Source organism: Streptomyces sp. NPDC091377 (genome assembly GCF_044757045.1).
Taxonomy (GTDB): domain Bacteria; phylum Actinomycetota; class Actinomycetes; order Streptomycetales; family Streptomycetaceae; genus Streptomyces.
Map to the genome: position 1 here is coordinate 224,952 of NZ_JBIVUE010000001.1, position 229,703 is coordinate 454,654.

Genomic DNA, 229,703 nt, shown 5'->3' on the forward strand with positions numbered 1-229,703 from the left:
CCCCGACCGGCGTCGAGATCGCCTTCCTTCTCGTCGGCCTCGTCACCCTCGGCGCCGCGGTCATCACCGTCACGACCCCCCAACTCGTGCACGCGGCGCTCTGGCTGGTGGTCGCCCTCGGTGGCCTCGCCGTCGAGTACCTGCTGCTCACGGCCGAGTTCATCGCCTGGGTCCAGGTGCTGATCTACGTCGGCTCGGTCGTCGTCCTCCTCCTGTTCGGGCTGATGCTCACCAAGGCCCCCATCGGCCGCAGCCCCGACGCCGACTCCGGCAACCGCTGGGTCGCCCTCGCCGTGGCCGTCGTCGCCGCCGCGACCCTGGTCTGGGTGGTCGTGGACGCCTTCCGCACCACCTGGATCGACCTGGAGGGCCCCGCCGCCGGCTCCACCCGCGTCACCGGCGAGAGCCTCTTCCAGAACTGGGTCCTCCCCTTCGAGGCCCTCTCCGTCCTCCTCCTCTCCGCCCTGGTCGGCGCGATCGTCCTGTCCCGCAAGGCGAAGACCACCGAGGCCGCGACCGCGACCCCGACCACGTCCGGCCCCACGCCCACCACCCCCACGCCCACCACGTCCGGCCCTACGCCCACCACGTCCGGCCCCAGGCCCATCACCCCCACGCCGACGCTCACCGGCCCCACACCCCCCACCCCCACCCGGGACACCCCCGTCCCGCCGGAGGCAGGGGCGGTCACGCCCACGGACCAGGAAGGCGCCCGCTGATGCACCTCGCCTATCCCACCGTGCTGTCCGCCCTCCTCTTCTGCATCGGCCTCTACGGCGTCCTCGCCCGCCGCAACGCGATCCTGGTCCTGATGTCCGTCGAGCTGATGCTCAACGCCGTCAACCTCAACCTCGTCGCCTTCGACGTCTGGCTCAGCAGGACCGCCGAGGAGACCCTGCACTCCGGCCAGGCCCTCACCCTGTTCACCATCGCCATCGCCGCCGCCGAGATCGGCATCGGTCTCGCCATCGTCCTCGCCGTCCACCGCAACCGCGGCACCTCGGACATCGACCGGCTCCGCGACACCGCCGAGGGCCACGGCGACGACCCCGACAGCGGCCCCGGCACCGCCCCGGGCGGCGAAGGCCCCGACGGCGACCTCCCCGCGACCGGCAGCCCGGCCGCCGAGAAGCCCGACGAGAAGCCCGACGAGCCCGCCGAGAAGGCTGAGGCCACCGCGTGACCACGACCACCCTCGCCGTCCTCGTCCCCCTCCTGCCCTTCCTGGGCGCCGCCGCCGGACTCTCCGTCGGCCGCGGCGGACCCGGGTTCGTCCGCCCGCTCGCCGTGCTGCCGGCCCTCGCCTCGCTCGTCCTCACCGTGCTGGTCGCCGTCCGCCAAGGCGGGGACGCCCCGATCGACGCGGCCACCGAGCTGACGCCCACCGGCTCCGTCCCCATCGAACTCGCCCTGTACATCGACGGCTTCGCCGCGCTCGTCGCCGTCCTCGTCGCCTTCATCGCCTGCTGTGTGCAGATCTACTCGATGGGCTATCTCCGCGACGACCCGCGCTACCCCTCGTACGCCGCCCTCGTCTCGCTGTTCACCTCCGCGATGCTCCTGGTCGTCTACTCCGGCGACCTGATGGTGCTGCTCGTCGGCTGGGAGGTCATGGGCATCTGCTCCTACTTCCTCGTCGGCCACTACTGGGAGACCCCCGAGGCCCGCGCCGCCTCCCTCAAGGCGTTCCTGGTCACCAAGCTCGGCGACGTCCCCTTCCTCATCGGTCTGTTCGCCCTCGCCACCGACGCCGGGTCCTTCCGGATCACCAAGATCCTGGACGCCGTCGCCCACGGCGGGCTGGACCAGCCGACCCTGATCGCCCTCCTTCTCCTCGCCGGTGTCGCGGGCAAGTCGGCGCAGTTCCCGCTGCACACCTGGCTCCCCGACGCGATGGCGGGCCCCACCCCCGTCTCCGCCCTCATCCACGCCGCGACGATGGTCGCCGCCGGTGTCTACTTCGTCGCCCGGCTGCTGCCCGTCTTCCAGGCGTCCGCCGTCGCGATGGTCGTCCTCGCCGTCATGGCCGCGATCACCATGGCCGGCTCCGCCCTCGCTGCCCTCGCCCAGGACGACATCAAACGCGTCCTCGCCTACTCGACGATCGGTCAGCTCGGCTACATGACCGGCGCCCTCGCCGTCGGCGACCGCGGCGCCGCCGTCTTCCACCTCCTGTCCCACGGCGCCTTCAAGGCGCTGCTCTTCCTCGCCGCCGGCGTGATCATCCACGCCGCCGGCACCAACTCGCTCGCCGCCATGTCCCGCATGCGCGACCTGCGCGAACGCGTCCCCGACGCCTACTGGACGATGACCGTGGCGCTGCTCGCCCTCGCCGCGATCCCGCCGTTCAGCGGCTTCTTCTCCAAGGAGTCCGTGCTCGGCGCCGCCGAACAGGTCACCGTCGGCCACGGCGGGCCCGCCCCCGGCGCCGCGGGCTGGATCGTGCTGGTCGCCGGACTCGTCACCGCCGTCCTCACCGCCGCCTACGCGAGCCGCCTGTGGCTGCTCACCTTCCGGGGCCGCGGCGAGGAGGCCCCCGACCACGGCCGCCAGCCCCTCACCATGACACTGGTGCTCTGGGTCCTCGCCGCCCCCTCCCTCGCCTTCGGCGGGTTCGCCTACCCGGGACTCCAGGGCTGGTTCGACGGCGGCGACCTGGGCCCGACCCTGCTGACCTCGGTCCTCGGCACCGGCGCCGCGCTCACCGGAGGCATCGTCACCTACGCCGCCTGGCGCCACACCCGCGCGCTCGCCGACCGCACCCCCATCGGCGCCGTCGCCGCCCACCCGGACGCCGACGCCGGACTCGTCGAGGCCGAGGCCATCGCCACCCACCAGCCCGCCTACGGGGACATCGCCCGGGCGCCCGACCCGGCCGACCCCGGCCGGGTCCTGCTCGGCCCGCTGTACCGCCCCGCCGCAGCCGGATTCCACGTCGACGCCCTGTACACGGCGCTCTTCGTCCGCCCGGTATTGGCCGGCGCGCGACTCGTCCGGTTCCTGGACCGCGAGGTGGTCGACACCTACGTACGCGGGGCCGGAACGCTACCGCGCTGGCTGGGGGCCGCCGTGCGCCGCGCCCAGACCGGCAATGTGCAGACCTATGTGAGCGCGCTGCTCGCCGGCACCGTCGTTCTCGCGGTCGCCGCCGTCCTCGTCGCCACCGGAGCGTGAGCAGGCGTGATCGATATCAACGAGTCCGTGATGCAGTTCCTTCTCGCGTTCGTCGTCGTCGGCCCGCTCCTCGGCGCCGTCGCCGCTCTTCTCCCGGCCCCGCCCGGACTGAAGGGGAAGTCGCCCGACCAGGCCGTGCTCCGCCACGCGGTGACCGTGACCGGCGCGATCCTCCTCGCCGTGAACGTGCTGGTGCTCGGCTTCGACCACAGCCGGCCGTCGAAGATGCAGGCCAGCACGGACATCAGCTGGATCCCCGCGCTCGACGTGCGCATCCACCTCGGCATCGACGGCATCTCCCTCCCCCTTCTGGTCATGACCGCGCTGCTGACCTTCCTCTGCGCGCTCCACTCCTACTTCAAGCCGCCCGCGGGCCCGACCCCGAAGGCGTTCGTCGCCCTGCTGCTGGTCCTGGAGTCCGGCACGCTCGCCGCCTTCTCCGTCCTCGACCTGGTGCTGTTCTTCCTCGCCTTCGAGATGGTCCTGATCCCGATGTACTTCCTCATCGCCCGCTGGGGCGGTGAGGGCCGGGCCGAGGCCGCCTGGAAGTTCATCCTGTACACGCTGCTCGGCTCCGTCGTCATGCTGCTCGGCCTGCTCCTGATCGGTCTCAAGGCGGGCACATTCGACATGGTGGCACTCGCCACTGACAACGGCCGGTCGCTGACCACATCCGTGCAGGTCATCGCCGTATTGGCGATCGGTCTTGGGCTCGCAGTCAAGACCCCGATGTGGCCGCTGCACAGCTGGCTGCCGGACGCCCACACCGCCGCCCCGACCGTCGGCTCGGTCCTGCTGGCCGGTGTGCTGCTGAAGATGGGTACGTACGGGTTCGTCCGGATCCTTCTCCCGGCGGCACCCGACGGCATGCGGACGTTCGCGCCCTACCTCGCCGCCTTCGCCGTCGTCGGGATCATCTACGGCTCCCTGGCCTGCCTCGCCCTCGCCCAACGGGGCGCGAAGGGCGATCTGAAGCGGCTCATCGCCTACTCCTCCGTCGGTCACATGGGCTTCGTCCTGCTCGGCATCGCCACCATGACCCCGACCGGCGTCAACGGCGCCCTCTTCGCCAACATCGCCCACGGCCTCATCACCGGACTGCTGTTCTTCCTGGTCGGCGCGGTGAAGGACCGGACCGGCACCACCGACCTCGACGCGCTCGCCGCACAGACCGGCGGCGCCCTCTACGGCAGGGCCCCGCGCTTCGGCGGACTGCTCGCCTTCGCCGCCGTCGCCTCCCTCGGACTGCCCGGCCTCGCCGGGTTCTGGGGCGAGATGCTCGCGCTGTTCGGCGCGTTCGACCCGGCGGACGGGCTCAGCCGCCCCGCCTTCCTGACCTTCATGTCGGTCGCCGCGTTCGGCACCCTCCTGACCGCCGCGTACCTCCTCATCGTGGTCCGCCGCGTCTGCATGGGCACGGTCCCGGACGACGCGCCCCGACTCGCTGACGTACACACGTACGAATATGCCGCCTGGGCCCCGCTCGTCGCCCTCACCGTCGTCGCCGGACTGTGGCCGAAGACCCTCCTCGGCCTCACCGACCCGGCCGTGCAGCAACTCCTCACAGGAGGCAGCCGATGAGCGCCCTCGCCCAGCCGCAGGCCGCGTCCCTGGTCCAGTCGGTCGACTGGCTGGCCATCGCGCCGCCCACCATCGCGGCCGTCGTCGGCCTCGCCGTCCTCGTCGCCGACCTCTTCGTGGACGAACGCAGGAAACCGCTCCTCGGCTGGCTGTCCCTCGCGGGCCTCACCGCGGCGACGGCGATGCTGCTGCCCCTCCTGAACGGCGACCGCTCCACGTTCTGCCTCACCGGCGACCCGGAGGTGTGCAGCTACACCGCGGACCGGTTCACCCTGGTCGTCCAGTTCCTGGTCCTCGGCGGCGCGCTGCTGACGGCCCTTCTGTCGGTCACCGCGCTCAGGGACGCGCGCGGGGGACTGCCCGACGGGGAGTACTGGTTCCTGCTGCTGTGCTCGGCCGCGGGCGCCGCCCTGCTGCCCGCCTCCCGCGACCTGGCCACCCTCATCGTCGCCCTGGAAGTCGCCTCCCTGCCCGCCTTCGCGCTGGTGGGCCTCAAATACGGCGACCGGAGGTCCTCCGAGGCGGCCCTGAAATTCTTCCTCTCCTCGGTCACCGCCACCGCCGTCAGCCTCATGGGCATCAGCTTCCTGTACGCCGCCACCGGCACCCTCCACCTCACGGAGATCGCCGAGCGCGTCCAGGACGTCGACGGCCGGCTCGGCACCCTCACCCAGACCGGCGTGGTCCTGACCCTCATCGGCTTCGCCTTCAAGACAGCCGCCGTACCGTTCCACTTCTGGGTGCCGGACACCTACGTAGGAGCCCCCCTCCCGATCGCCGCCTACCTGTCCGTCGTCGGCAAGGCGGTCGGCTTCTCCGGCCTCGTCCTCGTCACGGTGATCGCCCTGCCGTCCTACGCCGACGTCTGGGCCCCGGCACTGGCCGTGCTCGCCGCGCTCACCATGACCGTCGGCAACGTCGGCGCCCTGCGGCAACAGGCCACGCGCGCGTACAGCGCGATCCGGCTGCTCGCCTGGTCCTCCGTCGGCCAGGCCGGCTACCTCCTCGTCCCGATCGCCGCCGCCGGCTACTCCACCGACGCCGCCGACGCCGACGCCGAGCGCGCGGTGGGCGCCACGCTGTCGTACGCCCTCATGTACGCCGCCGTGAACCTCGGCGCCTTCGCGGTGGCCGCCCTGGTGACCCGTACGAAGCCCCTGAACCGGGTCGCCGACTACCGGGGCCTGTACGCCACCAACCCCCTCACGGCGCTCCTCCTGGCCTTCTTCCTGCTCTGCCTCGCCGGACTGCCGCCCGGAATCATCGGCCTGTTCGCCAAGGTCACCGTCTTCTCGGCGGCCGTCGACGCGGGCCTCGGCTGGCTCGCCGTCGTCATGGCCGTCAACGTCGTGATCGCCCTGTACTACTACCTCCAGTGGACCGCGCTGCTCTTCCGCGCCCCGCACGGCGAGACCGCGGCCCGCTCCGCCCCCACCGGTGAGACGCTGCCGCAGCGCGCCCCGGCCCCCGTCACGGCCGCCATCGCGCTCACGGCGGTCATCGGCATCGCCCTCTCAGGCGCACCCCAGCTCATCCTCCGCTTCGCGGACACCACCCTCTTCTGACCACCCTCCCCACCCCTTCCAGTCCCTTCCGCCCCCTTCCGATCTTCCCGAGGTCCGAGGCTTTTCCGAGCGGGAGCCCTTCACCGAGAGCCGCGCGGCCTCACCCGGACGGCCCACCCACGCCCCCGCACGCAAAAGGGAACTAGCGGCCTTCGCCTGGCGTTGACCAAGACGGGAGGGTCCACTGGACGTGACACCACGACACCAGTGGCATCGCAGATCAAGACAGCAAAGGGTTCCCCTGCCGCACGACTTGGAGGGCGTACCGTGCACCGCCGGCACAACGGGCTCAGGACCGCAGTTCTCCTCGGGGGACTGTCCGCGCTCATCATCCTCATCGGCAGCTTCTTCGGTCGTACGGGTCTGATCGTCGCGGTCGTGATCGCCCTGGGGACGAACGCGTACGCGTACTGGAACAGCGACAAGCTGGCCCTGCGCGCGATGCGGGCGCGTCCGGTGAGCGAGTTCGAGGCCCCCGCGCTGTACCGGATGGTGCGCGAGCTGTCCACGCAGGCCAGACAGCCCATGCCCCGGCTGTACATCTCCCCGACCGAGGCGCCGAACGCGTTCGCGACGGGCCGCAACCCGCGCAACGCGGCCGTGTGCTGCACGGAGGGCATCCTGCGCCTCCTGGACGAGCGCGAGCTGCGCGGTGTCATCGGCCATGAGCTGAGCCATGTCTACAACCGGGACATCCTGATCTCGTCGGTCGCCGGAGCCCTGGCCTCCGTGATCATGTTCCTGGTCAATTTCGCCTGGCTCATCCCGATCGGCCGCTCCGACGACGATGACGGCCCCGGTCTGCTCGGCATGCTGCTGATCATGATCCTGGGCCCGCTCGCGGCCACGGTCATCCAACTCGCGATCAGCCGCTCCCGCGAGTACGAGGCGGACGCCTCGGGCGCCCAGCTCACCGGCGACCCGCTGGCCCTCGCCAGCGCCCTGCGCAAGCTGGAGGCGGGCACCAAGCAGCTTCCGCTGCCCGCGGAGCCCCGGATCGAGACCGCGAGCCACATGATGATCGCGAACCCGTTCCGCCCCGGTCAGGGCGTGTCCAAGCTCTTCTCCACCCACCCGCCGATGGCCGAGCGCATCTCCCGTCTGGAACGCATGGCGGGCCCCCGGCCGTGAGCCGCGCGGCGGCGGCCCCTACCAGCCGCCGAACCGCCGGTCGGTCGGTACGACCTGGGTGCCGAGCGGCATCAGGGAGATCGGGATCATCTTGAGGTTCGCCCACCCGAACGGGATCCCGATGATCGACAGGAACAGCGGAATGCTGGTCAGGACGTGCCCGATCGCCAGCCACCAGCCCGCGAAGACGATCCAGATCACATTGCCGATCAGCGACCCGGCCCCGGCCCCCGGCTTCGGCTCGGCCGTCCGCCCGAACGGCCACAGCACGTAGCCGGCGATCCGCAGCGCGGCGACGCCGAACGGAATGGTCACGATCAGCACGAAACAGATGATCGCGGCCAGCGTGTACGCGAGCGCCAGCCAGATCCCGCTGAAGATCAACCACAGGATGTTGAGGATCAAGTTGATGATTTTCACCGTCACCGCCCCTTTGCGGACTCCGCTCGGGTCTGGTCTCACCTGCCAGTATCCAGCGTCCACGCGAACACGGGAAAACGCAGTGGCTCGGTGAAGGCGCCGGCGCGCCTGAAACGGAGACACCCTCCTGTTCCGCCGTGATCACAGGGCGAGCGGGGCAGGGGACCGGACCGAGACAGCGCGGCGGAGGGTCGGCTGGTCTCGACGCGGTCCCCGCCCCCTCCGATCGCCGCCGAGGTTTTCCACAACCCCGGAGTTATCCACAGGCCCGCACGAATGTCAGTGGCGCCGTGCACCATGAACTCATGACCGAGAACGAGCAGTTGCTGAGGCGGGTGCGGGCCAAAGCCCACGACGACCGCCCGTGGGGCCGCACTTCGCTCCCCGAGCCACTGGACCCCACGACGGTGGCCCGCGCCGAGGCCGCCCTGGGATTCCCGCTGCCCCCGCTGCTCACGGAGTTGTACCTACGGATAGGCGACGGCGGATTCGGCCCGGAGTACGGCCTGCTGCCCCTGCTCGACAGCTCACCCGCCGAGGAGTCGTCCGCGGTCGCCGAGTACCTGGCCCGACGGGAGAGAAACCCGGACGACCCCGACTGGCCCTGGCCCGCCGGCGTCCTCCCGATATCCCACTGGGGCTGCGGAATGTACGCCTGCGTGGACTGCCTCGCCCCCCAAGCTCCCGTCCTGCTCTTCGAACCCAACGCGGACGACGCCGACCACGCCTGGTACGTGGACGCCCCCGGCCTCGACACCTGGCTGCGCACCTGGCTCGACGGCACGGGCTGGTACGAGGAGACGAACGAGGGCCCGGAACCCACCCCCTGGGAGTCCTTCCGCGCACGGACAGAGGCGACACCGCAGCCGTAACCACCCGACCGGAAAGCCGCCGACCACAAAGCCACCACCCAGAAGCCCCGCCCCGGAAAGCCACCGCTCGGAAGAGCCCCACCCAGAAGCCCCCGACACGGAAAGCCACCGCCCCGAGAGGCCCCCGCCCGGAAATTCCATCAACCCGAGAAGGCACCCACCAGCACCCAGCACCCACTACCCCCCACCCGTCCCCACCAGCCCCGGATCACCCGCCGAGCACCCCGCCCCCCCGCCCTACCGCGCGCCCAACCACCGCCGTACGCCATACCCACCCGCGCCCAGCACCAACACCCCCGCACCGGCCACCACGGACCCCACCGGCAGCGCGAACGCCAGCACCCCACACCCGAGGAGTCCGACCACCGGCACCAGCCGCGCCCGGGGCGCCGGATCGAGCGTCCAGGCCGAGGCGTTGGCGATCGCGTAGTACGCCAGCACACCGAAGGAGGAGAAACCGATGGCGCCGCGTACCTCCACCGTGGCCGCCAGTACCGCGACCACCGAGCCGACGGCCAGTTCCGCCCGGTGCGGCACCTGGAAACGCGGGTGCATGGCGGCCAGCGCGCCGGGCAGATACCGGTCACGGGCCATGGCCAGCACGGTCCGGGAGACGCCGAGGACCAGGGCGAGCAGCGCGCCCAGCGCGGCCATGGCGGCGCCCACCCGCACCACGGGCACCAGTTCCGGCAGCCCGGCGGCCCGTACGGCGTCGGCGAGCGGCGCGGTGGCCCGCGCGAGACCACCGGACCCCAGCACGGAGAGGACGGCGACCGCGACGCACGCGTACACGACCAGGGTGATGCCGAGGGCGAGGGGGATCGCACGCGGGATGGTCCGGGCGGGGTCGCGCACCTCCTCGCCGAGCGTCGCGATCCGCGCGTACCCGGCGAACGCGAAGAACAGCAGCCCGGCCGCCTGGAGCACCCCGTCGACCCCACCGGAGGCGCCGAGACCCAGCCGCCCGGCGTCGGACCCGCCGGAGCCCAGACACACGACCACCACGAGAGCGAGGACAGCGAGCACGAAGGCGACGATCGCCCGGGTCAGCCAGGCCGACTTCTGGACACCGCCGTAGTTCACCGCGGTCAGCGCGACCACGGCTGCCACCGCCACGGCGTGCGCCTGCCCCGGCCACACATACACGCCCACGGTGAGCGCCATCGCCGCACAGGAGGCCGTCTTGCCGACCACGAACGACCAGCCGGCGAGGTATCCCCAGAAGGGACCGAGCCGTTCGCGACCGTACACATACGTACCGCCCGACTCGGGGTAGCGGGCGGCGAGCCGTGCCGACGAGGTGGCGTTGCAGTACGCGACCACGGCGGCGACCGCGAGCCCGACCAGCAGACCCGACCCCGCCGCGCGGGCCGCGGGAGCCAGCGCGGCGAAGACACCGGCCCCGACCATCGAGCCGAGCCCGATGACGACCGCGTCCCCGACCCCGAGGGTGCGGCGCAGCCCGGCGCCGGAGGACTGTGTCATGCGCCGCACCCTACTGATCCTTGCAACCGCCACGTACTGGGCGGACGTCTTCTTCACCAACGCGACGCGAACGAACGGCGCCGCGCACCACCGCCGCCCACGGGTGCCGGACCGCCTCCGACACCCCAGAGGCCCGACACCTCATAGGCCCGACCACTCAGCGGGACGACAGCCGGAGTCCGACGGGAACCCGACGGAAGTCCGGCGGGAGCCCGACGGGACGAAAGTCACACAGCGCGAACAGCGCAGGTACAGCGCGAAAGGGCAGGTTCACGGCATGGGCATCATCAGTTGGATCATCCTCGGACTCCTGGCCGGAGCCATCGCCAAGTTCCTGCTGCCGGGCCGCGACCCCGGCGGTTTCATCGGCACGACCCTGATCGGCGTCGTGGGCGCGTTCCTCGGCGGCTGGATCTCCGCCCGCTGGCTGGACCACCCGATCTCCAAGGACTTCTACGACGGCGCCACCTGGCTCTCCGCGATAGGTGGCTCCCTCGTCCTTCTGATCGCCTACCGCCTCCTCTTCGGCAACTCACGCAGGTGACGGCCGCCCGGAAGGGCACCCGGACATGGCGAAGGGCGGGCCCTCGCGGTACCCGCCCCTGCGGCCGAACAACCCCGGCTGGCCGACCACCCGCCCGCTGACCACCAGCCGACCGGCGACCCGCTGACCGGCGACCCACCGACTGGCGACCCACCGACAGGCAACCCGCCAACCGGCGACCCGTCACCCACCAGCCACCACCCACCAGCCACCGACCGGCTACGCGCCGCTGATCACCGGTAGTTCACGAACTGCAGCGCGAAGTCGAAGTCCTTGCCCTTCAGGAGGGCGATGATGGCCTGGAGGTCGTCGCGGCTCTTCGAGGTGACGCGGAGTTCGTCGCCCTGGACCTGGGCCTTGACGCCCTTGGGGCCCTCGTCCCGGATGATCTTCGCGACCTTCTTCGCGTTCTCCTGCGAGATGCCCTCCTCGATGGACGCGAAGATCTTGTACTCCTTGCCCGAGAGCTGCGGCTCACCCGCGTCGAGCGCCTTCAGGGAGATGCCGCGCTTGATCAGCTTGGACTGGAAGACGTCGAGGACGGCCTTCACACGGTCCTCGGAGTTGGCCTCCAGGAGGATCTTCTCGCCGGACCAGGCGATGGAGGCGCCGACACCCTTGAAGTCGTAGCGCTGGGAGATCTCCTTGGCGGCCTGGTTGAGGGCGTTGTCGACCTCCTGCCGCTCGACCTTCGAGACGATGTCGAAACTGGAGTCGGCCATGTCCTTGTGGCTCCTTGTATCGAGGTGCGTGTCGGGTGCGTCGCGGCGTACCCGCGAGCGGGCGCCGGGCCCGGCACGGGACCGGGTCGCATCCGCACCAGCCTAGCCACCCACCTGGCTCAGGGCGCCGATCAATCGGGTGGCGAAGCACCCCTGCGTATCGGGTATTGTTTACGTCGTTGCCAGCCAAGACCGCCGAAAAGCGGTTCGAACGGCAGCATCCCCGGCGGTGTGCCCGAGCGGCCAAAGGGAGCAGACTGTAAATCTGCCGGCTCAGCCTTCCCAGGTTCGAATCCTGGCGCCGCCACTTGACCGAAAGGGTCTGTGAACAGCAGCAATGCTGTTCACAGACCCTTTCGTCGTTCCGGAGGCAGGGGATGTCATCTCCTCGGATAAGCTGCCGCCTCTTGCAGCGGCATCCGCATGCATCCGCAGCATCCTCCTGAAGAGGTGTGAATGAGAACAGGCAGACGAACCGTCGCGGTGGCCACGCTCGTGGGGGCGCTGGGGCTCTCGGTGCTGAACGCGCCGGCCGCGCAGGCGGCGGACACCGGTATCACCGTGTCGGACATCGTCATCAACAACGGCAAGCCGATCGTCGTCGGCACGTCGAAGGAGGTGGAGCCGCCCATCAGCTTCAGCATCGCGCTGCCTCCCGGGTACAGCACCGCCGACCCCCTGCGCTACGACGCGTACCCCTTCCTCTACCGCGGCAGCATCAGGACGGCGGCCGACACCGGGGAGAACTTCATCCAGCCGGGCAGCTACACCTGCTACGAGATCGACTCCAAGCGCGCCGACTGTGAGGGCCACCTCTACATCGACCCGCACCCGGCCCAGGAGCACACCGACTCCAACAGCGACGCCACGGCCTGGAAGGTCGGCCTCTCGCTGTCCCTGTGGAAGGCCGACGGCAACCCCAAGGCCCAGGAACTGGAGACGAGGTCCAAGACCGCCCAGCTCAAGCGCGCGGCCAAGGCCACCACCAACGCCTCGCCGGAGCCGGTCGCCAAGGGCAAGCCGATCACCGTCACGGGCAAGCTGACCCGGGCGAACTGGAGCACCAAGAAGTACGACGGGTACAGCGGCCGTACGGTCCGTCTCCAGTTCCGCGCCAAGGGCACCGACACCTACAAGACGGTCAAGCAGGCCACCACCGGCAGCACCGGCGGCATGAAGGCCACGGTCACCGCCTCGGTCGACGGCTCCTACCGCTGGGTGTACCACGGCAACTCCACCACCGGAGCGACCAACGGCGCGGCCGACCACATCGACGTGCGCTGACCCCCCCCGCCCCTACGGCAGACGGGGGCGCCGCGCGGGTGCGGGGCGATGTCAGTGGGGGCGGGCACACTGGAACCATGTCGTCCCGTCGAAGGAAGTGCCCCGAGTGCCGTCGCGAGATCGCCGTCGTCGCGGGACGGTTCGCGCGGCACGACCCGCCCGGAGCCCGGGAGAGCGCTCGGCTCGTCTCCTGCCCGGGCTCCCGCAGACAGGCGCAACTCGAAGCCGTGCAACCCGGCCTGGACGGGTACGTCGTACCGGAGTTCTCCGGACAGATGCCCCTGTTCTGAGAACGGGTGGTCCCGATGCGGGGCCCTCGGGGTTGATGGTCCCGGCTCTGCGTTCGCCGGTCCCGTGTCCCCGGTGTCAGTTGCCCGCCACCGACTTGACCGCCACCGGGACCGGCGTCGAGCCGCCGATCAGCTCCAGGGTCAGCCCGGCCGTCGCCGGGGTCTCCAGGACTTCCAGCAGCACCATGGCGACGTCGTCACGGGGGATCCGACCGCGTCCCGTCCGGGCCTCCAACCGCACGAGACCGCTGCCCTGATCGTCCGTCAGCGAACCGGGGCGCAGAATCGTCCAGTCCAGCGCGTCCAGGCCCTGCACATACGCGTCGGCCGCGCCCTTGGCCCGCAGATAGACGTCGAAGACGTCATCGCCCTGGTGCCCGGCGTCGGCGCCGTAGGACGACACGACGACGAACCGCCGTACGCCCGCCCGCACCGCCGCGTCCGCGAAGAGGACCGCCGCCCCCTTGTCCACGGTGTCCTTGCGGGCCACACCGCTGCCCGGACCCGCGCCCGCCGCGAACACGGCCGCGTCCGCCCCTTGCAGATGCGCCGCGACCTCCTCGACCGAGGCCGACTCCAGATCCAGCAGCACCGGTTCGGCGCCCGCTTTCCGCAGGTCCTCGCTCTGTTCGGCGCGGCGGACGATGCCCGCCACGTCGTACCCGCGCGCGGCGAGCAGCCGCTCCAGCCGCAGCGCGATCTGACCATGACCACCAGCAATGACAATGCGCATGTCTTCGACCGTACGCCCGGCGCACGGCGTTCGCCGCACGACTTCCGGGCACCTGCACGGACCGGCGGATGCACGCCGCACACCCCACCCGCGCGATCGCGCCCCCCTCACCCCGTCCGCATCCTCCACGCGCCCCCGTCATCCCGCGCGCCCCGCACCCACCCTCATCCCACGCACCTCACTCGCACCCCTTGCGCGCCCCGCACCCCCCGCACCCCCCGCACCCCTCAGGACAACTCACCCCGCCCCTGCCGCGGCAGCCCCAACTCCGCGGCGACGGCCGAGTTGCAGTACTCCCGCACCGCGCTCGTCCGTGCCACCACGCGCCCCCGGTGCACCACGATCCGGCTGTACGCGAGGGACAGCGCGGCGGAGAGCCGATCGCCGCGCACCGCGAGCAGTTCGGCCGGGAAACCGGCCTCCACCCGGACCTCGGGCAGCCCGAGCACCGCCCGCGCCGCCGAGCTGACACAGTCGTAGGCGTCCTCGGGGCGCAGCCCGTCCCGCGAGGCCAGCAGGTACGCGGCCTCCAGCGGGTCGCCCCGGCCGACCGGGTTGGACACGTCCCGCAGGGCGCCGCTGCCCGCGGCGACCCGTACCCCGGCGGTCCGCAGCAGCCGCACCGGGGCGGTACCGCGCCGGTCGACCCCGCCGCAGCCGCCCTGCGGCAGGGACACCACGGTCACCCCGGCCGCCGCGAGCTGGTCCGCGCTCCGGGACGCCACCTCGGGCGGCAGCGCGCGGAGTCCGCCGCACGGGCCCAGCGTCACGCCCGGCCGCAGCCCGCCGGCCATCGCCGCCAGCCGGGAGAGCCGGGCCGGGTCGTCGGCGTCGGTGTGCAGGTCGACCGGGCAGCCATGCTCGGAGGCCACCTCCAGCACCGCCTCCGCGTACCCCGTGGGATCCGGGTCGAGATCCGGGCAGCCGCCCACCACCGAGGCGCCCATCTTCACCGCGTCCCGCAGCATCGCCAGCCCGTCGGCGCCCGCGAGCCCGGTCAGCACGCGCGGCACCGCCACCGTCGTCAGCTCGGCGAGGCCCTGGAGCGAACGCCGCGCCTGGAGCACCGCCTCCAGCGCGCCCAGCCCCTGCACATCACCCACACGCACATGCGCGCGCAGTGCGGTCGCGCCGTGCCCGAGTTGCAGCAGGGCCGCCTCCGTCGCCCGGCGCTGGACGTCCCGGGGGTCGTACGACACGGGCCCGTCCTCGTCGGCCGAGAGCGCGGTGTCGGCATGGGCGTGCGGTTCCGCGGGGGCCGGCAGCAGCAGATAGCCGGTCAGGTCCACACGGGCGCCGGAGGTGCGCGTTCCGCCCAGGCTGCCCGCCGTGCCCACCGCCTCGATCCGCCCGCCGCTCAGCCGTACGTCCACGGTCCGACCGTCCGTGAGCCGCGCCCCGCACAGCAGCAGGGCCGCCGTCCCCTCGCCGGCCCCCCAGGTCCCGCCCGCGTGCTCCGCCTCCGCCGGCTCGGGCGGGACGTCCGAGGAGCCCGGGGCGGGCGACGGCCCGGCGGGCGGAGGCGGTGGGCCGGGTGGCGCGGACGGTGAGTGGGGCGGCTGCGGCTGGCTGTCGGGCATCGCGCTCCAGGGGCTCCTAGCTCGGTCTCGGGCGTCGGGACCGCCCTCGGTCGGGCCCTGCGGACCGGCCCTGCGCGGGCCGCGCAAGATCACACAGAGTGAGTCGAGCCTAGGGCGGTGATCCACGCCTCACGGGGAGGAGCGCAATAGTCGTACCGGTGGGTTGCCCCGGTGAAAGAGGCCCTCGCGACCCCTGGGACAGCCGTGGAACAGGGGTGGACGGGCCCGGCGAAACGGATTTGGGCGAACGGCTGCCGAGCGTGTAATGTCTTCATCGCTCGCCCCAATAGCTCAGTCGGCAGAGCGTCTCCATGGTAAGGAGAAGGTCAACGGTTCGATTCCGTTTTGGGGCTCTGGTGTGAACGGCTCCCGTCGCGAGGCGGGATCCGATTGCATCACAGCGGTGTAGCTCAGTCGGTAGAGCAAGCGGCTCATAATCGCTGTGTCACCGGTTCAAGTCCGGTCACCGCTACTGACAGTAGCCGATTGCGGGGTCGGTCCTTCGATCGGCTACTCTTTCTTGCGTTAATACATTCCTATCCGTTCGTCAAGGAGCACTCACGTGGCTGCCACCGACGTCCGCCCGAAGATCACGCTGGCCTGCGTGGAGTGCAAGGAGCGGAACTACATCACCAAGAAGAACCGGCGTAACAACCCGGACCGTCTTGAGATGAAGAAGCACTGCCCGCGTTGCAACGCGCACACCGCGCACCGCGAAACGCGATAATCAAGGCTCGTTCACGAGGCCGCCCCCACTCCGGGGGCGGCCTCGTGGCGTTTGACCGTACGCGCAGCTGTACGCCGAGCCGCACACGCGGCCGTACGGCGACCAGAACACCGTCGACCCTCGTCAGGAGGCCGTAGCCCATGGCGCTCGACCAGTCCTTCGTGGGGCGGAGCTACCCGCCCACCGCGCCCTATGAAGTGGGCCGGGAGAAGATCCGTGAGTTCGCGGAGGCCGTGGGTGACCCCAACCCGGCCTATACGGACCCGGAGGCCGCCAAGGCGCTCGGGCACCCCGATGTGATCGCCCCGCCCACCTTCGTGTTCACGATCACCTTCCGCGCCGCCGGCGAGGTCATCCAGGACCCCCTGCTCGGACTGGACTACAGCCGCGTGGTGCACGGCGACCAGAAGTTCGCCTACGTCCGCCCCGTGCGCGCCGGTGACCGGCTCACCGTCACCTCGACCATCGAGGCGATCAAGTCCATGGCCGGCAACGACATTCTCGACATCCGGGGCGAGGTCCACGACGAGGCCGGCGAGCACGTCGTGACCGCCTGGACCAAGCTGGTGGCCCGCGCCGCCCAGGAGGCGTGAGCACGATGACCGCCAAGATCGCGTACGCCGACGTCGAGGTCGGCACCGAACTCCCCGCACAGCGCTTCCCCGTGACCCGCGCCACCCTCGTCCGGTACGCGGGGGCCTCCGGGGACTTCAACCCGATCCACTGGAACGAGCGGTTCGCCCGGGAGGTCGGACTGCCGGACGTGATCGCACACGGCATGTTCACCATGGCCGAGGCGGTCCGGGTGGTCACCGACTGGACCGGCGACCCCGCCGCGGTCGTCGAGTACGGCGTCCGCTTCACCAAGCCGGTCGTCGTCCCGAACGACGACAAGGGCGCCGTGATCGAGGTCTCCGGCAAGGTCGCGGCCAAGCTGGACGACCACACCGTACGGGTGGATCTGATCGCCCTGTGCGACGGCCAGAAGGTCCTCGGCATGTCCCGGGCGGTCGTACGGCTGGCCTGAGCCGGCCCCGTCCGTACGCGCCGACGCCCACGGACCAGGTAATGGGCGCTCTCTATAGAGGGCGCCCATTACGCCGTCCCCCGACCGCTCCCGAGCGTCCCCCGACCGGGGACCGACCGCCCCCGACCGCCCCCCGACCGGGACCGACCGCCTCCGACCGGGCAGCGACCGCCCCCGACCGTCCCCCGACCGGGGACGTCCCGGAACTGTCGGTGCTGTCTCGTAGTCTTGGGCCCGTGCTGGAACTTCACGACGCCCCGCTCGCCCCGCTGACCACCTTCCGGCTGGGCGGCCCCGCGACCCGGCTGATCACCGCCACGACGGACGCCGAGGTGATCGACACCGTCCGCGCGGCCGACGCCTCCGGCACCCCGCTGCTGCTGATCGGCGGCGGATCGAACCTCGTCGTGTCGGACAAGGGCTTCGACGGCACCGCCCTGCGCATCGCCACGCGCGGGTTCGAACTCTCCGGGACCCGGCTGGAACTGGCCGCCGGCGAGGTGTGGACCGACGCCGTCGCGCGCACGGTGGAGGCCGGACTCGCCGGTGTCGAGTGCCTGGCCGGCATCCCCGGCTCGGCGGGCGCGACCCCGATCCAGAACGTGGGGGCGTACGGCCAGGACGTCTCCACCACCATCACCGAGGTGATCGCCTACGACCGCCGCGCGGGCGAGACCGTCACCCTCACCGCCGCCGAGTGCGCCTTCTCCTACCGGCACAGCCGCTTCAAGGACGACCCCGAGCGGTATGTCGTGCTGCGCGTACGGTTCGCGCTGGAGGACGCGGGCGGGCTGTCGGCGCCGCTGAGGTACGCCGAGACCGCCCGCCTGCTGGGCGTCGGGTCCGGCGACCGGGTTCCCCTCGCGGACGCGCGCGAGACGGTGCTCAAGCTGCGCGCCGGGAAGGGCATGGTCCTGGACCCCGAGGACCACGACACCTGGTCGGCCGGCTCCTTCTTCACCAACCCGATCCTGACCGACACCGGCTTCGCCGCGTTCCACGCGCGCGTACGGGAGCGGCTCGGTGACGGCGTCGAACCCCCCGCCTACCCGGCGGGTGAGGGGCACACCAAGACCTCGGCGGCCTGGCTGATCGACAAGGCCGGCTTCACCAAGGGCTACGGCACCGGACCGGCCCGGATCTCCACCAAGCACACCCTCGCCCTCACCAACCGCGGCGAGGCGACCACGGAGGACCTCCTCGCCCTCGCGCGCGAGGTGGTCGCCGGGGTCCGCGAGGCGTTCGGCGTCACCCTCGTCAACGAGCCGGTCACGGTGGGCGTCAGCCTTTAGAGCACCCCAGAAGGGCTTTAGAGCACCCCAGAAGGGCTTTAGGGCACCCCAGAAGGGCATTAGAGCACCCCAGAAGGGCTTTAGGGCACCCCAGAAGGGCATTAGAGCACCCCAGAAGGGCTCCAGGGCACCCCTGAAGAGCCGGGCACCCCCGGAAGGGGCTTCCGCACCCCCGCAAGGGCCGCCCGGTGCGGCGACCGTCAGTACGCCACCCCCACCCCCCGCTTCACCGTCCCCGGGTCGTCCACCGCCGCCAGCATCGCGTGGGCCACATCCGCCCGCCCGATGAACCGGCCCTTGCGCGGGAACCCGCCGACGACCGTCCGGTACACCCCGGTCAGCGGCGTGTCCTGGAGCCGGGGCGGCCGTACGACCGTCCAGTCCGTGCTGCTCGCGGACAGCTCCGCCTCCATCGCGCGCAGGTCGTCGTACACGCTCTTGAGGACGGCCGAGACGACCCCGAGCACCGCCCGGTCCAGCGGGCCCTCGCCCTCGGCGGGCGGTCCGACCGGCGCCGCGCTGACCACGACCAGCCGACGGACCCGCTCGGCCTCCATCGCGCGCAGCACCGTACGGGTCAGCCGGGTCGCGATCCCGGCGTCCTTGCGGGTGCGGGCGCCGAGACCGGACAGCACCGCGTCCCGGCCGGCGAACGCGGGCCGCAGCGACTCGGGGTCGCGCAGATCCGCCCGGAACACCTCCAGGCCCGGGCCGGTCACCGACAGCCGTGCAGGATCACGTACGACCGCGGTGACCTGGTGTCCGGCATCCAGAGCCTGTTGGACGATCGCGCGGCCGACACCGCCGGTCGCGCCGCATACGGTGAGCTTCATGACGTACTCCGTACGTACTCCGTGGCTTCGCGCTCCCGGCTGGGCGGGAGCGCCGAGTGGGAGCGCCAAGTGGGTGAGTATTCACTTACCACTGTCGCTCTTCTAGAGTGGTAAGTACTCACTCACCCGTCAAGAGCGACAGGGCCAGAGGGCCACCGGAAGGACGTGGGATCTTGGGCGCCACACAGCAGACACCGGCCCGCGTCCGCATCCTCGACGCCGCGCATGAGCTGATGCGCTCCGTCGGGCTGGCCCGCACCACCACCAAGGAGATCGCCAGGGCGGCCGGATGCTCCGAGGCGGCTCTGTACAAGTACTTCAGCAGCAAGGAGGAGCTGTTCATCCGGGTGCTCGCCGAGCGGCTGCCCCGGCTGACGCCCCTGCTGTCCAGCCTCGCCGCCGAGCCGGGACAGGGCTCCCTGGAGGAGAACCTCACCGAGATCGCCCTTCAGGCGTCCCTCTTCTACGAGCAGAGCTTCCCGATCGCCGGATCCCTGTACGCCGAGACCCAGCTCAAGCGGCGGCACGACAAGGCGATGCGTGAGATGGGGCTCGGCCCGCACAAGCCCATCGAGAGCCTGGAACTCTATCTGCGGGCCGAGCGGAAGGCGGGCCGGCTGCGCCCCGACGCCGACCCCTTCGCCGCGGCCTCGCTCCTCCTCGGCGCCTGCGCCCAGCGCGCCTTCGCCTACGACGCCACCCGCGACGGCGTCAAGCCCCCCGTGGAGGACTTCGCGCGCCGCGTGGCACGGACCCTGGTCGCCGCCATCGAGGCGTGAGCGGCCGTCGAGCGCCCCTTCCCCCGCCCGGCGCTCAGGACGTCAGCCAGGTGTCCACCCCCGCCAGCAGCCCCGCCTTCGTCCCCTCGGGCGCGGCGGACGCGCGGATCGACTGCCGGGCCAGCTCGGCCAGTTCGGCGTCCGTGAACGCGTGATGGTGCCGGGCGAGGTCGTACTGGGCGGCCAGCCGGGAGCCGAAGAGGAGCGGGTCGTCGGCGCCCAGCGCCATCGGGACCCCCGCCTCGAAGAAGGTGCGCAGCGGGACGTCCTCCGGCTTCTCGTACACCCCGAGGGCCACATTGGACGACGGGCACACCTCGCAGGTGACCTGCCGGTCGGCCAGCCGCTTGAGGAGCCGCGCGTCCTCCGCGGCGCGCACCCCGTGGCCCACCCGGTGCGCGTGCAGATCGTCCAGGCAGTCCCGCACCGACGCCGGGCCGGTCAGCTCACCGCCGTGCGGCGCCGACAGCAGACCACCCTCACGGGCGATGTGGAACGCCCGGTCGAAATCCCGTGCCATGCCCCGGCGTTCGTCGTTGGAGAGCCCGAAGCCGACCACGCCCCGGTCGGCGTACCGCACCGCGAGCCGGGCGAGCGTACGGGCGTCCAGCGGATGCTTCATCCGGTTCGCCGCCACCAGCACCCGCATCCCGAGCCCGGTGTCGCGGCTCGTGGTCTCCACCGCGTCCAGGATGACCTCCAGCGCCGGGATCAGCCCGCCCAGGCGCGGCGCGTACGACGTCGGGTCGACCTGGATCTCCAGCCAGCCCGAGCCGTCCCGCAGATCCTCCTCGGCGGCCTCGCGCACCAGCCGCTGGATGTCCTCCGGCGTCCGCAGACACGACCGCGCGGCGTCGTACAGCCGCTGGAAACGGAACCAGCCCCGCTCGTCCGTGGCCCGCAGCTTCGGCGGTTCGCCGCTGACCAGGGCCTCGGTCAGTACGTCGGGCAGCCGCACCCCGTACTTGTCGGCCAGCTCCAGCACGGTCGCGGGGCGCATCGAGCCGGTGAAGTGCAGGTGCAGATGGGCCTTGGGGAGGGCGGAGAGATCACGTACACGTTCCATTCCAGGATCCTGCCGCACCGCCCGCGCGCGCCGGTAGCGCTTTCCTCTTTAGTGCAAGGAAACGGGGGCCCTGGTGCAAGGAAACGGGGACCCTTTTACGCAAAGAAACGGGCACCCCCTCACTCCTGAGGTGGATGCCCGCTCGCTCACTCCTGAGGTGGATGCCCGTTCGGTGCGCCGTACGGCGTGCCGGTGGTTCAGTCGCGCGCCTCGGACAGCAGCTTCTGGATCCGGCTGACGCCCTCGACCAGGTCCTCGTCCCCGAGGGCGTACGACAGCCGCAGATAGCCGGGGGTGCCGAACGCCTCGCCCGGGACCACCGCGACCTCGGACTCCTCCAGGATCAGCGCCGCCAGCTCGACCGAGCTGGCCGGACGCTTGCCGCGGATGTCCTTGCCGATCAGCGCCTTCACCGACGGGTACACGTAGAACGCGCCCTCGGGCTCCGGGCAGACCACGCCGTCGATCTCGTTGAGCATCCGTACGATCGTCTGGCGGCGGCGGTCGAACGCCTCGCGCATCTTCTCCACGGCGGTCAGATCACCGGAGACGGCGGCCAGCGCGGCGGCCTGCGAGACGTTGGCGACATTCGACGTGGCGTGCGACTGGAGGTTGGTCGCGGCCTTGACGACGTCCTTCGGGCCGATGACCCAGCCCACCCGCCAGCCGGTCATGGCGTACGTCTTCGCCACACCGTTGACGACGATGCACTTGTCCCGCAGCTCGGGCAGCAGCCCCGGCAGCGAGGGCGCCTCGGCACCGCCGTAGACCAGGTGCTCGTAGATCTCGTCGGTCAGCACCCACAGTCCGTGCTCCAGCGCCCAGCGGCCGATGGCCTCGGTGTCCTCGCGGGAGTAGACGGCGCCGGTGGGGTTGGAGGGGGAGACGAAGAGGACGACCTTGGTCCGCTCCGTGCGCGCGGCCTCCAACTGCTCGACGCTCACCCGGTAGCCGGTGGTCTCGTCCGCGACGACCTCGACCGGCACACCGCCGGCGAGCCGGATCGACTCGGGGTACGTCGTCCAGTACGGCGCCGGGACGATGACCTCGTCGCCCGGGTCGAGGATCGCGGCGAACGCCTCGTAGATCGCCTGCTTGCCTCCGTTGGTGACCAGGATCTGGGACGGCTCGGGCTCGTAGCCGGAGTCGCGCAGCGTCTTGGCGGCGATCGCGGCCTTCAGCTCGGGCAGACCCCCGGCCGGCGTGTAGCGGTGGAACTTGGGGTTCTTGCACGCCTCGACGGCGGCCTCGACGATGTAGTCCGGCGTCGGGAAGTCGGGCTCACCCGCGCCGAAGCCGATCACCGGCCGTCCGGCGGCCTTGAGGGCCTTGGCCTTGGCGTCGACGGCGAGGGTGGCGGACTCGGAGATCGCCCCGATGCGGGCCGAGACCCGGCGCTCGGTGGGAGGGGTTGCAGCGCTCATGGGGCCCATGGTTCCAGACCCGAAAGCAGCCCGGCACACGGGTTTCACGGACTGAACAGCTCGGGGAGCGCTTCTGAACACCCGTCCGGAACCCCGCCATGGCCTGGTGATCTTCCGGTGATCTGCACCCGAACCCGTACGGACACCGCTCCCACAGGCCCATTCTGTTCGACGCCCGGCCCCGGAACACGTACACTCTCACCTCGTTGGCCTTCAGCGAGCCTGCCTTCACCCGGTGCACACCGAGCATCCGGGCGGATGCGGTACGTTGGGGGGCACGTGAAGGGTCGTAGCTCAATTGGTAGAGCACTGGTCTCCAAAACCAGCGGTTGGGGGTTCGAGTCCCTCCGGCCCTGCTCCACACACCGCCAGGATGTGTGCGCAGGTATACAGCATTGCAGCCGTGCGGCTCAGACCGGGCGCGGCACGGCCACGACCCGGGATCAGGTGAGGACGAATGACGGACGCCGTGGGCTCCATCGACACTCCTGATGCCCAGGACGAGACACCGGACTCGAAGAAGAAGACCCGCAAGGGCGGCAAGCGCGCCAAGAAGGGTCCGCTGAAGCGGCTCGCGCTGTTCTACCGCCAGGTCGTCGCCGAGCTCCGCAAGGTCGTCTGGCCGACACGCAATCAGTTGACCACGTACACCATCGTCGTGATCATCTTTGTCGTTGTCATGATCGGCCTCGTGACTCTGATTGACTATGGGCTCGACCACGCCGCGAAGTATGTCTTCGGCTGAGCCTAGTGCGAAGGGCGCCCTGACCGGCGCCCCTTTCGCGTGTTCCACCCCCATGTATCCAGGAAGAAGCAGCCACCGTGTCTGACGCCAACCTGAACGAGTCCCGCGAGCCCGTCGAGTCCGTGGATTCCGTGGATGACGAGCTCGACATCGTTGAGGGCGCGGACGAGGACCTGGACGAGGCCGAGGCTGCCGACGCCGAGGCGGGCGAGCCGGCCGAGGAGGCCGCGGTCCAGACCGAGGACGAGCCTGCCGAGGACGACGACGCCGAGGCCGCCGCCGAGGACGAAGACGAGGCCGAGGCCGCGACCGACGAGGACACCGACGCCGAGGCTGAGTCCGATGGCGAGGTCGAGTCCGACGACGACGCCGATGCCGAGGTCGAGTCCGACGATGCCGCCGAGGACGCCGCTGAGCCGGAGCCCGAGGTCGACCCCGTCACCAAGCTCCGCGAGGAGCTTCGGGTGCTGCCCGGCGAGTGGTACGTGATCCACACCTACGCCGGCTACGAGAACCGGGTGAAGACCAACCTGGAGCAGCGCGCCGTCTCGCTGAACGTCGAGGACTACATCTTCCAGGCCGAGGTGCCGCAGGAAGAGGTCGTCCAGATCAAGAACGGCGACCGCAAGACGATCAAGCAGAACAAGCTCCCGGGCTACGTCCTCGTCCGCATGGACCTGACGAACGAGTCCTGGGGCGTCGTCCGCAACACCCCCGGCGTCACCGGCTTCGTGGGCAACGCCTACGACCCCTACCCGCTGACCCTGGACGAGATCGTCAAGATGCTCGCCCCGGAGGCCGAGGAGAAGGCCGCCCGCGAGGCCGCCGAGGCCGAGGGCAAGCCCGTGCCGCAGCGCAAGGTCGAGGTCCAGGTGCTGGACTTCGAGGTCGGCGACTCGGTCACCGTCACCGACGGCCCGTTCGCCACCCTCCAGGCCACGATCAACGAGATCAACGCGGACTCCAAGAAGGTCAAGGGCCTGGTGGAGATCTTCGGCCGGGAGACTCCGGTCGAGCTGTCCTTCGACCAGATCCAGAAGAACTGACGCGTAGCGCGCACCGCGCATCTGAGTGCGACGCGAGCCCCTGTACGGCGGACATCCGCCGGACTGGGGCTCCTTCGCGTTGCCGGGCCTCGGCCGCCGAGAGCCGGCCGCCCCCGCGCCGCTGAGCGCCCCTCTGAGCGCCCCCCTGAACGCCCCTGAGCGTCGCTGAGCGTCGCTGAGCGGCGCTGAGCGACGCTGAGCGGCGCTGACACGGCCGGGAACAGAGGACGGCCGGTCCTCGGACCCCGGGTGGGGGAGGGCCGGCCGACTTCTCGTTTTTGGTCCGGACGAGATACCCGTTATCGTGGTGCGGTATGCCTCCATCCGGCTGATCGTGACGATCGCCGAACGGATGGGGCTCAACCTCTCACTAGGACCCGGAGAGAGCAATGCCTCCCAAGAAGAAGAAGGTCACGGGGCTGATCAAGCTCCAGATCCAGGCCGGTGCGGCCAACCCGGCTCCGCCGGTCGGCCCCGCGCTGGGTCAGCACGGCGTCAACATCATGGAGTTCTGCAAGGCGTACAACGCCGCGACCGAGTCGCAGCGCGGTTGGGTGATCCCGGTGGAGATCACGGTCTACGAGGACCGTTCCTTCACCTTCATCACCAAGACCCCCCCGGCCGCCAAGATGATCCTCAAGGCCGCGGGCGTGGAGAAGGGCTCCGGCGAGCCGCACAAGACCAAGGTCGCGAAGATCACCCGCGACCAGGTCCGCGAGATCGCCACCACCAAGATGCCCGACCTCAACGCCAACGACCTGGACGCCGCCGAGAAGATCATCGCCGGCACCGCCCGTTCCATGGGCATCACGGTCGAGGGCTGACCACCACCACCCCCTGCAGTAGTGGCGGGGCCTGCTCGGCCCGTACCACGACTCCTCAGCAAACCCAGGAGCAGTAGTGAGCAAGCGCAGCAAGTCTCTCCGCGCTGCGGACGCCAAGATCGACCGGGACAAGCTCTACGCCCCGCTTGAGGCCGTCCGTCTCGCCAAGGAGACCTCCACGACCAAGTTCGACGGCACCGTCGAGGTCGCCTTCCGTCTGGGTGTCGACCCGCGCAAGGCCGACCAGATGGTCCGTGGCACCGTGAACCTCCCGCACGGCACCGGTAAGACCGCCCGGGTCCTGGTCTTCGCGACCGGTGACCGTGCCGAGGCCGCTCGTGCCGCGGGCGCCGACATCGTCGGCGCCGACGAGCTGATCGACGAGGTGTCGAAGGGCCGTCTGGACTTTGACGCCGTCGTCGCCACCCCGGACCTCATGGGCAAGGTCGGCCGCCTCGGCCGCGTCCTCGGCCCCCGTGGTCTGATGCCGAACCCCAAGACCGGCACCGTCACCCCGGACGTCGTCAAGGCCGTCAACGAGATCAAGGGCGGCAAGATCGAGTTCCGCGTCGACAAGCACTCGAACCTGCACTTCATCATCGGCAAGGCGTCCTTCGACGACACCAAGCTGGTGGAGAACTACGGCGCCGCGCTGGAGGAGATCCTCCGTCTGAAGCCGTCCGCCGCCAAGGGTCGCTACATCAAGAAGGCCGCCATCACCACCACGATGGGCCCCGGCATCCCGCTCGACCCGAACCGCACCCGCAACCTCCTCACCGAGGAGGACCCGGCCGCCGTCTGATCCCCGCGATCGGACGCCGTCCGCGCGTCAGCAGTCCACGACGGGCCCCGCAGCCATCCGGCGCGGGGCCCGTCGCGTGTTCCGCGTCACTGGTCCGGACCGGCCGTCGGTGGCCTGCGCTAACGTGCGGGACAGGACCGACTCGGGGGGCGCGGATGAAGCGGGCGATCGCCGCGGTGACGGCGGCGCTGCTGGGCCTCGCCGGATGCACCTCGTCCGGCGACGGCGACGACCCGGCGCCCACCGGCAGCCGTACGCCCGCCACCAGCGCCGCGGTCCGCGCCGAGCTGCGCTCCGCCGCCGAGGCCACCGGGCGGGCCGGGTCCGCCCGGGTGGAGGCAACGACCGGCGTCGGCGACTCCCTCGCCATGACCTCCGAGGGCGCCCTCGCCTGGGACGACGGACTCACCGGCACCCTCACCCTCACCTACACCGGCGGCACACTCGCCGACACCATGCGCGAGCTGGGCACGGAGTCGATGGAGGCCCGCTATCTGCCGGACGCCTACTACGCGCGCATGGGCGACGCCTTCGCCGCGCGGGCCGGCGGCAGACACTGGGTGAGATACCCCTGGGCCGAGCTGGACCGGCTCGGCGGCTCGGGGGCGGCCCACCTCAGCGAGCAGATCCGCGGGGCCACCCCGGACCGCTCGGTGAGGTTCCTGCTGGCCGCGCCCGCCGCGCGGGTGATCGGCGAGGAACGGGTGCGCGGCATCCGCACCACGCACTACACGGCGACCAGCCAGGTCTCCGACCTCGGCGACCCCGCGTTGCGCGAGCAGCTGGAGCGGGCCGGTGTCACCACGCGGACCGTCGACATCTGGGTGGACGAGCGGGACCTGGTGGTCAAGAAGGCCGAGAAGGGCCGCTCGGCGACCGGCGAGCTGACCCAGACCGCGTACTACGACGGCTACGGCACCGAGGTCGCCGTGCGCGAGCCGCCCGCCGCCGACACCCAGGACTTCAAGGAACTGCTGGCCACCCAGGGGACCGGCCGCTGAACCGGGGGAGGGACCGGCGACCTACCTCCCCGGGGGCGGAGGCGTGCCCCCGGGGCCGGCGATATACCTCCCGTGGGTGGAGGCGTGCCCCCGGGGCCGGCGACCTACCGCCCGGGGGGCGGAGGCGTGCCCCCCGAGGCTGGCGGCATACCGCCCGGGACCGGCGGCGTGCCCCCGGGACCGGCGACCTACCCCCCGGGACCGGCGACATACCGCCCAGGACCGGCGGCGTGCCTCCCGGGGCCGACGGGAATTGAGGGGCCGCTGTCAGTGCCCTCGGATAGGCTCACGGCCTTGAAACTGTGTGTCGACCATGTGTCGGCAACGATGTCCCTGGGGGGATTCCATGGCTTTTTCCGTACGTACGCGCGGTGGTGCGGCCGGTGCCGGCGTCGTGGCGCTGATACTGGCCGGCGGTGCGGTCGGCTGCGGCAGCGAGAAGGCGACGGTCGACATGGACCCGGCCGCCGCGGTCGCCAAGGCGGCGAAGAACACCGAGGAGATCAAGTCCTTCAGCTACCGGATGGCCGGTGAGACCCCGGGCGAGGGCAAGGTCAAGGGCACGGCCGCGATGAGCGTCGACCCGCCGGCCATGAGCATGAAGATGGAGGTCGAGGCCCCCGACGCCGGGGCCGGCCCGGAGAGCGGCACGGCGGAGATCCGGCTGGTCGACAAGGCGATGTACATCGGGGGGACCCCCGAGGCCGCCGAGGAGATGGGCGGCAAGCGCTGGATCAAGTTCGACCTGGCCGCGCTCGGCGCCGACGACGAGCTGAGCCAGCTCGGCGCGGCCAACCAGGCCGAGAAGAATCCGGCGAGCGAGGCCGGCTTCCTCACCGGCGCCGAGGACGTCGAGGAGGTCGGCACCGAGACGGTCGACGGCGTCGAGACCACCCGCTACCGGGGCACGGTCACCCTCGACACCCTGCGCGACTCCCTCAAGGGCGAGGACAAGAAGACCCGCGAGTCCCGTGAGAAGAGCATCAAGCAGTACGAGGACCTGGGCGTCGACAAGCTCAACATGGACATGTGGATCGACGGCGACGAGCGCACCAAGCAGTTCCGGATGCGGGGCGACGCCGAGCAGGGCCCGCTGGACCTGACGATCACCTTCCTCGACTTCAACAAGCCGGTCGAGGTCACCGCCCCGCCCGCCGCGGAGACGATGGACCTCGCCGAGATGGCGAAAGAGATGGGCGAGGAGATGGGTGGCGAGCTGGAGGGCGAGCCGGGCACGGAGCCGGAGACCGGGGCGGAGATCGGCTGAAGCACCCGGCCGAGCCGCGCTCTGATCCCCGTACGACCGGATTTGCTCGGCGGGGATCCGGTCGCGTACCCTCCTGGGGAAGCCAAAGACCGCTGGTCGTTGCCGTGCCTCGAATGAGGGCGCGGTGGCCGAAGGATCCGCTGAAATTGCGGACGACCCGCGCAGGTGATTGTGGAAGAACTCCCGGAGTACGTACGTCGCCGTATGTACGGCCGGTCGAGTCCGCCCCGAGCGCCTGCGCCGGGGCGTTTCGTTTTCCCCAGTCCTCCTTCGGGTCCGCGCGGTCAGAATCACCCGGAAGGAGGCCGAGGCTCTATGGCGAGGCCCGACAAGGCTGCCGCGGTTGCCGAGCTGACGGACAAGTTCCGCAGCTCCAGCGCCGCTGTGCTGACCGAGTACCGCGGTCTCACCGTGGCGCAGCTCAAGACGCTGCGCCGGTCGCTCGGTGAGAACGCCCAGTACGCCGTGGTGAAGAACACGCTGACCAAGATTGCGGCCAACGAGGCCGGGATCACGACGCTGGACGACCAGTTCAATGGTCCGACGGCGGTCGCCTTCATCACCGGTGACCCGGTGGAGTCGGCGAAGGGTCTGCGCGACTTCGCCAAGGACAACCCGAATCTCGTCATCAAGGGCGGAGTCCTTGACGGCAAGGTGCTCAGCGCCGACGAGATCAAGAAGCTTGCGGACCTTGAGTCCCGCGAGGTTCTGCTCGCCAAGCTGGCGGGCGCTCTGAAGGGCAAGCAGACGCAGGCTGCTCAGGTCTTCCAGGCGCTCCCCTCGAAGCTCGTCCGCACCGTGGACGCGCTCCGGGCCCAGCAGGCCGAGCAGGGCGGTGCCGAGTAGTTCGGCTCGCGTCATGACCGCTGCCTGAGACGCTCCGTCGCAGGTCACGGTCGTTGCGGGCCGACCGTACGCCCGCCAGTCATGTACATCCGGCACCCGCCGATTTAGTGGAAGGAAAGCCATCGTGGCTCTCACCCAGGACGAACTGCTCGCCGAGTTCGAGACGATGACCCTGATCCAGCTCGCCGACTTCGTGAAGGCGTTCGAGGAGAAGTTCGACGTCACCGCCGCCGCCGCGGTCGCCGTCGCCCCGACCGGCCCGGCCGCCGCCGCCGAGGTCGCCGAGGAGCAGGACGAGTTCGACGTCGTCCTCACCGGCGCCGGCGACAAGAAGATCCAGGTCATCAAGGTCGTGCGTGAGCTGACCTCGCTCGGCCTGAAGGAGGCCAAGGACCTGGTCGACGGTGCGCCGAAGCCGGTTCTGGAGAAGGTTGCCAAGGACGCCGCGGAGAAGGCCAAGGAGGCCCTTGAGGGCGCCGGCGCCTCTGTCGAGGTCAAGTAAGTCCTTTCGCGGGGTCACCGCACCCCGCCGGGGTCCGTGCCGGATCCCGACGCCCGCGGAACACGGCCCGAGAGGGCTGTAACGCCGGGGCACCGAGGAGCGATCATCCAACCGGGTGGTCGCTCTTCGGCTTTCCCGGAGGTCCGACCGCGGCTGCCTTGCTCCCGCCGCGACGAGGGGTAAGGTGATCTTCGTCGTGTCCCCGGAAGCCCTGGGTTGGGCTGGGGGGCCTTGACGAACCGCACGCAGCGCGCAATTCTCAGGACGCGTCGTCACAAGGATCCAGAAATCCGAGGCATGGATCGGCGGCGGAGAGGGCAGTATCAACGTGCGTTGAGGGCGTCACCTTGTCGCAGGGGTTGAGTACAACGAGGGCAACGAGGGTTTCAAGAAACCCGGACTGGACATCAGTGTGCCAAGTGGCTACACTGACCCTTTGCGCTGCCTGTTAGCTGTCCCCTGCCCGTCACCAGGGGCATGCCCTCGCTTGAGCACCGACGACCGGACCGTCCCCGACCTGGCCTTTCGGCCCGACTTGGGGAACCTGTCTCTGTGTATCGGTGAGGGGCCGGTACGCGCGTAGTGAGTCCGAGCCCTCGGAAGGACCCCCTCTTGGCCGCCTCGCGCAACGCCTCGACCGCGAATACGAACAACGGCGCCAGCACCGCCCCGCTGCGCATCTCCTTTGCAAAGATCAAGGAGCCTCTCGAGGTTCCGAACCTGCTCGCGCTCCAGACCGAGAGCTTCGACTGGCTGCTCGGCAACACCGCCTGGCAGAGTCGGGTCGAGGAGGCTCTTGAGAACGGTCAGGACGTCCCCACCAAGTCCGGTCTGGAGGAGATCTTCGAGGAGATCTCCCCGATCGAGGACTTCTCCGGGTCGATGTCCCTGACCTTCCGGGACCACCGCTTCGAGCCCCCGAAGAACTCCATCGACGAGTGCAAGGAGCGTGACTTCACCTACGCCGCTCCGCTCTTCGTCACCGCCGAGTTCACCAACAACGAGACCGGCGAGATCAAGTCCCAGACCGTCTTCATGGGCGACTTCCCGCTCATGACGAACAAGGGCACCTTCGTCATCAACGGCACCGAGCGTGTCGTCGTCTCGCAGCTGGTCCGCTCGCCCGGTGTCTACTTCGACTCCTCCATCGACAAGACCTCCGACAAGGACATCTTCTCCGCCAAGATCATCCCGTCCCGGGGTGCCTGGCTGGAGATGGAGATCGACAAGCGCGACATGGTCGGCGTGCGCATCGACCGCAAGCGCAAGCAGTCGGTCACCGTGCTGCTCAAGGCGCTCGGCTGGACGACCGAGCAGATCCTGGAGGAGTTCGGCCAGTACGAGTCGATGCGCGCCACCCTGGAGAAGGACCACACCCAGGGCCAGGACGACGCGCTGCTCGACATCTACCGCAAGCTGCGTCCGGGCGAGCCCCCGACGCGCGAGGCCGCGCAGACCCTCCTGGAGAACCTCTACTTCAACCCGAAGCGCTACGACCTCGCGAAGGTCGGCCGCTACAAGGTCAACAAGAAGCTGGGCACGGAGACCGGGCTGGACGCGGGCGTCCTGACCGTCGACGACATCCTCGCGACGATCAAGTACCTGGTGCGGCTGCACGCGGGCGAGACCGAGACGGCCGTCGGTGACACCGGCCGCTCGATCATGATCGAGACCGACGACATCGACCACTTCGGCAACCGCCGTATCCGTAACGTCGGCGAGCTGATCCAGAACCAGGTCCGCACGGGTCTGGCCCGTATGGAGCGCGTCGTGCGCGAGCGCATGACGACCCAGGACGTCGAGGCGATCACGCCGCAGACGCTGATCAACATCCGGCCGGTCGTCGCCTCCATCAAGGAGTTCTTCGGCACCAGCCAGCTGTCCCAGTTCATGGACCAGAACAACCCGCTGTCGGGGCTGACGCACAAGCGTCGTCTGAACGCCCTCGGCCCGGGTGGTCTCTCCCGTGAGCGGGCCGGCTTCGAGGTCCGTGACGTGCACCCCTCGCACTACGGCCGGATGTGCCCGATCGAGACGCCGGAAGGCCCGAACATCGGCCTGATCGGCTCGCTCGCCTCCTACGGCCGGATCAACCCGTTCGGCTTCATCGAGACGCCGTACCGCAAGGTCGTCGAGGGCCGGGTCACCGACGAGGTCGACTACCTGACCGCCGACGAAGAGGACCGCTTCGTCATCGCGCAGGCCAACGCCCCGCTGACCGACGACTTCCTGTTCGCCGAGAACCGGGTGCTGGTCCGCCGCCGCGGCGGCGAGGTCGACTACGTCCCCGGTGGCGAGGTCGACTACATGGACGTCTCGCCGCGCCAGATGGTGTCGGTCGCGACCGCCATGATCCCCTTCCTGGAGCACGACGACGCCAACCGTGCCCTCATGGGCGCGAACATGATGCGTCAGGCCGTGCCCCTGATCCGCTCCGAGTCCCCGCTCGTCGGCACCGGCATGGAGTACCGCTCCGCCGTCGACGCCGGCGACGTGGTCAAGGCGGAGAAGGCCGGTGTGGTCCAGGAGGTCTCCGCCGACTACATCACCACCGCCAACGACGACGGCACGTACATCACCTACCGCCTGGCCAAGTTCGCCCGCTCCAACCAGGGCACCTCGGTCAACCAGAAGGTCATCGTCAACGAGGGCGACCGCATCATCGAGGGCCAGGTCCTCGCCGACGGTCCGGCCACCCAGAACGGCGAGATGGCGCTCGGCAAGAACCTGCTGGTCGCCTTCATGCCGTGGGAGGGCCACAACTACGAGGACGCGATCATCCTGTCGCAGCGCCTCGTGCAGGACGACGTCCTCTCCTCGATCCACATCGAGGAGCACGAGGTCGACGCCCGTGACACCAAGCTCGGCCCCGAGGAGATCACCCGGGACATCCCGAACGTCTCCGAGGAGGTCCTCGCCGACCTGGACGAGCGCGGCATCATCCGGATCGGCGCCGAGGTCATCGCCGGCGACATCCTCGTCGGCAAGGTGACCCCGAAGGGCGAGACCGAGCTGACCCCCGAGGAGCGCCTGCTGCGCGCGATCTTCGGTGAGAAGGCCCGTGAGGTCCGTGACACCTCGCTGAAGGTGCCGCACGGCGAGACCGGCAAGGTCATCGGCGTACGCGTCTTCGACCGCGAGGAGGGCGACGAGCTGCCGCCGGGCGTGAACCAGCTGGTCCGCGTCTACGTCGCGCAGAAGCGCAAGATCACCGACGGTGACAAGCTCGCCGGCCGGCACGGCAACAAGGGCGTCATCTCCAAGATCCTGCCGATCGAGGACATGCCGTTCCTGGAGGACGGCACCCCGGTCGACATCATCCTCAACCCGCTCGGCGTCCCGTCCCGGATGAACCCGGGACAGGTCCTGGAGATCCACCTCGGCTGGCTCGCCAGCCGCGGCTGGGACGTCTCCGGACTCGCCGACGAGTGGGCCGAGCGGCTCCAGACCATCGGCGCCGACCAGGTCGTCCCCGGCACCAACGTCGCCACCCCGGTGTTCGACGGCGCCCGCGAGGACGAGCTGGCCGGTCTGCTCCAGCACACCATCCCGAACCGCGACGGCGAGCGCATGGTGCTCCCGTCCGGCAAGGCACGGCTGTACGACGGCCGCAGCGGTGAGCCGTTCCCGGAGCCGATCTCGGTCGGCTACATGTACATCCTGAAGCTCCACCATCTGGTCGACGACAAGCTGCACGCCCGGTCGACCGGTCCGTACTCGATGATCACCCAGCAGCCGCTGGGTGGTAAGGCCCAGTTCGGTGGCCAGCGGTTCGGCGAGATGGAGGTGTGGGCGCTGGAGGCTTATGGCGCCGCGTACGCCCTCCAGGAGCTGCTGACCATCAAGTCCGACGACGTCACCGGCCGCGTGAAGGTCTACGAGGCCATCGTCAAGGGCGAGAACATCCCCGAGCCCGGCATCCCCGAGTCCTTCAAGGTGCTCATCAAGGAGATGCAGTCCCTGTGCCTCAACGTGGAGGTGCTGTCCTCGGACGGCATGTCCATCGAGATGCGCGACACCGACGAGGACGTCTTCCGCGCTGCGGAAGAGCTCGGCATCGACCTGTCCCGGCGCGAGCCGAGCAGCGTCGAAGAGGTCTGACGGGAGTTCCGGCCCGAGGGCTCAGCGATGAGCCCCCGGCCGGCCCCAGGACCCCCGTTTCAGACCCCAAGACTTACAACCCTGAGAGGGATTGACGCATAGTGCTCGACGTCAACTTCTTCGACGAGCTCCGGATCGGTCTGGCCACCGCTGACGACATCCGCCAGTGGAGCCACGGCGAGGTCAAGAAGCCGGAGACCATCAACTACCGCACGCTCAAGCCCGAGAAGGACGGACTCTTCTGCGAGAAGATCTTCGGTCCGACCCGGGACTGGGAGTGCTACTGCGGCAAGTACAAGCGCGTCCGCTTCAAGGGCATCATCTGTGAGCGCTGCGGTGTCGAGGTCACCCGCGCCAAGGTGCGCCGTGAGCGGATGGGCCACATCGAGCTGGCCGCTCCCGTCACCCACATCTGGTACTTCAAGGGCGTTCCGTCGCGGCTGGGCTACCTGCTCGACCTCGCCCCGAAGGACCTGGAGAAGGTCATCTACTTCGCCGCGTACATGATCACGTACGTCGACGAGGAGCGCCGGACGCGCGATCTGCCCTCGCTGGAGGCCCACGTCTCCGTCGAGCGCCAGCAGATCGAGCAGCGCCGGGACGCCGACCTGGAGACCCGCGCCAAGAAGCTTGAGACCGACCTGGCCGAGCTGGAGGCCGAGGGCGCCAAGGCCGACGTACGCCGTAAGGTGCGCGAGGGTGCCGAGCGGGAGATGAAGCAGCTGCGCGACCGCGCGCAGCGTGAGATCGACCGTCTGGACGAGGTCTGGTCCCGCTTCAAGAACCTCAAGGTCCAGGACCTGGAGGGCGACGAGCTGCTCTACCGCGAGCTGCGTGACCGCTTCGGCACGTACTTCGACGGTTCGATGGGTGCCGCGGCGCTGCAGAAGCGTCTGGAGTCCTTCGACCTGGACGAGGAGGCCGAGCGCCTCCGGGAGATCATCCGGACCGGCAAGGGCCAGAAGAAGACCCGCGCCCTGAAGCGGCTCAAGGTCGTCTCCGCGTTCCTGCAGACCTCCAACAGCCCCAAGGGCATGGTCCTGGACTGCGTCCCGGTCATCCCGCCGGACCTGCGTCCGATGGTGCAGCTGGACGGTGGCCGCTTCGCGACCTCCGACCTGAACGACCTGTACCGCCGGGTCATCAACCGCAACAACCGCCTGAAGCGGCTTCTCGACCTCGGTGCCCCCGAGATCATCGTCAACAACGAGAAGCGCATGCTCCAGGAGGCCGTCGACGCGCTCTTCGACAACGGCCGTCGTGGCCGCCCGGTGACGGGCCCCGGCAACCGTCCGCTGAAGTCGCTGTCCGACATGCTCAAGGGCAAGCAGGGCCGCTTCCGCCAGAACCTGCTCGGCAAGCGGGTGGACTACTCCGCGCGTTCCGTGATCGTCGTCGGTCCGCAGCTCAAGCTGCACCAATGCGGTCTGCCGAAGGCGATGGCGCTGGAGCTGTTCAAGCCGTTCGTGATGAAGCGCCTGGTCGACCTGAACCACGCGCAGAACATCAAGAGCGCCAAGCGCATGGTCGAGCGCGGTCGCACGGTCGTGTACGACGTCCTGGAAGAGGTCATCGCTGAGCACCCGGTGCTGCTGAACCGCGCGCCCACCCTGCACCGCCTCGGCATCCAGGCGTTCGAGCCCCAGCTGGTCGAGGGCAAGGCCATCCAGATCCACCCGCTCGTCTGCACCGCGTTCAACGCGGACTTCGACGGTGACCAGATGGCCGTCCACCTGCCGCTCTCCGCGGAGGCGCAGGCCGAGGCCCGCATCCTGATGCTGTCCTCGAACAACATCCTCAAGCCCGCCGACGGCCGTCCGGTGACGATGCCGACCCAGGACATGGTCCTCGGTCTGTACTTCCTCACCACCGACGGCGAGGGCCGGGACGTCAAGGGCACCGACCGCCCGTTCTCGTCGAGCGCCGAGGCGATCATGGCGTTCGACTCCGGCTCGCTGTCGCTGCAGGCGCCGGTCGACATCCGGTTCCCGGTGGGCACCATCCCGCCGCGGGGCTGGGAGCCGCCGGTGCGCGAGGAGGGCGAGCCCGAGTGGCAGCAGGGTGACAGCTTCACCCTGAAGACCACGCTGGGCCGCGCGCTCTTCAACGAGCTGCTGCCCGAGGACTACCCGTTCGTCGACTACGAGGTCGGCAAGAAGCAGCTCTCCCAGATCGTCAACGACCTGGCCGAGCGCTACCCGAAGGTCATCGTGGCGGCGACGCTCGACAACCTGAAGGCGGCCGGCTTCTACTGGGCCACCCGCTCCGGTGTCACCGTCGCCATCTCGGACGTCGTCGTCCCCGAGGCGAAGAAGGACATCGTCGCCGGGTACGAGCTCCAGGACGAGAAGGTCCAGAAGCAGTACGAGCGCGGTCTGATCACCAAGGACGAGCGCACGCAGGAGCTCATCACCATCTGGAACAAGGCGACCAACGAGGTCGCCGAGGCGATGAACGCCAACTTCCCGAGGACCAACCCGATCTTCATGATGGTCCACTCGGGTGCCCGCGGAAACATGATGCAGATGCGTCAGATCGCGGGTATGCGTGGCCTGGTGTCGAACGCCAAGAACGAGACGATCCCGCGTCCGATCAAGGCGTCCTTCCGTGAGGGCCTGTCCGTGCTGGAGTACTTCATCTCCACCCACGGTGCCCGTAAGGGTCTGGCCGACACCGCGCTGCGTACCGCCGACTCGGGTTACCTGACCCGTCGTCTCGTGGACGTCTCGCAGGACGTGATCATCCGTGAGGAGGACTGCGGCACCGACCGCGGTCTGCGGCTGGAGATCGCCGACCGCCAGGCCGACGGTTCGCTGCTCAAGGCGGGCAACGTCGAGACGTCCGTGTACGCGCGCTGCCTCGCCGAGGACATCGTCGTGGACGGCAAGGTGCTGGCCCCGGCCGGTACCGACCTGGGCGATGTGCTGATCGACGAGCTGATCCTGCACGGCGTGGGCGAGGTCAAGACCCGCTCGGTCCTGACCTGCGAGTCCGCCGTCGGCACCTGCGCCATGTGCTACGGCCGCTCGCTGGCCACCGGCAAGCTGGTCGACATCGGTGAGGCGGTCGGCATCATCGCCGCCCAGTCCATCGGTGAGCCCGGCACCCAGCTGACGATGCGTACCTTCCACACCGGTGGTGTGGCCGGTGACGACATCACCCAGGGTCTGCCGCGTGTCGTCGAGCTGTTCGAGGCCCGTACGCCGAAGGGTGTCGCCCCGATCTCCGAGGCCGCCGGCCGCGTGCGGATCGAGGAGACCGAGAAGACCAAGAAGCTGGTCATCACCCCGGACGACGGCTCGGACGAAACCGCCTTCCCGATCTCGAAGCGCGCGCGCGTCGAGGTCTCCGAGGGCGAGCACGTCGAGGTGGGCCAGAAGCTCACCGCGGGTGCCACCAACCCGCACGACGTGCTGCGCATCCTGGGTCAGCGGGCCGTCCAGGTCCACCTGGTCGGCGAGGTCCAGAAGGTCTACAACTCGCAGGGTGTGTCGATCCACGACAAGCACATCGAGATCATCATCCGGCAGATGCTGCGCCGGGTGACGATCATCGAGTCCGGCGACGCCGAGCTGCTGCCCGGTGAGCTGGTCGAGCGCTCGAAGTTCGAGACCGAGAACCGTCGTGTGGTCCAGGAAGGCGGCCACCCGGCCTCCGGCCGTCCGCAGCTGATGGGTATCACCAAGGCGTCGCTGGCGACCGAGTCGTGGCTGTCGGCGGCGTCCTTCCAGGAGACGACCAGGGTTCTGACGGACGCGGCGATCAACGCCAAGTCCGACTCCCTGATCGGCCTCAAGGAGAACGTCATCATCGGTAAGCTCATCCCGGCCGGTACGGGTCTGTCCCGCTACCGCAACATCCGGGTCGAGCCGACCGAGGAGGCCAAGGCCGCGATGTACTCGGCCGTCGGCTACGACGACATCGACTACTCGCCGTTCGGCACGGGCTCCGGCCAGGCCGTTCCGCTGGAGGACTACGACTACGGTCCGTACAACCAGTAAGCGGGTCGCTTGAGTTGAGGGGCGGTCACCTTCGGGTGGCCGCCCTTCGGCGTGTCCCGGGGCGGTCGGGCCCTTCTCCTCCGTACGTCCGTTTTGTGTCGCGGTGCGGGAACCGCTGCCGTACGGGACGCGTTGAAGGATGATGGAGGCATTCGTCTCCGGATGGCGTCGGGGGCGTCCGTCTCCGGCCGGGGGAGGTGTTCCGTGTCGTCTCCGACACCGTGGCAGGGACAGCCATGGCAGGGGCAGGGTGTGCCGTCGATGCTGGCGTCGCACGCGGACCGCGAGCGGGCCGTGGATGTGCTCAGAGCCGGTTTCAGCGAGGGGCGGCTCCAGCAGGAGGAGCTGGAGAAGCGGGTCGCGCGGGCGTACGCGGCGCGTACGGTGGGCGAGCTGGGTCTGCTGGTCGCCGATCTGCCGCAGGGGCCCATGCCGATGCAGCCGATGCCGATGCCCGTCATGCAGCCGATGATGATGCAGCAGGTGCCGCGGACGTTCCTGCCCGCTCCGGTGCCGCCGACCAACGGCAAGGCCGTGGGCTCCATGGTGCTCGGGGTGCTGACCACCATGACGTTCGGGGTCACCGGCATCCCCGCGGTGGTGCTGGGGCACTCGGCCCGTGCCGAGATGCGGCGCACGGGCGAGAGCGGGGAGGGCTTCGCCGTCACCGGGCTGGTGCTGGGGTGGCTCTCGGTGGCGGGCTGGGCGGTGTTCCTGACCGTGCTCCTCGTGGCGGCGATCGCCTCGGGCTGAGGTGATACGAAGATCACTCACGATGCATGGGCTTGACACCCACCGTACGGTCATGCGGGCGAACCCAGCTTGTTTTGACCGCAGCGAATGAGATAGGTACGCTCAGACCTTGTGCCTGGGGTGTGCCCTGGCTCTTGTGCGTGCCTTCAACCGCATGGCGAGCCGTGAGCGGCCACCGTAATCTGCGCCCTTTCCGCCTTACGGCGGGAGTCTGCGGGATTCGACACACCCGACCGCGTGGGTCGGCGATGTTCCAGGTTAGCTGTACCTTTCGGCACACAGAAACCGGAGAAGTAGTGCCTACGATCCAGCAGCTGGTCCGCAAGGGCCGGCAGGACAAGGTCGAGAAGAACAAGACGCCCGCACTGGACGGTTCGCCCCAGCGCCGCGGCGTCTGCACGCGTGTGTTCACGACCACCCCGAAGAAGCCGAACTCGGCCCTGCGTAAGGTCGCGCGTGTGCGTCTGACCAGCGGGATCGAGGTCACCGCTTACATTCCGGGTGAGGGACACAACCTGCAGGAGCACTCCATCGTGCTCGTGCGTGGTGGCCGTGTGAAGGACCTGCCGGGTGTTCGCTACAAGATCATCCGAGGTTCGCTCGACACCCAGGGTGTCAAGAACCGCAAGCAGGCCCGCAGCCGCTACGGCGCCAAGAAGGAGAAGTAAGAATGCCTCGTAAGGGCCCCGCCCCGAAGCGCCCGGTCATCATCGACCCGGTCTACGGCTCCCCTCTGGTGACCTCCCTGATCAACAAGGTGCTGCTGAACGGCAAGCGCTCCACCGCCGAGCGCATCGTCTACGGCGCCATGGAAGGGCTGCGCGACAAGACCGGCAACGACCCGGTCATCACGCTCAAGCGCGCCCTCGAAAACATCAAGCCGACGCTTGAGGTCAAGTCCCGCCGTGTCGGTGGCGCCACCTACCAGGTGCCGGTCGAGGTCAAGCCCGGCCGTGCCAGCACCCTGGCGCTGCGCTGGCTGGTCGGTTACTCCCGCGCCCGTCGCGAGAAGACCATGACCGAGCGTCTGCTCAACGAGCTCCTCGACGCCTCCAACGGCCTGGGTGCCGCTGTGAAGAAGCGTGAGGACACGCACAAGATGGCCGAGTCCAACAAGGCCTTCGCGCACTACCGCTGGTAGTCGCAGTCCACATCGAGACCGAGAGAAGACTGAAGCCTTATGGCTACCACTTCGCTTGACCTGGCCAGGGTGCGCAACATCGGCATCATGGCCCACATCGACGCGGGCAAGACGACCACCACCGAGCGGATCCTGTTCTACACCGGCGTTTCCTACAAGATCGGTGAGGTCCACGACGGCGCTGCCACCATGGACTGGATGGAGCAGGAGCAGGAGCGTGGCATCACGATCACCTCTGCTGCCACCACCTGTCACTGGCCGCTGGAAGACGTCGACCACACCATCAACATCATCGACACCCCCGGGCACGTCGACTTCACCGTCGAGGTGGAGCGGTCCCTGCGGGTGCTCGACGGTGCCGTGACGGTGTTCGACGGCGTCGCCGGCGTTGAGCCGCAGTCCGAGACGGTGTGGCGTCAGGCGGACCGCTACGGCGTTCCGCGTATCTGCTTCGTCAACAAGCTCGACCGTACCGGTGCCGAGTTCCACCGCTGCGTCGACATGATCACCGACCGTCTGGGTGCTCAGCCGCTGGTCATGCAGCTGCCGATCGGCGCCGAGGCGGACTTCAAGGGTGTCGTCGACCTGGTGACGATGAAGGCCTTCGTGTGGTCCGCAGAGGCCACCAAGGGCGAGATGTACGACATTGTCGACATCCCGGACACTCACGCCGAGGCGGCCGAGGAGTGGCGCGGCAAGCTGCTCGAAGCCGTTGCGGAGAACGACGAAGAGCTGATGGAGCTGTACCTGGAGGGCCAGGAGCCCACCGTGGAGCAGCTGTACGCGGCGATCCGCCGCATCACCATCGCCTCCGGCAAGGGCGACGGCACCACCGTCACCCCGGTGTTCTGTGGTACCGCTTTCAAGAACAAGGGTGTGCAGCCCCTGCTCGACGCGGTCGTGCGCTTCCTGCCGTCCCCCCTGGACGTCGAGGCCATCGAGGGCCACGACGTCAAGGACCCGGAGAAGGTCATCCAGCGTCGCCCGTCCGACGAGGAGCCGCTGGCCGCGCTGGCGTTCAAGATCATGAGCGACCCGCACCTCGGCAAGCTCACCTTCGTCCGGGTGTACTCCGGCCGCCTGGAGTCCGGCACCGCGGTGCTGAACTCCGTCAAGGGCCGCAAGGAGCGCATCGGCAAGATCTACCGGATGCACGCCAACAAGCGTGAGGAGATCGACTCGGTGGGCGCCGGCGACATCGTCGCCGTCATGGGTCTGAAGCAGACCACCACCGGTGAGACGCTCTCCGACGACAAGAACCCGGTCATCCTGGAGTCCATGGACTTCCCGGCGCCGGTCATCCAGGTCGCCATCGAGCCCAAGTCGAAGGGCGACCAGGAGAAGCTCGGCGTCGCGATCCAGCGCCTGGCCGAGGAGGACCCGTCCTTCCAGGTCCACTCGGACGAGGAGACCGGCCAGACCATCATCGGCGGCATGGGCGAACTGCACCTTGAGGTGCTGGTCGACCGGATGCGCCGTGAGTTCAAGGTCGAGGCCAACGTCGGCAAGCCGCAGGTCGCGTACCGCGAGACCATCCGCAAGTCGGTCGAGAAGGTCGAGTTCACCCACAAGAAGCAGACGGGTGGCACCGGCCAGTTCGCTCGCGTGATCATCGCGATCGAGCCGATCGAGGGCGGCGACACGTCGTACGAGTTCCTGAACAAGGTCACCGGTGGCCGTATCCCGAAGGAGTACATCCCTTCGGTCGACGCCGGTGCCCAGGAGGCCATGCAGTTCGGCATCCTCGCCGGTTACGAGATGACCGGCGTCCGTGTCACGCTGCTCGACGGCGCCTACCACGAGGTCGACTCCTCGGAGCTGGCCTTCAAGATCGCCGGTTCGCAGGCGTTCAAGGAGGCCGCCCGCAGGGCCGCCCCCGTGCTGCTGGAGCCGATGATGGCCGTCGAGGTCACCACGCCCGAGGACTACATGGGCGATGTCATCGGTGACATCAACTCCCGCCGTGGCCAGATCCAGGCCATGGAGGAGCGGGCCGGTGCCCGCGTCGTCAAGGGCCTCGTGCCCCTGTCGGAGATGTTCGGCTACGTCGGCGACCTCCGCAGCAAGACGTCGGGTCGCGCGAGCTACTCGATGCAGTTCGACTCCTACGCCGAGGTTCCGCGGAACGTCGCCGAGGAGATCATCGCGAAGGCCAAGGGCGAGTAACGCACTCCGTGCACACGCCGTAGGCTTGACTCCGGAGCCTCAAGGGGCATTCCACCGTGAACGCGGACGGAATGCCCCCGGGATCCGGGCCATTTCAGCAAAGATCACCTGGCGCCGATGAAGTAAGGCGTACAGAACCACTCCACAGGAGGACCCCAGTGGCGAAGGCGAAGTTCGAGCGGACTAAGCCGCACGTCAACATCGGCACCATCGGTCACATCGACCACGGTAAGACGACCCTCACGGCCGCCATTACCAAGGTGCTGCACGACGCGTACCCGGACCTGAACGAGGCCACCCCGTTCGACAACATCGACAAGGCGCCCGAGGAGCGTCAGCGCGGTATCACCATCTCCATCGCGCACGTCGAGTACCAGACCGAGGCGCGTCACTACGCCCACGTCGACTGCCCGGGTCACGCGGACTACATCAAGAACATGATCACCGGTGCCGCGCAGATGGACGGCGCGATCCTGGTGGTCGCCGCCACCGACGGCCCGATGCCGCAGACCAAGGAGCACGTGCTCCTGGCCCGCCAGGTCGGCGTCCCCTACATCGTCGTCGCCCTGAACAAGGCCGACATGGTGGACGACGAGGAGATCCTGGAGCTCGTCGAGCTCGAGGTCCGTGAGCTCCTCACCGAGTACGAGTTCCCGGGCGACGACCTGCCGGTCGTCAAGGTCTCCGCCCTGAAGGCCCTTGAGGGCGAGCAGGAGTGGGTGGACTCCGTCCTCGGCCTGATGAAGGCTGTCGACGAGTCGATCCCGCAGCCGGAGCGTGACATCGACAAGCCGTTCCTCATGCCCGTCGAGGACGTCTTCACGATCACCGGTCGCGGTACGGTCGTCACCGGCCGTATCGAGCGTGGTGTCCTGAAGGTCAACGAGACCGTCGACATCATCGGCATCCACACCGAGAAGACCACCACCACGGTCACCGGTATCGAGATGTTCCGCAAGCTGCTCGACGAGGGTCAGGCCGGTGAGAACGTCGGTCTGCTGCTTCGTGGTGTCAAGCGCGAGGACGTCGAGCGCGGCCAGGTCATCATCAAGCCGGGTTCGGTCACCCCGCACACCGAGTTCGAGGCCACGGCCTACATCCTGTCGAAGGACGAGGGTGGCCGTCACACCCCGTTCTTCAACAACTACCGCCCGCAGTTCTACTTCCGTACCACGGACGTGACCGGCGTCGTGCACCTCCCCGAGGGCACCGAGATGGTCATGCCGGGCGACAACACCGACATGCGCGTTGAGCTGATCCAGCCCATCGCCATGGAGGAGGGCCTGAAGTTCGCCATCCGTGAGGGTGGCCGGACCGTCGGCGCCGGCCAGGTCACCAAGATCCTCAAGTAGGTTCACCCCACTTGAGGGTCTGCTGACCCGGTAGCTCCACCGCGAGCCCTGAAGGGGCCTGTACGACTTCGGTCGTACAGGCCCCTTCTTCGTGCGGTCGTGGGGTCGTGGGGCCCCACGGGCCCGTGGGGCCTCAGACGGGCATGTCGGCCCACGGACGGGCGGTTGGGGGCCCCGGGGACGGGCGTGGCCGTGGGGGCCCGGGGACGGGCGCGCTGTCCCGGGAAGGCGGCTCCAGGCGCTCGGCGAGCCTCCGAGGCGGGCGAGGCGGCCCGGACGGGCGGGACGGGCGAGGCGGGCGAGTGCCGGGACGCTCTGAAGCGGGGGCTGGATTCCGCGGTCCGGTGGGTGCGGCCCTCTGGCACCCGTGTTTGACCTCGGTCACTCCCGGGGTATTCTCTCCGGCTCGATTGGCGTCCCGCCTGGCCCATATGGCAGACTGTCGGAGTTGCTCGGTCGAGTGTTGATGCTGCGCGCCTCCCGCCGGGAGGACCGGAAGCGAGTCCCACAGTACTCGTCAACCCCACGTGGGTTGGACGTACGGGAATCTTCCGGGAAGTGTGAGCGCGGCACCGACCAGGCACCCGGTGGGCCGTTCGGTCCCCGGCTCGCGGTTCCGTTGGGCCGTGTGCAATCCCGCAGGGATGTTCGGAGTAGGGACATCTGTGTCAGCGGGAACGCGACACGCCCGACCGCGTGGGTCGGAGACACAGTGGTTGGAACGCCGGGTTCCAGAGCGTGAGAAGAGACAGGACTACTGAGTAGCCATGGCGGGACAGAAGATCCGCATTCGGCTCAAGGCCTACGACCACGAGGTCATCGACTCCTCGGCGAAGAAGATCGTCGAGACGGTGACCCGAACTGGTGCGTCGGTCGCGGGCCCGGTGCCGCTGCCCACTGAGAAGAACGTGTACTGCGTCATCAAGTCGCCGCACAAGTACAAGGACTCGCGCGAGCACTTCGAGATGCGCACGCACAAGCGCCTGATCGACATCCTCGACCCGACGCCCAAGACCGTTGACTCCCTGATGCGACTCGACCTCCCGGCCGGTGTCGACATCGAGATCAAGCTCTGAGGCCGGTGATCTGAGAGATGGCTAAGCAGATCAAGGGCATCCTGGGCGAGAAGCTCGGCATGACGCAGGTGTGGGACGAGAACAACCGTGTTGTTCCCGTCACCGTCGTCAAGGCCGGGCCCAATGTCGTCACCCAGGTACGCACCAACGACGTCGACGGCTACGAGTCCGTCCAGCTCGCCTTCGGCGAGATCGACCCGCGCAAGGTGAACAAGCCCCTCAAGGGCCACTTCGCCAAGGCCGACGTCACCCCCCGTCGTCACCTCGTCGAGATCCGGACCGCTGACGCCGCCGAGTACCTTCTCGGCCAGGAAGTCACCGCCGAGGTCTTCGAGGCCGGCACCAAGGTCGACGTCACCGGCAAGAGCAAGGGCAAGGGCTTCGCCGGTGTCATGAAGCGCCACAACTTCCGTGGCCTCGGCGCCGGACACGGCACCCAGCGCAAGCACCGCTCTCCCGGTTCCATCGGTGGCTGCGCCACCCCGGGCCGTGTGTTCAAGGGCCTCCGCATGGCGGGTCGCATGGGCAACGAGCGGGTCACCACCCAGAACCTGACCGTCCACGCCGTTGACGCGGAGAAGGGTCTGCTGCTCATCAAGGGCGCGGTTCCCGGTCCGAACGGCGGCCTCGTCCTGGTCCGCACCGCGGCCAAGGGGGCCTGAGGTAACCGATGAGCACTGTTGACATCCTTTCGCCTGCCGGCGAGAAGACCGGTAGCGTCGAACTCCCCGCGGAGATCTTCGGCGTGGAGAAGGTCAGCATCCCGCTGATCCACCAGGTCGTCGTCGCGCAGAACGCGGCTGCCCGCCAGGGCACCCACAAGACCAAGACCCGCGGCGAAGTCCGTGGCGGTGGCCGCAAGCCGTACCGCCAGAAGGGCACCGGCCGCGCCCGTCAGGGCTCGACCCGCGCGCCGCAGTTCGCCGGTGGTGGCGTCGTGCACGGTCCCGTGCCGCGCGACTACTCGCAGCGCACCCCGAAGAAGATGAAGGCCGCCGCCCTGCGGCACGCCCTCACCGACCGGGCGCGCGCCGAGCGTATCCACGTCGTCACCGGCGTGATCGAGGGCGAGACCCCCTCCACCAAGGCCGCGAAGAGCCTGTTCGGCAAGATCTCGGAGCGCAAGAACCTGCTCCTGGTCGTCGAGCGCGCCGACGAGGCCGCGTGGCTGTCCGCCCGCAACCTGCCCCAGGTCCACATCCTGGAGCCGGGCCAGCTGAACACGTACGACGTGATCGTCTCGGACGACGTGGTCTTCACCCAGGCCGCTTTCGAGTCCTTCGTCGCCGGCCCGAACAAGGCCAACGACACCGAAGGGAGCGAGGTCTGATGGCCACGCGCCACCCCTCCATCGCCTCGAAGGCAGCCAAGGCAGCCAAGGCCGCTCGCGTCGCCAAGGCGCGCCGCCACGCCGCCGAGGGCAAGAACACCGTCGAGACGCCGCTGAGCAAGTCGTACACGGACCCCCGTGACGTGCTGCTCAAGCCGGTCGTCTCCGAGAAGAGCTACGCGCTCCTCGACGAGAACAAGTACACGTTCATCGTCGACCCGCGCTCCAACAAGACCCAGATCAAGCAGGCCGTCGAGGCGGTCTTCGAGGTCAAGGTCACCGGGGTCAACACGATCAACCGCGTCGGCAAGCGCAAGCGGACCCGTACCGGTTTCGGCCAGCGTGCCGCCACCAAGCGCGCGATCGTGACCCTTGCCGAGGGCGACCGTATCGACATCTTCGGCGGTCCGACCTCCTGAGGGAGGTCCGGAACGTCCAGATTTCGGAAATCTTCCGAGGACTGAGAGACAATGGGAATCCGCAAGTACAAGCCGACGACTCCTGGCCGTCGTGGCGCCAGCGTCGCCGACTTCGTCGAGGTCACGCGGTCCACGCCGGAGAAGTCGCTGGTTCGCCCCCTGCACAGCAAGGGTGGCCGTAACAACTCCGGTCGTGTGACCGTTCGCCACCAGGGTGGCGGACACAAGCGCGCCTTCCGTGTGATCGACTTCCGTCGGCACGACAAGGACGGCGTGCCGGCGAAGGTCGCGCACATCGAGTACGACCCCAACCGCACCGCGCGCATCGCGCTGCTGCACTACGCCGACGGCGAGAAGCGCTACATCCTCGCGCCGCGCGGCCTCGGGCAGGGCGACCGCGTCGAGAACGGCCCGGGCGCCGACATCAAGCCGGGCAACAACCTGGCCCTGCGCAACATCCCGGTCGGTACCACGATCCACGCGATCGAGCTCCGTCCCGGTGGCGGTGCCAAGTTCGCCCGCTCCGCCGGTACCTCCGTGCAGCTGCTCGCGAAGGAGGGCTCGATGGCCCACCTGCGCATGCCGTCCGGAGAGATCCGCCTGGTCGACGTGCGCTGCCGCGCCACCGTCGGCGAGGTCGGCAACGCCGAGCAGTCGAACATCAACTGGGGCAAGGCGGGCCGCAAGCGGTGGCTGGGCGTTCGCCCGACCGTCCGCGGTGTCGTCATGAACCCGGTCGACCACCCGCACGGTGGTGGTGAGGGCCGGACCTCCGGTGGCCGCCACCCCGTGTCCCCGTGGGGCAAGAAGGAAGGCCGTACTCGCTCGCCCAAGAAGGCGTCGAGCAAGTACATCGTCCGCCGCCGCAAGACGAACAAGAAGCGCTAAGGACGGGTTGAGATGCCTCGTAGCTTGAAGAAGGGACCCTTCGTCGACGACCACCTGATCAAGAAGGTGGACGCCCAGAACGAAGCCGGTACCAAAAACGTCATCAAGACCTGGTCCCGTCGCTCCATGATCGTGCCGGCCATGCTCGGCCACACGCTCGCGGTGCACAACGGCAAGACCCACATTCCGGTGTTCGTCACCGAGTCGATGGTCGGCCACAAGCTCGGCGAGTTCTCGCCGACCCGCACCTTCCGGGGCCACGTCAAGGACGACCGGAAGTCGAAGCGCCGCTAGGCGGGGTGCAAACGACCATGACAAACACCGAAGGGACAACCATGGAAGCCAGGGCCCAGGCGCGGTACATCCGCGTCACGCCCATGAAGGCCCGCCGTGTGGTGGACCTCATCCGTGGCATGGATGCCACGGAGGCTCAGGCGGTCCTGCGTTTCGCCCCGCAGGCCGCGAGCGTGCCGGTCGGCAAGGTGCTGGACAGCGCCATCGCCAACGCCGCGCACAACTACGACCACACCGACGCCGACAGCCTCTTCATCTCCGAGGCGTACGTCGACGAGGGCCCGACCCTGAAGCGGTTCCGGCCGCGCGCCCAGGGTCGCGCCTACCGGATCCGCAAGCGGACCAGCCACATCACCGTGGTCGTCAGCAGCAAGGAAGGAACCCGGTAATGGGCCAGAAGGTAAACCCGCACGGGTTCCGGCTCGGTATCACGACCGACTTCAAGTCGCGTTGGTACGCCGACAAGCTGTACAAGGACTACGTCAAGGAAGACGTCGCCATCCGCCGGATGCTGACGTCCGGCATGGAGCGCGCCGGTATCTCCAAGGTGGAGATCGAGCGCACCCGTGACCGCGTCCGGGTCGACATCCACACCGCGCGTCCGGGCATCGTCATCGGCCGCCGCGGCGCCGAGGCCGACAAGATCCGCGGTCAGCTGGAGAAGCTGACGGGCAAGCAGGTCCAGCTGAACATCCTCGAGGTCAAGAACCCCGAGACCGATGCGCAGCTCGTGGCCCAGGCCGTCGCCGAGCAGCTGTCCTCCCGTGTCTCCTTCCGCCGTGCCATGCGCAAGAGCATGCAGTCGGCGATGAAGGCGGGCGCCAAGGGCATCAAGATCCAGTGCGGTGGCCGTCTCGGCGGCGCCGAGATGTCCCGCTCGGAGTTCTACCGCGAGGGCCGGGTGCCCCTGCACACGCTCCGCGCGAACGTGGACTACGGCTTCTTCGAGGCCAAGACGACCTTCGGCCGTATCGGTGTGAAGGTCTGGATCTACAAGGGCGACGTCAAGAACATCGCCGAGGTCCGCGCCGAGAACGCCGCCGCCCGTGCGGGCAACCGCCCGGCGCGTGGCGGTGCCGACCGCCCGGCCCGTGGTGGCCGCGGTGGCGAGCGGCGCGGTCGTAAGCCGCAGCAGGCTGCCGGTGCCGAGGCCCCCAAGGCCGAGGCCCCCGCCGCTCCGGCTGAGAGCACCGGAACGGAGGCCTGACCGACATGCTGATCCCCCGTAGGGTCAAGCACCGCAAGCAGCACCACCCGAAGCGCCGTGGTCAGGCCAAGGGCGGTACGACGGTCGCGTTCGGCGAGTACGGCATCCAGGCCCTCACGCCGGCGTATGTGACCAACCGCCAGATCGAGGCGGCCCGTATCGCCATGACCCGCCACATCAAGCGTGGTGGCAAGGTCTGGATCAACATCTACCCGGACCGTCCGCTCACGAAGAAGCCGGCCGAGACCCGCATGGGTTCCGGTAAGGGTTCTCCGGAGTGGTGGGTCGCGAACGTGCACCCGGGTCGGGTCATGTTCGAGCTGTCCTACCCCAACGAGAAGATCGCCCGTGAGGCGCTGACCCGCGCGGCCCACAAGCTGCCGATGAAGTGCCGGATCGTCAAGCGCGAGGCAGGTGAAGCGTGATGTCGGTCGGCACCAAGGCGTCCGAGCTGCGCGAGCTGGGCAACGAGGAGCTTCTCGCGAAGCTCCGCGAGGCCAAGGAAGAGCTGTTCAACCTCCGCTTCCAGGCGGCGACGGGTCAGCTTGAGAACCATGGCCGTCTGAAGGCGGTCCGCAAGGACATCGCGCGGATCTACACCCTGATGCGCGAGCGTGAGCTGGGCATCGAAACGGTGGAGAACGCCTGATGAGCGAGAACAATGTGACTGAGAACGCAGCGGCGCGCGGCTTCCGCAAGACCCGTGAGGGTCTCGTCGTCAGCGACAAGATGGACAAGACCGTCGTCGTCGCCGTCGAGGACCGCGTCAAGCACGCGCTGTACGGCAAGGTCATCCGCCGTACGAACAAGCTCAAGGCGCACGACGAGGCCAACGCCGCGGGCATCGGCGACCGGGTCCTCCTCATGGAGACCCGTCCGCTGTCGGCGACCAAGCGCTGGCGCGTCGTCGAGATCCTCGAGAAGGCCAAGTAATCCCTCCTAGGGGGACCCCCTAGGCATCGTTCCGCCAGGCTCGGCAGGGGCCGCACCCCGTACGGGAACGTACGGGAAGCCCCTGCCGGGAACCGGCAGACAACCAGGAGATAGACGTGATCCAGCAGGAGTCGCGGCTGCGTGTCGCCGACAACACGGGCGCGAAGGAGATCCTTTGCATCCGTGTGCTCGGTGGCTCCGGTCGCCGCTACGCGGGCATCGGTGACGTCATCGTCGCCACCGTCAAGGACGCGATCCCCGGTGGCAACGTGAAGAAGGGTGACGTCATCAAGGCGGTCATCGTTCGCACCGTCAAGGAGCGTCGCCGTCCGGACGGCTCGTACATCCGCTTCGACGAGAACGCCGCTGTCATTCTCAAGAACGACGGCGACCCTCGTGGCACCCGTATCTTCGGCCCGGTCGGCCGTGAGCTGCGCGAGAAGAAGTTCATGAAGATCATCTCGCTCGCGCCGGAGGTGCTGTAAGCATGAAGATCAAGAAGGGCGACCTGGTCCAGGTCATCACCGGCAAGGACAAGGGCAAGCAGGGCAAGGTCATTGCCGCTTACCCGCGTGACGAGCGCGTCCTGGTCGAGGGTGTCAACCGGGTCAAGAAGCACACCAAGGCCGGTCCCACCGCTCGTGGGTCGCAGGCCGGTGGCATCGTGACGACCGAGGCCCCGATCCACGTGTCCAACGTTCAGCTGGTCGTGGAGAAGGACGGCAACAAGGTCGTCACGCGAGTCGGTTACCGCTTCGACGACGAGGGCAACAAGATCCGCGTTGCCAAGCGGACGGGTGAGGACATCTGATGGCTACCACCACCACTCCGCGTCTCAAGACGAAGTACCGCGAGGAGATCGCGGGCAAGCTGCGTGACGAGTTCAGCTACGAGAACGTCATGCAGGTTCCCGGCCTCGTCAAGATCGTGGTCAACATGGGTGTCGGCGACGCCGCCCGTGACTCGAAGCTGATCGAGGGCGCGATCCGCGACCTGACCACCATCACCGGTCAGAAGCCGGCCGTCACCAAGGCCCGCAAGTCCATCGCGCAGTTCAAGCTGCGTGAGGGACAGCCGATCGGTGCCCACGTCACGCTCCGTGGCGACCGCATGTGGGAGTTCCTGGACCGCACCCTGTCGCTCGCGCTGCCGCGCATCCGCGACTTCCGTGGTCTGTCCCCCAAGCAGTTCGACGGCCGTGGCAACTACACCTTCGGTCTCACGGAGCAGGTCATGTTCCACGAGATCGACCAGGACAAGATCGACCGTGTCCGGGGTATGGACATCACCGTGGTCACCACGGCGACCAACGACGCTGAGGGCCGTGCGCTCCTTCGTCACCTCGGCTTCCCGTTCAAGGAGGCGTGAGCGAGATGGCGAAGAAGGCTCTGATCGCAAAGGCTGCTCGCAAGCCCAAGTTCGGCGTGCGTGCGTACACCCGCTGCCAGCGCTGCGGTCGTCCGCACTCCGTGTACCGCAAGTTCGGCCTGTGCCGCGTGTGCCTTCGTGAGATGGCTCACCGTGGCGAGCTGCCGGGCGTGACCAAGAGCTCCTGGTAGTCCCTGCTTTTCTGGGACACCTGGACCTCTCGGTAAGCAACCGGGACGGCGGAGGCCCCTCCTTCGATGGCTTAGGCTAGGAGGGTTGGGCCTCTGCCGCCCTGAACGACTTACTACGCCGTAGGTCCCCGCGCCGCACCCGTCCCGTCTCCAAAGTACGGGGAGAGGGATGGCGCATATAGGAAACCCCGGCGAGAAAGGCCACAGGCCACTTCATGACCATGACTGATCCGATCGCAGACATGCTGACGCGTCTGCGGAACGCGAACTCGGCATACCACGACTCCGTGACGATGCCGGCGTCGAAGATCAAGTCTCACATCGCGGAGATCCTCCAGCAGGAGGGCTTCATCACGGGCTGGAAGGTCGAGGACGCCGAGGTCGGCAAGAACCTCGTCCTGGAGCTGAAGTTCGGCCCCAACCGTGAGCGCTCCATCGCGGGCATCAAGCGGATCTCCAAGCCCGGTCTCCGGGTGTATGCGAAGTCCACCAACCTGCCGAAGGTGCTGGGCGGCCTCGGCGTGGCGATCATCTCCACGTCGCACGGGCTCCTCACCGACAAGCAGGCCGGCAAGAAGGGCGTGGGCGGGGAAGTCCTCGCCTACGTCTGGTAACGGAAGGGAACGGAGGAAACAGCTATGTCGCGTATTGGCAAGCTCCCCATCACGGTTCCCGCCGGCGTGGACGTCACCATCGACGGCCGTACGGTCAAGGTCAAGGGGCCCAAGGGCGAACTGACCCACACCGTTGCCGCGCCGATCGACGTCGCCAAGGGCGAGGACGGCACCCTCGTGGTGTCACGCCCCAACGACGAGCGTCAGAGCAAGGCCCTGCACGGCCTGTCCCGCACGCTGGTGGCGAACATGATCACCGGCGTGACCCAGGGTTACGTGAAGAAGCTCGAAATCAGCGGTGTCGGTTACCGCGTGGCCGCCAAGGGCTCGAACCTGGAGTTCGCGCTCGGTTACAGCCACCCGATCCTGGTCGAGGCCCCCGAGGGCATCTCCTTCAAGGTCGAGGCTCCGACCCGTTTCTCGGTCGAGGGCATCGACAAGCAGAAGGTCGGCGAGGTCGCGGCCAACATCCGCAAGCTGCGCAAGCCCGACCCGTACAAGGCCAAGGGCGTCAAGTACGAGGGCGAAGTCATCCGCCGCAAGGTCGGAAAGGCGGGTAAGTAAGCCATGGCATACGGGCAGAAGATCCTCAAGGGCGACGCCTACAAGCGCGCCGCGATCAAGCGCCGTCACATCCGGATCCGCAAGCGGATCAACGGTACGGCGGAGCGCCCCCGTCTGGTCGTGACCCGTTCCAACCGCCACATCGTGGCGCAGGTGATCGACGACCTGAAGGGCCACACCCTGGCATCGGCGTCCACGCTGGACAGCTCGATCCGCGGTGCGGAGGGCGACAAGTCCACCCACGCCAAGCAGGTCGGCGCCCTCGTCGCCGAGCGGGCCAAGGCCGCCGGTGTGGAGGCCGTCGTGTTCGACCGTGGTGGTAACCAGTACGCCGGGCGCATCGCCGCCCTGGCGGACGCCGCCCGCGAGGCCGGGCTCAAGTTCTGAGCCGCTTGTAGCTAGCGGAAAGAGAGAGGTAATCCAATGGCTGGACCCCAGCGCCGCGGAAGCGGTGCCGGTGGCGGCGAGCGGCGGGACCGGAAGGGCCGTGACGGCGGCGCTGCTGCCGCCGAGAAGACCGCGTACGTTGAGCGCGTTGTCGCGATCAACCGCGTCGCCAAGGTTGTGAAGGGTGGTCGTCGCTTCAGCTTCACCGCGCTGGTCGTGGTGGGTGACGGTGACGGCACCGTGGGTGTCGGTTACGGCAAGGCCAAGGAGGTGCCGGCCGCCATCGCCAAGGGTGTGGAGGAGGCCAAGAAGCACTTCTTCAAGGTCCCCCGTATCCAGGGCACCATCCCGCACCCCATCCAGGGTGAGAAGGCTGCCGGCGTCGTACTGCTCAAGCCCGCGTCCCCCGGTACCGGCGTGATCGCCGGTGGTCCGGTGCGCGCCGTGCTGGAGTGCGCCGGTATCCACGACGTGCTGTCGAAGTCGCTCGGCTCCGACAACGCGATCAACATCGTGCACGCCACCGTGGCGGCCCTCAAGGGCCTGCAGCGTCCGGAGGAGATCGCGGCCCGCCGTGGTCTGCCGCTGGAGGACGTCGCCCCCGCGGCTCTGCTGCGCGCACGTGCCGGGGCGGGTGTGTGATCATGGCGCAGCTCAAGATCACGCAGGTCAAGTCCTACATCGGCAGCAAGCAGAACCACCGTGACACCCTGCGTTCCCTTGGTCTCAAGGGGATCAACACGCAGGTCGTCAAGGAGGACCGCCCCGAGTTCCGCGGCATGGTGCACACCGTCCGCCACCTCGTGTCGGTCGAGGAGGTCGACTGATCATGGCGGAGCACAACCCGCTGAAGATCCACAACCTCCGTCCCGCCCCGGGCGCCAAGACCGCCAAGACCCGTGTGGGTCGTGGTGAGGCGTCGAAGGGTAAGACGGCCGGTCGTGGTACGAAGGGCACCAAGGCCCGCTACCAGGTTCCGGAGCGCTTCGAGGGTGGCCAGATGCCCCTCCACATGCGTCTCCCGAAGCTGAAGGGCTTCAAGAACCCGTTCAAGACCGAGTACCAGGTCGTGAACCTCGACAAGCTCGCCGCGCTCTACCCCGAGGGTGGCGAGGTGACCGTCGAGGGTCTGGTGGCCAAGGGTGCCGTTCGCAAGAACAGCCTCGTCAAGGTCCTCGGCCAGGGCGAGATCTCCGTGGCGCTCCAGGTGACGGTCGACGCCGTCTCCGGGTCCGCCAAGGAGAAGATCGCCGCCGCCGGCGGCACCGTCACCGAGCTCGTCTGAACACCTCAGGCGTCTTGATGACTTGAGCGATCCCGACCGGGGATACCCCACATATGGGGTATCCCCGGTTGGTCGTTCCTTGGGTGGCGGTGTCGCCGGTAAGGTGGCCTACGCTGCCCACTTTCGCGGGGTGCCGCCCTCCCCGGGGGGCACCCTGAGCGGCGGTTGGCCGTTCATAAGTCGTTGTCGTATTGGACTCTCAAGACCGTCACCCTTGACGCAGACGCGCGGGGGTCGCAGGAGGCACCGTGCTCACCGCGTTCGCCCGGGCGTTCAAGACGCCCGACCTGCGCAAGAAGCTGCTCTTCACGCTCGGCATCATCGTGATCTACCGGATCGGTACGCACATTCCGATCCCGGGTGTCGACTATCGCAACGTGCAGACCTGTCTCGACCAGGCCAGCGCCAATCAGGGTCTGTTCGGTCTGGTGAACATGTTCAGCGGCGGCGCGCTGCTGCAGATCACGATCTTCGCGCTCGGCATCATGCCGTACATCACGGCGAGCATCATCCTCCAGCTGCTGACGGTGGTGATCCCCCGGTTGGAGGCCCTCAAGAAGGAGGGTCAGGCCGGTACGGCGAAGATCACGCAGTACACCCGCTATCTGACCGTCGCCCTCGCCGTGCTCCAGGGCACCGGCCTGGTCGCCACCGCCCGCTCCGGCGCGCTCTTCAGCGGCTGCAACGTCGCCAGCGAGATCGTTCCGGACCAGTCCATCTTCGTGACCATCACCATGGTCATCACCATGACCGCCGGCACGGCCGTCGTCATGTGGCTCGGTGAGCTGGTGACCGACCGCGGCATCGGCAACGGCATGTCGATCCTGATGTTCATCTCGATCGCCGCCACCTTCCCGTCCGCCCTGTGGGCCATCAAGCAGCAGGGCTCGCTGGCCGACGGCTGGATCGAGTTCGGCACGGTCATCCTCGTCGGCCTCTTCATGGTCGGCCTGGTGGTCTTCGTCGAGCAGGCCCAGCGCCGCATCCCGGTGCAGTACGCGAAGCGCATGATCGGCCGCCGCTCCTACGGCGGGACCTCGACGTACATCCCCCTCAAGGTGAACCAGGCGGGTGTCATCCCCGTCATCTTCGCCTCGTCGCTGCTCTACATCCCGGCCCTGATCGCGCAGTTCTCCAGCGGCACCTCCGGCTGGAAGAGCTGGATCGAGGCGCACCTCGTCAAGGGTGACCATCCGTACTACATCGCCACTTACTTCCTGTTGATCGTGTTCTTCGCCTTCTTCTACGTGGCCATCACGTTCAACCCCGAAGAAGTTGCCGACAACATGAAGAAGTATGGTGGTTTCATCCCGGGCATCCGGGCTGGCCGACCGACCGCTGAGTATCTGAGTTACGTACTCAACCGGATCACCTGGCCGGGCTCGCTGTATTTGGGTCTGATCGCTCTCGTGCCGACAATGGCGTTGGCCGGTTTCGGGGCAAACCAGAACTTCCCGTTCGGCGGGACCAGCATCCTGATCATCGTGGGTGTCGGTCTTGAGACGGTGAAGCAGATCGAGAGCCAGCTCCAGCAGCGCAATTACGAAGGGTTCCTCCGCTGATGCGAATCGTCCTCGTCGGGCCGCCGGGCGCTGGTAAAGGTACGCAGGCGACCCGTCTTGCCGAGACGTTGCGAGTGCCGCACATCTCCACCGGTGACCTGTTCCGCGCCAACATCAGCAAGCAGACCGAGCTGGGTAAACTCGCGAAGTCCTACATGGACGCCGGCAATCTCGTTCCGGACGAGGTGACCATCGCGATGGCCAAGGACCGTATGGAGCAGCCGGACGCCGAGAACGGCTTCCTGCTCGACGGATTCCCGCGCAATGTCTCGCAGGCGGAGGCGCTGGACGAGCTGCTCACCACCGAGGGCATCACGCTGGACGCCGTGCTCGACCTGGAGGCGCCGGAGGACGAGGTCGTCAAGCGGATCGCCGGCCGGCGCATCTGCCGCAACGACTCGGCGCATGTGTTCCACGAGACGTACAACAAGCCCGCCGTCGAGGGTGTCTGCGACATCTGCGGCGGTGAGCTGTACCAGCGCGACGACGACTCCGAGGACACCGTCCGCAAGCGGCTGGAGGTCTACCACACCCAGACCGAGCCGATCATCGACTACTACAAGACCCAGGGTCTGGTGGTGACGATCTCGGCGATGGGCGCGGTGGAGGAGATCACCGCCCGTGCGCTGGAGGCGCTGAAGCGCGAGAGCGCCCCCCAGTAGTTCTTCCCGTCTGTACGGCGGCATGGGCCGCGGTTCCCTGGTGAAGGGGGCCGCGGCCGATGTGTGCGGTGGCCACGGCTCCGTACGTACGATGGACGCAGTCTTTCCCTCGCAGTCCTTCTCTCGCAGCCCTTCCCCCGCAGTCTTTCCCTCGCAGTCCTTCCCCCGCAGTCCTTCTCTCCCGGTCAAGAAAGGCCGTCGTTTTCATGGTGCAGATCAAGAACGCCGAGCAGATCGCCAAGATGCGTGAAGCCGGGCTGGTCGTCGCCGCCATCCACGCGGCCACCCGGGAGGCGGCGGTGCCGGGCGCGACCACCCGGGATCTGGACCAGGTGGCGCGCAAGGTGCTGGCCGAGCACAACGCGACCTCGAACTTCCTCGGGTACGGCGGTTTCCCCGCCACCATCTGCACCTCCGCGAACGAGGTCGTGGTCCATGGCATCCCGTCCGACGAGGTCGTGCTCAAGGACGGGGACATCATCTCCGTCGACGCCGGTGCCGTCGTGGACGGCTGGCACGGGGACGCGGCCTTCACCGCCTTCGTGGGATCCGGTCACGCTCCGGAGCTGGTCGAGCTGAGCCGGGTGACCGAGGAGTCCATGTGGGCCGGGATCGCCGCCATGAAGCAGGGCGCGCGGCTGGTGGACCTCTCCCGGGCCATCGAGACGTACATCCGCCGCCAGCCCAAGCCCGGCGGCGGGCGGTACGGGATCATCGAGGACTACGGCGGGCACGGCATCGGCACCCAGATGCACATGGACCCGCACCTGCTGAACTATGTGGACCGGCGCCGGGGGAAGGGGCCCAAGCTGGTCACGGGCTTCTGCCTGGCCATCGAGCCCATGGTGTCGCTGGGCACCGCGAGGACCAAGGTGCTGGAGGACGACTGGACGGTCATCACGACCGACGGGACCTGGTCCTCGCACTGGGAGCACTCGGTCGCCCTGACCGAGCAGGGCCCGCTGGTGCTGACCGCCCCCGACGGCGGCCGGGCCAAGCTCGCCGAACACGGGATCACGGCCGCGCCGGATCCGCTCGCATAAGGATCTCCGCATGCGGGCAGACTCCTGCGATTCGTCTTTCCGGGTGTGCTTGACGTAGACTGACTCGTCGGCTCTCGTGCATCCGCATGTCTGCATGCCCGTAGGCGTTGCCCTGCGGCGCATGCGCTGAGTCGATCAAGGTAGTCGATTCGAAGGGCGAAGCGTGGCCAAGAAGCAAGGTGCCATCGAGATCGAGGGCACTGTCGTCGAGTCTCTGCCGAACGCGATGTTCAAGGTCGAGCTCCAGAACGGCCACCAGGTGCTGGCACACATCAGCGGAAAGATGCGTATGCACTACATCCGCATCCTCCCTGACGACCGGGTCGTGGTGGAGCTGTCTCCTTACGACCTGACGCGTGGCCGGATCGTCTACCGATACAAGTAGATCTTGCCCACGTCCCGTGTGCTGTCTCGCACGGGGCCGCCGGCAACTGACCCGGAGAACCTCACATCCCATGAAGGTCAAGCCGAGCGTCAAGAAGATCTGCGACAAGTGCAGGGTGATCCGCCGTCACGGCCGGGTCATGGTCATCTGCGACAACCCGCGCCACAAGCAGCGCCAGGGCTGATCGCCGGATCCATCCCTCTGCCTCGAATCGCAGAGACTTCGCGCGACGCGAGCTGAATATGTTCATACGCAGGACCCGAGCCGATTCGCACCGGCTCGACACCCCCGGTTCGGAGGCCGGGGACCCAGTCCGTACCAAATCTTCGCGTTCCTCGCGATCTTCGCGAGCGAAGAGGCCGGCGGCTGGGATCCGGTTCTGCGGAAGACCTCCGAAGATCACCAGGAGCCATTGAATGGCACGCGTTTCCGGTGTTGACATCCCGCGCGACAAGCGCGTGGAGGTCGCCCTCACCTACGTGTTCGGCATCGGCCGGACCCTCTCCCAGGAGACGCTGGCAGCGACCGGCGTCGACCCCGACACCCGCGTCCGCGAGCTCTCCGAGGAGCAGCTCGTCGCGATCCGCGAGTACGTGGACAACAACATCAAGACCGAGGGTGACCTCCGTCGCGAGATCCAGGCCGACATCCGCCGCAAGGTCGAGATCGGCTGCTACCAGGGTCTGCGTCACCGTCGTGGGCTGCCCGTCCGCGGTCAGCGCACCAGCACCAACGCCCGCACCCGCAAGGGCCCGCGTCGCGCCATCGCCGGCAAGAAGAAGCCGGGCAAGAAGTAGTCCGCAGCGGACTCGCCGTCCAGCGGTCTTCGCTGTAGGACCGACCACCTCCCGTAGGAGTACAGATGCCCCCCAAGGGTCGTCAGGGCGCTGCCAAGAAGGTGCGCCGCAAGGAAAAGAAGAACGTCGCTCACGGCCACGCGCACATCAAGAGCACGTTCAACAACACCATCGTCTCGATCACGGACCCGTCCGGCAATGTGATCTCCTGGGCCTCCGCCGGCCATGTCGGCTTCAAGGGCTCCCGGAAGTCCACGCCGTTCGCCGCGCAGATGGCCGCCGAGTCGGCCGCCCGCCGCGCCCAGGAGCACGGCATGCGCAAGGTCGACGTGTTCGTGAAGGGTCCGGGTTCCGGTCGTGAGACCGCGATCCGCTCCCTCCAGGCCACGGGTCTTGAGGTCGGCTCCATCCAGGACGTCACCCCGACCCCGCACAACGGCTGCCGTCCGCCGAAGCGTCGTCGCGTCTGACCTCGCTTTTCAGGGTTTCGCGGGCGGTACGGCTCACCAGGGCCGTGCCGCCCGTACCCTTGCAGTACAAGTCGGGCGTCAAATAGCGGGCGCCCCTGACTGAAGGATTCGACACCATGCTGATCGCTCAGCGTCCCTCGTTGACCGAAGAGGTCGTCGACGAATTCCGCTCCCGGTTCGTGATCGAGCCGCTGGAGCCGGGCTTCGGCTACACCCTCGGCAACTCCCTGCGCCGTACGCTCCTGTCCTCGATCCCCGGTGCGGCTGTCACCAGCATCCGGGTCGACGGCGTCCTGCACGAGTTCACCACCGTGCCGGGCGTCAAGGAAGACGTCACGGACATGATCCTCAACATCAAGCAGCTGGTCGTCTCCTCGGAGCACGACGAGCCTGTCGTGATGTACCTGCGCAAGCAGGGTCCGGGTCTGGTCACCGCCGCCGACATCGCGCCGCCGGCCGGTGTCGAGGTCCACAACCCCGACCTCGTCCTCGCCACCCTCAACGGCAAGGGCAAGCTGGAGATGGAGCTGACGGTCGAGCGTGGCCGCGGCTATGTCTCCGCCGTGCAGAACAAGCAGGTCGGCCAGGAGATCGGCCGTATCCCGGTCGACTCCATCTACTCGCCGGTGCTCAAGGTCACGTACAAGGTCGAGGCGACCCGTGTCGAGCAGCGCACCGACTTCGACAAGCTGATCGTGGACGTCGAGACCAAGCAGGCGATGCGTCCCCGGGACGCCATGGCCTCCGCGGGCAAGACGCTGGTCGAGCTGTTCGGTCTCGCCCGCGAGCTGAACATCGACGCCGAGGGCATCGACATGGGCCCGTCGCCGACGGACGCCGCCCTGGCCGCCGATCTGGCGCTGCCGATCGAGGAGCTGGAGCTGACCGTCCGGTCGTACAACTGCCTCAAGCGTGAGGGCATCCACTCCGTGGGTGAGCTGGTCGCGCGCTCCGAGGCCGACCTCCTGGACATCCGCAACTTCGGTGCGAAGTCCATCGACGAGGTCAAGGCGAAGCTGGCCGGCATGGGCCTGGCCCTCAAGGACAGCCCGCCCGGATTCGACCCGACCGCCGCCGCCGACGCCTTCGGCGCGGACGACGACGCGGACGCGGGCTTCGTGGAGACCGAGCAGTACTGAGCGCTCCACGGCGGGGCCGCTCGACGCAGCGGTCCCGCGCCCCTTCCGGGAGCATCCCCCTCGGGGCCGCTCCCGGATCTCCGACAGACGGCCGTCTGCTCGGATACTGACTCTGGTACCTGATACGGCCGGGGCAGACACACAGGAGATACACCATGCCGAAGCCCACCAAGGGTGCCCGTCTGGGCGGCAGTGCCGCGCACGAGAAGCTGCTCCTCGCGAACCTCGCGAAGGCGCTCTTCGAGCACGGCCGCATCACCACCACCGAGGCGAAGGCCCGCCGCCTGCGCCCGTACGCCGAGCGTCTGGTCACCAAGGCGAAGAAGGGCGACCTTCACAACCGCCGTCAGGTGCTCCAGGTGATCACGGACAAGAGCATCGTGCACACGCTCTTCACCGAGATCGGCCCGCGCTACGAGAACCGCCCGGGTGGCTACACCCGTATCACCAAGATCGGTAACCGCCGTGGCGACAACGCGCCCATGGCTGTCATCGAGCTGGTGGAGGCGCTGACCGTGGCGCAGGAGGCGACCGGCGAGGCCGAGGCCGCCACCAAGCGTGCCGTCAAGGAAGACGTCCTGAAGAAGGACGAGGCCGTCGAGGCCCCGTCCGACGAGGCCGTCGAGGACGCCAAGCCGGCCGACGCGGAGTCCAAGGACGCCTAGGCGTCCGCCGGGGTCCGAGTGACCGGCGTCCGCGGTTTCGCGGTGGCCGGTCGCTCGGACCCCGCGCCCCGGAGACGAGGGCGTTGGCGGGTCCGTTCCCTTCCCGGGAGCGGGCCCGCTTTTTCTGTACCTGAGAGGATCCTTGCGTGAGTCATGACGTGCCGGCCGGGTCTGTGCGGATCCGGCTCGATCTTTCGTACGACGGAACCGGCTTCCACGGGTGGGCCAAGCAGGCCGGGGGGCAGCGGACCGTGCAGGGGGAGGTCGAGGACGCGCTGCGGACCGTCACCCGGGCCGGGGACACGGTGTACGAGCTGACCGTCGCCGGGCGGACCGACGCCGGGGTGCACGCCCGGGGGCAGGTGGCGCATGTCGATCTGCCGGTGGAGGTCTGGGCCGAGCAGCGGGAGAAGCTGCTGAAGCGGCTCGCCGGGCGGCTGCCCAGGGATGTGCGGGTGTGGCGGGCGACCGAGGCGGCCGACGGGTTCGACGCCCGGTTCGCCGCGCTGTGGCGGCGCTATGTGTACCGGGTGGGGGACCGGCCGGGGGGTGTCGACCCGCTGCTGCGCAACCATGTGCTCTGGCACGACTGGCCGCTGGACGTGGACGTGATGGACGCCGCCGCCCGGTCGCTGGTGGGGGAGCACGACTTCGCCGCCTACGCGAAGAAGCGGGAGGGCGCCTCGACCGTCCGGGAGATCCTCGACTTCGGGGTGCGGCGGACCGGTCAGGGGGTGGTCGAGATCGAGGTGCGGGCCGACGCGTTCTGCCACAACCAGGTGCGGTCGATGGTCGGCGCGCTGCTGTTCGTGGGCGACGGGCACCGGGGGGTGCAGTGGCCGCGGAAGGTGCTGGACGCGGGGGTGCGGGACAGCGCGGTACATGTGGTGCGCCCGCACGGGCTGACGCTGGAGGAGGTCGCCTATCCGGCGGATCCACTGCTGGGGGAGCGGCAGCGGGAGGCGCGGCGGGTACGGGGCGCGGTGCACTGAGCCCCGCACCCGCCGGTGCCTACTTCTTGTCCAGGACCTCTTCGAAGGTCGGGCGCAGGAACGGGGCCAGCGACTCGGCGTAGGTGCCGGACATGTGGCTGTAGTCCCAGTAGACGACCTTGCCCCCGATGACGGCCGGGCAGTAGCCGTCGGCGCAGAACGCGGGGATGGTGTCGATGACCGTCGCGCCGTGCTCCTCGGCCACCCCGCGTTCCATGGCACGGGTCTCGGTGCGGTCGATGACGCGCTCGGAGCGGGGGCTGCACGCGGACAGGCCCTTGGAGTTCTTGGCCAGGCAGTCGGGAACGTTGAAGTCGGGGTAGGGGGTGTCCGTCAGATAGACCAGCTCGGCGCCGGTGTCCTTGAGGGTGTCGAAGGTCGTGCGGGCGCCCTCACGGGTGGCGGTCTCCTGGGCGCGGTTGGTGACCACGACGACGTCGGGCTCGATCTTCTCGATGGCGGCGAGGGCGGAGGTGCGCCAGAGACCGCACTCGGTGTACTCGCGGCCGAGGTCCTCCCGGGTGACGGTGTACTCCAGGGCCGGGCAGCCGCTCTTGATGACGGTGACGACCTTGACGTTCAGTTCCTTGCCGAGCTTGTGGAAGGTGTTGCCCCACTGGAAGGCGTGCGAGTCGCCGAGGACGACCATGGTCCGGTCCGCGGTCTTGTCGCCGATGACACAGTCGTCGCGCTGGTCGTAGCTCTTGATCAGCAGATCGTCGATGCAGCCGTGGTCACCGCGATCGTCCGGCGCGCTGAGCAGGGACTTCTGGCTGAGCTTGGGGTTGGTCCGTTCGGCCACGGCGGTCTTCACGGACTCGGTGCCGTCGAATCCGGAGGCGGCGGCGGCCGTGGAGGTGCCGACGGAGAGGTTGAGCGGCACGATGTGCAGGGCGAGGGCCATGGCGGCGACGGTGGAGGCCATCAGCGCGCCGCCGGTGGCGACTCCGCGCCAGGGGCTGATGGCGATGCGCACGCTCTCGCGGAACTTCTTCTCGATCAGGTAGTGCGTGGCGACGGCCACCAGGAGGGAGAGGACGGCGACCCGCAGCCGGTCCTGGTAGGTGAACTCCCGCTCGATGATGCTGGGCCACAGGATCAGCAGCGGCCAGTGCCAGAGGAACCAGCCGTAGCTGACGTTGCCGATGAAGTTGAACACCGGGTTGTCGAGGATCTTCTCCGCGCCGAAGGTCGGGTTGGCGCAGCCGCCGGCGATGACCGCGGCGGCGCCGAGCAGCGGGCCGGCCACCGCGTAGCCGGGCAGCGGGGTCTCGGCGGTGATCATCATGCCGGTGACCAGGATGGTGGCCAGGCCCAGCCAGGACAGGACGGCGGCGAAGCCGGGGTTCATCCGGGACAGCAGCGGGGCGGCGAGGGCGAGCAGCACACCGAAGGCGATCTCCCAGATACGGCTGGGGGTGCTGAAGTACGCCATGGGCTGGTTGGTCTCGGTCTGTGAGTAGCCGAGGTAGAAGGAACCGGCGATCACCGCCATCAGGAAGACGACCACCAGGGCGCGGTTGCGGAAGATCAGGCGGCTGAGCCAGACCATCGCGACCAGCACGAGCGGGGCGACGACGTAGAACTGCTCCTCGATGCCCAGGGACCAGAAGTGCTGGTAGGGGGACTGGCTGCCGTCGTTGGCGAAGTAGTCGGTGCCGTTCTCGGCGAGCCGCCAGTTGATCAGGCTGACGGAGGCGGCGAGGCCGTCGGACATGTAGTCGCGGAAGCGGAACGGACTGACGTAGATCCAGGACAGTACGGCGGTGGCGATGAGGGTGATCGCCATGCCGGGGGCCAGCCGGCGGAAGCGGCGGGCCCAGAACTTGCTCAGGGAGACCCTGCCGGTCTTGTCGATCTCGGCGAAGAGCTGGCCGCCGATGAGGAAGCCGCTCAGCACGAAGCTGACGTCGACGCCGCCGTGGATGTCGAGGATGCCGCAGTGCATCGCGACCACCATCATGATGGCGATGGCGCGCAGGCCCTGGATGTCGGGCCGGTACGTGCGCAGACGTTCGCTCTGCACGGCCGTGGTGCGATGGCGGGACATGCTTCTCCAGTAGCTGAACTGAGTGCCGGGTCCGCTCCGGTGGGGTCGCGGCGGTGGGTGGTGTCAGTGGACGGTGGCGCAGGCGGCGGCCGTGCCGCTGACCCGTACTCCCTGGGCGGGGATGCGGATGCCGCAGGCGAGGCGGAGCTGGGCGGGGAGTTCGTTGTCCGCGCCGATGTGGGCGTGGCAGCCCACGACGACCTCGCGGAGCAGGGATCCGCCGCCGATGGTGGAGTCGTGGTCCACGACCGACTCATGGATCCGGGCGCCCTCGGCCACACGGACGTCGCCGCCGATGATCGAGCGGTCGATCACCACGTGCGGGCCGATCTCGGCGCCGGGACCGATGGTGGAGCCGCCGGTGACCAGGGCGGTCGGGTCGACCACGGCGCTGGGGTGGATCAGCGCCTGGGCGGGCGGGCCCACGAGCGGGGAGGTCGCGGTGCCGGTGACCAGGTCGGCGGAGCCGTGCACGAAGGCGAGCGGGGTGCCGAGGTCGCGCCAGTACTCCTCGGTGGTGTGGCCGTGGACCCGGCTGCCGTCGGCGACCAGGCGGGGGAAGGTCTCCTGTTCGACGGAGACCTCGCGGTCGGCGGGGATGGCGTCGAGAACCGAGCGGCGGAAGACGTAGCAACCGGCGTTGACCTGGTCGGTGACGCATTCCTCGGGTGTCTTGGGCTTCTCCAGGAAGGAGAGCACCCGGCCGTCGTCGTCGGTGGGCACCAGGCCGAAGGCGCGCGGGTCGGGGACCCGGGTCAGATGCAGGGTGACGTCCGCGTCCCGGCTGCGGTGGGCGTCGAGGATGCCGCGCAGGTCGACGCCGGAGAGGATGTCGCCGTTCAGGATCAGTACGGGCGCGTCCGGGTCGTCGCCGCGCAGCAGGCGTCCGGCGTTGCGGATGGCGCCGCCGGTGCCGAGCGGTACCTGTTCGACGGCGTAGGACAGGGTCAGGTCGGGGGAGAAGTTCTTGAACTCCTCCTCGAAGAGGGCCGCGAGGTACGAGGTGGCGAACACCACGTGCTCGACCCCGGCGTCCATCAGCTTGGCGATCTGGTGCCGGATGAAGGACGAGCCCGCGACGCTCAGCAGGGGCTTGGGGGTGTGGTTGGTCAGGGGCCGCAGCCGGGTTCCCTTGCCGCCCACCAGAATGATGGCTTCTTGCATGGATGTGTTCCCTCGCTCGGTCAGCTGGAGGTGTCGTCGGTCCCGGGTCCGGCGTAGTCGGACGAGAAGCAGGACTTGATGGCCTTCTCGGTCAGGGGGCGTCCGGCGAAGTCGAGCCGGGAGGCGACCTTGTCGTCGGGCTTGGTGTTGGGGTCGTCGTCGAAGTAGATCGACCACCAGTACACGCCGGACATCCGGCGCTCCTGGACCACCTGGCAGACGGCGGTGTACCAGTTCGCCTGCACCTCGGGGTTGACGTCCCGCTTGGTGTAGAAGTCGCCGGGGGCCCGGTAGGCGCCGTCCATGGCGCCGATGCCCGCCTCGGCGATGGTGATCTTGGGGAGGGGGCCGGTGGCCTTCTTGTCCAGCCACTTGTTCCAGCCGTCGACCAGGGTCTGTACGGAGGCGTCGTCGTCCACCTTGACGGGGAAGTAGGCGTCGATGCCGAGGCTGGTGACCGGCATCGAGACCGGTCCCTGCACATAGGCGTCCCAGTTGGCGTCGTAGGCCACTTCACCGGAGAAGATCGTTTCTGCGCGGTCGACGACCCCGTCCCAGTGCTCGTCGCCCTCCATGGAGTTCAGCTCGGTGCCGATGACGAAGCCGGCCGCCTTCTCCCCGTCGGCCGACTTCAGATAGGGGGTCAGGAACTTCTCGTAGGAGGTGAACCAGGCGTCCCGGTCGGACGGTTCGATGTTGCCGCGCCAGTCACCGCCCGGCACATCGAGGGACGCCTCGTCCAGCAGGGGGCGGACGGTGGTGCGCAGTCCGGCCTCGTGGAAGATCTCCAGGACCGAGGCGAGCCGCTCCGGGGTGGGGGTCTTCTCGCTGGCGCTGATCTCCGTGGAGGTACGGCCGCCGGTGAGGAAGGGGAAGCTCACGCTGACCGAGTTGGCGTGCAGTCCGACCAGGTAGTCGGCGTGGATCCGGGCCTGCTTGTCCACGTACGCCTGGTCGTGGTCGGCGTTGTCCTCCCAGTAGAGCTGGACGCCCCACTGCGGCATGCCCTCCTTCCACTCCTCGGCGACCTTGGCCTGGACGGTGTCGGGGGCCGCGGGCCCGGCGGGGTCGTCGTCGGAGCCGCCGCCGGGGGCGGTGGTCCGGTCGTCGGTGACCAGGCTCGGCAGGACCGAGCCCGATTCCCAGCGCAGCGGGTGGTCGCCGAGGACGAACGGGACGGCGATCACGGCCGTGACCACGCTGACGGGCAGCACGGAGAGCAGAGGCAAACGGGTACGACTCATGAGGCTGACGGCTTCTTCCGGGTCAGGCAGGCTTGGCGATGACGACGAACTTGTTCTCCTCGCGGCGGATGAACTTCAGCAGGCCCCTGAAGCCGCCGAGTCCTTCCAGGAGGGAGAACAGCGGCAGCAGGGCGAGGACCGCGATGGGCTCCCACCACTTGCGCCGGCCGTTCATCGAGGCGATCGCGTTGAGCCGCAGCCCTTCCCAGTACGCCCAGATCACATAGGCGAAGCTGATCGACCAGAGCACGACCACGGACTGGGTCACCGGTGAGGTGTTCATGTCGTTGATCAGCCAGGCCGCGAGCAGGATCGCGCCGATGTGCTGGAGCGGTCCGAGGATCCAGCTGGTCACACACACGGTCATGAACCAGCGGTAGCGGAAGGGGACCTTGCGGTTGAAGCAGAGCGCGACCAGGCCCCAGGCCCAGCGTTCGCGCTGCTTGACGAAGTCCTTCATGTTCGCCGGGGAGGCGCCGTAGCAGCGGCCGTTGAACCAGTCGCTGCGGCCCGGGTAGAGACGGCAGAAGGTGAGGGCGAGCCGGGCGTCCTCGACGATCTCCTTGGGGCCGAAGTCCCAGCCGATCTCGGCCTCGATGGAGGCGCGGATCACCAGCAGTTCGCCGTGGACACCGGCGGCCGGGGTGCCGAGGCCGGTGAAGGCGCGGAAGCGGGCGATGTCGTCCGCCGGGCGGATGGCGTCGGCGAACCAGGTGAACATGCTGACCGCGTTCTCGCGCGGGTAGGTCAGGATGCCCTGCGCCATGTGCTTGACCTCGTCGGGCGTGGCCCGGCGCTGGCGGTTGATGAACTGGGCGAGGGAGGCGGAGGTGTCGGGGCCGACGCCGGTGTCGTCGTCCATGTGCAGCACCCATACGTTCTCCAGCGCCTCGCCCTCCTCGATGCGCAGCTCATGGGCGTAGTTGTTGGCGCGGGCCTTGAAGCGGGTGCCGTTCGGGGTCTCGTACGCCTTGGGCACGGTGACCACGCGGATCAGGGGGTGGCCGGCGGCCAGCGCGTCGATCTCGGCGGCGGCCTCGCAGCCCTCCTCGGTGAGCACGTCGACCCGCATGTACGGGAACCACTCCGGGAGGTGTTCCACGTACGACAGGACGGAGCGCTTCAGCGCGGGGTAGGTGTCGTGCCGGCCGATGGTCGGGACGAGGGTGATCAGGAAGTCCTGCTCGACCGGGGCGGGCGGGGTCATCAGATGGGCCTTGCGCTGCCGCCGCCGGATCAGCATGAAGCCCTGGACCGAGACCAGGACGCCGGGGACGGGCAGTGCCCAGCAGATGGTGATCAGCCAGGCGAGCGGTGAGTCCGTCGGCCGGTACGACCAGAGGCTGAAGAACAGCAGCAGCACCAGCGGGATGAGGAACGACAGGATCCCCGGCCTCCACGCAGCAGTGCGCTTGGCCAGCTTCTGGTTGGATCGCGACTGCTGCGGCACTCCCCCGTTGACCAGTGACGATGCCATGTGACTGTGGAACTCCCCTGAGATCGGTGGTGCGTTGAGGCAGCGACAGATCTCGGCCATGGCACGGTCGTGCCATGGCGCACTCACATGGGTTCCCTGCCCCCCAACGCCTTCCATGGGCGCACTCGGTCCATTCCCACGCAGAAGCCCCCCCGGGCGCCTAATGGCTCAGACCGAACAGAAGCACGATACTCGCACGTGAAGGTTGTTCATGAAACGGTTGTGGACGACTTGTGCTCGAAAATTAATCAATTGACGGCTTGTGATGTGACCACACGGGAAGAGTAGTAGGTCCGTTTCACGTCCTCAGCGGTGTTTTTCCGCTGTGGATCGGAGACGTTCTCGTACGAGAGTGACTGTCCCCACAGTGTCCACAGGACCCAGGGCGTTTCGGTCAGGGTGCGGGGCTGGTCCGCGTTGAGCGGGACGTGGAAGGACTCCGCGACGATCCGGGGGCGGCGGTAGCGCTCCAGGCCCCGGTACCAGACGCCGGTCCAGGGGGCGCCGCCGAACGGACGGGCCGGGGTGTCGCTGTAGTCGTCGACGCCCACGACGTCCACATAGCGCCCGCCCGGGTAGTAGGCGCGCGGCTCGCGGCCGTAATCGCCGTCCCAGGCGTTCGGCGCCCACACGAAGATCAGGTTGTGCAGCCCGCGCCGGTGCACCAGGAAGTCGTACGTCAGCCGCCACAGCCGGTGGAACAGGGCCGGCTCCTGTCCCGCCCACCAGAAGCCACGGCCCGGCGCGGTGTTCATCTCGTGGTACGGCCGCAGCAGCACGGGTACGCCCTGGTCGGCGAGGTAGCCCAGATGGTCGGCGAGGAAGGCGAGGTCCAGCAGGAGCGACTGGTGCTCGGAGCTGCCCGCGGTGACGACCCGCTCGAACCAGCCGTCGTCGTCGGCGCCGGGGGAGTGGCGGTGCAGGGTCCGCCGGAAGCCCTTGACCGGGCTGCCCGGGTAGGGCTGGTGGAAGGAGAAGCCGACCAGACCCGCCGGCCGGCCCCCGTTCTCCGGCAGTCGCACCTCGCGGCCCGACGCGCACTCATGGTGAGCGCCGGAGGGCCGGTACGAGCCGTCGTCCTCGCGGGGCAGCCCCGCCCACACCCCGAGCGCCAGGTCCACGGCGTCGTCGGTGTACCCCCACTTGCGGCCGCAGGCCGGCCAGGCGCGGGAGTAGGAGCGGGCCGCGCCCACCGCCCAGCCCGGCTGGTCGTAGCCGGGGCCGAGGTCCAGCTCCACGAAACCGGGCAGCCGGCCCGTGATGTCCCGCACCTTGCGGTAGTAGTAGCCCGGCTGCTTCGTCCCCGGGACATCGCCGTAGCGCGCGTTGTACCGCTCGTTGTGCAGCTCCACGTGCTGCCCGATCACCGTCCGGCTCGGCCGGCCGCGCCGGGCGGCGTTCTCCTCCCCGGCCAGCATCGCGTAGACCCGCCGGGCCTCCGCGGTGGCCTTGGGATCGCGTGCGCGCAGGTCGGTGGGGACGAGAGCGGGGGCGTCGGGAGGCTCGGGGCCGTCCTCGGGCCAGGCCCACACCGCCAGCGGCGCGAGCGCGGCGGCACCCACGGCGGCTCCCAGCAACCCGACCCGGCCTCGCATACGCATGACGGTTCTGTCCCCCTCCGGACGATCTGTGCTGTGGAGATTGTCACTCGGGGGGAGGGGGCGGGGCGCGGAGGGGGCCGGGGGCCTTGGGGGCCGGAGGGGTGGCGGGGGCCAGGGGGGCGTGGGGGTCGAAGGGGCCAGGGGCCAGGGGGGCGTGGGGGCTAGTCGGCCGCCGCCTCCGCGGATGCCTGGGCCTCGCCGCGGCGGCGGATCTGGCGGAAGCTGAACTCGGCCAGGTCGTCACCGGTGGTGAAGGCCGCCGTGCTCTTGGGGGTCACGTCCTTGCCGTCGGTGAAACCGGCCACGGTGAAGTAGGCGTACCGGCCGTAGGAATTGGTCGTGGAGCGGCAGACCGCGGCGTTGCAGAACTGCTTGACCCCGCCGCCGGACAGCGCGCTGACGATGCTGTCCTTGTCCGCCTGCTTCTTGGCCCTGGTCGCCTGTGACTCGGTGTCGAAGACGGCGACACCTACGGTGACCGCGACCCCGTCCTTGGTGTAGGAGACCCGCATCAGCCGGGTGCAGTCGTGATCGTTCAGCACCTTGGGCAAGGTGCCCTGGGCGGCCGAGGCGCAGTCGCGGGTGTCGGCCGTGGGACCCTTCTTGTAGACGTTGTCGCCCATGGTCAGCTGGGTGCCGGGGAACAGGCCCTCCACGCTGAGCGGCGCCTTGTCCTTGTCCTTGCTGGAGACGAAGTCCTTCGGGTCCAGCGGCGGCGGGGCGCTGGTCGGCTCGAAGGACGGGGCCGGTCCCGAGCCGCTCGGGATGTCGGCGGTCGAGGGCAGCTGAGGGCCGCGCTTCGCCTCCGGGCCGTCGCTGTTCGCGGACACGACGGCCACCGCCACCGCGGCGCCGATCGCGAGGGTGGCGAGTGCGCCGCCGCCGATGAACAGCAGCCGGCGCCGCTTGTTGCGCGCCTCGGACGCCTCGGCGAGGGCCGCCCAGTCCGGGGTGCCGTCGGTACCGTCGGTGCCGTCGTTCCAGGGCTGCTGCGAATGCGGTTTCCAGGGGTCCCACTGGGAGGGGGATCCCCCCTGCTGCCCGTAGCTCATGGGCCGCATCTTAGACGGGCCCGCCGTCGGGCCGGGGCCGTCCCAACGAGCCCTGGGGGCCGTGGTGTTCGAGGGGCTCGCGGTGGGTGAGTGAACGGACGCACGGTGTGACGTCCCTGCCCGGGGGCGTGTGGCGCCCCTCGTTTTGACCGGTCTTGGCGCCGCAGGTAAGCTGCTTGTTCGTTGTGTATTGGCTTGCTCATTCTCACGGGACGGGCCCTTACACCGGTCCACCGGGCCGATGACCAGCGACCCCACTACGCGGTATGCGTCGCCGCCGTGCGGTCCAGGCTGTCGTGATCGTTTTCGGTGAACCTGTTCAGGACCATTCACTCGAAGCGAAGGCTACGAACCGTGCGTACGTACAGCCCCAAGCCCGGCGATGTGACGCGCCAGTGGCACGTCATCGACGCTCAGGACGTCGTCCTGGGTCGTCTCGCCACCACCGCAGCGACCCTTCTCCGTGGCAAGCACAAGCCGATCTACGCCCCCCACGTCGACGCTGGTGACTTCGTCATCATCATCAACGCGGACAAGGTGCACCTGTCCGGCAACAAGCGGACCCAGAAGATGGCGTACCGCCATTCCGGCTACCCGGGTGGTCTGCGCTCCGTCCGCTACGACGAGCTGCTGGAGAAGAACCCCGAGAAAGCCGTCGAGAAGGCTGTCAAGGGCATGCTCCCCAAGAACACCCTGGGCCGTCAGATGCTCACCAAGCTGAAGGTCTACCGAGGCGAGAACCACCCCCACGCTGCCCAGCAGCCGGTTCCGTTCGAGATCACCCAGGTCGCGCAGTAAGTCCGGCCACCCCCTAAGACTGAACAGAATCTGAGGAGCATCGTGGCCGAGACCACTGCCGAGCAGCCGCTCGAAGAGCTTGACATCGACAGCTACACCACCGAGACCGAGGTCCCGGTGGAGGGTGAGTACACCTCCGAGTCCCTCGCCTCGCAGTTCGGTGAGCCCCAGCCCGCCGCCGGCCTGGGCCGCCGCAAGAACGCCATCGCCCGCGTCCGGATCGTCCCGGGCACCGGCAAGTGGAAGATCAACGGTCGCACCCTTGAGGACTACTTCCCCAACAAGGTGCACCAGCAGGAAGTCAACGAGCCCTTCAAGGTGCTCGAACTGGAAGGCCGCTACGACGTGGTCGCCCGCATCGCCGGTGGCGGTGTCTCCGGCCAGGCCGGCGCGCTGCGCCTCGGTGTCGCCCGCGCCCTGAACGAGGCCGACGTCGACAACAACCGCGGTCCCCTGAAGAAGGCCGGCTTCCTGCGCCGCGACGACCGCGCGGTCGAGCGGAAGAAGGCCGGTCTGAAGAAGGCCCGCAAGGCTCCGCAGTACAGCAAGCGCTAAGCCGCGGGCTGTCTGCTCGTACTCCGAACGCCCCGACGGCACGCCAGTGTGCCGCCGGGGCGTTCGTTTTCTTGCGAACGCAGGCGTATAACGGCACAAGACGCTCAGATGCTTGTGTGACGGCTTGTGTGATGGGCTTGTGAGATGGGTTGGCCAGGCATCGCCATGCCTGGGACGTGGGAGTCACGTGTGCGGACGCACCGGCACGGGCACGGGCTTCCGGTACGGACGCTTCCTTCAGGAGGACAAGTGGGACGACTCTTCGGCACGGACGGCGTGCGCGGCGTCGCCAACGCGGATCTGACGGCCGAGATGACACTCGGACTGTCGGTCGCGGCGGCCCACGTACTGGCCGAGGCGGGCACCTTCGCCGGCCACCGGGCCACCGCGGTGGTCGGGCGGGACCCACGCGCGTCCGGGGAGTTCCTGGAGGCCGCCGTGGTCGCCGGTCTCGCCAGCGCGGGCGTGGACGTCCTGCGGGTGGGTGTGCTGCCGACTCCGGCCGTGGCGTATCTCACCGGGGCGCTCGGCGCCGACCTCGGGGTCATGCTCTCCGCCAGCCACAACGCGATGCCGGACAACGGCGTCAAGTTCTTCGCCCGCGGCGGGCACAAACTGCCCGACGACATCGAGGGCCGTATCGAGTCCGTCTACGAGGAGCACCGCACCGGAGCGCCCTGGGACCGGCCGACCGGAGCGGGCGTGGGCCGGGTGCGCGAGTACGTCGAGGGCTTCGACCAGTACGTCGCCCATCTCATCGGCGTCCTGCCGAACCGGCTCGACGGGCTGAAGATCGTCCTGGACGAGGCGCACGGCGCCGCGGCGCGGGTCTCGCCCGAGGCGTTCTCGCGGGCCGGGGCCGAGGTCATCACCATCGGTGCCGAGCCGGACGGACTGAACATCAACGACGGATGCGGATCCACGCATCTGGGTCAGCTCATGGCCGCCGTGATCGAACACGGGGCCGATCTGGGCATCGCGCACGACGGGGACGCCGACCGCTGCCTCGCCGTGGACCACACGGGTGCGGAGATCGACGGCGACCAGATCCTCGCCGTGCTGGCGCTGGCCCTGCGGGAGCGCGGCGCGCTGCGGTCCGACACCGTCGTCGCGACCGTCATGTCCAACCTGGGCTTCAAGCTGGCCATGGAACGCGAGGGCATCCAGGTGGTGCAGACCGGGGTGGGCGACCGGTACGTCCTGGAGGAGATGAAGCAGAACGGTTTCGCGCTCGGCGGCGAGCAGTCCGGCCATGTGATCATCCTCGACCACGCCACGACCGGTGACGGCACCCTGACCGGGCTGATGCTGGCGGCGCGGGTGGCGCAGAGCGGGGTGGCGCTGCGGGAGCTGGCCCAGGTGATGGAGCGGCTGCCGCAGGTGCTGATCAATGTGCCGGACGTCGACAGGTCCCGGGTGCGGTCCTCCGGGGATCTCGCGGCGGCCGTCGCCGAGGCGGAGCGGGAGCTGGGGGCGACGGGGCGGGTGCTACTGCGGCCCTCCGGTACGGAGCCGCTGGTGCGGGTGATGGTGGAGGCCGAGGACATCGAGCAGGCTCGGGCTGTGGCGGGGCGGTTGGCCGACGTGGTGAAGTCCGCGCTGGGGTAGGGGTTGGGGGCGGGGTCGGGGTGTGGGCGGGGTGGGGGTCGGGCTGTGTTCGGGTGGGGCCGGGTTCGGGGTGGGGCTGTGGTGTGTCGCGGGCTCTCCCCCGGTGGGGGGCCGGGCGCGTAGGTAGTTCCAACACCCTGGGAACTACCCGGCACGGGCCGAACCCGCAGGTCAGAAGGGGTAGCCATGACTACCGCCGTACTTCCCGAGCGCGCCCACCGGAATTCTTCGGTCCCTACAGTCGGCATGGAGAACACTTCAAGCGCGGGTGTGTGCACGTGCCACAGTCGCCCCCAGGTAGACCTACTGCTCAGGAAGTCCAAGATCGTCCGTGAGGGAGAGCGCACGCTCAGCATTCGAGCGTCATCAATGACCAGTGCCCCGGACAGACGGCACCGGTCGGAAACACCCTCTCATCCCCTACTCACCACCCGTATCCGGGGCGGCCGAGGGGGGTCTGTGCTCGCTCCGGTCCGCGCGGTGCGCAGGGCGGAACGCGAGTTCCTGAGCCGACCCACAGGGCTAGGCTCAGATTCATGGACGTACCTTTTGTCGGCGCGGACGATATTGACCATTCGGCGTGCGGTATCTGTCCTGCAAAACGGCTGCCCCGGTGCGGGTTCGTGGTCTACGACCGTCCGACCCGTGCTGCGCCGTTCAATCCGGCGGACGGATACCGGTACGCCGCGGACGGCACACCCGCGTGCGTCCACCCTCACAAGGTGGGGCTAGACCCTGACAGGCTCGCCCCGCCCCCGCCCCCGCTTCCCGTGGAACCGGACCCGGTACCGTCCGCGCCGACTGCTGCGCCTAGCTGGTGGAGTCGCCTACGCCGAGCGGGATGGAAACGCGCTTCCCGCGCTCGGTGACACCGATCCCGCCGTAGACCCCATCGAGCACCGTGCGCCGACGCTCGGTCTCGTCCGCACCGATCCAGTACCGGTCATTGGCCGGGCCGAACGCAGCGCGGTACACCTGGTGGGTGTAGTCGCCGTGGTCCCATGCGGCGGCCCCCTGCTCCATGTCCGTCATGTGCACGAACTGAATGCTGTGACGCTGCATCATGCGCGTCAGGAGGGAGAACTGCGCCATCATGGCGTGCGTCATGGTGTCCACCGGTACGGACAGCGGGAGTTCCGATGCCTGTTCGTCGCCCCCGGTGAGGTCCCATACCGCCGACTTGATGGCCATGGCTCGAATCGCCTCGGTGAACAGGCCCGGTGCGTCGGCGACGGCGTCGTACTCGATGATGACCGGGTACCCGTAGAAGTCATCCCAGTCAGAGGTGTACTGGGATACCGCCCTCTCAAGGCGCCCGATTTCGGGGTCACCGGTCAAGGCAGTGTGAATCTCTCGGGCACGCTCCGCCACCACTTCCGGGGCGGGGCGAACAAGGGTTGCGGTCACTTTCCACTCTCCTTACTCGGGTGTGTGCCTTTCTGGAACCGCCCCCCGCCGGGTCAGTGACGTCCGTCCGGCGGGGGGCGGGGTCAGCGGGTCATGCCGCTCGGGGCACGCCGTTGTCACGACGGAGCACGATCACGTCCGCCTGGTGGTGGCCTTCGGGCTGTCGCCCATGCGCTTCCTCTCCCATGCGGCATGTGCGGATTCCTGGCGGGACCGTAGCGGGACAACCCATGCGATGAGCCGACCCCGTAGCCAGTCGGGAGCTACGTCGTAGTCACGCGCCAGCGTGCGTAGGGATGATCCACCGTCGCGGTAGGCGGAGATCACAGCGTCCCGGGACGCTATGACGCGCTCCCGTGCTGCTTGCCTTTTGTCTGACAGGCGGGTCATGTCACTCCTGTTTGGAGGGGTGGAACCCGGTCGGCTGCCGATCCTCAGCCGACCGGGCGTTGTGCCCGCCCCCTGCCGATCACGTGGGGAAGCGATTCGGTCAGGGCAGGGGGCGGAGTTTCAGGGGGTGCCGGAGACCGGGCGACGCCTTGGTGTCCCTTCGTGTGCCTGGTTCTCGTGCAGCGTGCGGAGGTCCCTGGTGCGGGCGACGGCTTGCATGTCGCCCGCTGCCGCTCGGTCGTGCATGTGTGCTTGCAGGGCTCGGCACCACGCACATCGGGCGGGGTCGGGCGGCCCGGGGCGGTCGGTGACGAGAGAGGTGAAGGTCATGGTGTCTCCGGGGGTTCGGCCCCGGTCGCCCCGGATGGGGTGGGGCTGACCGGGGCCGGGGGCGAGGACATGTGCAGCGTCGCCCCTGCCGCCCTCGCGAGATTCTCCGCAGCGGTTGTCGCGCTGCTTCGCGGGGCGGTTGCTGATGGGGGTGGGTGGTCCGCCCCCTCCGTCGCTGTCCCTTGTACGGATGGGCGGACCGGTCTCAGGGCGGGGCGTGCACCAGCTCGGCCAACCGCTTCCGGTGCCGTCCGCGTAGGGTCGGGAGCGGCGGGTGCGGGGCCGTGCGGGTGTTCACCGGCCAGACGGTGAACGAGTAGATCCCGCTGTGGTCGGCGATGATCAGGGCCCACGGGTCCCCGCCGCGCAACTGCCGGTACGCGTCGAGTTGTTCGGTTTCGGATGCGGCCCACTGGCGTAAGCGGGTCGGTACGTCGCCCTCGGCGGCCAGTGCGTCGGGAGCGGGGCGTAGTGCCGGTGCGGGGCACCAGGGCACCCCGGGGGCGGGGTCGAGCCGTTCGGCGATGTGCAGCGCACGCCTGGCTGCCCATCCGAGGGCCGGTTTGATGAACGGGGACCTGAACCGGCCCAGCGTCACGCGCACGTTCTGGCACCGCCCGTAGACGGGTCCCTCGGCGGTGATCTCCGCCCAGTAGGCGTGTGGCGCGGTCACGTCGTCACCCCCACGATGCTCACGGGGCGCCCCCGCTACTACGTTCGTTCACCTCGGCAAGGGCGGGCCGAATCCGGTCCGCCACGGTCGCCGGCCGGACATCCGACCGCGAGGCGTGCCACTCGATACCGCCCCGGGGCGGACGGAGCGAGTAGCGGCCATCTCCCCAGGTTCCGCCGGTGTCCATGAGGACCGCGAGTTCCTTCCTCGCGGTGTCGAACACCAGCTCTCCCACGCTGAGTTGGGATGCCGGGTGATCCTTCGCTACGTTCTCACCGGACATAGCCGTACCTCTCCGTAGTGCCTTGACTACCGGGAGATGTCAGAGTGGCCTAGGCTGAAGAGCTGTTCAACTAGGAGATTCGGCAAACAAAGTTGAGGCGGTCAACATGGTGTACCGCAAGGAACTTGATCCGGATGCCAGCTTGCAGGCGGCCCTAGGAGCACGACTACGGCAAGAGCGTGAGGGACGCGGGTGGTCCCAGCGGCAGCTAGCAGAACGGATGGGCTACTCACCTACACAGATCTCACACGTTGAAACTGCGCTCAAGATTGCAACTTTGCCCTTCTGTCGTCGACTCGATGCGGTGTTAGAACTCGCAGGCACCGATGAGTCATTCGAGGGCCAGTGGTTCCACATGAAGCACGGTGCACTCCTGGAAGGCTTCCCAAAGTTCATCAGCTACGAGGGGCGAGCAGCTGAAATCAGGCTGTACGAGGTAGGCGTGATTCCGGGCCTGTTCCAAACCCTTGAGTACGCAGCAGTGATCGAGAACCACAGCGTCACAAGAGGAGCGATCACAGCCGAGCAGGCGGAGGAGCGAGTGACCACCGTCGCCAACCGTCAGGCAGCGATCAGCCGAAACCCCCTCCCAGCGGTGCATGCGGTGCTGGATGAAAGCTGCATCCGTCGGCAAGTAGGAAGTGCCGAGATCATGCGACGACAGCTTGACCAGCTCCTGGCGATCGCAGAGCAGCCCAACACCATCCTTCAGGTGGCTCCATTCACCATGGGAGAGCGACGGCCGTTCAACCTGCCCGTAACGATTCTGACGTTGCCGGACCGGGTCGTCATGTCGTATGCCGAGAGCGCGCACCGGGGCCACCTTGAGCGAGACAGCCAGCGCGTAGAGCCCACGCTCTCCGCCTACTATCAATTGCAGAAGTACGCACTTCCACAGGCGACATCGGTGGAAGTGATTCACCAGGTACGAAAGGGCATTCCGTGACGACCACGTCTGATCTTCTCAATTGGAGCAAATCGAGCTATAGCGGCAATGGTGGTCAGTGCGTCGAATGGGCCCCCGCCTACGCGTCCGCAACTGGCTTCGTTCCCGTCCGTGACTCCAAGACCCCGAGCGGCCCCATGCTGAGCCTCCCCGCCGACGCGTTCACCGCGTTCGTGTCGGGGGTCAAGGGCGGATCGTTCGACACCGTCTGACCGCCTGGTTCAGCACGTGATCAAGGGGAGCCCCGCCGAGTCCAATTCTCCGGCTCGGCGGGGCTCCCCTTCACTTTCAGCCCGAGAGCGCAAGGCTCATCAGGGCTCGCTCCCACGCGTCCGGAGACCCCTCGGCGGGGGCGCGGTCGGTCGGGTACACGGCCCACATACGTGACCCGAGCGGCGTCTCCACGCTGATCCCGTACCGGTTCGTGACTCCGCACCGGACCAGGACCCCCGCGAGTTGGTGCATGGTCGCCTTCGCTTCCCGTTCGGTCCGGTAGGCCCCGCGATGAGGCAGCGCTCCGCCGTCGTCGCGATGCTCTCCATGGTCACGCTGCGAGGAGCATCGTCCGGGTGGGCACGTGGATGCCGTGCGCGCATCCGGTCCATGGGTCGTCCCGCGGGATGAGGATTCCGGAGCCCTGCCGCACCCACTCGAACCAGCCGGCGAGCCCTCCCGTCCTACGGCACCGGGCCAAAATGCGGAACCCGGCATATTCCGTCATTCCCCTGAGTAAACGAGCCACGATTCCCGCCTGCGTCTCCAGCGCCACCGTCAGGTCGCGGCACGCCGTGATTCGTGCTTCCCCGAGCACTGCGCGGGCAGCATGACCGCCGACCGGTACAGAGCAGCCGTGTCCCACGACGCCCCCGAGCCGTCCGGAGCGGTATGCGTCCGCTGTGAACGGTGGACACCGGCCCTTTCGGCGGCGTTGGTGCCAGGGTGTTGTGCGCGCAGTTTCCCGCGCCCCGTTCAGCGGCGTTGGCGCCAGGGCGTTCTGACGTTGCGGCGGGTTTTTGACCAGGCCCATTTCTGGGCTGCCAGGGTCAGGGTGCCGGCCAGGACGATGCCCAGCAGGTTGAGGAGGAGCTGTTCCGTGCTGCCCCAGGTCTGGCCCGGGTCGCCGTAGGCGAAGGCGACGGCAGCGTTGGCGGCGGCCGGGATCGTGGTGACGGAGATGGCCACGCCGACCAGTGCCCCCGACTTGGCCGAGGTCAGGGAGAGGGTGCCCGCGGCGCCGGCCAGGACCGCCACGACGAACGAGAACCAGTCGGGCGCGTACACGAACCCGGTCTGTGGCCGCTCGCCCTCCAGTTGCTCCTTGGTGAACAGGCCCACGGCGTCCATGAAGAGGCTGAAGCCCACCGTCACCGTTATCGCCACCGCGAAGCCCACCAGAAGGGCGATCAGGGAGCGGGCGGCCAACCGGGGCTGACGCTGGACGACCGAGGTGGAGATACCGGCCAGCGGGCCGAACTCCGGGCCCACCGCCATCGCGCCCACGATCAGGATCGCGTTGTCCAGCACCACACCGCAGGCCGCGATCATCGTGGCCAGGGTGATGAAGGCGAGGTAGGTGACGGAGAGCGTCGACTCCTCGTGCGTGGCGTCGGTGAGGTGCTCCCACAGGACCGCGTCCGCCGCCTCGCCCGGCGCCTCCGCCTCGGCCTTGACGGCCCGCCGGGACAGCGACAGGTCGATGTTCTCGACGGCGATCGAGCCGGTGTCCTCGATGCCCAGCCCCTGGAGCGCGCTGAGGAGTTCGTCGCCCGCCTCGCGAGCCACGTCGCACAGGACGACATCGCCGCGCGGATTGCGGGCCGCGCCCGGCATCACCACCAGATGGGTGGCGCCGACGGTGGACTCGATCAGCCGGACCACGTCGTCGGTCCGGTCGGCCGGGGTGATCAGGCGCAGATGCAGGAGCATGACGCCTTTTTAACAGGCTTCACCGGGCCGCCCGCCCGTCCCTCACAGCTTGCGCAGGCTGAGGCGCTGCACCTTGTGGTCCGGGCCCTTGCGCAGGATGAGGGTGGCGCGGCCCCGGGTGGGGGCCACGTTCTCCATCAGATTGGGCTTGTTGATGGTGCGCCAGGTGGTGCGGGCGTAGTCCAGGGCCTCCTCCTCGGAGACCTGGGTGTACTTGCGGAAATACGAGGACGGGTTCTGGAAGGCGGTCGCGCGCAGTTTCTTGAAGCGGTCGAGGTACCAGCGCTCGATGTCCTCGGGGCGGGCGTCGACGTACAGGCTGAAGTCGAAGTAGTCGGCGAGGCCGACGCGGGTGCGGCCGTCCTTGCCGGGCAGGGCGGGCTGGAGGACGTTCAGTCCCTCGACGATCAGGATGTCCGGACGGCGTACGACGAGCTGGCGGCCGGGGACGATGTCGTACTTGAGGTGGGAGTAGACGGGGGCGGTGACCTCGCTCTTGCCGGCCTTGATGTCGGCGACGAAGCGGGTGAGGGCACGGCGGTCGTAGGACTCCGGGAAGCCCTTGCGGGTCAGCAGGCCGCGCTCCTCCAGCTCCTTGGTCGGCAGCAGGAACCCGTCCGTGGTGACCAGCTCGACACGCGGGTGCTCCGGCCAGCGCGAGAGCAGGGCCTGGAGCAGGCGGGCGACGGTCGACTTCCCCACGGCGACCGATCCGGCGACCCCTATCACGAAGGGGGTGCCGGACTGGGAGCCCTGCTCGCCGAGGAAGGTGTTGAGGGCGCTGCGCAGGCCGTCGGTGGCGCCGACGTAGAGGTTGAGCAGCCGGGAGAGCGGGAGGTAGATGTCCCGCACCTCGTCCAGGTCGATCACATCGCCCAGACCGCGCAGCTTCTCGACCTCCTCGGCGTTGAGCGAGAGCGGTGTCTTGTCGCGCAGGGCGCTCCACTCCGCGCGGGTGAGGTCGACGTAGGGAGTCGCCTCCGGGCGGTGCCGGTGGGCGCTCCTGGGCATCGGGGAGATCGGAGAGATCACGGTTCATTGTTACGGGAGTTTGAACGGGGGGCCGGGTGGGATGCGTCACGCCCGTGCCGGTGGGGGCGGGGCGGGCGAGTGGGGGGCGAGTGGGGAGCGAGTGGAGGGGGCGGTGGCGGTGGGATGGTGGGGGTGGCACGGGCGGGCGTTCGTACCACCGTGGGAATTTCTGATTTCGGGCACGGTGTGGGCTTTTGGGGTGGGGTGGGAGTCGTAGGCTGCCGGGTATGTGCGGAATTGTGGGATATGTGGGGTCGCAGCCGGCGCTCGATGTGGTGATGGCCGGTCTGAAACGGCTGGAGTACCGGGGATATGACTCGGCGGGGTTCGCCGTGCTCGCGGACGGCGGTCTGGCGGGGGCGAAGAAGGCCGGGAAACTCGTCAATCTGGAGAAGGAACTGGCCGAGCGTCCGCTGCCGGCCGGGACGACCGGCGTCGGGCACACCCGGTGGGCCACGCACGGCGCGCCGACCGATGTGAACGCGCACCCGCACCTCGACAACGCCGGGCGGGTGGCTGTCGTGCACAACGGCATCATCGAGAACTTCGCCGCGCTGCGTGCGGAACTGGCCGGGCGGGGACACGATCTGACGTCCGAGACGGACACCGAGGTCGTCGCGCATCTGCTGGCCGAGGAGTTCTCCTCCCGCGCGGATCTCGCGGAGGCGATGCGGTCCGTGTGCCGCCGGCTGGAGGGGGCGTTCACCCTGGTCGCCGTGCACGCGGACGCGCCGGACGTGGTCGTGGGCGCGCGGCGGAACTCGCCGCTGGTGGTGGGGGTGGGGGACGGCGAGGCGTTCCTGGCCTCCGACGTGGCGGCCTTCATCGCCCACACCCGGTCGGCGGTCGAGCTGGGGCAGGACCAGGTGGTGGAACTGCGCCGGGACGGGGTGACGGTCACCGGGTTCGACGGCCGGCCCGGGCAGGTGCGGTCGTACCACGTCGACTGGGACGCGTCCGCCGCGGAGAAGGGCGGATACGACTACTTCATGCTCAAGGAGATCGCCGAGCAGCCGAAGGCGGTCGCCGACACCCTGCTGGGGCGGATCGACGCGGAGGGCTCGCTGACCCTGGACGAGGTGCGGATCCCGGCGGCGGAACTGCGGGACGTCGACAAGGTGGTCATCGTCGCGTGCGGGACCGCCTTCCACGCCGGGCTGATCGCGAAGTACGCCATCGAGCACTGGACGCGGATCCCGTGCGAGGTGGAACTGGCGAGTGAGTTCCGCTACCGGGACCCGATCCTGGATCCGCGGTCGCTCGTCGTCGCCATCTCCCAGTCCGGCGAGACGATGGACACGCTGATGGCGGTACGGCACGCCCGGGAACAGGGGTCCAAGGTGCTCGCCATCTGCAACACGAACGGCTCCACGATTCCCCGGGAGTCCGACGCCGTGCTGTACACCCACGCCGGGCCGGAGGTGGCGGTGGCGTCGACCAAGGCGTTCCTGACGCAGTTGGTGGCGTGCTACCTGGTGGCGCTGTACCTGGGGCAGGTGCGGGGCACCAAATGGGGCGACGAGGTGGGGGACGTGATCCGGGATCTGTCACGGATCACGGGGTCGGTGGAACGGGTCCTGGAGACCATGGAGCCGGTGCGGGAACTGGCGCGCACGCTCGCCGACAAGAACACCGTGCTGTTCCTGGGGCGGCATGTGGGCTACCCGGTGGCCCTGGAGGGGGCGTTGAAGCTCAAGGAACTTGCCTACATGCATGCCGAGGGGTTCGCCGCGGGCGAGCTGAAGCACGGTCCGATCGCGCTGATCGAGGCGGATGTGCCGGTGGTCGTGGTGGTGCCGTCGCCCCGGGGCCGCTCCGTCCTCCACGACAAGATCGTCTCCAACATCCAGGAGATCCGCGCGCGGGGTGCGCGGACCATCGTCATCGCGGAGGAGGGCGACGAGGCGGTGGTCCCGTACGCCGACCACCTGATCCGTGTCCCGGTCACCCCGGTGCTGCTCCAGCCCCTCGTCGCGACGGTGCCGCTCCAGGTCTTCGCGTGCGAACTGGCCACGGCCCGCGGCAACGAGGTGGACCAGCCGCGGAACCTGGCGAAGTCGGTGACGGTGGAGTAGCCGGGGCGGGGTGGGCCGGGTCGGGGCGGGGCGGTCGTAGAGTGCCCGGGTGAGCATCATCGGGGTCGGGATCGACGTGGCGGAGATCGACCGGTTCGCGGTGTCCCTGGAGCGGACGCCCGGGCTGGCACAGCGGCTGTTCCTGGAGCGTGAACTGCTGCTGCCCAGCGGGGAGCGGCGTGGAGTCGCCTCGCTCGCCGCGCGGTTCGCCGCGAAGGAGGCCCTGGCCAAGGCGCTCGGGGCGCCCGCCGGACTGCACTGGACCGACGCCGAGGTCTACGTCGAGGAGAGCGGGCAGCCCCGGCTGAGGGTCTCCGGGACCGTCGCCGCGCGCGCCGCCCTGCTCGGGGTCAGGTCGTGGCACGTGTCCCTCAGCCACGATGCCGGGGTGGCCTCCGCGGTGGTCGTCGCCGAGGGGTGAGTCACCGGGCTCCGTCCCCCGGCCTCCGTCCCCCGTCCCCCGTCCCCCGGCCCTCGTCCCCCGGCCCCCGTCCCCGCCTCCCGTCCCAGCCCGTGCGGCGCGGCGGCGTTCGCGGGAGACTCGGCGTCATGCGTACTGCGTACAGCGTGGAGAGCGTCAGGGCCGCCGAGCGGGAGTTGATGGCGCGGGTCCCCGAAGGGGCCCTCATGCAGCGGGCCGCCGCCGGGCTGGCCGCCGCCTGCGCCGGGCTGCTGGGGCGGGTGTACGGCAGCCGGGTCGCGCTGCTGATCGGCAGCGGGGACAACGGGGGTGACGCCCTGTACGCCGGGGCGCGGCTGGCCCGTCGGGGCGCCGGGGTCACCGCCGTACTGCTGTCGCCCGAGCGGGTGCACGGAGGCGGGCTCACCGCCCTGCTGCGGGCCGGGGGACGGGCGGTGCACGCCGGTGACGAGGGCGTCGCGGGGGTGGTCGGGCGGGCCGATCTCGTGCTCGACGGGATCGTCGGCATCGGCGGGAAGGGCGGGTTGCGGGGGCCGGCCGTGCCGCTCGCCGAAGCCGTCGGGCGCTCCGGTGCCGCCGTGGTCGCCGTCGATCTGCCCAGCGGGGTCGACGCCGACACCGGCGAGGTGCGCGGCGCCGCCGTCCGCGCCGATCTGACCGTCACCTTCGGGACGCACAAGCCGGGGCTGCTCGTCGATCCGGCGCGGGAGTACGCCGGATCCGTGCGGCTCGTCGACATCGGGCTGGGGGACGTCCTGCCCCCCGAGCCCGAACTGGAGGCGCTCCAGCACGCGGAGGTGGCGCGGCTGCTGCCCCGGCCCGGCGCCGAGAGCGACAAGTACCGGCGGGGCGTGGTCGGTGTCGCCGCCGGGTCCGCGCGCTATCCGGGCGCCGCCGTGCTGGCGGTCGCGGGCGCGCTGCGGGGCGGCGCGGGCGCGGTGCGGTACGTCGGACCGGCCGCCGAGGCCGTCATCGCCCGCTTCCCCGAGACGCTGGTGTCCGACCGCGGGCCCGCGCACGCGGGGCGGGTGCAGGCGTGGGTCGTCGGACCCGGGGCCGGGGAGGACGCGGACGTGGTCGCGGAGGTGGTGGCGGCCGACGTACCCGTGCTCATCGACGCGGACGGGCTGCGCCTGGCCGACGCCGACGCCGTACGGGGGCGTGGCGCGCCGACGTTGCTGACCCCGCACGCCGGGGAGGCCGCCGCGCTGCTCGGCATCGACCGCGAGGAGGTCGAGGGGGCCCGGCTGGCGGCGGTGCGGGAACTCGCCGGGCGGTACGCCGCGACCGTGCTGCTCAAGGGGTCCACCACCCTGGTCGCGGACCCCGGGGGCGGGGCCGTACGGGTCAACGCCACGGGGACCGGGTGGCTGGCCACCGCCGGGAGCGGGGACGTGCTGTCGGGGCTCGCCGGGTCGCTGCTGGCGGCCGGGCTCACCGCTCTCGACGCGGGCAGCGTGGCCGCCTATCTGCACGGCCTCGCGGGCAGATTCGCGGCGGACGGGGCGCCCGCGGGCGCCCATGACGTGGCCGAGGCGATCCCGGGGGCCTGGCGGGACGTACGGGGATGACGCGAGGGGGGCGGGCCGGGCGGGGGTGAGGGGTGAGGGTCGGTTCTGCCGGGGTGAGGGGCCGGGATCGTTCCTGCCGGGGTGAGGGGCCGGGATCGTTCCTGCCGGGGGTGACGGACAGGCCGGCCTTGCTGGGGGTGGCGGGCAGGGAGCGGTCCTGCCTGGGGTGGCGGGCAAGGATCGGTTCTGCGGGAGGTGGCGGGCAAGGATCGGTCCTGCCAGGGGCGGCGGGCGGGGGCCGGTCCTGCCGGAAGGGGTCGGTGGGGGTCGGTGGGGATCGGCCCGGGTTTCCTGACCCCCTCTGAGAGACTGGACCCCCTATGACTGCCATGACTGAGACTGACGCCCTGCCCAGTGGTCCGATGCGGGCCCGCGCTGTCATCGATCTCGGCGCGCTGCGTGCCAATGTGCGGACGCTGCGGGCCCTCGCGCCTGCGGCGCAGCTCATGGCGGTCGTGAAATCGGACGCCTACGGACACGGGGCCGTGCCCTGCGCGCGGGCCGCGCTGGACGCCGGGGCCGATTGGCTGGGGACCGCCACGCCCGAGGAGGCGCTCGCGCTGCGGGCCGCCGGGATCCCGGGGCGGATCATGTGCTGGCTCTGGACCCCCGGCGGGCCCTGGCGGGAGGCCGTCGAGGCCGATCTCGATGTGTCCGTCAGCGGGATGTGGGCGCTGGAGGAGGTCGTCGCCGCGGCCCGCGAGGGCGCCGGGGTCGCCCGGATCCACCTCAAGGCCGACACCGGGCTCGGGCGCAGCGGCTGCCAGCCGGGGGCCGACTGGGACCGGCTGGTCGGCGCCGCACTGCACGCCGAGACCGAGGGCCTCGTCCGGGTCACCGGGCTCTGGTCCCACTTCGCCTGCGCCGACGAACCCGGCCACCCCTCCATCACCGCCCAGCTCACCCGGTTCCGCGAGATGGTCGCCCGCGCCGAGGCCATGGGCGTACGGCCCGAGGTCCGGCATCTCGCCAACTCGCCCGCCACGCTCACCCTCCCCGAGAGCCACTTCGACCTCGTGCGGACCGGCATCGCGGTCTACGGCATCTCGCCCAGTCCCGAGATCGGCACCTCCGCGGAGCTGGGGCTGCGGCCGGTGATGACCCTGACCGCCTCCCTCGCGCTGGTGAAGCACGTCCCGGGCGGACACGGCGTCAGCTACGGGCACCGCTACGTCACCGCCGGGGACACCACCCTCGGACTCGTCCCCGTCGGATACGCCGACGGCATCCCCCGGCACGCCTCCGGCACCGGGCCCGTCCTGGTCGGGGGCAAGTGGCGGACCGTCGCCGGGCGGATCGCCATGGACCAGTTCGTGGTCGACCTCGGCGGCGACGAACCCCCGGCCGGCGCCGAGGCCGTGCTCTTCGGACCCGGCGACGGCGGTGAGCCCACGGCCGAGGACTGGGCACGGGCCGCGGGGACCATCGCGTACGAGATCGTCACCCGGATCGGGAGCCGGGTGCCCCGGATCCATGTGAACGCCCTGCCGGAACAGGCCCTCGGCGGCCATGGGGGGCGTGCGTGAGCGACAGCGGGGTCGGCGGGCCGAACTGGCGCAAGGCCACCGGGATCGCCGGTGCCGCCATAGGAGTGCTCGCGGCGGGCGCGGCGGCCGGGGTCGCCATCGAGCGGATGACCGTCGGACGCGGGATACGCCAGAAGGCGCGGCTCGCGCTGGACTCCGCCGGTCCCTACGGCTCGCTGCGCGGCACCCCCGGCAGGGCCCACGCCGACGACGGCACCGAGCTGTACTACGAGGTGGACGAGGTCGAGCCCGCCGAGGCGCTCACCCCGCGCCGCCGCCGGCTCTTCGGCCGCAAGGCGCCGCTGCCCGTCACCGTCGTCTTCAGCCACGGCTACTGCCTCAACCAGGACTCCTGGCACTTCCAGCGCGCGGCCCTGCGCGGTGTCGTCCGTACCGTCCACTGGGACCAGCGCAGCCACGGGCGCTCCGCGCGCGGCGTCGCGCAGATCGAGCGGGACGAGGCGGTCAGTATCGACCAGCTCGGCCGGGATCTGCGGGCGGTCCTCGACGCCGCCGTGCCGGAGGGGCCGATCGTGCTGGTCGGGCACTCCATGGGCGGGATGACGGTGATGGCCCTGGCCGACCAGTTCCCCGAGCTGATCCGGGACCGGGTGGTCGCCGTCGCGCTCGTCGGCACCTCCTCCGGGCGGCTCGCCGAGGTGAGCTTCGGGCTGCCGGTCGCGGGCGTCAACGCGGTGCGGCGGGTGCTGCCGGGGGTGCTCAGGGCGCTCGGGCAGCAGGCCGATCTGATCGAGCGGGGGCGGCGGGCCACCGCCGATCTCTTCGCCGGGATCATCAAGCGGTACTCGTTCGCGTCGCGGGACGTGGACCCGGCCGTGGCCCGGTTCGCCGAGCGGATGATCGAGGCCACCCCGATCGACGTCGTCGCCGAGTTCTACCCGGCCTTCACCGACCACGACAAGGTCGAGGCGCTGGAGCGGTTCACCGGGCTCCCGGTGCTGGTGCTGGCCGGGGTGAAGGATCTGGTCACCCCCAGTGAGCACAGCGAGGCCGTCGCCGACCGGCTGCCGGACGCGGAGCTGGTCCTGGTCCCGGACGCCGGGCACCTGGTGATGCTGGAGCACCCCGAAGTGGTCACCGACCGGCTCGCGGACCTGCTCACCCGGGTCGGGGCGGTCCCGGCAGGGGCTACCGTAAGTGGCTATGGAAGCAGCACCGCGCAGCCAGGCTGACGTATCGCACGGCACCCCGGCCGACCCTTCCGGCACCTCCGGGGTGTCCGGTCCGGTGGGCCGGGCCGACCTGGGGCGGATCGTCGTACGGTCCCCCGAGCAGATGCGGGAACTGGGCCGTCGGCTCGCCGGGCTGCTGCGCGCCGGTGACCTCGTGATGCTGACCGGGGAGCTGGGCGCGGGCAAGACGACACTGACCCGGGGGCTCGGCGAGGGCCTCGGGGTGCGGGGCGCGGTCACCTCGCCGACCTTTGTGATCGCCCGGGTGCATCCCCCGCTCGGGGACGGTCCGCCGCTGGTCCACGTGGACGCCTACCGGCTCGGCGGCGGACTGGACGAGATGGAGGACCTCGACCTCGATGTCTCGCTCCCGGACTCCGTGATCGTCGTGGAGTGGGGCGAGGGCAAGGTCGAGGAGCTGACGGACGACCGGCTGCACATCGTGATCCACCGGGCCGTGGGGGACACCAGCGACGAGGTGCGGCGGGTGACGCTGACCGGGGTCGGTGAGCGGTGGGCGGCGGCCGACCTCGGCGGGTTGTCGGACTGAACCGGCCGCCCGCCCCGCACTCCCCGGGTGCCGACATTCCGTCGGGAAAATATTGCGTTCACCCTCGCGCCCGTGTTCACATGGTATCCCGAGCGTAGTTAGGTGTACCTAAGTACCTGACTGCCCCCGCCCCCGAACATCAGGAGGCGCCCATGTCGGCCACATCCAGCACGCCGCAGCCGCACGAGCCGACGGGGGCGTCACGCGAACCGGGCGCACCGGACCGGTCGGCCGTCCCCGGCGGCGCGTCGGGTGCGCCGGGCGTGTCCATGAGTGAGCTGCTCGGGTCGTGCGCGGCGGCGGCCCTGATCTCCACGCCCCCGCCTGCGCCCCCATCCGCGTCCAGGCCGGTGAAAGGCACGGTCAGGAGGTCGGCCCCGCCGCCTTCCCGGGCGGCGTGACACCGGCCGGTACCGGAGTGGGGAGCGCGGGGAGGGAGTGGTCCGCGGGACCTCGGCGGTAGGTGACCCTGGATCCTCTGAGGATGCTGTCCGTGGGACCTCGGCGGTAGGTGATCCTGGATCCTCTGCGGATGCTGTCCGCGGGACCTCAGCGGATGACGACGATCCGCGCGCCGATCGTGGCGAACGCCCACATCGCGTCGCCGTCCTGACGGGTCTCCCGGATGCCCCCGGCCCTGACCCCCGGCTTCGGGGGCCGGGTGGAGCCGTCGACGGCCGCGCTGAAGCCGATGGCGGTGCCGTCGACCGAGGTGAAGCGGACGACATGCTCGATGGCGGTGCCGTCGGCACCGGTGGCCTTGTTGGACCGGGAGGTGACGGTGTAGGTGCCCGGTGCCGGGTCGACCGTGGAGGGGGTGACCTGGAACGTGCGCTTGACCCGGTCGCCCGTGGCGACCAGCCAGACCCGGTCGTCGTCCAGCGAGTACACCACCCGCTCGCCCCGCCCGCTGCTGTGCGGCAGCGCCGTCGGGTGCTGCTCGTCACGGGGGGCCTTCGGCGCCTTCGCGGCGGCCTCCTGGGTGCCGGCCAGCCGGGCGGGGGCGGTCGCGGACGCCTGGTAGGTGAGGACCCCGACCGTGGCGAGGGCCGCCGTGGTGAGCCCGACCACGATCACCGCGCTGCTGCCTGCCACCGTCGCTCACCTCTGCGTAGTCGGTACCTCCGGCCGACCGTAGCAGTCGGTGGCCGTCCCGCCGGGACGTCCGACAGGGGCGCCCCGGCGCCGTACGCTGTTTGCGTGCTCTTGCTCGCTCTGGATACCGCCACCCCCGCCGTCACCGTCGCGCTGCACGACGGGACGGACGTCGTCGCCTCCACCTCCCAGGTCGACGCCCGCCGCCACGGCGAGCTGCTGCTCCCGGCCGTGGACCGGGTGCTGGCCGAGGCCGGGCTACGGCTCGACGCCGTCACCGGGATCGTCGTAGGGACCGGTCCCGGCCCGTACACCGGGCTGCGGGTCGGGCTGATGACCGCCGACACCTTCGGGCTCGCGCTCGGGGTCCCCGTGCACGGGGTGTGCACGCTGGACGGCCTGGCGTACGCGGCCGATCTGCCGGGCCCCTTCGTCGTGGCGACCGACGCCCGCCGCAAAGAGGTCTACTGGGCGCGCTACGACGACTCCCGCACCCGGGTCACCGAACCGGCCGTGGACCGCCCGGCCGACCTCACCGAGCGGGTCGCGGGACTGCCTGCGGTCGGCGCGGGCGCGCTGCTCTACCCGGACACCTTCCCGCGGGCGCACGAGCCCGAGCACGTCTCCGCCGCCGCGCTGGCCCGGCTGGCGGCCGAGCGGCTCGCGGCGGGCGGGGAACTGCCCGAGCCCCGGCCGATGTATCTGCGCCGCCCGGACGCCCAGGTCCCCAAGAACTACAAGGTGGTCACCCCGAAGTGACCGAAGCCATCACGGACGTGACGACGACGGCCGGGTCCCCCCGGCTGCGTGAGATGCGCTGGTGGGACATCGATCCCGTGCTGGTCCTGGAGAAGGCGCTCTTCCCCGAGGACGCCTGGTCGCGCGGGATGTTCTGGTCCGAGCTGGCGCACGCGCGGGGGTCCGAGGCGACCCGGCGCTATCTCGTCGCCGAGGAGGCCGACGGGCGGATCGTCGGCTACGGCGGACTGGTCGCCGCCGGTGAGCAGGCGGATGTGCAGACGATCGCCGTGGCCCGGGAGCTGTGGGGCAGCGGGCTCGGCGCCCGGCTGCTGACCGAGCTGCTGCGGGCGGCGACGGCGTTCGAGTGCGCCGAGGTGATGCTCGAATGCCGGGTCGACAACGTGCGGGCCCAGCGGCTGTACGAGCGGTTCGGCTTCGCGCCCATCGGCTTCCGGCGCGGCTACTACCAGCCCGGCAACGTGGACGCGCTGGTGATGCGGCTCAGCGACCTGCCCACGACCTTCTCCCCGCACGACAGCGACGTACAAGGAACCGAGATCAATGGCTGACGAACCCCTGGTCCTGGGGATCGAGACCTCCTGCGACGAGACCGGCGTGGGCATCGTGCGCGGCACCACGCTGCTGGCCGACGCCGTCGCCTCCAGCGTGGACGAGCACGCCCGCTTCGGCGGCGTCGTCCCGGAGGTCGCCTCGCGCGCCCACCTGGAGGCGATGGTCCCGACGATCCAGCGCGCCCTGAAGGACGCGGGGGTCGCTGCCGGCGACCTCGACGGCATCGCCGTGACCGCGGGCCCCGGCCTCGCGGGCGCGCTGCTGGTCGGGGTGTCGGCGGCGAAGGCGTACGCGTACGCGCTGGGCAAGCCGCTGTACGGGGTCAATCACCTGGCCTCCCACATCTGCGTCGACCAGCTGGAGCACGGGCCGCTGCCGGAGCCGACGATGGCCCTGCTGGTGAGCGGCGGCCACTCCTCGCTGCTGCTCTCCTCGGACATCACCTCGGACGTGCGTCCGCTCGGCGCGACCATCGACGACGCGGCGGGCGAGGCGTTCGACAAGATCGCCCGGGTGCTGAACCTGGGCTTCCCGGGCGGCCCGGTCATCGACCGGTACGCGCGCGAGGGCGACCCGAAGGCGATCGCGTTCCCGCGCGGGCTGACCGGCCCGCGCGATCCGGCCTACGACTTCTCCTTCTCCGGCCTCAAGACGGCCGTGGCCCGCTGGATCGAGGCCAAGCGGGCGGCGGGGGAGGAGGTGCCGGTCCGGGACGTGGCGGCGTCGTTCCAGGAGGCCGTGGTCGATGTACTGACCCGTAAGGCGGTCCGGGCCTGCAAGGACGAGGGCGTGGAGCATCTGATGATCGGCGGCGGGGTGGCCGCGAACTCGCGGCTGCGGGCGCTGGCGCAGCACCGCTGCGAGGCGGCCGGGATCGAACTGCGGGTGCCCCGGCCGAAGCTGTGCACGGACAACGGCGCGATGGTCGCGGCGCTGGGCGCGGAGATGGTGGCCCGGGGCCGGTCGGCGTCGAGTTGGGACCTGTCCGCGGACTCGTCCCTCCCGGTGACGGACCCCCACGTCCCCGCACTCCCCACGCACGCGGACTCCCACGACCACGTGCACGAGGTGAGCAAGGAGAACCTGTACTCGTGACGGTGGCGTTGATGTGGGAGGCGCGGGCGCTTCCCGGACGGGGGCCCGACCTGCTGGCGTGGGCGCGGGAGCAGCGGCTGGCCGCCGTGCCGGTGCGCAGGGAGACCTTCGCCGCGCCGCAGGACCGGGTGCTGGTGGTGACCTGGTGGGACGCCCCCTACGACGCCGAACTGCCGGAACTGCCGGAGCCGGCGGGAGACTTGGTGACCCGGGCGGTGCACAGGTGGCGTTTCGAGTCGGTCGGCGTGGAGCGGCGGCCGGACCCGGAGGTCGGCTGAACCGTGCCGCAGCAGCCGCCCGAGGGCGTCACCCCCGACGCGCCCTCTTCGATACGCGTCCCTCTCCTCACCCAGCAGTGGCTCGACCTCGCCTTTCTGCACTGGGCCGTCGAACCGGCCGCGGTGGCACCGCTGTTGCCGCGCGGGACCGTGCCCGACACGCACGAGGGGCTCACGTATGTCGGCCTGGTCGCGTTCCGGATGCACAAGGTCGGCTGGTTCAGGCTGCCGGGCGTCCCGTACCTGGGCAGTTTCCCGGAGACGAACGTCCGGCTGTACTCGGTGGACCGGCACGGCAGACGCGGGGTGGTCTTCCGCTCGATGGACGCGTCCCGGCTGATCCCGGTGGCGATGGGGCGGGTGGGGTTCCGGCTGCCGTACGTGTGGTCCCGGATGTCGGTCCGGGCGGCCGGTGACACGGTCACCTACACGAGCCGCCGACGCTGGCCCGGCCCCCGGGGCGCGCACAGCCGGATCGTGGTGAAGGTGGGCGAGCCCCTCACGGACCCCACCGCCCTCGAACACTTCCTCACCGCCCGCTGGGGCATGCACAACGCCTTCTTCAACGGCGCCGCGTACCTCGCCAACCACCACCCCCGCTGGCCCCTGCACCGCGCGGACCTGCTGGAGTGCGACGAGAACCTGATCACGACGGCAGGACTCCCGACCCCGACCGACCCCCCACTGAGCGTGCTCTACTCCCCCGGAGTACCGGTCCGCCTGGGCCGCCCCACCCGACGCCCGGCGGGGATCCCCACGCCTTGAGAGGGGTGGGCCGTCATCGACCGGCAGTCCTACGCCGTCGTGGCCGAGGGCAGTGTCGAGGGGGGACGTGCGGTCTCCGGGGCGGGGCTGCGGCAGGCTGTGACCGACTTCGTCTATCAACTCGCCGAGCATGTGTACCGGTTGGCCGGTTGCCAGGAGCCCCGGGACTTCCCGGAAGGGCTTCCGCGGTACGAGGTGCCCGAAGCTTAGATTTTCCGAAGAAAAGCCCTGCGCCGGGGGCCCCTGTCCTGATTCGGACGTAGGTTCGTCCATGTGACCGCAGATGACGAGCAGACCGGGGAGAGGCGTTCGCGGCGGCGGCTGTTGAAGGTGGTCGGTGGGGTGACGGCCGGGGTCGTCGTGCTCGGTGGTGTCGCCGGTGGGTGGGTGTACTGGAAGCTCGACGCCAACATCACCAGCGTCGACATCAACAGCGCGCTCGGTGACAACCGGCCCGCCAAGCCCGTGGTGACCCCCTCCGCCGGGGCGTCCGCGGCGTCCGTGCCGTTGCCCGGTGAGGCGGTCAACATCCTGGTGCTGGGCTCGGACTCCCGCAGTGGCGCCGAGAACCAGCGGCTCGGCGGAGGGGACAGCGAGGGCGCGCGGTCGGACACCGCGATGGTGTTCCACATCGACGCCGGCGGCGAGTCCGCCCAAGTGGTGAGCATTCCCCGGGACACCCTGGTCTCCCGGCCCGCCTGTCCGCTGCCGGACGGCGGGCAGGCCCCGGCCTGGAACGGGGCGATGTTCAACAGCGCGTACGCCGTCGGCGGGCCCGTGTGCGCGGTCAAGACCGTCGAGGCCATGACCGGCGTCCGCATGGACCACTACCTGGAGATCGACTTCGCCGGGTTCGCCGAGCTGATCGACGCCGTCGGGGGCGTCACCGTCACCCTCGACCAGGCCATCGAGGACAAGAAGTCCCGGCTCTCGCTCGACGCCGGCACCCATCTCCTCGACGGCGAGCAGGCCCTCGCCCTCGCCCGCACCCGCTACGGGCTGCCCGGCGGCAGCGACCTCGCCCGGATAGAACTCCAGCAGCAGCTCATCAAGGCGCTGATCACCCGGATCACCGACATCTCCCTGCTCAGCGACCCCGTCGAGCTGTACGACGTGGCCACCACCGTCACCGACAGCCTCACCACCGACACCGGCCTCGACTCCCTCACCGAGCTGGTCGACCTCGGACAGAGCCTGCGGGCGCTGTCCGCCGACTCCGTGAAGACCGTGACCCTGCCCGTCGTACGGGCCCCCTCCGACCCCAACCGGGTGGTGGCCGACGAGCCCGAGGCGCGTGAGCTGTGGGAGTCCCTGAGGTAGAGGGGGAAGAACCCAGCGAGAAAAAAGCGAGAAAAGATTCGTACGGGTGTCGATTCGCGGTCGGTCCGATCGACGCACAGGGTGAGAGGCGAGGAGAGACCGCGCCGCCGACCGAACGAGGAGCCACCATGCCGCGCTACATGTCCCTGATCCGCGTGGACGAGAACGACCAGCCCGCCGGCGGCCCCAGCCCCGAGCTGATGGAGCGGATGGGGGTGCTGCTGGAGGAGATGACCAAGGCGGGCGTGATGCTCGACACCGGCGGCCTGCACTCCACCGCCGAGGGCACCCGGGTGCGCTGGGAGGGCGGGAAGATCTCCGTCACCGACGGGCCCTTCACCGAGACCAAGGAGGTCATCGGCGGCTACGCGCTGCTCCAGTGCAAGGACCGGGCCGAGGCCGTGGAGTGGGTCACCCGGTTCCTGAAGGTCCACGAGGAGTTCTGGACCGTCACCTGTGAGCTGCGGGAGATCATGGCGGGCTGACGCCCCGGGCCGTCGGAACGGCGTCCATCCCGGGCGGTCATCTCGACGGCCCTCCCGGCGGTCATCTCGACGGCCGTTTTGGCGGCTGTCCCGGCGGCCATTCTGGCGGCCAGTTCGGCGGCCACCTCGCCGTTCATCCCGCTGTAGACCTCGCCATTCATCCCCCCCGTTCGTTTCGCCCCGGCGAGTGACTCCTTGGTGCTTCGCGCCGCGCGGTGTTCGATGGGGACCGTGAGCCCACAGCCCCCTGTCGACCCGCGCGGCACCGCCGCCCCCGCCGAGGACACCCGCACCGCCGCCACCACCGTCGAGACCGTCTTCCGGCTGGAGTCCCCCCGGGTCATCGCCGCCGTCACCCGGATCGTCCGGGACGTCGGGATCGCGGAGGAGATCGCGCAGGACGCCCTGGTCGCCGCCCTGGAGCAGTGGCCACGCGACGGTGTCCCCGACCGTCCGGGCGCCTGGCTGACCACCACCGCCCGCCGCCGCGCCGTCGATCTGGTGCGGCGCCGGGAGAACTACACCCGCAAGCTCGCGGAGATCGGGCGGGACCTCACCGACGCCCCGCCGCCCGAGGAGCCCGCCGACCCCGAGGACATCGACGACGACCTCCTCCGGCTGATCTTCATGACCTGCCATCCGGTGCTGGCCCCGCAGGCCCGCACCGCGCTCACCCTGCGCCTGGTCGGCGGACTCACCACGCCCGAGATCGCCCGCGCGTTCCTGGTGCCCGAGCCGACCGTCGCCCAGCGCATCGTCCGCGCCAAACGCACCCTCGCGACGAGGAACATCGCCTTCGAGGTGCCCTACGGCCCCGACCGCGAGGCCCGCCTCGGCTCCGTCCTCGACGTCATCTACCTGATCTTCAACGAGGGGTACGCCGCCACCGCCGGGGACGACTGGCTGCGCCCGGCGCTGTGCGAGGACGCCCTCCGCCTGGCCCGGCAGCTCGCCGCCCTGACGCCGAGGGAGCCCGAGGTGCACGGGCTGGCCGCGCTGCTGGAGTTCCAGTACGCGCGCACCGCCGCCCGCACCGCGCCCGACGGCACCCCGGTCCTGCTCAAGGACCAGGACCGCGGTCGCTGGAACCGGCTGCTGATCGGGCGCGGGGTCACCGCCCTCACCCGCGCCGGCGCCACCGCCGAGGGCCCGCCGGGGCCGTACGCGCTCCAGGCGGCCATCGCCGCCTCCCACGCGCACGCGTACCGCTACGAGGAGACCGACTGGCCGCGGATCGCCACCCTCTACGGACTGCTCGCGGCCCGCGCCCCCTCCCCGGTCGTGGAGCTGAACCGCGCGGTCGCCGTGTCGATGGCCGAGGGCCCGGGACCCGCGCTGGAACTGGTCGACGCCCTCGCCGACGCCCCCGCCCTGCGTGACTACCACCTCCTGCCCAGCGTCCGGGGCGACCTGCTGCTGCGCCTGGGCCGTACGGCGGAGGCGAGAGCGGAGTTCCAACGCGCCGCCGAACTGGCCGGCAACGAGCAGGAACGCGAACTGCTGCGCCGCCGCGCCGAGGACACCACCGCGCCCCCGGCCCACCGGGACGCCCCGCACGACGGCACCGCCCAGGCCGACCCGCCCTAGACAGGCGGCCGGGCCGGGTGGCCGATGAGCATGGAGGGGGCGCCGGCGACCCGCGTCAGGAACACCGTCGCGGACCGCGGCCCCTGCGGTTTGACCTTTCTGCGCAGCTCCTCCGGCTCCACGGCCGACCCGCGCTTCTTCACGGTCAGGATCCCCACCCCGCGCTCGCGCAGCAGCGCCTTGAGCTTCTTGACGTTGAAGGGGAGCCGGTCGGTGATCTCGTAGGCGGTGGCGAACGGCGTGGGGCGCAGTGCGTCGGCGGTGACGTAGGCGATGGTCGGGTCGATCAGCCCGCCCCCGAGCGCGTCGGCGACCTCGGCGACCAGATGGGCCCGGACGACGGCGCCGTCGGGCTCGTACAGATACCGCCCCACGGGACGGACGGCCGGGTCCGGCAGCCCACGCGAGAGCAGGCCGTACGGTCCCGGCAGCAGCGTCGCCCGGACGGCGCCCGGCGTCCCGGTACCGAACCACAGCACCGCCTCCTTCACCTCCCCGCCGTCCGAGATCCACTCCGCCTCGGCGGCCTCCGGCACGGCCTCGTGCGGGATGCCGGGCGCCACCTTCAGGGCCGCGCGCGGGGCCCCGAGCGCGGTGGCCACGGCCCAGGACAGGGGCGGTGAGTAGGACTCGGGGTCGAAGATCCGGCCCCGTCCGCCGCGCCGCGCAGGGTCCACGAAGACGGCGTCGTACGGCGTCACGTCGATGTCCGTCACATCCGCCTCCCGTACGTCGATCAGCTCCGCGAGGCCGAGCGCGGCGGCGTTGGCCCGGGCGACGGCGGCGGTCAGCGGGTCGCGGTCGACCGCGAGCACCCGGATCCCGGCGCGGGCGAGCGCGATGGCGTCCCCGCCGATCCCGCAGCACAGGTCGGCCACCGACCCGACGCCCAGCTCCGCGAACCGACGCGCCCGGTGCGCGGCGACGGAGGCCCGGGTCGACTGCTCCACGCCGTGGGGCGTGAAGTACATCCGGCCCGCGTCCTCGGCCCCGAACTTCGCCACCGCCCGCTGCCGCAGCCGGGCCTGGGCGAGGGCCGCCGACACCAGCGGGGCGGGATGGGCGCGGCGCAGCCGGGTGGCGACGGCGAGTTCCTGGGCGGGTTCGACGTCCCGTACCTCGTCGAGGAGGGCACGGCCTTCGGGGGTGAGGAGAGGAGCGAGGTCGTTCACCGGGTCATTGTGGGCCAGTCGGTGGATGGTGCGCGCCCGGTGGCGGTGTCGGCGGGCGGTCGGGGGCGGTGGCCTGCGAGGATCCGGCGCCATGGGAGAAGTCGTACAAAACTATAAAAATAGGTCAGAGGGTGGGGCTGGGGCACGGTCGGGTGGTGAGACGAGCGGCGGGGCCGGGACGCGGTCCGATGGTGGGGCCGGGACGCGGTCGAGCGGCGGAGTCGGTCTGCGGTCCGGTGGCGGCGCTGCGGCTGGGGCCTGGGCCGGGGCACGGTCGTGGCGTTGGGCCGGGCTGCGGTCGCGAGTCGGGGCCCGGTTGCGGTCGAGCCGTGGGCCGGGTCTGCCGTCGAGCGGCGGAGTCGGGCTGCGGTCGAGAAGCGGAGCGGGGCTGCCGTCGAGAAGCGGAGCGGGGCTGCGGCGGTTCGGGGTGGCCGGGCTCGCGCTCGTCGCCGTCGCCTCGCTCGCCTCCGGCTGCGGGGCGGGTGGCTCCGGACCGTCGGCCAACCCGGCCCCCGGTCAGCAGTACGCGGACAAGGCCGCCCAGCAGCGGGCCGCCCAGCAGGCCCGGGTGGCCGCGGCCAAGCGCTGGGGGCTGCGGACCCCGCCGCTGGTGGCGCCCGCGCCCCCGCAGCGCAAGCCGGAGATCACCACCCGGGACGGCTTCGAGGTGGACGGTCATGTGGAGGAGGGCCTGCCGCCGGTCTTCACCACCATCCCCACCAAGGAGAAGGTCGTCTTCCTCACGATCGACGACGGGGCCGAGAAGGACCCGGAGTTCCTCCGGATGATGAGCGAACTGAAGGTGCCGTACACCGCGTTCCTCAGCGACTACCTGGTCAAGGAGGACTACGCCCACTTCAAGCAGATGCAGGAGCGGGGCGTGGGCCTGAACAACCACACCCTCGACCACCCCTACATGCCGGGCCTCTCCTACAGCCAGCAGAAGCATCAGATCTGCGGCATGCAGGACGTGATGGAGAAGCGGTACGGCACCCGGCCGGTGCTCTTCCGCCCGCCCTTCGGCAACTACAACAAGGACACCCTGCGGGCCGCGAAGGACTGCGGCATCAAGTACGCGCCGCTGTGGAACGAGGAGGTCTTCGTCGACCACTGGGCGTACCGCGAGTGGGACCGCGATCTGCACCCCGGTGACATCGTCCTCAGCCACTTCCGGGGCGAGGACGACTGGGAGGGCACGATGCCCGACATGATCCGCCTCTTCCTGACCAAGGTCACGGAGAAGGGGTACGCGGTGGGCCGCCTGGAGGACTACCTGTGAGAGCCGTCGGGCGCCGGCCGCTGGCCGCCGCGCTGCTCCTGCTGACGACGGCGGCGGCGGTCTGCGGCGGCTGCGGGCGGGGGCCCGCCCCGTCGTCGTGGGTGAAGCCGGTGGAACCGGCGGGCGGCGCCTCCCCGGGAGCCTCTCCAGGGGTTCCTCCAGGGGCTCGTCCAGGGGTCCCTCCAGCGGCTCGTCCAGGGGTTCCTCCAGGGGCTCCTCCCGGATCGCCGCCCCGGGAGTCTCCGGGGGCTCGGTCCAGTGCTCCCCCCGGTGGTGGCGGGCGGGCAGGGCTGCCCGAGGTCCTTGACCGGGTCCCCACCCGCGACAAGGTGGTCTTCCTCACCTACGACGACGGCGCCGAACGCGACCCCGAGTTCGTGGACATGGTCCGCGAACGCCGGCTGCCCGTCACCCTGTTCCTCACGGACAGCGTGGCGGGCCCGGGGTACGGCCACTTCGCCCGGCTGCGTTCGGTCGGCGCCACCCTCCAGAACCACACCCTGGACCACGCCGCCCTGCGCGGCCTCCCGTACGCCGGTCAGCGGGCGGAGATCTGCGGCCAGCAGAACAAGCTCGCGTCCCGCTTCGGGATCCGCCCCACCCTGCTGCGGCCCCCGTACGGCATGTACGACGACACGACACTGAGGGCGGCGGCGGACTGCGGCGTACGCTCCCTGATCCTCTTCCGCGCCTCGGCGACGGACACACACACCCACTTCACCTCCGCCCCGGAACGTCTGCTCCCCGGCGATGTCATCACCCTGACCCCGCACGAGAACCCGGGTCCGACCCTGGTGACCCGTACGATCCGGCTGCTGAAGGAGATCGAGGCCGGCGGGTTGCGACCGGCCCGGCTGGAGGACCACCTCCGGGCGGACACCCCCTAGCGGATGGAGGGGCGGGCCGTCCCCGGGATGACGTCGATGCCCGCGTCGCAGACGGTGCCCTCCATCAGGCCGTCGGGGCCCCGGAGCGCCACTTGGGTCCAGCCCCGCCGGTCGTGGGCGAACGCCGCCGTGCACACCAGTTGCCGCAGTTCGGTGATGCCGAGGGAGCTGAGCGGCACCGGGAGCAGGACGGTGAGCTGTTCGGCGCCGTCCACGACCACCCGGACCTTCTGGTCGGGGCGCAGCGGGCCCGGCGTGCCCCGCATCCCGTTGGCCCGCTCGGCCGCCGACGGACCCGCGAACAGCGTCTCGACGGCCTCCTCCACCAGCACGGACGGCGGGGGCGCGAACACCTCGGGCGACCGCTCCCGGAACACCGGGACCAGCCGGCCGCTGGGGGACTGGAGAAAGATCATGATCCACAGCTCCGGGGCGTGGGCCAGATCGATCACCGCCGGACCGCCCGACTCGACGGGCTCGGTCGCGCTGATGCCGCAGCCGGTCAGAAGGGCGGCGGCCAGCGCGAGGGCGGCGGCACAACCCGGCATCCTGGTCACTTCCGCTCCTGTGAGGTCCTCGTGGGCGTGGGCGTGGGCGTGGGTGCGGGCGCGGGGGCGGGGGCCGGGCCGGGCCCGTGGGTCGAGTCCGCCGCCGTCCGCCCCAGGGCCCCGCCGTCGAGCGGGAGGGCGACCGTGAAGACGGCGCCCGGGGTGCCGGGGCGGTTCGCCGCGGTGATCGTGCCGCCGTGCAGCCGTACGTTCTCCGCGGTGATCGCCAGCCCAAGACCGCTGCCCGCCGAACGGGAACGGGCCGGGTCCGCCTTGAAGAAACGGTCGAAGACATACGGCAGCACCTCGGACCTGATGCCGGGCCCGCCGTCGGTGACGACCGCCAGCAGCAGCGGCGTACCGTCCTCCGCCGCGGCCCGGCGCAGGGTCACGGTCACCGGGTCCCCGCCGTGCCGCAGCGCGTTGCCGACCAGGTTGGCGATCACCACGTCGAAGCGGCGCGGATCGAGCCGGGCCCGGATGCCGTCGGGGAGATCGGCGCCGACCCGGCCGGTCCAGCGCCGGACCGACAAGGTGCGGCGGATGGTCTCGGCGACATCGACCTCGTCGGTGTTCAGCTCGGCGGCCTGGGCGTCGAAGCGGGAGATCTCGATCAGATCCTCGACCAGGACCGCCAGCTTCCCCGTCTCCGCGCTGATCAGCCGCACCGCCCGCGCGGTGTCCGGGTCGAGCCGGGCCGCGTCCTCGTCCAGCAGTTCGGTGACCGCGAGCATCCCGGCCAGCGGGGTGCGCAGTTCGTGGGAGACGTCGGAGGCGAAGCGCCGCGCCCGCGCCTCCGCCTCCCGTAGCTCCGTCACCGAACGCTCCAGCGCGGCCGACGACTCGTTGAACGTCCGTGCCAGATCCGCCAGTTCGTCCCGGCCCCGGACCTGGATCCGGGTGTCCAGCCGGCCGCTGCCGATGCTCAGCGCGGCCCGCCGCAGGTCCCGTACCGGGCGCAGCACGCTGCGGGCGGCCAGCAGCGCGGGCACGAGCGCGATCGCCAGCCCCGGTACGGCGCCGTTGCGGGCGGCCGTGACCAGCGCGTCGACCTGCATCTCCTCCTCGTCCAGGGGGAGTACGCCGTACATCACCAGACCGGAGTCGACCTCGGAGTGCTCCGTGATGCCCAGCACCACCGGCATCCCGACGACCAGATAGGGCCTTCCGTCCTTGACGACCCGCTGGAAGCTGCCGTGCGGGCGGCTCGCGGCGCGGCTGCGCAGTTCGGGGGTGACGACGGTGGACACCGGGCTGCTCCCGGAGGAGACGCGGACCTTCGTCCCGTACTCGGCGAAGACGTACAGGATGCGGGGCTTGCCGAGCTTGGCCAGGGTCTGGACCGAGATCTTGAGGCCCTCCGGGTCGACCGGCATCTGCACGGTGTACTGGCGGATCTGGTCGCGGAACGACGACACCGCCGTGTCCTGGGTCGCCTGGAGCACCGAGTTGCGGGCCTCGCGGTAGGTGAGCGCGGCGGTGGAGGCGGCGGTGACCAGGGCGACCAGCAGAAACGCCAGCACCAGCCGGGTCCTGAGCCCGAACCGGGCGAGCCGGGACCGACGGCGGACGCGGTCCTGGGAGGGCGGGAGCTGCCCCTGGGAGGGCGGGGGCCACCGTGGGCCACCGGGTGCCGGGGCCTGCCCACCGGGTGCGGGAGTCTGCCCGCCCGGTGCCGGAGTCTGCCCACCGGCTGCTGCCGGGGCCTGCCCGCCGGGTGCCTGAGTCTGCCCGCCGGGCGCCGGAGCCCGCCTCCCGGGTGTGGGAACCCGCTGGTCAGCCACGGGATCCCGTCGGTCAGCCACGGGATCCCGTCGGTCCGCCCCAGGCGCCCGGTCGCCCCGCGCCCGCTCCCGGCTGTCGTCCGGTGGGGGAGCCCCCGTGGCCCGGTGCCGCCGTCGCCCGCCGGGCAGGTGCCGTACGGCGTCGGCGGTCCGGGCCCGCCACCCGGTCCCGCCGGGTGCCCGCTCGACGGCACTCCGCTCCGCTCCGCCGCTCACAGGGGCCCGAAGCGGTAGCCGAAGCCCCGCAGGGTCTGGATGTAGCGGGGGGAGCCCGGTACGTCCTCGATCTTGTTGCGCAGCCGCCGTACGCAGGCGTCCACCAGCCGCGCGTCCGCGTGATAGCTGTGCTCCCAGACGTGCTCCAGCAGTTGCTGACGGCTGAACACCTGCTCCGGCGCACCGCTCAGATGCAGCAGCAGCCGCAGTTCGGACGGGGCCAGCGCCAGTGGACGTCCGGCCTTGGCGACGGTCAGTCCGGTGCGGTCCAGGGTCAGTTCGCCGTGCCGTTCGACGGCCGGGCGCCCGGCGCCGGGCCCCTCGATCCGCCGCAGCACCGCCCGGATCCGCGCCTCGATCACCTCCGTACGGGCCGGTTTGACGATGTAGTCGTCGGCGCCCGCCTCCAGCCCGATGACGACGTCGAAGTCGTCGCCGCGGGCGGTGAGCATGATGATCGGGAGCTGACCGGCCTCCCGGATCCGGCGGCACACCTCCACGCCGTTGACCCCCGGCAGCATCAGGTCCAGCAGCACCAGATCCGGCCGCAGTTCGGGGAGGGCGGCGAGGCCCTCCTCACCGGTGGCCACGGCCGCCACCTCGTGGCCGCGCCGCCGCAGCCCGAGTTCCACCCCCTCGCGGACCGAGGGGTCGTCCTCGATGAGCAGTACGCGTGGCATGGCGGTCTTCTTCCTCGGTTTCCTCGGCGCGGGCGCTCTGGGGTGTGGTGTTGCTGCTGCGGGCCGGTCAGCGGCGTTCGGGCCGCCTCCTGACACGTCGTACGGCGCCGGTGACCGCGGCGTCGAGTTCGGTGAGGCGCAACGGCCGGGCGAGGGCCACGAAGACCGCCCCGATCACCATCGCTCCCGCCGCCCCCGCGGCCGGCGGCCCGGCCACCTCGCCGGTGAACCGGGTGGCGAGCAGCCCCAGGCCCGCCGCGGGCACCGCCGCCACCAGCAGCCGGGCGACGGTCCCGGCCGACGCCGAACGCCACAGCGGCTCGGGGCGACGGCGCGCGACCCGCCGCGAACGCAGGGGGTGCCGCGAGCGTGGGGAGTGCCGCGGGCGTGGGGAGTGCCGGGCCCGCTGCCGAGGCACCTCGGCGCCGGGCGACGACGACAGCCGACGCCGTAGCACCTGCGCGGTCACCATCCACCCCACCAGCAGCGCGACCGAGTACGCCCCCGCCATCCCGGTCACCGCCCAGCGCACCGGCAGCAGCACATAGGCGGACACCGCGAGCCCCGCGTTCACCGTGACGATCACCAGGTTGAGCAGGAAGGGCGTACGGGTGTCGGAGAGCGCGTAGAACGCACGGGAGAGCACGTACTGCCCGGAGAAGGCCACCAGGCCCGGCGCGAACGCCATCAGGATGCCCGCCATCAGCGCCACGTCGTCCGGGCCGGTCCGCCCGTACCCGTACACCAGCGCCGTCACCGGCTGGGCCAGCGCCAGCAGGGCGCAGGCGGCGGGCACGATCATCGACGCGCTGGTGCGCAGGGCGTACGACACGTCACGGCGCACCGCCGCCGGGTCGTCGTCGGTGGCGGCCCGGCTCATCCGGGGCAGCAGCGCGGTCATCAGGGAGACGGTGACGATGCCGTGCGGCACCGCCCAGAGCGTGTACGCGTTGGAGTAGGCGCTGAAGCCCGCGCCGCCGTCGATGCCCTGTCCGGCCGCCTCCCGCCCGGCCATGGTCGCCAGCCGGGTCACCACCCAGTACGCGGCCTGGTTGGAGAGCACCAGCAGCACCAGCCAGCCCGCCGCGCGCAACGGCCGGGTCAGCCCGTGGCCCCGCCAGTCGAACCGGGGCCGCCAGCCGAAGCCGGCCCGGCGCAGCGACGGCACGAGCGCGAGTGCCTGGACGGCGATGCCCGCGGTGGTGCCCCAGCCCAGCAGCGCGCGGTCGGCGGCGCTGAGCGTGCCCCCGTCGCCGACCGCCAGATACAGGCCGAACACGGCGATGACGACCACGTTGTTGAGGACCGGCGTCCACATCATCGCGCCGAACCGGCCGCGCGCGTTGAGCACCTGGCCGAGCACGGTGAACAGGCCGAGGAAGAAGATCTGCGGCAGGCAGTAGCGGGCGAAGGCGACGGTCATCTCCGCCTGCGCCCCGGTGTAGCCGGTGTACATCTCCACGAGCAGCGGGGCGGCGGCGACCGCGGTCCCGGTGAGCACCAGCAGGGCGACGGCGCACACCGTCAGCAGCCGCTGGGTGTAGGCGGTCCCGCCGTCCGCGTGCTCCTTCGCCGCCCGGACCAGTTCGGGGACGAACACCGCGTTCAGTGCCCCGCCGATCAGCAGCATGTAGACGATGGTGGGGACGGCGTTGGCCACCGCGTAGCCGTCGGCGGTCATCCCGATGCCCAGCGCCGCCGCGACGACGGCCGCCCTGGCGAAACCGGTGGCCCGGGAGACGATCGACCCGGCGGCCATCAGCGCCCCGCTGCGCGCCACCGACGGAGCCCGCTTCCCGGCCGGAACCCGCTTCCCGGCGGGGGCGGGCTGCGACGCCGGCCCGGATCCCTGCGCCAGCCCGGACTCCCGCGCCTGTTCGGCCTGTTCGGCCTGTTCGGCCTGTTCAGCCCATGCGGCCCGTTCCGCCCGTTCCGACTGCTCCGATTGCTCCGATTGCTTCATCTGACCGGCCCGCTCCGCCTGACCCGACCGGTCCGGTGGTCCGCCCGTCGATGCCACCGCGGGTGCCGGGCTCATCGACGGGCCAGGTACGCCCGGAACGCCCGGTACAGCGTCTGGTTGGTGGTCCCGCCCAACGGTCTCTCCCATTCCCCCAGGGTCTCCACGACCCTTCCTCCGGTGCCGAGCTTCCAGCGCAACAGCCCGTACGAGCGGTCCGAGGGGTCGAGTGTGGAGGGTACCCCGCGCATGTCGTACACCTGTGCGCCGGACGCCTGGGCATCGAGCAGCATCCGCCACTGGAGCGCGTTGGAGGGGCGGACCTCCCGGCGGTGGTCGGCCGAGGCCCCGGTCTGGTACCAGACCCGCCGCCCCACCGTCACCATCGTGTGCGCGGCGAGGATCTCGCCCCCGTGGCGGGCCAGATACAGCCTCATCCGGCCCGGCTCCTCCGCGTTGAGCGCCGCGTACTGGCGCTGGTAGTACGCCAGCCCCCGGCCCAGCCGGAAGCCGTCACGCCGCTCGGTGATCTCCAGCAGCCGGTAGAACTCGGGCAGTTCGGCCGCGCTGCCGACCACCACCTCCACCCCCTCGCGGCGCGCGCGCCGCACATTGCGCCGCCACTCCTGATTGAGTCCGGCCCACAGCGCGTCGGCACCGTTCCCGGTGAGCGGCACCTGGAAGACATGCCGCGGCTGGGCGTCCCCGTCGCCCCCGCCCTCCCCGCTGCCGCAGCGCCGCCAGCCCCGGGCGGACAGCCGGTCCGCGACGGCCGCGCCCAGCGGTTCGACCTCGCAGTCCAGCACATCGCCGAGCCGCCGCCCCGGCCCCGTGGCCGACTTCAGCGCCGAGGCGGGCCAGCTCCGGTACGCGGGCGCGGGACCGATCCGTACGGCGAAGGCGCCCGCCTCGCGCAGCCGGGCGAGCAGCGGATCGAGCCAGGCGTCGACGCCCGGGTCCGCCCAGTCGGCCACCGGCCCCTCGGGGAGGTAGGCGAAGAACCGCCGGGTGCCGGGGAACTGACGCAGCAGCGCCAGCGCCACCCCGGTCAGCCCCGCCGCGCCCGCCGACGGATCCGGCCCCCAGCCCAGCAGCAACGGCCGCCAGCCCTGCTTCACCTCGGCCCAGGAAGGGCATTGCAGGAAACCGGCGCCGAGCGCCGCCCCCCGCTCGGAGGCGAGGAACGCGCGGTACACGGCGGCGTCGACGGGCGCGAGGAAGACCTCCGGGCGGTCCTCCGACCGCGCCCGCCCGCCCGGGTCCGTCACGAGAAGCGCTGACACAGGGTGAGCCGCCTTCCGGTCGTCGTGGTCGCTGTCCCCCGGCCCCGCGGGACAGCAGGGCCGGGCAGGATGCTCACAGCGGTCCATGACGGCTCCGCGCGGGAAATGCGACCGGACGATGACCGTTCGCCACCAGTGCCCGTCACATGGCGTCCACGCCGCTCACCTGCCGATTCTCCGCATTAGGGTCATCGACGTCCCCTCCCGGAGCAGCCGCGCCACGGCCGGCACCCGCCCCGGAGCACCCGTGCCTTGGCCCGCGCACGTCCCAGGACAGCCGCGCCGAGCCCCCCCCCGGACACCCCAGACCCCTCGCCCCTCTCCCTCTCGGCTTCTCTCAGTTCTCCTCAGCTCCCCGCACCCCGGCTCCCACGGAGGTCCCGTTGCGTCCGACATCCGCCCGCCCCGACCGGCACCCGGCCGCGTGCCGCACGGTGGCCGCCGCCGTACTCGCCCCGCTGCTCCTGACCGCCTGCACCTCCGGCCCCTCGGACCCGGACGGCAAGAGCGGTTCGCCGAGGGCCGCGGACCGGCCGGCGACGGTGTCGGTGTCCCCGAGCGGAACCGAGGCGGAGCCGGGCCGTCCGATCCGGGTCACGGCCGAGGGCGGCAGCCTCACCGCCGTCAGCGTCGTGGACGGCGACGGCAGGAAGGTCACGGGGAAGCTGTCGGCGGGCGACACGGTGTGGAGTGCCGACCGCAGGGCCGGCTCGGCGGTCACGTACCGGATCACCGCCACGGCGAGGACCGGGGGCGGGACCGAGACCACCGAACGCGCCTCCTTCACCACCACGAAGGCGGAGCGGCGCAACAAGGTCGAGTTCTGGCCCGGCAAGGACACCACGGTCGGCGTCGGCCAGCCGGTCTCCCTCGTCTTCGACCACCCGATCGGCGACCCGGCCGCGGTGGAGAAGGCCCTCAAGGTCACCACCTCCGACAACACCGAGGGCTCCTGGGGCTGGATGAAGCACTACGACGGCCGGGACCGGGTCGACTGGCGGCCCAGGACGTACTGGAAAGCGGGCACGAAGGTGACCGTCGACGCCCCGCTGAACGGCATCGCCACGGCCGACGACCGGATGTTCACCCGCGACTACGCCACGAGATTCACCATCGGCGCGCAGGAGGTCGTCAAGGTCGACCTCGACAGGAAGAAGCTCATGCTCCGGCGCGACGGCCGCACGGTCCGTACGATCCCCGTCTCCGGCGGCACCCCCGGCGGGGAGAAGCGCTCCTGGGGCGGCACCTCGGTGCTCATCTCCAAGGAGGGCACCATCAACATGAACTCCGAGACCGTGGGCCTCGGCGACGCCTACGACAAGATGGTCGACTACTCGATGCGCCTGACCTGGTCCGGCATGTACGCCCACGCCGCGCCCTGGAACGCCGCCCACTTCGGCCGGGCCAACCGCAGCTCCGGCTGTATCGGCATGAGCACCTCCGAGGCCGCCTCCTTCTACGACGGCATACGGGTCGGCACCCCCTTCGAGATCACCGGCAAAGACACCAAGGGCATCCCGGTCCAGGGCAACGGCTTCAGCAACTGGAACGAGTCCTGGGAACAGTGGCGGAGCCGGAGCGCCCTGGACTGATCCGGCCGTTCCGGCCGGCGGGAAACCGGCGCACGGACCCGGCGCGCGGCGCAGCCGATTGGCACTCCGCTTGACCGAGTGCTAATCGCGGCCATAGTCTCGGTTCTGGCACTCCCCCCTGGAGAGTGCCAATGACGCGACGGGCAGGTCCGGCACCCGCGACGACGGATCGACCTGGTCGCCACCTCAGACAGTTAACCCCGTGAGATCTCCGAAGGGGGAGGTCGGATCGTGACGACCGCCAGCTCCAAGGTTGCCATCAAGCCGCTTGAGGACCGCATCGTGGTCCAGCCGCTCGACGCCGAGCAGACCACGGCTTCGGGCCTGGTCATTCCGGACACCGCCAAGGAGAAGCCCCAGGAGGGCGTCGTCCTGGCCGTGGGCCCGGGCCGCTTCGAGAACGGCGAGCGTCTGCCGCTCGACGTCAAGACCGGCGACATCGTGCTGTACAGCAAGTACGGCGGCACCGAGGTGAAGTACAACGGCGAGGAGTACCTCGTCCTCTCGGCCCGCGACGTGCTCGCGATCATCGAGAAGTAGTTCATCTCAGGTTTTGAGAGTTTTTCAAGCTGCGCTCCTGGCCCCCGCGAACCGCTAACGACGACCCGGGGTGCCGGGGGCGCAGCGCCATTTCACCCAGAATTCCGAGAGGGCTCCCGCTGTCATGGCGAAGATCCTGAAGTTCGACGAGGACGCCCGTCGCGCCCTTGAGCGCGGCGTCAACAAGCTGGCCGACACGGTGAAGGTGACGATCGGCCCCCGTGGCCGCAACGTCGTCATCGACAAGAAGTTCGGCGCCCCCACCATCACCAACGACGGTGTGACCATCGCCCGCGAGGTCGAGGTCGAGGACCCGTTCGAGAACCTCGGCGCCCAGCTGGTGAAGGAGGTGGCGACCAAGACCAACGACATCGCGGGTGACGGCACCACCACCGCCACCGTGCTGGCCCAGGCCCTGGTCCGCGAGGGTCTGAAGAACGTCGCCGCGGGTGCCTCCCCGGCCGCCCTGAAGAAGGGCATCGACGCGGCCGTCGCCGCCGTCTCCGAGGACCTCCTGGCCACCGCCCGGCCGATCGAGGAGAAGTCCGACATCGCCGCCGTGGCCGCGCTGTCCGCCCAGGACCAGCAGGTCGGCGAGCTGATCGCCGAGGCGATGGACAAGGTCGGCAAGGACGGTGTCATCACCGTCGAGGAGTCCAACACCTTCGGTCTGGAGCTGGACTTCACCGAGGGCATGGCCTTCGACAAGGGCTACCTGTCCCCCTACTTCGTGACGGACCAGGAGCGTATGGAGGCCGTCCTCGACGAGCCGTACATCCTGATCCACCAGGGCAAGGTCTCCTCCATCTCCGAGCTGCTCCCGCTGCTGGAGAAGATCATCCAGTCCAACGCCTCCAAGCCGCTGCTGATCATCGCCGAGGACGTCGAGGGCGAGGCCCTGTCGACCCTGGTCGTCAACAAGATCCGCGGCACCTTCAACGCGACCGCGGTGAAGGCCCCCGGCTTCGGCGACCGCCGCAAGGCGATGCTCCAGGACATGGCCGTCCTCACCGGCGCCACCGTCATCTCCGAGGAGGTCGGCCTCAAGCTCGACCAGGTCGGCCTGGACGTGCTCGGCACCGCCCGCCGGATCACCGTCACCAAGGACGACACCACGATCGTGGACGGCGCCGGTGACAAGGCCGAGGTCGAGGGCCGTATCGCCCAGATCAAGGCCGAGATCGAGAACACCGACTCCGACTGGGACCGCGAGAAGCTCCAGGAGCGCCTCGCCAAGCTGGCCGGCGGCGTGTGCGTGATCAAGGTCGGGGCCGCCACCGAGGTGGAGCTGAAGGAGAAGAAGCACCGTCTGGAGGACGCCATCTCCGCGACCCGCGCCGCGGTCGAGGAGGGCATCGTCTCCGGTGGTGGCTCCGCGCTGGTCCACGCCGTGAAGGTGCTGGACGACAACCTCGGCAAGACCGGCGACGAGGCCACCGGTGTCTCCGTGGTCCGCAAGGCCGCCGTCGAGCCGCTGCGCTGGATCGCCGAGAACGCCGGCCTGGAGGGCTACGTCATCGTCTCCAAGGTCGCCGAGCTGGAGAAGGGCAACGGCTACAACGCCGCCACCGGCGAGTACGGCGACCTGGTCAAGGCCGGCGTCATCGACCCGGTCAAGGTCACCCGCTCCGCCCTGGAGAACGCCGCCTCCATCGCCTCCCTCCTGCTGACGACCGAGACCCTGGTCGTCGAGAAGAAGGAAGAGGAAGAGGCGTCGGCCGGGGGTCACTCCCACGGCCACGCGCACTGACGCGAGCCTCCAGGCCGTGACACACGGCTCGCCGTGAGACATGGCCCGCCGTGAGACCCGGCCGGTCAGGAGACATGGCTGGTCGTGACACACGGGTCCGGCCCGACGTCGAAGGCCCGGCGCCCCTCAGGGGTGCCGGGCCTTCGCGTGTCCTCACCGCGCCCGCCGCGACTGTCCGGGCCGCGCTCTCGCCCGCCCGCCTGCCCGCCGGGCCGCGCTCCCCGCGCCCGCCCGCCTGCTCGCCGGGCCGCGCTCTCGCCCGCCCGCCTGCTCGCCGGGCCGCGTCCCCCCGTACCGCTACTGCGGCCCGTACTTCCGCCCCGTCCGTGAGGAGACCCCGCCCAGCAGCCCCCGGGGCACCACCTTCGCCACGCCCATCAGGGCCTTGTAGCGCGGGTCGGGGATGGAGAGGGACTTGCCGCGGGCCAGGTCGGTGAGGCCCGCCGCGACGACCTTGTCCGCGTCCAGCCACATCCACCCCGGGATGTTGTCGGTGCCCATCCCGGCCCGCTCATGGAACTCGGTGCGCACGAACCCCGGGCACAGCGCCATCAGCCGCACCCCGCTGCCCGCGAGGTCCCGCGCCGCGCCCTGGGTGAACTGCACGACCCACGCCTTGGAGGCGCCGTACGTCCCGCGCGGCACGAACGCGGCCACCGACGCCACATTGACCACCCCGCCCCGGCCGCGCTCACGCATCGCCTCCGACGCGGCCGAGGTCAGCCGCAGCACCGCCTCGCAGTGCACCTTGAGCATCCGCAGCTCGTCGGCCATCGTCACATCGAGATAGCGGCCCTTGTTGCCGAAGCCGGCGTTGTTCACCAGCAGGTCCACCGGGTTCCGGCGGTCGGCGAGCCGGGCCGTCACGGCGTCGATGCCGGGGTCCTCGGCGAGGTCGGCACGGAGCACCTCCGCCTCGATGCCGTGCCGGTCGTGCAACTCGGTCGCCTGCTCCCGCAGCCGCTTGGTGTCGCGTGCCACCAGCACCAGGTCATGCCCGTCGGAGGCCAGCCGGCGCGCGAACGCGGCACCGATGCCCGCCGTGGAACCCGTAATCAGAGCCGTTGTCATGGCGCAAGGTTAGTGACCCGCACCACTCGCCGCGGACCCGAGGAGCCCGTTCCGGGCCCTTCACCCCGAGATAAATATGACTGTCCGTCAGGAGTGGTATCTGGCCACGTACTTGTCGGCGGCCTCGACCGTCTCCGGGTGCAGCGCGTCCCGCGCCTGCAGCAACCGGGGCAACAGCTCCCGCCGCGTGGTCTTCGCCCGGAACTCCATCGCGACCGTCACCCCGTGCTCCGGCCGCCGTACGATCTCCACCGCGTCGCCCGCCCGGATCTCACCCGGCTCGATCACCCGCAGATACGCCCCCGGCGCACCCCGCTCGGTGAACCGCCGCACCCAGCGCTCCTCGCCGAGATGCCCCTGGAAGGTCCGGCACGGGATGCGCCCGCTGGTCACCTCCAGCACCACCTCCGCGCCGATCCGCCAGCGCTCCCCGATCAGCGCGCCGGACACATCGAGCCCCTCGGTGGTGAGGTTCTCCCCGAACGAGCCGTCGGGCAGCGCCCGCCCCAGATCCAGCTCCCAGGCGTCGAGATCCTCGCGCGCCATGGCGTAGACGGCCTGGTCGTCGCCGCCGTGGTGCTTCAGGGAGCAGACCGCGTCCCCGGTGAGCCCGCTCCCGCCGATCCCCTTCGGCCCGGGCGCCGCCACCCGCACCGGCCCGGCCACCGGCCGCTTGTCGATCCCGGTCACCCCCTCGGGGTGGTCGGTGTACGGCACGGCGCGGGCCTGGCCCAGGTTCACTGACAGCAGCTTCATGGGGAAACGGTAATCCGCCCCCTTTCACCGGGTTCACCGGGTTCACCGGGTTCACTTGGCTCAGCGGGTTCACAGGGTTCACAGGGTTCAACGGGTTCACCGGGCTCAGCGGGTTCACAGGATTCAACGGGTTCACAGGGTTCAGCGGGTTCTCCAGGCATGGCGCTCCACCCCTGATCAAAGCCGCGACGCAGTAATGGCCACTTCCCCCAAGGCCCCCTTATGCTCGAAGGGTGATCGAAGCCCGTCATCTCCGTGTCCTGCGCGCTGTCGCCACCACCGGTTCCTTCTCGGCGGCCGGCCGTGAGCTGGGCTGCACCCAGCCCGCCGTCAGCCAGCAGATGAAGGCGCTGGAGTCGTCCGTCGGCACCCCGCTGCTGGTCCGCAGCGGCCGGGAGATGCGGCTCACCCAGGCCGGCGAGGCCCTGGTCCGGCACGCCACCGGCATCCTCGCCGGGCTCACCGCCGCCGAGGAGGAGGTCGCCGCGATCGCCGGACTGCGGGCCGGCCGGGTCCGCCTCGTCTCCTTCCCCAGCGGTAGCTCCACCCTGGTCCCCACCGCCCTCGCCGCCCTGCGCGCCGCCCACCCCGGCACCCGGGTCTCCCTGGAGGAGGCCGAGCCGCCCCGCTCGGTCGAACTGCTGCGCGAGGGCGACTGCGATGTGGCCCTGGCCTTCCGCTACGAGGGCGCGGCGGGCGCCGAGGAATGGGACGACCTGGTGGTACGACCGCTGCTGCGCGACCGCCTGGTCGCCCTGGTGCCGGAGCGCCACCGCCTCGCCCGCGCCGACTCCGTGGCCATCGGCGAACTCGCCGGTGAGCCGTGGATCGCCGGCTGCCCGCGCTGCCGGGGCCAGCTGATCGAGGTCTGCGAAGGGGCGGGCTTCACCCCGCGCATCGACTTCGCCACCGACGACTACCCGGCGGTGGTCGGCCTGGTCGGCGCGGGACTCGGTGTGGCCGTGCTGCCGCAGCTCGCCGTGGAGTCCGTCCGTCCGCGCGGGGCGCGCACCCGGCCGCTGGAACCGGCGGTCCGCCGCGAGATCGTCGCGCTGACCCTGCCCGACCTGGCCCAGGTCCCGGCGGTGGCGGCCACCCTGGACGAACTCGCCGGGGCCGCGCGGTCGCTCCGGTCGTAGACCGGGCCCGCCGGAATCCCCGGTTCTCGGTAATCAGCCGGTCAACAAAGTAATGGGCCGGTCAAAAAAGAGGGGCACGTCTGATGGCGCGTGCCCGAATTGCAGAAACGTTCCTTCGTTGCTGTGAAGCGGAATTCATCGAGGGGGAGCGGGGCTGCCGCCGGGTGCCGAGGCCGACACCAGCCGGTTGCGGGCCCGTCCCATCAGCTCTTCGCGCTCGTCCTCGGTCAGTCCGCCCCACACGCCGTACGGCTCACGCACCGCCAGCGCGTGTGCCGCGCACTCCGCGCGGACCGGGCACCTCATGCAGACCTCCTTGGCCGAGTTCTCACGAGCGCTTCGAGCCGCACCGCGTTCGCCCTCCGGATGGAAGAAGAGCGAACTGTCCACCCCACGGCAGGCGGCCAGGAGCTGCCAGTCCCACAGGTCCGCGTTCGGTCCGGGAAGGCGGGAGAAATCTGCCATTACGTGACCCCTTGTAGCCGTTTCGAGCGGATACGGTGCCCACGACCGTACAACTACGATCTAAGGGTATGAAAATATGACCACTTGCGAATCTAGCCTCAGACACCAGCAAAAGGGAAGAAAATGGGCTAAATGGGGCATAGCTTGTGACGAAACCTTGAGGGTCCGTGGTGCATGTCTGCACTGTGTCCGTCCCCTCACGTAGAGTGCCGAAGACGGCGTACGGCCCCGTAACTCTTTCGGGTGACCATCGTTGAGAGTGCGGAGGCGGTTGAAACCACAAGCGCTCGGGCACGCGTCCGAGCCGGTCGACCGCACAGGTGACGATTCGTACCAGCCTGGAGGCTCAAGGTGACGCGCATCAGCTGCGGAGGGCGGCCATGACTTCCGTCCTCGTCTGCGACGACTCCCCGCTTGCCCGAGAGGCGCTGCGCCGCGCGGTCGCGACCGTGCCCGGTGTCGAGCGCGTGACGACGGCGGCCAACGGCGAGGAAGTCCTCCGCCGCTGGGGTGCCGACCGCTCGGACCTGATTCTGATGGACGTACGCATGCCCGGACTGGGCGGCGTCGAGACCGTACGGCGGCTGTTGTCCGCCGACCCCGGTGCGCGCATCATCATGCTCACCGTCGCCGAGGATCTCGACGGAGTGGCCCTCGCGGTCGCCGCCGGGGCCCGCGGCTATCTGCACAAGGACGCCTCCCGCGCGGAACTGCGGGCGACGGTGACCCAGGCGCTCGCCGACCCCACCTGGCGGCTGGCCCCGCGCCGGCTGCGGTCCGCCGAGATGGGCGCCGCCCCCACCCTCACCGCGCGCGAGATCCAGGTGCTGGAGGGCATGAGTCACGGCCGCTCCAACGCCGAGATCGGCCGTGAGCTGTTCCTCTCCGAGGACACGGTCAAGACGCACGCCCGGCGGCTCTTCAAGAAGCTGGGCGCGTCCGACCGGGCACACGCGGTGGCACTGGGATTCCGGTGGGGGTTGGTCCGCTAGGGCCTGTCGTTCGGATCAGCCTGGCCATGAGAAACGGTGCTGCTCGGCCACCCCGCGACGCCGGGATGATCCAAACGTCCGGCCCTGGGGCCGGACCTCGATGCCGGGATGATCCCTGTCGGCAGGCCGCTTCCAGGCGGATGACCTGCCGGGCGTTCGCCGGTCGACCGGGGTGCGCGGGTCGTCGTAGGGCCGGTCCCACCTCAGGGGCGGACCGGCGCCAAGGGTCGCTGACGTCGGGAAGTCCCCGTCCGCCGAGGGGTGGACGGGGCCGGCCGGGCGGTCCTCCGGGACGGCCGCTGCTCGTTTCGCCGCGGATGCCGCATCCTTGAGGTGTGGAGTTCCTCGGGGACGAGTCGGTCGAGCGGAAGGGGAGGGCGCACGCGATGAGTTCCGGCGCACCTGCTCATAACGCTTCGGTGCACAACCACGGAGGCGGTGCCACGGACGCTCCGGCGTCAAGGCACCATGGTCCGATGCGTGACGACGAGGCGAGCCCCGCCCAAGGGGCGATCGGTTCCCTCGTCCATCGCGCCGTGGACGGGGACGAGCAGGCCACCCATGATCTGCTCGCCCATGTCCACCCCCTCGCACTGCGCTACTGCCGCACCCGGCTCTCCCGGCTGCCCGGCGACGCGCGGCACTTCGTCGAGGATCTGGCGCAGGAGGTCTGTGTCGCCGTCCTGCTCGCGCTGCCGCGCTACCGGGACACCGGACGCCCCTTCGAGGCGTTCGTCTTCGCCATCGCCGCGCACAAGGTCGCCGACCTCCAGCGCGCCGCCATGCGCCACCCCGGCTCCACGGCCGTCCCGTCCGACGAGATGCCGGAGCGGCCCGACGACTCCCTCGGCCCCGAGGAACGCGCCCTGCTCAGCAGCGACGCCGAGTGGGCCAAGAAACTCCTCGCCAACCTCCCCGAGAACCAGCGCGAGCTGCTGCTGCTGCGGATCGCGGTGGGCCTGACCGCCGAGGAGACCGGCCAGATGTTGGGAATGTCACCGGGCGCGGTGCGGGTGGCCCAGCACCGGGCCCTGAGCAGACTGCGGGCACTGGCCGAGCAGTAGGCACCACAGCGCCACGCGGCCATTCCGTACGAACATACGAAACCCTCGGTGGCTCCCGGCCGTGGAAACCGTGGAATGAGAGAGCCGCGCTTCCCGTTAGCATGGACATCCGCACCGATCAAGGCCATTTGGGGAAGGTGTCATGACTGCCAACGTCGACGGAGTGCCCGGGAAATTCGCGACACTCGGGCTGACCTACGACGACGTGCTGCTGCTGCCGGGCCCGTCGGACATGGCACCCGACGAGATCGACACCGCCTCGTACGTCTCCCGGAACGTGCGGGTCAACATCCCGCTCCTGTCCGCCGCCATGGACAAGGTCACCGAGTCGCGCATGGCGATCGCGATGGCCCGCCAGGGCGGCGTCGGCGTGCTGCACCGCAATCTGTCCATAGAGGATCAGGCCAACCAGGTCGACCTGGTCAAGCGCTCCGAGTCCGGCATGGTGACCGACCCGATCACCATCCACCCGGACGCCACCCTCGCCGAGGCGGACGCGCTGTGCGCCAAATTCCGGATCAGCGGTGTGCCGGTCACCGACGGTGACAAGAAGCTCCTCGGCATCGTCACCAACCGCGACATGGCCTTCGAGACCGACCGCACCCGCCGGGTGCGCGAGGTCATGACGCCGATGCCGCTGGTCACCGGCAAGGTCGGCATCTCCGGCGTGGACGCCATGGAACTGCTGCGCCGCCACAAGATCGAGAAGCTGCCGCTGGTCGACGACCGCGGGGTGCTCAAGGGCCTGATCACGGTCAAGGACTTCGTCAAGGCCGAGCAGTACCCGAACGCCGCCAAGGACGCCGAGGGACGGCTGCTCGTCGGTGCCGCGGTCGGGGTCGCCGGTGACTCCTTCGAGCGCGCCCAGGCCCTGATCGAGGCCGGCGCCGACTTCATCGTCGTGGACACCGCCCATGGGCACTCCCGGCTGGTCGGCGACATGGCCGCCAAGATCAAGTCGAACGCCGGCGGGGTCGATGTCATCGGCGGCAATGTCGCCACCCGCGACGGCGCCCAGGCCCTCATCGACTCCGGCGTGGACGGCATCAAGGTCGGCGTGGGCCCCGGCTCGATCTGTACCACCCGGGTGGTCGCGGGCGTCGGCGTTCCGCAGGTCACCGCCATCTACGAGGCGGCCCTCGCCGCCAAGGCCGCCGGGATCCCGGTGATCGGCGACGGCGGCCTCCAGTACTCCGGCGACATCGCCAAGGCCCTGGTCGCGGGCGCCGACACGGTGATGCTGGGCTCGCTCCTCGCGGGCTGCGAGGAGTCGCCGGGCGAGCTGATGTTCATCAACGGCAAGCAGTTCAAGTCGTACCGGGGCATGGGCTCGCTCGGTGCCATGCAGACCCGCGGCGAGCGCAAGTCCTTCTCCAAGGACCGCTACTTCCAGGAGGGCGTGGCCTCCGACGAGCAGCTCGTCCCCGAGGGCATCGAGGGCCAGGTGCCCTACCGCGGCCCCCTCGCGTCGGTCGTCCACCAGCTGGTCGGCGGACTGCGCCAGTCGATGTTCTACGTCGGCGGCCGGACCGTCCCGGCCCTCCAGGACAACGGCCGGTTCGTCCGGATCACCTCGGCCGGTCTCAAGGAGAGCCACCCGCACGACATCCAGATGACGGTGGAGGCCCCGAACTACAGCCGCAAGTAGCGGGCGGCGAAGAGCGGCGGCGAAGATCGAGCAGCGCACCGGTCTCGACCGAGGGCGGCTCCGGAGGCTCCGGGGCCGCCCTCGCCGTGTCCGTCGGGGATACTGGAAGGCGCTGAAACGCAACAGGAAAGGCCACACACGTGACTGAGATCGAGATCGGGCGCGGCAAGCGGGGCCGCCGGGCGTACGCGTTCGACGACATCGCCGTCGTCCCCAGCCGCCGTACCCGGGACCCGAAGGAGGTCTCGATCGCCTGGCAGATCGACGCCTACCGCTTCGAGCTGCCGTTCCTGGCCGCCCCCATGGACTCGGTCGTCTCCCCGGCCACCGCCATCCGCATCGGCGAGCTGGGCGGCCTCGGCGTCCTCAACCTCGAAGGGCTGTGGACGCGGTACGAGGACCCGCAGCCGCTGCTGGACGAGATCGCCGAGCTGCCCGCCGAGGCCGCCACCCGGCGCCTCCAGGAGGTCTACGCCGCTCCCATCAAGGAGGAGCTGATCGGCGCGCGCCTCAAGGAGGTGCGCGACTCGGGCGTGGTCACCGCCGCCGCGCTCTCCCCGCAGCGCACGGCCCAGTTCTCCAAGGCCGTGGTCGACGCGGGCGTGGACATCTTCGTGATCCGCGGTACGACGGTCTCGGCGGAGCACGTGTCGTCCGCGGCGGAGCCGCTGAACCTGAAGCAGTTCATCTACGAGCTGGACGTCCCGGTGATCGTCGGCGGCTGCGCCACCTACACGGCGGCCCTGCACCTGATGCGTACGGGGGCGGCGGGCGTGCTGGTCGGCTTCGGCGGCGGCGCCGCGCACACCACCCGCAATGTGCTGGGCATCCAGGTGCCGATGGCCACGGCGGTGGCGGATGTGGCCGCCGCGCGCCGGGACTACATGGACGAGTCCGGCGGCCGGTATGTGCATGTCATCGCGGACGGCGGGGTGGGCTGGTCCGGTGACCTGCCGAAGGCGATCGCCTGCGGCGCCGACTCGGTGATGATGGGCTCGCCGCTGGCGCGCGCCACCGATGTGCCGGGGCGCGGCCACCACTGGGGCATGGAGGCCGTCAACGAGGAGCTTCCGCGCGGGGTGAAGGTCGACCTCGGCACGGTCGGCACGATCGAGGAGATCCTCACGGGTCCGTCCCACACCCCCGACGGCTCGATGAACTTCTTCGGCGCCCTGCGCCGGGCGATGGCCACGACCGGCTACAGCGAGCTGAAGGAGTTCCAGCGCGTGGAGGTCACGGTGGCGGACGCCCAGCACAAGCGGTAGCCGCCACCCGCCGCAGTTCCAGAAAGGCCCGGACCCGCGAGGTCCGGGCCTTTCTGTGTGCGCTTCTGTGTGCGCTTCTGTGTGCGCTGAGGGGGAGTGACGGGGGCGTGCGGGGTGATATGGGGGCGCACGGTTGCGTTTGGGGCCGATAGGGGCTGAACGGGCTAACCGGGGCGGTAACTTTCTGGTGTGGCGCCCCAGTTGTGTGGGACGCCCCCTTCCAAGGATCTGTCCGGACCCCGGCCCCTCGGGGCCCGGCCCGATGTCCGATCGACCCGTCCACCGGGCTACTGGGCGGCATCGTGGAAGGGGGCGTCCATGGGACGTCACCGCAAGCCCACCCGCTGGGATCAGATCCGGCTTCGGCTGGTGAAGTGCCGGAGGAGGTGGATTTTGCGGCTTTTCGGATGGTGAGCGGCCGCCCCCAAACACAGTAGGGGCGGACACTCCGTGAACCATCCAGGAGCCTGCCGCAGTCAGCCGCTGCGGTGGGCTCCACCTATGTCTGGATGGTAAGCGGCCGCCCCCAACCACAATAGGGGCGGACACTCCGTGAACCATCCAGGAGCCTGCCGCAGTTAGCCGCTGCGGTGGGCTCCACCTGTATCTGGATGGTAAGCGGCCGCCCCCAACCACATTAGGGGCGGACACTCCGTGAACCATCCAGGAGCCTGCCGCAGTGCCCTCTGCGGTGGGCTCCATCCGTTTCCAAGGTACTTGCGTGCTCTGCCCCGCGCCACCATCACCCGGGGTATCGCACCCCCACGCGCCCCCCGTTCACAACCTGTGCGCCGCCCCGGTGGGGGTGGCTCCTCGGGTGTCCAGGAGGAGCTGGGCCTTCACGGACAGGCCCTGGAGGTCGTAGGTGCGGTGTTGCTGGAGCAGGATCGTGAGGTCGGCGTCGGCCGCGGCCTCGTAGAGGGAGTCGGCCCGGGGGACGGGGCGGTCCAGGACGTTCCAGGACGCGATGTGGGGGTCGTGGTAGCTGACCGCGGCGCCGAGTTCCATGAGGCGGACGGCGATCTCCTGGGCGGGGGTGCCCTGCTGGTCGGCGAGGTCGGCCTTGTAGGTGACGCCGAGGAGCAGGACGCGCGCGCCCCGGGCGGACTTGCCGTGCTCGTTGAGGAGGGTGGCGGCGCGCTGGACGACGTAGCGCGGCATCTGCTCGTTGACCTGCCGGGCCAGTTCGACCATGCGCAGGCCGCGGCCGGAGGGGGCGGTGAGGTGCTGGGGGACGGTGTGGCCGCCGACGCCCGGGCCCGGGCGGAAGGACTGGAAGCCGAACGGCTTGGTCTCGGCGCAGCGGATGACGTCCCACAGGTCGACGCCCAGGTCGTGGCAGAGGACGGCCATCTCGTTGACGAGGGCGATGTTGACGTGCCGGAAGTTGGTCTCCAGCAGTTGGACGGTCTCGGCCTCGCGCGGTCCGCGCGCGCGGACGACCTTGTCGGTGAGGCGGCCGTAGAACGCGGCGGCGGACTCGGTGCAGGCGGGGGTGAGGCCGCCGATGACCTTGGGGGTGTTGCCGGGGGTGAAGTCGCGGTTGCCGGGGTCGACCCGGCTGGGGGAGTGGGCGAGGTGGAAGTCGCGCCCCGCGCGCAGGCCGGAGCCGGCTTCGAGGAGGGGGCGCAGGAAGCCCTCGGTCGTCCCGGGGTGGACCGGGGACTCCAGGATGACGGTGGTGTGCGGGCGCAGATGCGGGGCGAGGGTGCGGGCGGCGGCCTCCACCTGGCCGAGGTCGGGCTCGCCGTCGGCGCCACGCGGGGTGGAGGCGCAGATGACGGCGTACCGGACCCGGCCGAGTTCGTCGGGGGTGGTGGCCTGCCGGTAGCCCTCCGCGAGCATCCGGCGCATGTCGGCGGGGCTCAGGGAGCCGGTCTCGGGCCCGGTAGGGCAGCCGACGGTGGGGATGCCGGCGGCGACGGCGGCCTGGGCCAGCGGCAGGCCGAGCGCCCCGAGTCCGATGACGGCGAGATCTGCGGGCATGGCGTGGGCCGTCCTTCCCAATAGCCGAAGCGGGACAGGTACGCAAGCCCGGTGGACAGAACGGGGCAGCGCAATGTCAGACTAGGAGTAAATATGACCGAAATACGGCATTGCCTCCTTGTGTCGCCCGGCCATGTGCCCCGCTTCGCGTTGCGAGGCCGTGAAGGTTGTCCACAGGCTGGAAGCGAGTGGTGGCCGATGGCAGGCGCACCCGGCGAGAATCTGGGCAGGGGACAGGGACGTGGCTTCGCCCGGATCTTCACCGGGCCGGCCGTGCGACCGACGAGCGGGAGGCAGCGGTGAGGACAGCGGAACTGGGGCCGGCGCAGCGCGCCGAGGCCCTGGCATCAATGGCCGAGCGTGAACTGGACGTGCTGGTCGTGGGCGCCGGAGTGGTCGGCGCGGGCACGGCCCTGGACGCCGTGACCCGGGGTCTGTCCACCGGCCTGGTGGAGGCGCGCGACTGGGCGTCGGGCACCTCCAGCAGATCCAGCAAGCTGATCCACGGCGGACTGCGCTATCTGGAGATGCTCGACTTCACCCTCGTCCGCGAGGCCCTCAAGGAACGCGGTCTGCTGCTCGAACGACTCGCACCGCACCTGGTCAAGCCGGTGCCGTTCCTGTACCCGCTCCAGCACAAGGGCTGGGAGCGGCTCTACGCCGGCTCGGGCGTCGCGCTCTACGACGCCATGTCGATGGCCCGCGGCCACGGCAGGGGCCTGCCCGTCCACCGGCATCTCACCCGCCGTCACGCCCTGCGGGTGGCGCCCTGTTTGAAGAAGGACGCGCTGGTCGGAGCATTGCAGTACTACGACGCGCAGATGGACGACGCCCGGTACGTGGCCACGCTGGTGCGCACGGCCGCGGCGTACGGCGCGAAGGCGGCCAACCGCGCGCGGGTGACAGGCTTCCTGCGCGAGGGCGAGCGGGTCGTGGGCGCGCGCGTGCAGGACGTCGAGGCGGGCGGGGAGTACGAGATCCGCGCCAAGCAGATCGTCAACGCCACCGGCGTGTGGACCGACGACACCCAGGCGATGGTCGGCGAGCGCGGGCAGTTCCACGTCCGCGCCTCCAAGGGCATCCACCTCGTGGTCCCCAAGGACCGGGTCAGCTCCACGACCGGACTGATCCTGCGGACGGAGAAGTCCGTGCTCTTCGTCATCCCCTGGGGCCGGCACTGGATCATCGGCACCACCGACACCGACTGGGACCTCGACAAGGCCCACCCGGCCGCCTCCAGCGCCGACATCGACTACATCCTGGAGCACGTCAACTCGGTGCTCTCGGTGCCGCTCACCCGCGACGACGTCGAAGGGGTCTACGCCGGGCTGCGCCCGCTGCTGGCCGGTGAGTCCGACGCCACCAGCAAGCTCTCGCGCGAGCACACCGTGGCCCACCCGGCGCCGGGGCTCGTGGTGGTCGCGGGCGGCAAGTACACGACGTACCGGGTGATGGCGAAGGACGCCGTCGACGAGGCCGCGCGCGGGCTGGACATGCGGGTCGCCGACTGCGTCACCGAGGACATCCCGCTGCTGGGCGCCGAGGGCTACCGGGCGCTGTGGAACGCGCGGGCGCGGATCGCCGCGCGGACGGGGATCCACGTGGTGCGGGTGGAGCACCTGCTGAACCGGTACGGGTCGCTGGCCGAGGAGGTCCTCGACCTGATCGCCGCGGACTCGTCCCTGGGCGAGCCGCTCCACGCCGCCGACGACTATCTGCGCGCCGAGGTCGTCTACGCCGCCTCCCACGAGGGCGCGCGGCACCTGGACGACGTCCTGACCCGGCGCACCCGGATCTCCATCGAGACCTTCGACCGCGGCACGCGCAGCGCGCGCGACGCCGCCGAACTGATGGCGCCGGTGCTGGGGTGGGACAAGGACCAGATCGAACGCGAGGTCCAGCACTACGAGAAGCGGGTGGAGGCGGAGCGGGAGTCGCAGCGCCAGCCCGACGATCTGACGGCGGACGCGGCGCGGTTGGGGGCGCCGGACATCGCGCCGCTCTGACATCCGGCCCCCGGTTCGCTCCGTTCACCCGAATGGGTGTATGAAGTCGGGATATCCGTTCGGATTCCGTTCGTTCATCGGGTGTCGGGGTGGCAGAGGTCAGCCGGTGGACGAGTGAGAGGACCGGGATCCGGGCGGGGTTCCACGAAGAACACCCGGGGCGCTGAGCACGTGTCGGGTGAGGGACAATGAAGGCTCTGTCAGGGCGGGTTGCATGAGGGGACGCATGTCGGAGACGGAGCGAACGGGGGCATCCCGTCAGGACAACAGCGCACGTCTCCTCGCCGGGCGGTACCGGCTGGGAGACGTACTCGGCCGGGGCGGCATGGGCACGGTGTGGCGGGCCCAGGACGAGACACTCGGCCGTACGGTCGCGGTCAAGGAACTGCGCTTCCCGTCGAGCATCGACGAGGAGGAGAAGCGCCGCCTCATCACCCGCACCCTGCGCGAGGCCAAGGCCATCGCCCGGATCCGGAACAACAGCGCGGTCACGGTCTTCGACGTCGTCCAGGAGGACGACCGCCCCTGGATCGTGATGGAACTGGTCGAGGGCAAGTCCCTCGCCGAAGTCATCCGTGAGGACGGCCTGCTGGAGCCGCGGCGCGCGGCCGAGGTCGGCCTCGCCATCCTGGACGTGCTGCGCTCCGCCCACCGCGAGGGCATTCTGCACCGGGACGTGAAGCCGTCCAACGTGCTCATCGCCGAGGACGGCCGGGTCGTCCTCACCGACTTCGGTATCGCCCAGGTCGAGGGAGACCCCTCCATCACCTCGACCGGCATGCTCGTCGGCGCCCCCTCCTACATCTCCCCCGAGCGCGCCCGCGGTCACAAGCCCGGCCCCGCGGCCGACCTCTGGTCGCTCGGCGGACTTCTCTACGCGGCCGTGGAAGGCGCCCCGCCCTACGACAAGGGCTCCGCGATCGCCACGCTCACCGCGGTGATGACCGAGCCGCTGGAGGAGCCGAAGAACGCCGGTCCGCTGGCCGGGGTCATCCGGGGTCTGCTCGACAAGGACCCGGCGAAGCGACTGGACGACACGGGCGCGCGGGCCGGGCTCACCGCCGTGATCCACGGCCCGGACACCGCACGCGGCGGATCCGAGCCCGCCGACGCGACCAAGGTCGTGCCGCTGCCGCCGCAGACCGACCGGCGCTCGGGACCCGGGAGTCCGGGCGGCACGAAGCAGGGCACCAAGCAGGGCGCCAAGCAAGGCGGCGAACCCGCGGGTGAGCGGCTGCGCGGGGCGCTGCGGTCGGTCCGCAAGGCCGCCGGGGCGACCGGGGCCGCCGCGGGTGCGGCGACAGGCACACGGAAGTCGGGCGGGGGAGCGGAGGGCGCCACGTCCGACGGATCCACCAAGGCCACCAAGGCCACCAAGTCGGCTGAGGCCGCCAAGTCCCCGGGTGCTGCCGGGGCGGCGGGGTCGGTGCGGGCCGGGAACTCCGGCGGTGCCGGTGAGCGGGCCCCGGGTGCGGCCGGTGGGTCCGCCGCCACGGGCGCGGGTGCGGGTGCCGTGTCGGCGACGGCCGGGATGCCGGTCGCGGGGGCGCGGGGCTCGGCCGGCGCCGGCGGGAGCGCTGGATCGACGGACGCGGCCGGTACGGCCGGTTCCTCCGGTTCGGGTGCGGGAGCGGGCGCCCGTGGCGGTGCCTCCGGTGGCGCGGGCGGCGGGGCGCCGTCCGGGAACGGTGCTTCGGCGGGCCGGAGTTCCGGGTGGCCCGTGATGCCTCCGCCCGATCTGCCGACGCGGTCGGTGCCCCGGGCCTCCCTGACCGACGTGGTGCCGCGGCGGACGCTGGTCATCATCGCCGTGGTGGCGGTGCTCGCGGTGCTGAGCATCGTCCTCACCATCGCGTTCGCCGGAGGCGGCGGCTCGGACGCGCAGTCCAAGAAGGATGACGCCAAGTCGAGCGCGACGACCGACGGTGACACCAAGAAGGACGACAACAGCGCCGATCCGGACGGGAAGCCCAGCGGCCGGGCGACCGGGGAGAGCGCGCCCGGCGCGGGCGGGGAAGAGCCCGGCGAGGACGGCTCGGCGGACGACTCCCCGGACGACTCGGGCGGTGACGACTCCGGCAAGGAGGACGGCGGGGACGACGGGGCCGCCTCGACGTACAAGGGAGGCCAGGGCTATTCGATCGGGCTGCCGGAGGGCTGGAAGTACCGGTCGAGCGACGCCGCGGGCAACCGCTTCACCGGACCGGACGGACAGAAGTTGCTGATCGCCTGGACCTCGACGCCCAAGGACGACCCGGTCGCGGACTGGAAGAACCAGGAACGGTCGATGACGCGCTCGCAGTACGACCGGATCCGAATAGAGGCGGTGGACTACCGCGGCTGGAACACGGCCGACTGGGAGTTCACCTACACCGAGAGCGGCACCAAGTACCGGACCATCGACCGGGGATTCGTGGTCAGCGACGACCAGGGGTACGCGCTGATGTACACGGCGAAGGCCAAGGGCTGGGACGGCGACCAGCGGGCGGACACCTGGCGGACGTTCACGCAGTCCTTCGAACCGAAGTCGTGACCGGTGCAGTGAGCGGGTCGTGAGCCGGGCGCACTCCGGGTTAGGGGGATGAGATCTCCCATCCCCTCATTGCGACTTGCCTCTGGCACGTATCGTGAGTGCTTGCGAACCGTGCGCATCCGGAGCCGTACGCCTCCGGAACGGGACGCCAGACGAACGGAATTGACCAACCCGGACGGCCGGGGGAGGCATCGTGGACGACTACGCGGGACGGGTGCTCGCCGACCGCTACCGCCTGCCGCTGCCGCCCTCCGAGGAGTACGAACTCAGCGAGAGCCGGGCCTTCGACACCTACAGCGGACAGGAAGTGCTGGTCCGGCAGGTGCCGTTGCCGGAGGTGGTCGAGGCCGAGGTGCTCGACGCCGAAGGGCTGCCTGAGGGGTTCACCGCGCGAGGCGGCGCGGGCCGCGGGCCGGCCGCGCGGGGCGCCGGTGGGCGGCGGTCCCTCGATCCGGCGGTGCGCAGGGCGGTCGAGGCGGCGCAGGCCGCGGCGCGGATTCCCGACCATCCCCGGCTGGACCAGGTCTTCGACGTGTTCGCCGAGGGCGGTTCGCTGTGGATAGTCAGCGAACTGGTCCCCGCCCGACCGCTGGCCGCGCTCCTCGCCGAGGAGCCGCTGACGCCGTACCGGGCCGCCGAGGTCGCCTCCGACGTGCTGATGGCGCTGCGGGTGCTGCACGCCCACGGCTGGGTGCACCGCAACCTCACCGCGCGCACGGTGCTGATATGCGACGACGGCCGGGTCATGCTGACCGGGCTCGCGGTCGGCGCGGCGGAGGAGGCACTGTGCGGGTACGACCCGGTGCCGCTGCCGGAGGGGGAGGAAACCCCCGGACCGGCGAACGCGGGCGGCCCACCCGGCAGGGCCGGCGCCCCCGGGGGACCCCCCGGCGCGGGCGGCCCCGGCGGGTACGGGAACCCGGGCGGCTCGCGTAACTCCCCTGCCCTGTCCGCGGGACCCGGGGTGTCCGGGGTGTCCGGGGTGTCCGGGGGGCCTGGCGTCCCCGGTCTGCCCGGTCTTCCCGCCGGGTTCGGTGATCGCGGTGCTCCCGGTGATCGCGGTGCTCCCGGTGGTCACAGTGGTCACGCTGCTCCCGGTGGTCACAGTGGTCATGCTGCGCCCGGTGGTCACGGGAGCAGTGGGGTCCCCGGTGTCGGCTCCGGTGCCGGTGGCTCCGGTGGGGCTGCCGGTGGGGTGGCCGCCGGGGATCCTGAGGCCGCGCGGCGGGCCGCCATCGAGGCCCGGGGCGTCGGGGGACTGCCGGGTGGGGAGCAAGGCGGCGGCGGAGCCGTGGTGCCCGCCCCGAGAGGCGTGGAGAGCGGTGGGGACGTCCGGGCGGCGCGGGCCGGGGCGATCGCCGCGTACCGGGCGGGCGCGCGGGCGGCGGCCCGGGTGCAGGAGGCCCAGCAGAACGGACGGGCGGAACTGCCGCCCGGGCAGATAGCCGACCCCTACGGGGTGGGTGCGAGCGGGGCGCGGGTCGAGCCGGGGCGTACGGCGGCCACCGGGCTGCCGCCCGACGCCGAGGAGGGCCCCACCCGCTGGGACGACCGGGCCGCCGCGAGCCCGGTGCGGCGCGGCCCCGCCACCGCGCTGGCCGCCGAGCGGGCGCGACAGGCGCGGATGGCCGTGGTCGGGCCGGTGACCGAGCGCTGGGCGCCCGAGCAGGCCGGTCCGGTGCATGAGAACTGGCAGTTGGCGGCGCCGATCGGACCCGCGACCGACCTGTGGGCGCTGGGCGCGCTGCTCTTCCGGGCCGTACAGGGGCACGCTCCCTACCCGGAGGAGTCGACGGCCGAACTGGTGCAGATGGTGTGCGGGGAGCCCCCGGCGTTCGCCGAGGAGTGCGGGGCGCTGCGGCCGGTCGTGGAATCGCTGCTGCGCCAGGACCCCACCGAGCGGATCGACTTCGAGGAACTGCGGGGCTGGCTGCGGTCCCTGGTGCGGTCCGCACCCGAGCCGGAGGCCGGGGTGCATGTGGTGGCCGCGCCCCCCGTCGACACCCGCCGGCTGCCGGTGGTGCGCCGCCGGGGCGAGCTGGTCCGCAGGCGAAAGGCCGGGCTGCCCGCGACGCACGGACGGCACAAGCGGGCCCGGCAGGAGAGCGGTTCACCGCGCAGACTCGGCCGGACCCTGCTCGTCCTGGTGCTGCTGATGATGGCCGGGGCGATCGTCTATGCGGCGATGTTCATGCCGAAGGCCGGCGAGGACGGGGCGAGCGGCACCGGCGGACAGGACCGGACCGGGGCCGTCGGGGGAGTGAGCGAGGTCTCCGAACAGCCCGACGCGAGCAGCGAACCGCGCCCCGACCAGACGACCCCGGGCGACAAGGGCGAGGGCGGCGACGACGGGACCGGGGAGTCGGAGGGCACCCGGCCCGCCGCACCGGATGTCGCCGACGGGTTCACCCTGCGCAAGGACCCCGAAGGGTTCCGGGTGGCGGTAGCCGACGGCTGGGACCGGACACCCGGGAACGGGCGCGGGCAGGTGGTGTACACGCAGGGTTCGTTCGACCTGATCGTGGTGCCGGGCCGGGACTCGACGGACGAGTACGGCAGCGACCCGATGGTGTACCAGCGCGAGAGCGAGCCGGAGTTGCAGCCCTACCGGGCCTCCAGCTGGGCGACCTCGACGGGGCTGAAGTCCATAGAGGTGGGCGGCCGGAGCATGGCCGAGGGGCAGTTCACCTGGACCGGGGACGACGGACGGGAGCTGTTCGTCCGCAACCTCGCCATCCTGATCGACGGGAAGTACCACGTGGTCCAGATACGCGGCCCGGAGGCCGAACGGGACGAGGTGACCCGGCTGTTCGAGCAGGCGGCGGCCACGTACCAGGTAACGGACTGATCGAGATCGCGCCCGGAGTCCGGCTCGCCCGGCCGCCATGGACGTACCGCCGCGCGTGACGCCGTACGCGCCGCGCCACCTGGGATTTTCACAACACGTCAGACATTCTTTCGCGGTATCCCACTGGTTCCTTCACCGCTCATAAAGCGACAACCGTCACAGTGCGGTCTCCGTGTCCGCGCGCCGGTTCCGTGTCGGCGGGGTGGTCCCTACGCTGGCCCTGTCAAGAGCATTGCGGGGAAACGTGAATCAGATGCAGGGCCTGCTCCTGGGGGACCGCTATCGGCTGACCGAAGCCATCGGCAGCGGAGGTATGGGCCGGGTATGGCGTGCCCATGATGAGGTATTGCACCGGGCCGTGGCGATCAAGGAGCTGACCGCCGCGCACTATGTCTCCGACGGCGACCGGGCGGTGCTGCTGGCCCGCACCCGGGCCGAGGCGCGGGCGGCGGCGCGGATCAACCACTCGGCCGTGGTCACCGTCCACGACGTACTCGAACACGACGGCCGGCCATGGATCGTGATGGAACTGGTCGAGGGGCGGTCGCTGGCCGACGCGGTCAAGGAGGAGGGCCGGATCCCACCGGCCGACGCCGCGCGCACCGGGCTGTGGGTGCTCAGGGCGCTGCGCGCCGCGCACACCGCCGGAGTGCTGCACCGCGATGTGAAGCCGGGCAATGTGCTGCTCGCGCGCGACGGCCGGGTGCTGCTCACCGACTTCGGGATCGCGCAGATAGAGGGCGACAGCACCATCACCCGGACGGGTGAAGTGGTCGGTTCCGTGGACTATCTGGCCCCGGAGCGGGTGCGCGGGCAGGACCCCGGCCCGTCCGCCGACCTGTGGGCGCTCGGCGCGACGCTCTACACGGCGGTGGAGGGCCTCTCGCCGTTCCGCCGCACCTCGCCGCTGGGCACGATGCAGGCGGTGGTCGAGGAGGAGCCCGGGGAACCGCAGTACGCCGGTCCGCTCGGGCCCGTGATCTCCGCGCTGCTGCGCAAGGACCCGGCGACCCGGCCGAGTTCCGAGGAGGCCGAGCAACTGCTCGCCGAGGCGGCGGAGGGACGGCGGCCCCGGGCGGCCCAGGCGTATGTGCCGACGACGCTGGACGCCGGGGACAGCACGGGGACGACGGCCCGGAACGCACCTGCCGCGCACGCCGCGCACGCCGCACCGGCCGTGCACGCCGCCGCGCAGGCGGCACCGGCCGCGCAGTCCCACGGGCCCGAGGCGCCGACGCCGTATCGCCAAGGCGCCGGGCAGACGGCGTCCCGCCCGTCACCCGGCCCGGGGACGGGTACGGGGACGGGTACGGGTACAGGGGCAGGCGGGAGGACGGACGGTCCCCGGCCGCCCCGGCGGCAGCGGCGGCTTCGCACGCTCGCGCTGGTGATCGCGGTCGCGGCCCTGGTGGGCGGCGGTACGGCCGTGCTGATGGATCAGGGCGACGACTCCACGGGACCCCCGCAGGGGCAGCAGGCCGACGACACCGCGCGGAACCGGCCGAACTCCACGACACCCGGCCCCGAGGCGTCCGCGGGCGAGGGGACACCGGGCGAGGAGACCTCGGGCGGGATACCCGACGGGTGGGTCCCCGTCAGTGACCCGCTGGGCTTCGGGCTGTCGCTCCCGGCGGACTGGGAACGGCAGGAGCCGGTGGTCGACGGCGACCTCCAGCGCGTCGACTACACCCCGGACGGCGGACGGACCTTCGTCCGGGTCGCCGTCGACAAGTCCCCCGACTTCGCCGACCCCTACGAACATCTGGTCGACCTCGACCAGCAGCTCAGGGACCGGCTGGTCGACTACCGGCAGATGTCGCTGAAGCGCGAGACCTACCGGGACCGGCCCGCCGGCCGCTGGGAGTACACCTGGACCGCGCAGGCCAAGGACACCGAGTTCCCGGGGGCGTACCGGGCGGTGGACCTGATGTATGTCGCCCGGGACGGCGTCGAGTACGCGATCTACATGGCCTCCCCGGCGGAGGAGTGGGCGACGACGGCCGAGAGCTTCGACGCCGTGCTGCGCGGTTGGCGGCAGCCGGTGACGCCCTGACACCTCTGACACCCCTGTCACCCTTGACACCTCTGACACCTCTGACACCTCTGACACCCCTGTCACCCCTGTCACCCCTGTCACCCCTGACACCTCTGCCCTACGGCATCCCTGACATCCGGTCGCCCTGGTGGGGGGGGGCGTGTCCGAGGCCGGGGGCCGGGGGCGGGATTCGGTCGTATCGGGCGGGCGCGTCCACCGCGGTGATCCCCGGACGGCCCACGGGAGTTCTCCCGTCCGTCGCCGCGTCCCCGCCCGCGACCAGCGTCGGTTGTCGGCCACCTGCCGGTTTGCGCTCCGGAAGGGGTGCGTCCGGGTCGGGCATGATGGGGCCCATGGGGAGCGAGCGCGCGGATGGCCGTGTCGTCGCGGGCCGTTACCGGCTGGAGACGGTGCTCGGACGGGGCGGTATGGGAGTGGTCTGGCAGGCCACCGACGCACTGCTCGGCCGCCGGGTCGCGGTCAAGGAACTCGTCCTCGACACCTCCTCCCTCTCACCGGACCGGGCCCGGGTGCAGCGGGAGCGGATCCTGCGGGAGGCGCGGGCGGTCGCCCGGCTGCACCATCCCCATCTCATCGTCGTCCATGACGTCGTGGAGCACGAAGAACGGCCGTATCTCGTCATGGAGTTGATCGACGGCGGCTCGCTCGCCGACCGGATCGCGGCGGACGGTCCGGTCGATCCGCGCGAGGCGGCCCGGATCGGGGTCGCGCTGCTCGGTGCGCTCGCCACGGCCCACGCGGCCGGGGTGCTGCACCGGGACCTCAAGCCCGCCAACGTCCTGGTCGAGTCCGGCAGCGGGCGGGTCGTCCTCACCGACTTCGGGGTGGCGCGGGTCTCCGGGGCCTCCACCCTCACCGAGAGCGGCACCTTCGTGGGATCGCCCGAGTACACCGCGCCGGAGCGGATGTCGGGCGCGGGCACCGGACCCGCCTCCGACCTGTGGTCGCTGGGCGCGCTGCTGTGCGCGGCGGTGAGCGGCGCCTCACCCTTCCAGCGCGCCTCGGTGGGCGGCACGGTCAACGCCGTGGTCTCCGGCGATCTGAGGGTGCCCGAGGAGGCGGGGCCGCTGCTGCCCGTCGTACAGCGGCTGCTGGAGCGGGATCCGGAACGGCGACTGGACGCGGCCCGCGCCGAGGACATGCTGCGGGCCTTCCTGGAGACGGGCCGGATGCATGAGCGACGGCGGGACCGGGTCGACCGGGCGCTGTCCCGCAGGAGCCTGCTGGCCGCCGCGCTGCTGGTGGCGGCGTTGATCGGGGCCGCGATCTCGGCCGCGCTGCTGGCGGGCGGGGGCGGCGACGGGACCGGGGAGCCGGACTGGCCGGGCGGACCGGGCGGACCGTCGGCGAGTATGACTCGGGAAGCGCCCCCATGAACACCTGAGAGGCACCCCCGTAGATCCCCGAGAGATGCCCCCGTAATCCCCCGAGAAGCACCCCCGTAGATCCCCCGTAGATCCCCGAGAGGCACCCCCATAATTAGGAGATAAGCCGCGACCTGCGTCACGGGTGTGTGACCGCGCCGCTTTCGAGGTGGATGCGGGAGCGTTCGGCGCGATATGGATGGGCTCATGAGCAGCAACGGGGGAGCCCGCAACGGGGCCGACGAGCCGACGAGTTTCGAACTGCAACCGCCGAATCCGCATGCCTCGGTCCCGCACCCGGACCATCCTTACGCGGCCCCGGCAACCCCGGCGTCCTCCCCGTCGCCCCCCACCTCCCCCACCTCCCCCTCCTCCCCGGCGTCCCCGTCGCCCCCGTCAGCGCCGGTGCCGCCGCCGCACGCGCAGTCGCCGCACGAGCAGTCGGCGCAGCCGCATCCCGCCGAGCAGCCGCCCGCCCAGCACCGGCGGCCCGCCCCGGTCCCGCAGCAGGCCGCCGCGCCCGGGCGTCCGCCGCAGGTGTCCCAGGACCCCGGTGCCGGGCGGCTGGTCGCCGAGCGCTACCGGCTGCTGTCCAAGCTCGGGCACGGCGGGATGGGCACCGTCTGGCGGGCCAAGGACGAGACGGTCGACCGTGAGGTCGCGGTGAAGGAACCGCGCGTCCCCGACCATCTTCCCGAGCGTGAACGGGCCAACGCCTTCGAGCGGATGCGGCGCGAGGCACGGGCCGCCGCCCGGCTCGACCACCCCGCCGTCGTCAACGTCCATGACGTGGCGGTCGTGGACGGCCGGCCCTGGATCGTCATGGAACTGGTCCGCGGCCGTTCCCTCGGCAACGCCCTCCAGGAGGGCACGCTCAGCGCGCGCGAGGCCGCCAGGGTCGGCCTGGAGGTGCTCGGCGCGCTGGAGGCCGCGCACGCGGCGGGCGTCCTGCACCGGGACGTCAAGCCGGACAACGTGCTGCTCGGCCGGAACGACCGGGTCGTCCTCACCGACTTCGGGATCGCCCAGATCGAGGGCGAGACCAATCTGACCGACACCGGCGGGTTCGTCGGCTCGCCCGAGTACATCGCGCCGGAGCGGGTGCTGGGCCAGCGCCCCGGCCCGGCGAGCGACCTGTGGTCGCTGGGGGTGGTGCTGTACGCGGCGACCGAGGGCGTCTCGCCGTTCCGCCGCAGCAACACCCCGGCCACCCTCCAGTCCGTCCTCAACGCGACGCCCGCCCCGCCCGCCTCCGCCGCCGGGCCGCTCGCCGAGGTCATCATCGGGCTGCTCCAGAAGGACCCGGCCCGCCGTCCGGACGCCGCCCGGGTACGGGCGCTGCTGGAGGCCGCCGCCCACCCGCCCGCACCGCCCGTGCCGCCCACGCCCACGCAGGTCGTGCCGGTGAGGCGGCGGTCGCGGTTCGGGCGTACGGCGTGGGCCGCGCTGGGGGCCGTGGTGGTCGCGGCGGCGGTGGGGGCGTACCTGGTGATCGCGGACCCGTTCGCCGGGCCGCTGCCCGAGCGCTGGGCGACCAAGCACGAGAAGTCCCTCGGCGTGACCCTCGCCGTACCGGACGGCTACCAGCGGGAGGTGCCCGAGAAGGACGACGACGGCAACTGGGTGCGCTACACCGACCGGAGCGGGGCCCTCTGGATCGGGGTGAACCTGGACAAGAAGTCCGAGGACACCGCCGACGAGATCGCGGGCTCGGCGTCCGCCGAGATGTACGACGACGAGGCCGCCTACAAGGACAGCGGCTCGTACAGCCTCGGCATGCCGGAGAACCCGAAGACGGATCCCCGGCCCAACGTCGCCTTCAAGGGCAAGAAGGCCGCCGAGAACACGGTGACGTTCACGACCACCGACCTCCAGGACCCGCGCCCCCTCGAACTGCGGATGTTCTACTACCGGACCACCGGCGGCGACATGTACAAGCTCACCGTGGGCTACCCCGGGAAGGGAGACTTCACCGACCGGGGACGCGAGGTCGCGGACACGGTCCTCACCAACCTGGACTTCGACACCCTGTGAGCAGCCGGCCGTGAACCCCCGTCCCGGCGGCGGCCGTTGCCCCTGCGGGCCCCCGGGTTCACATCGACAACGGGGCGCTTCGCACGGTAGGCATGTGCCATGACTGACGGCGGCGGACACCGGCGCGAGGGACGGCTGATCGGCGGGCGCTACCGGCTGGTCGAGCGCATCGGATCCGGGGGCATGGGGGCGGTGTGGCGGGCCCACGACGAACTCGTCGACCGCGAGGTCGCCGTGAAGCAGCCCCATCTGCCCGGTGACCCGGACGACACGGTCCATCAGCGGGCCGCGCACCGGCTGCACCGGGAGGCGCGGGCGGCGGCGCGGGTCGAGCATCCGAGCGCGGTCACCATCCATGACGTGGTGGTGGAGGACGGACTGCCGTTCATCGTCATGGAGCTGATCCGCGGCGAGTCGCTGCACGAGCGGCTGCGCCGGGGCACGCTGACGCCCGCGGAGTCGGCCCGGGCCGGTCTCGCCGTACTGGGCGCGCTGCGGGCCGCGCACTCCGTCGGCATCGTCCACCGCGATGTGAAACCGGCCAATGTGCTGCTCGGCCCGCACGGCCGGGTGGTCCTCACGGACTTCGGGATCGCGCATGTGCAGGGCGAGGAGTCGCTGACGGTCAGCGGGGAGTTCATCGGCTCGCTGGAGTTCGTCGCGCCCGAGCGGATGTCCGGGCGCGGTGCGGGACCCGCCTCCGACCTGTGGTCGCTGGGCGTCCTGCTGTACTCCGCCGTCGAGGGCGGCTCGCCGTTCCGCCGTACGACGGTGGAGTCCACGCTGGCCGCGATCCTCGCCGCCGATCCGCCCGAGCCCCGCCGGGCGGGCCCGCTCGGGCCGCTGATCGTCCGCCTGCTGACGAAGAACCCCGACGACCGCCCCGGCCCGGCCGAGACGGCGGCCCTGCTGGAGGCGGTGGCGGAGGGATGGCCGATACCCGAGCGCGGGGAGGAGGCGGGCCGGACCCAGGAGCCCTCGGGCCTACGGGAGTTCGGGGACGACGCGGGGACGGTACTGCTGGGGGGCGGGGCGGGTACGGGGGGTGGGGACGAGGGGACCCATGGCGAGGGGACCCATGGCGAGGGGCCTCAGAGCGAGGGGCCCGGGGCCGAGAGGCTCACCGCCGAGGAACCTGAGGCGGAGCAGGCCACCGCCGAGCAGCCAGGCGCCGAGCAGCCCACCGCCGAGCAGCCAAGCGCCGAGAACCCCACAGCTGAGCAGGCCCGCACAGAGGAACCGGCCGGGGAGCACCCCGCCGACGAGCCCGGGCCTGACGCCCGCACCCCGGACGCCGACGTCTCGGACGCCGATGCCCCGGCCCCGGACACCCCCACCCCGGACGCCGACGCCCCCGACACCCCGCCGCCCCCCGCGCGCCGCCGCACCCGCACACCTATACGCACCCCCACCCGCCCCCGTCCCCGCCTCCGCTCCCGCTCCCGCCTCCGCCCCCGCGTCATCGCCCTCGCAGCCGTGGCCGCGCTGCTCGCCGGTGGTATGTGGGTGGGTGCCGCGTTCATGGACGAGGAGGGCGGCGGTGGTACGGCCGTGGCGGAGGGCGCGACCGGCTCCAGCCGGTCCTCCGGTGGTACGGACACCCGCTCCACCCCGCCCCCCGACGACACGGAGACGTACCCGGAGTCCACGCCCGCCGCCGAGAGCTGGGTGACCCATCGCGAGAACGGGATGGACGCCGTCCTCGCACTGCCCGTGGACTACCTGGAGTTCGCCCGGCAGGGCGGTCCCGACGACCAGCCCCGGCTCGTGGTCTTCGAGCACGGGTCGGTCCAGGTCCGCCTCACCCAGTGGGACGCCGCGCCGCGCGACCCGATGGGCCAGGCGCTGGAGGCGGCCTCCACCTGGGCGGGCTACGACCCCGACGCCCGGACGCAGTACGAGGAGACCAGTTTCCAGGGCGATTCCGCGGTCCTCGCGGACACCACGTACTCCTCCGACGGCCAGGTCACCCGGGTCATGCAGCTGATGATCCTGACCGACGACTCCCGGCTGTACGAGCTGCGCGTGGACATGCCCGGGGACACCCCGGAGGAGGAGCAGGGGACGGCGGTGTTCGTCGGCGCCCGGGAGCGGCTGGAGCTGGGCGAGGGCTGAGCACGGGCCGGGTCGCGCGGGCCTCGACACCGTACAACCCCCTGATCAGCGCATTCGTTGCCAGTGATCGCTGGCGGGATGTGTGTACTCGGTGAATGGCGATTACCGACGGGTACACAAAGGCTTCCCGGCGGCATACCCTGCGCCTCATGACCGACGCGCAGGCTCCCGAGAAGGCCACCTCCGCCACCTCCGCCACCTTCGCCACCTCCATTCCCACCGGTACGAACCCCGTCGCCCCCGCCCCGGCGGGTGTCCGCACCGCCGCCGACGTGGTGACCCCGGAGGTGATCGCCCAGCTCACCAAGGGCGTGGCCGGTTCAGGACGGACCGCGAACCACTCCCCGTACACCGGCGAGAAGCTGGCCGATCTGCCGGAGTCGACGCCCGAGGACGTGGCCGAGGCGTTCGCGGTGGCCCGCGCCGCGCAGGACGTATGGGCGCGCACCCCGGTCCGCCAGCGCGCGGCGGTGCTGCTGCGCTTCCACGATCTGGTCCTGGAGCGCCAGGCCGAGGTGCTGGACCTGATCCAACTGGAGACCGGCAAAGCCCGGCTGCACGCCCACGAGGAGGTGCAGGCCGTCGCCGTCGCGGCCCGCCACTACGGCCGCCGGGCCGGCGCCTATCTGCGGCCCAAGCGGCACGCGGGCGCCGTGCCCACGCTCACCCGGGTCACCGAACTGCGCCATCCGCGCGGGGTCGTCGGCCAGATCGCCCCCTGGAACTACCCCCTGGAACTGAGCGTCGGCGACGCGCTCCCGGCGTTCGTGGCGGGCAACGCGGTCGTGATGAAGCCGGACACCGAGACCTGCCTCACCGCGCTGTGGGCCCGTGACCTGCTGATCGAGGCCGGACTTCCCGCCGAGGTCTTCCAGGTGGTGCTGGGGGACGGACCCGTCGTCGGCCCCGAGGTCGTCCGGCACGCCGACTACGTCTCCTTCACCGGCTCCACCCGCACCGGCCGCGAGGTCGCCCAGGGTGCCGCCGCCCGGCTGGTCGGGGTGTCCCTGGAACTCGGCGGCAAGAACGCCATGCTCGTCCTCGCCGACGCCGACGTGGAGAAGGCCGCCGCCGGAGCCGTCCGCGCCTGCTTCTCCTCGGCGGGCCAGCTGTGCATCTCCATCGAGCGGCTGTACGTCCACGAGTCGATCGCCGACGCCTTCCTGGAGCGGTTCGCCGCCCGCACCCGGGCCATGCGGCTCGGTACGTCCCTGGCGTACGGCGCCGACATGGGCTCCCTGGTCGGCGAACGCCAGCTGGAGACCGTACGGCGGCATGTGGACGAGGCCGTCGCCCAGGGCGCGACCGTCGTCGCCGGGGGCGTGGCCCGCCCCGACATCGGCCCGTACTTCTACGAGCCGACCATCCTCGACGGCGTCACCGAGCCGATGGCGGTGTGCGCCGAGGAGACCTTCGGCCCGGTCGTCTCGCTCTACCGCTTCACCGACGAGGAGGAGGTCGTCGCCCGCGCCAACGCCACGGCGTACGGCCTGAACTCCTCCGTCTGGACCCGGGACGCCCGGCGTGGCCGCGAGGTCGCGTCCCGGCTGCGCACCGGCACCGTCAACATCAACGAGGGGTACGCCCCGGCCTACGGCAGCGCGCAGTCCCCGATGGGCGGCATGAAGGACTCGGGTCTGGGCCGCCGCCACGGCGCGGAGGGCATCCTCAAGTACACGGAGGCCCAGACGGTGGCCCAGCAGCGGCTGCTGCCGATGGCACCGTCGCTGGGGATGAGCGACGAGCAGTACGCCAAGTTCATGAGCACGAGCCTGCGCCTGATGAAGGCGTTCCGCTTCCGGTGACCGGCCCGACGAGGAGCCCCGTGCCCCAGGACGACGACGAGTACAAGCACGACGACGAGTACAAGCACGAGCACGAGCACGAGCACGAGCGCGAGTACAAGCACGAGCACGAGCACGAGTACAAGCACGAGCACGAGCACGAGTACAAGCACGAGTACAGGCACTACGACTACGACGTCCTCGTCATAGGCTCCGGTTTCGGCGGTTCGGTGACCGCCCTGCGCCTGACCGAGAAGGGCTATCGGGTGGGCGTCCTGGAGGCCGGCCGCCGTTTCACCCGCGCGACCCTCCCGAGGAACTCCTGGGACCTGCGGAACTACCTCTGGGCGCCGAAGCTCGGCATGTACGGCATCCAGCGCATCCATCTGCTGGGCAACGTCATGGTCCTGGCGGGCGCGGGGGTCGGCGGCGGCTCCCTGAACTACGCCAACACCCTCTACGTACCGCCGAAGCAGTTCTTCGAGGACCCGCAGTGGCGGCACATCACCGACTGGCAGGCGGAACTGGGGCCGTACTACGACCAGGCGCGGCGGATGCTCGGCGTACGGCTCAACCCGACGATGACGCCCTCCGACGTCCATCTGAAGGCGGCGGCGCGGCGGATGGGCGTCGGGGACACCTTCCACATGGCGCCCGTCGGGGTGTTCTTCGGCGACGGCGAGGACGCCGACGGGACGGTCGGGGCGCGGCCGGGGGAGCGGGTGCCCGACCCGTACTTCGGTGGCGCGGGCCCCGACCGCACGGCGTGCACCGAGTGCGGCGAGTGCATGACCGGGTGCCGTCACGGCGCGAAGAACACCCTCAACGAGAACTATCTCCACCTCGCCGAGAAGGCGGGCGCCGTCGTCCACCCCATGACGACGGCCGTCGCGCTCACCGACGACTCGCGGGGCGGGTACGCGGTCACCACCCTGCCCACCGACCACCGCCGCAAGGGCAGGACCGGGCACCGGGGCCGGGTCTTCACGGCCCGGCGGGTGGTGCTGGCCGCCGGTACGTACGGCACCCAGACCCTGCTGCACCGTATGAAGGCGGACGGCAGGCTGCCGTATCTCTCCGGTCGGCTCGGCGAACTGACCCGCACCAACTCCGAGGCGCTGGTCGGCGCGCAGACCGACGACCGCCGTTACCGCAAGGTCGGCGGCAGCGCGAAGGCCGACTTCACGCGCGGCGTCGCCATCACGTCCTCCATCCACCCGGACGCCCACACCCACATCGAGCCGGTCCGCTACGGCAAGGGCTCCAACTCCATGGGCGGCCTGTCCATCCTGCAAGTCCCTTACGCCGAGGGCTCCTCGCGGGTCGCGGCCTGGCTGCGCAACGCGGCCCGGCACCCGGTGCGGGCGGTCCGCTCGCTCTCCAACCGCCGCTGGTCCGAGCGGACCATCATCGGCCTGGTCATGCAGTCGCTGGACAACTCGCTGACGACGTATCTGAAGCCGGACGGCGTCGGCAAGGGCCTGCTCACCGCCCGCCAGGGCCATGGCGAACCCAACCCGAAGCAGATCAGGGCCGCCGTCGAGGGCGCCTCGGCCCTGGCCGCCGAGATCAACGGCTTCGCGGGCTCGAACGTCGGCGAGCTGATGGGCACCCCGCTCACCGCGCACTTCCTGGGCGGCTGTCCGATCGGGGACTCCCCGGCGACCGGGGTCATCGACCCGTACCACCGGCTCTACGGCCATCCCGGGATCTCCGTCGTGGACGGCGCGGCCGTCTCCGCGAACCTGGGCGTCAATCCGTCGCTGACCATCACGGCCCAGGCCGAGCGGGCGATGTCGTACTGGCCGAACAAGGGCGAGCCGGACCCCCGTCCCGCGCAGGGCACGACACCGTACGAGCGTCTCGACCCGGTCGCCCCCAGGAGCCCGGCGGTGCCGGAAGGGGCCTTCGGTGAACTGCGGCTGACGTTCCTGGGGATGCCGGGGGGCGTGACTCCACGACCGATGGACTGACCTGACGTGGCCTGGACCGGCGGCGAAACGCAAAGGGAAGGACCTGCGCCCCCCTCCGAGCGCAGGTCCTTCCCTTGTCCCGGGCCGCTGTGACGCGTCCGGGGCGCTGTTACGCCTGCGCGCCCGCCTTGCGCCGCTTGACGGCGAACACCGCACCGGCACCGGCGACGACGGCGAGACCGCCGACCAGGCCGATGACGGGCAGCGCGGAGCTGGAACCGGTCTCGGCGAGGTTGCCGGTCACCTGCGGGGTGTTGGAGCCGGGCTTGGAGTCGGTGACGGGAACCTTCCCGCCTTCCTGCGGCTCGGTGCCATCGGTGTCGGTGCCCGCGGCCACGATCTGGAAGCGGTACGCGACATCGCCGAAGCCGGTGCACTGCGCCTCGTCGTCGCCGTAGATCGTCGCGCCGAGGGAGAAGCCGGCGCCGACCGGGGCCGAGGGCTTCACGTTGATGCGGAGCGGGATGTTGACCTCGTGGTCGGGCTTCAGCTCGTCGGTGTAGCCGACGTAGCCGACGGCGTAGCCCTCCTCGTTGAGGTCCTCCCACACCTTGTCGTCCGGGTTCCACGCCTGGAGCTGGACCCGCTTGCTCTGGAACAGGTCCTCGCCGGCCTGGTCCGAGGAGGCCCCGGCGAAGAAGTCCAGGCCGTTGAGGGTGGAGTCAGAGGTGTTCAGCACGTTCAGCGAGAACTTGTGCCAGCCGCTGCCCGCCGCGATCTTGCCCGGCAGACCGGTGATCGTGACATCGACCTTCTCGTCCTCGCACACCGACGGCTCGGGGTCCGGGCTCTCGGACTCCTCCGGCTCGGACTCGCTCGGGGCGGGGCTCGTCGCGGCGGTGCTCGACGGCGGGTCCGACGGGGTGGTGGAGGTCGAGTCGCTCGGAGCGGGGGTGTCGGACGGAGTGGTCGACGGCGAGGTCGACGGGCCGTCGGTCTCCGACTCCGACGTGGACGGGGAGGGGCTCGACGAAGGGTCGTCCGTGGTCTCGCTCGCGGACGGGGTCGGGGACGTGGCGAACGCGACGGGCGCGGCGGTGAGCAGGGCGAGCGGCGATATGACGGCTGTCGCAGCAGCCGCCGCCATGGCACGGCGAAGCTTCATGAAGACCTCGTGGAGTCCGGCGCCGCGACCTCGCGGCACTCGTCGGTCGGGCTCCGCTCGTGGGGTGCGGGTCCGCTGATTCGAGAGGTTTGATCAGTGAGGGGTGTTAAAGGTTGCGCTGTTTCTCACAGAACTTTTATGTGGCCTGAGTCACAGAATGGGGGCGAGTGAGGCGAGTGAGGTGAGTGAGGTGAGTGAGCCAAGTGGGGCGAGTGACGGGGCGGCATGCAGAAGGGCCCCGCGGGGCGGAGCCGCGGGGCCCTTCCTCGGTCAGCACCGGCGTCAGGGCGGCGCCGGTGCTTGGGAGCGGCGCCGGGGGGTGCACCGCTGGCTCTGACACGAGATGAGCCTGAGAAGACAGCTTGAGACGACCTGTGACCGCTTGAGAGGACGGACCCGACTGGTGCGACGGACGGACCCCGTCGGCCGGCCCCGGGCGTCCCCGGAGCCGACCGTTCTCTTGGGTGACCGGGCTGCTGTCCCCTGCCGTCCGGTCACAACCCTGGAGCGAGGTCCCACGACGCACGGCACGATCCGTACGTCTCATCGCCCCAGCGAGCCACGCGTGGTTCCTTCGGGCCCGCACCTGGCTGACACGGACATCGGGACCAACGACGTGCCGCGCGCGGCGGTCACGCGCCGTACGGGTGAGAGGGCATACGTACGTACAGGCGCTCAGATCTTGCCGCGGCACAGCTCCAGCAAGGTCATCGCCAGCGCGGTGCCCGGCTTGCCGAGGGCCTCGCGGTAGTGGCTGAGGATCTCCATCTCACGGGAGAGGTGCACGCGGCGTCCGCCGGAGGAGATGCGGGCCTCCTGGACGACGGCGGAGACGGCCATCCGTTCCTGGATGAGGCCGATGATCCGGTCGTCCAGCGCGTCGATACGTTCACGGGCGCCGCTGATCACGTCGGCGGCTGCGGTGGTGGAGGTCATGTCGGGGCTCCTGGCGAGGTGGGTTTCGGTGGTCGCAGGGCCCCGGAACGACAAGCCCCGGAAAACGCCAGACGCCCCGGACCTTGTCGGCCCGGGGCGCCTGGGAAGTCGCTTGTCAGTGGCTCAAGCGGCACGACCATGGCATCCGGCGGGCCGGTTGCCATAGGTAAAGCGGAAGGTCGCGAGCTTGTGCATGCGCCGAGTATGGCACAGCCCCGGGGCCGTGACCCCGGCCGTGCACGACCCGTCCGCCGGGCCCCCGGTGCGACGGGCCGTGCACGACCCGTCCGCCGGCCCCGGGTGCGACCGGTCCCGGCGGGCGACGGCCTTGAGCGCGACCGGCCCGCGACCAGCAGGCGGTGCCCCACCGGCCCCGCGTGCCCCACCGGCCCCGCGTGCCCCACCGGCCCCGCGTGCCCCACCGGCCCCGCGTGCCCCACCGGCCCCGCGTGCTCCACCGCCCCCCCGTGCTCGGCCGCCCCTCGTGCTCCACCGCCCCACCCCCGCCGACGGCGGATGGTGCCCCGTCCGGCCCCGTTAGAATCGGCAGGAAGACCCCCGCCCCACCGCCGGAAGGCACCCCGTGTCATCAGCGACTCCCGCTGCCGCCGCCCCCGACACCGTTCTGGTCGTCGACTTCGGCGCGCAGTACGCCCAGCTCATCGCCCGCCGCGTCCGCGAGGCCCGGGTGTACAGCGAGATCGTGCCGAGCACCATGCCGGTCGACGAGATCCTCGCCAAGAACCCGGCGGCGATCATCCTCTCCGGCGGCCCGTCCTCGGTCTACGCCGACGAGGCCCCCCGGCTGGACCGCGCCCTCTTCGAGGCCGGTGTCCCCGTCTTCGGCATGTGCTACGGCTTCCAGCTGATGGCCCAGGCCCTCGGCGGCACGGTCGACAACACCGGCGCCCGCGAGTACGGCCGTACGCCCCTGCATGTCTCCAAGCCGTCCTCCACCCTCTTCGAGGGCACCCCCGCCGAGCAGCCGGTGTGGATGTCGCACGGCGACGCCTGCTCCGCCGCCCCCGAGGGCTTCGCCGTCACCGCCTCCACGGACGTCGTCCCGGTCGCCGCCTTCGAGAACGACGAGAAGAAGCTCTACGGCGTCCAGTACCACCCCGAGGTCATGCACTCCACGCACGGCCAGCAGGTCCTGGAGCACTTCCTCTACCGCGGCGCCGGCCTCTCCCCGGACTGGACCACCGGCAATGTCATCGAGGAGCAGGTCGCCGCGATCCGCGAGCAGGTCGGCGACCGGCGCGCGATCTGCGGTCTGTCCGGCGGCGTCGACTCCGCCGTGGCCGCCGCCCTCGTCCAGAAGGCCATCGGCTCCCAGCTCACCTGCGTCTACGTCGACCACGGCCTGATGCGCAAGGGCGAGACCGAGCAGGTCGAGAAGGACTTCGTGGCCGCCACCGGCGTCCAGCTGAAGGTCGTGGACGCCGCCGAGCGCTTCCTCGGCGCCCTCAAGGGGGTCTCCGACCCCGAGGAGAAGCGGAAGATCATCGGGCGGGAGTTCATCCGGGTCTTCGAGCAGGCCCAGGCCGAGATCATCGCCGACTCGGGCCCGGCCGTGGAGTTCCTGGTCCAGGGCACCCTCTACCCGGACGTCGTGGAGTCCGGCGGCGGCTCCGGCACCGCCAACATCAAGTCCCACCACAACGTCGGCGGGCTCCCCGAAGACCTTGAGTTCCAGCTCATCGAACCGCTGCGCAAGCTGTTCAAGGACGAGGTCCGGATGGTCGGCCAGGAACTGGGCCTGCCGGAGGAGATCGTCCAGCGCCAGCCCTTCCCCGGCCCCGGCCTCGGTATCCGTATCGTCGGCGAGGTGACGAAGGAGCGGCTCGACCTGCTGCGCGAGGCCGACGCCATCGCCCGCGCGGAACTGACCGCCGCCGGACTCGACCGCGACATCTGGCAGTGCCCCGTGGTGCTGCTCGCGGACGTCCGCAGCGTCGGCGTCCAGGGCGACGGCCGCACCTACGGCCACCCGATCGTGCTGCGCCCGGTCTCCTCCGAGGACGCCATGACCGCCGACTGGTCCCGGCTGCCGTACGAGGTGCTGGCACGGATCTCCACCCGGATCACCAACGAGGTGCGGGACGTCAACCGGGTCGTCCTCGACGTGACGTCCAAGCCGCCGGGCACCATCGAGTGGGAGTAGCCCCCCTGGGCCCCCTGGGGCTCCCGGGCCTCCTGGGCCTCCAGGGCTTCCCCGGCCTCCTGGGCCTCCGGGGCTTCCCCGGCTCCCAGGGCCTCCGGGGCTTTTCGGCCCCCGGGGTCGGGGCGGGTCGGCTCAGGTCCGCTTGAGGGCGCGCACCGGCGCCCCCGGCTTCCACACCTCCACGACCAGATACGCGTCGTCCTCGACGCGGGTCCGTACGACCTCCGTCAACTCGGTGCGGAAGAGGTGGAACGGCTCCGGCGGTTTCACCTCTTCGCTGTACCTGCCCTTCCGCGCCGGGTCGGTGACCTCGACCGCCCGCCCCGAGATCCGGACGTCGCCCCCGCCCATCGACTGTCCCTCGCCCGGGTTGGCCTGGAGCGCGAAGCGCGGGTCCCGGCGCAGATCGAGCGCCTTCAACGAGTCCGGCATCATCCCCAACCACAGCTCACCGTCGAGGAACCGCACCTCCAGCCCCGTCGTCCGCGGCGCACCGTCCTTGCGCAGCGTCGCCAGCACATGGTGGGTGAACGCCCCGAACCGCTCCTCCACCGTCGCCGCCAACGCGGGCTCGGCCGCCACGAACCCGCCCCAGTTCGCCGTATCCGAACCGCTCGTCCCACTCACATCGCTCGCACTGGTCATACGGTGAGTCTCTCCCCGATACCCGACATCCGCTGTCCGGTATCGGCCGGAGGCGTCCTGTTTCCCCCTGGGGCCTGTCGTTCGGATCATCCTGGCGTCGCGGGGTCTGGCACGCTCCTCCACTGCCCGAAAGGCGTGGGGGCACCCCCAGCGGCGTTGTCGTCGGTTGCCGACGCTCCGCGTCGCCGCCCTCCTCCGCCTTAACAGCTCCACGCACCAGACCCCGCTCGGCCCGACCGAACAGCATCGCTTCCTCACAGCCGGGCTGATCCGAACGACAGACCCTAGCCCTGTCATCTTCGGCTGACCGGCGGTAATTTCCCCCCGTACAGCACCCCAGTGCCGGAGGACCCCCATGCTCGGCCCCACTCCGCCCCCGCCCCCACCCCTGCCCACCGACCGGCTGCGGTTCGCCATGCCGCCCATGCACGAATCGCTGGAGGACGAGCGCAGGCACCGCAAGGAACGGCTCACGGGCGCGCTGCGGATCTTCGGCCGCCACGGCTTCGAGGACGGTGTCTCCGGCCACATCACCGCCCGCGACCCGGAGTACACCGACTGCTTCTGGGTCAACCCCTTCGGCATGCCCTTCCGTCATGTCACCGTCGGCGACCTCGTCCTCGCCAACCAGGACGGCCAGGTCATCCAGGGCGGCCACCATGTCAACCAGGCCGCCTTCACCGTCCACGCCCAGGTCCACGCCGCCCGCCCCGATGTCGTCGCCGTCGCCCACTGCCACTCCGTGCACGGCCGCGCCCTCGCCGCCCTCGGTGACCTCCTCGACCCGATCACCCAGGAGAGCTGCGCCTTCTACGAGGACCACGCCCTCTACGACACCTACACCGGGGTCTCCGTGGACGTGGAGGAGGGCCGCCGGATCGCCGACACCCTCGGCTCGCACAAGGCGCTGGTGCTGCGCAACCACGGACTGCTCACCGTCGGGGACTCGGTCGACGCCGCCGCCTGGTGGTTCCTGTCCATGGAACGCTCCAGCCAGGTCCAGCTCACCGCCCGCGCCGCCGGCCGCCCCGTCCTCATCGACCACCGCGCCGCCGTCGCCACCCGCGAACAACTCGGCGGCGACCTCGTGGCCTGGATCAACTACCAGCCCCTGTGGCAGGAGATCAGCCGCAGCCAGCCCGATCTGCTGAGCTGAGAGGGGCGGTCCTCCCCGGCCGGGCCGCTCTAGAAGCCGCGTAGCACCGCCGCCTTCGTCATCGCGAACTCCTCGTCCGTCAGGACCCCGTCCCGGTGCAGTTCCCCCAGCTCGCGCAGGCGCCGGAGCAGGACGTCGTGATGGTCGCCCCGGGAGCCCTGAGCCCCGTCCGCGCCCGGAGAGCCCAGGGTGTCGCGTCCGTCGCTCCCGTCGCTCCCGTCGCGCGCGTCCCGCGAGGCCGGCAGGGAGGGCGTGGTCGGCGGGGTGGAGGCCGTCGGTGTCTCGGTGGACGGGTGCGGCAGGCGGGCGGTCACGGCCGTCGCCACCAGCGCCGTGAGCAGATCCCGCCGCACACTGCCCCACAGATCCAGCGCGTACGGATCCTTCTCCGGCGGCAGCTTCGAGAACACCGCCTCCCGCGTCACGAACCGCAGGAACCCGTCCTCGTAACCGGAGTTGGGCAGCCACTCCACCCGCACCAGATCCGCCACGTCGATGATCCGCGGCCCCGTCGCCCGCTTCACCCGGTCCGAGGTGTCGCTCCAGTCGATCCTGACCCGCGTCCCGTCGAACGACACCGTGCCGTCGCTCGCCCGCACCGACACCGGCACAGGAGGGCCGGGCAGCAGATAGGAGCGGGTCGGCTCCTTGGGGATCTGGTCGAGCAGCAGCGCCTGCCGGATCTCCTCCGCCACATACTCCGCGACCCCCGTGCGGTCGATGTCCACCGCCAGCCGGTACGGGTCCGCCGCGTCCGGCAGCCGGCCCCCGGTCGCCTGGAGCAGCGGGTCGGCGCCCTCGCGCAGCCGCAACCGCAGCCGGCCGCGCTTGCGTTCGGGTTCGTAGACCACGCCCGAGAGCGCTTCCAGCGGGACGGAGACCTCGCCGTAGGTCTGTCGGAACAGCGGCACCGACCGGTGCAGCCCCGGGGTGATCCGGACGGTCGTCCCGTCGAAGGCCCAGGTCCCGTCCCGCTGGATGATCTCGGCCATACGGAAATTCTCGCAGCCGGGTCAACACGGCACCCCGCACTTCACCCGCACCCCCTTCCGCTCCGTGGACCGCCGGGCGCGGAACGGCTTCCGTAGGGCACAATTCGCTGGTGTCGCACGGGAGTTGAACGCGCCGACGGCGCACGCCCGGATCTCGGGTCGGCTGGGTCATCCGAGTGGTCTCGGGTCGTGGGGAAGGCAGGCGTCGGGCGTGGCGGTGCAGCAGGCGGGGACGGGTGCCCGGACGGGCGGACACGAGGGCGGCTGCACCTGCGGAGACTGCCCGCACGGGGCGCGCGCGGGACATCGTCACGCGGTCGCCGAGTTCCTGCGCCACCGCGACGAGTTCGCCGCGGGCCGGGGACTGCCCGCCGCCGTGGCGCACTCGGCGTCCGCCTCCCGCCAGTGGGTCTCCGAGGCCCTGGCCCAGTCCGCCGAACAGGTCGCCGCACGCAGCCGTGCCGAGGGCGAGGTATGGCTGGCCCGCCTGTGGCTGCGCACCACGTGCGCGGTGTGGGCGGCGCTCGTCGCGCTGGTGCTGGTCCAGGCCCTCACCGCCGTCGGCGCGGGCTGGAGCGACGCCCGCACGGCCGGGCTGCTCGCGGCGCTGCTGACGGGCGGCGCGCTCACCGCCGCCTCCTGGTTCCACCGGGCGCGCGGCGGCGCGCTCGCCCCTGTCATCGGCGAGGACAACCGGCTGTCCACCTCGCGCGCGGTGGCCGCCGCCTGGGTGCTCTTCATGACGTACGCCGTCCTGGTGCTGGTGGGCCGGCTCGCCGCGGCCTCCACCCCGCGCGAGCGTGACGCCCTGATCTCCGGCCTCGATCTGTCCCGGGGCGCCGGTGCCCTGACCGTGCTCGCCGTGGTGTGCGCGATCGCGGTGCTGGTACGGCGGCTCGTCGGCGTACGGGTGCTGGGGCAGCGGCTCCAGAAGGTCCGCGCCGACCGCCCCCGCGCGGCCGACCTGCTGACCGACGACGCCGGACGGGGCACCTTCGCCGACCTCCAGTACGTCGTCCTCAGCGCCGTCGCCCTGCTGTTCGCCGCCGTCCGGCTCGCCCGCCGCCCCGACCAACTGCCCGACCTGCCCTGGGGCCTGGCCGTACTCGTCCTGATCTCGGCCGCCACCTACCTCACCGGCAAGTACGCCGAGGGCGGCCGGCCCGTCGTCCTCTCCGTCGTCCGCGCCCGCGAACCCGGTGACCTGGACGCCCCCATCCGCACCGGCGACGACATCGAGATCCGCGGCGCCGGTTTCGTACCCCCCGGCGCCCAGACCGCCGACCGGCTGGCCCGCATGATCGTCCGGATCGGCACCGTCCATGTCCATGTCCCCCTGATCCCTGTGCCCGGCGGCTTCGACAACCCCTCCGACACCCTGCTCACCGTCCCTGTCCCCGTCGATGTGGAACCCGGCCGCACCACGGTCCAGGTCGTCACCGCGGCCGGAGCGGAAACCGCCCCCTACGTCATCGATGTCACCGACTGAGCCCGACGCGCCCTCTGGCGCGCGAGCCCCGTCGACCGGAAACTGTCCCGACGGCATTGAACGGGTTCACCCCCTCCTGCGTAAGATCCGTCGAGGGGTCTCGGTACGGCGCGGTGAGAGGCGGCTGGCAGCGATGACTCACGCTTTTCCCCCGGATACGCACTCCCCCCACGGCGGCGGCCGGGACTGGCGGGACAACGCCGCCCGCTACGCCCTGCTCCCCCTGCGCCTCTTCCTCGGCGTCACCTTCATCTACGCCGGCCTGGACAAGCTCACCGACAGCGCCTTCCTCAGGGACTCCGGCCCGGGCTCCATCGGCGACCTGATGCGCACCGTCCGGGACTCCTCCGCCGTACCGGCCCTGATCGACACGGCTTCGGACAACCCCGTCGCCTTCGGCTACGCCATCGCCCTCGGTGAACTCGCCGTCGGCATCGGCACCCTGCTCGGCCTCCTCGCCCGGGTCGCCGCGCTCGGCGGCGCGCTGATCTCCCTGAGCCTCTGGCTGACCGTCAGCTGGGCCGCCGACCCCTACTACTACGGCAACGACCTCGTCTACCTCATGGCCTGGCTCCCCCTCGTCCTCGCCGGTGCCCCCGTCCTCTCCCTGGACGCCGCCCTGCGCTCCCGCCGCCGCGCCCGGTCCGGCGACGGCCCCCACGACTGACAGGCCCTAGTCCCGACCGATCTCGCCCCCCGCCGTCGTGCGGGACTCGGCGCCCACGCCGCGCCGTCTGCGGATCGAGCCGCTCAGGACACCCACCGCGCCGGCCAGGAACAGACCGCCGACGATGAGGGGGATGGTCACGAACCACGGGGTGTCCCAGGCGCCGCCCGCGTCACCCACGTACACCAGGCCCGTGAGGAACACCATGACGCCCGCGACGAGCTTTCCGGGCTGGAACTCATGACGCAGCACGGCTGACCTCCGCCTGTCCGATCGAGACCTGGAGATCCACCATCAGGGTGCCCGCGTTCTCGGCGTCCTTCGTCGGTGGCAGGACGAGGTCACGCTGTTTGCCGGGCGCCACGTCCACGTCCTGGTGGCGCTCGCCGGGAAGCTGCATGTCTCCGAGCGCCACATCGATGCTCACCCGGACCGTCGCGTCCGGCGGCACGATCACCCGTAGCTTGCCCACCCCGACCTCGGCTCTCGTACGCACCGTCTGTCCCTTCGCCACATTCAGCCCGGAGAGGTCGAGCGTGCCCTCACCGGTGCCGAGGTTGTACTTCGGCTCGACCTGGGTCGCCGACACCGGGCTCCAGGTCGTCCGCTTCCAGTGGGTGCCGATGTCATGGGGCATCGCTGTCGCCCCCGCCAGCAGCGCCGCCGTGACCAGCACTGTGAGGATCGAGCCCGCGCCCGTCCGGCCCAGGAACGAGCTGACGGCGATGCCCAGGCCGAGGACGAGCAGCGCGCACGCCAGCCCGGTCTGGAGGCTGGTGCCCAGCGGGTGGTCGTCCCACGTCAGCTGGGTGGCCTGGGCGCCCGCGATCAGCGCGAACAGGAAGGTCCAGCCGCCGATCCAGCGTGGGCCGCGTGGCTTGGGCGCCTCGGCGGGTGGTCTGCGGTCGGGCCGCGGGCCGTGGCCGTAGCTGCCGAGGCCGATGTTGATGGCCGCGGCGACGTCCCGGTCCCGGGAATCCCGTGGCCCCCACAGATATCCCGTCCCGCCGGTGTGCCGGGCGTCCTTGCCGACCGGGTCCCGCCACCAGGACGGGGACCCGGCCGCGACCGGCGGCGCCTTCGGCTCGGGCGGGGCGTCGGCGGCGGCCTGCACGGCCAGCGGGTCGGGGCCGGGTGTCCCGCGCCGCTGCGACCAGTACCCGGCGCCCGCGAGGAGCAGGGAGAGGACCACCGCGAAGGACAGCACGTCGGCGTTCTTCAGCATGGTCAGGAAGACCCCGCAGCCGACCAGCGCGAACAGCACGGCCGCCAGTGCCTGGCCGTTGACCCGGCCGGTCAGCAGCCGCTTGATCTCGTTCTCCTCCTCGTCCTCGTACGGGACGAAGAGCCAGGCGAAGCCGTAGAAGATCAGACCGATGCCGCCGGCGGCGGACAGTACGGCCAGCGTGATCCGGAAAATCACCGGGTCCATGTCGCACCGCTGTCCCAGCCCGGCGCACACCCCGGCCAGCACCTTGTGCGGCCGGTCCCGCCGGAACCGGTGCGGCGCCAGCGGCTCCCGAGGCTCACCCGCCCCCGGACCACCCCCGGCCCCGGCGGGCGGCTCCCCCTGCCACCCCCCGCCTCCGCCCCCACCGGGCGGCCCGCCACCGACCCCGAAGGACCCACCGACCCCGAAGGACCCACCGGCGCCGAAGGCCCCACCGGCCCCGGACGCACCGGCCCCACCGGCCCCGGGCACACCGCCAGTACCCGGCACACCGCCAGTACCGGACGTACCGCCCGCCCCATCCACACCCCCGGCGTCGGCCGAACCCTCGCCCCGAGCCGAACCCTCGCCCCGAGCCGAACCCTCGCCCCGAGCCGAACCCTCGCCCCGAGCCGAACCCTCGCCCCGAGCCGAACCCTCACCCCGCGCCGAACCGTCGGCCGCGGCCGAGCCGTCACCGACCGGCGCCCCCCGACCGGCACCGGTCGGAGCCGAGGCACTGGCCGGGGTGGGGGCCGAGGCACTGGCCGGGGTCGGGGCTGGGGCACTGGTCTGGGTCCGGGTCGGGGCCGCCGGGGCGTCGGTGGGGCCCGACTCGGTCCGGCCGTCCGCTCTTCCCTGCGCGCCCGCGCTCACGTACGCGCGCGATTCCTTATCCGCGGTGGCGGACGCGGTCGCGGCGGACGGGACCGGGCCGGGCCCGGGGTCCGCGGCGTGCTGGTGCTCTGTCATGTGTCCATGGTGACGGCCGAGCCGCCGCCACGGCAGTCGGTACGACCCTGGCCCTTCCCTGATATCGCCCCTGACGCCCGGCCGGGGAAGCGTTCGACGGACCGGCCCGTCGAAGATCAGGGGTGTCTCGGGGGGCAACCCTGATGCTCCGCCCCACCGGTCGTGTGACCATCGATGGCATGCCGGAAGCAGCGACCGCACCACTCGTCGAACCGCGGCCTCCGCGCAAGCTCTACCGCAGTGGCGACGGACGCTGGCTCGGTGGTGTGGCGCGGGGGCTCGCCGGGCATCTCGGGCTGCCCGTGATCTGGGTGCGGCTCGTCTTCGTCGGCCTGTTCATGGCGGACGGCCTCGGCGCCCTGCTCTACGCCGCGTTCTGGTTCTTCGTCCCGCTCGGCGTCGGCGGGGTCGAGGCGCAGAAGCCGCCCGCCTTCGTCTCCACCTCACCCGACGGCCGCCGAAGAATCGTCGCCCGCAAGCCGGACAAGGGCCAGATCGTCGCGCTGCTCCTCATGGTCGTCGTGGCCATGATCTTCGTGGGCAATGTCGATGTGGGCGGCGGTGCCACCTACCTCTGGCCGACCGTGCTCGTCGGCGCCGGTGTCGCTCTCGTCTGGCGGCAGGCGGACAACGCCCGCCGGGCCCGCTGGGTCGAGGTCGGCCGCCGCAAGCGCACCCTCAACCTGCTGCGGGCCGTCGCCGGTGTGCTGCTGGTCACGGTCGGCGTCACCGCCATCTTCGTCCTCCAGGGATCGGCCGCCCACCTCGGCTCGGTCCTCCAGGCGGCGCTCGCCGTCCTCGTCGGCATCACACTCCTCGCCGGGCCGTACCTGGTCCGGATGACCCAGGACCTCTCCGAGGAGCGGCTGATGCGCATCCGCGCCCAGGAGCGGGCCGAGGTCGCCGCACACGTCCATGACTCCGTGCTGCACACCCTGACCCTGATCCAGAGAAACGCGGAGAACGCGAACGAGGTGCGCCGCCTCGCCCGCGCCCAGGAGCGCGACCTGCGCACCTGGCTCTACAAGCCGGAGGGCACCGGCAAGGAGGAGGCCGACGAACCGACCACCCTGGCCGAGGCGGTCCGGCGCAACGCCGCCGAGATAGAGGACAAGCACGGCGTCCCCATAGAGGTGGTCGTCGTCGGTGACTGCCCGCTCGACGAGAGACTGACGGCACAGATGCAGGCCGCGCGCGAGGCAATGGTGAACGCGGCCAAGTACGGTGGCGAGGGCGGCGCCGTCCAGGTCTACGCCGAGGTCGAGGGCCGGACGGTGTTCGTCTCCGTCCGTGACCGCGGCCCGGGCTTCGATCTCGACTCGATACCCGCCGACCGGATGGGCGTCAGAGAATCGATCATCGGCCGGATGGAACGGAACGGCGGGACGGCGCGGCTGCGCGCGGTGCCCGACGGCGGCACGGAGGTCGAGCTGGAGATGGAGAGGGCGGAGAACACGTCATGAGCGACCCGACCGAGGCGAGCGGCAGGTCCGGAGCGGCGGACCCGGCCGAGACGGCGCAGACGGGCGGCACGGCCGGCGGTGCGGGCGAACGGCGGGTGCGGGTGGTGCTGGTGGACGACCACCGGATGTTCCGTACGGGCGTCCAGGCCGAGATCGGCCAGACCGAGCAGACCGGTGTGGAAGTGGTCGGCGAGGCCGCCGACGTGGACCAGGCGGTCACGGTCATCACGGCGACCCGGCCCGAGGTGGTGCTGCTCGATGTGCATCTGCCCGGTGGCGGAGGGGTCGAGGTGCTCCGCCGGTGCGCGCCGCTCATGGCCGACCCCGAGCAGCCGGTGCGCTTTCTCGCGCTGTCGGTGTCGGACGCGGCGGAGGATGTGATCGGCGTGATCCGCGGCGGCGCGCGCGGCTACGTCACCAAGACGATCACCGGCACCGACCTGGTGAACTCCGTGTTCCGGGTCCAGGAGGGCGACGCGGTGTTCTCGCCGCGCCTCGCCGGGTTCGTCCTGGACGCCTTCGCCTCCACCGACGCCCCGCCCGTGGACGAGGACCTGGACCGGCTCACCCAGCGCGAGCGGGAGGTGCTGCGGCTGATCGCCCGGGGGTACGCGTACAAGGAGATCGCCAAGCAGCTCTTCATCTCGGTGAAGACGGTCGAGTCCCATGTCTCGGCGGTGCTGCGCAAGCTCCAGCTCTCCAACCGGCACGAGCTGACGCGCTGGGCGACGGCCCGCAGACTGGTCTGAGCGGGCGGCGCCCGGCCCGGGGGCGGTCGGAGCAACAGGCGGTCGGGGGATCCGTCGGCCAGGGGATCAGGACCCGGCGTTCGGGGCGGCGCGTGGGCCGTACCCGGAAGAAAGGTGCCCCCGCTGACGACGGCGTTGAGGTCGATGGCGACGTGAGTCACCCGTGGACGTCAGACAGACCCTCACCTTGCGTACCTCGCTCCTTACGCGGCGCAGAACAAGGTGCAGGCGAGGGTGGGGAGCTGAAGGTGTGTCGTGCGAGGACGTTTCCCTACGTTCCCGGGGCCGGGGGGCCTTCACACCACCCGGGTCGCGCCCGCGAACGGCATCTGGTCGATCGGCGCCACCCGTACCGGGGCGGACGGGTTCGGGGCGTGGATCATCCTGCCGTCGCCGATGTAGAGGCCGACGTGGCTGATGCCGGAGTAGAAGAAGACCAGGTCGCCGGGGCGCAGCGCGTCGCGGGAGACCCGGCGGCCGGTGTCGATCTGGGCGTAGGTCGTGCGCGGCAGGGCGACCCCGGCCGCGCGGTAGGCGGCCTGCATGAGCCCCGAGCAGTCGAAGGCGTCCGGGCCGGTCGCGCCCCATACGTAGGGGCTGCCGAGCTTCTGACGGGCGTACGAGACGGCCGCGGCGGCCCGGGCGTTGGGTGCGGCGGCGACGGTCATGGGCGTCGCGTTCCCGGTGGCGGGGCCGGACAGCCGGGCGCGGTCCTCGGCGGTGAGCCGGGCGAGCAGTCGGCGGGCCGACGTCAGCTTGCCGTCGATCGTGGCCTTGTGGCGCTCCAGTTCGGCCCGGCGCGAGCTGAGTGCGGCCAGCTCGACGCGGGCGGAACCGCGCAGACGCTCGATCTCGCGCAGCCGCCCGCGGACGCGGGTGACGGCGGCGGACTGCCGGTCGCCCGCCCGCTCGGCGAACGCGGCGCTGTCGAGGAACGCGTCGGGGTCGTCGGAGAGCGCGAGTTGTACGGCGGGGTCGAGCCCGCCGCTGCGGTACTGGGCCGCGGCGCTCGCGCCCAGCGCCTCCCGCTCGGAGTTGAGCCGCTCCTCCTTGCGCGCGGCCTCGTCCTGGAGCAGTCCGAGCCGCTTGCGTGCCTGGTCGGCTTTCTCCTTCGCCCCGTTGTACTGCTCGGTGGCGGCCTCCGCCTCCCGGTACAGCGTGTCGACCTCGGCCTTGACCTGCGCGGGCGTCGGATCGGGTGCGGCGTGCCCGGATCCGTCGAACACCGTGGCGGTCGCGACACCGGCGAGGGCGAGCGTGGCCGCCTTGCGGGCCCTGCCTCCGCCGGCGGAGAGATGTCGGGGCTTGCGGTGCGCTGCCACCTGGACGACACGTCCTTTCGTACGAGGGGATCGGCGTCCGGCGTTCCGGGTGCCGGTCCGCCGGGCGTCTGGGAGAGGACGCTAGAACGCAGGGTGACGGCTCGGTAACGGGATGTACGGAAGTGGCGGCGAGGGATCGAGGGTGACCGTATGTGACCGTGCGGTGGGGCTGGGGGTGATGTCTTCACGGGGGGTGATGACCGAAGTCGGGGAACGGGGGTGCGGAGGGGACAGGCGGTGTTATAGAGAACCGTGGGGCCTGGGGCGGCCGGTGAGTATAAGCCCGGGGTCTGGGCGGGGAGCGGGTGCCCGGGGTCCGGTCGGGCGTGGGGCGCTGGCTAGGCTCCGCCTCCATGGACGTACTCATCCATCTCTTCGTCGGCCTGCACATCATCGGCATCGCCTCGCTGCTCGGTGGGTTTCTCACCCAGATGAAGGCGATGGGCCAGGGCACGGCCCGATTCGTTCCCGCGATGCTGCACGGCGCGCTGACCATGCTGGTCACCGGCGTCATCCTGGTCGGCCTCAACCAGGCCGACGATCAGACGGTCGACAACATCAAGATCGGCGTGAAGCTGGCGCTGCTGGTCGTGATCCTCGGCCTCGTCTACGTCAAGCGGGACGACGAGAAGGTCGACAAGGGCTTGTTCGGTCTGGTCGGGCTGCTGACCACGGCGAACATCTTCATCGCGGTCCTCTGGGTCTGATCCGGGCCTGATCCGGGCCTGATCCGGGCCTGATCCGGGCCTGATCCGGGCCTGATCCGGGCCTGATCCGGGCCTGATCCGGACCTGATCCGGACCTGATCCGGACCTGATCCGGACCTGATCCGGGCCTTGTCCGGTGTGGCCTGGACTGGTCCGAGCGGATCGGATCGGATCGGGGTGGTGGGTCACCGCGTGCCGTCGGGTGAGGGTGTCCGTCGCGCGCTGAGCACCGCACCGGCGCCGACCGCGAGCCAGGCCGCCACGGACACCCACACCAGCACCTCGGACGGCCACCCCCTCAGCCAGGAGACGTCCAGCGCGGAGCCGGCCGGGAGCATCGCCGCGGCCGTCATGCCCATGGGGAACACGGTCGCCCAGCGCCGCACGTCGTAACGCGGCCGGGGGCGGACCAGCTCCGCGACGAGGAGTACGGCGTACCAGGCCAGGGCGAGTGTGAGCACGGCGGTGGTGGTGTCGCGCAGGACGCCCTGGCCGTCGGAGTTCCAGAGGTAGAGGGACGGGCTGTCGGCCAGGACCAGCTGGGACCCGGCCAGTGCCGAGATCGCGAGCCCACCGCCCGCCATCCAGTGGTCGCCCGGCCCCCGCCACACCTGGCGGTAGTCGAAACGGGTCAGGGCGAAGGCGTAGAGGACGAGCCCGAGCCAGAACATCACCATCGCGGCGTGCGCGAGCCAGGCGGACCCCTCCGCCGCCGCGAGCGTGGCACCCAGCACCGCGAGGCCCTCGGTGGCCACACAGCCCAGGAACACCGAGCCCGGCATGTCCGCCCGCCACTGCGCCGCGGCCTGCACGATCAGTACCGGCCACAGCAGCGCGGCCAGCGCCAGCAGGGCCTCGGCGAGGTGCTGCCAGCCGAGCAGGGAGAGCCGGGTACCGAGTACGCCGGTCGCGGCGACGGCGGTGAGCGCGGCGGGCGTCCCGGCGTCCCGCAGCCACCCCGGGCGGTCCCGCAGCAGCCGCGCGGCGAAGTCCGCCGCCAGCGCGATCCACAGGACCCCGGCCACCACCAGCAGGATCCTGGACAGCACCTCGTACCCGGTCAGACGCAGCCCGATCGACACGATGCCGGTCGCCATCACGGCGGCCCCGGCCGCGGGCGGACGCCGCGCCCACCAGGCGCGCGGGGAAGGGGTGGGGGTGCCGGACATGGGCCGATGGTAGGGAGCGCGGAGGCGGGGAGGGCGGGGGCGCGCACGGGCGCCCCCGCAATTCCACGCGGGCGCGCGACGCCGTCGCTGCCATGGCGCTGACCGTCTGCGGCGGTCCCGTGTGGTTTCTACGCCGGGCGTACGGTTCCTACGCCGGGCGTACCACGCTGTGGATCGAGGACTCGCCGTCGTAGAAGATCGACTCCTCCCGTACGTACGCCCCCGGCTTCGGGGCGTGGATCATCTTGCCGTTGCCGATGTAGAGGCCGACGTGGGTGAGGTCGTCGTAGAAGAACACCAGGTCGCCGGGGCGGGCGGCGGAGACGGGGACCGTGGTGCCGGCGTCGACCTGGTCGTAGGTGGTGCGTGGGAGGTCCACGTCGGCGGCCTTCCAGGCGGCCTGGGTGAGGCCGGAGCAGTCGTAGGAGCCGGGGCCGGTGGCGCCCCAGACGTACGGCTTGCCCGTCTGCGCGCGGGCGAACCCGATCGCCTTCTCCGCCTTGGCGGCGTACGAGGCATCGGGAGCAGGGGCGGGGGCGGGGGTCTGGGTGTCGGGGACGGGGGCCGGGCCGCCGCCGGTCGATCCCGACGGCGGGTCCGTGTCGCTCCGCTCCTCCTGGCGCCGCTCTTCCTGGCGGCGCTCCTCTTGGCGGCGTTCTTCCTCCGCCTGCTGCCGGGCCAGTTCCGCGGCCTTGCGCTCGGCCTCCTCCTGCTTCTTCCTCTCGATCTCCGCGAGGCGGGCCTTCTCCTCGGCGGTGAGCCGCGACAGCAGTTCGCGCGCGTCGGAGAGTTTCGTCCGGACCGTCGCCTTGGCCGTCCTGAGATCGCCCTGCGTCTCGGTGAGCGACGCCAGGCTCTCGCTCGCCTCCCGGCGCTTCTCCATGGTCGCGGACTGCTGGGTGAAGTAGTCGTCCACCGCGCTCTTCTGGCGCTCGGTGAGCCGGCCCATGAGCTGGGTCCGGTCGAAGTAGTCCTGCGGGGTGTCCGCGAGCAGGAAGGTCGCGGTGTCGGGGGCGGCGGCCCCGGTGCGGTACTGGGCGGCGGCGTGCGAACCCAGTTCCTCGCGGGCGTCGTTCAGCTTCTGCATGCGCCGGGCGACGTCGTCCAGCAGGGTGTCGACGCGGGTGCGCTGCTTGGCGGTCTTCTCCTTGGCCGCGTTGTACTTCTCCGTCGCCGACTCGGCCTGCCGGTAGAGGTCGTCGACCTTCTTCTCGATCTCCTCCAGGCTCGGCTTGTCGTCCGTGGGGGCGGCGGTGGCGGTCTGGGAGAGCAGGGCGACGGAGGTGAGGGCGGCGGTGGCCAGGACGGGGGTCCGTACACCGGCCACGCGCGGGGCCGAGGGGGACGACTTGCGGTGCGACGCCAAGGAGGCGACTCCTTCCATGGGCCGCCTACCGGGTGAGCTGTCGGGTTCGGGCGGACGGTTCGGAAGGGTTGCCCTACGGTCCCCTCCGCGCGGGAGGTGCGGACCGATTCACCCCGGAGGTTCGGTGGGTCCCCGGCTCCGGTCGCCCACGAGGGCGCGCCGGACTCGGCGGTGGCCGGACGGCCCGGCGGGGTTCGCCGGAGGGGGCCGGTCGGCCTGCCCGGCACGCTAGCCAACTCGTGTGGCACCTGTGAAGGTTGGTGGGTGATATGCCCGATACATTTTCGTGACCTTTCGGTGAGGGGTACGGGGTGTCACGGACGGTGACGGGCTGGGCTGGGCTGGTGTGTGCGGGGCGTTCCGAGTGGCCCGCGACTGCCCGCGCCTGCCCGAGCGGCCCCAGCGCCACCAGCGGCCCCAGCGCCACCAGCGGCCCCGGCGGCCCCAGCGCCACCAGCGGCCCTGGCGGCCCCGGAGCCCCCAGCGGCCCCAGCGGCCCCAGTGGCCCCAGCGCCCCGAGTGGCCCGAGTGCGCCCTTCCGCGCGGGATCTTCGGGAGGCGGCCCGGGTTGTCAGTGGGGCGGCCTAGACTCGGAGAGCGATGAGCAGCCTCTTTGACGACAGCTTCCTGGCGAACCTCCAGGCCCCCCGTGGGCATGAGGAGGAACCTCCGCCTCCGCCCGAGGACGAACACGTACCGGAGCCGGTTCCGGACGATCTGTTCGGCGGAAAGTTCGACACGCCCCCGCCCCGGGACGGGTACTACCGCGACGGAGCCCCGCGCCCCGCCCTCGACCCGGCGGCCCTCCTGGAGGGGCTGAACGAGAACCAGCGCGCGGCGGTGGCCCACTCCGGCACCCCCCTGCTCATCGTGGCCGGTGCCGGCTCCGGCAAGACCCGGGTGCTCACCCACCGCATCGCCTATCTGCTCGCCGAGCGGAGCGTCCACCCCGGCCAGATCCTCGCGATCACCTTCACCAACAAGGCCGCGGGCGAGATGAAGGAGCGCGTGGAGCAGCTCGTCGGCCCGCGCGCGAACGCGATGTGGGTGATGACGTTCCACAGCGCCTGCGTACGGATCCTGCGGCGGGAGTCCAAGCGGCTCGGGTTCACGTCCTCGTTCTCGATCTACGACGCGGCCGACTCCAAGCGGCTGATGGCCCTGGTCTGCCGTGACCTGGATCTCGACCCCAAGCGCTATCCGCCCAAGTCCTTCAGCGCCAAGATCAGCAATCTGAAGAACGAGCTGATCGACGAGGAGGACTTCGCCGCCCAGGCCACGGACGGTTTTGAGAAGACCCTGGCCCAGGCGTACGCGCTGTACCAGTCGCGGCTGCGTGAGGCGAACGCGCTCGACTTCGACGACCTGATCATGACCACGGTCAACCTGCTGCGCGCGTTCCCCGATGTCGCCGAGCACTACCGCCGCCGCTTCCGCCACGTCCTGGTGGACGAGTACCAGGACACCAACCACGCCCAGTACGCGCTGGTCCGCGAACTGGTCGGCACCGGTGAGCACGACGAGTCCACCCCGCCCGGCGAGGACGACCTGCCCCCCGCCGAGCTGTGCGTGGTGGGCGACGCCGACCAGTCGATCTACGCCTTCCGCGGCGCGACGATCCGCAACATCCTCCAGTTCGAGGAGGACTACCCGAACGCGACGACGATCCTGCTGGAGCAGAACTACCGCTCCACCCAGACGATCCTCACCGCCGCCAACGCGGTCATCGAGCGCAACGAGTCCCGCCGCCCCAAGAACCTGTGGACCAACGCGGGCGCGGGCGCGCGCATCACCGGCTATGTCGCCGACACCGAGCACGACGAGGCGCAGTTCGTCGCCGAGGAGATAGACCGTCTCACCGACGCGGGCGAGGCCAAGGCGGGCGACGTCGCCGTCTTCTACCGGACGAACGCCCAGTCCCGTGTCTTCGAGGAGATCTTCATCCGCGTCGGCCTGCCGTACAAGGTCGTCGGCGGTGTCCGCTTCTACGAGCGCAAGGAGGTCAGGGACGTCCTGGCCTATCTGCGGGTGCTCGCCAACCCCGAGGACTCGGTGCCGCTGCGCCGTATCCTCAATGTCCCCAAGCGGGGCATCGGCGACCGCGCGGAGGCGATGATCGACGCGCTCTCCCAGCGCGAGAAGATCAGTTTCCCGCAGGCGCTCAAGCGGGTGGACGAGGCGTACGGCATGGCCGCCCGGTCCACCAACGCGGTCAAGCGGTTCAACACGCTGATGGAGGATCTGCGGACCGTCGTGGAGTCCGGCGCCGGACCGGCCACCGTCCTGGAGGCCGTGCTGGAACGCACCGGCTACCTGGCCGAGTTGCAGGCGTCCACCGACCCGCAGGACGAGACCCGGATCGAGAACCTCCAGGAACTCGCGGCCGTCGCCATGGAGTTCGAGCAGGAGCGCGGTGAGGAGGAGCGGGGCACACTCTCCGACTTCCTGGAGCAGGTCGCGCTGGTCGCCGACTCCGACCAGATCCCGGACGAGGAGGACGGCGCCGGTGTCATCACCCTGATGACCCTGCACACCGCCAAGGGCCTCGAATTCCCGGTCGTCTTCCTCACCGGCATGGAGGACGGCGTCTTCCCGCACATGCGCGCCCTCGGCCAGGCCAAGGAGCTGGAGGAGGAGCGGCGTCTGGCGTACGTCGGCATCACCCGCGCGCGGGAGCGGCTCTACCTCACCCGCTCGGCGATGCGCAGCGCCTGGGGGCAGCCGTCGTACAACCCGCCCTCCCGCTTCCTGGAGGAGATCCCGCCCACCCATGTCGACTGGAAGCGCACGGGTGCCGTCGCGCCCGTCTCCTCCGGGCCGGCCGGGGGCGTGGCGGCGTCGCTGTCGTCGTCCCGCTCCCGCTCGTCGGCGTCCGGCGCCTCGGGCTTCGCCACCCGCAGGACGTCCGAGAAGCCGGTGGTCCCGCTGACGGTGGGGGACCGGGTGACGCACGACCAGTTCGGGCTGGGCACGGTGGTCGGCGTGAAGGGGACGGGGTCGAACGCGGAGGCGACGATCGACTTCGGGGACACCAAGCCGAAGCGGCTGCTGCTGCGGTACGCGCCGGTGGAGAAGCTGTAGCCGGAGGAGGAAGGGCCGTTGCCGGTGCGGGGCGCTGTAGGGCCCGGCACCGGTCGGCTGGGGAAAGGGGCGGTAGGGCCCGGCACCGGTCGGCTCTGAAGGGGGCGGCTCTGAAGGGGCGGTGCTCAGGTCGGGTCGAGGCCGTGGCTGCGCAGCCAGGCCAGCGGGTCCACCGCGGCGCCCCCGCCCGGCCGTACCTCGAAGTGCAGGTGCGGGCCGGTCGAGTTGCCGGAATCACCGGAGTACGCGATGGTGTCGCCGGCCTTGACCGTCGTACCGGAGGCCACCGCGTAGCTGGACAGGTGGCAGTACCAGGTCTCCGTGCCGTCCATCGCCGTGAGGATCACCATCGTGCCGTAGGCGGCGTCGAACTGGGTGCGTACGGTGCCGTCGGTCGCGGCCATCACGGGGGTGCCGTAGGAGACGGGGAAGTCGATGCCGCTGTGCAGGGACATCCAATTGATGCCGGACTGGCCGTAGTAGGCGCTCAGCCCGTTCTGCGCGACCGGGAGGGCGAACTTCGGGCGTTGCCGCTCCTTGCGGGCCGCCTCCTCCGCCGCCCGCTTCTTCTCGGCCGCCTGCGCCGCCTTCAGGTCGATGCGTTCCTGGGTGCGGCTGGCGCGGTCGGCGAAGTCGTCGGCCTCGGCGGTGAGGCCGGCGAGCTGGGTGTCGAGCTGGTTGTTGGCGGCGGCCGGCTTCACCGGCAGTTCGTCGGGCGCGCTGGCCTGGGTCTCTTTGCCGTCGTCGCCGGTCAGCGAGCCCACGGAGGCGGCGGCGATACCCGCGACCCCCATCACACAGGCCGACGGCACGGCGACGGTGAGCAGCGCCGAGCGCTTGGCGGGGGCGCGGCGGCGGGAGCGGGACGCGTTGCGCGCGGCGGCGCGTGAACCGGTCGCGGGGCGGGACTCCTCCTGACCGTCGAGGAGGACTACGGCGGGCAGCTCGCCGGTGGCCGTCAACTCGCCGTCGGCGGAGTGAGGTTGGCCGCCGTGCGGGTCGGGGGCCTCGTCGTAGCCGGTGACCTGTTCGAAGGTGGCGGTCGGCTGTTCGTGGAACGATTCGCCGGACTGCGGCTCGGCGTAGCCGTCCTGGGCGGGGTACTCGCCCTGCTGGCCGTACTCGTCCCCGTGGCTGTACTCGTCCTGGTGGCTGTACTTGTCCCCGTGACCGTAGTCGTCCCCGTGGCTGTAGTCGTCCGGGGCGGCGGAGTTCCACTGGGTGGCGTCGTACGCGCCGGTGTCGAACGCCTGCGTGCCCCACTCCCAGTGCTGGGTGGCGTCGGCCGGGCCGCCGTTCTGGTCGGGCTGGAGCCAGGCGCTCGCGTCCCACTGGCCGCCGGTGTCGCCGGGGCCGGGCTGCGACGGGACGGCGGAGAGGTGCTGGTAGCCGTCGGTCCAGGCGGTGGAGTCGTAGGAGCCGCTGTCGTGGGCGGCCAGGTGCTGGGCCGCGTACGGGTCCTGGTTCAGGGTCTGATGGCTGCCGGTCGACCACTGGGTGGCGTCGTAGGTGCCGGTCGTCAGATGCGGGTCCCCGGGCAGTTCGCCGAAGAGGGGGTCGCCCGCGAAGTCGGGGGACGGCGGGGGCGGGGCGGTGTGATCGGCGCCGATGACCTGGGCGCCGGGGGCAAAACCGTTCGCGGCGTGGGCGCCCTGTGTGGTGAAGTCGCCGTAGGGGGCTTCCTGGCTGCCGTACGACGGGAAAGGCGCCGAGGCTGAGTCGGAAGCCGAAGCCGGGGTGTTCAAAATCCCCGACGGGTGACGGTCGTTCACCAACTTCTCTTTCGCCTCGACAACAGTGGCTGCCAGAGCAGTGCGGCGACTGTACCCGGCGGTATGCGGGCGCGACAATCTTCGCCAGGTTTCCCGCGCTCAGGAAACGGGCATTCGGCCGTGTTTCGGCGGCGCCTGCGCGGGAGTTTGGCTTTGTGTTCGAGGATTGTTCGAAAGCTCGATGCCTGTTGGGGCGCTGTAAATCCGCTGTGCGGGTGGGTTGTTGCGGCAACGACCGGGTGAATCTGGCTTTCCGCTGGTCACGCGGGCGAGTCGGAAGGTCACGCTGAGTCAGGTCTCGGTCGGTCCGGGCGGGCGACCCGGTCGCCGGTGCGGCTAGGCGACGGAGAGGCCACCCCCGGTGGCGGGTCGAGGGGGCGGGGTGGTGGGCGTGTCGCCCGGTGCCGGTGAGCCGTCGTGCGCCGGTGCGCTGTCGTCGAGCGCCTCACGTATCCCGTTCGCGACCGCCGGGTGCACCGGCAGGGCGAGATGGCCGATACCGCTCACCCGTACGTTGTGCGCCAGCAGGTCGGGATGGTCGACGCGGGCCGCCTCCAGTGGGTCCATCAGGTGGTCCAGGTCGCTCCAGAAGCTCACGAACCGGGTGCGGCAGCCGGGCGCCGGGCGGGCCAGGTCGGCGATCACCTCCGAGCCCGGACGCATCTGGCGCACGATCGGATGGGCGTCGGCCAGCGGGACGGCCCGGGTGCCGGAGTGCGGGGTGCCGAGCGTGACCACTGTGCGGACGCGCAGGTCACCGCCGAGGCGCTGGGCGTAGTAGCGGGCGATCAGCCCGCCGAGGCTGTGACCGACGATGTCGACGCGCTCACTGCCCGTGCGGTGGCATATGCCCTCGACATGCCGTCCGAGGAGTTCGGCGGCGGTGCGGATGTCGCAGGTCAGCGGGGAGTAGTTGAGCGAGACCACCTGCTGTCGGCCGTGCTGGGCGAGGGAGCGGCGCAGGAGGACGAAGGTCGAGCGGTTGTCGATGAAGCCGTGCAGCAGGATCACCGGCGGCTTGGGCTCGGGCCCGGTCGGGAGGCGGGTAGGGGCGTCGTCCCCGGCGGGGGCCGGAGCGGGGGCGGCGGTGAGGGGGGCGGGGCGTTCCTGGACGATCCCCGACGGGTAGAGCAGCAGGTGGCCGGCGAGGATCGCCAGGTCCAGCGCGGTGGCCTTGAGCTGGGCCACGGAGAAGCCGGTCGGGCAGTTTCCGACGGGGGCGGACTCACCGGGGTCGTCCCGCGCGCCGGGGTGGACGGGGTGGTCGGGGTGGTCGGGGTGGTCGGCGTCGGCGGGATCGCCGGGATCGACGGGATCGGCGGATTCGCTGGGTTCGCTGCGCCTGCTGGGGCTGCCGGGGCCGCTCGGTCCGCCGGCCTCGCCGGGGCCGCTGGGTCGGCGGGGTCGGCCGGGTCCGCTCGGTCCACTGGGTTTGCCGGGCTCGATGTGCTCGGTGTGCTCGGTGGGTTCATCGGGTTCGCTGGGGAGCAGGTGCTGGTAGAGCGAACGAAAGGGCAGCAGGACTCCGGTGACCTTCATGCCCGACCTCCCGTCGGCACTCCGGGGGACGTCGCTGTCCGCCGTGTGCCCTGGTGGCAGGTCGTCGTCCCCGCGGTGGAGCGGCTCGGGGGCGGGGGAACGACGCACTGTGAAAATGTCCCATGTGTGATTTCCCCCTCGGTCCGGACCATGAAACTGCCGGTTGCGGGATCCTGGAGATAACGTTCGTTCACTTCCTCGCCCGCCCGGACATCGAACGGCGCCCGGAATGCGGGTGGAACAAATGTGTGATAGACGCCGGAAGTACGGCATACCTGTGGTGTGCGGTACCTGTCGGTACCGATGGATGACGTCGCTTCATGGAGGCAGTGATGGGTGTGGCAGCCGGTCCGATCCGCGTGGTGGTGGCCAAGCCGGGGCTCGACGGCCATGACCGGGGGGCGAAGGTGATCGCGCGGGCGCTGCGCGACGCCGGTATGGAGGTCATCTACACCGGGCTCCACCAGACGCCCGAGCAGGTCGTGGGCACCGCGATCCAGGAGGACGCCGACGCGATCGGGCTGTCCATCCTCTCCGGCGCGCACAACACGCTCTTCTCCGCCGTGATCGACCTGCTCAAGGAGCGGGACGCGGCGGACATCCTGGTCTTCGGCGGCGGGATCATCCCCGAGGAGGACATGGCCGGGCTGAAGGCCAAGGGCGTCGCCGCGATCTTCACGCCGGGGGCGACGACGACGGAGATCGTGGAATGGGTGAGGGCGAACGTGCGGCAGCCCGCGGCGTCCTGAGCGGCGGGGCGGGGCGGGGCGGTGTGGTGACGTGGACGGGGCGCCCGGGGCCGCGCAGGAACCGGGGCGCGGCGGACCGGCCCCGGTCAGGGCGTCAGCTCCGCCGCCATCGCCGCCCGCAGCCGTAGCGTCGTGACCAGGCGTTGGAAGGCTTCCGACCAGTAGCCGCCCGCGCCCGGTGACGCGTCCTCCGGTTCCTCCGGCGGGGCGAGCAGCCCGTCGAGGCGGCCGGCCTCCGCCGGGTCGAGGCAGCGTTCGGCCAGGCCCATGACCCCGCTGAAGCTCCAGGGGTAACTCCCGGCGTCCCGCGCGATGTTGAGCGCGTCCACCACCGCCCCGCCGAGCGGCGCGGCCCACGGCACCGCGCACATCCCGAGCAACTGGAACGCCTCCGACAGCCCATGGGCCGCGATGAACCCGGCGACCCACTCCGCGCGCTCCGGCGCCCCCAGCGTGCCGAGCAGTCTGGCCCGCTCCGCCAGCGACACCGCGCCCGGACCCCCCGCCTCCGGCGCGGAGGGGACGCCGAGCAGCGCCCGCGCCCACGACGCGTCCCCCTGCCGTACGGCCGCCCGGCACCACGCCGCGTGCAACTCGCCCCGCCAGTCGTCGGTCACCGGCAGCGCCACGATCTCCTCCGGTGTCCGGCCGCCCAGCCGCTCCGGCCAGGTCGCCAGCGGCGCCGCCTCCACCAACTGCCCGAACCACCACGACCGTTCCCCCCGCCCCGCCGGTGCCTTGGGGACCACTCCGTCCCGCTCCATGCCCGCGTCGCACTCGTGCGGGGCCTCGACCACGAGGGACGGCGTCTCACGCAGCCGGTCCAGCGCCACGCAGGCCCCCGCCCGGACCGCCATCCGCCCGGCGAGCGCCGAACCGGGCAGTGCCGACAGCAACTCCGCCGCCGTCGCCCGCACATTGCGGCTGCGGTCGGCCAACGCCTGCTCCAGGAACGGCTCGTCCGCCTCTCCCAGTTCCGTGCGCAGCGAGTCGAGGAACATCAGCCGGTCCTCGGCCCGCTCCGTCTGCCAGGTCGTGGCGAGCAGTTCCCGCGCGGCAGCGGGCGTACGGGCGCGTATCGAGGCCAGCAGGGCGACCCGCTCCGCGAACAGCCCCTCCTCCCACAGTCTCCGCACCCGCTCTCCGTCGGCCGGGTCCGGCAGCGCCGCGCCTCCGCCCGGGGTCGAACGCAGCGCGAACCTCCAGTCCGGGTTGAGTCGCGCCAGCCACAGCGCGCGCTCGCCCGCGAAGGTCAGTGCCGCGGGGCGCAGATCGGTACGTCCCCGGGCCGCGTCCAGCAGCGCGGGCAGTGACTGCGGGGGTGCCGCGTACCCGTGGGCGTTCGCCATGGCCAGCCACTGCGGGAGCAGTTCCATCAGGTCGGGGGCGGTGCCGCGGCGGCTGCCGCCGACCGTGCCGGGCCGGTCGGTGAGCAGTTGGACCAGCCGCCGGGCCGCCGCCGGGGGCAGCGCCGGGCGCGGGTCCCCGGGCGCGGGGTCCGGCCGCCGCGCCGCCCGCGCGGGCCGCAGCCCCGCCCGCCGCCGCAGGGTCTCGACGGCTGCCGCGTCCAGCAGGGCCGTCGGCGCGTCCCGGCCCGGCGCCACCGCGCCCGGCGTACGCCGGTCCGTGCCGAGCAGGGCCGCGGTGACGAGGTCTTCCCAGGTGGGGTCGGTGTGCGGGGCGGGGGTCCGCTGCATGACGGCTTCCTTTCCGTGAGCGGTCGGCCGAGGTCGGAGGTCCGGGGTCCGGGGGTTCCGGGGTTCCGGGGTCAGGGTCCTGGGGTCCCGGGGTTCCGAGATCCGGGTCCCAGGGTTCCGGGGTTCCGAGGTCCGCGGTCCCGGGGTTCCGAGGTCCCGGGTCCCGGGGTCTGCGGTTCTGGTGCCTGAGGTCTGAGGGTTCTGTGGAGGCGTCCGGGCGGTGTCAGGTGAGCGGTACGGCCTCCCCCGCGCCGTCGGGCCAGGCGGTCAGGGGGTGGAAGCCCTGGTGGCCGCATTCGCCGAAGATCGTGAGCGGGGCGCCGCCGGAGAGGGCTGCCAGGCGCCAGAGACCGGCCCGGTTGTGGGCCGCCCGGGTGAGCGGCAGGGCCGTGTCCTCATGGGCGTCGGCCAGTTGCCAGGTGTCGCCGTCCGGGGTCGGTATCACCCCGCCGAGGGTGACCGGCACCGCGTCCAGCCAGGGGTCGTGCCGCAGGGCCTCGCCGTAGCGGGCGGCGGCTTGTGCGGTGGACAGGCCGAGGGGTCGTACGGAGGTGGGGGACGGGGGCGTGAACTGCTCACCCAGGGCCGCCCGTAGCCGGTGGGCGCCGGGGTAGGGGGTCAGCTCGGCGTCCAGGGCGAGGCCGACCGGCAGGGCGAGGTCCGGGGCGCGGCCCGCGGCGCCGTAGGAGAGGAGCAGCGCCGTACGGTCCGAGCCGGTGCCGTGGAGCCAGATACGGCGGGTGGTCAGCTTCGGGTCCCCCGTGTCGTACTGGGCGAGGACCAGCCAGCGGTCGCGGACCGGCGGCCCGTCGGCGGAGGCGGGCAGACCGACGCGGGAGCGGACCGTGGCCGCCAGGTCGTCCGGGAGCAGCTCACGGCGGAGCCAGCCCTGGTCGAGGAGGTGGAGCAGCGCGCACTCCTCCAGCAGCCGCACCGGCCAGCCCGGACCGGACGCGGGTATCGCCCCCAACTCCCGCACCCGTGCCGCCAGTCCGGGTGCCTGGGCATCGACCATGCGGGCCGCCGTCTCCTCCCACAGCCCGTACCCCGCCTGCTCGGCGGAGGCCAGGCCGCCGCGCAGCAGATCGGCGAGGCGCTGCTCCAACTCGGTCGCGCCCGCGGTGACCCGCTCGGCCCGGCGCTCCGCCCGGCGCCGGGCCGCCTCCGGGTCGGCCGTGGCGCCACCGCCCGAGGCGCCGCCCTCCTCGGCCCGCTCCTTCGCCGCCCGCTCCCTTCTCTCCCTCGCCCACTGCCCGGCCCAGTCCGGTACCTCCTCCTCCGGCCCCTCCGGCACCGCCCCGTCCCCACTCGCCCAGAGCAGCAGCAGCCCGAGCGCGTGCTTGCACGGGAACGTGCGGCTCGGACAACTGCACATGTACGCCGGTCCGGCGGCACCGGCGAGGTCGACCGCCGTCCGGTACGGCGTGCCGCCGCTCCCCTTGCACTGCCCCCACACCGTCCCCTCACCCGAACTGCCCGCCCCGGACCACGGACCGGCCGCGCCGAGCTTGCTCCCCGCCGCGCGTGACGCCACGTCAGGTGCCAGTGCCAGCACCTGGTCCGCCGTCCAGCGCACCCCCTGACGATTCATGTCTTCGACGGTAGATCCCCCCACTGACAATCGCCCTCGGCGTCAGCGTTTTCGCAGGTCAGAGCCGATTGTCAGTGGTGGGGTGCAAGGTGGAACCAGATCCGAACCGGCCGAGTTGGAGGGGGCCTCAGCCATGACCATGTCCATCGGAGCGAAGTCCGTCGAGTCGAACGGGGCGGCGATCAGGCCGCACGCCGAGAACGCCTTCGCCGGTGAACTCGCGGCGCTGGCGGCGCAGGACGACCGGCCGCGCCCGGCCCGCTGGAAGCTGTCGCCGTGGGCGGTGACGACCTATCTGCTCGGCGGCACCCTGCCCGACGGCACGGTGGTCTCGCCGAAGTACGTGGGCCCGCGCCGCCTGGTCGAGGTGGCCGTCAGCACCCTCGCCACGGACCGCGCCCTGCTGCTGCTCGGTGTGCCCGGCACGGCGAAGACGTGGGTGTCCGAGCATCTCGCCGCCGCCGTGAGCGGGGACTCGACCCTGCTGGTGCAGGGCACGGCGGGCACCCCGGAGGAGGCCATCCGCTACGGCTGGAACTACGCGCAGTTGCTGGCCAACGGCCCCAGCCGTGAGGCTCTCGTGCCCAGCCCGGTCATGCGGGCGATGCGGGAGGGGATGACGGCCCGGGTGGAGGAGCTGACCCGGATCCCGGCCGATGTGCAGGACTCGCTCATCACGATCCTGTCGGAGAAGACCCTGCCGATACCGGAGCTGGGCTCCGAGGTGCAGGCCGTGCGCGGCTTCAACCTCATCGCCACCGCCAACGACCGCGACCGCGGGGTCAACGACCTGTCCAGCGCCCTGCGCCGCCGCTTCAACACGGTCGTGCTGCCGCTGCCGGAGAGTGTCGAGGCGGAGGTCGACATCGTCTCCCGCCGGGTGGACCAGATCGGCCGCTCCCTCGAACTGCCCGCCGTACCGGACGGTATGCAGGAGATCCGCCGGGTGGTGACCGTCTTCCGTGAGCTGCGCGACGGGGTCACGGCGGACGGGCGTACGAAGCTGAAGTCGCCCAGCGGCACGCTGTCCACGGCCGAGGCGATCTCCGTGGTGACCCATGGGCTCGCCCTCGCCGCCCACTTCGGTGACGGTGTGCTGCGCTCGGGCGATGTGGCGGCGGGCATCCTCGGCGCGGTCGTCCGGGATCCGGCGGCGGACCGTGTGGTGTGGCAGGAGTACCTGGAAGCGGTGGTCCGCGAGCGGGACGGCTGGACGGACTTCTACCGGGCCTGCCGGGAGGTCAGCGCGTGAACACGGCGCCGCGCGGGGGCGGGGCGGAGCCGCTGCTGCTGGGGGTGCGGCATCACGGGCCCGGGTCCGCGCGGGCGGTGCGGGCGGCGCTGGAGGCGGCGGAGCCCCGGGTGGTGCTGATCGAGGGCCCGCCCGAGGCGGACGGGCTGGTCCCGCTGGTCGCCGACCCGGACATGCGTCCGCCGGTCGCGCTGCTCGCCCACGCGGTGGACGAACCCGGAGGCTCGGCGTTCTGGCCGTTCGCCGAGTTCTCACCGGAGTGGATCGCCCTGCGCTGGGCCGTGGAGCGAGGGGTACCGGCCCGTTTCATCGACCTTCCGGCCACGCACACGCTGGTGTGGGGCAGGGGAGAGGACACCGACGGAGAGCCCGATACCAATGCCGATACCGATACCGATACCGATACCGATGCCAATGCCGATGCCGGTCAGGGCGATGGCGCCGGTGTCGGTGAGGTGCGGATCGATCCGCTGGCCGCCCTCGCGGAGGCCGGGGGCTACGACGACGCCGAGCGGTGGTGGGAGGACGTCGTGGAGCACCGGGGGCCGGCTGGGGGCGGCCCGGGGGATGTGTTCGCGCCGTTCGCGGTGCTGGAGGAGGCGATGGGGGCGCTGCGGGAGACGTACGGCAGTGCCGGGGACGACCGGGATCTCGTCCGCGAGGCGTACATGCGGCTCCAGGTGCGGGCGGCGCAGCGGGAGTTCGGCGGGGGCGTGGCCGTGGTGTGCGGGGCCTGGCATGTCCCGGCGCTGCGGGCGAAGGCGGCTGTCGCGGCGGACCGGGCGCTGGTGAAGGGGCTGCCGAAGGTCAAGGCGGATTTGACCTGGGTGCCGTGGACGTACCGGCGGCTGGCGCGGGCCGGGGGATACGGGGCGGGGATCGAGTCGCCGGGCTGGTACGGGCATCTGTTCGCGGCGCCGGACCGGCCGGTGGAGCGGTGGCTGGCCAAGGTCGCGGGGCTGCTGCGGGCCGAGGACCGGATGGTGTCGTCCGCCCATGTGATCGAGGCGGTGCGGTTGGCGGAGACGCTGGCGGCGGTGCGGGGCAGGCCGCTGCCGGGGCTCGGCGAGACGACGGACGCGGTGCGGGCGGTGATGTGCGAGGGCTCGGACGTGCCGCTGGCGCTGGTGCGGGACCGGCTGGTGGTGGGGGAGGTACTGGGGGAGGTGCCGGAGTCGGCTCCGGCGGTGCCGTTGCAGCGGGATCTGGAGCGGTCGCAGCGCAGGCTGCGGTTGAAGCCGGAGGCGCGGGAGCGGGAGTTGGAGCTGGACCTGCGCAAGGAGACCGACGCCGGGCGCAGCAGGCTGCTGCATCGGCTGCGGCTGCTGGGCGTGGAGTGGGGGGAGCCGGCCCGGTCCCGGGGGAGTACGGGGACGTTCCGGGAGACGTGGCGGCTGCGGTGGGAGCCGGAGTGGTCGGTGCGGGTCGCCGAGGCCGGGGTGTGGGGGACGACGGTGCTGGGCGCGGCCACGGCGAAGGTGGAGGCCGACGCGGTGGCGGCGCCGGGGCTGGTCGGGGTGACGGCGCTGGCGGAGCGGTGTCTGCTGGCCGAACTGCCCGACGCGCTTCCGGTGGTGATGCGGATCCTCACGGACCGTGCCGCGCTGGACGCGGACGTCGGCCATCTCGCGCAGGCGCTGCCCGCCCTGGTCCGTGCCCTGCGCTACGGCGATGTGCGCGGCACGGACGTCCGGGCGCTGGCCGGGGTCGCGGCGGGCCTTGCCGAGCGGATCTTCGTCGGCCTGCCCCCGGCCTGCACCGGCCTCGACCGTGACGCGGCCGAGGAGATGCGGCGGCATGTGGACGCGGTGCACGGGGCGGTGGGGCTGCTCGAAAGAGAACTCGGCCAAGAGGAGGAGAGGGTGCCCGACCCGACCGCCGCCGGGGGGATCCGGGGGCGTTGGCGGCGGGTGCTCGGGGTGCTGGCTGGGCGGGACTCCGCGCCCGGGGTGGTACGGGGGCGGGCGGCTCGGCTGCTGCTGGACGACGGGGGCCTGGAACCGGACGCGGCGGCCCGTCTGATGGGGCTGGCGCTGTCGGCGGGGACGCCGCCGGGGGAGGCGGCGGCGTGGATCGAGGGGTTCGTCGGGGGCCATTCCGGCGGCGGGATGCTGCTGGTGCACGACGAGCGGTTGCTGGGGCTGGTCGACGCCTGGCTGACGGGGGTGCCGGAGGCGGCGTTCACGGATGTGCTGCCACTGCTGCGGCGGACGTTCGCGGAGTACGAGACGGGGGTCCGGCGGACCCTCGGGGAACTGGTGAGACGCGGCCCCGGGGAGCGGGCGGCGGCGGTCGGGGCGGGGCCCGGGATCCCCGGGTTCGCGGACGGGCTCGATGCGGGGCGGGCCGACGCGGTGATGCCGGTGGCACGGCTGCTGCTGGGCGTGGGGGACGGACCGAGAAACGGAACCGTGGGGGTGGGGGCGTGACGGACGACAACGGCGACATGACGGCCGGGACGACCGGTACGAGCGAGACAATCGGGACGACCGGTACGAGCGCGACGGCCGGGACGACTGGTACGAGCGCGACGGCCGGGACGACTGGTACGAGCGCGACGGCCGGGACGACCGGTACGAGCGAGACAGCCGGGACGGCCGGTATGACCGGTACGGCCGGGACGGCCGACGCCGTCAGCCGGGAGCGGTTGCGGCGGTGGCGGTTGGTGTTGGGGGGCGAGGCGGCGGACGGTACCGGGCACGGGCTTGCCGGGCGGGACGCGGCCATGGACTCCGCGCTCTCCTCGCTCTACGGGAAACGGGATACCCGCGAGGCGCGGGAGAGGAAGGAGCGGTCGGCCGGGCTGGGGGCCTCGGCGCCGGCCGTGGCGCGCTGGCTCGGGGACATCCGTACGTACTTTCCCTCGTCCGTGGTGCAGGTGATGCAGCGCGACGCCATCGACCGCCTCGGGCTGTCCACCCTGCTCCTGGAGCCCGAGATGCTGGAGGCGGTCGAGGCCGACGTGCATCTCGTGGGCACGCTGCTCTCCCTCAACCAGGCCATGCCGGAGACGACCAAGGAGACCGCGCGTGCCGTCGTGCGCAAGGTGGTCGAGGACCTGGAGAAGCGGCTGGCCACCCGTACGAGGGCCACGATCGCCGGGGCGCTCGACCGCAGCGCCCGGGTCAGCCGGCCCCGTCACCGGGACATCGACTGGAACCGCACGATCGCGGCCAACCTCAAGCACTACCTCCCGGAGCACCGGACAGTCGTGCCGGAGCGGCTCGTCGGGTACGGGCGGGCGTCGCAGTCGGTGAAGAAGGAGGTCGTGCTCTGTGTCGACCAGTCGGGGTCGATGGCGGCGTCCGTGGTGTACGCGTCGGTGTTCGGGGCGGTGCTGGCGTCGATGCGGTCGATCCGGACGCGGCTGGTGGTGTTCGACACGGCGGTGGTGGATCTGACCGACCAGCTGGACGACCCGGTGGATGTGCTGTTCGGTACGCAACTCGGGGGCGGTACGGACATCAACCGGGCGCTGGCCTACTGCCAGCGGCAGATCACCCGCCCGGCGGAGACCGTCGTCGTACTGATCAGCGATCTCTACGAGGGCGGGATACGCGACGAGATGCTCAAGCGGGTGGCGGCGATGAAGGCGTCGGGGGTGCGGTTCGTGACGCTGCTCGCGCTGTCCGACGAGGGGGCGCCCGCCTACGACCGGGAGCACGCGGCGGCGCTGGCCGCGCTGGGGGCGCCGGCCTTCGCCTGCACCCCCGACCTGTTCCCGGACGTCATGGCGGCGGCGATCGAGAGACGCCCGCTGCCGATACCGGAGCCGTGAGCCCGGAGCCGTGAGCCGTGAACCCGGAGCCGTGACCGGAGCCGTGACCGGGGCCGTGACCGGAGTGGTGGCCGGAGCCGTGAATCCGCAGGCGGGAGGCGCCTTCGGCGGCACTGCGTGCCACACTTCGCGGCATCATGTGACGGGTATCACCGCTCAGGTGTGACTCTCGATTTAGGGGCGTTCCGGAAGCAGCGATAACCTGCGAGACGGACATGCCGCGCGCTCGGACACCGTGTGCGCATCCCCTGTGACCCATGCGGACGTCACGTTGCCCTTCGCGGCACGCCCACGCATCCAACGACCGCGAGATCACTGATAGGGACGGAAGCGCGTGGACCTGTTCGAGTACCAGGCGAGGGACCTCTTCGCCAAGCACGATGTACCGGTGCTGGCCGGTGAAGTCATCGACACGCCTGACGCGGCGCGCGCAGCCACCGAGCGTCTGGGCGGCAAGTCTGTCGTCAAGGCGCAGGTGAAGGTCGGTGGTCGTGGAAAGGCCGGTGGCGTCAAGCTGGCCGCCACCCCGGACGAGGCCGTCGCCCGCGCGACGGACATTCTCGGCATGGACATCAAGGGCCACACGGTCCACAAGGTGATGATCGCCGAGACCGCGCCGGAGATCGTCGAGGAGTACTACGTCTCCTTCCTCCTCGACCGCGCCAACCGCACCTTCCTCTCCATCGCCTCCGTCGAGGGCGGCATGGACATCGAGGAGGTGGCGGCCAACCGTCCGGAGGCCGTCGCCAAGACCCCGATCGACGCCATCGACGGTGTGACGCCGGAGAAGGCCCGCGAGATCGTGGCCGCCGCGAAGTTCCCGGCCGAGGTCGCCGACAAGGTCGCGGACGTGCTGGTCACGCTGTGGGATGTCTTCATCAAGGAGGACGCCCTCCTGGTCGAGGTGAACCCGCTCGCCAAGGTCGCCTCCGGTGAGGTGCTCGCGCTCGACGGCAAGGTGTCGCTGGACGACAACGCCGAGTTCCGGCACCCGGACTTCGAGGCGCTCCAGGACAAGGCCGCGGCCAACCCGCTGGAGGCCGCCGCCAAGGAGAAGAACCTCAACTACGTCAAGCTGGACGGCGAGGTCGGCATCATCGGCAACGGTGCCGGGCTGGTCATGTCCACCCTGGACGTCGTGGCGTACGCCGGTGAGAACCACGGCGGCGTCAAGCCGGCCAACTTCCTGGACATCGGCGGTGGCGCTTCCGCCCAGGTGATGGCCAACGGTCTGGAGATCATCCTCGGCGACCCGGACGTCAAGTCCGTCTTCGTCAATGTCTTCGGCGGCATCACCGCCTGTGACGAGGTCGCCAACGGCATCGTCCAGGCCCTTCAGCTGCTCGCGGACCGCGGCGACGCGGTCACCAAGCCGCTCGTCGTCCGTCTGGACGGCAACAACGCCGAACTGGGTCGCAAGATCCTCACCGACGCCGACCACCCGCTGGTCCAGCGCGTCGACACCATGGACGGCGCGGCCGACAAGGCCGCCGAGCTGGCCCACGCCGCGAAGTAAGCACTCAGGACGAGGACACAACACACCATGGCTATCTGGCTCAACAAGGACAGCAAGGTCATCGTCCAGGGCATGACCGGCGCCACCGGCATGAAGCACACCAAGCTCATGCTCGGCGACGGCACCAACGTCGTGGGCGGGGTGAACCCGCGCAAGGCGGGCACCAGCGTGGACTTCGACGGCACCGAGGTACCCGTCTTCGGGACCGTCAAGGAGGCCATCGAGAAGACCGGCGCGGACGTCTCCGTCATCTTCGTGCCGGAGAAGTTCACCAAGGACGCGGTCATCGAGGCCATCGACGCCGAGATCCCGCTGGCCGTCGTGATCACCGAGGGCATCGCCGTGCACGACTCGGCGGCGTTCTGGGCGTACGCGGGCAAGAAGGGCAACAAGACCCGCATCATCGGTCCGAACTGCCCGGGCATCATCACCGTCGGTCAGTCGAACGTCGGCATCATCCCCGGTGACATCACCAAGCCGGGCCGTATCGGTCTGGTCTCGAAGTCCGGCACGCTGACGTACCAGATGATGTACGAGCTGCGGGACATCGGCTTCTCGACCGCCGTCGGCATCGGTGGTGACCCCATCATCGGCACCACGCACATCGACGCGCTCGCCGCGTTCCAGGACGACCCCGACACCGACCTGATCGTGATGATCGGTGAGATCGGCGGCGACGCCGAGGAGCGGGCCGCGGCCTTCATCAAGGACAACGTGACCAAGCCGGTCGTCGGCTACGTCGCGGGCTTCACCGCGCCCGAGGGCAAGACCATGGGCCACGCGGGTGCCATCGTCTCCGGCTCCTCCGGTACGGCGCAGGCCAAGAAGGAGGCCCTGGAGGCCGCGGGCGTGAAGGTGGGCAAGACGCCGACCGAGACCGCCCAGCTCGCGCGCGAGATCCTGGCCGGCTGAGGCATCGGCCGGCTGCCGGTAGGCCCGTTCCCCGCCCCGGGGACGGGCCTACCGCCGTTTGCGCACGCGCGACCGGGGCGGCGAAGGGGGCAGGTCATCCGGCTTGCGGCGTCAGCCGTTCGGGGCCGGCCGCCAGTGCCTCGCGCAGCTTCCGGCGGAGTTCGACCTGCTCCTCCGACAGCGGCCCGGGTGCCGACTTGGGCGGTACGCCCCGGACGGTCTCACCGGGGGAGACCGGTGGCTCGTACTGGGTCGGAGCGGTCTTGAGGGTGAGGGCCGTCGCCCCGATCAGGGCGACCGTGAAGGCGACGGCGGCCCGGGTCCAGAAACGGGCCCGGCGTTCGCTCTCCGCGCGGACCACCGGCGGGCGCGGGGCGCGCAGCCGTTCGTTGGAGGCCAGCTGGGTGAGCCGGTCGTGCAGCACGGACGGGTCGGACAGATCCGGCAGCCGTTCGGCGACCGCCTCGCGCGCGTGCATCAGCCGGTTCGCCGCCGCCGGGGTGCTCGCCTCCGTCTCCGCCGCCGTGTCGGCCAGCCCGAGGCCCACACCGTCGTAGAGCAGCAGGGTGCGGCGGTACGGCGTCGGCAGGCGCAGGAGGGTGCTGAGCAGCGCGCGGTCCTGCGCGTCCGCCGGGGGTGGTTCGGGGTGGCGGTAGCGGGGGCGGTAGCGGTGCCAGGGGGAGAGGGCGTACTCGTACGCCGCCGCGCGGACCCAGCCCGCCGGGTCCCGGTCCAGCGCCACCTCGGGCCAGCGCCCCCACGCCTGCTGGAACGCCCGCTCGACCGACTCCCGGGCCAGTTCACGCCGACCGCACAGCAGATACGCCTGCCGGACGAGGGCCGGGGCGCAGAAGGTGTAGAGGGCGTCGAACGCCTCGCCGGGGGTCTGGTCCCGGAGGGCCGGTTCCTCCCCGGGGTCGGCGGCCACGGGGGCGGCGATCACGGTCACGGTCTGGGTGGCGGCCGGCCTCGGCGGCGCCTGACGTACCTGCATGCGCAGTGGCTCCTGACGTGCCGTCACGTACGTGTTCGAGGTCCCGCCGACCGACGCCCCGACGCTCGACGCCCCGACGCTCGACGCCCCTGCGTTCGACGCCCCTAGGGTCGGCGCCCCGACACCCGGCGTCCCGACCGTGGGTGTCCCGCTGCTCGATGGACTGGTGTTCGGGGTCTGAGTGTTGAGTGTCTGAGTGTTCGGGGTTGGGGTGCTCGGCTTCGGGTCGTCCGAGGTCCCGCCCGCTGACACCCCGTCGGCCGCCGCCGCAGCCGTGGTCACCGCCGAAGCCACCGCACCCGCACCCGCACCTGTACCCGCACCCCCACTCGTGGCCCCAGCCCCTGCCGTCGCCGCCGCGGGCGAGGGGGTCGAGGTCGGCTTCGCCGTGTCCCCCGCGAGGCGGGCCAGCAGCTTCGCGTAGGCGTCGCGCTTGCGGCCCCGTGGAGTCGTACGGCCGTTCTCCCAGGCACGTACCGTCTCCCGGGTGACGCCGACCTGGGAGGCGAGCTGAGCCTGTGTCAGCGCGGCGGCCTCGCGCAGGCGTCGGCACTCCTTGGGCGGGGGGAGCGGAGTGGCAGGGCTCTGTGTCACAGGGCGCCCCTTCGCTCGAAAAAGTACATAAACATATATTGGGCGACACTTCGGAGGTTCGCCTGTTACGACGGGAAAGAGCGTGTCGTTGGGAGCATGGCGCTCGTGATGCCGATGACCGATCGCCGAGCCCCGTTGCCGTCACCCTTGTCGAGGCCCCGGCGTGGCCGTTCACCCGGACTGGTCGCGAGCCTGCTGGGCGGCGCGGTCGCGGCCGGGCTGGGGCTCGGCTCGTTCGCCGTGCTGGTGATGATGCTGTGGATCAGCTCGCCGTACCCCGACAGCGGCCCGAGCGGTGCCCTCCATGTCGCCGCCGCGCTCTGGCTGCTCGCGCACGGCGTGGAACTCGTCCGCGTCGACACCCTCTCCGGTGTCCCCGCGCCGATGGGCGTCACCCCGCTGCTGCTGCTCGCCCTGCCCCTCTTCGTGCTGCACCGCGCCGCGCGGGACGCGGTCGACCGGGCTGCCGAGGGCCACACCCCGTCCTCCGCCCGTACGGCGTGGACCGGCGTCGTCCTCGGCTACCTCACGGTCGGCGCGGCAGCCGCCCTCTACGCCGACGGTGGGGTGCTGCGCCCTTCGTGGACGTGGACCGCCGGATGCGTACCGCTGGTCGCGGCGGTGTCGGCGGGTGCCGGGGTCTGGACGGCGTACGGCCGCCCGCACCAGCCCGTCGACCGGCTGCTCAGACTGCTGCCGCGCCCGCTGTGCCGCCGGCTCTTCCCGCTCGCGGCGCGGGAGCGTTTCGGGGAGGCGGTCCGGGCGGCGATCGCCGGTACGGCTGTCCTGGTCGGCGGTGGATCACTGCTGGTCGCGGCGGCGCTGGTCTGGCACGGGGAGGCGGCGGGCGAGGGGTTCGCGCGGTTGACGGAGGGCTGGTCGGGGCGGTTCGCGGTGCTGCTGCTGAGTGTGGCGCTGGTACCGAACGCGGCGGTGTGGGGTGCTTCGTACGCCCTCGGCCCCGGCTTCCTCCTCGGTGTGGGCCACGGGGCCAGTCCGCTGGCCTCCGCCCCCGGTCCGCTGCTGCCGCCGTTCCCGCTGCTGTCCGCCGTCCCGGCCGACGGTCCCGGCACCCCGCTGACCTGGTCGACGGCCGCGCTGCCCGTGGTGGCCGGGGTGACGCTGGGGTGGTTCGTGGCGAGCGCGGCGGTACGGGTCCCGGCGCCCGACGCCGGTGATACGCCCGCACCCGCCTGGTCGGCCCGGCGTACGACCGTCGTCGCCGCGCTGGCCGCGCTGCTGTGCGGTGCTGCCCTCGCCCTGCTCGCCGCCCTCGCCGGGGGCCCGCTGGGCGTGGCGGCGCTGGCGGACTTCGGGCCGGTGTGGTGGCAGGTGGGCGCGGCGGCCCTGGCCTGGTCGACGGTGACGGGCCTTCCGACGGCCCTCACCGTACGGGGCTGGCGTCTGCGGTGTGAGCGGCGCAGGCCGGTCCGTGCCGCGAAGGCCGCGGCGAGGACGGCCACCCGGGCCGACCGGGCCGACCGGGCCGCGAAGGCCGCCAAGGCCGCCAAGGCCGCCAAGGCTGCCAAGGCTGCCAAGGCCGATAGGGCTGCCAAGGCCGCAAAGGCCGCAAAGGCTACGAAGGCCACCGAGGCCGCCAAGGCGAAGAAGGCCAGAAAGGTCAAGGCGGCCAAGGAGACCGACGCGACCAAGGAGGCCAAGGCGACCAAGGGAGCCAAGGAGGCCAAGGGGGCCAAGAAGGCCAAAGAGGTCCGAGAGGCCGAGGAGGCCAGAGAGGCCCGTGAGGCCCGTGAGGCCAAGGGGGCTGTGGGGGCTGTGGGGTCCAAGGAGCCCACGCCCCCCGCCTCCGGGATCTCCTACGAGGAGCCGTACGGCCTGTTGCCCGTCGTCGGCCCGTCGAGGCCCCCGATCCCACCGGCCCCGGTCGTGCCACCGGTCCCGGACACGCCAGGTCCGGACACCCCGGTCCCGGTCGCTCCGGTGCCGGTCACTCCGCCGGTGGTGGTCCCGCCGGTGGCGGCCCCGCCGGTCGCCTCAGCCGTTCGCGAGCCCTTGGTGCCCCCTGTGCCCCCTGAGTCCCAGGACCCTCCGGGGCCTCCGGGGCCTCCGAAGCCCGCGGACCTGCTGCCGCCCACGCACAGGGCCCAGATCACGAAGCCGGCGATCGCGATCACCACGACCGACCAGAGCGGGTAGTACGGCAGCGACAGGAAGTTGGCGAGGATGACGAGCGCGGCGATGGCGACGCCGGACGCGCGTGCCCACATCGCGCCCGTGAACAGCCCGAAGCCGACAAGGACGGCGACGATGCCGAGCGCGAGATGGATCCAGCCCCAGCCGGTGAGGTCGAACTTGAACACGTAGTCGGGGGTGGACACGAAGATGTCGTCCTTGGCGATGGCCATGATGCCTCGGAAGATGCTGAGCAGCCCTCCGATGAGCAGCATCACGCCCGCGAAGACCGACAGTCCGGTGGCCCAGTTCTGTCTGGCGGTGCCGTGGCCACCGCCGTGGGCGGGTCGGTGCTGTGTCGTCGTGGTCATCTCACGCCTCATTTCGTGTGGGGAGCGTGGCCGGTGAGCACCAGCTCCTTCGCCCTGCGGAACTCCTCGTCCGTGATGTCGCCCCGGGCGCGGATCTCCGACAGCTTGGCGAGTTCGTCGGCGCTGCTTGTGGTGGCGGCCGGGGAGTCGGCCGCGGTCTTGCGGATGTAGTCCTTGAACTCCTCCTGCTGGGCGCGCGCCTGCGCGGCCTCACGGCGGCCCATGTTCCGGCCGCGGGCGATCACGTAGACGAGTACGCCCACGAAGGGCAGGACGAGGCAGAACAGCAGCCAGCCGGCCTTGCCCCAGCCGCTCATCTCGTCGTCCCGGAAGATGTCGAGAACGACCCGGAAGAGCAGGACGAACCACATGATCCAGAGGAAGAACAGGAGCATGGTCCAGAAGGCGCTGAGCAGCGGATAGTCGTAGGCCAGATAGGTCTGTGCGCTCATCTCTCTCCTCCGTCCCGGGCCTCTGCCCGGTGTGGCTCTCGTCGTGCTCGTCCCACACTCCGCGTGACGGCCGCCGACGGCATCACCCGGTACGGGTGAGGGTGCGGGCACCCCGGAGAACGCGGGCGGCTACACCCCTGACCTGCGCAGAGCGGACCGCCAGATGAACGCGCCCGCCACCTCCGCCAGACCGAGCAGCACCAGCCACACGCCCAGCAGCCGGGTCAGCGCCACCGCCGACTCGGAGGGCAGGGCCAGCACCACGATCCCCGCGATGATGGCGAGGACCGCCACGCCCAGCACGACACCCCGGTGCGGGAGGTCCTTGGCGGCGATGACCGTGTAGAGGCTGAGGACGCCGGTCACGAGCCAGATGCCGCCCACGATCAGCGAGAGCGCGGCGATGGTCTGGAGCGGGTTGCGCAGGACCAGCACCCCGGCCAGCAGGAACAGCACGGCCACCAGTACCCCGGGGAGCCGTTCGCCGTGCTCCTCCCGGGCGAAGACGGACACGAACCGGAAGGCACCGGTCACCAGCAGATACAGGCCGATCAGGACGGCGAGGACATGCAGGGTCGCGTCCGGCCAGACCAGCAGCAGGATGCCCGGCACCAGGACGGCCACCGCGGAGGCCAGCATCCAGGTCCAGGAACGGCCGATCCGGCCCAGCAGGTCGGCGGGGTCGTCCATCGGGGCGGAGGCGGTCATGGTTCCTCCTCGGGAGTGGGCACCTGGCGCATCTCCAGCACCCGCAGTCCCAGTGACTGGAACCGCGCCAGCAGCCCGTAGAGGTGGGCGTCGTCGACGACAGGCCCGTAGAGCAGCGTCTGTCCGGGGATCACCACGTGTCCCAGTTCGGGGAACGCCTTGGCCAGGGTCTCCGACATATGTCCCTCGACTCGGATCTCGTAGCGCATGAGCGTTCACCCCTGCGGACGTCCTGTCGCCACGATCCTCCGCGCGGATGCCGCGCTCGGCCTCACCCGCCGCAGGTGAGCCGCTCACCGGCGTACGGCGGTCCCCACCCGGTCCCCACCCGGTCCCCACCCGGTCCCCACCCCGTTCCCACCCGGCGCGCACCGGGGTTCTCACAGCAGCCCGAGCTGTCGGGCCCGCCGGACCGCGTCCGTGCGCCGGTTCACCGCGAGCTTGCGGTAGGCGCCCTTGAGGTGGGTCTTCACGGTGTTGACCGAGAGGTACAGGTCGGCGGCGATCTCCTCCGTCGACATCATCCGGGCCAGCCGCTGGATCACCTCGCGCTCGCGTTCGCTCAACTCGCCGACGACGAGCGGCACGGACCCTTCACCGCACCCGTCACCCCGTCCGTCACCCCGTCCGCCACCCCGTCCGTCACCCTGTCCGTCACCCCGTCCGTCGCCGAGCCCCCCGCCGCGCCCCTCACGGCGCCCGTCACCAGACCACCCACCGTGTCCTACGGCATGGCCTGGCCCATGCGACGCCGCACCGCGCCCCTCTCCGGGCGGCAGCCACCCCGCTGCCAGCGCGTCCAGCGGCGGCTCGGTCAGATACGGCTCGATCCACGGCCGGGCGTCCAGGAACGGGCGGCGCAGCCGTTCGCGGCGGCCGTCGAGCAACGCCTGTTCCAGCAGTCTGCGGACGGCGGCGGCGTCTCCCTCCGCCGCCATGGCCCTGACCAGGGTCGCCCGTACGGCCACGGCGGGACCGGACCGGCGGTCGGCGCGCACCCCGTCGATCAGCCCGGCCGCCGCCTCCGGGCGCCCCGCGGCGAGCAGCAGCCCGGCCGCCTCCACGGCGCACCCGGGGGTCTCGTGGCCCGCCCCGCCGACGATCCCGGCGAGCGCCTCGGCGGCCTCCTCGGATCGCCCCTCGGCGAGATGCGCGGCCGAGACGACGAGGGCCCGGTGACTCTCGGCCCAGGGGGAGGGCCCGGCGGTGCCGGCGCCCGGTTCCATCGCCTCCACGGCGGCCCGCGGGCGGCCCCGGGCCAGCAGCAGGCGTGCCCTGACCACAGCCCGGAGCGCCGATGCCGACGGATCGTGCGGGGTGGTGAGCGGGGGTGCCGTCTCGTCCAGCAGGGCCTGGGCCCGGTCCAGTTCGTCGCGGTCGACGGCGAGGGCGGCCAGGACCAGCTGACCGATACCGGTGGCCGTGCCGCTGCCGCTGCCGCTGCCGCTGCCGCTGCCGGTGCCCGTGCCGCTGCCGGTGCCCGTGCCGATGTCGGCACCGGCTTCCGGGTCGCTGGTGCCGGGCTGCGGCAGGCCGAAGCGAGCGGCCTCGGCGGCCCCGGCCAGCACCTTGCGCTCGGCCCGCGCGGGACGGCCGTACAGATGGTCGATCAGTGCCAGGAGTCCCAGTGCCTCCTCGCGCGGCAGCGCGGTCGCGGCCGTGGCCGGGGTGTCGGCGACCGCCGTCAACGCGGTGCGGGCCTCGCCGTGGCGTCCCGCCCACAGGAGGGTCGCGCCGACCTGGGTCAGCAGCAGCGCGGTGACTTCGGGGCGCCGGTCCAGCAGGGCGGCGGGAAGCTCCTGCCGTAGCTCGGCAACGGTCCCGGCGGCCTTCTCCGCCTCGCCCGGGGTGCCCGTCAGCCGCGCGGCCACGGCGTCGAGGAGGGCGCAACTCAGCCGCGCGGCCACCGTCGCCCCGCCTGCCCCGGCCCCTGTCCCTGCCCCCGCCTCTGCCCCTGCGTCCGCCCCTGCGTCCGCCCCCGTCCCCGCCCCCGCCCCGCCTCCCCCTTCCACCCTGTCGGGTGCGAGCGCGTCCCTGGCCGCGTCCAGGTACCGCAGTCCGTCGTGGAGGTCGTGCCGGGACAGGGCGCGGGCCGCTCTGACCAGGTCCGGTCCGGTGCCGGTGGCCTCGGGTCCCAGGCCGGAGAAGAGCCGGTGCGGGCTGTCCGGGTCGCCCGGGAACGGCCCGGTGAAGAAGCCCGCGATCCCCAGATCCTCCACGAAGGCGTCCGCGGTGAAGCCCCAGTCGCCCGCCGCGGCGCCATGGGCGAGGGCTTCCGGCAGCGCCCCGGAGCGGTGCAGCCGGTGCGCGGCCCGGCGGTGCAGTTCCGGTTCCAGTCCGGGCAGACTCACCCGCAGCCGGGCCCGGAGGATCTCCCGGAACAGCGGGTGCAGCCGGTACCAGTGGTGGCCGAGGTGCTCGATGAACGCGTTCTCGTGGTGCAGCCCCACGAGCAGCGGTTCGGCGTCGGTCCGGCCGGTCAGCGCGTCCGCCAGCGCGGGACGGAACCGGTCCAGGACGCTGACCCGCAGCAGCAGGTCCTGCGCCGGTGGCGGCTGCCGCTTGAGCACCTCGGCGAGCAGGAAGTCGGCGATCGTGCTCTGGTCCGCCTCGAACTCCTTGAGATACAGCTCGGGGTCGGCGCTCTCCAGTGCCGCCATGGCGCACAGCCGCAGTCCGGCGGCCCAGCCGCGGGTGCGTTCGACCAGGCCGTGCGCGGTGCCGACCGGGAGGCGCAGTCCGTGCAGCTCCAGCAGGGCCACGGCCTCCTCGGCGGTGAAGGCCAGCTCGGCGGCGCGGATCTCGGTGAGGTCGTCCGCCATCCGGTAGCGGTGCAGCGGCAGCAGGGGTTCGGTGCGGGTAACGAGGACCAGCCGCAGCCCCCCTCCCGCGTGGTGCAGGACGAACTCCAGTTGCTCGGCGATCTCGGGGGCGGTGACCCGGTCGAACTCGTCGATCACCACCAGCACCGGCTCGGGGTGGCCGCTCAGCTCGGCGGCGAGTTCGGCGAGGAGCCGGTGGTCCACCTGCACGGTGTCCGTGGGCACGCCGAGCGAGCCCGGCATCGGGGTACCGCTGTGGCGCAGGGCCTGGAGGACGTACGCCCAGAACACCGGGGGGCGCCGATCCCCGGGCTCGGCGGTGAGCCAGGCCACCGGACGGTCGAGCCCGGCCGCCCAGTCCGCGGCCAGCAGGGTCTTACCGGCCCCGGCGGCCCCGTTGACCAGCGTCAGCGCCGTGGTCAGGGCCTGGTCGAGATGGTGCCCGAGGCGGGGCCGCCGCAGATAGGTCGGGGGCCGGGCGGGGAGGGCGAAACGGGTACGGAGGAAGGGGGCGCCGAGCGGGTCGGTCTCGTGCATGGCGGTCACCACCGCTGTCCGTCGGCTCGGAGCCGGGGCAGCTCAGCTCCGGGGCAGCGCTTCCACGCCCAGCATCCCAGCATCCCCGCCCCGGCGCGCGACAAGCCGCCCCGCCCCGCGCCGCCCCGTTCTTCCCTGTCCCGTCCCGTCCCGTCCCGGCCAGTCCAGTCCTGCCCCGGCCAGTCCAGTCCTGCCCCGCGCCTTGGTCCTAGCCTTCCTCGCCGAGCACGTCCCGGAGCTGCTCCGGGAGGAGCTGGCTGCATGCCTGGCGGGCCTCGTTGGTGAGGGCGTCGCTGCGGCAGGTGTAGTAGTCGTGATAGACGAGCTGGGCCACGAAGGTGGCGCCGACCAGGGCGATCGCCAGGGAGGCCGTGACGATACCGCTGACGGCGGCCGTGGTCTGCGGGCGGCCCGCGGTCTGGGGGCGGCCCGCGGTCTGCGGGGCCGGGCGGTCGGGGTCGGGGGTGCGGGGCTTGGCGCGCAGCGCGCTGATGCCCCAGTACAGGGCGAGCGCGCCGAGCATCAGCGCCACGTAGGGCCAGCTGAAGAGGGCGAAGAAGAAGGCCCACATTCCGCTCAGCAGCGCGTACCGGGCCCGGCGCTGGGCGGGGTCGGTGGGGTCCCAGCGCGGGCTGGGACCGGTGGGGCCCTCGGGTCGGCCGCCGGGCCGCTCACCGAAGCCGTCACCGTTGGAACGGCCGGGCTGGCGGTCGCTCCACTGGCCGCCCCAGACCGGACGGCCGCCGTTGTCGCCACCACCGCCATTGCCACCGCCACCGCCATTGCCGCCGCCCTCACCGCCGGGCCCGCCGGAGGCGCCGGAGGTGCCGTCGGAGCCCTGGGGGTGGCGCGGCTGCCAGGGCTGGTCGGGGGTGCCCTCCGGGGGCGGGGCGAACGGGTTGTCGTCCTGCCCCGAGCCCGAGCGGCCCGAGCCGCCCTGCCCGGAGCCGCTCTCCCCCTGGCCTCCCTGCCCCGAGGAGGCGTCCGGCGCCGACGAGGGGCGCTCCCGCAGCAGCACACCGCTGCGCCGCCCTCCCTGCTCCGGCAGCGGGGTGAGCATGACGAGTCGCGGGCTGCGGTCCGGCATCAACTGAGCGTCTTCCCTTGGTGGTTACGGCTTCGTGATTGCGGCATGCGGTGCGGTGACCGGGTCCGTCACCCTGTGAACGCACTGTTCACCCCACACGTTCCCGACCCGGCTCCCCCAGACGCTACCTTCCGGCCACGCCCCCGTCCCGCGAGGGCCGACCGGTGTGCCGGTATCGTTGCTGACGGCCGGCCGCTTCGTAGGCTTCCCCGTATCCGGGGGCGCGAAGCATTCGTACGAACGTACATACGACGAAGTGTGTGCCAGCACCGTACCCCTGCCGGCCCCCTGGACGTCGACGTACCTCCCAGAAAGGGCCGAGCCCGTGGCCGAGCGTGTCAAGCGCCTCGTCGTGCTGGTCTCCGGATCCGGCACCAACCTCCAGGCGCTGCTCGACGCCGTCACCGAGTCCGGGGCCGCGGCCTACGGTGCCGAGATCGTGGCCGTCGGCGCCGACCGCGCCGGGATCGAGGGGCTCGCCCGCGCCGAGCGCGCCGGGCTGCCGACCTTCGTGCGCCGGGTGAAGGACTACGGGACCCGCGAGGAGTGGGACACCGCCCTCGCCGAGGCGGTCGCCGGGTACGAGCCGGACCTGGTGGTCTCCGCCGGGTTCATGAAGATCGTCGGCAAGGAGTTCCTGGCCCGGTTCGGCGGCCGGTTCGTCAACACCCACCCGGCCCTCCTGCCCAGTTTTCCCGGCGCCCACGGGGTGCGTGACGCGCTCGCGTACGGCGCCCGGGTCACCGGTTGCACCGTCCACTTCGTCGACGACGGCGTGGACACCGGCCCGATCATCGCCCAGGGCGTGGTCGAGGTCCGGGACGAGGACGACGAGAGCGCGCTCCACGAGCGCATCAAAGAAGTCGAGCGAAGGCTGCTGGTCGAGGTCGTGGGGCGACTCGCCCGCAACGGCTATCGCATCGAGGGACGAAAGGTAGTTATCCAGTGACCGCCGAAAAGGCCGAGACCACCGAGACCGCCGCGGCGGCGGACGACGCAGCGCACAGCGGCAGGCGCGGCATCCGCCGTGCCCTGGTCAGCGTGTACGACAAGACCGGGCTGGAGGAGCTGGCCCAGGGGCTGCACGCGGCCGGTGTCCAGCTCGTCTCCACCGGCTCCACGGCCGGGCGGATCGCCGCCGCCGGTGTCCCGGTCACCAAGGTCGAGGAGCTGACCGGTTTCCCCGAGTGCCTGGACGGCCGGGTCAAGACCCTGCACCCGCGCGTGCACGCGGGCATCCTCGCGGACCTGCGTCTGGACAGCCACCGCGAGCAGCTCGCCGAGCTGGGCGTCGAGCCGTTCGACCTGGTCGTCGTCAACCTGTATCCGTTCCGCGAGACCGTCGCCTCGGGCGCCACGCCCGACGAGTGCGTGGAGCAGATCGACATCGGCGGCCCCTCGATGGTCCGCGCCGCCGCCAAGAATCACCCGTCCGTGGCCGTCGTCACCAGCCCCGCCCGCTACGGCGACGTCCTCGCCGCCGTCCGTGAGGGCGGCTTCGACCTGACCGCGCGCAAGCGGCTGGCGGCGGAGGCGTTCCAGCACACGGCGGCCTACGACGTGGCGGTGGCGGGCTGGTTCGCGAGCGCGTACGCGCCCGTGGACGGCTCCGGTTTCCCCGACTTCCTCGGCGCCACCTGGGAGCGCGAGAACACCCTGCGCTACGGCGAGAACCCGCACCAGCCGGCCGCGCTGTACGTCGACCCGGCGGGCGCCGGTCTCGCCCGTGCCGAGCAGCTCCACGGCAAGGAGATGTCGTACAACAACTACACGGACACGGATGCCGCGCGCCGTGCCGCGTACGACCACGACGAGCCGTGTGTCGCGATCATCAAGCACGCCAACCCGTGCGGTATCGCGATCGGCGCGGACGTGGCCGAGGCGCACCGCAAGGCGCACGCCTGCGACCCGCTGTCGGCGTTCGGCGGCGTCATCGCGGTGAACCGTCCGGTGTCCAAGGAGATGGCGGAACAGGTCGCCGAGATCTTCACCGAGGTCATCGTGGCCCCGGACTACGAGGACGGCGCCCTGGAGGCCCTCGCCAGGAAGAAGAACATCCGCGTCCTGAGGGCGCCGGGCGCTCCCGCGAACCCCGTCGAGGTCAAGGCCATCGACGGCGGCGCGCTGCTCCAGGTCACCGACCGGCTCCAGGCGGACGGCGACGACCCGGCGAACTGGACCCTGGCCACGGGCGAGCCCCTCGGCGCCGCCGAACTGGCCGAACTGTCCTTCGCGTGGAAGGCGTGCCGGGCGGTCAAGTCCAACGCCATCCTGCTGGCCAAGGACAGTGCCTCGGTCGGCGTCGGCATGGGCCAGGTCAACCGGGTCGACTCCGCGAAACTCGCCGTCGAGCGGGCGGGCGCCGAGCGCGCACGGGGCGCCTACGCCGCCTCCGACGCGTTCTTCCCGTTCCCCGACGGCCTGGAGATCCTCACCGCGGCCGGCGTCAAGGCTGTCGTCCAGCCGGGCGGTTCGGTCCGTGACGAGCAGGTCGTGGAAGCCGCGAAGAAGGCGGGCGTGACGATGTACCTCACGGGGACGCGGCACTTCTTCCACTGAGCCGAGCCGAACCGAGCTGAGCCGAACCGAACCGGACTGACCTCTGAACCACTGGCGTGTGGTTCAGAGGTCAGCCGCGTCTCAGGAGTCGGCCAACTCGCACCACACCGTCTTGCCGTACGCCTTCACCTCGACGCCCCAGCGCAGGGCGATCAGGTCGAGCAGCAGCAGGCCCCGCCCCGACTCGTCGTCCCGGTGCGGGTGTCTGGCCAGCAGCAGCGCCGGGGGTCCCGCGTCGGTGACCTCCAGCCGGGTCCGCCCGCCGGGTTTCCGCGCCACTCGCACGGTGACGGCGGTGCCCTCGCCGACATGCCGGATCACATTGGTCAGCAGCTCACTCAGGCAGAGTTGTACGTCGGGACAGGGGCCGCGCAGATAGGCCCCGACCGCCCGTCGCGCCTCGGGGACCGCGCGGGGGACGGCGAACAGTTCGAGGGTGAGGTGCTCGGCCACGAACCGTGCGGTCACTCTTCGGCCGCCTTCAGCAACACGTCCGTCAGTGCGAGGGCCGTCTTGATGTTGCAATTGCCCAGCGCCACCAGGGGCCTGGCGATCAGGTCGTTTTCGAAGGTCGGCAGGTCCACCCCCAGCGACGGCAGCGTGATGTCGTGCGCCTTTAAGGCGGCGCGGAGGTTCTCGACACAGGTGTCGACGTCGTGGTGGGGGGTCATGGGGGTACGCCTCCGTGTGCGGGGTGTGACGAAACACTCACAGCGTGGTGGGTGGATGCGTACCGTGAAAGGGGTTTCTGCTGCGCACGAGTGACTGAGGAACGGCGGTGGTGAGTTGTGCCCGCGAAGAAGGACCCGGATGCGTCGGTGAGCGTCCCTTGCTTCTACGGCGCCGAGTTGCGCTATCTCAGGGAGCAGGCGGGGCTGACATTGGAGCAGTTGGCCGAGGGGAGTTTTCGAGGGGTCTCGTTCCTCAGCCAGATCGAGCGCGCTGAGCGTCGGATGCCGGTCGACTTGGCCCGCCATGTCGACCGGAGATTGGGGACGAACGGGTTCTTCGAGCGCCGGTGTGAGGACACCGCGAAGGCTCGGAGTCTGGGGCATTCGCAGAACTTCGAGGATGTGCCTGATCTGGAGAAGCAAGCGGAGTCGCTGGAGGAGTGGCACCCCCAAGTCGTTCCCGGCCTGCTTCAGACAGAGGCGTACATTCGGGGCTTCATCCGTGTGGTGGCACCCGAAACACCGCCGACGACGGTCGAAGAGCGCGTCAACGCTCGCATGGCGCGGGCGGAGTTGTGGAAACGCGCTGACCGGCCCACCTACTGGGTGATCCTGAAGGAATCGGTCATCCGGGACGCGGCGCTTCCCGCATCTGTGATGGCCGAGCAGGTGGAGCACATCGCCGCGCTGATCCGCTCTACACAGAGCATTTTGCAGATCGTTCCGGCCACAACCCTTTGGCACCCCCTCATGCACGGCATGGCCAAGATCATGACCTTCGCTGATGCACCGCCGCTGGTGTGGTCGGACACCAACTTCGTGGGTCAGATGGTGGACTTCCCGACACTCATTCATCGGTACCGAAGGTCGTACAATCTGCTCAGGGCGGTGGCACTCCCACCGGATGCTTCCCTGACTCTGATCGACGAAGCAGCGAGGACCTACAGAGATGAAGCTGAACGCAGGGGCTGAACTACACGGCGCGGCCTGGCGCAAGAGCAGCTTTAGTGATGAGGACGGCGCTGACTGCGTCGAAGTGGCCACGAACCTCCCCGGCGTCACCCCGGTCCGTGACTCCAAGGCTCCCGCCGGCCCCGCCCTTGTCTTCTCCGCAAACGCCTGGGCCGCCTTCGTCGGTGCCGTGAAGGCGTGACGAAGGCGGCCCAGAATCAGGCGGCGCGTGCTCAGTAACGCGGGCGGTTGAACCACGCCTTGCCGTTCGCGTTGCCCGCGAAGATGGCGATCAGGATGCCCATCACGATGTGGACCACGCCGAGGACCGTGAAGATCAGGGCGAAGACGGCCGTCAGGATGCCGAAGACCAGGATCGTGATCCTGACCCCGTTACCACCCGAGTTGAACTTCGTGGCGAGGACCGCCGCCCACACCAGCCAGGCCAGCGCGAGGAACGCGATGCCCCACATCAGCCCCACGGGGTAGTCGGCGATCGCGCCGAGCGTCTCGTCGTCCTCGGCCGAGTTCGCGGCGACCGCGGCGAAGCCGTAGAGGGCGGTGCCGATCACCTGGAGACCGACGATCACCCAGAGCAGGATCCGCGCGGTGTTCACCGTGCCGGGCATCGTGGTCGGCGCCGGGGCGCCCGCGTACGCGCCGACCGGGGGCGCCTGCGGGTAGCCGTACCCCGGCTGACCCGGCTGCTGCTGCTCCGGGTAGCCCGGCTGCTGCTGGCCACCCTGCGGTGCGCCGTAGGGGTTGTTCGGGTTCGGGTCGCCGAAACTCATGGCGGTCGTTCCTCCGTTGCTCTGCTGGGGACGCGCGTGGCGTGGTGCGGAGGAAAGGATTCACAGGAAGCGGTTCGTCCCCCCGGTACTGCCCGCGGCACTGTGCTCCACATCGTTCTTCAGCGGTCACGGGATTGTCCAGCCGCGGGCGGGATGTGTTGTGCAAGTGCAACATCACCGATCTTGGGAGGAACGCCATGGGATGTGCGTCACAGAGCCGGATTGGTACCGGGGGGTGGTCATCCGGGAGGATGGGGCCATGACCGCCCAGATTCTCGATGGCAAGGCCACCGCAGCCGCGATCAAGTCCGATCTGACCGTCCGCGTGGCGGCGCTGAAGGAGAAGGGGATCACACCGGGCCTCGGCACGGTCCTGGTGGGGGACGACCCCGGCAGCCGTAAGTACGTCGCGGGCAAGCACCGCGACTGCGCCCAGGTCGGCATCGCCTCCATCCAGCGCGAGCTGCCCGCGACCGCCACCCAGGAGGAGATCGAGGCGGTCGTCCGCGAACTGAACGAGGACCCGGAGTGCACCGGGTACATCGTGCAGCTCCCGCTGCCCAGAGGCATTGACGAGAACCGGGTCCTGGAGCTGATGGACCCGGACAAGGACGCCGACGGACTGCACCCCATGAACCTCGGGCGTCTCGTCCTCAACGAGCCCGCCCCGCTGCCCTGCACCCCCAACGGCATCCTCACCCTGCTCCGCCGCTACGGCGTCGAGATCAAGGGCGCCGAGGTCGTGGTCGTCGGCCGCGGGGTCACCATCGGCCGCCCGATGCCGCTGCTGCTGACCCGTCGTAGCGAGAACGCGACCGTGACCCAGTGCCACACCGGCACCCGCGACCTCTCCTCGCACCTCAAGCGCGCGGACATCATCATCGCCGCGGCCGGCTCCGCCCATCTGATCCGTGCCGAGGACGTCAAGCCGGGCGCGGCCGTCCTCGACGTCGGTGTCTCCCGCAGCGCCGAGGGCAAGATCGTGGGCGATGTCCACCCCGACGTCGCCGAGGTGGCCGGTTTCATCTCCCCGAACCCGGGTGGCGTCGGCCCGATGACCCGGGCGCAGCTGCTGGTCAACGTGGTCGAGGCGGCGGAGCGCAGTGTCGGCTGAGGGCAGGTCCACACGTACGGGCACGGACGACGACCTCGCGGTGAAGGACGACGCCGCGACCCTCCGGGACGACATCGACGGCGCGGACGGCGCGGACGGCGCGGGCAGCGCGGACGGCGCGGGCGGTCGTGCCGACGGCTTCGGTGGTGGTGAGGACGAGATCCAGGTCGTGGACCCCGTCAGCGCGCCCGACGCCCAGGGGCGGCCACGGCGTACGACCCGGCGCTTCCCGCTCTTCACCCGTGACACCGCGCGGCCCGAGGGCGGCGGTCGGGCGGCGTCCGGTGACGCGCCCGCGCCCGCGCGTCAGTGGCCGATGCTCACCGTGCTGGGCATGGTCGGGCTCGGGCTGCTGATCACGGCCCTCGACGTCTTCCGCATCGGCACCCTGCTCATCGGCGCCGGCCTGCTGACGGCGGCGGTCATACGGTTCGTCCTGCCGAGCGTCGGCATGCTCGCCGTACGCTCCCGCTTCACGGACATCGTCACGTACGGGCTGCTGGGCGTCTCGATCGTGCTGCTGGCGCTGATGGCACAACCGAATCCGTTGCTGGAGATCCCTTTCCTCAAGGACACTTTGCATTTCACCGTCGATCAGTAGCGGTCGCTCGCCGCCTGCTGCGACTATCTCGGCAGTACTGCGTACACCGCGGCGGTCCGTCCTCACCCCCGGATGAAGGACGGGCCGCCGCGGCGTCCCCACGCTCTCCCACCGGAACCGGTCACTCAACGGCTGTGCTGGCGCTGTGGCACGGAAGTGACGGTTCCGCTACCGTGTCCGCGCCTTGTGACTGCGTGGGCGCGGTGCGTCGGCGGGGGCAGTACGGCACCCACAGCACAGCTAATGTGTTTTATCGGGAACGACCAGCACGAACCGGGGGACAGAGGGGGGAAGCAATGCCTCGTTGGAAGGCCCTGCCTGACGAACTCGATCCGCAGATCAGGGAGTTCACCAGCCAATTGCGTCGGCTGGTGGACCGCAGCGGCTTGAATGTCGCCGCGCTCTCCGACCGGACGGGCTACAGCAAGACATCCTGGGACCGCTATCTCAATGGACGACTGCTGGCGCCCAAGGGCGCGATCGTCGCCCTGGCCGAGGTCACCGGCACCAACCCGGTCCATCTCACCACCATGTGGGAGCTGGCCGAGCGTGCCTGGAGCCGGTCGGAGATGCGGCATGACATGACCATGGAAGCGATACGGATCTCGCAGGCGCGGGCCGCGCTCAGCGAGTTCGGTCCGCAGCCCGGCAACGCCAAGGGCAAGACCGCCCGCAAGACGGCGAACCCGACCGCGACGCCGGGGACGGGGCCGGGGACCGGCGCGATACCGGGTTCCGGGACCGGCGCGATACCGGGCTCGGGCTCGGGCGCCATACCGGGCCGCGCGGCGCCGAGCGTGCCGCAGCAGCCGAGCGGGGCGGCGCGGGAAGGGGCTCGCGAGGACCTGGCGGAGGCACTGCGGGAGCGCCGCGAGCATGCGGAGCGCGGTGAGCGTGGCGAACGCGGTGAGCGTGGTCAGGGGGAGCAGCAGCGGGGGGACGAGCCGGGGGGCGCGGGCGCTCCGGGAGTCCGGGGGGCCGGGAAGCACGCCAGGAAAGCGGATCAGTCCGCCAACTCCTGGGGGATCGCCGGGTACGCCGGGCCCTCGCCGAGCGGCCGTCCGGCCGGGGCGGGGAACGCCTCGGGGGGCGCCGCGGGAGGCATGACAGGAGGCACGGCGGGAGGCACGGCAGGGGTCGTGCCGGGGGGCGCCGCGAGGGTTCCCGCGGGGGCGCCCGCGAACGCGTTCCGGCCAGGGCTGGACGCCACCTCCCAGCTCGCTCCCGGGTACGCCCCGGGGACACCGGCCCCGCCGACACCGGCCTCGCCCGCCGGGCCCGCGCCGAGCGGTACGGCCGGGGGCGGTGGCAAGCGGCGGCTGTCGATGTTCCTCGTCGGGCTCGCCGGTGTCCTCGTGCTCATCGCCGCCGCGTTCTACGTGACCAACCAGGACGACGACCGCATCGTGACGACCGACCCGTCGCCGACCCCCAGCGCCGTCGACAGCGCCGAACTGCCGCCGGGCGTGGAGTGCGTCGGCGCGAGCTGTACCGGCAAGGACGCCGAGGCCATGGGGTGCAGCGGTGACCTGGTGACCACCAGCGCGTCGGCCGTCGTCGGCACCTCCACCGTCGAGGTCCGCTACAGCGAGATCTGCAAGGCGGCCTGGGGCCGGGTCACCCTCGCGTCCCAGGGCGCCACCGTCGAGATCAGCGCGGGCGCCGCCACGGAGAACGACACCATCTCGGAGGCCGGGGACACCGGCACGTACACCCCGATGGTCGCCGTGAAGAACGCGGACGAGGCCGAGGCGTGCGTGACGCTCGGCTCCGGCGAGACGGGGTGCACGCAGTAGGGGCGTCCGGCGCGTACCGGGGGGCGTCTGGCGCGTACCCGGGGGGCGTTCCGGCGGGTACCCGGGGCGGGGAGCCGCTGCCGACACGTGTCCACGCCGTTTTCCGGTTCCCGTTGTGGAATGGCTCGGTTGTGGAATGGCTCGGTTCAACCGGGGAAAGCGGAACGGTACCCCCACGGGAGTCCGGTCACAGGATCCCAGCCCGGGCGGCCGTCTCCGTCCCCCCTCTCCCGGACGGACGGCCGCCCTTCCCGTTCCCGGTTCCGGCCATCCCTCATTTCCGGTTCCGGCCATCCGGTTCCGGGGCCCGGCGTCTGTGGGATCGGACACAAGACCCGGACCGTCCCGGCCGCCGGATGCGCGATAGCCTGACGGGCGGATCTCTCTTGACGCCAAGAGATCGATCATCCGCCCGGGGCAGGGACGCCCCACCGCCAGCTGTCATACGGAGAACGCCATGACCCGCACTCCCGTGAACGTCACCGTCACCGGCGCGGCCGGCCAGATCGGTTACGCCCTGCTCTTCCGCATCGCCTCCGGCCAGCTGCTCGGCGCGGACGTGCCGGTCAAGCTGCGCCTGCTGGAGATCACCCCGGCGCTCAAGGCCGCCGAGGGCACGGCGATGGAGCTGGACGACTCCGCGTTCCCGCTGCTCCAGGGCATCGACATCACCGACGACCCGAACGTCGCCTTCGACGGCGCCAATGTCGCCCTGCTCGTCGGCGCCCGTCCGCGCACCAAGGGCATGGAGCGCGGCGACCTGCTGGAGGCCAACGGCGGCATCTTCAAGCCGCAGGGCAAGGCCATCAACGACCACGCCGCCGATGACATCAAGGTCCTGGTCGTCGGCAACCCGGCCAACACCAACGCGCTGATCGCCCAGGCCGCCGCCCCGGACGTACCGGCCGCGCGCTTCACCGCGATGACCCGCCTCGACCACAACCGGGCGCTCACCCAGCTCGCCAAGAAGACCGGCACCCCGGTCTCCGAGATCAAGAAGCTGACGATCTGGGGCAACCACTCCGCCACCCAGTACCCGGACATCTTCCACGCGACCCTCGCGGGCAAGAACGCCGCCGAGGTCGTCAACGACGAGAAGTGGCTGGCCGAGGAGTTCATCCCGACCGTCGCCAAGCGCGGCGCCGCCATCATCGAGGCCCGGGGCGCGTCCTCGGCGGCCTCCGCCGCCAACGCCGCCATCGACCATGTGCACAGCTGGGTCAACGGCACGGCCGACGGCGACTGGGTCTCCATGGGCATTCCGTCCGACGGTTCGTACGGCGTGCCGGAGGGGCTCATCTCCTCGTTCCCCGTGACCTGCAAAGACGGGGTCTACGAGATCGTCCAGGGGCTGGAGATCAACGAGTTCTCGCGCGCGCGGATCGACGCGTCCGTGCGGGAGCTGTCCGAGGAGCGGGACGCCGTTCGCGGGCTCGGCCTGATCTGACGGCTGTCCGCGTCGGTTCGTCCGAGGGCGTGTGGGGGCTGGTCGTCCGGTTCCCCGCGCCCTCAGGACGTGACGACGTGAGGTCGTGAGGTCGTGAGGTCGTGCCTGTGGCGTGGTCATGACGCTCGGGGCGGGGCCGGGTCCCCGCCGGAGAGCCGCCGCGCGAGGTTCTCGCGGAGTCCGGCCAGCCGGTCGATCTCGGCGTCCAGGGCGGCGATCCTGCGGCCCACGACCCCGAAGCCGGCGGCGCCGGGGCCGCCTCCGGCACCTCCAGCACCTCCCGCGTCTCCGGCGCTTCCGGGGCCTGCGGGGCTTGCGGGTCCTGCGGGGCCGCCGGGGCCTCCGGGGTCGACGCCGACGCAGCGGCGAGTCGGGTCCTCGATGAGCAGATGGAGGCGGTCGGCGCAACTGCGCACATCCTCCACCGTCAGCCCGAGCGCCAGCAGTTCGCGGATGACACGGACCCGCGCCACCTCACCGGGCCCGTACTCCCGCTGCCCCGAGGCCGTACGCGCGGGCGGGGGCAGCAACCCGCGCTGCTCGTAGAACCGCAGTGCCCTCGCCGTGGTGCCGGCCGCAGCCGCCGCTTCACCGATCCGCACCGTCTCCCACTCCCACTCCCCGTCCGCGCGCCCGCGCCCGCCGCTACAACTCCACGACGACCGCCCCGAAGTGCCGTCCCCCGATCAGTTCCTCCAACGCCTGCGGGGCGCGGTCCATGCCCGCGATCCGGGTGTGCGGGAAACCGATCGCACCGGAACGCAGCCACGCGCCGAAACGCCCGGTCCACTCCTGCTCCACATCAGGATGGTCCGCACCGCTGTACCCGCGCAGCGAGACCCCCTTCACCACGACGCGGAAGGCATCGATCTCCACCGGCGCGCTGCCACCCGCCCGCCGCGCCGACATCTGCCCCGACAGCGCCCCCACCAGGGCGAAACGCGCACCCTGCCGGGCCGCGCCGAGCGCCGCAACCAGCTGCTCGCCCGTGACGGTGTCCACCAGGACGTCGATGCCGTCGGGCGCCGCCTCGGCCAGCTGGTCCGCCACGGACCCGGCCCCGCGCAGCACGACCGCGTCGTACCCCAGTTCGGACACCAGCCGCTCCGCCTTCCACGGCGAACCGGTGCTGCCGATCACCCTCCCGGCCCCCAGCAGCCGGGCGATCGGCCCCGCCAGGGAACCCACCGCTCCCGCCGCGCCGGTCACGAAGACCACATCACCGGCGCGCACCTCGGCGAGACGGGTCAGCGCGCCGTAGGCCGTCGAACCCTGGGACAGATACGCCACCGGATCGGGCAGGGTGCCGTCCAGGGGCGCGCACTCGGCGGCCGGCACCAGGGCGTACTCCCGCCAGCCGCGCAGATGCGACACGACGTCGCCCACCCGCAGCGCACTGCCGGCCGGGGCGGCGACGACCTCGCCGACGGCGGGCCCGAACAGGGTGTCACCGGGGCGCAGCGCGGGCAGCGGCACTCCGTCGACCTCGCCGCCGATCAGGGTCCGCAGACCGGGGAAGACCAGGAAGTGCCGGTTGCGGACGAGTACCTGCCCGGCTCCTGGCTCGGGCAACGGTGTCCCGACGAGGGTGAAGTGGTCGCGCGTGGGCAGCCCCTCGGGGGCCGAGGTGAGCCGGACTTCGCGGGAGACGGTGGGCAGGGTCGCACTCATACGGGGCTCCTGAACGGGGGTTCGGGCGGTACTCGGCGGACATAGTCAGCAACGAAAAGATCAGAAGGGATCAGAAGGAGAACTCGGCTGAGGTCCGCACTTGGGTGCGGTGACGTTAACCCTTGACCCGCGCGTCAGGGGCAAGCCCTTCCGGCCATCCGCCTTCGGGGCAAGATGTGGCCATGCGGCGTACGGGAAGCGCCGCACCCCCCTATGCTGATGCGTCTTCAACTCGCGTTTACACGCGGACAATTCACTCCTCGGGGGAGTCGTGTGAGTACCGCTCACGTACCTTCGCAACCGCAACCCCACCCTGTGCCTACCGGCGCCCCGCCCTCAACACCCTCCTTACCCGCACCGCCCTCGCCCCCCACGCCGCCGCACGCCAGCGAGGCCACCCGGCTGCTGTGCGCCGGGACCTATCTGGACGCGGGGTTCCGGGACACGGTGATCGAGGAACTGCACCTCAACGAACAGCGGATCGCCCCGCCCTCCCTCGGCTACGACGCCGCCCGCGTCCTCGCCCACGCCCTGCGCGCCCGGCGTCTCGAACTGGCCTGGGCCGGGGCGATCGTAGGACTGTGGATCGTCGGCCTGGTGGTGACGGACATGCTGCTGGCCGGCTATCTGCTGCCCGGCGTGCTGCTGGCCATGGCCAACTACGTGCGCGGGGAGTCCGACCATCCGCCGTTGGCCCGCCGCTTCGCCGCGTTCCTGACGCGCTGGCTCGGACGGATCGTCTTCGCCCTGTTCCTGCTCTCCAACGTGCTCCTCGCCTTCGGCGGGACGGACGACTCCTCGTCATCCGACTCGTCCGGCTCATCCGATTCCTCCGACCCCTACGCCTCCGACTCCGGTTCGTCCGACGGGCCGAGCTGGTGGGACCTCCTGCGCTTCCTGCTCCCCGCCACGGCCCAGTTCGTCGGCGGTAGCCCCGACGTGAAGCCGATAGAGGCATGGGTCGCCCTGATCATGTTCGTCGCGGTCGCCCTGTGCAGCGGGGTCCAGCGCAGCCAGTTCGCCCGTTCGCTCGGTGCCGAGCTGGCGCCCGACCGGTTCCCCGACGCCATGTCCGACCCGGCCGAGAGCGCCGAGGGGCGGCGCTTCCAGCGGCTCAAGGACCGGATCCGGGTCGAGCAGCACAAGCCGCTGATCATGTACAGCGAGACCCATCCGTTCTGCGGCGCGGGCGGCGCGTACGACACCTGGGTCCTCGCCGTCGAACTGCGCCCGGACGACGAGACGGAGAACGGCACCGCCGCCCGCCCGCTCAGCAACCGCGTCGTGCTCGACACCATCCGCCCGCTGCTCGAAGGGCTGCGACTGCCCGCCGAGTACGCCGGGGACGGGGTTCGCGACCGGCTGCGCTGGCTGGAGATCGATGAGTGCGTGTTCCTGCCCGCCGAAGGGCTGCTGCGGCGCGAGGACGCCCCCTTCGGCCAGGAGGACTTCGAACGGCACCGGGCCCGCGCCGTGGAGGAGGGCGCCGAGAAACGCCGCCACTTCCTGCGCGTCCGGGTCGGCGGCTGGGAGGAGGAACTGGTCGTCACCGTCTTCGTCCGCGTCCACACCCAGGGGCGGATGCTGATGCTGGAGATCGCCCCGCACGTCCTCCAGCCGATCCGCGCCGACTTCAAGGACAGCGACCGCTCCGCCCACCGCTTCCGCAACAACAGCTCGCTGGGCAAGGCGACCTGGGCGGTCGGACAGGTGCCGGGCTCGGCCGTACGATCCGTGGTCACCCTGTTCCAGGGCGCCACCCACGGCTGGGCGCTGCTCACCGGCGGCTACTCCGGCGCGCTGCCCGAGGGGCCCGCGCTGTCCGTACGTGAACTGGGCGCCGCCGCAAGCGGATCGCTCTTCCAGCAGATGGACGTGGACCGCTATCTGAAAAGCGTCCAGGACCGGATCGCCAACGGGGTCAAGACCGCCCTCATCGCCCACGGCTACCAGACGGGCGAGTTCGTACAGAAGGTGGTCAACATCAGCAACGGCGGGGTGCACATCGGCTCCGTCAACGACAGCACCTTCGCGGTCGGCTCCGACGCGCGGGCGGAGTCCTCCAAGAACGACACGGGCAGCAACAGCCCGAGCAGTCCGAGCAGCCCGACGAACACAACAAACGCGATGAACACAACAAACGCGACGAACGTGATGACGAAGGGGGACGACGCATGACGGCCAGGGACGAGGCGGACCGGAACGGGGCGGCCGAGCCGGCGGTGCGGCTGGGGGATGTCTCCGGGAGCACCTTCGCGATCGGCAGCCACGCGCACGCCGAGAGCCACCACGGGGCGACCTCCCGGACCGATCCGGCGGTGGAGCAACTGCGCGTGGGCGTAAGGGAGTTGCGGTCCGACCTGGCCCGGTTACGGGCGGATGGGCGGACCGCCGAGCTGGACGCCGAACTCGCCGGTGCGGAGGACGAGATCAACCGGACCGGCGCGGTGACGCCGACCCGGCTCCAGCGGCTGCGGCAACTGCTCACCGACTCCGAGGCGCTGGTGGGGCTGTTCGCCTCGGCGGCGGCCGTGGCGGGAGCGGTGGCAGGGCTGTTGTGACGGCGATGGTGAGGGGGAGGGGTGGTGCGGGATGAGCCCCGGAGAACGGTTCTGGAACGAGGAGACCCAGCGCTGGGAGGAAGGCGACCAGCGATCGGCGCAGGTGACGCCGCCTCCGCCACCCCGGCCTGAGTATGTGCCGGAGGGCGGAGTACCGGGTGGGGTACCGGGTGGGGTGCCGGGTGCGGTACCGGGTGAGGTGCAGGGGGGAGTGCCGGGTCAGGATCCCGGGGTGCCCTGGCCGGTCTCCTTCCCGCCGCCCCCGGGCACGCTCCCGTCCCGTCCCGGCTCTTCCTGGAGGGAGCCGCCGAAGGTGTGGGGCGTGGTGGTGGCGGTGGCCGCCGCCGTCGGGGTGGCCGTCGCGCTGGTCGTCGTACAGACCCAGGACGACGGGGGCGGGCGGGCCGGTGGGTCCGCCTCCGTGAGCCCGTCGACAGACTCCTCGCCGACGTCGGAGGAGACGGCCGGGGTCTCGGGGGAGCCGGGGGAGGTGACCGAGGATCCCTACCCGAGCGAGACGCCGACCAGCGACGCCCCGACCACCGAACCGCCCTTCGGCTACGAGGCCGTGGAGGACCCGGCGGGGTTCACGATCGCCGTGCCCGAGGGCTGGGACCGGGAGGCGATCTCTTCCGAGTACGGCATGGATGTCGTCAACTTCCGCAGCTCCGACGGCGGTCAACGGCTCCAGGTCTTCGAGGTCGCCGAGACGTCCGCGTCGGCCTCCTTCGAGCTGTTCCTGTCGGATGAGACCCCCAAGGGGTCCGGTTTCCAGCAACTGTCGTACGACAACCTGGCCACCGACAACGAAGAGGTGGTGGACGGCGCCCAGCTCGAATACCTGGTCGACTCCATCCGCGGCGAGCCGGACGTCGGGACCTGGCACGCGGTCGACGCACGGTTCACGCTCTCCAACGGCGGCCGGTACGCGATCGCCGCCTACGGCAGCTACGAGGACGGGGAGGACGACGAGCGGGAACTGGTCACCAACGCGCTGAACTGGTTCTACGCCTCCTGAGCGCCGGTGCCGCTGCCGGTGCCGGTGCCGCTGCCGCTGCCGCTGCCGCTGCCGGTGCCTGTGCCGCTGCCGGTGCCTGTGTTGTCACCGGCGCCGGCACCCGCGCCGGCACCCGCGCTCTCGCCGGAGCCGACGATGGCGGTGACCCGGATCTCCACGCGCATGGCGGCCAGGCCGAGGACCGTGACGCCGGTCTCCGTCCAGATCGGCGCGCGGCCGTCGAGGCGGCGGCGGAACTGCTCGGCCATGACCTGGTTGTGGTCGTCGCCGATGACGTCATCGCCCGGCGCGACCTTGTGGTACGAGTTGACGTGGATGACGTCCTTCCAGGTCGCGCCGACCGTGGCGAGTGTGCGCTCCACATTGTCGAAAGCCTGGATGATCTCCTCCTCCAGCGCGTCGGGGATGTTCAGGTCGTCATCCACCCCGGCCTGACCGGAGATCTCCACCCGGTCGCCGACGCGCACGGCCCCGCTGTAGCCGAGGGCCTCGTGCAGCTTCTCGCCGTGGCCCGGGGTGATGCCGAAGGTGACGGTGCTCATGACGTTCCTCTTCCTGTCCGCAGGTTCTGCCCATAGGGGCGCGTTTCCCCATGCTTGAGTTCACGCGTAAAGTGAGACTAGCAAACGGTGACTTCAAGCGTAAAGTGATCGCGGATCGATGAGCAGCACAGGAGGGCCGATGAGCGGCATGGCCGAGCACGAGGACGACGAAGAGCTGCGATGGCTCGACGAGCAGGAGAAGGCGGCGTGGACAGGGCTGATCTCCCTTGTCCTGCTGCTCCCCGCCAAGCTGGAGGCGCCGCTGCGGCAGGAGCACGGCCTCACCCTGTTCGAGTACCTGGTGCTCAGCCATCTCTCCGAGGCCCCGCGGCGCACCCTGCGGATGGGAGAGCTGGCCTTTCTCGCCAGCGGGTCGCTCTCCCGCCTCTCCAACGTCGTCAAGCGATGCGAACAGCGCGGCTGGGTCGTACGGACGCCCGACCCGGCCAACGGCCGCTACACCCTCGCCGAACTCACCGACGACGGCTTCGAGACCGTGCGCCTGGCAGCGCCCTCACATCTGCGCTCCGTACGCCGCATCGTCCTCGACTCGCTCAACACGGCCGACCAGAAGGCCCTCGCCCGCATCGCTCAGAAGCTCCGGATCGTCCCCGACGACTTCGGCTGACCACGCCTGGACCGGCGCCCTCGGCGCCCTCGGCGCGCTCTGCCGTAGGGTGTTCGGGCATCAGTCCGAACGGGGGAGATCGACATGGCTGACACTCGACGACGGCTGCGCTCCAGCACCGTCGCACTCGGCAGCATGGGCGTGGTCGCGGCGGCACTCACCTCCTGCGGCTCCGATCCCGACCGCCGCTGCGTGGACCGCGACAGCTACGACTACCTCTACGGGTACAAGGTCGTCGCCGACAAGAACTGCAAGTCCTCCACCGGCGGCAGCGGCAAGAGCCGGTCGACGGGCGGCTCATCAGGCGGTTCGTCGGGCAACTCGTCCGGCAAGCGGATGGACGCCGCCTGGTACTACGACTCCGACGTCAGCGCCGGCTACGCCGACCACGGCACCTTCAGCCGCAGCGACGCCGTGGACCGGGGCGGCTTCGGCTGCTCGGACTCGGGCAGCGGCGGCGGCTGAGCGGGCGGCCACCACCATGGAACGCCGGACCATCGCCCCCCGCCCCGACTGGCAACGCACCGTCGAGGAGCAGGGGCTCATCTATCCCCTCACCCGCCACCCGGACGACTCCCTGCGCCCCTACTGGGACGAGAGCGCCTACTACGTCTTCTCCCTGGAGGAGATCGAGGCGCTGGAGGAGGTCGTGGAGGAACTGCACCACATGTGCCTGGAAGCGGCGGCTCACATCGTCGCCGCCGACCGCTTCGCCGACCTCGGCATCACCGACCCGAGGGTGGTCGCGGCGGTCACCGAGGCATGGCGGCGCCGCTCCGAACTCCCCTCCGTGTACGGCCGTTTCGACCTCCGCCACGACGGCCGGGGCCCGGCGAAACTGCTGGAGTACAACGCCGACACCCCGACCTCCCTGGTGGAGGCGGCCTCCCCGCAGTGGTTCTGGATGGAGGAGCGCTTTCCCGGCGCCGACCAGTGGAACTCCCTGCACGAACGGCTGGTCGACGCCTGGCGCCGCCAGTCCGCGCTGCTCCCGCCCGGCGGACCGCTGTATTTCGCACACTCCAGCGCGGATGAGGCGGGCGAGGACCTGATGACCGTCGCCTATCTCAAGGAGACGGCGGAACAGGCCGGGCTCGCCACCGACTGGATCGCCATGGAGGACATCGGCTGGGACCGGCTGTCGGGGCGGTTCGTGGACCGGCGGCTGCGATTCATGCGCAGCGTCTTCAAGCTCTACCCCTGGGAATGGCTGGTCACCGACCGGTTCGCCGGACAGGTGCTCGACACCCTCGACAACGGCGGCGGCACCGGCACCACCCTGTGGATCGAACCCGCCTGGAAGATGCTGCTCAGCAACAAGGCCCTGCTCGCCGTGCTCTGGGAGCTGTATCCCGGGCACCCCCATCTCCTCCCCGCCTACCTCGACGGACCGCGCGAACTGGCCACCGGCCCCGGCTATGTCACCAAACCGCTGCTGGGGCGCGAGGGCGCCGGAGTCACCGTCCACGAGACCGGCGCCCCACCGGCCCCACCCCCGGAAGAACCCTGCTGCTACCAGGAGTTGGCCCCCCTGCCCGACTTCGACGGCAACCGGGTCGTGCTCGGCGCCTGGGTGGTCGACGGAGAGGCCGCCGGCCTGGGGATACGGGAGTCGGCGGGACTGGTGACGGACGGATACGCCCGCTTCCTGCCCCATGTGATCCTCTGAACCCCCGAGACCCCCAGACCCACCACCGTCAGACCCACAGCCCTCAGATCCACCCCCGTCAGGCCCACAGCCCTCAGGCTCCGAGGACCGTCCGCAACTGCTCCAGCCCCCACTCCAGATCCTCCCTGCTGATCATCAGCGGGGGTGCCACCCGGATGGTCGAGCCATGGGTGTCCTTGACCAGGACACCCCGCTCCAGGAGCCGCTCCGCCACCTCACGGCCCGTGCCCAGGGCCGGGGCGATGTCCAGGCCCGCCCACAGACCGCGCCCCCGTACCTGCGTCACCTGCCCGGACTCCTTCAGCCCCGCCAGCTCCCCGTGCAAGAAGGCCCCCAGCTCGGCCGACCGCTCCTGGAACTCCCCCGTCCGCAGCATCGCCAGCACCTCCAGCGCCACCGCGCACGCCAGCGGATTCCCCCCGAACGTCGACCCGTGCTCACCCGGCCGGAACACCCCCAGCACCTCGGCGTCCGCCACCACCGCCGACACCGGCACGATCCCCCCGCCCAGCGCCTTGCCCAGCACATACATGTCCGGCACCACCCCCTCGTGCTCACACGCGAACGTCCGCCCCGTCCGCCCCAGCCCCGACTGGATCTCGTCCGCGACGAACAGCACCTCCCGCTCCCGCGTCAGCTCCCGCACCGCCGGCAGATACCCCTGCGGCGGCACCACCACCCCCGCCTCCCCCTGGATCGGCTCCAGCAGCACCGCCACCGTGTTCTCGGTGACGGCACTGCGCATAGCCGCCACATCCCCGTACGGCACGATCTCGAAGCCCGGCGTGTACGGCCCGAAGTCCGCCCGCGCCTCCCGGTCCGTGGAGAAACTGATCACCGTCGTCGTACGACCGTGGAAGTTGTCCGCCGCCACCACGATCTTCGCCATCTCCCACGGCACCCCCTTCACCCGGTACCCCCACTTCCGCGCCGTCTTCACCGCCGTCTCCACCGCCTCCGCCCCGGTGTTCATCGGCAGCACCATCTCCATCCCGCACAGCTCCGCCAGCTCCTGGCAGAACGCCGCGAACCGGTCGTGATAGAACGCCCGCGACGTCAGCGTCACCCGCTCCAACTGCGCCCTCGCCGCCTCGACCAGCCGCCGGTTGCCGTGCCCGAAGTTCAGCGCCGAATACCCGGCCAGCAGATCCAGATAGCGGCGCCCCTCCACATCCGTCATCCACGCGCCCTCGGCGGTGGCCACCACCACCGGCAGCGGGTGGTAGTTGTGCGCGCTGTGCGCCTCGGCGGCGGCGATCAGCGTCTCGGTCGCGGACATACGGACCTCCCGGGGGACAGACATCGGCTGCTATCGGGATCGTCGGCCGGACCCCGCCCCTTTAGCCCCCGCCGTCCCCCACCGCCCCCCACCGCCCCCCGCCGTCCCCCACCGCCCCTTCCGCCTCGCCCGCATGGTGGACGTACGGAACCTCCCTACCGGCGCGCCGGTAGGCTGGCCATGGGCCGTGACTGGCGCGCTGGGATGGGACCGACCATCGGGGAGCGGCCCCGGAGGACCCGCACGGGTCCGCCGAGCGAGTGCCGTGCGCCTGGGCCGAACCGTGAACCGTGACCGCTTCAGCCACGCCGCCCGGAGGCCGAGATGCCCGACCAGCAGCCGCTTTCCCCCGAGTCCACGGCCTTCCGCGCCGCCCTCGATGTCATCCGCGCCGTCGAACCCCGGGTCGCCGACGCTATCGGCCAGGAGGTCCACGACCAGCGCGAGATGCTCAAGCTGATCGCCTCCGAGAACTACGCCTCCCCGGCCACCCTCCTCGCCATGGGCAACTGGTTCAGCGACAAGTACGCCGAGGGCACCATCGGCCGCCGCTTCTACGCCGGCTGCCGCAATGTCGACACCGTCGAAGCCCTCGCCGCCGAACACGCCCGCGCACTCTTCGGCGCCCGCCACGCCTACGTCCAGCCGCACTCCGGCATCGACGCCAACCTCGTCGCCTTCTGGTCCGTCCTCGCCCAGCGCGTCGAGGCCCCCGCCCTGGAGAAGGCCGGTGTCCGTCAGGTCAACGACCTCTCCGACGCCGACTGGGCCGAACTCCGCCGCGCCTTCGGGAACCAGCGCATGCTCGGCATGTCCCTCGACGCCGGCGGCCACCTCACCCACGGCTTCCGCCCCAACATCTCCGGCAAGATGTTCGACCAGCGCTCCTACGGCACCGACCCCGCCACCGGGCTCATCGACTACGACGCCCTGCGCGCCTCCGCCCGGGAGTTCAAGCCGCTGATCATCGTCGCCGGCTACTCCGCCTACCCCCGGCTGGTGAACTTCCGCGTCATGCGGGAGATCGCCGACGAGGTGGGCGCGACCCTGATGGTGGACATGGCCCACTTCGCCGGTCTCGTCGCCGGCAAGGTCCTCACCGGCGACTTCGACCCCGTCCCGCACGCCCAGATCGTCACCACCACCACCCACAAGTCGCTGCGCGGCCCGCGCGGCGGCATGGTCCTGTGCGACGACTCCCTCAAGGACCAGGTCGACCGCGGCTGCCCGATGGTCCTCGGCGGCCCCCTCCCGCATGTCATGGCCGCCAAGGCCGTCGCCCTCGCCGAGGCCCGTCAGCCCTCCTTCCGTGACTACGCCCAGCGGATCGTGGACAACTCCCGCGCCCTCGCCGAGGGCCTCACCCGACGCGGCGCCACCCTGGTCACCGGCGGCACGGACAACCACCTCAACCTGATCGATGTCACCACCTCCTACGGCCTCACCGGCCGCCAGGCCGAGGCCGCGCTCCTCGACTCCGGCATCGTCACCAACCGCAACGCCATCCCCGCCGACCCCAACGGCGCCTGGTACACCTCCGGCATCCGCATCGGCACCCCCGCCCTGACCACCCGGGGCCTGGGCACCGCCGAGATGGACGAGGTCGCCGCGCTGATCGACCGGGTGCTCACCACCACCGAGCCCGGCACCACCAGCAAGGGCAAGCCCTCCAAGGCCCAGCACATCCTGGATCCGAAGGTCGCCGACGAGATCTCCCAGCGCGCCACCGACCTCGTCGCCGGATTCCCCCTCTACCCCGAGATCGACCTGGGCTGACCCGCCCTTCGCCGTCAGACGTCCCGCAACTCCTGGCGGGGGCCGCCGCCGTCCCCCTTCCGCGTCCGGCGCATCCGGGTCGCGGAGGCCACCGCCGGGAGCCGCAGGGCCAGCGGGCGCAGGACCAGGGCCAGCACCGCTCCCGCCGCCAGGCCCGGTATCGCCCACCCCCATTCGGTGTCGGACGTCACCGTGGCGGCCGACGCCATGCCCGATTCCCTGTTCGGCTCGGTGCCCGCCTCGGTGGCGGGCGCCTCGGCCGCCGCGTCCGGTGCGGTGTCCGCCGGGGCCGGGAACCCGGCCGAGAGACCCTCGTCGGAGACCTTCCCCAGCACCCCCAGCTGTTCGAGCAGGGCGCGCAGCCGGCCGGGGGAGTCCGCCCGGTGCCAGACGCCTTCCGAGCTGAGCGGGTCGCTCACGGTGTGGATCCAGATGTCCTCCGTCTCGGGTATCAGATAGACCTGGTCGAAGCGGTGGGGCGATATGTCATGGGTCATCCAGGTCACATTGATCAGCCGGGTCCTGAGGGAGTCCGCACCGCGAGGCTCGGTGTCGCGCCCCTTCGGCTCTCCCAGGAGGGACTCCAGCTCTCCGTACTCCCGATGTGTGTAATACAGCGCCGAGGTCTCCTGGCTCTGCGGTGAGACGATCAGGACACTGGTCGGGCCCCCGGCCGACGCCGGCGCCGCGCCCCACAGCATCAGCGCGAGCGTCGCCGTCAAGGCCAGTGCCGCCGCTGTCAGTTCACGGACTTTCCCTCTCCACCTGGTCTGCATTCCCATCCCCCTGCGGGCGGTTCGTGTCGCGGTCCGTCCCCGGGCCGCCTGTCACTTCTGGTACACCGCCCGAGCCGTTCGGGTTCCACCTTTTCGGGTTCCACCTTTTTCGGGCTCACTTCGGCGGAAGGGACTCCGCGATCTCCACCGCACGCTCCAGGGACCCCACGCCCTCCAGCCGCAGCGTGACATCCCCGGGACCGGCCCCGACGTCGCCGACATCCGAGTCAGGGTCGGCCGAGTCAGGGTCGGCCGGGTCCGGGCCGTGGGTCCACAGGAGCGTCGGGCCGGCGGTGCGCTGCTCGCGGACGAAATCGGTGCCGTCGGCGGCCAGCAGCGGGTAGCTCAGCCTGTGCGGCCGGGCGAACCACAGGGCCGTGTCCCGCACCGGGTCGTCGGGACCGGGTCCGCTCAAGGGGATCCACTCCACCGGCTCCCGCACGGTTTTGACGAAGCCGACGTCCAGCCGTCCGGCGTCCTGGTCCAGCCGGATCGCCGCGCCGCCCGCCGCCCGCCAGCACAGCGAGACCAGGAACCGGCGGTCCGGCCCATGGGTGACCGACACGGCGTCCGGCGGTCCCAGCGCCTGCGGCACCAGAGGCCGGAAGCCCGCCCGCCGTCCGGCCTCCGCCAGCGACACCGAGGGCCCGCAGCCGGGCACCTCAGCCGGGGTGGGAGGGGGCGCGGAGGGGTCGTAGCGGACCTCGACCCCGCCGAAGTCGAACCAGTCGAACACCGCCGCCCGCACCGGGGGAGTGAGCGCGAGCACGGTCAGCAGCCCGCACAGGGTCGCCGTCAGCGAACGTCGGCGGGCGCGGGTCCAGCGCCGGGCCGCGCGGACCCGGCCGCGCAGCCGGTCCCGTCGGGTCGGCGGCCCGGCGACCGGGACCGCGAGGTGCTCGGCGAGTATCTGTCCCAGCACCCGCTCGACCATCGTCTCCGGCCCGTCCGGGCCCTGGCGGTCCAGGGACCGGCCGAGCGCCCGAAGCTCCTCCTGCAGCCCGGCCGGCACCCCCCGCACCCGGGGCTCGGCCCGCTCACCGCCGTACGGCCCCCGGCCGCGACGGGAGGGGCGGTGGCCCTGGCCCTGGCCCCGGCTCTGGCCGGCTGGGGGGTGGGAGCGGTCGGGGTGGTCCAGGCCGTCGGAGTGGTCCAGGCCGTCGGGGTGGTGCGGGTCGTCGGGGTGGTCCGGGCCATCGGTGTGGTGTGGCTCACTCACGCTCTTCACCTCCCTCCAGTCGGAAGTCCGGCAGCAGTCGGCCCAGCTTGCGCAGTCCGCGGTTGAGCCGGGACTTCACCGTGCCCCGCGGCCAGCCCAGGGCCTCGGACGTCTCCGCCTCGTCCATCTCCAGCAGATAGCGGTATGTGACCGCCAGCCGGTGCTCCTCGCTCAACTGCTCGATCGCGGCCAGCAGGGCGTCACGGCGCTCGATCTCCAGGGTCGCGAGCGCCGGGTCCGCCGACTCCGGTATCAGCGGCTCGGCCTGTGAGTAGGCCGCCTCCCGGCCGGCCAGCGTCCGCTGCCGGGCCGCCGTACGCACTGTGTTCCTTGTCTCATTGGCGACGATGGTCAACAGCCAGGGCTTGAACGCCGTGCCGTCCTGGAACCGGCCCAGCGCGCAGTACGCCTTGACGAAAGCCTGCTGCACCACGTCCTCCGCGTCCGACCCCGCTCCGAGTGCCGCCGCCGCCCGCAGGGCGATGCCCGTATGGGCGCGGACCAGCTCCGCGTACGCCTCCGGCTCTCCGGCGCGCACGCGGGCGATCACCGCGGCCTCATCGACGATGCGGACCCCCTCCCGCGTCTTCACACTCTTGGTACACCGCCCGAGCGCCATCGGTTCCCATCTGTTTCCGCCTTCGCCGACTCGATCTCCCCTCCCTCCCCCTCCCCCTCCCTCTCCCTCTCCGGCTCTGCCCCCGGAGCACGTCCCGGCCGATCCTCCGCCCCTGTCCCCCCGCCCGCCCTCGGCCCGCTCCTGGCGCGTTCCTGCTCCGGTCCTGGTCCGGTCCTGGCGCCTTCCTGGTCCGGTCTGGGTCCGTTCCTGGACCGGGCCGGGCCTGTTGCCGAGCTGTTCCCGGCCCGTTCCCGGTCTGTCTCAGGTGGGTTCCGGATCGGGGGGCGCGACCTGAGAGAATGGGGGCATGGCCTCTGACCGACCCCGTGTGCTCTCCGGAATCCAGCCCACCGCCGGCTCGTTCCACCTCGGCAACTACCTCGGCGCGGTACGCCAGTGGGTGGCTCTGCAGGAGTCGCACGACGCGTTCTACATGGTTGTCGACCTGCACGCGATCACGATCCCGCAGGACCCCGCGGAGCTGCGCGCCAATACCCGCCTCGCGGCGGCCCAGCTCCTCGCCGCCGGTCTCGACCCCGAGCGCTGCACGCTCTTCGTCCAGAGCCATGTACCCGAGCACGCCCAGCTGGCCTGGGTCATGAACTGCCTCACCGGCTTCGGCGAGGCGTCCCGGATGACCCAGTTCAAGGACAAGTCCGCCAAGCAGGGCACGGACCGGGCCTCGGTGGGCCTGTTCACGTACCCGATCCTCCAGGTCGCCGACATCCTGCTCTACCGGGCCAACGAGGTGCCGGTCGGCGAGGACCAGCGCCAGCACATCGAGCTGACCCGCGATCTCGCCGAGCGCTTCAACGGCCGGTTCGGCGCGACCTTCACCGTCCCGAAGCCGTACATCCTCAAGGAGACGGCGAAGATCTACGATCTCCAGGACCCGTCGATCAAGATGAGCAAGTCGGCGTCCACACCGAAGGGCCTGATCAACCTTCTGGACGAGCCCAAGGCCACCGCCAAGAAGGTGAAGAGCGCGGTCACCGACACCGAGACCGTGATCCGCTACGACCCCGTGAACAAGCCGGGCGTCAGCAACCTCCTCACCATCTACTCCACCCTCACGGGTGCCGCCGTGGCGGACCTGGAGGCCACGTACGAGGGCAAGGGCTACGGCGCGATCAAGACGGACCTCGCCGAGATCATGGTCGAGTTCGTCACACCCTTCAGAGAGCGCACCCAGCAGTACCTGGACGACCCCGAGTCCCTCGACTCGATCCTCGCCAAGGGTGCGGAGAAGGCACGGGCCGTCGCCGCCGAGACCCTGGCCCTGGCCTATGACCGGGTGGGATTCCTGCCGGCCAAGCACTGAGCCGGCCGGTCGGCGGCGGTGCGCCCGCCCCGTACCACCGAACAGCGCTGCACATCACCTCGCCTGCGCCTGCCCAGGGCTCAGTCGTGGCCTTACAGTCGATATCCGGATGGCCGCCCGCGCGGTCACCGCGCGCGTGGACACGTGCACCCGCGCAGACAGACGATGACCTGAACAGACGATGACCTGAACAGACGATGACCTGACAGGACACGACGACAGGAGACGACGTGGGGACCGTAACGATCGGTGTGTCGATCGCGGTCCCGGAGCCCCACGGCAGCCTGCTCCAGCAGCGGCGCGCGGGCTTCGGAGATGCCGCGGCGTACTGCATCCCCACGCATGTCACCCTGCTGCCGCCGACCGAGGTCGCCGCCGGACGGCTGCCCGCGATCCAGGCCCATCTCGTCCGGGTCGCGCACTCCGGGCGCCCCTTCCCGATGCGGCTGTGCGGCACCGGCACCTTCCGGCCGGTCTCCCCGGTCGTCTTCGTCCAGGTGGTCGAGGGCGCCGAAGCCTGCGACCGGCTGCAGAAGCAGGTCCGAGACGCCTCGGGCCCGGTCGCCCGCGAACTGCAGTTCCCGTACCACCCGCATGTCACCGTGGCCCACGGCATCGACGAGGCCGCCATGGACCGCGCCTACGAGGAACTGTCCGGCTACGAGGCACGCTGGCCCTGCACCGGCTTCTCGCTCTACGAGCAGGGCGCCGACGCGGTCTGGCGCAAGCTCCGCGAGTTCACCTTCGGGTCGCCCGTGGTCCCGCCGCAGGCCGCGGCCCCGGCCGAGCGCGGCTCGCTGCCCACGCACTGAGCCCCCGAGGCCGCCGCTCTAGAGGGGCAGCCTTCGGAACGCGCTCCTCGGCAGATGCCGCAGCGCCGACATCAGCACCCTCAGGACGCCCGGCACCCACACTGTCTCCGAGCGGCGGCGCAACCCCAGTTCGACGGCGGTCGCCACCGCCTCGGGGGTGGTCGCGGGCGGGGTCTCCACCCGGCCGGCGGTCGCCTTCGTACGGACGAAGCCGGGGCGTACGACCATGACGTGGACGCCGGTGCCGTGCAGCGCGTCGCCGAGGCCCTGGGTGAAGGCGTCCAGGCCCGCTTTGCTGGAGCCGTAGATGAAGTCCGCGCGGCGGGCGCGCTCGGCGGCGACCGAGGAGAGCACGACCAGTGATCCGTGGCCCTGGGTCTGGAGGGCGCGGGCGGCGACCAGGCCCGCGGAGACCGCGCCGGTGAAGTTGGTCTGGACGACCCGTACCGCGTCCACCGGCTCCCGCTCGTCCCGTGCCTGGTCGCCCAGGACACCGAAGGCGAAGAGCACCATGTCGACCGCGCCCTCGGCGAAGACCTTCCCGAGCGCCGTCTCGTGGGAGGCGGGGTCGAGTGCGTCGAAGGCGACGGTACGGACGTCCGCGCCCAGCGCCCGCAACTCCTGCGCCGACCGCTCCAGCGCGGGTGAGGGGCGTCCGGCCAGCCACACCGTGTGCGTGCGGCGCGCGATCAGCCGGCGGGCGACGGACAGCCCGATCTCGGACGTGCCGCCGAGGACGAGCAGGGAGTGGGGGAGGCCGGAGGCGTCCTTCACGGGGGCTCCTTGAGGAGAGGCGGACAGGAGAGGCGGACAGGAGAGGGAGACAGGGGCGGGAGACAGGGGCGGGCACCACCGGGCCGGGACGGGCCGAGCCGGGGCTGGGCTGGGCTGGGCTGGGCTACAGATGTAGGCGGCGGGCGAGGTCCGAGGTGAAGGCGGCCTGCGGGTCCAGTTCCGCGCGCAGGGCGCGGAAGTCGGCCAGCCGGGGGTACATCGCGGCGAGCAGGTCGCGGCGTGGCCGGGAGTCTCCGGCCAGCCAGATCCGGCCACCCGCGACGGCGACCTCCTCGTCCAGCGCGTCGAGCAGGCCGGGCAGGCCGGGCAGGGCGGCAGGCAGATCCAGGGTGAGGGCCCAGCCGGGCGCCGGGAAGGACAGCCAGCCGGGGCCGGCCTCCCCGAACCGGGTGAGGACCGCCGGGAGCGACCCGCACCGCCGTTCCGCGACCCGCCGCACGATCCGGCGCAGGGTGTCCTCGTCGCCGTATCCGAGGAGGAAGCGGTAGCGGACGACACCGCCGGCGTCATGGTCGGGAAGCCGGTCGCGGAGCAGATCGGTCACCGCGTCACGCAGTACGCCGCCGAGAACGCCGTCGACCGGGCCACGACGGGCGTACAGATCTCCGGCGAGACGGGTGAGTCCGGCGAGACGGGTGAGTTCGGTGAGACTAGTGAGCCCTGTGAGGCTGGTGAGTCCGGCGCGGTGCGGGGTGTCGTCGCCGGGGCCGGTGAAAAAGGCGGGCAGGGGCTGAAGACGGGTGCTGCGCGCGCGGGAGACGCGAGAGACGCCGGAGAGCGAAAAATCCCGCCACGCGCGCGTAGCGGACGTTTTCCCGGCCCGCGCGGGGGCGTGATCGGCGCGGACGAGGGTCGCGCGGGCGTTCGACGCGCCACGGGCCAGGAGGTCGAGCCGGGCGACCGCGTATTCGTGGTCCCCGTCCGGCAGCCGGTTCAGCAGGGCGTCGAGCCCGGTGACGCGTTCCGTGGTGACCGCCATCAGGGGCGACTCCACCGGCCGGAGGGCGATCGTGGCCGTCAGGACGGCGCCGGTCAGGCCGAGCCCGCCCGCCGTCGCGTCGAACAGCGCGGTGCCCGGGCGTACGGTGCGGATACCGCCGTCCCCGGTGAGCAGTTCGAAGGCCGCCACGTGCCGGGAGAACGTCCCCGAGGCGGGGTGGTTCACGCCGGGCAGGTCCGTGGCGAGCGCCCCGCCGACGGTGACGTACGGGCTGCCCGGTGTCACCGGCAGACACCAGCCGAGCGGCAGCAGCACCTCGGTCAGCCGGTGCAGGGAGACACCCGCGTCGCACAGGACCGTGCCGGCGCCGGCGTCGATCGCGTGGACGCGGTCGAGCGCGCCGAGGTCGAGCAGCGCGCCCCCGGCGTTGCGCGCGGCGTCCCCGAGGGAGCCGCCGGGCCCGCCCGGGACGCCGGGGATGGTTCCGTGCGCGTCGCAGTCCCGGACGGCGGCGACCGCCTCTTCGTAGGACCGCGGACGGATCAGCCGGGCGGCGGCGGGCGCCGTGGGGCGGCGCCAGCCCGGGGCGGGAAGGGTGTCGGCAGGCATGTCGCCGACCGTATCGCCCTATATGTGGTAGTTCAGTTGGTCGACGCAGGTGGTCTACCCGAAATGGGTGATTAGTGGTACGTCGCCGAATATGGCAGGAGTTGTCCAGCAGTTGTTCTGGTGTTGACACCACCGTCCCCGGGCACCCGACATGGGGCACCAGGAACGAGGGCAGGTTCGGATCATGGACTGGCTGAAAAAGCTCCCTGTCGTGGGGACGCTCGTGGCACGGCTGATGACCACGCATGTCTGGCTGTCGTACGAGCGGCTGGACCATGTGAAGTGGACACGGCTGGCCGCGGCGATGACATTCATCAGCTTCGTCGCGCTCTTCCCGCTGCTGACGGTGGTCGCCGCGGTGGCCGCCGCCACGCTCAGCGACAGCAGCCGGGCCGAGCTGGAGCGGCGGATCGCCGAACAGGTTCCGGGGATCTCCGGTCAGCTCGACATCGCCGGGCTGGTCGACAACGCCGGGACGGTCGGTCTCATCGCCGGTGCCGCGCTGCTGCTGACCGGTATCGGCTGGGTCGGCTCGATGCGGGAGTGTCTGCGCGCGGTGTGGGAGCTGCCGGACTCCGAGGAGAACCCGCTCCTGCGCAAGGCCAAGGACACGGGGGTGCTGTTCGGCCTCGGCGGCGCGCTGCTGTTCACCCTGGCCGCCTCGACCGTGGCGTCCGCCCTGGTCAACTGGATCGTCGGGCAGCTCGGGATCGCCGAGGGCGGCTGGGGCAGCGCGCTGCTGCGCACCGCCGCGTTCGCCGTCGCCGTCCTCGCGGACTTCCTGGTGCTGCTGTACGTCCTCACCCTGCTCCCCGGCGTCCACCCGCCCCGCCATCGGCTCATCGTCGCCGCGCTGATCGGCGCCGTCGGCTTCGAACTGCTGAAGCTGCTGCTCAGCGGCTACATCCAGGGCGTCGCCGCGAAGAGCATGTACGGCGCGTTCGGCGTCCCCGTCGCCCTGCTGCTGTGGATCAACTTCACGTCGAAGCTGGTGCTTTACTGCGCGGCTTGGACGGCCACGGGGGATTCCCGGGACGGGGACGGGGACACGGCCCCGGATGCGGACGCGGATGCAGGAGGAGAGGCAGGGACAGGGGCAAGGGCGGAGGCGGAGGCGGGGACAAAGGCAGAGACAGGGACAGGGACAGGGACCGAGGCAGGGGCAGGGGCAGACCGGGAACCCGGTGATTCCCCCGCCTCCGGCGACCGGCGGTGAGCCCCTTCTCAAGCGGGCTGCCGCCCGACGCCCACGCTCACCGCCTGCACCTCCCCGCCTGCACCGCGCCGCTCACCGCCGCCGCCGTACCAACTCCGGCAGCGGCCACCGCCGATTGATCACGAACGCCCCCGCGCCCAGCAGGGCCAGCACCGTCGCGGTGATGGCGAGGGCGACGCCCATCCCGCCCGAGCCGCCGGACGCGGTGCCCGCGGCGACCGGGTCCGCCGAGGTGCCGGAGGCGGAGCCCCCGGCCTCACCCGGCGCGGCCGGGGCGCCCGAGGCGCCGGGCCGGTTGTCCGTGGCGCCCTGCGGGGCGACCAGCTCACCGACCGGCTCCACCTTGCCGGCCGCCTTGAAGCCCCAGTCGAACAGGCTCGCGGTCTCCTTGTAGACCTCGTTGTGGCCGTCCTTCTCCGGGTTCATGACCGTGACCAGCAGCACCCGGCCGTCCCGCTCGGCGACGCCGGTGAAGGTGGCGCCCGCGTTGGTCGTGTTGCCGTTCTTCACGCCGGCGATGCCCTTGTACTGCGTTATGTCGTAGTCGCCGGTCAGCAGGCGGTTGGTGTTCTGGATTTCGAAGGAGCCGCGGGTGGTCTTGCCCTTCTTGTTCTTCTTCGTCTCGCCGGGGAACTTCGCCGTGGCCGTGGAGGAGTACGCGCGGAAGTCCTTCTTCTGGAGCCCCGAGCGGGCGAACAGGGTCAGGTCGTACGCGGAGGAGACCTGGCCCGGGGCGTCGTAGCCGTCCGGGCTCACCACATGGGTGTCGAGCGCCTGGAGTTCCTCGGCGTGCTCGTTCATCTCCTTGACGGTCTTGTCGATCCCGTCGTTCATGGCCGACAGCACATGCACCGCGTCGTTGCCGGAGCGCAGGAAGACACCCAGCCACAGATCCTGGACCGAGTAGGACTCGTCCTCCTTGATCCCGACCATGCTGGAGCCGATCCCGACGTTCGCCAGGTCGGAGGGCGCGACCTTGTGCTTCATGTCCTTGGGGAACTTCGGCAGCAGGGTGTCCGCGAACAGCATCTTCAGGGTGCTCGCCGGGGCCAGCCGCCAGTGCGCGTTGTGCGCGGCCAGCACCTCGCCGGACTCCGCGTCGGCCACGATCCACGAGCGCGCGGTGACCTTCTTGGGGATCACCGGGACCCCGGGGGCGAGCGCGACCTGGGTGCCCGGCTGCCCCAGCCGCTCCCCGCCGACCTTCGACATGTTCGCCGGGGGTGTCGCCGACGGGGTCCCCGAAGGGTCCTTCGAGGGGTCCGGCGCCGCGGACGCGGCGGGCGCGGCCAGCGAAAACGTCAGCATGACGGCAGAAGTGATCAACAAGGTTCGCTTGATGGTCTGCTGGGGATCGGACACGCCCGAGAACGTACATGCGGGACCTGTGGAAGTCCCACCCGCGTCTCCACCCCGGGCACGGAACCGGACACGACCCGGAGATACTGAACGTATGAAACTCAGCCGCCCCGTCTCCTGGTTCCTGCTCGCTTTCGGGATGTGGAGCTGGGTCATCTGGGTCACTTTCGTCAGGAATCTCGTCAAGGACGGCAGCGGGCTCGCGTTCGACGACGGTCAGCCGACGGCGTACTTCTGGGTGCACCTGCTGCTGGCGATCGTCTCTTTCGTATGGGGGACGGTCGTCGGAGTCATCGGGTTGCGTGGGGTGCGCGCACTGCGTCGGACGTCATAGCGAACCGCCCCCCACCCGCCCCGCCTCGCCTACGCTTCATCCACCTCCTCATCACCCAAGGGACACAGCAGCGTGGTCTTCGTCGTCGTACTCGCGGTCGTTGGCGTCATGGTGGCGGCGAACTGGTATCTCTGGCGCCGTCTGTTCCGTGACACCACGCGCGGCCCCGGCTGGGCGCGGCGCGGTGGCGCCGTCCTGATCGCGGGCGGCTGGGTCCTGGCCGTCGCCGCGATGGTCTCCGAGCGCGCGGGCGCCCCCTTCGTCGTCCAGCAGCTCCTCGCCTGGCCGGGCTTCCTCTGGCTCGCCCTGTCGATATACCTGCTGCTCGCGGTCCTGGTCGGTGAGGTGGTACGACCGCTGCTGCGCCGCCGGCTGGAACGGCGCCGCCCGGCCGTGGCCCCGGTGACCGGCGCCGCCCCCGTGGCCGGTACGGAGCCGCGGACGCAGGAGGTCGGGGCCGCGACGGCGGCCGTGAGCGGTACCGCCCCCGCCACCACGACCGAGGGCACGTCGTCCTCCGGATCCGCCTCCGGACCCGCCTCCGGACCCGCCTCCGGGACCGGCGGCGGGTCGTCATCCGGAGCCGGAACCGGAACCGGAGCCGGAGCCGGAACCGACGGGAACGGCGCGGGCCGTGGAGTGACCGCCCCGGACGACGACGCCCCCGCCGAGCGCCTCGTCGCCGCCCCCTCCCGCCGTCTCTTCGTCTCCCGGGTGATCGCCGGCACCGCCGCCGCCGTGGCCGTCGGAACCGTCGGCTACGGCACGTACGGGGTGCTGAACGGGCCCTCCGTCAGACGGGTCACCGTCCCCCTCGCCAAGCTTCCGCGCGCGGCGCACGGCTATCGGATCGCGGTCGTCAGCGACATCCACCTCGGGCCGGTGCTGGGCCGGGGCTTCGCCCAGAAGGTCGTGGACACGATCAACTCGACCCAGCCCGATCTGATCGCGGTCGTCGGCGACCTGGTCGACGGCAGCGTCAAGGACCTCGGCCCGGCCGCCGCACCGCTCGCCCAGCTCACCGCCCGGCACGGCGCCTACTTCGTCACCGGCAACCACGAGTACTTCTCCGGCGCCGAGCAGTGGGTGGACGAGGTACGGCGGCTGGGACTCGTCCCGCTGGAGAACGACCGCAGGGAACTGCCGTACTTCGACCTCGCCGGGGTCAACGACATCGCCGGGGAGAGCGACGGCCAGGGGCCGGACTTCGCCAAGGCCCTCGGCGACCGCGACCGGTCCCGTACCAGCGTGCTTCTGGCCCATCAGCCGGTCCAGATCCATGACGCGGTCGACCACGGCGTCGACCTCCAGCTCTCCGGCCACACCCACGGCGGTCAGCTCTGGCCCGGCAACCTCATCGCCGGAGCCGCCAACCCGACGCTGGAGGGCCTGGAGCGGTACGGCGACACACAGTTGTACGTCACCCGGGGCGCGGGTGCCTGGGGGCCGCCGACCCGGGTCGGCGCCGAGTCGGACATCACGGTGATCGAGCTGGCCTCACGCCAGGCGTGACGCGCCCTTACCCCGGGAGAGGGTCTTCAACTCCCCGGCCGTTCAAGATTCACTCATGCTCGGTCCAAGCCCCTTCCCCGGGTGGGACCCGCGTGATTGGGTGATCCGGGCCACCAGGGGAGGTGGCGGACGGCCGGTCTCTGGGGAGGGACCGGTCGGGGTCAGGGGAGGGGCTGCTCATGCGGTCTGCACCGATGTGGTCCAGGCGGAAGCGGGCGGAAGGGCGGAGCGCCGCAGAACGGAACGGCGGCGAGAGCGGCAGGGCAAGCAGCAGAGCAAACGGCGGAGAGAGCGGCAGAGCAAGCAGCGGAGCAAACGGCAGAGGGGACAGCGGGGACAGCGGGGGGAGCGGGAGCGGGCGCTCCGTACGGGTCCGGGTCCTCGCGGGCGTGCTGGTGCTCGCCGCGGCCGGCGCGGCGGCCTGGCAACTGGTGCCGGACGGCGGCGACCAGGGCCGGACGATCTCCGTCGGCACCACCGACGCCGTCACCTCGCTCGACCCCGCGGGGGCCTACGACGCCGGGTCCTGGGCGTTGTTCAGCAATGTCTTCCAGTCCCTGCTCACCTTCGGGCCCGGCGCCACCGTCCCCGAGCCGGACGCCGCCGAGAGCTGTGACTTCGCCGGTACCGACCTGCGTGTCTACCGCTGCGAACTGCGCGAGGGGCTCACCTTCCCGGACGGCCGGGAGATGACCGCCGAGGATGTGAAGTTCTCCCTCGACCGGCTCCGGAAGATCGACTCACCGGTCGGCCCGGCCTCGCTGTTCACCACCCTGAAGTCGGTCGAGGCCCGGGACCGCACGGTCACCTTCCGCCTCTCCTCGCCGGACGCGACCCTCCCGTACAAGCTGGCCACCGGCGCGGGCGCGATCGTGGACCGCACCGCCTACCCGGCGGACGCCCTGCGCACCGAACCCGGCGCCGACGGCACCGGACCGTACCTGCTCGCCTCGTACACCAAGGGCGAGTCCGCCGTCCTGCGGCCGAACACCGACTACCGGGGCGCGGTGGGCGGCTCGGGCCGACCGGTCGAACTGCGCTACTACGCCGACTCCGCCGCCCTCGACCGCGCCTACCAGGAGCGGAAGATCCAGGTCGCCACCCGTCAGCTGCCCCCGGACACCCTCGCCGGGCTCTCCCCGAGCGACCCCGACCAGCGGGTCACCGAGGCGGACAGCTCCGAGACCCGCAATCTGTACCTCAACACCCGCGACGACGCCCCCCTGTCCGACGCCCGGGTACGGCAGGCCGTCGCCTGGCTGGTCGACCGGGACCGGCTGGCCGCCGATGTGTACCAGGGCACCGTCGACCCCCTGTACTCGCTGATCCCGGCCGGGATCACCGGTCACACCACCGCCTTCTTCGACCGGTACCCCGACCAGGACCCGGAGCGGGCCCGGCGGCTGCTCACCGAGGCCGGGGTCGCCCTCCCGGTCCGCTTCACGCTCGCCTACGCCGAGGGCCGGGGCGCCGCCGAGGCCGAGGCCGCAGAGCTGAAACGGCAACTGGAGGCCGACGACGGGCTGTTCGACGTGACGGTCAAGGGGTACGAGTGGACCGACTTCCAGAAGCGCTGGGCCGCCGGTGAACTGGACGCGTACGCCGTCGGCTGGGTCGCCGACTACCCCGACCCGGACACCTTCGGCGCCCCGCTCATCGGCACCGGATCCACCATGAACACCGGATACAGCAACGAGACCGTCGACCGGCTGATCGAGCAGGGGCAGCGGTACGCCGACCGGGGCGCCGCCGACGACGACTTCCGCGCCATCCAGGACGTGGTGGCCCGGGACGTCCCGGTGATCCCGTTGTGGCAGCGCAAGGAGTACGTGGTCGCCGACGAGGCGGTGGCCGGCGGGCAGGACCTCACGGACGGGACCGGGGTGTTCCGCCTGTGGCGGCTGGACTGGATCTGATCCCGCCCCGCCCGGTCCGCCGGAAGCGTCCCCGCTCCGGAGGAGGCCGGCCCCGGTCCGCCGGAAGCGCCCCGCCCCGGTCTGCCGGAAGCGCCCCCGCTCCGGAGGAGGCCGGCCCCGGTCCGCCGGAAGCGCCCCGCCCCGCCTCGCGGGAGGACCGCCTCGCCGCAGCCTCCCGTACCCCTCGCCGTCACCCTTCCGCCTCCACCCGTACCGGCAGGGCCACCGTCACCTCCATCCCCTCACCCGGCGCCGTCCGTACGGTCACCTCGCCGCCGTGGGCCCGGACCACGCCCTGCACGATCGCCATGCCCAGGCCGCTGCCCGCGCCCCCGCCCGCCCGGAAGAAGCGGTCGAAGACCCGGGCCGCGTCCTCCGGGGCGAGCCCCGGCCCCCGGTCGGCGACGCACAGCCGGACCACGCCGTCCACCCGCTCCACACCGAGCCGCACCGGCACCTCGGCGGGGGTGTGGACCCGTACGTTGGCCAGCAGATTGCCCAGCACCCGCCCTCGGCGATGGCCGTGGAGGTCTCCACCATGTCCTCCAGGGGCCGCATGTGCCGCCGTACCGACCACATCGTGACGCAGGCGAGTACGGCGATGAGCAGCACGCCGATGCCGAGGTCCACCTTCAGGGCCCGGGTCATGCCCTCGTTGAGCGCCTCCACCGACATGGCGATCAGCACGACCGTGCCGTCCTCCAGCCGGGCGCCGATGACGCGGTGGCCCTCGCCGTCGACCGTGAGGTCCCGCGGGGAGCCGTGGGCGGCGAGCGCGGACGGGTCGCTGACGGCGGCGGCGATGGCACGCTGGCGCGGTGTGGGGTCGAGCGGGCCGACGGCGACGGGCCGGCCGGCCGGGTCCACGGCGACGAACACCGAGGTGGGCGCGGGGAGGGACTGGCGTTCGCGGGTGCCGCCGAACTTGTCGAGGGCGATGCCGACCTGGCTGAGCGACTCGATCTGGCGCAGGCTGAACCCGGCGGTCGTCAGCGAACTGCGCGAGTTGTTCAGCTCGGTGTCGACCTTGTCCAGCAGATAGTGGTGCGCGGTCATCAGGCTGACGGAGGTCGCCACGACGATGCCCAGCGCGAGCAGGACGACGTTGGCCGCGGTCAGCTTCAGCCGCAGCGAACGGCGCCGACCCCGCCCCCGCCCCCGGTCCCCGTGGCGGTGACGGTGCCGCATGGTGAACAGCTCGCGCACCCGTGCCGGGAACGGCAGCCGCGAGGCCGTGCGCCCCGGCGGGGACCCGGGGGCCGTCATGTCAGCCCGTACCCGACGCCGCGCCGGGTGGTGATCAGCGGCGGGCCCAGCGCGTCGAGCTTGCGGCGCAGATAGCTGACGTAGGTCTCCACGACGGTCGACTCGGGCGTGTGCTCGTACTGCCACACATGCCGAAGGAGCTGTTCCTTGGTCACGATCCGGCCGGCGTTGCGGACCAGGAAGCGCAGCAGCGCGTACTCCGTCGGGGTCAGTTCGACGTGGTGGCCCGAGCGGCGCACCGAGTACGTCGTCTCGTCCAGCTCCAGATCCGCGTAGCGCAGCGGCGGGCGGTGCGGGAGGACGTCGGCGGGGCGGGTGCGGCGCAGCACGGCGGTGATCCGGGCGACGACCTCGTCGATGTTGAACGGCTTGGTGATGTAGTCGTCGCCGAAGCCGAGGGCGCCGACGATCTCGGCGGGGGAGTCGCGCGCGGTGAGGAAGACCAGCGCGAGATCGGGGCGCCGGGCGCGCAGCGCACGGCCGAGGGCGCGTCCGTCGCCGTCCGGGAGCATCACATCGAGCAGGGCGGCGTCCGGGCGGACCCGCTCGGCGAGCGTGAGGGACTCACGGACGGTGCCCGCCGTCATCACCTCGAAGCCGTGGAAACGCAGCGCGATGGCGAGGACGTCCGCGATGGATTCCTCGTCCTCCACGATCAGCACGGTGCCAGGGGCCGTCGACATGCTCCTCAGTATCAGCCGGAACACCGGCAACGGACCGGCCCGGCGTCTTGGAGTTCCTTGAGAGTCCGCCCCGGATCATGTCGCCGCCCCCGGCCGCCCGCCGATCCTGTTGCGCGGAGCCCGGGGGACGGACCGACGGAGCGAAGGAGCTGTGATCGTGGCGGCATGGGCACGATGGTGCTATCGGCATGGGCTGGTGGTCCTGCTGATATGGGTGGGCGGGCTGGTCGGCCTGGGCTTCACGGCCTCGGCCGTGGGCACCGACTACGCGAATGTCTTCACCCTTCCGGACACGGACTCCACGTCCGCCAACGACCTCATGCTGAAGGCGTTCCCGGAGCGCGCCGGGGACGTGGACTCGGTGGTGTGGCGGACCGACGAGGGTTCGGTGCGGGACGCGGACGTACGCGCCCGGATCGAACCGGCGCTGGCGGAGATCGCGCGCATGGACGGGGTCGGCGAGGTCGCCGGGCCCTACGCGGGGGCGCGGGGCGCGGCGCAGATCAGTGAGGACGGGCGGATCGCGTACGCCCAGGTCACCTTCGCCCGGCAGGCGGCCGAGATCGACAAGGCGCTGATCGAGGACGTCATCGACACCGCCCAGGGCGCCGAACGGGCCGGCTTGCAGGTGGAGCTGGGCGGCCAGGCGATCGCCTACATCCAGGAGCCGCCGACCGGTACGGCCGAACTGGTCGGCATCGTGGCCGCGGCGATCGTGCTGTTCGTGGCGTTCGGGTCGCTGTTCGCGATGCTGCTGCCGATCGTCGTGGCGATCGCGGGTGTCGGCAGCGGGCTGCTCGGCACGATGCTGCTCTCCCAGGTCACGGACATGCCCGACCTGGGGCCGCTGCTGGGCTCGCTGATCGGCCTGGGTGTCGGCATCGACTACGCGCTGTTCATCGTCACCCGGCACCGGCGGGGCATTCTGCGCGGCGCGGACCCCGAGGACTCGGCCGCCACCGCGCTCAACACCTCCGGCCGGGCGGTGCTGTTCGCGGGCGGCACGGTGTGCGTCGCGCTGGCGGGCATGCTGGTGACCAATCTGCCCTTCCTCAACGGGGTGGTCGTCGCGACCTCGCTGACCGTGGTGCTCAGTGTGCTCGCGGCGATCACCCTGCTGCCCGCCCTGCTGGGGCTGCTCGGCCGGCGGGTGCTGTCCCGGCGCCAGCGCGCCCGGCTCGCGGCGGCGGGACCCGAGCCGGCCGAGGCGAGCGGGCTCGCGGCGCGCTGGGCGTCGTACGTCCAGCGGCGTCCGCGGTCGATCGCGGCCGGGGCGCTGGCCGTCATGGCGGTCCTGGCGCTGCCGGTGCTCTCGCTGCGGCTCGGCGCCACCGACCAGGGCAACCACCAGGACACCACGACCACCCGGCAGGCGTACGACCTGCTCGCCGAGGGCTTCGGCCCTGGCTTCAACGGCCCCCTCCAGGTGGTCGTGGACGGTGTCGCGCCCGAGTCCCTGATCACCGGGATCCGGCAGACGGAGGGCGTGGCCCAGGTCGCCGCGGCGCCGCCCGTGAACGGCATCACGGTCATCCAGGTCGTACCGGCCACCTCACCGCAGTCCGAGGAGACGGACCGGCTGATCGACCGGCTGCGGGACGACGTGGTCCCGCGGGCGGGGGTCGAGGCCCATGTGGGCGGGGTGACGGCGGTGTTCAAGGACTTCGCGTCGGTGACCGGCGAACGCCTGCCTCTATTCGTCGCGACGATCATCGCGCTGGGCTTCCTGCTGCTCATGGTGGCGTTCCGCTCGCTGGTGGTCCCGCTCACCGCGGCGGTCATGAACCTGATCGCCGCGGCGGCGTCCTTCGGGGTGCTGGTGGCGATCTTCCAGTGGGGCTGGGGCACCGAACTGCTCGGCATCGGCAAGGAGGGGCCGATCGCCGCGTTCCTTCCGGTGATCATGCTGTCCCTGCTCTTCGGGCTCTCCATGGACTACCAGGTCTTCCTGGTCAGCCGGATGCACGAGGAGTGGGTCCACACGAAGGACAACGCGCGCGCGGTGCGGGTCGGGCTCGCCGAGACGAGCCGGGTCATCAACTGCGCCGCGCTCATCATGATCTGCGTCTTCGGCGCGTTCGTGCTCAGCGGTGACATGGAGGGCGCGATGGCGGGCGTCGGCCTCGCGGCGGCGGTCGCGCTGGACGCCTTCGTCCTGCGCACGGCCCTGGTCCCGGCGGCGATGCATCTGCTGGGCAAGGCCAACTGGTGGCTTCCGGCCGGCCTCGACAAGCGCCTGCCGCACCTGGCGGTCGAGCCGAGCGAGGAGCCCGCGGCGCGGGGGCCGGCGACGGGAACCCCGGGGACGGGAACCCCGGGGACGGGAACCCCCGGGACGGGAACCCCGGTGACGGGGGAGTCGGCGTCGGGGACGGGGGAGCCGCCTTCGGGGACGGGAGAGTCGGCCTCGGGGACGGGAGAGTCGGCGTCGGAGACAGGGGAGCCGGCCTCGGGTGCGGGAGAGTCGGCGTCGGTGATCACTGCGGCTTCGTCATGCCCGGCAGGAAGTCCGTGAACAGTTCGTGGACCTCGCGGACCAGGGGGCGCAGGACGCGGAAGCGGGAGAGGGAGACACCGCGGGCGGTGAGGCGGGCGCCCCGGCCGGCCAGGCGGTAGCTGCGTTCGCGGCCGGGGGTGCGGTCGAAGATCCAGTAGAGGCACAGGCCCATCTGTGCCAGCCACATCAGCTCGGGGAGGGTGTCGCGGAGTTCCGGGGCGACCTTGGCGTCGGAACCCGCCAACACCTCCCGGTGCACACTGATCGCCGCCCTGCGCGCGGGCTCGCTCTCCGGGGAGAAGGGGCTGAGCGGGCTGTCCGGATCGGCGGCGTTCTTGAAGAACTGCACGGCGAAATCGTGGTAGGGCGTCGCGATGTCCAGCCAGGCCGTCAGCACCCCCGCCAGCCGGGCCTCCAACGCCGTCTCCCGGTCCAGCACCCGGCGCACCGCCACCTGGTGCTCGGCGGCGATCCGGTCGTAGAAGCCCTGGACCAGATGTTCCTTACCGTCGAAGTAGTAGTAGGCGTTCCCTACGGAGACCCCCGCCTCCTGCGCGATCGCCCGCATCGTCGTCCGGTCGTACCCCCGCTCCTGGAACAGCCGCATGGCCGTCTCCAGGATCAGTGCCCGGGTCTGCTCGGACTTGCTGGTGGCGCCGCCCTCGCGGGGGCCGGGTCGCGGATTCTCGTTCGTGGCGGGCACGGCACGAGAGCCTAGTTCGCCGCCACGCTGACCGACGGGACCGAGCGGCGGTCCCGGTCCCCTTCGGTTCGCGTCACGTTCTCGTCAGGGCCTGGTGCAGTCGCCGAGTCTCGGTCAGCAGGCGGGAGGTGCCCCGGCGGGCGGCCAGGTCGGTCAGCCAGGGCTCGGTGCCCCGCGCGCCGCTCGTCTCGACGCTGGTGGCCGCCGTGGCGAGCAGGTCGCCGGTGCCGCGCGGCGGCGGGTCACCGGCGGTGAGCAGGGGCGGCAGCAGCGCGGCCAGCACGGCCCAGGCGGTGGCGGGGGCGCCCGCGTTCGCCAGGGTGCCGAGGGCGTCGGCGACCCGGGTGGGCTTGACCGCGCCGAGCGACATCAGCCCGGCGAGTTCGGCGCCCAGCAGCGCGGGGTCGAGGGCGCCGCGGCCGGCCAGGGCGAGCAGCGCGTCGACCACGGCGAGCCGGTCGTCGGCGTGACGGACGCTCAGCCCGTAGGCGAGGGCGAGATGCAGGGCCGGTCCGGCCGGTCCCGGGGTCTCGGCGAGGGTGAGGAGCAGACCGGTGTCGGGGCGGTCGGTCCAGACGGCGGAGTCGGCGAGCACCGGGATCAGATGCAGCGCCACCGCGTCCGGTTCGCCGGGCAGCATCGAGACCCAGTAGCGGGCGCCGGCGTACACACAGCCGCACCAGCGGCCCGAGCGCCGGTAGCCGCCGGCCAGGGCGGACACCGCCGGGAGCGCCTTGGCGAGCCGCGGGGAAGCGGCCTGCTCCAGCTCAAGGCGCCTCCGTTCCTCCGTCACCGCGACGAGGGTCCGCTCGGGCGCGGGCAGCGGCGCCCGAGGGGACTCCAGCCACTCCGCCAGCCGTTCCCCCGCCGGGGTGCCCAGCGCGCGGGCTCCGGCGACGAGCGGCGCCGGGTCGGCGGGCGGGCGCAGCCGCAGCAGGGCGAGGCCGAGATCGACCGGGCCCGCCGCGGCACCCCGCCCGGCGTACACCCGGAGCCGGTCCAGCAGTTCCTCCGGGTCCAGTTCGCCGGACTCGCGGCTGGGCGTCGCCAGCAACAGCGGCGGGACCTCACCGCCGGCCAGGGCCAGCGCGGTCTCCGTCAGCCGATGACGCCAGGGAATGCCCAGACGGGCGTGACGGCAATCGGTGTGGGCCGCCGCGCGGCGCGCCTTCCTGATGTCGGACGGCTCGACGGAACCTGTCGCCGCGGCCAGCGCCAGGAGCAGCCCGCGCCCGCCGTGCCGCAGCCACTCGGTGCGGCCCACCCACTCGTTGTGCCGCCGCGCCACCGGCTCCAGCGCCTTCGCCAGCAGCGCACGGTCACGGTGGGCCAGCCGGACCAGCCCGTCCAGCGCCCATTCGTACGACGCCGCGCGCGCCCGCCCCCGCAGATCGGCGGCGAGAACGGCCGCGAACTCGGCGACGAACTCCTCCGCGCTCTCCGGCGGTTCCGGCATCCGCGGTGCGGTCCGGGGCTCGGGCAGGCTGTCGCGGTGCCCGCCCGCCGGACCGGGGCCGGGGACCAACTCGGGCGTGTCGAACACCTCGGCGGCGGTCGCGAGCAGCCCGGGGCCCAGCAGGTGCGCGGCGGTGAGCAGTTCCTCGCGCGCGGCCCGGTCGGCGTGCGCCAGATGGCGTCCGGCCAGCCGCAGGGCGCGCTGCTGGAGCCCCGTGTCCGGGTGGGCGAAGACATCGCCGAGGGCGGGCAGCAGCAGCGGGACATGGGCGGGCCGCCCCTTCATGGCCGCGTCCAGCCACGACAACTGCGTCCGTACGAGCTTCTTCTCGGTGCGGAAGAACACCGCGCGGGACGCCTCCGCGCACCGGGCGGGGGAGAGCCGGCCGGTGTCCCACAGGTCCCGCAGCACCTCCTGCGCGTACCCGGCCGCGGGGGACGGGGCGTCGGCGGCCAGCCGGATCCAGTCGCCCGTACGCGCGGCCCGCTCCTCGGCGGTCGGCTCCAGCGCGCGCAGCAGCGCCACACAGAACCGGACGGCGGGCAGCGGATGCGTGCCGCGCAGCAGCACGGCGACGGCACTGGTCAGCAGATACGTACGGTCCAGGAGACCCTCGGCGGCGAGCACGGCGAACGCCCCGTGCCACGAGTCCTCCGGATGCTCGGAGTCACGGCAGGGCTGCCACGCCAACTGGGCGGCCCGCGCCGCGTCGTCCAGCACGAACGGCACCATGCGCGGCGTCAGCGGATCCTCCCGCAGCACGGTGAGCAGCCCGCCGCAGGGCGTCGCGGGATCGGGCTCCGGGGCAGGGGGCTGCCCCCGGCGGAGCCGGAGGGTGCGCAGCCGGCACACCTTGTAGTGCTTGCCGTACGCCTCGTCCTCCCACCAGGTGGCGGTGGCCTCCGTGACGGGCAGTTCGGTGCCGCTCGCGTCGGCCAGCGCGCGCAGCAGGATGAAACCCCACACCCCCATGTCCGTACGCGTCGACAGCCGTTCGGTCACCGTCGCCAGGAACTCGGGCGGACGCTCGGCCAGCAGGGAGACCAGCAGATGGGGATCCTGGAGATAGCGACGCGAGCGGGCGAGCCAGGCGGCGCAGGCGACGGGCCCCGAGTGGCAGGCGGCACCGGCGAGATGGGCGGCGCGCGCGGTGTCCGGCCGCGGCGGGGTCTGCGACCGCAGCTCCTTGAGCCGGGGCAGCAGCGCCCGCCGCGCCGCGTCGTCCAGGTCGGCCAGCAGGACCGGTATCTCCTTGATGGCGCCCGCCTCGACCGCGTTCAGCAGCGCGCCGGAGGGGTCCTTGCCCGCCTCGTGACGGAAGCGCATCAGCTTGGCCTTGCTCGCGAAGCGCGCGGGCTTGCGGATCATCGGGGCTCCAGAGGGGCGCTGTCGCGGAGGTGTGCGATACGGGTGGCGAGGGCGTGCTTGCAGGGGCCGCGCTGTCCATGGTGGTCGGTCCACCAGGCACAGGTGCAGCTCAGCGCCCGCAGGTCCGGGGCGAGCCGGACCAGGTGGGTGCGGTCGCCGGAGCGGACGGCGGCGACGGGGCCATCGGAGGCGCCGGGTCCGGTGCGCAGGGCGACGGCGCCCTCGCCGACCAGGGCACGGGCCGCGACGAGCCGGGGGTTGTGGCGCTCGGCGCGCTGGGCGTCGTAGGGCAGTTCACGGTGGAAGTACGCGGCCTCCGCGGTGTCGTAGCCGACGCGTCCGGCGGTGCCCAGCCGGGTGAGGGCGGCACGCACCCGCTCGCGCGGGAGGCCCGACTGGGGGGCCAGTCCGTCCGGGTCGATCCGCGGTTCCCAGGCGAGCAGGACGGCGATCAGCTCCGCGTCCCCGGCCGCCTCGTCGCCCGCCAGGGCGTCCAGGACCCCGCCCTCACCGCTGAATCCGCGCGCCACGCCCGGTGAGAGGACCAGCGTCAGCCGCATGCCCGGCAGGGTGACCTCCCACGCGCCGGGCGGCGGCGGGCTGCCGGGGCCGACCGGTGGACCGTACAGCCGCATCCCCGTCGCGTGGCGCAGGACGCGGGTCAGGGGGCCGAGCCGCCAGGGGCCCGGGAGGCAGACGGCACCGGGCACCGGACGGCTGGTGGGCCGCAGTCCGCGCCCGGCGGGGACCAGCCACTGCGGACCCGATCCCGGCCGCGCGGTACGCGGCAGCCCTCGCACGAACCGCACGGTCTCGGCCGCGTCCAGTTCGGCCCGCAGATCGAACCCGGCGGAGCTGACCTGGGTCTCGGCGAACCCTCTGAGCCACCGCTCTGGCAGGGGCACCTTCTTCTCCACGACGGCCCCGTCCACCGTGGTGACGGCCATCTCCTCCGGGCCGACGCGCAGATGCATCGGGTCGTCCCCGCCGATCCGCGTGAGCGCGTCCCGCAGCGGGTTGTTGATGTCCACGTTGGTCGTGCCGTGCCGGATCTCGCCGCCGTCCAGCCCCTCGCCGAGCACGTCCAGACGGGCGTAGACCCCGCCGCAGCCGGAGAACGACTCGAACCGCAGCCGGTCGCCCTGCGCGGTCACCACCGGATCCCGCAGCCTGGCCAGCTCCGGCCGGTAGTAGCGCGCGGCGGCGACATCGGCCACCGCGAGCAGCCCGGCCGCCGCGACCTGCGGCCGGGTCAGGAACCCGGAGTAGAAGCGCGGTCGCGCCACCGGACCGGCGGGGGTCAGACCGCCGGAGGTCTCCAGACCGAGCACCGGCCCCCGCGCGGACGCCCGCACGACGGACGGCTGGGCGTAGGCATACGCCAGTACGTTCGACGTCATGCTCCGCACGGTACGGGCTGCCACTGACAATGAGGGTCTGGGGACTTGGGCCGGGGTCAGGCTCTCGCCGCCCCCGTCACCTCCGTCACCTCCGTCACCTCCGTCACCTCCTTCATCCCCGTCTCCTCCGTCGCCTCCGTTTCCTCAGTCACCCTCTTCACTCCCGCCCCCCGCCCCAGCTCCGGCCGTTTCGAGTAGTCCGTGAAGCCGATGACATTGCCCCACGGGTCACCGATCTCGACCGTCCACCCCGTGGCCACCGCGAACGGCGGCTCCAGCGGCGGGATCCCGGCCGAGGTGAGCCGTTCGGTGACGGCACGCGCGTCCGGCACCTCCAGCCACACCCGGGGTGACGGCCACGGCGGCGGCCGGTACCCCACCCCCTCCTCGTGCCGCAGCAGCAGCCCCGGCGCCTCGGTACCGACCTTCAGCAGGGCGATGCCCGCCTCGTCCAACCGGAACCCGACCGTGAACCCGGCGCGCTCGTAGAACGCCACCGCCGCACCCACGTCCCCCACGGGCAGCACCACGTTGTCGAAGCCGAGCAGCTCGTACGACTGGTTGTCTGACATACCGTCAGAGTAGGCCGATGATCGGCCGCGGAGCGGGATTGTCAGTGGCCGCCCTTACTGTCGTCGGCATGGGAATGGTGACGTTCGTCGACGAGACGACATCGGGGAGCCGTGCCACGGCCTGGGAACTGGAGATCGCCGAGGAGCGGCTCACCGTGCGTGAGCTGATCCGGCGCAGGGTGTTCCAGGAGGTGGCCGAGTTCAACGCGCGAGGGACACAGGTCTTCCAGGGCCTCGTGCGGCCCACGGACGCCGAGCGCGTGGTCAATGGCTACGCGCTGCGCACCTCCCGCCGAATAGACCCCGAGGCCCAGTGCGAGCTGGCCGTCAGGGCGTTCGCGGGCAACGGCTTCCTGGTCCTGGTGGGGGACCGTCAGGTGACGGAGCTGGACCAGGAGATCGACCTGCCGTTCGGCACCGAGGTCACCTTCCTGAAACTCGTCGCGCTGGTGGGTGGCTGATGGCCCGCTTCACCGAGGAGAGCCGCCGCAGTCTCCAGCTGATCGCCGCCGGGGACGTCGAGGCGCTCGTCCCCGAACTGCTCGTCCTGGCCGAGGTGGTCCAGGACCACTGGGTCGCGGACGCCCACCACGTCATCGTCGCCCTGCACGACGCCCGCGGCCCCTTCCTGACCGAACTCGTACGGCTGCTCGCCGCCCGCTACCAGGAATCAGCGCCGGGTTCCGCCGACCGACGGCACATCGTGTGCCTCTTCGCCCGCTTCAGAGAGGCCCATCTGGTGGACGGCCAGTCGCCCGAGACCCGCGAGGCGCTGATGGCACTCGCCGCCGAGCAGGAGTTGCAGTACGACGCCGTGCACCTGATCCGGCTCGCCGAGCGGGAACTGACGGAGGGCCGGGAATTGCCGGGGTTGTTCGTCGCCATGCTGAGGCGCTCACGTCTGATGGCCTGGGGAGCGGAGAAGGAACTGGACGCCCTGATCGACCGCATCGCCCCGACCGCGCCCGTGCTGAACCCGGGCGAGGAGTGGACGGACCTCGCCCTGGAGGAGTTGGCCGGCCTCGGGGAGAACTGGCGGAACCTGGTCGCCCACGCCACCACCGCGGCGTCCGCCCGCCCGAGCGCCACGTGGGAACGGACGGCCCGCGCCCTGATCGACGCCGTCGCCCCGGACGACCCGCGCCCCCGGATCCTGCGCTGGCTCGCCCTGGTCGGCCGCCCGCGCACGGTCCCCCTGCTCACGTCCATGTACGCCACCGACGCCAACAACACCTTCGACGCCTTCAACGCCAACGCACTACGGGGCCTGGTCTGGCTGCTGCCGCTCCTGCCGGACGGCGCTCCTGTCTCCGGGGTCGCTCCCGTTCCCGGGGTCGCTCCTGTCTCCGGGGGCGCTCCCGTCTCCGGGACGGCTCCTGTCTCCGGGACGGCTCCTGTCTCCGGGGCTGCCGGTGCCGATGCGCCTACCGTCCCCCGGGCGGCCGACGCCGGGGCGATTCCCGTCTCCGACGCGGCCACCGCCCGTGCCCTCGCCCGTCTCACCGAGACCAGCCTCCGGCGCGTCCCCGGCCTCGGCCCCGTCAATCCCAAGGTCGCCAACGCCGCCGTCAACGCCCTCGCCCGTATCGAGCACGAGGCGGGCCTCGCCGA

At 71.3% G+C, this 229,703-nt stretch carries 202 protein-coding genes, 4 tRNA genes, 6 pseudogenes and 1 riboswitch (2 of these 213 cut by a window edge); of the genes and pseudogenes, 143 read left to right on the top strand and 69 right to left on the bottom strand.

Going from position 1 to position 229,703, the window contains the following annotated elements; translation table 11 throughout:
* The 6 genes from ACIQNG_RS01075 to htpX all read left to right on the top strand — a co-directional run.
* Window positions 1-719, top strand: the 3' portion of a protein-coding gene (locus tag ACIQNG_RS01075) for an NADH-quinone oxidoreductase subunit J (protein ID WP_401482084.1). It extends 55 nt beyond the left edge of the window; 719 of the gene's 774 nt are visible here — the last part of the coding sequence; the start codon falls outside the window, past its left edge; the stop codon is at window positions 717-719.
* A complete protein-coding gene (nuoK, locus tag ACIQNG_RS01080; protein WP_401482086.1) occupies window positions 719-1,183 on the top strand; it encodes an NADH-quinone oxidoreductase subunit NuoK in 465 nt (154 codons plus the stop codon). The genes ACIQNG_RS01075 and nuoK overlap by 1 nt, the downstream gene beginning before the upstream one ends.
* Window positions 1,180-3,174 carry an NADH-quinone oxidoreductase subunit L gene (locus tag ACIQNG_RS01085; RefSeq protein WP_401482088.1) on the top strand — a complete coding sequence of 665 codons (1,995 nt, stop codon included), beginning with the start codon at window positions 1,180-1,182 and terminating at the stop codon, window positions 3,172-3,174. Before nuoK ends, ACIQNG_RS01085 begins: the two co-directional genes overlap by 4 nt.
* Before the next feature lie 6 nt (window positions 3,175-3,180).
* Window positions 3,181-4,755: a NuoM family protein gene (locus tag ACIQNG_RS01090; protein ID WP_401482090.1), complete on the top strand. Its 1,575-nt coding sequence runs from the start codon at window positions 3,181-3,183 to the stop codon at window positions 4,753-4,755.
* Complete coding sequence (locus tag ACIQNG_RS01095) at window positions 4,752-6,320, top strand: NADH-quinone oxidoreductase subunit N (protein WP_401436609.1); 1,569 nt, start codon at window positions 4,752-4,754, stop codon at window positions 6,318-6,320. Before ACIQNG_RS01090 ends, ACIQNG_RS01095 begins: the two co-directional genes overlap by 4 nt.
* 267 nt (window positions 6,321-6,587) lie before the next feature.
* Window positions 6,588-7,451 (top strand): zinc metalloprotease HtpX, encoded by an 864-nt coding sequence (gene htpX / locus ACIQNG_RS01100; protein WP_401482092.1) that lies wholly within the window; start codon window positions 6,588-6,590, stop codon window positions 7,449-7,451.
* An 18-nt stretch (window positions 7,452-7,469) separates the two neighbouring features.
* Here the strand turns inward: htpX and ACIQNG_RS01105 are convergent, their stop codons facing one another.
* Window positions 7,470-7,871, bottom strand: a complete 402-nt coding sequence (locus ACIQNG_RS01105; protein WP_401436614.1) for a YccF domain-containing protein — start codon at window positions 7,869-7,871, stop codon at window positions 7,470-7,472.
* A 305-nt stretch (window positions 7,872-8,176) separates the two neighbouring features.
* Here ACIQNG_RS01105 and ACIQNG_RS01110 point away from each other — a divergent pair, with 305 nt between their 5' ends.
* Window positions 8,177-8,743 (top strand): SMI1/KNR4 family protein, encoded by a 567-nt coding sequence (locus tag ACIQNG_RS01110; RefSeq protein WP_401482094.1) that lies wholly within the window; start codon window positions 8,177-8,179, stop codon window positions 8,741-8,743.
* 237 nt (window positions 8,744-8,980) lie between these two features.
* Here ACIQNG_RS01110 and ACIQNG_RS01115 read toward each other — a convergent pair whose 3' ends face one another.
* Entirely contained in the window at window positions 8,981-10,228 is a 1,248-nt protein-coding gene (locus ACIQNG_RS01115; RefSeq protein ID WP_401482096.1) for an APC family permease, read from the bottom strand.
* A 277-nt stretch (window positions 10,229-10,505) separates the two neighbouring features.
* Here ACIQNG_RS01115 and ACIQNG_RS01120 point away from each other — a divergent pair, with 277 nt between their 5' ends.
* Window positions 10,506-10,772 carry a GlsB/YeaQ/YmgE family stress response membrane protein gene (locus ACIQNG_RS01120; RefSeq protein ID WP_401436621.1) on the top strand — a complete coding sequence of 89 codons (267 nt, stop codon included), beginning with the start codon at window positions 10,506-10,508 and terminating at the stop codon, window positions 10,770-10,772.
* 233 nt (window positions 10,773-11,005) lie between these two features.
* Here the strand turns inward: ACIQNG_RS01120 and ACIQNG_RS01125 are convergent, their stop codons facing one another.
* Window positions 11,006-11,494 (bottom strand): YajQ family cyclic di-GMP-binding protein, encoded by a 489-nt coding sequence (locus ACIQNG_RS01125; RefSeq protein WP_401436624.1) that lies wholly within the window; start codon window positions 11,492-11,494, stop codon window positions 11,006-11,008.
* A 225-nt stretch (window positions 11,495-11,719) separates the two neighbouring features.
* Between ACIQNG_RS01125 and ACIQNG_RS01130 the strand changes: the two genes are divergently transcribed.
* The 3 genes from ACIQNG_RS01130 (at window position 11,720) to ACIQNG_RS01140 (ending at window position 13,068) form a co-directional block, all read left to right on the top strand.
* Window positions 11,720-11,801: transfer RNA gene (locus tag ACIQNG_RS01130), tRNA-Tyr, on the top strand.
* A 149-nt stretch (window positions 11,802-11,950) separates the two neighbouring features.
* Window positions 11,951-12,778, top strand: a complete 828-nt coding sequence (locus ACIQNG_RS01135) for a hypothetical protein (RefSeq protein ID WP_401482099.1) — start codon at window positions 11,951-11,953, stop codon at window positions 12,776-12,778.
* Window positions 12,779-12,855: 77 nt separating this feature from the next.
* Complete coding sequence (locus tag ACIQNG_RS01140) at window positions 12,856-13,068, top strand: hypothetical protein (protein ID WP_401436629.1); 213 nt, start codon at window positions 12,856-12,858, stop codon at window positions 13,066-13,068.
* Between the two features lie 76 nt (window positions 13,069-13,144).
* Here ACIQNG_RS01140 and ACIQNG_RS01145 read toward each other — a convergent pair whose 3' ends face one another.
* Together ACIQNG_RS01145 and ACIQNG_RS01150 are read right to left on the bottom strand one after the other, a co-directional pair.
* Window positions 13,145-13,801 (bottom strand): SDR family oxidoreductase, encoded by a 657-nt coding sequence (locus tag ACIQNG_RS01145; RefSeq protein WP_401436632.1) that lies wholly within the window; start codon window positions 13,799-13,801, stop codon window positions 13,145-13,147.
* Window positions 13,802-14,028: 227 nt separating this feature from the next.
* Window positions 14,029-15,381, bottom strand: coding sequence for an amidohydrolase family protein (locus ACIQNG_RS01150; RefSeq protein ID WP_401482101.1), 1,353 nt, complete (start codon window positions 15,379-15,381; stop codon window positions 14,029-14,031).
* 280 nt (window positions 15,382-15,661) lie between these two features.
* Between ACIQNG_RS01150 and ACIQNG_RS01155 the strand changes: the two genes are divergently transcribed.
* From ACIQNG_RS01155 to ACIQNG_RS01180, 6 genes are all read left to right on the top strand, one after another.
* Window positions 15,662-15,734, top strand: a tRNA-Thr gene (locus ACIQNG_RS01155).
* Between the two features lie 46 nt (window positions 15,735-15,780).
* A tRNA-Met gene (locus ACIQNG_RS01160) sits at window positions 15,781-15,853 on the top strand.
* A 90-nt stretch (window positions 15,854-15,943) separates the two neighbouring features.
* Entirely contained in the window at window positions 15,944-16,108 is a 165-nt protein-coding gene (gene rpmG / locus ACIQNG_RS01165) for a 50S ribosomal protein L33 (protein ID WP_003948671.1), read from the top strand.
* A 140-nt stretch (window positions 16,109-16,248) separates the two neighbouring features.
* Window positions 16,249-16,701 carry a MaoC family dehydratase N-terminal domain-containing protein gene (locus ACIQNG_RS01170; protein ID WP_401436637.1) on the top strand — a complete coding sequence of 151 codons (453 nt, stop codon included), beginning with the start codon at window positions 16,249-16,251 and terminating at the stop codon, window positions 16,699-16,701.
* Between the two features lie 5 nt (window positions 16,702-16,706).
* Entirely contained in the window at window positions 16,707-17,135 is a 429-nt protein-coding gene (locus ACIQNG_RS01175; RefSeq protein ID WP_401482499.1) for a MaoC family dehydratase, read from the top strand.
* Between the two features lie 236 nt (window positions 17,136-17,371).
* Window positions 17,372-18,427, top strand: a complete 1,056-nt coding sequence (locus ACIQNG_RS01180) for a UDP-N-acetylmuramate dehydrogenase (RefSeq protein WP_401436643.1) — start codon at window positions 17,372-17,374, stop codon at window positions 18,425-18,427.
* A gap of 200 nt (window positions 18,428-18,627) precedes the next feature.
* Here the strand turns inward: ACIQNG_RS01180 and ACIQNG_RS01185 are convergent, their stop codons facing one another.
* Complete coding sequence (locus ACIQNG_RS01185) at window positions 18,628-19,260, bottom strand: NAD(P)-dependent oxidoreductase (RefSeq protein WP_401436645.1); 633 nt, start codon at window positions 19,258-19,260, stop codon at window positions 18,628-18,630.
* Window positions 19,261-19,433: 173 nt separating this feature from the next.
* Here ACIQNG_RS01185 and ACIQNG_RS01190 point away from each other — a divergent pair, with 173 nt between their 5' ends.
* On the top strand, window positions 19,434-20,039 hold the full coding sequence (locus ACIQNG_RS01190) for a TetR/AcrR family transcriptional regulator (RefSeq protein ID WP_401436648.1): 606 nt from the start codon (window positions 19,434-19,436) through the stop codon (window positions 20,037-20,039).
* Between the two features lie 34 nt (window positions 20,040-20,073).
* Here the strand turns inward: ACIQNG_RS01190 and ACIQNG_RS01195 are convergent, their stop codons facing one another.
* Together ACIQNG_RS01195 and ACIQNG_RS01200 are read right to left on the bottom strand one after the other, a co-directional pair.
* Window positions 20,074-21,105, bottom strand: a complete 1,032-nt coding sequence (locus ACIQNG_RS01195; RefSeq protein ID WP_401436651.1) for an adenosine deaminase — start codon at window positions 21,103-21,105, stop codon at window positions 20,074-20,076.
* A gap of 197 nt (window positions 21,106-21,302) precedes the next feature.
* Entirely contained in the window at window positions 21,303-22,529 is a 1,227-nt protein-coding gene (locus ACIQNG_RS01200) for a pyridoxal phosphate-dependent aminotransferase (protein WP_401436654.1), read from the bottom strand.
* Window positions 22,530-22,812: 283 nt separating this feature from the next.
* Between ACIQNG_RS01200 and ACIQNG_RS01205 the strand changes: the two genes are divergently transcribed.
* From ACIQNG_RS01205 to truA, 47 genes and pseudogenes are all read left to right on the top strand, one after another.
* Window positions 22,813-22,885: transfer RNA gene (locus ACIQNG_RS01205), tRNA-Trp, on the top strand.
* A 101-nt stretch (window positions 22,886-22,986) separates the two neighbouring features.
* Window positions 22,987-23,274, top strand: a complete 288-nt coding sequence (gene secE / locus ACIQNG_RS01210) for a preprotein translocase subunit SecE (RefSeq protein ID WP_401436657.1) — start codon at window positions 22,987-22,989, stop codon at window positions 23,272-23,274.
* Window positions 23,275-23,351: 77 nt separating this feature from the next.
* Entirely contained in the window at window positions 23,352-24,320 is a 969-nt protein-coding gene (gene nusG, locus ACIQNG_RS01215; protein WP_401482105.1) for a transcription termination/antitermination protein NusG, read from the top strand.
* A 389-nt stretch (window positions 24,321-24,709) separates the two neighbouring features.
* The gene (gene rplK, locus ACIQNG_RS01220; RefSeq protein WP_189287518.1) at window positions 24,710-25,144 is read left to right on the top strand and encodes a 50S ribosomal protein L11; all 435 of its coding nucleotides are present in this window, start codon (window positions 24,710-24,712) and stop codon (window positions 25,142-25,144) included.
* Window positions 25,145-25,220: 76 nt separating this feature from the next.
* Window positions 25,221-25,946 (top strand): 50S ribosomal protein L1, encoded by a 726-nt coding sequence (gene rplA, locus ACIQNG_RS01225; protein WP_401436663.1) that lies wholly within the window; start codon window positions 25,221-25,223, stop codon window positions 25,944-25,946.
* Between the two features lie 155 nt (window positions 25,947-26,101).
* Complete coding sequence (locus ACIQNG_RS01230; RefSeq protein WP_401482107.1) at window positions 26,102-26,947, top strand: hypothetical protein; 846 nt, start codon at window positions 26,102-26,104, stop codon at window positions 26,945-26,947.
* Between the two features lie 346 nt (window positions 26,948-27,293).
* Window positions 27,294-28,139, top strand: a pseudogene (locus ACIQNG_RS01235) (DUF1396 domain-containing protein); the annotation flags it as partial.
* A 390-nt stretch (window positions 28,140-28,529) separates the two neighbouring features.
* Window positions 28,530-29,060, top strand: a complete 531-nt coding sequence (gene rplJ / locus ACIQNG_RS01240) for a 50S ribosomal protein L10 (protein WP_401436668.1) — start codon at window positions 28,530-28,532, stop codon at window positions 29,058-29,060.
* A 121-nt stretch (window positions 29,061-29,181) separates the two neighbouring features.
* Window positions 29,182-29,562, top strand: coding sequence for a 50S ribosomal protein L7/L12 (gene rplL / locus ACIQNG_RS01245; RefSeq protein WP_401482500.1), 381 nt, complete (start codon window positions 29,182-29,184; stop codon window positions 29,560-29,562).
* Between the two features lie 612 nt (window positions 29,563-30,174).
* Window positions 30,175-33,663 carry a DNA-directed RNA polymerase subunit beta gene (gene rpoB / locus ACIQNG_RS01250; protein ID WP_401436670.1) on the top strand — a complete coding sequence of 1,163 codons (3,489 nt, stop codon included), beginning with the start codon at window positions 30,175-30,177 and terminating at the stop codon, window positions 33,661-33,663.
* Window positions 33,664-33,764: 101 nt separating this feature from the next.
* Complete coding sequence (locus ACIQNG_RS01255; protein ID WP_401436673.1) at window positions 33,765-37,664, top strand: DNA-directed RNA polymerase subunit beta'; 3,900 nt, start codon at window positions 33,765-33,767, stop codon at window positions 37,662-37,664.
* A gap of 204 nt (window positions 37,665-37,868) precedes the next feature.
* Window positions 37,869-38,417, top strand: coding sequence for a DUF1707 and DUF4190 domain-containing protein (locus tag ACIQNG_RS01260; RefSeq protein WP_401482110.1), 549 nt, complete (start codon window positions 37,869-37,871; stop codon window positions 38,415-38,417).
* Between the two features lie 296 nt (window positions 38,418-38,713).
* Complete coding sequence (gene rpsL / locus ACIQNG_RS01265) at window positions 38,714-39,085, top strand: 30S ribosomal protein S12 (protein ID WP_007823146.1); 372 nt, start codon at window positions 38,714-38,716, stop codon at window positions 39,083-39,085.
* A 2-nt stretch (window positions 39,086-39,087) separates the two neighbouring features.
* Complete coding sequence (rpsG, locus tag ACIQNG_RS01270) at window positions 39,088-39,558, top strand: 30S ribosomal protein S7 (protein ID WP_362749462.1); 471 nt, start codon at window positions 39,088-39,090, stop codon at window positions 39,556-39,558.
* Between the two features lie 39 nt (window positions 39,559-39,597).
* Window positions 39,598-41,724 carry an elongation factor G gene (fusA, locus tag ACIQNG_RS01275; RefSeq protein WP_401436680.1) on the top strand — a complete coding sequence of 709 codons (2,127 nt, stop codon included), beginning with the start codon at window positions 39,598-39,600 and terminating at the stop codon, window positions 41,722-41,724.
* A 158-nt stretch (window positions 41,725-41,882) separates the two neighbouring features.
* Window positions 41,883-43,076, top strand: a complete 1,194-nt coding sequence (gene tuf, locus ACIQNG_RS01280) for an elongation factor Tu (RefSeq protein ID WP_401436683.1) — start codon at window positions 41,883-41,885, stop codon at window positions 43,074-43,076.
* 767 nt (window positions 43,077-43,843) lie between these two features.
* A complete protein-coding gene (gene rpsJ, locus ACIQNG_RS01285) occupies window positions 43,844-44,152 on the top strand; it encodes a 30S ribosomal protein S10 (protein WP_003948644.1) in 309 nt (102 codons plus the stop codon).
* Window positions 44,153-44,169: 17 nt separating this feature from the next.
* A complete protein-coding gene (rplC, locus tag ACIQNG_RS01290; RefSeq protein WP_401436685.1) occupies window positions 44,170-44,814 on the top strand; it encodes a 50S ribosomal protein L3 in 645 nt (214 codons plus the stop codon).
* An 8-nt stretch (window positions 44,815-44,822) separates the two neighbouring features.
* Window positions 44,823-45,482 carry a 50S ribosomal protein L4 gene (rplD, locus tag ACIQNG_RS01295; RefSeq protein WP_401436688.1) on the top strand — a complete coding sequence of 220 codons (660 nt, stop codon included), beginning with the start codon at window positions 44,823-44,825 and terminating at the stop codon, window positions 45,480-45,482.
* Window positions 45,482-45,901, top strand: a complete 420-nt coding sequence (gene rplW / locus ACIQNG_RS01300; protein WP_355741585.1) for a 50S ribosomal protein L23 — start codon at window positions 45,482-45,484, stop codon at window positions 45,899-45,901. The genes rplD and rplW overlap by 1 nt, the downstream gene beginning before the upstream one ends.
* A gap of 51 nt (window positions 45,902-45,952) precedes the next feature.
* The gene (gene rplB / locus ACIQNG_RS01305) at window positions 45,953-46,789 is read left to right on the top strand and encodes a 50S ribosomal protein L2 (protein ID WP_401436690.1); all 837 of its coding nucleotides are present in this window, start codon (window positions 45,953-45,955) and stop codon (window positions 46,787-46,789) included.
* Window positions 46,790-46,801: 12 nt separating this feature from the next.
* Window positions 46,802-47,083: a 30S ribosomal protein S19 gene (gene rpsS, locus ACIQNG_RS01310; RefSeq protein ID WP_003992359.1), complete on the top strand. Its 282-nt coding sequence runs from the start codon at window positions 46,802-46,804 to the stop codon at window positions 47,081-47,083.
* A 41-nt stretch (window positions 47,084-47,124) separates the two neighbouring features.
* Complete coding sequence (rplV, locus tag ACIQNG_RS01315; protein ID WP_003974262.1) at window positions 47,125-47,472, top strand: 50S ribosomal protein L22; 348 nt, start codon at window positions 47,125-47,127, stop codon at window positions 47,470-47,472.
* On the top strand, window positions 47,472-48,290 hold the full coding sequence (rpsC, locus tag ACIQNG_RS01320) for a 30S ribosomal protein S3 (protein WP_401436694.1): 819 nt from the start codon (window positions 47,472-47,474) through the stop codon (window positions 48,288-48,290). The genes rplV and rpsC overlap by 1 nt, the downstream gene beginning before the upstream one ends.
* Before the next feature lie 5 nt (window positions 48,291-48,295).
* On the top strand, window positions 48,296-48,715 hold the full coding sequence (gene rplP, locus ACIQNG_RS01325; protein ID WP_190037507.1) for a 50S ribosomal protein L16: 420 nt from the start codon (window positions 48,296-48,298) through the stop codon (window positions 48,713-48,715).
* Window positions 48,715-48,939, top strand: coding sequence for a 50S ribosomal protein L29 (rpmC, locus tag ACIQNG_RS01330; RefSeq protein WP_023547377.1), 225 nt, complete (start codon window positions 48,715-48,717; stop codon window positions 48,937-48,939). Before rplP ends, rpmC begins: the two co-directional genes overlap by 1 nt.
* Window positions 48,939-49,223 (top strand): 30S ribosomal protein S17, encoded by a 285-nt coding sequence (gene rpsQ / locus ACIQNG_RS01335; RefSeq protein WP_401436699.1) that lies wholly within the window; start codon window positions 48,939-48,941, stop codon window positions 49,221-49,223. Before rpmC ends, rpsQ begins: the two co-directional genes overlap by 1 nt.
* A 116-nt stretch (window positions 49,224-49,339) precedes the next feature.
* Window positions 49,340-49,708, top strand: coding sequence for a 50S ribosomal protein L14 (gene rplN / locus ACIQNG_RS01340; protein ID WP_003992364.1), 369 nt, complete (start codon window positions 49,340-49,342; stop codon window positions 49,706-49,708).
* Between the two features lie 2 nt (window positions 49,709-49,710).
* Window positions 49,711-50,034: a 50S ribosomal protein L24 gene (gene rplX, locus ACIQNG_RS01345; protein ID WP_053674523.1), complete on the top strand. Its 324-nt coding sequence runs from the start codon at window positions 49,711-49,713 to the stop codon at window positions 50,032-50,034.
* On the top strand, window positions 50,034-50,591 hold the full coding sequence (gene rplE / locus ACIQNG_RS01350) for a 50S ribosomal protein L5 (RefSeq protein WP_401436702.1): 558 nt from the start codon (window positions 50,034-50,036) through the stop codon (window positions 50,589-50,591). Before rplX ends, rplE begins: the two co-directional genes overlap by 1 nt.
* 5 nt (window positions 50,592-50,596) lie before the next feature.
* Window positions 50,597-50,782, top strand: coding sequence for a type Z 30S ribosomal protein S14 (locus ACIQNG_RS01355; RefSeq protein ID WP_003956452.1), 186 nt, complete (start codon window positions 50,597-50,599; stop codon window positions 50,780-50,782).
* Window positions 50,783-50,997: 215 nt separating this feature from the next.
* Window positions 50,998-51,396 (top strand): 30S ribosomal protein S8, encoded by a 399-nt coding sequence (rpsH, locus tag ACIQNG_RS01360; RefSeq protein ID WP_007384075.1) that lies wholly within the window; start codon window positions 50,998-51,000, stop codon window positions 51,394-51,396.
* A 24-nt stretch (window positions 51,397-51,420) separates the two neighbouring features.
* Entirely contained in the window at window positions 51,421-51,960 is a 540-nt protein-coding gene (gene rplF, locus ACIQNG_RS01365) for a 50S ribosomal protein L6 (protein WP_401436704.1), read from the top strand.
* A 3-nt stretch (window positions 51,961-51,963) separates the two neighbouring features.
* Entirely contained in the window at window positions 51,964-52,347 is a 384-nt protein-coding gene (gene rplR / locus ACIQNG_RS01370; RefSeq protein WP_401436706.1) for a 50S ribosomal protein L18, read from the top strand.
* Between the two features lie 36 nt (window positions 52,348-52,383).
* Window positions 52,384-52,989, top strand: a complete 606-nt coding sequence (gene rpsE / locus ACIQNG_RS01375; protein WP_094054455.1) for a 30S ribosomal protein S5 — start codon at window positions 52,384-52,386, stop codon at window positions 52,987-52,989.
* A gap of 2 nt (window positions 52,990-52,991) precedes the next feature.
* Window positions 52,992-53,174 carry a 50S ribosomal protein L30 gene (rpmD, locus tag ACIQNG_RS01380; RefSeq protein WP_006140898.1) on the top strand — a complete coding sequence of 61 codons (183 nt, stop codon included), beginning with the start codon at window positions 52,992-52,994 and terminating at the stop codon, window positions 53,172-53,174.
* 2 nt (window positions 53,175-53,176) lie between these two features.
* The gene (gene rplO / locus ACIQNG_RS01385) at window positions 53,177-53,632 is read left to right on the top strand and encodes a 50S ribosomal protein L15 (RefSeq protein WP_401436709.1); all 456 of its coding nucleotides are present in this window, start codon (window positions 53,177-53,179) and stop codon (window positions 53,630-53,632) included.
* Between the two features lie 248 nt (window positions 53,633-53,880).
* A complete protein-coding gene (gene secY / locus ACIQNG_RS01390) occupies window positions 53,881-55,194 on the top strand; it encodes a preprotein translocase subunit SecY (protein ID WP_401436711.1) in 1,314 nt (437 codons plus the stop codon).
* Complete coding sequence (locus ACIQNG_RS01395) at window positions 55,194-55,856, top strand: adenylate kinase (protein WP_401436714.1); 663 nt, start codon at window positions 55,194-55,196, stop codon at window positions 55,854-55,856. The genes secY and ACIQNG_RS01395 overlap by 1 nt, the downstream gene beginning before the upstream one ends.
* A 206-nt stretch (window positions 55,857-56,062) precedes the next feature.
* Window positions 56,063-56,899 carry a type I methionyl aminopeptidase gene (map, locus tag ACIQNG_RS01400; RefSeq protein WP_401436716.1) on the top strand — a complete coding sequence of 279 codons (837 nt, stop codon included), beginning with the start codon at window positions 56,063-56,065 and terminating at the stop codon, window positions 56,897-56,899.
* 163 nt (window positions 56,900-57,062) lie between these two features.
* On the top strand, window positions 57,063-57,284 hold the full coding sequence (gene infA / locus ACIQNG_RS01405; RefSeq protein ID WP_003948620.1) for a translation initiation factor IF-1: 222 nt from the start codon (window positions 57,063-57,065) through the stop codon (window positions 57,282-57,284).
* Between the two features lie 70 nt (window positions 57,285-57,354).
* On the top strand, window positions 57,355-57,468 hold the full coding sequence (rpmJ, locus tag ACIQNG_RS01410; RefSeq protein WP_003974245.1) for a 50S ribosomal protein L36: 114 nt from the start codon (window positions 57,355-57,357) through the stop codon (window positions 57,466-57,468).
* 232 nt (window positions 57,469-57,700) lie between these two features.
* Window positions 57,701-58,081 (top strand): 30S ribosomal protein S13, encoded by a 381-nt coding sequence (gene rpsM, locus ACIQNG_RS01415; RefSeq protein ID WP_401436719.1) that lies wholly within the window; start codon window positions 57,701-57,703, stop codon window positions 58,079-58,081.
* Between the two features lie 65 nt (window positions 58,082-58,146).
* On the top strand, window positions 58,147-58,551 hold the full coding sequence (rpsK, locus tag ACIQNG_RS01420; protein ID WP_003956432.1) for a 30S ribosomal protein S11: 405 nt from the start codon (window positions 58,147-58,149) through the stop codon (window positions 58,549-58,551).
* A 116-nt stretch (window positions 58,552-58,667) separates the two neighbouring features.
* Complete coding sequence (locus ACIQNG_RS01425) at window positions 58,668-59,690, top strand: DNA-directed RNA polymerase subunit alpha (protein ID WP_161182732.1); 1,023 nt, start codon at window positions 58,668-58,670, stop codon at window positions 59,688-59,690.
* Between the two features lie 155 nt (window positions 59,691-59,845).
* Complete coding sequence (gene rplQ, locus ACIQNG_RS01430; protein ID WP_401436722.1) at window positions 59,846-60,355, top strand: 50S ribosomal protein L17; 510 nt, start codon at window positions 59,846-59,848, stop codon at window positions 60,353-60,355.
* Between the two features lie 146 nt (window positions 60,356-60,501).
* Complete coding sequence (gene truA / locus ACIQNG_RS01435; RefSeq protein ID WP_401436724.1) at window positions 60,502-61,347, top strand: tRNA pseudouridine(38-40) synthase TruA; 846 nt, start codon at window positions 60,502-60,504, stop codon at window positions 61,345-61,347.
* 19 nt (window positions 61,348-61,366) lie between these two features.
* On the opposite strand, the gene ACIQNG_RS01440 is transcribed toward truA, so the two are convergent.
* From ACIQNG_RS01440 to ACIQNG_RS01465, 6 genes are all read right to left on the bottom strand, one after another.
* Window positions 61,367-63,397 (bottom strand): acyltransferase family protein, encoded by a 2,031-nt coding sequence (locus ACIQNG_RS01440; protein ID WP_401482118.1) that lies wholly within the window; start codon window positions 63,395-63,397, stop codon window positions 61,367-61,369.
* A 63-nt stretch (window positions 63,398-63,460) separates the two neighbouring features.
* Complete coding sequence (locus ACIQNG_RS01445; protein ID WP_401482120.1) at window positions 63,461-64,561, bottom strand: sugar phosphate nucleotidyltransferase; 1,101 nt, start codon at window positions 64,559-64,561, stop codon at window positions 63,461-63,463.
* A 20-nt stretch (window positions 64,562-64,581) separates the two neighbouring features.
* Window positions 64,582-65,805, bottom strand: coding sequence for a glycoside hydrolase family 113 (locus ACIQNG_RS01450; RefSeq protein ID WP_401436731.1), 1,224 nt, complete (start codon window positions 65,803-65,805; stop codon window positions 64,582-64,584).
* A gap of 22 nt (window positions 65,806-65,827) precedes the next feature.
* Window positions 65,828-67,282, bottom strand: coding sequence for a glycosyltransferase family 2 protein (locus ACIQNG_RS01455; protein ID WP_401482122.1), 1,455 nt, complete (start codon window positions 67,280-67,282; stop codon window positions 65,828-65,830).
* 248 nt (window positions 67,283-67,530) lie between these two features.
* Window positions 67,531-68,883, bottom strand: coding sequence for a glycosyl hydrolase (locus ACIQNG_RS01460; protein WP_401482124.1), 1,353 nt, complete (start codon window positions 68,881-68,883; stop codon window positions 67,531-67,533).
* A gap of 161 nt (window positions 68,884-69,044) precedes the next feature.
* The gene (locus ACIQNG_RS01465; protein WP_401482126.1) at window positions 69,045-69,935 is read right to left on the bottom strand and encodes a hypothetical protein; all 891 of its coding nucleotides are present in this window, start codon (window positions 69,933-69,935) and stop codon (window positions 69,045-69,047) included.
* A gap of 354 nt (window positions 69,936-70,289) precedes the next feature.
* On the opposite strand from ACIQNG_RS01465, the gene rplM reads away from it, so the two are divergent.
* The 3 genes from rplM (at window position 70,290) to glmM (ending at window position 72,896) form a co-directional block, all read left to right on the top strand.
* Window positions 70,290-70,733 (top strand): 50S ribosomal protein L13, encoded by a 444-nt coding sequence (gene rplM / locus ACIQNG_RS01470; RefSeq protein ID WP_401436742.1) that lies wholly within the window; start codon window positions 70,290-70,292, stop codon window positions 70,731-70,733.
* 42 nt (window positions 70,734-70,775) lie between these two features.
* On the top strand, window positions 70,776-71,288 hold the full coding sequence (gene rpsI, locus ACIQNG_RS01475) for a 30S ribosomal protein S9 (protein WP_401436744.1): 513 nt from the start codon (window positions 70,776-70,778) through the stop codon (window positions 71,286-71,288).
* Between the two features lie 249 nt (window positions 71,289-71,537).
* Complete coding sequence (gene glmM, locus ACIQNG_RS01480) at window positions 71,538-72,896, top strand: phosphoglucosamine mutase (RefSeq protein WP_401436747.1); 1,359 nt, start codon at window positions 71,538-71,540, stop codon at window positions 72,894-72,896.
* An 810-nt stretch (window positions 72,897-73,706) separates the two neighbouring features.
* On the opposite strand, the gene ACIQNG_RS01485 is transcribed toward glmM, so the two are convergent.
* Complete coding sequence (locus ACIQNG_RS01485) at window positions 73,707-74,303, bottom strand: hypothetical protein (RefSeq protein ID WP_401482129.1); 597 nt, start codon at window positions 74,301-74,303, stop codon at window positions 73,707-73,709.
* A 925-nt stretch (window positions 74,304-75,228) separates the two neighbouring features.
* A complete protein-coding gene (locus tag ACIQNG_RS01490; protein WP_401482131.1) occupies window positions 75,229-75,696 on the bottom strand; it encodes a hypothetical protein in 468 nt (155 codons plus the stop codon).
* A gap of 389 nt (window positions 75,697-76,085) precedes the next feature.
* Between ACIQNG_RS01490 and ACIQNG_RS01495 the strand changes: the two genes are divergently transcribed.
* Both ACIQNG_RS01495 and ACIQNG_RS01500 read left to right on the top strand, forming a co-directional pair.
* On the top strand, window positions 76,086-76,925 hold the full coding sequence (locus ACIQNG_RS01495; protein WP_401482133.1) for a helix-turn-helix domain-containing protein: 840 nt from the start codon (window positions 76,086-76,088) through the stop codon (window positions 76,923-76,925).
* Window positions 76,922-77,137 (top strand): DUF397 domain-containing protein, encoded by a 216-nt coding sequence (locus tag ACIQNG_RS01500; protein WP_401482135.1) that lies wholly within the window; start codon window positions 76,922-76,924, stop codon window positions 77,135-77,137. Before ACIQNG_RS01495 ends, ACIQNG_RS01500 begins: the two co-directional genes overlap by 4 nt.
* A 757-nt stretch (window positions 77,138-77,894) precedes the next feature.
* Here the strand turns inward: ACIQNG_RS01500 and ACIQNG_RS01505 are convergent.
* Entirely contained in the window at window positions 77,895-78,851 is a 957-nt protein-coding gene (locus tag ACIQNG_RS01505; RefSeq protein ID WP_401436760.1) for a DUF389 domain-containing protein, read from the bottom strand.
* A gap of 42 nt (window positions 78,852-78,893) precedes the next feature.
* Window positions 78,894-79,862, bottom strand: a complete 969-nt coding sequence (coaA, locus tag ACIQNG_RS01510; RefSeq protein WP_401436873.1) for a type I pantothenate kinase — start codon at window positions 79,860-79,862, stop codon at window positions 78,894-78,896.
* A 248-nt stretch (window positions 79,863-80,110) separates the two neighbouring features.
* Between coaA and glmS the strand changes: the two genes are divergently transcribed.
* From glmS to tsaE, 6 genes are all read left to right on the top strand, one after another.
* A complete protein-coding gene (glmS, locus tag ACIQNG_RS01515; protein ID WP_401436762.1) occupies window positions 80,111-81,958 on the top strand; it encodes a glutamine--fructose-6-phosphate transaminase (isomerizing) in 1,848 nt (615 codons plus the stop codon).
* A 49-nt stretch (window positions 81,959-82,007) separates the two neighbouring features.
* On the top strand, window positions 82,008-82,379 hold the full coding sequence (locus ACIQNG_RS01520) for a holo-ACP synthase (protein ID WP_401436765.1): 372 nt from the start codon (window positions 82,008-82,010) through the stop codon (window positions 82,377-82,379).
* Window positions 82,380-82,507: 128 nt separating this feature from the next.
* On the top strand, window positions 82,508-83,950 hold the full coding sequence (locus ACIQNG_RS01525; RefSeq protein WP_401482138.1) for an NAD(P)H-hydrate dehydratase: 1,443 nt from the start codon (window positions 82,508-82,510) through the stop codon (window positions 83,948-83,950).
* Between the two features lie 329 nt (window positions 83,951-84,279).
* On the top strand, window positions 84,280-85,476 hold the full coding sequence (gene alr / locus ACIQNG_RS01530) for an alanine racemase (RefSeq protein ID WP_401482140.1): 1,197 nt from the start codon (window positions 84,280-84,282) through the stop codon (window positions 85,474-85,476).
* The gene (locus ACIQNG_RS01535) at window positions 85,473-86,669 is read left to right on the top strand and encodes an alpha/beta fold hydrolase (protein ID WP_401482142.1); all 1,197 of its coding nucleotides are present in this window, start codon (window positions 85,473-85,475) and stop codon (window positions 86,667-86,669) included. The genes alr and ACIQNG_RS01535 overlap by 4 nt, the downstream gene beginning before the upstream one ends.
* Window positions 86,641-87,219: a tRNA (adenosine(37)-N6)-threonylcarbamoyltransferase complex ATPase subunit type 1 TsaE gene (gene tsaE / locus ACIQNG_RS01540; RefSeq protein ID WP_401482145.1), complete on the top strand. Its 579-nt coding sequence runs from the start codon at window positions 86,641-86,643 to the stop codon at window positions 87,217-87,219. Before ACIQNG_RS01535 ends, tsaE begins: the two co-directional genes overlap by 29 nt.
* A gap of 139 nt (window positions 87,220-87,358) precedes the next feature.
* On the opposite strand, the gene ACIQNG_RS01545 is transcribed toward tsaE, so the two are convergent.
* Window positions 87,359-87,535 (bottom strand): hypothetical protein, encoded by a 177-nt coding sequence (locus ACIQNG_RS01545; protein WP_401436776.1) that lies wholly within the window; start codon window positions 87,533-87,535, stop codon window positions 87,359-87,361.
* Window positions 87,536-87,768: 233 nt separating this feature from the next.
* The gene (locus ACIQNG_RS01550) at window positions 87,769-88,314 is read right to left on the bottom strand and encodes a hypothetical protein (RefSeq protein WP_401436779.1); all 546 of its coding nucleotides are present in this window, start codon (window positions 88,312-88,314) and stop codon (window positions 87,769-87,771) included.
* A 105-nt stretch (window positions 88,315-88,419) separates the two neighbouring features.
* Here ACIQNG_RS01550 and tsaB point away from each other — a divergent pair, with 105 nt between their 5' ends.
* The 8 genes from tsaB to ACIQNG_RS01590 all read left to right on the top strand — a co-directional run bounded on the left by tsaB (window position 88,420) and on the right by ACIQNG_RS01590 (window position 95,158).
* The gene (gene tsaB, locus ACIQNG_RS01555) at window positions 88,420-89,073 is read left to right on the top strand and encodes a tRNA (adenosine(37)-N6)-threonylcarbamoyltransferase complex dimerization subunit type 1 TsaB (RefSeq protein ID WP_401436781.1); all 654 of its coding nucleotides are present in this window, start codon (window positions 88,420-88,422) and stop codon (window positions 89,071-89,073) included.
* 53 nt (window positions 89,074-89,126) lie between these two features.
* Window positions 89,127-89,624 carry a ribosomal protein S18-alanine N-acetyltransferase gene (gene rimI, locus ACIQNG_RS01560; protein WP_401436875.1) on the top strand — a complete coding sequence of 166 codons (498 nt, stop codon included), beginning with the start codon at window positions 89,127-89,129 and terminating at the stop codon, window positions 89,622-89,624.
* The gene (tsaD, locus tag ACIQNG_RS01565; protein WP_401482148.1) at window positions 89,617-90,723 is read left to right on the top strand and encodes a tRNA (adenosine(37)-N6)-threonylcarbamoyltransferase complex transferase subunit TsaD; all 1,107 of its coding nucleotides are present in this window, start codon (window positions 89,617-89,619) and stop codon (window positions 90,721-90,723) included. Before rimI ends, tsaD begins: the two co-directional genes overlap by 8 nt.
* Window positions 90,720-91,001: a hypothetical protein gene (locus tag ACIQNG_RS01570; RefSeq protein WP_401482150.1), complete on the top strand. Its 282-nt coding sequence runs from the start codon at window positions 90,720-90,722 to the stop codon at window positions 90,999-91,001. The genes tsaD and ACIQNG_RS01570 overlap by 4 nt, the downstream gene beginning before the upstream one ends.
* 3 nt (window positions 91,002-91,004) lie before the next feature.
* Window positions 91,005-91,766 (top strand): YqjF family protein, encoded by a 762-nt coding sequence (locus ACIQNG_RS01575; RefSeq protein WP_401436789.1) that lies wholly within the window; start codon window positions 91,005-91,007, stop codon window positions 91,764-91,766.
* Between the two features lie 273 nt (window positions 91,767-92,039).
* Window positions 92,040-93,086 (top strand): LCP family protein, encoded by a 1,047-nt coding sequence (locus ACIQNG_RS01580; RefSeq protein WP_401482152.1) that lies wholly within the window; start codon window positions 92,040-92,042, stop codon window positions 93,084-93,086.
* Window positions 93,087-93,214: 128 nt separating this feature from the next.
* Window positions 93,215-93,571, top strand: a complete 357-nt coding sequence (locus ACIQNG_RS01585; RefSeq protein WP_401436798.1) for a YciI family protein — start codon at window positions 93,215-93,217, stop codon at window positions 93,569-93,571.
* 222 nt (window positions 93,572-93,793) lie between these two features.
* Window positions 93,794-95,158 (top strand): RNA polymerase sigma factor, encoded by a 1,365-nt coding sequence (locus ACIQNG_RS01590; RefSeq protein WP_401482155.1) that lies wholly within the window; start codon window positions 93,794-93,796, stop codon window positions 95,156-95,158.
* Here ACIQNG_RS01590 and ACIQNG_RS01595 read toward each other — a convergent pair.
* Window positions 95,155-96,330 (bottom strand): methyltransferase domain-containing protein, encoded by a 1,176-nt coding sequence (locus ACIQNG_RS01595; RefSeq protein ID WP_401482157.1) that lies wholly within the window; start codon window positions 96,328-96,330, stop codon window positions 95,155-95,157. The two genes, ACIQNG_RS01590 and ACIQNG_RS01595, sit on opposite strands and share 4 nt — an antisense overlap.
* Before the next feature lie 427 nt (window positions 96,331-96,757).
* On the opposite strand from ACIQNG_RS01595, the gene ACIQNG_RS01600 reads away from it, so the two are divergent.
* Both ACIQNG_RS01600 and ACIQNG_RS01605 read left to right on the top strand, forming a co-directional pair.
* Complete coding sequence (locus tag ACIQNG_RS01600; RefSeq protein ID WP_401482159.1) at window positions 96,758-97,609, top strand: polysaccharide deacetylase family protein; 852 nt, start codon at window positions 96,758-96,760, stop codon at window positions 97,607-97,609.
* The gene (locus ACIQNG_RS01605; RefSeq protein WP_401482161.1) at window positions 97,606-98,496 is read left to right on the top strand and encodes a polysaccharide deacetylase family protein; all 891 of its coding nucleotides are present in this window, start codon (window positions 97,606-97,608) and stop codon (window positions 98,494-98,496) included. Before ACIQNG_RS01600 ends, ACIQNG_RS01605 begins: the two co-directional genes overlap by 4 nt.
* Here ACIQNG_RS01605 and ACIQNG_RS01610 read toward each other — a convergent pair.
* The 5 genes from ACIQNG_RS01610 to ACIQNG_RS01630 all read right to left on the bottom strand — a co-directional run bounded on the left by ACIQNG_RS01610 (window position 98,493) and on the right by ACIQNG_RS01630 (window position 104,967).
* Complete coding sequence (locus ACIQNG_RS01610; RefSeq protein WP_401482163.1) at window positions 98,493-99,053, bottom strand: hypothetical protein; 561 nt, start codon at window positions 99,051-99,053, stop codon at window positions 98,493-98,495. The two genes, ACIQNG_RS01605 and ACIQNG_RS01610, sit on opposite strands and share 4 nt — an antisense overlap.
* Complete coding sequence (locus ACIQNG_RS01615) at window positions 99,050-100,570, bottom strand: ATP-binding protein (protein WP_401482501.1); 1,521 nt, start codon at window positions 100,568-100,570, stop codon at window positions 99,050-99,052. The genes ACIQNG_RS01610 and ACIQNG_RS01615 overlap by 4 nt, the downstream gene beginning before the upstream one ends.
* Window positions 100,571-101,040: 470 nt before the next feature.
* Window positions 101,041-101,724 (bottom strand): response regulator, encoded by a 684-nt coding sequence (locus tag ACIQNG_RS01620; RefSeq protein WP_401482165.1) that lies wholly within the window; start codon window positions 101,722-101,724, stop codon window positions 101,041-101,043.
* A gap of 67 nt (window positions 101,725-101,791) precedes the next feature.
* Window positions 101,792-103,483, bottom strand: a complete 1,692-nt coding sequence (gene murJ / locus ACIQNG_RS01625) for a murein biosynthesis integral membrane protein MurJ (RefSeq protein ID WP_401482502.1) — start codon at window positions 103,481-103,483, stop codon at window positions 101,792-101,794.
* 275 nt (window positions 103,484-103,758) lie between these two features.
* Window positions 103,759-104,967, bottom strand: a complete 1,209-nt coding sequence (locus ACIQNG_RS01630; protein ID WP_401436815.1) for a lipid II:glycine glycyltransferase FemX — start codon at window positions 104,965-104,967, stop codon at window positions 103,759-103,761.
* A gap of 383 nt (window positions 104,968-105,350) precedes the next feature.
* Here ACIQNG_RS01630 and ACIQNG_RS01635 point away from each other — a divergent pair, with 383 nt between their 5' ends.
* From ACIQNG_RS01635 to groL, 3 genes are all read left to right on the top strand, one after another.
* The gene (locus ACIQNG_RS01635; protein WP_401482167.1) at window positions 105,351-106,559 is read left to right on the top strand and encodes an Ig-like domain-containing protein; all 1,209 of its coding nucleotides are present in this window, start codon (window positions 105,351-105,353) and stop codon (window positions 106,557-106,559) included.
* Between the two features lie 231 nt (window positions 106,560-106,790).
* Entirely contained in the window at window positions 106,791-107,099 is a 309-nt protein-coding gene (groES, locus tag ACIQNG_RS01640; protein ID WP_055493212.1) for a co-chaperone GroES, read from the top strand.
* Between the two features lie 124 nt (window positions 107,100-107,223).
* A complete protein-coding gene (gene groL, locus ACIQNG_RS01645; RefSeq protein WP_401436820.1) occupies window positions 107,224-108,849 on the top strand; it encodes a chaperonin GroEL in 1,626 nt (541 codons plus the stop codon).
* A 297-nt stretch (window positions 108,850-109,146) separates the two neighbouring features.
* Here groL and ACIQNG_RS01650 read toward each other — a convergent pair whose 3' ends face one another.
* Window positions 109,147-109,920: an SDR family NAD(P)-dependent oxidoreductase gene (locus ACIQNG_RS01650; RefSeq protein ID WP_401436824.1), complete on the bottom strand. Its 774-nt coding sequence runs from the start codon at window positions 109,918-109,920 to the stop codon at window positions 109,147-109,149.
* An 87-nt stretch (window positions 109,921-110,007) separates the two neighbouring features.
* Entirely contained in the window at window positions 110,008-110,676 is a 669-nt protein-coding gene (locus ACIQNG_RS01655) for an MOSC domain-containing protein (RefSeq protein WP_401482170.1), read from the bottom strand.
* Between the two features lie 233 nt (window positions 110,677-110,909).
* Here ACIQNG_RS01655 and ACIQNG_RS01660 point away from each other — a divergent pair, with 233 nt between their 5' ends.
* Window positions 110,910-111,815 (top strand): LysR family transcriptional regulator, encoded by a 906-nt coding sequence (locus ACIQNG_RS01660; protein ID WP_401436829.1) that lies wholly within the window; start codon window positions 110,910-110,912, stop codon window positions 111,813-111,815.
* A gap of 135 nt (window positions 111,816-111,950) precedes the next feature.
* Here ACIQNG_RS01660 and ACIQNG_RS01665 read toward each other — a convergent pair whose 3' ends face one another.
* Window positions 111,951-112,280, bottom strand: a complete 330-nt coding sequence (locus tag ACIQNG_RS01665; RefSeq protein WP_401436832.1) for a WhiB family transcriptional regulator — start codon at window positions 112,278-112,280, stop codon at window positions 111,951-111,953.
* Between the two features lie 380 nt (window positions 112,281-112,660).
* Between ACIQNG_RS01665 and ACIQNG_RS01670 the strand changes: the two genes are divergently transcribed.
* The 4 genes from ACIQNG_RS01670 (at window position 112,661) to ACIQNG_RS01685 (ending at window position 117,249) form a co-directional block, all read left to right on the top strand.
* On the top strand, window positions 112,661-113,272 hold the full coding sequence (locus ACIQNG_RS01670) for a response regulator transcription factor (protein ID WP_003948568.1): 612 nt from the start codon (window positions 112,661-112,663) through the stop codon (window positions 113,270-113,272).
* A 476-nt stretch (window positions 113,273-113,748) separates the two neighbouring features.
* Window positions 113,749-114,336 carry a sigma-70 family RNA polymerase sigma factor gene (locus tag ACIQNG_RS01675; protein WP_401436834.1) on the top strand — a complete coding sequence of 196 codons (588 nt, stop codon included), beginning with the start codon at window positions 113,749-113,751 and terminating at the stop codon, window positions 114,334-114,336.
* 142 nt (window positions 114,337-114,478) lie between these two features.
* On the top strand, window positions 114,479-115,984 hold the full coding sequence (gene guaB, locus ACIQNG_RS01680; protein WP_401436837.1) for an IMP dehydrogenase: 1,506 nt from the start codon (window positions 114,479-114,481) through the stop codon (window positions 115,982-115,984).
* Between the two features lie 140 nt (window positions 115,985-116,124).
* The gene (locus ACIQNG_RS01685; RefSeq protein ID WP_401436839.1) at window positions 116,125-117,249 is read left to right on the top strand and encodes a GuaB3 family IMP dehydrogenase-related protein; all 1,125 of its coding nucleotides are present in this window, start codon (window positions 116,125-116,127) and stop codon (window positions 117,247-117,249) included.
* Between the two features lie 777 nt (window positions 117,250-118,026).
* Here the strand turns inward: ACIQNG_RS01685 and ACIQNG_RS01690 are convergent.
* A complete protein-coding gene (locus tag ACIQNG_RS01690; protein WP_401436841.1) occupies window positions 118,027-119,235 on the bottom strand; it encodes a nucleotide sugar dehydrogenase in 1,209 nt (402 codons plus the stop codon).
* Window positions 119,236-119,534: 299 nt separating this feature from the next.
* Between ACIQNG_RS01690 and ACIQNG_RS01695 the strand changes: the two genes are divergently transcribed.
* The 9 genes from ACIQNG_RS01695 to ACIQNG_RS01735 all read left to right on the top strand — a co-directional run bounded on the left by ACIQNG_RS01695 (window position 119,535) and on the right by ACIQNG_RS01735 (window position 137,948).
* Window positions 119,535-121,241 carry a glycerol-3-phosphate dehydrogenase/oxidase gene (locus ACIQNG_RS01695; RefSeq protein ID WP_401482174.1) on the top strand — a complete coding sequence of 569 codons (1,707 nt, stop codon included), beginning with the start codon at window positions 119,535-119,537 and terminating at the stop codon, window positions 121,239-121,241.
* Between the two features lie 226 nt (window positions 121,242-121,467).
* A complete protein-coding gene (locus tag ACIQNG_RS01700; protein ID WP_401482176.1) occupies window positions 121,468-123,774 on the top strand; it encodes a serine/threonine-protein kinase in 2,307 nt (768 codons plus the stop codon).
* Window positions 123,775-123,967: 193 nt separating this feature from the next.
* The gene (locus tag ACIQNG_RS01705) at window positions 123,968-126,622 is read left to right on the top strand and encodes a protein kinase (protein ID WP_401482178.1); all 2,655 of its coding nucleotides are present in this window, start codon (window positions 123,968-123,970) and stop codon (window positions 126,620-126,622) included.
* A 253-nt stretch (window positions 126,623-126,875) separates the two neighbouring features.
* Window positions 126,876-128,675: a serine/threonine-protein kinase gene (locus ACIQNG_RS01710; RefSeq protein ID WP_401482503.1), complete on the top strand. Its 1,800-nt coding sequence runs from the start codon at window positions 126,876-126,878 to the stop codon at window positions 128,673-128,675.
* Window positions 128,676-129,010: 335 nt separating this feature from the next.
* Window positions 129,011-130,054 (top strand): serine/threonine-protein kinase, encoded by a 1,044-nt coding sequence (locus ACIQNG_RS01715; protein ID WP_401482180.1) that lies wholly within the window; start codon window positions 129,011-129,013, stop codon window positions 130,052-130,054.
* A 195-nt stretch (window positions 130,055-130,249) separates the two neighbouring features.
* Window positions 130,250-132,076 carry a protein kinase gene (locus ACIQNG_RS01720; protein WP_401482182.1) on the top strand — a complete coding sequence of 609 codons (1,827 nt, stop codon included), beginning with the start codon at window positions 130,250-130,252 and terminating at the stop codon, window positions 132,074-132,076.
* Window positions 132,077-132,175: 99 nt separating this feature from the next.
* Window positions 132,176-134,191 carry a protein kinase gene (locus tag ACIQNG_RS01725; RefSeq protein ID WP_401482184.1) on the top strand — a complete coding sequence of 672 codons (2,016 nt, stop codon included), beginning with the start codon at window positions 132,176-132,178 and terminating at the stop codon, window positions 134,189-134,191.
* Window positions 134,192-134,340: 149 nt separating this feature from the next.
* Window positions 134,341-135,996 carry a succinic semialdehyde dehydrogenase gene (locus tag ACIQNG_RS01730; protein ID WP_401482186.1) on the top strand — a complete coding sequence of 552 codons (1,656 nt, stop codon included), beginning with the start codon at window positions 134,341-134,343 and terminating at the stop codon, window positions 135,994-135,996.
* Window positions 135,997-136,181: 185 nt separating this feature from the next.
* Window positions 136,182-137,948 (top strand): GMC oxidoreductase, encoded by a 1,767-nt coding sequence (locus tag ACIQNG_RS01735; protein WP_401482504.1) that lies wholly within the window; start codon window positions 136,182-136,184, stop codon window positions 137,946-137,948.
* A 109-nt stretch (window positions 137,949-138,057) separates the two neighbouring features.
* Here the strand turns inward: ACIQNG_RS01735 and ACIQNG_RS01740 are convergent, their stop codons facing one another.
* Both ACIQNG_RS01740 and ACIQNG_RS01745 read right to left on the bottom strand, forming a co-directional pair.
* The gene (locus ACIQNG_RS01740) at window positions 138,058-139,053 is read right to left on the bottom strand and encodes an LAETG motif-containing sortase-dependent surface protein (protein ID WP_401436860.1); all 996 of its coding nucleotides are present in this window, start codon (window positions 139,051-139,053) and stop codon (window positions 138,058-138,060) included.
* Window positions 139,054-139,728: 675 nt separating this feature from the next.
* Complete coding sequence (locus ACIQNG_RS01745; protein ID WP_401482188.1) at window positions 139,729-140,043, bottom strand: chorismate mutase; 315 nt, start codon at window positions 140,041-140,043, stop codon at window positions 139,729-139,731.
* A 529-nt stretch (window positions 140,044-140,572) separates the two neighbouring features.
* Between ACIQNG_RS01745 and guaA the strand changes: the two genes are divergently transcribed.
* Entirely contained in the window at window positions 140,573-142,153 is a 1,581-nt protein-coding gene (guaA, locus tag ACIQNG_RS01750; RefSeq protein WP_401437594.1) for a glutamine-hydrolyzing GMP synthase, read from the top strand.
* Between the two features lie 132 nt (window positions 142,154-142,285).
* Here the strand turns inward: guaA and ACIQNG_RS01755 are convergent, their stop codons facing one another.
* Window positions 142,286-142,798 carry a pyridoxamine 5'-phosphate oxidase family protein gene (locus ACIQNG_RS01755; protein ID WP_401482191.1) on the bottom strand — a complete coding sequence of 171 codons (513 nt, stop codon included), beginning with the start codon at window positions 142,796-142,798 and terminating at the stop codon, window positions 142,286-142,288.
* Window positions 142,799-143,153: 355 nt separating this feature from the next.
* On the opposite strand from ACIQNG_RS01755, the gene ACIQNG_RS01760 reads away from it, so the two are divergent.
* Window positions 143,154-143,954: a class II aldolase/adducin family protein gene (locus ACIQNG_RS01760; protein ID WP_401482193.1), complete on the top strand. Its 801-nt coding sequence runs from the start codon at window positions 143,154-143,156 to the stop codon at window positions 143,952-143,954.
* A gap of 29 nt (window positions 143,955-143,983) precedes the next feature.
* Here ACIQNG_RS01760 and ACIQNG_RS01765 read toward each other — a convergent pair whose 3' ends face one another.
* A complete protein-coding gene (locus ACIQNG_RS01765; RefSeq protein ID WP_401482195.1) occupies window positions 143,984-144,946 on the bottom strand; it encodes a DUF4429 domain-containing protein in 963 nt (320 codons plus the stop codon).
* 211 nt (window positions 144,947-145,157) lie between these two features.
* Here ACIQNG_RS01765 and ACIQNG_RS01770 point away from each other — a divergent pair, with 211 nt between their 5' ends.
* Window positions 145,158-146,435, top strand: a complete 1,278-nt coding sequence (locus ACIQNG_RS01770; protein WP_401482197.1) for a hypothetical protein — start codon at window positions 145,158-145,160, stop codon at window positions 146,433-146,435.
* 133 nt (window positions 146,436-146,568) lie between these two features.
* The gene (locus ACIQNG_RS01775) at window positions 146,569-147,102 is read left to right on the top strand and encodes a DoxX family protein (RefSeq protein ID WP_401437581.1); all 534 of its coding nucleotides are present in this window, start codon (window positions 146,569-146,571) and stop codon (window positions 147,100-147,102) included.
* A 6-nt stretch (window positions 147,103-147,108) separates the two neighbouring features.
* Here the strand turns inward: ACIQNG_RS01775 and ACIQNG_RS01780 are convergent, their stop codons facing one another.
* Window positions 147,109-147,354 carry a hypothetical protein gene (locus ACIQNG_RS01780; RefSeq protein ID WP_401437579.1) on the bottom strand — a complete coding sequence of 82 codons (246 nt, stop codon included), beginning with the start codon at window positions 147,352-147,354 and terminating at the stop codon, window positions 147,109-147,111.
* A complete protein-coding gene (locus ACIQNG_RS01785) occupies window positions 147,341-148,858 on the bottom strand; it encodes a PspC domain-containing protein (protein ID WP_401482200.1) in 1,518 nt (505 codons plus the stop codon). The genes ACIQNG_RS01780 and ACIQNG_RS01785 overlap by 14 nt, the downstream gene beginning before the upstream one ends.
* A 605-nt stretch (window positions 148,859-149,463) precedes the next feature.
* Here ACIQNG_RS01785 and ACIQNG_RS01790 point away from each other — a divergent pair.
* Window positions 149,464-150,747 carry a PspC domain-containing protein gene (locus tag ACIQNG_RS01790; protein WP_401482202.1) on the top strand — a complete coding sequence of 428 codons (1,284 nt, stop codon included), beginning with the start codon at window positions 149,464-149,466 and terminating at the stop codon, window positions 150,745-150,747.
* Window positions 150,744-151,496: a LuxR C-terminal-related transcriptional regulator gene (locus tag ACIQNG_RS01795; RefSeq protein WP_401437570.1), complete on the top strand. Its 753-nt coding sequence runs from the start codon at window positions 150,744-150,746 to the stop codon at window positions 151,494-151,496. The genes ACIQNG_RS01790 and ACIQNG_RS01795 overlap by 4 nt, the downstream gene beginning before the upstream one ends.
* Before the next feature lie 296 nt (window positions 151,497-151,792).
* Here the strand turns inward: ACIQNG_RS01795 and ACIQNG_RS01800 are convergent, their stop codons facing one another.
* Window positions 151,793-152,818: an NlpC/P60 family protein gene (locus ACIQNG_RS01800; protein ID WP_401482204.1), complete on the bottom strand. Its 1,026-nt coding sequence runs from the start codon at window positions 152,816-152,818 to the stop codon at window positions 151,793-151,795.
* Window positions 152,819-153,171: 353 nt separating this feature from the next.
* Here ACIQNG_RS01800 and ACIQNG_RS01805 point away from each other — a divergent pair, with 353 nt between their 5' ends.
* A complete protein-coding gene (locus tag ACIQNG_RS01805; protein ID WP_401437564.1) occupies window positions 153,172-153,525 on the top strand; it encodes a hypothetical protein in 354 nt (117 codons plus the stop codon).
* 185 nt (window positions 153,526-153,710) lie between these two features.
* Here ACIQNG_RS01805 and ACIQNG_RS01810 read toward each other — a convergent pair whose 3' ends face one another.
* The gene (locus ACIQNG_RS01810) at window positions 153,711-154,694 is read right to left on the bottom strand and encodes a tellurite resistance/C4-dicarboxylate transporter family protein (protein WP_401482206.1); all 984 of its coding nucleotides are present in this window, start codon (window positions 154,692-154,694) and stop codon (window positions 153,711-153,713) included.
* A gap of 148 nt (window positions 154,695-154,842) precedes the next feature.
* Window positions 154,843-156,060, bottom strand: coding sequence for an NlpC/P60 family protein (locus ACIQNG_RS01815; RefSeq protein ID WP_401482208.1), 1,218 nt, complete (start codon window positions 156,058-156,060; stop codon window positions 154,843-154,845).
* Between the two features lie 6 nt (window positions 156,061-156,066).
* Window positions 156,067-156,241: riboswitch (cyclic di-AMP (ydaO/yuaA leader) on the bottom strand.
* A gap of 419 nt (window positions 156,242-156,660) precedes the next feature.
* Between ACIQNG_RS01815 and pcrA the strand changes: the two genes are divergently transcribed.
* Window positions 156,661-159,141: a DNA helicase PcrA gene (gene pcrA, locus ACIQNG_RS01820; RefSeq protein WP_401437556.1), complete on the top strand. Its 2,481-nt coding sequence runs from the start codon at window positions 156,661-156,663 to the stop codon at window positions 159,139-159,141.
* A gap of 125 nt (window positions 159,142-159,266) precedes the next feature.
* Here pcrA and ACIQNG_RS01825 read toward each other — a convergent pair whose 3' ends face one another.
* Window positions 159,267-160,913, bottom strand: a complete 1,647-nt coding sequence (locus ACIQNG_RS01825; RefSeq protein WP_401482210.1) for a M23 family metallopeptidase — start codon at window positions 160,911-160,913, stop codon at window positions 159,267-159,269.
* Between the two features lie 336 nt (window positions 160,914-161,249).
* Window positions 161,250-162,110 (bottom strand): annotated as a pseudogene (locus ACIQNG_RS01830) (esterase/lipase family protein); the annotation flags it as partial.
* 674 nt (window positions 162,111-162,784) lie between these two features.
* On the opposite strand from ACIQNG_RS01830, the gene ACIQNG_RS01835 reads away from it, so the two are divergent.
* Entirely contained in the window at window positions 162,785-163,201 is a 417-nt protein-coding gene (locus ACIQNG_RS01835; protein ID WP_401437551.1) for a cobalamin B12-binding domain-containing protein, read from the top strand.
* An 86-nt stretch (window positions 163,202-163,287) separates the two neighbouring features.
* Here the strand turns inward: ACIQNG_RS01835 and ACIQNG_RS01840 are convergent, their stop codons facing one another.
* Window positions 163,288-164,898, bottom strand: coding sequence for a DUF5691 domain-containing protein (locus tag ACIQNG_RS01840; RefSeq protein ID WP_401482212.1), 1,611 nt, complete (start codon window positions 164,896-164,898; stop codon window positions 163,288-163,290).
* A gap of 223 nt (window positions 164,899-165,121) precedes the next feature.
* Window positions 165,122-166,489 (bottom strand): SWIM zinc finger family protein, encoded by a 1,368-nt coding sequence (locus tag ACIQNG_RS01845; protein WP_401482214.1) that lies wholly within the window; start codon window positions 166,487-166,489, stop codon window positions 165,122-165,124.
* Between the two features lie 133 nt (window positions 166,490-166,622).
* Between ACIQNG_RS01845 and ACIQNG_RS01850 the strand changes: the two genes are divergently transcribed.
* From ACIQNG_RS01850 to sucD, 5 genes are all read left to right on the top strand, one after another.
* Window positions 166,623-167,741, top strand: a complete 1,119-nt coding sequence (locus ACIQNG_RS01850; protein ID WP_401437543.1) for an AAA family ATPase — start codon at window positions 166,623-166,625, stop codon at window positions 167,739-167,741.
* Complete coding sequence (locus ACIQNG_RS01855) at window positions 167,720-170,170, top strand: DUF5682 family protein (protein WP_401482505.1); 2,451 nt, start codon at window positions 167,720-167,722, stop codon at window positions 170,168-170,170. The genes ACIQNG_RS01850 and ACIQNG_RS01855 overlap by 22 nt, the downstream gene beginning before the upstream one ends.
* Window positions 170,171-170,343: 173 nt before the next feature.
* Window positions 170,344-171,519, top strand: a complete 1,176-nt coding sequence (locus ACIQNG_RS01860; RefSeq protein WP_401482506.1) for a VWA domain-containing protein — start codon at window positions 170,344-170,346, stop codon at window positions 171,517-171,519.
* Window positions 171,520-171,853: 334 nt separating this feature from the next.
* Window positions 171,854-173,035: an ADP-forming succinate--CoA ligase subunit beta gene (gene sucC / locus ACIQNG_RS01865; RefSeq protein ID WP_401437538.1), complete on the top strand. Its 1,182-nt coding sequence runs from the start codon at window positions 171,854-171,856 to the stop codon at window positions 173,033-173,035.
* 27 nt (window positions 173,036-173,062) lie between these two features.
* Window positions 173,063-173,947 carry a succinate--CoA ligase subunit alpha gene (sucD, locus tag ACIQNG_RS01870; protein ID WP_401437535.1) on the top strand — a complete coding sequence of 295 codons (885 nt, stop codon included), beginning with the start codon at window positions 173,063-173,065 and terminating at the stop codon, window positions 173,945-173,947.
* A 94-nt stretch (window positions 173,948-174,041) separates the two neighbouring features.
* On the opposite strand, the gene ACIQNG_RS01875 is transcribed toward sucD, so the two are convergent.
* A complete protein-coding gene (locus tag ACIQNG_RS01875) occupies window positions 174,042-175,535 on the bottom strand; it encodes a helix-turn-helix domain-containing protein (protein WP_401482217.1) in 1,494 nt (497 codons plus the stop codon).
* A gap of 96 nt (window positions 175,536-175,631) precedes the next feature.
* On the opposite strand from ACIQNG_RS01875, the gene ACIQNG_RS01880 reads away from it, so the two are divergent.
* The gene (locus tag ACIQNG_RS01880; RefSeq protein ID WP_401482219.1) at window positions 175,632-177,692 is read left to right on the top strand and encodes a DUF6350 family protein; all 2,061 of its coding nucleotides are present in this window, start codon (window positions 175,632-175,634) and stop codon (window positions 177,690-177,692) included.
* On the opposite strand, the pseudogene ACIQNG_RS01885 reads toward ACIQNG_RS01880, so the two are convergent.
* From ACIQNG_RS01885 to ACIQNG_RS01910, 6 genes and pseudogenes are all read right to left on the bottom strand, one after another.
* Window positions 177,623-178,039 (bottom strand): annotated as a pseudogene (locus ACIQNG_RS01885) (hypothetical protein); the annotation flags it as partial. The gene ACIQNG_RS01880 and the pseudogene ACIQNG_RS01885 sit on opposite strands and share 70 nt — an antisense overlap.
* 8 nt (window positions 178,040-178,047) lie before the next feature.
* Window positions 178,048-178,491 carry an SHOCT domain-containing protein gene (locus ACIQNG_RS01890; protein WP_401437526.1) on the bottom strand — a complete coding sequence of 148 codons (444 nt, stop codon included), beginning with the start codon at window positions 178,489-178,491 and terminating at the stop codon, window positions 178,048-178,050.
* A gap of 129 nt (window positions 178,492-178,620) precedes the next feature.
* Complete coding sequence (locus tag ACIQNG_RS01895; protein WP_401482221.1) at window positions 178,621-179,199, bottom strand: HdeD family acid-resistance protein; 579 nt, start codon at window positions 179,197-179,199, stop codon at window positions 178,621-178,623.
* Window positions 179,196-179,408, bottom strand: a complete 213-nt coding sequence (locus tag ACIQNG_RS01900) for a hypothetical protein (protein WP_401437522.1) — start codon at window positions 179,406-179,408, stop codon at window positions 179,196-179,198. Before ACIQNG_RS01900 ends, ACIQNG_RS01895 begins: the two co-directional genes overlap by 4 nt.
* 171 nt (window positions 179,409-179,579) lie before the next feature.
* Entirely contained in the window at window positions 179,580-182,558 is a 2,979-nt protein-coding gene (locus ACIQNG_RS01905) for a LuxR C-terminal-related transcriptional regulator (RefSeq protein ID WP_401482223.1), read from the bottom strand.
* 208 nt (window positions 182,559-182,766) lie between these two features.
* Window positions 182,767-183,645, bottom strand: coding sequence for a hypothetical protein (locus ACIQNG_RS01910; protein WP_401482225.1), 879 nt, complete (start codon window positions 183,643-183,645; stop codon window positions 182,767-182,769).
* A gap of 277 nt (window positions 183,646-183,922) precedes the next feature.
* Between ACIQNG_RS01910 and purN the strand changes: the two genes are divergently transcribed.
* Window positions 183,923-184,594: a phosphoribosylglycinamide formyltransferase gene (gene purN, locus ACIQNG_RS01915; RefSeq protein ID WP_401437621.1), complete on the top strand. Its 672-nt coding sequence runs from the start codon at window positions 183,923-183,925 to the stop codon at window positions 184,592-184,594.
* 71 nt (window positions 184,595-184,665) lie between these two features.
* Window positions 184,666-186,204, top strand: a complete 1,539-nt coding sequence (purH, locus tag ACIQNG_RS01920) for a bifunctional phosphoribosylaminoimidazolecarboxamide formyltransferase/IMP cyclohydrolase (protein WP_401482507.1) — start codon at window positions 184,666-184,668, stop codon at window positions 186,202-186,204.
* An 81-nt stretch (window positions 186,205-186,285) separates the two neighbouring features.
* On the opposite strand, the gene ACIQNG_RS01925 is transcribed toward purH, so the two are convergent.
* On the bottom strand, window positions 186,286-186,672 hold the full coding sequence (locus tag ACIQNG_RS01925) for an ATP-binding protein (RefSeq protein WP_401437515.1): 387 nt from the start codon (window positions 186,670-186,672) through the stop codon (window positions 186,286-186,288).
* On the bottom strand, window positions 186,669-186,875 hold the full coding sequence (locus ACIQNG_RS01930) for a hypothetical protein (protein WP_401437513.1): 207 nt from the start codon (window positions 186,873-186,875) through the stop codon (window positions 186,669-186,671). Before ACIQNG_RS01930 ends, ACIQNG_RS01925 begins: the two co-directional genes overlap by 4 nt.
* A gap of 117 nt (window positions 186,876-186,992) precedes the next feature.
* Between ACIQNG_RS01930 and ACIQNG_RS01935 the strand changes: the two genes are divergently transcribed.
* Together ACIQNG_RS01935 and ACIQNG_RS01940 are read left to right on the top strand one after the other, a co-directional pair.
* Window positions 186,993-187,847: a helix-turn-helix domain-containing protein gene (locus ACIQNG_RS01935; protein WP_401437511.1), complete on the top strand. Its 855-nt coding sequence runs from the start codon at window positions 186,993-186,995 to the stop codon at window positions 187,845-187,847.
* Window positions 187,825-188,028: a DUF397 domain-containing protein gene (locus tag ACIQNG_RS01940; RefSeq protein WP_401437509.1), complete on the top strand. Its 204-nt coding sequence runs from the start codon at window positions 187,825-187,827 to the stop codon at window positions 188,026-188,028. Before ACIQNG_RS01935 ends, ACIQNG_RS01940 begins: the two co-directional genes overlap by 23 nt.
* 31 nt (window positions 188,029-188,059) lie before the next feature.
* Here the strand turns inward: ACIQNG_RS01940 and ACIQNG_RS01945 are convergent, their stop codons facing one another.
* Window positions 188,060-188,617 carry a proline-rich domain-containing protein gene (locus ACIQNG_RS01945; protein ID WP_401437507.1) on the bottom strand — a complete coding sequence of 186 codons (558 nt, stop codon included), beginning with the start codon at window positions 188,615-188,617 and terminating at the stop codon, window positions 188,060-188,062.
* 259 nt (window positions 188,618-188,876) lie between these two features.
* On the opposite strand from ACIQNG_RS01945, the gene ACIQNG_RS01950 reads away from it, so the two are divergent.
* The 4 genes from ACIQNG_RS01950 (at window position 188,877) to ACIQNG_RS01965 (ending at window position 193,575) form a co-directional block, all read left to right on the top strand.
* A complete protein-coding gene (locus ACIQNG_RS01950; RefSeq protein ID WP_401482228.1) occupies window positions 188,877-189,731 on the top strand; it encodes a bifunctional methylenetetrahydrofolate dehydrogenase/methenyltetrahydrofolate cyclohydrolase in 855 nt (284 codons plus the stop codon).
* Between the two features lie 160 nt (window positions 189,732-189,891).
* A complete protein-coding gene (locus tag ACIQNG_RS01955) occupies window positions 189,892-190,332 on the top strand; it encodes a DUF3017 domain-containing protein (protein ID WP_401482508.1) in 441 nt (146 codons plus the stop codon).
* A gap of 296 nt (window positions 190,333-190,628) precedes the next feature.
* Window positions 190,629-192,128 carry a DUF2690 domain-containing protein gene (locus ACIQNG_RS01960; RefSeq protein ID WP_401482230.1) on the top strand — a complete coding sequence of 500 codons (1,500 nt, stop codon included), beginning with the start codon at window positions 190,629-190,631 and terminating at the stop codon, window positions 192,126-192,128.
* A 457-nt stretch (window positions 192,129-192,585) separates the two neighbouring features.
* On the top strand, window positions 192,586-193,575 hold the full coding sequence (locus tag ACIQNG_RS01965; protein ID WP_401437499.1) for a malate dehydrogenase: 990 nt from the start codon (window positions 192,586-192,588) through the stop codon (window positions 193,573-193,575).
* A 116-nt stretch (window positions 193,576-193,691) separates the two neighbouring features.
* On the opposite strand, the gene ACIQNG_RS01970 is transcribed toward ACIQNG_RS01965, so the two are convergent.
* Window positions 193,692-194,177, bottom strand: coding sequence for a MerR family transcriptional regulator (locus ACIQNG_RS01970; RefSeq protein ID WP_401482232.1), 486 nt, complete (start codon window positions 194,175-194,177; stop codon window positions 193,692-193,694).
* Between the two features lie 43 nt (window positions 194,178-194,220).
* Window positions 194,221-195,246 (bottom strand): MDR family NADP-dependent oxidoreductase, encoded by a 1,026-nt coding sequence (locus ACIQNG_RS01975; RefSeq protein WP_401482234.1) that lies wholly within the window; start codon window positions 195,244-195,246, stop codon window positions 194,221-194,223.
* Window positions 195,247-195,519: 273 nt separating this feature from the next.
* Here ACIQNG_RS01975 and ACIQNG_RS01980 point away from each other — a divergent pair, with 273 nt between their 5' ends.
* The 3 genes from ACIQNG_RS01980 (at window position 195,520) to ACIQNG_RS01990 (ending at window position 198,825) form a co-directional block, all read left to right on the top strand.
* On the top strand, window positions 195,520-197,424 hold the full coding sequence (locus ACIQNG_RS01980) for a hypothetical protein (protein ID WP_401482236.1): 1,905 nt from the start codon (window positions 195,520-195,522) through the stop codon (window positions 197,422-197,424).
* Window positions 197,421-197,807: a hypothetical protein gene (locus ACIQNG_RS01985; RefSeq protein ID WP_401482238.1), complete on the top strand. Its 387-nt coding sequence runs from the start codon at window positions 197,421-197,423 to the stop codon at window positions 197,805-197,807. Before ACIQNG_RS01980 ends, ACIQNG_RS01985 begins: the two co-directional genes overlap by 4 nt.
* 322 nt (window positions 197,808-198,129) lie before the next feature.
* Window positions 198,130-198,825, top strand: coding sequence for a hypothetical protein (locus ACIQNG_RS01990; protein WP_401482240.1), 696 nt, complete (start codon window positions 198,130-198,132; stop codon window positions 198,823-198,825).
* 122 nt (window positions 198,826-198,947) lie between these two features.
* On the opposite strand, the pseudogene ACIQNG_RS01995 reads toward ACIQNG_RS01990, so the two are convergent.
* A pseudogene (locus tag ACIQNG_RS01995) lies at window positions 198,948-199,367 on the bottom strand (Rid family hydrolase); the annotation flags it as partial.
* A gap of 118 nt (window positions 199,368-199,485) precedes the next feature.
* On the opposite strand from ACIQNG_RS01995, the gene ACIQNG_RS02000 reads away from it, so the two are divergent.
* From ACIQNG_RS02000 to ACIQNG_RS02010, 3 genes are all read left to right on the top strand, one after another.
* Window positions 199,486-199,995 (top strand): MarR family winged helix-turn-helix transcriptional regulator, encoded by a 510-nt coding sequence (locus tag ACIQNG_RS02000; protein ID WP_401482242.1) that lies wholly within the window; start codon window positions 199,486-199,488, stop codon window positions 199,993-199,995.
* 84 nt (window positions 199,996-200,079) lie between these two features.
* The gene (locus tag ACIQNG_RS02005; protein WP_401482244.1) at window positions 200,080-200,460 is read left to right on the top strand and encodes a hypothetical protein; all 381 of its coding nucleotides are present in this window, start codon (window positions 200,080-200,082) and stop codon (window positions 200,458-200,460) included.
* 16 nt (window positions 200,461-200,476) lie between these two features.
* Window positions 200,477-201,664 carry a glutathionylspermidine synthase family protein gene (locus tag ACIQNG_RS02010; RefSeq protein WP_401482246.1) on the top strand — a complete coding sequence of 396 codons (1,188 nt, stop codon included), beginning with the start codon at window positions 200,477-200,479 and terminating at the stop codon, window positions 201,662-201,664.
* Between the two features lie 73 nt (window positions 201,665-201,737).
* Here ACIQNG_RS02010 and rocD read toward each other — a convergent pair whose 3' ends face one another.
* Window positions 201,738-202,943, bottom strand: coding sequence for an ornithine--oxo-acid transaminase (gene rocD / locus ACIQNG_RS02015; protein WP_401482248.1), 1,206 nt, complete (start codon window positions 202,941-202,943; stop codon window positions 201,738-201,740).
* Window positions 202,944-203,267: 324 nt separating this feature from the next.
* Here rocD and ACIQNG_RS02020 point away from each other — a divergent pair, with 324 nt between their 5' ends.
* On the top strand, window positions 203,268-204,719 hold the full coding sequence (locus ACIQNG_RS02020; protein WP_401482250.1) for a glycine hydroxymethyltransferase: 1,452 nt from the start codon (window positions 203,268-203,270) through the stop codon (window positions 204,717-204,719).
* A 14-nt stretch (window positions 204,720-204,733) separates the two neighbouring features.
* Here the strand turns inward: ACIQNG_RS02020 and ACIQNG_RS02025 are convergent, their stop codons facing one another.
* The 3 genes from ACIQNG_RS02025 to ACIQNG_RS02035 all read right to left on the bottom strand — a co-directional run bounded on the left by ACIQNG_RS02025 (window position 204,734) and on the right by ACIQNG_RS02035 (window position 207,264).
* A complete protein-coding gene (locus ACIQNG_RS02025; RefSeq protein ID WP_401482252.1) occupies window positions 204,734-205,495 on the bottom strand; it encodes a hypothetical protein in 762 nt (253 codons plus the stop codon).
* Between the two features lie 115 nt (window positions 205,496-205,610).
* Complete coding sequence (locus ACIQNG_RS02030) at window positions 205,611-206,516, bottom strand: hypothetical protein (protein ID WP_401482509.1); 906 nt, start codon at window positions 206,514-206,516, stop codon at window positions 205,611-205,613.
* Window positions 206,517-206,706: 190 nt separating this feature from the next.
* Window positions 206,707-207,264, bottom strand: a complete 558-nt coding sequence (locus tag ACIQNG_RS02035; protein WP_401437610.1) for an RNA polymerase sigma factor — start codon at window positions 207,262-207,264, stop codon at window positions 206,707-206,709.
* A gap of 376 nt (window positions 207,265-207,640) precedes the next feature.
* On the opposite strand from ACIQNG_RS02035, the gene trpS reads away from it, so the two are divergent.
* Together trpS and ACIQNG_RS02045 are read left to right on the top strand one after the other, a co-directional pair.
* The gene (gene trpS, locus ACIQNG_RS02040; protein ID WP_401437471.1) at window positions 207,641-208,654 is read left to right on the top strand and encodes a tryptophan--tRNA ligase; all 1,014 of its coding nucleotides are present in this window, start codon (window positions 207,641-207,643) and stop codon (window positions 208,652-208,654) included.
* A gap of 230 nt (window positions 208,655-208,884) precedes the next feature.
* Window positions 208,885-209,466, top strand: a complete 582-nt coding sequence (locus ACIQNG_RS02045) for a 2'-5' RNA ligase family protein (RefSeq protein ID WP_401482254.1) — start codon at window positions 208,885-208,887, stop codon at window positions 209,464-209,466.
* 18 nt (window positions 209,467-209,484) lie between these two features.
* On the opposite strand, the gene ACIQNG_RS02050 is transcribed toward ACIQNG_RS02045, so the two are convergent.
* Window positions 209,485-210,240 (bottom strand): decaprenylphospho-beta-D-erythro-pentofuranosid-2-ulose 2-reductase, encoded by a 756-nt coding sequence (locus ACIQNG_RS02050; protein WP_401482256.1) that lies wholly within the window; start codon window positions 210,238-210,240, stop codon window positions 209,485-209,487.
* Between the two features lie 124 nt (window positions 210,241-210,364).
* Window positions 210,365-211,810: an FAD-binding protein gene (locus ACIQNG_RS02055; protein ID WP_401482258.1), complete on the bottom strand. Its 1,446-nt coding sequence runs from the start codon at window positions 211,808-211,810 to the stop codon at window positions 210,365-210,367.
* 184 nt (window positions 211,811-211,994) lie between these two features.
* Here ACIQNG_RS02055 and ACIQNG_RS02060 point away from each other — a divergent pair, with 184 nt between their 5' ends.
* Window positions 211,995-213,026, top strand: a complete 1,032-nt coding sequence (locus ACIQNG_RS02060) for a YihY/virulence factor BrkB family protein (protein ID WP_401482260.1) — start codon at window positions 211,995-211,997, stop codon at window positions 213,024-213,026.
* 72 nt (window positions 213,027-213,098) lie between these two features.
* Here the strand turns inward: ACIQNG_RS02060 and ACIQNG_RS02065 are convergent, their stop codons facing one another.
* Window positions 213,099-214,334 carry a D-alanyl-D-alanine carboxypeptidase family protein gene (locus ACIQNG_RS02065; RefSeq protein ID WP_401482510.1) on the bottom strand — a complete coding sequence of 412 codons (1,236 nt, stop codon included), beginning with the start codon at window positions 214,332-214,334 and terminating at the stop codon, window positions 213,099-213,101.
* A 145-nt stretch (window positions 214,335-214,479) separates the two neighbouring features.
* Here ACIQNG_RS02065 and ACIQNG_RS02070 point away from each other — a divergent pair, with 145 nt between their 5' ends.
* The 3 genes from ACIQNG_RS02070 to ACIQNG_RS02080 all read left to right on the top strand — a co-directional run bounded on the left by ACIQNG_RS02070 (window position 214,480) and on the right by ACIQNG_RS02080 (window position 218,147).
* Entirely contained in the window at window positions 214,480-214,719 is a 240-nt protein-coding gene (locus tag ACIQNG_RS02070) for an SCO4848 family membrane protein (protein WP_401437461.1), read from the top strand.
* Window positions 214,720-214,827: 108 nt separating this feature from the next.
* Window positions 214,828-216,231: a metallophosphoesterase gene (locus ACIQNG_RS02075; protein ID WP_401482511.1), complete on the top strand. Its 1,404-nt coding sequence runs from the start codon at window positions 214,828-214,830 to the stop codon at window positions 216,229-216,231.
* A 389-nt stretch (window positions 216,232-216,620) separates the two neighbouring features.
* Entirely contained in the window at window positions 216,621-218,147 is a 1,527-nt protein-coding gene (locus ACIQNG_RS02080; protein WP_401482261.1) for an ABC transporter substrate-binding protein, read from the top strand.
* 190 nt (window positions 218,148-218,337) lie between these two features.
* Here the strand turns inward: ACIQNG_RS02080 and ACIQNG_RS02085 are convergent, their stop codons facing one another.
* Window positions 218,338-218,724: a sensor histidine kinase gene (locus ACIQNG_RS02085; protein WP_401482262.1), complete on the bottom strand. Its 387-nt coding sequence runs from the start codon at window positions 218,722-218,724 to the stop codon at window positions 218,338-218,340.
* A gap of 3 nt (window positions 218,725-218,727) precedes the next feature.
* On the opposite strand from ACIQNG_RS02085, the gene ACIQNG_RS02090 reads away from it, so the two are divergent.
* Window positions 218,728-219,189: a hypothetical protein gene (locus ACIQNG_RS02090; protein WP_401482263.1), complete on the top strand. Its 462-nt coding sequence runs from the start codon at window positions 218,728-218,730 to the stop codon at window positions 219,187-219,189.
* A gap of 220 nt (window positions 219,190-219,409) precedes the next feature.
* Here ACIQNG_RS02090 and ACIQNG_RS02095 read toward each other — a convergent pair whose 3' ends face one another.
* Window positions 219,410-220,096: a response regulator transcription factor gene (locus ACIQNG_RS02095; RefSeq protein ID WP_401437457.1), complete on the bottom strand. Its 687-nt coding sequence runs from the start codon at window positions 220,094-220,096 to the stop codon at window positions 219,410-219,412.
* A gap of 157 nt (window positions 220,097-220,253) precedes the next feature.
* On the opposite strand from ACIQNG_RS02095, the gene ACIQNG_RS02100 reads away from it, so the two are divergent.
* Entirely contained in the window at window positions 220,254-222,611 is a 2,358-nt protein-coding gene (locus ACIQNG_RS02100; protein WP_401482264.1) for an MMPL family transporter, read from the top strand.
* On the opposite strand, the gene ACIQNG_RS02105 is transcribed toward ACIQNG_RS02100, so the two are convergent.
* The 4 genes and pseudogenes from ACIQNG_RS02105 to ACIQNG_RS02120 all read right to left on the bottom strand — a co-directional run.
* The gene (locus tag ACIQNG_RS02105) at window positions 222,574-223,296 is read right to left on the bottom strand and encodes a TetR/AcrR family transcriptional regulator (protein ID WP_401437453.1); all 723 of its coding nucleotides are present in this window, start codon (window positions 223,294-223,296) and stop codon (window positions 222,574-222,576) included. The genes ACIQNG_RS02100 and ACIQNG_RS02105 overlap by 38 nt on opposite strands.
* 73 nt (window positions 223,297-223,369) lie before the next feature.
* The gene (locus tag ACIQNG_RS02110) at window positions 223,370-226,120 is read right to left on the bottom strand and encodes a DUF6493 family protein (protein WP_401482265.1); all 2,751 of its coding nucleotides are present in this window, start codon (window positions 226,118-226,120) and stop codon (window positions 223,370-223,372) included.
* On the bottom strand, window positions 226,117-227,520 hold the full coding sequence (locus tag ACIQNG_RS02115; protein WP_401482266.1) for an SWIM zinc finger family protein: 1,404 nt from the start codon (window positions 227,518-227,520) through the stop codon (window positions 226,117-226,119). The genes ACIQNG_RS02110 and ACIQNG_RS02115 overlap by 4 nt, the downstream gene beginning before the upstream one ends.
* A gap of 170 nt (window positions 227,521-227,690) precedes the next feature.
* Window positions 227,691-228,092: pseudogene (locus tag ACIQNG_RS02120) on the bottom strand (VOC family protein); the annotation flags it as partial.
* A 68-nt stretch (window positions 228,093-228,160) separates the two neighbouring features.
* On the opposite strand from ACIQNG_RS02120, the gene ACIQNG_RS02125 reads away from it, so the two are divergent.
* Window positions 228,161-228,553, top strand: a complete 393-nt coding sequence (locus ACIQNG_RS02125) for a hypothetical protein (RefSeq protein WP_401482267.1) — start codon at window positions 228,161-228,163, stop codon at window positions 228,551-228,553.
* Between the two features lie 1,016 nt (window positions 228,554-229,569).
* A pseudogene (locus tag ACIQNG_RS02130) lies at window positions 229,570-229,703 on the top strand (DUF4132 domain-containing protein) (its annotated part continues 1,578 nt past the right edge of the window); the annotation flags it as partial.

Bases quoted from the DNA above. Each gene is read 5' to 3' on its own strand.
- tsaE (WP_401482145.1), top strand. From the start codon at position 86,641: ATGGAAGCAGCACCGCGCAGCCAGGCTGACGTATCGCACGGCACCCCG.
- rplO (WP_401436709.1), top strand. From the start codon at position 53,177: ATGGCGGAGCACAACCCGCTGAAGATCCACAACCTCCGTCCCGCCCCG.
- rplP (WP_190037507.1), top strand. From the start codon at position 48,296: ATGCTGATCCCCCGTAGGGTCAAGCACCGCAAGCAGCACCACCCGAAG.
- ACIQNG_RS01665 (WP_401436832.1), bottom strand. From the start codon at position 112,280: ATGGCAGATTTCTCCCGCCTTCCCGGACCGAACGCGGACCTGTGGGAC.
- ACIQNG_RS01880 (WP_401482219.1), top strand. From the start codon at position 175,632: ATGGCGCTCGTGATGCCGATGACCGATCGCCGAGCCCCGTTGCCGTCA.
- ACIQNG_RS01150 (WP_401482101.1), bottom strand. From the start codon at position 15,381: ATGCCCGACAGCCAGCCGCAGCCGCCCCACTCACCGTCCGCGCCACCC.
- ACIQNG_RS01930 (WP_401437513.1), bottom strand. From the start codon at position 186,875: ATGACCCCCCACCACGACGTCGACACCTGTGTCGAGAACCTCCGCGCC.
- ACIQNG_RS01465 (WP_401482126.1), bottom strand. From the start codon at position 69,935: ATGAGCTACGGGCAGCAGGGGGGATCCCCCTCCCAGTGGGACCCCTGG.
- rplW (WP_355741585.1), top strand. From the start codon at position 45,482: ATGGCCACGCGCCACCCCTCCATCGCCTCGAAGGCAGCCAAGGCAGCC.
- guaB (WP_401436837.1), top strand. From the start codon at position 114,479: ATGACTGCCAACGTCGACGGAGTGCCCGGGAAATTCGCGACACTCGGG.
- ACIQNG_RS02010 (WP_401482246.1), top strand. From the start codon at position 200,477: ATGGAACGCCGGACCATCGCCCCCCGCCCCGACTGGCAACGCACCGTC.
- ACIQNG_RS01840 (WP_401482212.1), bottom strand. From the start codon at position 164,898: ATGCAGCGGACCCCCGCCCCGCACACCGACCCCACCTGGGAAGACCTC.
- ACIQNG_RS01690 (WP_401436841.1), bottom strand. From the start codon at position 119,235: ATGCCCGCAGATCTCGCCGTCATCGGACTCGGGGCGCTCGGCCTGCCG.
- ACIQNG_RS01650 (WP_401436824.1), bottom strand. From the start codon at position 109,920: ATGACAACGGCTCTGATTACGGGTTCCACGGCGGGCATCGGTGCCGCG.
- alr (WP_401482140.1), top strand. From the start codon at position 84,280: ATGACTGAGACTGACGCCCTGCCCAGTGGTCCGATGCGGGCCCGCGCT.
- ACIQNG_RS01585 (WP_401436798.1), top strand. From the start codon at position 93,215: ATGCCGCGCTACATGTCCCTGATCCGCGTGGACGAGAACGACCAGCCC.
- ACIQNG_RS02095 (WP_401437457.1), bottom strand. From the start codon at position 220,096: ATGTCGACGGCCCCTGGCACCGTGCTGATCGTGGAGGACGAGGAATCC.
- rpmJ (WP_003974245.1), top strand. From the start codon at position 57,355: ATGAAGGTCAAGCCGAGCGTCAAGAAGATCTGCGACAAGTGCAGGGTG.
- ACIQNG_RS01765 (WP_401482195.1), bottom strand. From the start codon at position 144,946: ATGGCCGAGATCATCCAGCGGGACGGGACCTGGGCCTTCGACGGGACG.
- ACIQNG_RS02005 (WP_401482244.1), top strand. From the start codon at position 200,080: ATGGCTGACACTCGACGACGGCTGCGCTCCAGCACCGTCGCACTCGGC.
- ACIQNG_RS02075 (WP_401482511.1), top strand. From the start codon at position 214,828: ATGGTGGCGGCGAACTGGTATCTCTGGCGCCGTCTGTTCCGTGACACC.
- ACIQNG_RS01795 (WP_401437570.1), top strand. From the start codon at position 150,744: ATGAGCGACCCGACCGAGGCGAGCGGCAGGTCCGGAGCGGCGGACCCG.
- ACIQNG_RS01095 (WP_401436609.1), top strand. From the start codon at position 4,752: ATGAGCGCCCTCGCCCAGCCGCAGGCCGCGTCCCTGGTCCAGTCGGTC.
- coaA (WP_401436873.1), bottom strand. From the start codon at position 79,862: ATGCCCAGGAGCGCCCACCGGCACCGCCCGGAGGCGACTCCCTACGTC.
- rpsQ (WP_401436699.1), top strand. From the start codon at position 48,939: ATGAGCGAGAACAATGTGACTGAGAACGCAGCGGCGCGCGGCTTCCGC.
- ACIQNG_RS01965 (WP_401437499.1), top strand. From the start codon at position 192,586: ATGACCCGCACTCCCGTGAACGTCACCGTCACCGGCGCGGCCGGCCAG.
- rocD (WP_401482248.1), bottom strand. From the start codon at position 202,943: ATGTCCGCGACCGAGACGCTGATCGCCGCCGCCGAGGCGCACAGCGCG.
- ACIQNG_RS01715 (WP_401482180.1), top strand. From the start codon at position 129,011: ATGGGGAGCGAGCGCGCGGATGGCCGTGTCGTCGCGGGCCGTTACCGG.
- murJ (WP_401482502.1), bottom strand. From the start codon at position 103,483: ATGGCCGCCGGGTCGATCGTCTCCCGGGCCACCGGTTTCGCCAGGGCG.
- rpsS (WP_003992359.1), top strand. From the start codon at position 46,802: ATGCCTCGTAGCTTGAAGAAGGGACCCTTCGTCGACGACCACCTGATC.
- ACIQNG_RS02025 (WP_401482252.1), bottom strand. From the start codon at position 205,495: ATGCAGACCAGGTGGAGAGGGAAAGTCCGTGAACTGACAGCGGCGGCA.
- ACIQNG_RS01710 (WP_401482503.1), top strand. From the start codon at position 126,876: ATGCAGGGCCTGCTCCTGGGGGACCGCTATCGGCTGACCGAAGCCATC.
- ACIQNG_RS02020 (WP_401482250.1), top strand. From the start codon at position 203,268: ATGCCCGACCAGCAGCCGCTTTCCCCCGAGTCCACGGCCTTCCGCGCC.
- ACIQNG_RS02060 (WP_401482260.1), top strand. From the start codon at position 211,995: ATGGACTGGCTGAAAAAGCTCCCTGTCGTGGGGACGCTCGTGGCACGG.
- ACIQNG_RS01620 (WP_401482165.1), bottom strand. From the start codon at position 101,724: ATGCCACGCGTACTGCTCATCGAGGACGACCCCTCGGTCCGCGAGGGG.
- ACIQNG_RS01140 (WP_401436629.1), top strand. From the start codon at position 12,856: ATGTCGTCCCGTCGAAGGAAGTGCCCCGAGTGCCGTCGCGAGATCGCC.
- ACIQNG_RS01110 (WP_401482094.1), top strand. From the start codon at position 8,177: ATGACCGAGAACGAGCAGTTGCTGAGGCGGGTGCGGGCCAAAGCCCAC.
- ACIQNG_RS01135 (WP_401482099.1), top strand. From the start codon at position 11,951: ATGAGAACAGGCAGACGAACCGTCGCGGTGGCCACGCTCGTGGGGGCG.
- ACIQNG_RS01655 (WP_401482170.1), bottom strand. From the start codon at position 110,676: ATGAAGCTGCTGTCAGTGAACCTGGGCCAGGCCCGCGCCGTGCCGTAC.
- ACIQNG_RS01505 (WP_401436760.1), bottom strand. From the start codon at position 78,851: ATGCTCCTGCATCTGCGCCTGATCACCCCGGCCGACCGGACCGACGAC.
- rpsH (WP_007384075.1), top strand. From the start codon at position 50,998: ATGACCATGACTGATCCGATCGCAGACATGCTGACGCGTCTGCGGAAC.
- rpmD (WP_006140898.1), top strand. From the start codon at position 52,992: ATGGCGCAGCTCAAGATCACGCAGGTCAAGTCCTACATCGGCAGCAAG.
- ACIQNG_RS01125 (WP_401436624.1), bottom strand. From the start codon at position 11,494: ATGGCCGACTCCAGTTTCGACATCGTCTCGAAGGTCGAGCGGCAGGAG.
- ACIQNG_RS01835 (WP_401437551.1), top strand. From the start codon at position 162,785: ATGGGTGTGGCAGCCGGTCCGATCCGCGTGGTGGTGGCCAAGCCGGGG.
- ACIQNG_RS01450 (WP_401436731.1), bottom strand. From the start codon at position 65,805: ATGAGTCGTACCCGTTTGCCTCTGCTCTCCGTGCTGCCCGTCAGCGTG.
- rpsM (WP_401436719.1), top strand. From the start codon at position 57,701: ATGGCACGCGTTTCCGGTGTTGACATCCCGCGCGACAAGCGCGTGGAG.
- ACIQNG_RS01910 (WP_401482225.1), bottom strand. From the start codon at position 183,645: ATGCCGGACCGCAGCCCGCGACTCGTCATGCTCACCCCGCTGCCGGAG.
- sucD (WP_401437535.1), top strand. From the start codon at position 173,063: ATGGCTATCTGGCTCAACAAGGACAGCAAGGTCATCGTCCAGGGCATG.
- ACIQNG_RS01810 (WP_401482206.1), bottom strand. From the start codon at position 154,694: ATGTCCGGCACCCCCACCCCTTCCCCGCGCGCCTGGTGGGCGCGGCGT.
- rplB (WP_401436690.1), top strand. From the start codon at position 45,953: ATGGGAATCCGCAAGTACAAGCCGACGACTCCTGGCCGTCGTGGCGCC.
- ACIQNG_RS01755 (WP_401482191.1), bottom strand. From the start codon at position 142,798: ATGACCAGTGCGAGCGATGTGAGTGGGACGAGCGGTTCGGATACGGCG.
- rplC (WP_401436685.1), top strand. From the start codon at position 44,170: ATGGCTAAGCAGATCAAGGGCATCCTGGGCGAGAAGCTCGGCATGACG.
- ACIQNG_RS01805 (WP_401437564.1), top strand. From the start codon at position 153,172: ATGGACGTACTCATCCATCTCTTCGTCGGCCTGCACATCATCGGCATC.
- rpsG (WP_362749462.1), top strand. From the start codon at position 39,088: ATGCCTCGTAAGGGCCCCGCCCCGAAGCGCCCGGTCATCATCGACCCG.
- rplR (WP_401436706.1), top strand. From the start codon at position 51,964: ATGGCATACGGGCAGAAGATCCTCAAGGGCGACGCCTACAAGCGCGCC.
- ACIQNG_RS01425 (WP_161182732.1), top strand. From the start codon at position 58,668: ATGCTGATCGCTCAGCGTCCCTCGTTGACCGAAGAGGTCGTCGACGAA.
- ACIQNG_RS01200 (WP_401436654.1), bottom strand. From the start codon at position 22,529: ATGAGCGCTGCAACCCCTCCCACCGAGCGCCGGGTCTCGGCCCGCATC.
- ACIQNG_RS02000 (WP_401482242.1), top strand. From the start codon at position 199,486: ATGAGCAGCACAGGAGGGCCGATGAGCGGCATGGCCGAGCACGAGGAC.
- ACIQNG_RS01675 (WP_401436834.1), top strand. From the start codon at position 113,749: ATGCGTGACGACGAGGCGAGCCCCGCCCAAGGGGCGATCGGTTCCCTC.
- rplJ (WP_401436668.1), top strand. From the start codon at position 28,530: ATGGCGAGGCCCGACAAGGCTGCCGCGGTTGCCGAGCTGACGGACAAG.
- ACIQNG_RS01145 (WP_401436632.1), bottom strand. From the start codon at position 13,801: ATGCGCATTGTCATTGCTGGTGGTCATGGTCAGATCGCGCTGCGGCTG.
- ACIQNG_RS01355 (WP_003956452.1), top strand. From the start codon at position 50,597: ATGGCGAAGAAGGCTCTGATCGCAAAGGCTGCTCGCAAGCCCAAGTTC.
- ACIQNG_RS01940 (WP_401437509.1), top strand. From the start codon at position 187,825: ATGAAGCTGAACGCAGGGGCTGAACTACACGGCGCGGCCTGGCGCAAG.
- rplF (WP_401436704.1), top strand. From the start codon at position 51,421: ATGTCGCGTATTGGCAAGCTCCCCATCACGGTTCCCGCCGGCGTGGAC.
- groL (WP_401436820.1), top strand. From the start codon at position 107,224: ATGGCGAAGATCCTGAAGTTCGACGAGGACGCCCGTCGCGCCCTTGAG.
- ACIQNG_RS02115 (WP_401482266.1), bottom strand. From the start codon at position 227,520: ATGACGTCGAACGTACTGGCGTATGCCTACGCCCAGCCGTCCGTCGTG.
- ACIQNG_RS01740 (WP_401436860.1), bottom strand. From the start codon at position 139,053: ATGAAGCTTCGCCGTGCCATGGCGGCGGCTGCTGCGACAGCCGTCATA.
- rpmC (WP_023547377.1), top strand. From the start codon at position 48,715: ATGTCGGTCGGCACCAAGGCGTCCGAGCTGCGCGAGCTGGGCAACGAG.
- rpsJ (WP_003948644.1), top strand. From the start codon at position 43,844: ATGGCGGGACAGAAGATCCGCATTCGGCTCAAGGCCTACGACCACGAG.
- ACIQNG_RS01775 (WP_401437581.1), top strand. From the start codon at position 146,569: ATGACTCACGCTTTTCCCCCGGATACGCACTCCCCCCACGGCGGCGGC.
- ACIQNG_RS01720 (WP_401482182.1), top strand. From the start codon at position 130,250: ATGAGCAGCAACGGGGGAGCCCGCAACGGGGCCGACGAGCCGACGAGT.
- ACIQNG_RS01440 (WP_401482118.1), bottom strand. From the start codon at position 63,397: ATGTCCCGCCATCGCACCACGGCCGTGCAGAGCGAACGTCTGCGCACG.
- rplD (WP_401436688.1), top strand. From the start codon at position 44,823: ATGAGCACTGTTGACATCCTTTCGCCTGCCGGCGAGAAGACCGGTAGC.
- rpsC (WP_401436694.1), top strand. From the start codon at position 47,472: ATGGGCCAGAAGGTAAACCCGCACGGGTTCCGGCTCGGTATCACGACC.
- ACIQNG_RS01455 (WP_401482122.1), bottom strand. From the start codon at position 67,282: ATGGCATCGTCACTGGTCAACGGGGGAGTGCCGCAGCAGTCGCGATCC.
- pcrA (WP_401437556.1), top strand. From the start codon at position 156,661: ATGAGCAGCCTCTTTGACGACAGCTTCCTGGCGAACCTCCAGGCCCCC.
- ACIQNG_RS01845 (WP_401482214.1), bottom strand. From the start codon at position 166,489: ATGAATCGTCAGGGGGTGCGCTGGACGGCGGACCAGGTGCTGGCACTG.
- ACIQNG_RS01895 (WP_401482221.1), bottom strand. From the start codon at position 179,199: ATGACCGCCTCCGCCCCGATGGACGACCCCGCCGACCTGCTGGGCCGG.
- ACIQNG_RS01725 (WP_401482184.1), top strand. From the start codon at position 132,176: ATGACTGACGGCGGCGGACACCGGCGCGAGGGACGGCTGATCGGCGGG.
- ACIQNG_RS01445 (WP_401482120.1), bottom strand. From the start codon at position 64,561: ATGCAAGAAGCCATCATTCTGGTGGGCGGCAAGGGAACCCGGCTGCGG.
- ACIQNG_RS01525 (WP_401482138.1), top strand. From the start codon at position 82,508: ATGCGTACTGCGTACAGCGTGGAGAGCGTCAGGGCCGCCGAGCGGGAG.
- ACIQNG_RS01230 (WP_401482107.1), top strand. From the start codon at position 26,102: ATGAAGCGGGCGATCGCCGCGGTGACGGCGGCGCTGCTGGGCCTCGCC.
- ACIQNG_RS01900 (WP_401437522.1), bottom strand. From the start codon at position 179,408: ATGCGCTACGAGATCCGAGTCGAGGGACATATGTCGGAGACCCTGGCC.
- ACIQNG_RS01170 (WP_401436637.1), top strand. From the start codon at position 16,249: ATGGCGCTCGACCAGTCCTTCGTGGGGCGGAGCTACCCGCCCACCGCG.
- glmS (WP_401436762.1), top strand. From the start codon at position 80,111: ATGTGCGGAATTGTGGGATATGTGGGGTCGCAGCCGGCGCTCGATGTG.
- ACIQNG_RS01115 (WP_401482096.1), bottom strand. From the start codon at position 10,228: ATGACACAGTCCTCCGGCGCCGGGCTGCGCCGCACCCTCGGGGTCGGG.
- ACIQNG_RS01850 (WP_401437543.1), top strand. From the start codon at position 166,623: ATGACCATGTCCATCGGAGCGAAGTCCGTCGAGTCGAACGGGGCGGCG.
- ACIQNG_RS02065 (WP_401482510.1), bottom strand. From the start codon at position 214,334: ATGCTGACGTTTTCGCTGGCCGCGCCCGCCGCGTCCGCGGCGCCGGAC.
- rplK (WP_189287518.1), top strand. From the start codon at position 24,710: ATGCCTCCCAAGAAGAAGAAGGTCACGGGGCTGATCAAGCTCCAGATC.
- ACIQNG_RS01120 (WP_401436621.1), top strand. From the start codon at position 10,506: ATGGGCATCATCAGTTGGATCATCCTCGGACTCCTGGCCGGAGCCATC.
- ACIQNG_RS01195 (WP_401436651.1), bottom strand. From the start codon at position 21,105: ATGGAACGTGTACGTGATCTCTCCGCCCTCCCCAAGGCCCATCTGCAC.
- ACIQNG_RS01175 (WP_401482499.1), top strand. From the start codon at position 16,707: ATGACCGCCAAGATCGCGTACGCCGACGTCGAGGTCGGCACCGAACTC.
- ACIQNG_RS01960 (WP_401482230.1), top strand. From the start codon at position 190,629: ATGCCTCGTTGGAAGGCCCTGCCTGACGAACTCGATCCGCAGATCAGG.
- rpsK (WP_003956432.1), top strand. From the start codon at position 58,147: ATGCCCCCCAAGGGTCGTCAGGGCGCTGCCAAGAAGGTGCGCCGCAAG.
- ACIQNG_RS02055 (WP_401482258.1), bottom strand. From the start codon at position 211,810: ATGCCTGCCGACACCCTTCCCGCCCCGGGCTGGCGCCGCCCCACGGCG.
- ACIQNG_RS01975 (WP_401482234.1), bottom strand. From the start codon at position 195,246: ATGAGTGCGACCCTGCCCACCGTCTCCCGCGAAGTCCGGCTCACCTCG.
- tsaD (WP_401482148.1), top strand. From the start codon at position 89,617: ATGGCTGACGAACCCCTGGTCCTGGGGATCGAGACCTCCTGCGACGAG.
- ACIQNG_RS01395 (WP_401436714.1), top strand. From the start codon at position 55,194: ATGCGAATCGTCCTCGTCGGGCCGCCGGGCGCTGGTAAAGGTACGCAG.
- ACIQNG_RS02125 (WP_401482267.1), top strand. From the start codon at position 228,161: ATGGGAATGGTGACGTTCGTCGACGAGACGACATCGGGGAGCCGTGCC.
- trpS (WP_401437471.1), top strand. From the start codon at position 207,641: ATGGCCTCTGACCGACCCCGTGTGCTCTCCGGAATCCAGCCCACCGCC.
- ACIQNG_RS01185 (WP_401436645.1), bottom strand. From the start codon at position 19,260: ATGAAGCTCACCGTATGCGGCGCGACCGGCGGTGTCGGCCGCGCGATC.
- rplV (WP_003974262.1), top strand. From the start codon at position 47,125: ATGGAAGCCAGGGCCCAGGCGCGGTACATCCGCGTCACGCCCATGAAG.
- ACIQNG_RS01985 (WP_401482238.1), top strand. From the start codon at position 197,421: ATGACGGCCAGGGACGAGGCGGACCGGAACGGGGCGGCCGAGCCGGCG.
- rplX (WP_053674523.1), top strand. From the start codon at position 49,711: ATGAAGATCAAGAAGGGCGACCTGGTCCAGGTCATCACCGGCAAGGAC.
- ACIQNG_RS01905 (WP_401482223.1), bottom strand. From the start codon at position 182,558: ATGCACGAGACCGACCCGCTCGGCGCCCCCTTCCTCCGTACCCGTTTC.
- ACIQNG_RS01460 (WP_401482124.1), bottom strand. From the start codon at position 68,883: ATGCGTATGCGAGGCCGGGTCGGGTTGCTGGGAGCCGCCGTGGGTGCC.
- ACIQNG_RS01890 (WP_401437526.1), bottom strand. From the start codon at position 178,491: ATGAGCGCACAGACCTATCTGGCCTACGACTATCCGCTGCTCAGCGCC.
- rimI (WP_401436875.1), top strand. From the start codon at position 89,127: ATGCGCTGGTGGGACATCGATCCCGTGCTGGTCCTGGAGAAGGCGCTC.
- ACIQNG_RS02070 (WP_401437461.1), top strand. From the start codon at position 214,480: ATGAAACTCAGCCGCCCCGTCTCCTGGTTCCTGCTCGCTTTCGGGATG.
- ACIQNG_RS01860 (WP_401482506.1), top strand. From the start codon at position 170,344: ATGACCGGTACGGCCGGGACGGCCGACGCCGTCAGCCGGGAGCGGTTG.
- ACIQNG_RS01495 (WP_401482133.1), top strand. From the start codon at position 76,086: ATGGTGTACCGCAAGGAACTTGATCCGGATGCCAGCTTGCAGGCGGCC.
- fusA (WP_401436680.1), top strand. From the start codon at position 39,598: ATGGCTACCACTTCGCTTGACCTGGCCAGGGTGCGCAACATCGGCATC.
- rplE (WP_401436702.1), top strand. From the start codon at position 50,034: ATGGCTACCACCACCACTCCGCGTCTCAAGACGAAGTACCGCGAGGAG.
- ACIQNG_RS01700 (WP_401482176.1), top strand. From the start codon at position 121,468: ATGTCGGAGACGGAGCGAACGGGGGCATCCCGTCAGGACAACAGCGCA.
- rplQ (WP_401436722.1), top strand. From the start codon at position 59,846: ATGCCGAAGCCCACCAAGGGTGCCCGTCTGGGCGGCAGTGCCGCGCAC.
- ACIQNG_RS02110 (WP_401482265.1), bottom strand. From the start codon at position 226,120: ATGATCCGCAAGCCCGCGCGCTTCGCGAGCAAGGCCAAGCTGATGCGC.
- ACIQNG_RS01730 (WP_401482186.1), top strand. From the start codon at position 134,341: ATGACCGACGCGCAGGCTCCCGAGAAGGCCACCTCCGCCACCTCCGCC.
- ACIQNG_RS01945 (WP_401437507.1), bottom strand. From the start codon at position 188,617: ATGAGTTTCGGCGACCCGAACCCGAACAACCCCTACGGCGCACCGCAG.
- secE (WP_401436657.1), top strand. From the start codon at position 22,987: ATGACGGACGCCGTGGGCTCCATCGACACTCCTGATGCCCAGGACGAG.
- rpsE (WP_094054455.1), top strand. From the start codon at position 52,384: ATGGCTGGACCCCAGCGCCGCGGAAGCGGTGCCGGTGGCGGCGAGCGG.
- ACIQNG_RS01590 (WP_401482155.1), top strand. From the start codon at position 93,794: ATGGGGACCGTGAGCCCACAGCCCCCTGTCGACCCGCGCGGCACCGCC.
- map (WP_401436716.1), top strand. From the start codon at position 56,063: ATGGTGCAGATCAAGAACGCCGAGCAGATCGCCAAGATGCGTGAAGCC.
- ACIQNG_RS01950 (WP_401482228.1), top strand. From the start codon at position 188,877: ATGACCGCCCAGATTCTCGATGGCAAGGCCACCGCAGCCGCGATCAAG.
- nuoK (WP_401482086.1), top strand. From the start codon at position 719: ATGCACCTCGCCTATCCCACCGTGCTGTCCGCCCTCCTCTTCTGCATC.
- ACIQNG_RS01790 (WP_401482202.1), top strand. From the start codon at position 149,464: ATGCCGGAAGCAGCGACCGCACCACTCGTCGAACCGCGGCCTCCGCGC.
- ACIQNG_RS01760 (WP_401482193.1), top strand. From the start codon at position 143,154: ATGCTCGGCCCCACTCCGCCCCCGCCCCCACCCCTGCCCACCGACCGG.
- ACIQNG_RS01670 (WP_003948568.1), top strand. From the start codon at position 112,661: ATGACTTCCGTCCTCGTCTGCGACGACTCCCCGCTTGCCCGAGAGGCG.